Source organism: Sphingobacterium sp. BIGb0165 (assembly GCF_024810095.1).
In the GTDB taxonomy this organism is placed as follows: Bacteria; Bacteroidota; Bacteroidia; order Sphingobacteriales; family Sphingobacteriaceae; genus Sphingobacterium; species Sphingobacterium detergens.
Genome location: NZ_JANUEB010000002.1, coordinates 1 through 230,686, shown reverse-complemented (window position 1 = coordinate 230,686; position 230,686 = coordinate 1). Strand labels below are relative to the sequence as shown.

General features: G+C 39.9%; 194 protein-coding genes and 2 tRNA genes (1 of these 196 cut by a window edge). 75 read left to right on the top strand and 121 right to left on the bottom strand.

The genetic code is table 11. The annotated features are described in order from the left end of the window. Together hflX and lipB are read left to right on the top strand one after the other, a co-directional pair. Positions 1 to 1,186, top strand: partial view of a GTPase HflX gene (gene hflX / locus M2408_RS04780; RefSeq protein WP_259179740.1) — the 3' portion only. 5 nt of this gene lie to the left of the window's left edge; the window shows 1,186 of its 1,191 coding nt (coding positions 6–1,191); its start codon lies off the left edge, out of view; its stop codon occupies positions 1,184 to 1,186. A 58-nt stretch (positions 1,187 to 1,244) separates the two neighbouring features. Further along, complete coding sequence (lipB, locus tag M2408_RS04775) at positions 1,245 to 1,940, top strand: lipoyl(octanoyl) transferase LipB (protein ID WP_120260352.1); 696 nt, start codon at positions 1,245 to 1,247, stop codon at positions 1,938 to 1,940. A 124-nt stretch (positions 1,941 to 2,064) separates the two neighbouring features. Here lipB and M2408_RS04770 read toward each other — a convergent pair whose 3' ends face one another. Then, positions 2,065 to 3,285: a hypothetical protein gene (locus M2408_RS04770; protein ID WP_259179738.1), complete on the bottom strand. Its 1,221-nt coding sequence runs from the start codon at positions 3,283 to 3,285 to the stop codon at positions 2,065 to 2,067. A gap of 294 nt (positions 3,286 to 3,579) precedes the next feature. Between M2408_RS04770 and M2408_RS04765 the strand changes: the two genes are divergently transcribed. Next, positions 3,580 to 3,798, top strand: a complete 219-nt coding sequence (locus M2408_RS04765) for a DUF2683 family protein (RefSeq protein WP_259179737.1) — start codon at positions 3,580 to 3,582, stop codon at positions 3,796 to 3,798. Next, positions 3,780 to 4,064 carry a Txe/YoeB family addiction module toxin gene (locus M2408_RS04760; RefSeq protein ID WP_259179734.1) on the top strand — a complete coding sequence of 95 codons (285 nt, stop codon included), beginning with the start codon at positions 3,780 to 3,782 and terminating at the stop codon, positions 4,062 to 4,064. The genes M2408_RS04765 and M2408_RS04760 overlap by 19 nt, the downstream gene beginning before the upstream one ends. A 199-nt stretch (positions 4,065 to 4,263) precedes the next feature. On the opposite strand, the gene M2408_RS04755 is transcribed toward M2408_RS04760, so the two are convergent. Then, complete coding sequence (locus M2408_RS04755) at positions 4,264 to 4,635, bottom strand: hypothetical protein (RefSeq protein WP_259179732.1); 372 nt, start codon at positions 4,633 to 4,635, stop codon at positions 4,264 to 4,266. 204 nt (positions 4,636 to 4,839) lie between these two features. Beyond that, positions 4,840 to 5,253: a hypothetical protein gene (locus M2408_RS04750; RefSeq protein WP_259179730.1), complete on the bottom strand. Its 414-nt coding sequence runs from the start codon at positions 5,251 to 5,253 to the stop codon at positions 4,840 to 4,842. A 108-nt stretch (positions 5,254 to 5,361) separates the two neighbouring features. On the opposite strand from M2408_RS04750, the gene M2408_RS04745 reads away from it, so the two are divergent. From M2408_RS04745 to M2408_RS04735, 3 genes are all read left to right on the top strand, one after another. After that, positions 5,362 to 6,675, top strand: coding sequence for a hypothetical protein (locus M2408_RS04745; RefSeq protein WP_259179727.1), 1,314 nt, complete (start codon positions 5,362 to 5,364; stop codon positions 6,673 to 6,675). 97 nt (positions 6,676 to 6,772) lie between these two features. Beyond that, on the top strand, positions 6,773 to 8,461 hold the full coding sequence (locus M2408_RS04740) for a HEPN domain-containing protein (protein WP_259179725.1): 1,689 nt from the start codon (positions 6,773 to 6,775) through the stop codon (positions 8,459 to 8,461). Positions 8,462 to 8,509: 48 nt separating this feature from the next. Continuing rightward, positions 8,510 to 9,058, top strand: a complete 549-nt coding sequence (locus M2408_RS04735; protein ID WP_259179723.1) for a YcxB family protein — start codon at positions 8,510 to 8,512, stop codon at positions 9,056 to 9,058. Positions 9,059 to 9,088: 30 nt separating this feature from the next. Here the strand turns inward: M2408_RS04735 and M2408_RS04730 are convergent, their stop codons facing one another. Both M2408_RS04730 and M2408_RS04725 read right to left on the bottom strand, forming a co-directional pair. After that, on the bottom strand, positions 9,089 to 9,727 hold the full coding sequence (locus M2408_RS04730) for an NAD-dependent epimerase/dehydratase family protein (RefSeq protein ID WP_259179720.1): 639 nt from the start codon (positions 9,725 to 9,727) through the stop codon (positions 9,089 to 9,091). A 76-nt stretch (positions 9,728 to 9,803) separates the two neighbouring features. Further along, entirely contained in the window at positions 9,804 to 11,384 is a 1,581-nt protein-coding gene (locus M2408_RS04725) for a Na+/H+ antiporter (protein WP_259179718.1), read from the bottom strand. A gap of 185 nt (positions 11,385 to 11,569) precedes the next feature. Between M2408_RS04725 and M2408_RS04720 the strand changes: the two genes are divergently transcribed. Further along, positions 11,570 to 11,938, top strand: coding sequence for a hypothetical protein (locus M2408_RS04720; protein WP_259179717.1), 369 nt, complete (start codon positions 11,570 to 11,572; stop codon positions 11,936 to 11,938). Positions 11,939 to 11,940: 2 nt separating this feature from the next. Continuing rightward, positions 11,941 to 13,356, top strand: a complete 1,416-nt coding sequence (locus M2408_RS04715; protein ID WP_259179715.1) for a PLP-dependent aminotransferase family protein — start codon at positions 11,941 to 11,943, stop codon at positions 13,354 to 13,356. A gap of 4 nt (positions 13,357 to 13,360) precedes the next feature. Here M2408_RS04715 and M2408_RS04710 read toward each other — a convergent pair whose 3' ends face one another. From M2408_RS04710 to M2408_RS04675, 8 genes are all read right to left on the bottom strand, one after another. Further along, a complete protein-coding gene (locus M2408_RS04710; RefSeq protein ID WP_259179713.1) occupies positions 13,361 to 14,143 on the bottom strand; it encodes a hypothetical protein in 783 nt (260 codons plus the stop codon). A gap of 582 nt (positions 14,144 to 14,725) precedes the next feature. Next, positions 14,726 to 16,372 carry a PepSY domain-containing protein gene (locus tag M2408_RS04705; RefSeq protein ID WP_259179710.1) on the bottom strand — a complete coding sequence of 549 codons (1,647 nt, stop codon included), beginning with the start codon at positions 16,370 to 16,372 and terminating at the stop codon, positions 14,726 to 14,728. 6 nt (positions 16,373 to 16,378) lie between these two features. Beyond that, positions 16,379 to 16,657, bottom strand: a complete 279-nt coding sequence (locus tag M2408_RS04700) for a hypothetical protein (RefSeq protein WP_259179709.1) — start codon at positions 16,655 to 16,657, stop codon at positions 16,379 to 16,381. 10 nt (positions 16,658 to 16,667) lie between these two features. Then, a complete protein-coding gene (locus tag M2408_RS04695; protein ID WP_259179708.1) occupies positions 16,668 to 17,000 on the bottom strand; it encodes a hypothetical protein in 333 nt (110 codons plus the stop codon). A gap of 30 nt (positions 17,001 to 17,030) precedes the next feature. After that, complete coding sequence (locus M2408_RS04690) at positions 17,031 to 19,463, bottom strand: TonB-dependent receptor (RefSeq protein ID WP_259179706.1); 2,433 nt, start codon at positions 19,461 to 19,463, stop codon at positions 17,031 to 17,033. Between the two features lie 92 nt (positions 19,464 to 19,555). Further along, complete coding sequence (locus tag M2408_RS04685; protein ID WP_259179705.1) at positions 19,556 to 20,272, bottom strand: DUF4198 domain-containing protein; 717 nt, start codon at positions 20,270 to 20,272, stop codon at positions 19,556 to 19,558. A 577-nt stretch (positions 20,273 to 20,849) separates the two neighbouring features. Further along, complete coding sequence (locus M2408_RS04680) at positions 20,850 to 21,656, bottom strand: MBL fold metallo-hydrolase (protein ID WP_259179703.1); 807 nt, start codon at positions 21,654 to 21,656, stop codon at positions 20,850 to 20,852. A 74-nt stretch (positions 21,657 to 21,730) separates the two neighbouring features. After that, a complete protein-coding gene (locus M2408_RS04675) occupies positions 21,731 to 23,158 on the bottom strand; it encodes an L-serine ammonia-lyase (protein WP_259179701.1) in 1,428 nt (475 codons plus the stop codon). Between the two features lie 215 nt (positions 23,159 to 23,373). Between M2408_RS04675 and M2408_RS04670 the strand changes: the two genes are divergently transcribed. After that, positions 23,374 to 24,921 carry a glycoside hydrolase family 10 protein gene (locus tag M2408_RS04670; RefSeq protein WP_259179699.1) on the top strand — a complete coding sequence of 516 codons (1,548 nt, stop codon included), beginning with the start codon at positions 23,374 to 23,376 and terminating at the stop codon, positions 24,919 to 24,921. Positions 24,922 to 25,039: 118 nt separating this feature from the next. Here M2408_RS04670 and M2408_RS04665 read toward each other — a convergent pair whose 3' ends face one another. Together M2408_RS04665 and M2408_RS04660 are read right to left on the bottom strand one after the other, a co-directional pair. Beyond that, the gene (locus M2408_RS04665) at positions 25,040 to 26,746 is read right to left on the bottom strand and encodes a glycoside hydrolase family 3 protein (protein ID WP_259179696.1); all 1,707 of its coding nucleotides are present in this window, start codon (positions 26,744 to 26,746) and stop codon (positions 25,040 to 25,042) included. Positions 26,747 to 27,184: 438 nt separating this feature from the next. After that, positions 27,185 to 27,727, bottom strand: a complete 543-nt coding sequence (locus tag M2408_RS04660; protein WP_223581494.1) for a TetR/AcrR family transcriptional regulator — start codon at positions 27,725 to 27,727, stop codon at positions 27,185 to 27,187. 176 nt (positions 27,728 to 27,903) lie between these two features. Between M2408_RS04660 and M2408_RS04655 the strand changes: the two genes are divergently transcribed. Continuing rightward, positions 27,904 to 30,645, top strand: coding sequence for a TonB-dependent receptor (locus tag M2408_RS04655; protein WP_259179690.1), 2,742 nt, complete (start codon positions 27,904 to 27,906; stop codon positions 30,643 to 30,645). Positions 30,646 to 30,670: 25 nt separating this feature from the next. Here M2408_RS04655 and M2408_RS04650 read toward each other — a convergent pair whose 3' ends face one another. Continuing rightward, entirely contained in the window at positions 30,671 to 31,345 is a 675-nt protein-coding gene (locus M2408_RS04650; RefSeq protein ID WP_259179689.1) for a response regulator transcription factor, read from the bottom strand. Positions 31,346 to 31,412: 67 nt separating this feature from the next. Beyond that, a complete protein-coding gene (locus tag M2408_RS04645) occupies positions 31,413 to 32,846 on the bottom strand; it encodes a cell wall metabolism sensor histidine kinase WalK (protein WP_259179688.1) in 1,434 nt (477 codons plus the stop codon). A gap of 119 nt (positions 32,847 to 32,965) precedes the next feature. Between M2408_RS04645 and M2408_RS04640 the strand changes: the two genes are divergently transcribed. Both M2408_RS04640 and M2408_RS04635 read left to right on the top strand, forming a co-directional pair. Then, a complete protein-coding gene (locus tag M2408_RS04640) occupies positions 32,966 to 34,375 on the top strand; it encodes a DUF4270 domain-containing protein (RefSeq protein WP_259179687.1) in 1,410 nt (469 codons plus the stop codon). A 3-nt stretch (positions 34,376 to 34,378) separates the two neighbouring features. Beyond that, on the top strand, positions 34,379 to 35,416 hold the full coding sequence (locus M2408_RS04635; RefSeq protein WP_120260379.1) for a kelch repeat-containing protein: 1,038 nt from the start codon (positions 34,379 to 34,381) through the stop codon (positions 35,414 to 35,416). 591 nt (positions 35,417 to 36,007) lie between these two features. Here M2408_RS04635 and M2408_RS04630 read toward each other — a convergent pair. From M2408_RS04630 to dnaG, 3 genes are all read right to left on the bottom strand, one after another. Continuing rightward, positions 36,008 to 37,036: a glutaminyl-peptide cyclotransferase gene (locus M2408_RS04630; RefSeq protein WP_259179685.1), complete on the bottom strand. Its 1,029-nt coding sequence runs from the start codon at positions 37,034 to 37,036 to the stop codon at positions 36,008 to 36,010. A 182-nt stretch (positions 37,037 to 37,218) separates the two neighbouring features. After that, positions 37,219 to 37,575 (bottom strand): YraN family protein, encoded by a 357-nt coding sequence (locus M2408_RS04625; RefSeq protein WP_259179683.1) that lies wholly within the window; start codon positions 37,573 to 37,575, stop codon positions 37,219 to 37,221. A 10-nt stretch (positions 37,576 to 37,585) separates the two neighbouring features. After that, the gene (dnaG, locus tag M2408_RS04620) at positions 37,586 to 39,589 is read right to left on the bottom strand and encodes a DNA primase (RefSeq protein ID WP_259179682.1); all 2,004 of its coding nucleotides are present in this window, start codon (positions 39,587 to 39,589) and stop codon (positions 37,586 to 37,588) included. Between the two features lie 308 nt (positions 39,590 to 39,897). Here dnaG and M2408_RS04615 point away from each other — a divergent pair, with 308 nt between their 5' ends. Beyond that, a complete protein-coding gene (locus tag M2408_RS04615) occupies positions 39,898 to 41,283 on the top strand; it encodes a nucleotide sugar dehydrogenase (protein WP_259179679.1) in 1,386 nt (461 codons plus the stop codon). Between the two features lie 139 nt (positions 41,284 to 41,422). Here M2408_RS04615 and M2408_RS04610 read toward each other — a convergent pair whose 3' ends face one another. Together M2408_RS04610 and M2408_RS04605 are read right to left on the bottom strand one after the other, a co-directional pair. Then, positions 41,423 to 41,743, bottom strand: a complete 321-nt coding sequence (locus M2408_RS04610) for a hypothetical protein (RefSeq protein ID WP_120260384.1) — start codon at positions 41,741 to 41,743, stop codon at positions 41,423 to 41,425. A 129-nt stretch (positions 41,744 to 41,872) separates the two neighbouring features. Then, a complete protein-coding gene (locus M2408_RS04605; protein WP_259179676.1) occupies positions 41,873 to 43,984 on the bottom strand; it encodes a M3 family metallopeptidase in 2,112 nt (703 codons plus the stop codon). 169 nt (positions 43,985 to 44,153) lie between these two features. On the opposite strand from M2408_RS04605, the gene M2408_RS04600 reads away from it, so the two are divergent. Continuing rightward, positions 44,154 to 45,230, top strand: coding sequence for a DUF4407 domain-containing protein (locus tag M2408_RS04600; RefSeq protein WP_259179674.1), 1,077 nt, complete (start codon positions 44,154 to 44,156; stop codon positions 45,228 to 45,230). A gap of 254 nt (positions 45,231 to 45,484) precedes the next feature. Here the strand turns inward: M2408_RS04600 and rmuC are convergent, their stop codons facing one another. Next, positions 45,485 to 46,807, bottom strand: coding sequence for a DNA recombination protein RmuC (rmuC, locus tag M2408_RS04595; protein WP_259179673.1), 1,323 nt, complete (start codon positions 46,805 to 46,807; stop codon positions 45,485 to 45,487). 236 nt (positions 46,808 to 47,043) lie between these two features. Further along, positions 47,044 to 48,231, bottom strand: a complete 1,188-nt coding sequence (locus M2408_RS04590; RefSeq protein ID WP_259179671.1) for a formimidoylglutamase — start codon at positions 48,229 to 48,231, stop codon at positions 47,044 to 47,046. A 108-nt stretch (positions 48,232 to 48,339) separates the two neighbouring features. Between M2408_RS04590 and M2408_RS04585 the strand changes: the two genes are divergently transcribed. The 6 genes from M2408_RS04585 to M2408_RS04560 all read left to right on the top strand — a co-directional run bounded on the left by M2408_RS04585 (position 48,340) and on the right by M2408_RS04560 (position 56,655). Then, positions 48,340 to 49,311 carry an NAD-dependent epimerase/dehydratase family protein gene (locus M2408_RS04585; RefSeq protein WP_259179668.1) on the top strand — a complete coding sequence of 324 codons (972 nt, stop codon included), beginning with the start codon at positions 48,340 to 48,342 and terminating at the stop codon, positions 49,309 to 49,311. Positions 49,312 to 49,518: 207 nt separating this feature from the next. Next, positions 49,519 to 50,811 (top strand): HAD-IB family phosphatase, encoded by a 1,293-nt coding sequence (locus M2408_RS04580; RefSeq protein ID WP_120260391.1) that lies wholly within the window; start codon positions 49,519 to 49,521, stop codon positions 50,809 to 50,811. Positions 50,812 to 50,990: 179 nt separating this feature from the next. Further along, positions 50,991 to 51,575 (top strand): hypothetical protein, encoded by a 585-nt coding sequence (locus tag M2408_RS04575; protein WP_259179667.1) that lies wholly within the window; start codon positions 50,991 to 50,993, stop codon positions 51,573 to 51,575. 2 nt (positions 51,576 to 51,577) lie between these two features. Further along, positions 51,578 to 51,709, top strand: coding sequence for a hypothetical protein (locus M2408_RS04570; protein ID WP_257096529.1), 132 nt, complete (start codon positions 51,578 to 51,580; stop codon positions 51,707 to 51,709). Positions 51,710 to 51,923: 214 nt separating this feature from the next. Beyond that, on the top strand, positions 51,924 to 55,262 hold the full coding sequence (gene mfd / locus M2408_RS04565) for a transcription-repair coupling factor (RefSeq protein WP_259179662.1): 3,339 nt from the start codon (positions 51,924 to 51,926) through the stop codon (positions 55,260 to 55,262). A 202-nt stretch (positions 55,263 to 55,464) separates the two neighbouring features. Continuing rightward, positions 55,465 to 56,655 carry a PLP-dependent aspartate aminotransferase family protein gene (locus tag M2408_RS04560; protein WP_259179657.1) on the top strand — a complete coding sequence of 397 codons (1,191 nt, stop codon included), beginning with the start codon at positions 55,465 to 55,467 and terminating at the stop codon, positions 56,653 to 56,655. Between the two features lie 89 nt (positions 56,656 to 56,744). Here the strand turns inward: M2408_RS04560 and galK are convergent, their stop codons facing one another. The 5 genes from galK to M2408_RS04535 all read right to left on the bottom strand — a co-directional run bounded on the left by galK (position 56,745) and on the right by M2408_RS04535 (position 62,402). Continuing rightward, positions 56,745 to 57,896, bottom strand: a complete 1,152-nt coding sequence (galK, locus tag M2408_RS04555; protein ID WP_259179655.1) for a galactokinase — start codon at positions 57,894 to 57,896, stop codon at positions 56,745 to 56,747. Between the two features lie 2 nt (positions 57,897 to 57,898). Next, complete coding sequence (locus M2408_RS04550; RefSeq protein ID WP_259179653.1) at positions 57,899 to 58,948, bottom strand: UDP-glucose--hexose-1-phosphate uridylyltransferase; 1,050 nt, start codon at positions 58,946 to 58,948, stop codon at positions 57,899 to 57,901. A 203-nt stretch (positions 58,949 to 59,151) separates the two neighbouring features. After that, positions 59,152 to 60,426: a metallophosphoesterase gene (locus tag M2408_RS04545; RefSeq protein ID WP_259180324.1), complete on the bottom strand. Its 1,275-nt coding sequence runs from the start codon at positions 60,424 to 60,426 to the stop codon at positions 59,152 to 59,154. 12 nt (positions 60,427 to 60,438) lie between these two features. Beyond that, a complete protein-coding gene (gene hemH, locus M2408_RS04540) occupies positions 60,439 to 61,473 on the bottom strand; it encodes a ferrochelatase (protein WP_259179651.1) in 1,035 nt (344 codons plus the stop codon). Between the two features lie 80 nt (positions 61,474 to 61,553). Beyond that, positions 61,554 to 62,402 carry a 4-hydroxy-3-methylbut-2-enyl diphosphate reductase gene (locus M2408_RS04535; RefSeq protein WP_259179650.1) on the bottom strand — a complete coding sequence of 283 codons (849 nt, stop codon included), beginning with the start codon at positions 62,400 to 62,402 and terminating at the stop codon, positions 61,554 to 61,556. 301 nt (positions 62,403 to 62,703) lie between these two features. Here M2408_RS04535 and M2408_RS04530 point away from each other — a divergent pair, with 301 nt between their 5' ends. Continuing rightward, positions 62,704 to 63,123 (top strand): nucleoside-diphosphate kinase, encoded by a 420-nt coding sequence (locus tag M2408_RS04530; RefSeq protein WP_077437233.1) that lies wholly within the window; start codon positions 62,704 to 62,706, stop codon positions 63,121 to 63,123. Positions 63,124 to 63,193: 70 nt separating this feature from the next. On the opposite strand, the gene M2408_RS04525 is transcribed toward M2408_RS04530, so the two are convergent. From M2408_RS04525 to ruvX, 3 genes are all read right to left on the bottom strand, one after another. Then, the gene (locus tag M2408_RS04525) at positions 63,194 to 63,970 is read right to left on the bottom strand and encodes a class I SAM-dependent methyltransferase (RefSeq protein ID WP_259179647.1); all 777 of its coding nucleotides are present in this window, start codon (positions 63,968 to 63,970) and stop codon (positions 63,194 to 63,196) included. 320 nt (positions 63,971 to 64,290) lie between these two features. Beyond that, positions 64,291 to 64,719: an rRNA maturation RNase YbeY gene (gene ybeY / locus M2408_RS04520; protein WP_223581445.1), complete on the bottom strand. Its 429-nt coding sequence runs from the start codon at positions 64,717 to 64,719 to the stop codon at positions 64,291 to 64,293. Positions 64,720 to 64,859: 140 nt separating this feature from the next. Next, positions 64,860 to 65,273 carry a Holliday junction resolvase RuvX gene (gene ruvX / locus M2408_RS04515; protein WP_120260402.1) on the bottom strand — a complete coding sequence of 138 codons (414 nt, stop codon included), beginning with the start codon at positions 65,271 to 65,273 and terminating at the stop codon, positions 64,860 to 64,862. Between the two features lie 175 nt (positions 65,274 to 65,448). Between ruvX and def the strand changes: the two genes are divergently transcribed. Then, entirely contained in the window at positions 65,449 to 66,675 is a 1,227-nt protein-coding gene (def, locus tag M2408_RS04510; protein ID WP_259179645.1) for a peptide deformylase, read from the top strand. Between the two features lie 120 nt (positions 66,676 to 66,795). Here the strand turns inward: def and M2408_RS04505 are convergent, their stop codons facing one another. After that, complete coding sequence (locus tag M2408_RS04505) at positions 66,796 to 67,785, bottom strand: aspartate-semialdehyde dehydrogenase (protein WP_108634677.1); 990 nt, start codon at positions 67,783 to 67,785, stop codon at positions 66,796 to 66,798. 405 nt (positions 67,786 to 68,190) lie between these two features. Here M2408_RS04505 and M2408_RS04500 point away from each other — a divergent pair, with 405 nt between their 5' ends. The 10 genes from M2408_RS04500 (at position 68,191) to M2408_RS04455 (ending at position 77,290) form a co-directional block, all read left to right on the top strand. Then, complete coding sequence (locus M2408_RS04500) at positions 68,191 to 69,138, top strand: NAD-dependent epimerase/dehydratase family protein (RefSeq protein ID WP_120260405.1); 948 nt, start codon at positions 68,191 to 68,193, stop codon at positions 69,136 to 69,138. Positions 69,139 to 69,140: 2 nt separating this feature from the next. Next, a complete protein-coding gene (locus M2408_RS04495; RefSeq protein WP_120260406.1) occupies positions 69,141 to 69,866 on the top strand; it encodes a YebC/PmpR family DNA-binding transcriptional regulator in 726 nt (241 codons plus the stop codon). A gap of 121 nt (positions 69,867 to 69,987) precedes the next feature. Next, the gene (locus tag M2408_RS04490) at positions 69,988 to 71,151 is read left to right on the top strand and encodes a hypothetical protein (RefSeq protein WP_259179643.1); all 1,164 of its coding nucleotides are present in this window, start codon (positions 69,988 to 69,990) and stop codon (positions 71,149 to 71,151) included. Positions 71,152 to 71,217: 66 nt separating this feature from the next. Further along, positions 71,218 to 71,961, top strand: a complete 744-nt coding sequence (locus M2408_RS04485; protein ID WP_120260408.1) for a DeoR/GlpR family DNA-binding transcription regulator — start codon at positions 71,218 to 71,220, stop codon at positions 71,959 to 71,961. A gap of 23 nt (positions 71,962 to 71,984) precedes the next feature. Further along, positions 71,985 to 73,445, top strand: a complete 1,461-nt coding sequence (locus M2408_RS04480) for a lipopolysaccharide biosynthesis protein (protein WP_259179641.1) — start codon at positions 71,985 to 71,987, stop codon at positions 73,443 to 73,445. Further along, positions 73,446 to 74,318 carry a glycosyltransferase family 2 protein gene (locus tag M2408_RS04475; protein WP_259179640.1) on the top strand — a complete coding sequence of 291 codons (873 nt, stop codon included), beginning with the start codon at positions 73,446 to 73,448 and terminating at the stop codon, positions 74,316 to 74,318. A gap of 3 nt (positions 74,319 to 74,321) precedes the next feature. After that, on the top strand, positions 74,322 to 75,236 hold the full coding sequence (locus M2408_RS04470) for a glycosyltransferase (protein ID WP_259179639.1): 915 nt from the start codon (positions 74,322 to 74,324) through the stop codon (positions 75,234 to 75,236). A gap of 2 nt (positions 75,237 to 75,238) precedes the next feature. After that, on the top strand, positions 75,239 to 75,994 hold the full coding sequence (locus tag M2408_RS04465) for a glycosyltransferase family 2 protein (protein ID WP_259179638.1): 756 nt from the start codon (positions 75,239 to 75,241) through the stop codon (positions 75,992 to 75,994). After that, positions 75,994 to 76,209, top strand: a complete 216-nt coding sequence (locus tag M2408_RS04460; protein WP_046673143.1) for a DUF3820 family protein — start codon at positions 75,994 to 75,996, stop codon at positions 76,207 to 76,209. Before M2408_RS04465 ends, M2408_RS04460 begins: the two co-directional genes overlap by 1 nt. Positions 76,210 to 76,303: 94 nt before the next feature. Then, on the top strand, positions 76,304 to 77,290 hold the full coding sequence (locus M2408_RS04455) for a rhodanese-related sulfurtransferase (RefSeq protein WP_259179632.1): 987 nt from the start codon (positions 76,304 to 76,306) through the stop codon (positions 77,288 to 77,290). 67 nt (positions 77,291 to 77,357) lie between these two features. On the opposite strand, the gene M2408_RS04450 is transcribed toward M2408_RS04455, so the two are convergent. The 5 genes from M2408_RS04450 to trmB all read right to left on the bottom strand — a co-directional run bounded on the left by M2408_RS04450 (position 77,358) and on the right by trmB (position 86,036). After that, positions 77,358 to 78,038: a DUF937 domain-containing protein gene (locus M2408_RS04450; protein ID WP_259179631.1), complete on the bottom strand. Its 681-nt coding sequence runs from the start codon at positions 78,036 to 78,038 to the stop codon at positions 77,358 to 77,360. 126 nt (positions 78,039 to 78,164) lie between these two features. Next, the gene (locus M2408_RS04445) at positions 78,165 to 79,691 is read right to left on the bottom strand and encodes a DUF5689 domain-containing protein (RefSeq protein ID WP_259179630.1); all 1,527 of its coding nucleotides are present in this window, start codon (positions 79,689 to 79,691) and stop codon (positions 78,165 to 78,167) included. A gap of 33 nt (positions 79,692 to 79,724) precedes the next feature. Beyond that, positions 79,725 to 81,269, bottom strand: coding sequence for a SusD/RagB family nutrient-binding outer membrane lipoprotein (locus tag M2408_RS04440; RefSeq protein WP_259179628.1), 1,545 nt, complete (start codon positions 81,267 to 81,269; stop codon positions 79,725 to 79,727). Positions 81,270 to 81,281: 12 nt separating this feature from the next. Continuing rightward, positions 81,282 to 84,548, bottom strand: coding sequence for a SusC/RagA family TonB-linked outer membrane protein (locus M2408_RS04435; protein WP_259179626.1), 3,267 nt, complete (start codon positions 84,546 to 84,548; stop codon positions 81,282 to 81,284). A gap of 831 nt (positions 84,549 to 85,379) precedes the next feature. Continuing rightward, positions 85,380 to 86,036 (bottom strand): tRNA (guanosine(46)-N7)-methyltransferase TrmB, encoded by a 657-nt coding sequence (gene trmB / locus M2408_RS04430; protein WP_120260417.1) that lies wholly within the window; start codon positions 86,034 to 86,036, stop codon positions 85,380 to 85,382. A gap of 57 nt (positions 86,037 to 86,093) precedes the next feature. Here trmB and M2408_RS04425 point away from each other — a divergent pair, with 57 nt between their 5' ends. Further along, the gene (locus tag M2408_RS04425; RefSeq protein WP_259179623.1) at positions 86,094 to 87,032 is read left to right on the top strand and encodes a GDP-L-fucose synthase; all 939 of its coding nucleotides are present in this window, start codon (positions 86,094 to 86,096) and stop codon (positions 87,030 to 87,032) included. Here M2408_RS04425 and M2408_RS04420 read toward each other — a convergent pair. The 3 genes from M2408_RS04420 to M2408_RS04410 form a co-directional block, all read right to left on the bottom strand. Further along, positions 87,029 to 87,532 carry a hypothetical protein gene (locus M2408_RS04420; RefSeq protein ID WP_259179621.1) on the bottom strand — a complete coding sequence of 168 codons (504 nt, stop codon included), beginning with the start codon at positions 87,530 to 87,532 and terminating at the stop codon, positions 87,029 to 87,031. The genes M2408_RS04425 and M2408_RS04420 overlap by 4 nt on opposite strands. Continuing rightward, positions 87,525 to 87,944 (bottom strand): hypothetical protein, encoded by a 420-nt coding sequence (locus M2408_RS04415; RefSeq protein WP_120260420.1) that lies wholly within the window; start codon positions 87,942 to 87,944, stop codon positions 87,525 to 87,527. Before M2408_RS04415 ends, M2408_RS04420 begins: the two co-directional genes overlap by 8 nt. A gap of 130 nt (positions 87,945 to 88,074) precedes the next feature. Beyond that, on the bottom strand, positions 88,075 to 88,344 hold the full coding sequence (locus M2408_RS04410; protein WP_259179617.1) for a YtxH domain-containing protein: 270 nt from the start codon (positions 88,342 to 88,344) through the stop codon (positions 88,075 to 88,077). A 238-nt stretch (positions 88,345 to 88,582) separates the two neighbouring features. Here M2408_RS04410 and M2408_RS04405 point away from each other — a divergent pair, with 238 nt between their 5' ends. After that, positions 88,583 to 90,127: a YifB family Mg chelatase-like AAA ATPase gene (locus M2408_RS04405; protein WP_259179616.1), complete on the top strand. Its 1,545-nt coding sequence runs from the start codon at positions 88,583 to 88,585 to the stop codon at positions 90,125 to 90,127. On the opposite strand, the gene M2408_RS04400 is transcribed toward M2408_RS04405, so the two are convergent. Genes M2408_RS04400 through rsfS form a run of 4 tightly spaced genes read right to left on the bottom strand, consistent with a single transcriptional unit; the run spans position 90,124 to position 93,962 of the window. After that, positions 90,124 to 90,747: a rhomboid family intramembrane serine protease gene (locus M2408_RS04400; RefSeq protein WP_259179614.1), complete on the bottom strand. Its 624-nt coding sequence runs from the start codon at positions 90,745 to 90,747 to the stop codon at positions 90,124 to 90,126. The two genes, M2408_RS04405 and M2408_RS04400, sit on opposite strands and share 4 nt — an antisense overlap. A 2-nt stretch (positions 90,748 to 90,749) precedes the next feature. Next, positions 90,750 to 91,397: a lactate utilization protein gene (locus M2408_RS04395; RefSeq protein ID WP_104383578.1), complete on the bottom strand. Its 648-nt coding sequence runs from the start codon at positions 91,395 to 91,397 to the stop codon at positions 90,750 to 90,752. 57 nt (positions 91,398 to 91,454) lie between these two features. After that, on the bottom strand, positions 91,455 to 93,539 hold the full coding sequence (gene ftsH, locus M2408_RS04390; protein WP_259179612.1) for an ATP-dependent zinc metalloprotease FtsH: 2,085 nt from the start codon (positions 93,537 to 93,539) through the stop codon (positions 91,455 to 91,457). Between the two features lie 48 nt (positions 93,540 to 93,587). After that, entirely contained in the window at positions 93,588 to 93,962 is a 375-nt protein-coding gene (rsfS, locus tag M2408_RS04385; protein ID WP_104383576.1) for a ribosome silencing factor, read from the bottom strand. 47 nt (positions 93,963 to 94,009) lie between these two features. On the opposite strand from rsfS, the gene M2408_RS04380 reads away from it, so the two are divergent. The 4 genes from M2408_RS04380 (at position 94,010) to pfkA (ending at position 98,317) form a co-directional block, all read left to right on the top strand. Further along, the gene (locus tag M2408_RS04380; RefSeq protein WP_259179609.1) at positions 94,010 to 94,780 is read left to right on the top strand and encodes a biotin--[acetyl-CoA-carboxylase] ligase; all 771 of its coding nucleotides are present in this window, start codon (positions 94,010 to 94,012) and stop codon (positions 94,778 to 94,780) included. A gap of 123 nt (positions 94,781 to 94,903) precedes the next feature. Then, the gene (locus tag M2408_RS04375; protein ID WP_259179608.1) at positions 94,904 to 95,353 is read left to right on the top strand and encodes a protein-disulfide reductase DsbD N-terminal domain-containing protein; all 450 of its coding nucleotides are present in this window, start codon (positions 94,904 to 94,906) and stop codon (positions 95,351 to 95,353) included. Positions 95,354 to 95,439: 86 nt separating this feature from the next. Then, positions 95,440 to 97,146, top strand: a complete 1,707-nt coding sequence (locus M2408_RS04370; RefSeq protein WP_259179606.1) for a protein-disulfide reductase DsbD — start codon at positions 95,440 to 95,442, stop codon at positions 97,144 to 97,146. A gap of 196 nt (positions 97,147 to 97,342) precedes the next feature. After that, positions 97,343 to 98,317: a 6-phosphofructokinase gene (gene pfkA, locus M2408_RS04365; RefSeq protein WP_120260428.1), complete on the top strand. Its 975-nt coding sequence runs from the start codon at positions 97,343 to 97,345 to the stop codon at positions 98,315 to 98,317. A 219-nt stretch (positions 98,318 to 98,536) separates the two neighbouring features. On the opposite strand, the gene M2408_RS04360 is transcribed toward pfkA, so the two are convergent. The 5 genes from M2408_RS04360 to M2408_RS04340 form a co-directional block, all read right to left on the bottom strand. After that, positions 98,537 to 98,983: a hypothetical protein gene (locus M2408_RS04360; RefSeq protein ID WP_259179604.1), complete on the bottom strand. Its 447-nt coding sequence runs from the start codon at positions 98,981 to 98,983 to the stop codon at positions 98,537 to 98,539. 376 nt (positions 98,984 to 99,359) lie between these two features. Continuing rightward, positions 99,360 to 100,499, bottom strand: a complete 1,140-nt coding sequence (locus M2408_RS04355; protein ID WP_259179603.1) for a TlpA disulfide reductase family protein — start codon at positions 100,497 to 100,499, stop codon at positions 99,360 to 99,362. A 74-nt stretch (positions 100,500 to 100,573) separates the two neighbouring features. Further along, the gene (locus M2408_RS04350; RefSeq protein ID WP_409049481.1) at positions 100,574 to 101,365 is read right to left on the bottom strand and encodes a TPM domain-containing protein; all 792 of its coding nucleotides are present in this window, start codon (positions 101,363 to 101,365) and stop codon (positions 100,574 to 100,576) included. A 19-nt stretch (positions 101,366 to 101,384) separates the two neighbouring features. After that, on the bottom strand, positions 101,385 to 101,813 hold the full coding sequence (locus M2408_RS04345; RefSeq protein ID WP_310446286.1) for a TPM domain-containing protein: 429 nt from the start codon (positions 101,811 to 101,813) through the stop codon (positions 101,385 to 101,387). Positions 101,814 to 101,971: 158 nt separating this feature from the next. Continuing rightward, positions 101,972 to 102,550: a LemA family protein gene (locus tag M2408_RS04340; RefSeq protein ID WP_120260560.1), complete on the bottom strand. Its 579-nt coding sequence runs from the start codon at positions 102,548 to 102,550 to the stop codon at positions 101,972 to 101,974. Between the two features lie 166 nt (positions 102,551 to 102,716). Here M2408_RS04340 and M2408_RS04335 point away from each other — a divergent pair, with 166 nt between their 5' ends. Together M2408_RS04335 and M2408_RS04330 are read left to right on the top strand one after the other, a co-directional pair. Further along, on the top strand, positions 102,717 to 104,261 hold the full coding sequence (locus M2408_RS04335) for an NAD(P)/FAD-dependent oxidoreductase (protein WP_259179601.1): 1,545 nt from the start codon (positions 102,717 to 102,719) through the stop codon (positions 104,259 to 104,261). 59 nt (positions 104,262 to 104,320) lie between these two features. Then, positions 104,321 to 104,393: transfer RNA gene (locus M2408_RS04330), tRNA-Gly, on the top strand. A gap of 52 nt (positions 104,394 to 104,445) precedes the next feature. On the opposite strand, the gene M2408_RS04325 is transcribed toward M2408_RS04330, so the two are convergent. From M2408_RS04325 to sufB, 4 genes are all read right to left on the bottom strand, one after another. Beyond that, a complete protein-coding gene (locus M2408_RS04325; protein ID WP_259179600.1) occupies positions 104,446 to 105,669 on the bottom strand; it encodes an MFS transporter in 1,224 nt (407 codons plus the stop codon). A gap of 381 nt (positions 105,670 to 106,050) precedes the next feature. Then, entirely contained in the window at positions 106,051 to 107,358 is a 1,308-nt protein-coding gene (sufD, locus tag M2408_RS04320) for a Fe-S cluster assembly protein SufD (RefSeq protein ID WP_259179599.1), read from the bottom strand. A 60-nt stretch (positions 107,359 to 107,418) separates the two neighbouring features. Beyond that, positions 107,419 to 108,177, bottom strand: a complete 759-nt coding sequence (sufC, locus tag M2408_RS04315) for a Fe-S cluster assembly ATPase SufC (protein WP_259179596.1) — start codon at positions 108,175 to 108,177, stop codon at positions 107,419 to 107,421. A 63-nt stretch (positions 108,178 to 108,240) separates the two neighbouring features. Further along, on the bottom strand, positions 108,241 to 109,692 hold the full coding sequence (gene sufB / locus M2408_RS04310) for a Fe-S cluster assembly protein SufB (RefSeq protein WP_259179594.1): 1,452 nt from the start codon (positions 109,690 to 109,692) through the stop codon (positions 108,241 to 108,243). A 333-nt stretch (positions 109,693 to 110,025) separates the two neighbouring features. On the opposite strand from sufB, the gene M2408_RS04305 reads away from it, so the two are divergent. Then, entirely contained in the window at positions 110,026 to 110,496 is a 471-nt protein-coding gene (locus M2408_RS04305; RefSeq protein WP_028071042.1) for an Lrp/AsnC family transcriptional regulator, read from the top strand. Between the two features lie 120 nt (positions 110,497 to 110,616). Here the strand turns inward: M2408_RS04305 and ung are convergent, their stop codons facing one another. After that, complete coding sequence (gene ung / locus M2408_RS04300) at positions 110,617 to 111,291, bottom strand: uracil-DNA glycosylase (protein ID WP_259179584.1); 675 nt, start codon at positions 111,289 to 111,291, stop codon at positions 110,617 to 110,619. 232 nt (positions 111,292 to 111,523) lie between these two features. On the opposite strand from ung, the gene M2408_RS04295 reads away from it, so the two are divergent. Next, positions 111,524 to 112,063 carry a lipopolysaccharide assembly protein LapB gene (locus M2408_RS04295; protein WP_077437270.1) on the top strand — a complete coding sequence of 180 codons (540 nt, stop codon included), beginning with the start codon at positions 111,524 to 111,526 and terminating at the stop codon, positions 112,061 to 112,063. A gap of 92 nt (positions 112,064 to 112,155) precedes the next feature. On the opposite strand, the gene M2408_RS04290 is transcribed toward M2408_RS04295, so the two are convergent. Together M2408_RS04290 and M2408_RS04285 are read right to left on the bottom strand one after the other, a co-directional pair. After that, positions 112,156 to 112,623 carry a hypothetical protein gene (locus M2408_RS04290; RefSeq protein WP_259179582.1) on the bottom strand — a complete coding sequence of 156 codons (468 nt, stop codon included), beginning with the start codon at positions 112,621 to 112,623 and terminating at the stop codon, positions 112,156 to 112,158. Positions 112,624 to 112,689: 66 nt separating this feature from the next. Beyond that, the gene (locus tag M2408_RS04285; RefSeq protein WP_120260439.1) at positions 112,690 to 113,172 is read right to left on the bottom strand and encodes a DUF4293 domain-containing protein; all 483 of its coding nucleotides are present in this window, start codon (positions 113,170 to 113,172) and stop codon (positions 112,690 to 112,692) included. 282 nt (positions 113,173 to 113,454) lie between these two features. On the opposite strand from M2408_RS04285, the gene M2408_RS04280 reads away from it, so the two are divergent. Beyond that, positions 113,455 to 113,973 (top strand): hypothetical protein, encoded by a 519-nt coding sequence (locus M2408_RS04280; protein WP_259179578.1) that lies wholly within the window; start codon positions 113,455 to 113,457, stop codon positions 113,971 to 113,973. A 3-nt stretch (positions 113,974 to 113,976) separates the two neighbouring features. Here the strand turns inward: M2408_RS04280 and M2408_RS04275 are convergent, their stop codons facing one another. The 3 genes from M2408_RS04275 to murF all read right to left on the bottom strand — a co-directional run bounded on the left by M2408_RS04275 (position 113,977) and on the right by murF (position 118,060). Continuing rightward, on the bottom strand, positions 113,977 to 115,740 hold the full coding sequence (locus M2408_RS04275; protein WP_120260440.1) for an ABC transporter ATP-binding protein: 1,764 nt from the start codon (positions 115,738 to 115,740) through the stop codon (positions 113,977 to 113,979). Positions 115,741 to 115,748: 8 nt separating this feature from the next. Next, the gene (gene truA, locus M2408_RS04270; protein WP_259179572.1) at positions 115,749 to 116,504 is read right to left on the bottom strand and encodes a tRNA pseudouridine(38-40) synthase TruA; all 756 of its coding nucleotides are present in this window, start codon (positions 116,502 to 116,504) and stop codon (positions 115,749 to 115,751) included. 254 nt (positions 116,505 to 116,758) lie between these two features. Then, entirely contained in the window at positions 116,759 to 118,060 is a 1,302-nt protein-coding gene (murF, locus tag M2408_RS04265) for a UDP-N-acetylmuramoyl-tripeptide--D-alanyl-D-alanine ligase (protein ID WP_259179571.1), read from the bottom strand. Between the two features lie 314 nt (positions 118,061 to 118,374). On the opposite strand from murF, the gene uxaC reads away from it, so the two are divergent. The 5 genes from uxaC to M2408_RS04240 all read left to right on the top strand — a co-directional run bounded on the left by uxaC (position 118,375) and on the right by M2408_RS04240 (position 124,612). Then, positions 118,375 to 119,775: a glucuronate isomerase gene (gene uxaC, locus M2408_RS04260; RefSeq protein WP_259179570.1), complete on the top strand. Its 1,401-nt coding sequence runs from the start codon at positions 118,375 to 118,377 to the stop codon at positions 119,773 to 119,775. Further along, complete coding sequence (locus tag M2408_RS04255) at positions 119,775 to 120,806, top strand: sugar kinase (RefSeq protein WP_259179568.1); 1,032 nt, start codon at positions 119,775 to 119,777, stop codon at positions 120,804 to 120,806. The genes uxaC and M2408_RS04255 overlap by 1 nt, the downstream gene beginning before the upstream one ends. Next, a complete protein-coding gene (locus M2408_RS04250; RefSeq protein ID WP_259179567.1) occupies positions 120,803 to 121,447 on the top strand; it encodes a bifunctional 4-hydroxy-2-oxoglutarate aldolase/2-dehydro-3-deoxy-phosphogluconate aldolase in 645 nt (214 codons plus the stop codon). Before M2408_RS04255 ends, M2408_RS04250 begins: the two co-directional genes overlap by 4 nt. Before the next feature lie 33 nt (positions 121,448 to 121,480). After that, positions 121,481 to 122,920: an MFS transporter gene (locus M2408_RS04245; protein WP_259180321.1), complete on the top strand. Its 1,440-nt coding sequence runs from the start codon at positions 121,481 to 121,483 to the stop codon at positions 122,918 to 122,920. A 72-nt stretch (positions 122,921 to 122,992) separates the two neighbouring features. Beyond that, entirely contained in the window at positions 122,993 to 124,612 is a 1,620-nt protein-coding gene (locus tag M2408_RS04240) for an NADP-dependent glyceraldehyde-3-phosphate dehydrogenase (protein ID WP_120260446.1), read from the top strand. A 79-nt stretch (positions 124,613 to 124,691) separates the two neighbouring features. On the opposite strand, the gene M2408_RS04235 is transcribed toward M2408_RS04240, so the two are convergent. The 3 genes from M2408_RS04235 to M2408_RS04225 all read right to left on the bottom strand — a co-directional run bounded on the left by M2408_RS04235 (position 124,692) and on the right by M2408_RS04225 (position 129,303). Then, a complete protein-coding gene (locus tag M2408_RS04235; protein WP_259179566.1) occupies positions 124,692 to 127,118 on the bottom strand; it encodes a TonB-dependent receptor domain-containing protein in 2,427 nt (808 codons plus the stop codon). A 150-nt stretch (positions 127,119 to 127,268) separates the two neighbouring features. After that, complete coding sequence (locus M2408_RS04230; RefSeq protein ID WP_259179563.1) at positions 127,269 to 128,939, bottom strand: PspC domain-containing protein; 1,671 nt, start codon at positions 128,937 to 128,939, stop codon at positions 127,269 to 127,271. Continuing rightward, complete coding sequence (locus M2408_RS04225; RefSeq protein ID WP_120260448.1) at positions 128,932 to 129,303, bottom strand: PadR family transcriptional regulator; 372 nt, start codon at positions 129,301 to 129,303, stop codon at positions 128,932 to 128,934. Before M2408_RS04225 ends, M2408_RS04230 begins: the two co-directional genes overlap by 8 nt. 155 nt (positions 129,304 to 129,458) lie before the next feature. Between M2408_RS04225 and M2408_RS04220 the strand changes: the two genes are divergently transcribed. Beyond that, positions 129,459 to 129,842 (top strand): VanZ family protein, encoded by a 384-nt coding sequence (locus tag M2408_RS04220; RefSeq protein ID WP_259179560.1) that lies wholly within the window; start codon positions 129,459 to 129,461, stop codon positions 129,840 to 129,842. Positions 129,843 to 129,926: 84 nt separating this feature from the next. Here the strand turns inward: M2408_RS04220 and M2408_RS04215 are convergent, their stop codons facing one another. The 6 genes from M2408_RS04215 to M2408_RS04190 all read right to left on the bottom strand — a co-directional run bounded on the left by M2408_RS04215 (position 129,927) and on the right by M2408_RS04190 (position 136,920). Then, positions 129,927 to 130,628 carry a ComF family protein gene (locus M2408_RS04215; protein ID WP_259179558.1) on the bottom strand — a complete coding sequence of 234 codons (702 nt, stop codon included), beginning with the start codon at positions 130,626 to 130,628 and terminating at the stop codon, positions 129,927 to 129,929. A 42-nt stretch (positions 130,629 to 130,670) separates the two neighbouring features. Further along, positions 130,671 to 131,738: a 23S rRNA (adenine(2503)-C(2))-methyltransferase RlmN gene (rlmN, locus tag M2408_RS04210; protein WP_208642585.1), complete on the bottom strand. Its 1,068-nt coding sequence runs from the start codon at positions 131,736 to 131,738 to the stop codon at positions 130,671 to 130,673. A gap of 108 nt (positions 131,739 to 131,846) precedes the next feature. Then, the gene (locus M2408_RS04205; RefSeq protein WP_120260452.1) at positions 131,847 to 132,428 is read right to left on the bottom strand and encodes a tRNA-(ms[2]io[6]A)-hydroxylase; all 582 of its coding nucleotides are present in this window, start codon (positions 132,426 to 132,428) and stop codon (positions 131,847 to 131,849) included. A gap of 72 nt (positions 132,429 to 132,500) precedes the next feature. Continuing rightward, positions 132,501 to 133,541 carry an Atu2307/SP_0267 family LLM class monooxygenase gene (locus M2408_RS04200; protein ID WP_259179556.1) on the bottom strand — a complete coding sequence of 347 codons (1,041 nt, stop codon included), beginning with the start codon at positions 133,539 to 133,541 and terminating at the stop codon, positions 132,501 to 132,503. 76 nt (positions 133,542 to 133,617) lie between these two features. Then, entirely contained in the window at positions 133,618 to 134,250 is a 633-nt protein-coding gene (locus tag M2408_RS04195) for a virulence factor (RefSeq protein WP_259179554.1), read from the bottom strand. Positions 134,251 to 134,325: 75 nt separating this feature from the next. Then, complete coding sequence (locus M2408_RS04190; RefSeq protein WP_259179552.1) at positions 134,326 to 136,920, bottom strand: phosphatidylglycerol lysyltransferase domain-containing protein; 2,595 nt, start codon at positions 136,918 to 136,920, stop codon at positions 134,326 to 134,328. A gap of 121 nt (positions 136,921 to 137,041) precedes the next feature. Between M2408_RS04190 and M2408_RS04185 the strand changes: the two genes are divergently transcribed. Further along, on the top strand, positions 137,042 to 138,277 hold the full coding sequence (locus M2408_RS04185) for a glycosyltransferase (protein ID WP_259179550.1): 1,236 nt from the start codon (positions 137,042 to 137,044) through the stop codon (positions 138,275 to 138,277). Between the two features lie 4 nt (positions 138,278 to 138,281). On the opposite strand, the gene M2408_RS04180 is transcribed toward M2408_RS04185, so the two are convergent. Both M2408_RS04180 and dcd read right to left on the bottom strand, forming a co-directional pair. Continuing rightward, complete coding sequence (locus M2408_RS04180) at positions 138,282 to 139,391, bottom strand: MBL fold metallo-hydrolase (RefSeq protein WP_259179549.1); 1,110 nt, start codon at positions 139,389 to 139,391, stop codon at positions 138,282 to 138,284. Between the two features lies 1 nt (position 139,392). Beyond that, positions 139,393 to 139,929, bottom strand: a complete 537-nt coding sequence (gene dcd / locus M2408_RS04175; RefSeq protein ID WP_120260458.1) for a dCTP deaminase — start codon at positions 139,927 to 139,929, stop codon at positions 139,393 to 139,395. Between the two features lie 311 nt (positions 139,930 to 140,240). Here dcd and M2408_RS04170 point away from each other — a divergent pair, with 311 nt between their 5' ends. Further along, positions 140,241 to 140,882, top strand: coding sequence for a 4'-phosphopantetheinyl transferase superfamily protein (locus M2408_RS04170; protein ID WP_259179547.1), 642 nt, complete (start codon positions 140,241 to 140,243; stop codon positions 140,880 to 140,882). A 111-nt stretch (positions 140,883 to 140,993) separates the two neighbouring features. After that, positions 140,994 to 141,065: transfer RNA gene (locus M2408_RS04165), tRNA-Glu, on the top strand. 250 nt (positions 141,066 to 141,315) lie between these two features. Here the strand turns inward: M2408_RS04165 and M2408_RS04160 are convergent. From M2408_RS04160 to M2408_RS04125, 8 genes are all read right to left on the bottom strand, one after another. Continuing rightward, positions 141,316 to 142,656 carry a BT_3987 domain-containing protein gene (locus tag M2408_RS04160; RefSeq protein ID WP_259179544.1) on the bottom strand — a complete coding sequence of 447 codons (1,341 nt, stop codon included), beginning with the start codon at positions 142,654 to 142,656 and terminating at the stop codon, positions 141,316 to 141,318. A gap of 25 nt (positions 142,657 to 142,681) precedes the next feature. Beyond that, a complete protein-coding gene (locus M2408_RS04155) occupies positions 142,682 to 144,523 on the bottom strand; it encodes a RagB/SusD family nutrient uptake outer membrane protein (protein WP_259179542.1) in 1,842 nt (613 codons plus the stop codon). Positions 144,524 to 144,531: 8 nt separating this feature from the next. Further along, positions 144,532 to 147,828: a TonB-dependent receptor gene (locus M2408_RS04150; RefSeq protein ID WP_259179540.1), complete on the bottom strand. Its 3,297-nt coding sequence runs from the start codon at positions 147,826 to 147,828 to the stop codon at positions 144,532 to 144,534. A gap of 180 nt (positions 147,829 to 148,008) precedes the next feature. Further along, positions 148,009 to 149,178: a FecR family protein gene (locus M2408_RS04145; RefSeq protein ID WP_259179539.1), complete on the bottom strand. Its 1,170-nt coding sequence runs from the start codon at positions 149,176 to 149,178 to the stop codon at positions 148,009 to 148,011. A gap of 83 nt (positions 149,179 to 149,261) precedes the next feature. After that, on the bottom strand, positions 149,262 to 149,840 hold the full coding sequence (locus M2408_RS04140; RefSeq protein WP_259179538.1) for an RNA polymerase sigma factor: 579 nt from the start codon (positions 149,838 to 149,840) through the stop codon (positions 149,262 to 149,264). A gap of 253 nt (positions 149,841 to 150,093) precedes the next feature. After that, a complete protein-coding gene (locus tag M2408_RS04135) occupies positions 150,094 to 152,883 on the bottom strand; it encodes a sugar-binding domain-containing protein (RefSeq protein ID WP_259179537.1) in 2,790 nt (929 codons plus the stop codon). An 8-nt stretch (positions 152,884 to 152,891) separates the two neighbouring features. After that, positions 152,892 to 156,260, bottom strand: coding sequence for a DUF5107 domain-containing protein (locus M2408_RS04130; protein WP_259179536.1), 3,369 nt, complete (start codon positions 156,258 to 156,260; stop codon positions 152,892 to 152,894). A 71-nt stretch (positions 156,261 to 156,331) separates the two neighbouring features. Then, a complete protein-coding gene (locus M2408_RS04125; RefSeq protein ID WP_259179535.1) occupies positions 156,332 to 157,720 on the bottom strand; it encodes a sugar porter family MFS transporter in 1,389 nt (462 codons plus the stop codon). 126 nt (positions 157,721 to 157,846) lie between these two features. On the opposite strand from M2408_RS04125, the gene M2408_RS04120 reads away from it, so the two are divergent. Next, positions 157,847 to 158,740 (top strand): AraC family transcriptional regulator, encoded by an 894-nt coding sequence (locus tag M2408_RS04120; RefSeq protein WP_120260468.1) that lies wholly within the window; start codon positions 157,847 to 157,849, stop codon positions 158,738 to 158,740. A gap of 223 nt (positions 158,741 to 158,963) precedes the next feature. Here the strand turns inward: M2408_RS04120 and M2408_RS04115 are convergent, their stop codons facing one another. From M2408_RS04115 to M2408_RS04000, 24 genes are all read right to left on the bottom strand, one after another. After that, positions 158,964 to 159,746 carry an enoyl-CoA hydratase/isomerase family protein gene (locus M2408_RS04115; RefSeq protein ID WP_259179533.1) on the bottom strand — a complete coding sequence of 261 codons (783 nt, stop codon included), beginning with the start codon at positions 159,744 to 159,746 and terminating at the stop codon, positions 158,964 to 158,966. Positions 159,747 to 159,750: 4 nt separating this feature from the next. After that, the gene (locus M2408_RS04110) at positions 159,751 to 162,243 is read right to left on the bottom strand and encodes a DUF5686 and carboxypeptidase regulatory-like domain-containing protein (protein WP_259179530.1); all 2,493 of its coding nucleotides are present in this window, start codon (positions 162,241 to 162,243) and stop codon (positions 159,751 to 159,753) included. Between the two features lie 174 nt (positions 162,244 to 162,417). Continuing rightward, positions 162,418 to 163,794, bottom strand: coding sequence for an NADH-quinone oxidoreductase subunit N (locus M2408_RS04105; RefSeq protein ID WP_259179529.1), 1,377 nt, complete (start codon positions 163,792 to 163,794; stop codon positions 162,418 to 162,420). A gap of 18 nt (positions 163,795 to 163,812) precedes the next feature. Next, on the bottom strand, positions 163,813 to 165,255 hold the full coding sequence (locus M2408_RS04100) for a NuoM family protein (protein ID WP_259179526.1): 1,443 nt from the start codon (positions 165,253 to 165,255) through the stop codon (positions 163,813 to 163,815). Between the two features lie 15 nt (positions 165,256 to 165,270). Further along, positions 165,271 to 167,193, bottom strand: coding sequence for an NADH-quinone oxidoreductase subunit L (gene nuoL / locus M2408_RS04095; protein ID WP_259179525.1), 1,923 nt, complete (start codon positions 167,191 to 167,193; stop codon positions 165,271 to 165,273). Positions 167,194 to 167,212: 19 nt separating this feature from the next. Further along, positions 167,213 to 167,542 carry an NADH-quinone oxidoreductase subunit NuoK gene (nuoK, locus tag M2408_RS04090; protein ID WP_077437306.1) on the bottom strand — a complete coding sequence of 110 codons (330 nt, stop codon included), beginning with the start codon at positions 167,540 to 167,542 and terminating at the stop codon, positions 167,213 to 167,215. Further along, on the bottom strand, positions 167,542 to 168,039 hold the full coding sequence (locus M2408_RS04085; RefSeq protein ID WP_223581308.1) for an NADH-quinone oxidoreductase subunit J: 498 nt from the start codon (positions 168,037 to 168,039) through the stop codon (positions 167,542 to 167,544). Before M2408_RS04085 ends, nuoK begins: the two co-directional genes overlap by 1 nt. Positions 168,040 to 168,050: 11 nt before the next feature. Next, positions 168,051 to 168,560: an NADH-quinone oxidoreductase subunit I gene (locus M2408_RS04080; protein WP_259179520.1), complete on the bottom strand. Its 510-nt coding sequence runs from the start codon at positions 168,558 to 168,560 to the stop codon at positions 168,051 to 168,053. 12 nt (positions 168,561 to 168,572) lie between these two features. Then, on the bottom strand, positions 168,573 to 169,616 hold the full coding sequence (gene nuoH / locus M2408_RS04075) for an NADH-quinone oxidoreductase subunit NuoH (protein ID WP_077437309.1): 1,044 nt from the start codon (positions 169,614 to 169,616) through the stop codon (positions 168,573 to 168,575). Positions 169,617 to 169,625: 9 nt separating this feature from the next. After that, positions 169,626 to 170,645, bottom strand: coding sequence for a 2Fe-2S iron-sulfur cluster-binding protein (locus M2408_RS04070; RefSeq protein ID WP_259179519.1), 1,020 nt, complete (start codon positions 170,643 to 170,645; stop codon positions 169,626 to 169,628). A 30-nt stretch (positions 170,646 to 170,675) separates the two neighbouring features. Beyond that, positions 170,676 to 172,031, bottom strand: a complete 1,356-nt coding sequence (nuoF, locus tag M2408_RS04065; RefSeq protein WP_259179517.1) for an NADH-quinone oxidoreductase subunit NuoF — start codon at positions 172,029 to 172,031, stop codon at positions 170,676 to 170,678. A gap of 1 nt (position 172,032) precedes the next feature. Continuing rightward, positions 172,033 to 172,554 (bottom strand): NAD(P)H-dependent oxidoreductase subunit E, encoded by a 522-nt coding sequence (gene nuoE, locus M2408_RS04060; protein ID WP_259179513.1) that lies wholly within the window; start codon positions 172,552 to 172,554, stop codon positions 172,033 to 172,035. Continuing rightward, on the bottom strand, positions 172,547 to 173,782 hold the full coding sequence (locus tag M2408_RS04055) for an NADH-quinone oxidoreductase subunit D (protein ID WP_259179511.1): 1,236 nt from the start codon (positions 173,780 to 173,782) through the stop codon (positions 172,547 to 172,549). Before M2408_RS04055 ends, nuoE begins: the two co-directional genes overlap by 8 nt. 10 nt (positions 173,783 to 173,792) lie before the next feature. After that, positions 173,793 to 174,287, bottom strand: coding sequence for an NADH-quinone oxidoreductase subunit C (locus M2408_RS04050; RefSeq protein ID WP_259179508.1), 495 nt, complete (start codon positions 174,285 to 174,287; stop codon positions 173,793 to 173,795). A 3-nt stretch (positions 174,288 to 174,290) separates the two neighbouring features. Then, on the bottom strand, positions 174,291 to 174,842 hold the full coding sequence (locus M2408_RS04045; RefSeq protein ID WP_077437314.1) for an NADH-quinone oxidoreductase subunit B: 552 nt from the start codon (positions 174,840 to 174,842) through the stop codon (positions 174,291 to 174,293). Positions 174,843 to 174,903: 61 nt separating this feature from the next. Continuing rightward, positions 174,904 to 175,278, bottom strand: a complete 375-nt coding sequence (locus tag M2408_RS04040) for an NADH-quinone oxidoreductase subunit A (protein WP_120260480.1) — start codon at positions 175,276 to 175,278, stop codon at positions 174,904 to 174,906. A gap of 119 nt (positions 175,279 to 175,397) precedes the next feature. Continuing rightward, a complete protein-coding gene (locus M2408_RS04035) occupies positions 175,398 to 177,206 on the bottom strand; it encodes a lipopolysaccharide assembly protein LapB (protein ID WP_259179503.1) in 1,809 nt (602 codons plus the stop codon). A 25-nt stretch (positions 177,207 to 177,231) separates the two neighbouring features. After that, positions 177,232 to 178,158 (bottom strand): PstS family phosphate ABC transporter substrate-binding protein, encoded by a 927-nt coding sequence (locus tag M2408_RS04030; RefSeq protein ID WP_259179501.1) that lies wholly within the window; start codon positions 178,156 to 178,158, stop codon positions 177,232 to 177,234. A gap of 330 nt (positions 178,159 to 178,488) precedes the next feature. Further along, positions 178,489 to 179,379, bottom strand: a complete 891-nt coding sequence (locus tag M2408_RS04025) for an energy transducer TonB (protein ID WP_120260484.1) — start codon at positions 179,377 to 179,379, stop codon at positions 178,489 to 178,491. Between the two features lie 33 nt (positions 179,380 to 179,412). Continuing rightward, positions 179,413 to 179,970 carry a biopolymer transporter ExbD gene (locus M2408_RS04020; RefSeq protein WP_120260485.1) on the bottom strand — a complete coding sequence of 186 codons (558 nt, stop codon included), beginning with the start codon at positions 179,968 to 179,970 and terminating at the stop codon, positions 179,413 to 179,415. A 24-nt stretch (positions 179,971 to 179,994) separates the two neighbouring features. Then, positions 179,995 to 180,657, bottom strand: a complete 663-nt coding sequence (locus tag M2408_RS04015; protein WP_120260486.1) for a biopolymer transporter ExbD — start codon at positions 180,655 to 180,657, stop codon at positions 179,995 to 179,997. A gap of 101 nt (positions 180,658 to 180,758) precedes the next feature. Then, on the bottom strand, positions 180,759 to 181,583 hold the full coding sequence (locus tag M2408_RS04010) for a MotA/TolQ/ExbB proton channel family protein (protein ID WP_120260487.1): 825 nt from the start codon (positions 181,581 to 181,583) through the stop codon (positions 180,759 to 180,761). A 432-nt stretch (positions 181,584 to 182,015) separates the two neighbouring features. Next, positions 182,016 to 182,366 carry a translation initiation factor gene (locus M2408_RS04005; RefSeq protein WP_259179496.1) on the bottom strand — a complete coding sequence of 117 codons (351 nt, stop codon included), beginning with the start codon at positions 182,364 to 182,366 and terminating at the stop codon, positions 182,016 to 182,018. Between the two features lie 5 nt (positions 182,367 to 182,371). Further along, on the bottom strand, positions 182,372 to 183,250 hold the full coding sequence (locus M2408_RS04000; protein WP_259179493.1) for a diacylglycerol kinase family protein: 879 nt from the start codon (positions 183,248 to 183,250) through the stop codon (positions 182,372 to 182,374). Between the two features lie 308 nt (positions 183,251 to 183,558). Between M2408_RS04000 and metK the strand changes: the two genes are divergently transcribed. Both metK and M2408_RS03990 read left to right on the top strand, forming a co-directional pair. Next, positions 183,559 to 184,812 carry a methionine adenosyltransferase gene (gene metK / locus M2408_RS03995; RefSeq protein ID WP_259179492.1) on the top strand — a complete coding sequence of 418 codons (1,254 nt, stop codon included), beginning with the start codon at positions 183,559 to 183,561 and terminating at the stop codon, positions 184,810 to 184,812. Between the two features lie 84 nt (positions 184,813 to 184,896). Further along, on the top strand, positions 184,897 to 185,301 hold the full coding sequence (locus M2408_RS03990; RefSeq protein ID WP_259179491.1) for a Dabb family protein: 405 nt from the start codon (positions 184,897 to 184,899) through the stop codon (positions 185,299 to 185,301). Here M2408_RS03990 and M2408_RS03985 read toward each other — a convergent pair. Genes M2408_RS03985 through M2408_RS03960 form a run of 6 tightly spaced genes read right to left on the bottom strand, consistent with a single transcriptional unit; the run spans position 185,294 to position 191,536 of the window. Next, positions 185,294 to 186,622, bottom strand: a complete 1,329-nt coding sequence (locus tag M2408_RS03985; RefSeq protein WP_259179489.1) for a DUF58 domain-containing protein — start codon at positions 186,620 to 186,622, stop codon at positions 185,294 to 185,296. The genes M2408_RS03990 and M2408_RS03985 overlap by 8 nt on opposite strands. Next, positions 186,622 to 187,611, bottom strand: a complete 990-nt coding sequence (locus M2408_RS03980) for a MoxR family ATPase (protein WP_120260493.1) — start codon at positions 187,609 to 187,611, stop codon at positions 186,622 to 186,624. The genes M2408_RS03985 and M2408_RS03980 overlap by 1 nt, the downstream gene beginning before the upstream one ends. Next, the gene (locus M2408_RS03975) at positions 187,608 to 188,801 is read right to left on the bottom strand and encodes a DUF4350 domain-containing protein (protein ID WP_259179485.1); all 1,194 of its coding nucleotides are present in this window, start codon (positions 188,799 to 188,801) and stop codon (positions 187,608 to 187,610) included. The genes M2408_RS03980 and M2408_RS03975 overlap by 4 nt, the downstream gene beginning before the upstream one ends. Beyond that, entirely contained in the window at positions 188,798 to 189,679 is an 882-nt protein-coding gene (locus tag M2408_RS03970; protein ID WP_259179483.1) for a DUF4129 domain-containing protein, read from the bottom strand. Before M2408_RS03970 ends, M2408_RS03975 begins: the two co-directional genes overlap by 4 nt. Beyond that, positions 189,672 to 190,583 (bottom strand): ABC transporter permease, encoded by a 912-nt coding sequence (locus M2408_RS03965; RefSeq protein WP_259179482.1) that lies wholly within the window; start codon positions 190,581 to 190,583, stop codon positions 189,672 to 189,674. The genes M2408_RS03970 and M2408_RS03965 overlap by 8 nt, the downstream gene beginning before the upstream one ends. Next, the gene (locus M2408_RS03960; protein WP_259179481.1) at positions 190,574 to 191,536 is read right to left on the bottom strand and encodes a stage II sporulation protein M; all 963 of its coding nucleotides are present in this window, start codon (positions 191,534 to 191,536) and stop codon (positions 190,574 to 190,576) included. The genes M2408_RS03965 and M2408_RS03960 overlap by 10 nt, the downstream gene beginning before the upstream one ends. Positions 191,537 to 191,565: 29 nt before the next feature. On the opposite strand from M2408_RS03960, the gene M2408_RS03955 reads away from it, so the two are divergent. Then, positions 191,566 to 192,297, top strand: a complete 732-nt coding sequence (locus tag M2408_RS03955) for an RDD family protein (RefSeq protein ID WP_259179480.1) — start codon at positions 191,566 to 191,568, stop codon at positions 192,295 to 192,297. Positions 192,298 to 192,523: 226 nt separating this feature from the next. Here M2408_RS03955 and fabD read toward each other — a convergent pair whose 3' ends face one another. The 3 genes from fabD to M2408_RS03940 form a co-directional block, all read right to left on the bottom strand. Continuing rightward, positions 192,524 to 193,414, bottom strand: coding sequence for an ACP S-malonyltransferase (gene fabD, locus M2408_RS03950; RefSeq protein WP_259179479.1), 891 nt, complete (start codon positions 193,412 to 193,414; stop codon positions 192,524 to 192,526). A 99-nt stretch (positions 193,415 to 193,513) separates the two neighbouring features. Beyond that, positions 193,514 to 194,743, bottom strand: coding sequence for a pitrilysin family protein (locus M2408_RS03945; RefSeq protein WP_259179478.1), 1,230 nt, complete (start codon positions 194,741 to 194,743; stop codon positions 193,514 to 193,516). A 284-nt stretch (positions 194,744 to 195,027) separates the two neighbouring features. After that, positions 195,028 to 197,865, bottom strand: coding sequence for an outer membrane beta-barrel protein (locus tag M2408_RS03940; RefSeq protein ID WP_259179476.1), 2,838 nt, complete (start codon positions 197,863 to 197,865; stop codon positions 195,028 to 195,030). 222 nt (positions 197,866 to 198,087) lie between these two features. Between M2408_RS03940 and M2408_RS03935 the strand changes: the two genes are divergently transcribed. Beyond that, the gene (locus tag M2408_RS03935) at positions 198,088 to 198,684 is read left to right on the top strand and encodes a ribonuclease HII (RefSeq protein WP_259179475.1); all 597 of its coding nucleotides are present in this window, start codon (positions 198,088 to 198,090) and stop codon (positions 198,682 to 198,684) included. 30 nt (positions 198,685 to 198,714) lie between these two features. On the opposite strand, the gene M2408_RS03930 is transcribed toward M2408_RS03935, so the two are convergent. From M2408_RS03930 to M2408_RS03910, 5 genes are all read right to left on the bottom strand, one after another. Next, positions 198,715 to 201,192 carry a YfhO family protein gene (locus M2408_RS03930; RefSeq protein WP_259179474.1) on the bottom strand — a complete coding sequence of 826 codons (2,478 nt, stop codon included), beginning with the start codon at positions 201,190 to 201,192 and terminating at the stop codon, positions 198,715 to 198,717. Positions 201,193 to 201,440: 248 nt separating this feature from the next. Continuing rightward, complete coding sequence (locus M2408_RS03925; RefSeq protein ID WP_077437339.1) at positions 201,441 to 201,758, bottom strand: YbjQ family protein; 318 nt, start codon at positions 201,756 to 201,758, stop codon at positions 201,441 to 201,443. A gap of 4 nt (positions 201,759 to 201,762) precedes the next feature. Next, positions 201,763 to 202,449, bottom strand: coding sequence for a TrkA family potassium uptake protein (locus M2408_RS03920; protein ID WP_259179472.1), 687 nt, complete (start codon positions 202,447 to 202,449; stop codon positions 201,763 to 201,765). Between the two features lie 105 nt (positions 202,450 to 202,554). After that, a complete protein-coding gene (locus M2408_RS03915) occupies positions 202,555 to 204,345 on the bottom strand; it encodes a TrkH family potassium uptake protein (RefSeq protein WP_259179471.1) in 1,791 nt (596 codons plus the stop codon). 123 nt (positions 204,346 to 204,468) lie between these two features. After that, positions 204,469 to 206,364, bottom strand: coding sequence for a hypothetical protein (locus tag M2408_RS03910; protein WP_259179470.1), 1,896 nt, complete (start codon positions 206,362 to 206,364; stop codon positions 204,469 to 204,471). Positions 206,365 to 206,459: 95 nt separating this feature from the next. Between M2408_RS03910 and M2408_RS03905 the strand changes: the two genes are divergently transcribed. Both M2408_RS03905 and M2408_RS03900 read left to right on the top strand, forming a co-directional pair. After that, positions 206,460 to 207,497, top strand: coding sequence for a hypothetical protein (locus M2408_RS03905; protein WP_259179469.1), 1,038 nt, complete (start codon positions 206,460 to 206,462; stop codon positions 207,495 to 207,497). Beyond that, positions 207,457 to 209,913 carry a hypothetical protein gene (locus M2408_RS03900; RefSeq protein ID WP_259179467.1) on the top strand — a complete coding sequence of 819 codons (2,457 nt, stop codon included), beginning with the start codon at positions 207,457 to 207,459 and terminating at the stop codon, positions 209,911 to 209,913. Before M2408_RS03905 ends, M2408_RS03900 begins: the two co-directional genes overlap by 41 nt. Before the next feature lie 50 nt (positions 209,914 to 209,963). On the opposite strand, the gene rsgA is transcribed toward M2408_RS03900, so the two are convergent. Next, positions 209,964 to 210,884, bottom strand: coding sequence for a ribosome small subunit-dependent GTPase A (gene rsgA / locus M2408_RS03895; RefSeq protein WP_259179465.1), 921 nt, complete (start codon positions 210,882 to 210,884; stop codon positions 209,964 to 209,966). 106 nt (positions 210,885 to 210,990) lie between these two features. Between rsgA and polA the strand changes: the two genes are divergently transcribed. From polA to M2408_RS03840, 11 genes are all read left to right on the top strand, one after another. Then, on the top strand, positions 210,991 to 213,789 hold the full coding sequence (polA, locus tag M2408_RS03890; RefSeq protein ID WP_259179464.1) for a DNA polymerase I: 2,799 nt from the start codon (positions 210,991 to 210,993) through the stop codon (positions 213,787 to 213,789). Positions 213,790 to 213,797: 8 nt separating this feature from the next. Continuing rightward, on the top strand, positions 213,798 to 214,928 hold the full coding sequence (locus M2408_RS03885) for a toxin-antitoxin system YwqK family antitoxin (protein ID WP_259179463.1): 1,131 nt from the start codon (positions 213,798 to 213,800) through the stop codon (positions 214,926 to 214,928). A 24-nt stretch (positions 214,929 to 214,952) separates the two neighbouring features. Then, positions 214,953 to 215,606 carry a phosphatidylserine decarboxylase family protein gene (locus M2408_RS03880; RefSeq protein ID WP_259179461.1) on the top strand — a complete coding sequence of 218 codons (654 nt, stop codon included), beginning with the start codon at positions 214,953 to 214,955 and terminating at the stop codon, positions 215,604 to 215,606. A 62-nt stretch (positions 215,607 to 215,668) separates the two neighbouring features. Continuing rightward, a complete protein-coding gene (locus M2408_RS03875) occupies positions 215,669 to 216,706 on the top strand; it encodes a cell wall metabolism sensor histidine kinase WalK (protein WP_223581244.1) in 1,038 nt (345 codons plus the stop codon). A 90-nt stretch (positions 216,707 to 216,796) separates the two neighbouring features. Beyond that, on the top strand, positions 216,797 to 217,444 hold the full coding sequence (locus M2408_RS03870; RefSeq protein ID WP_104383452.1) for a DUF47 domain-containing protein: 648 nt from the start codon (positions 216,797 to 216,799) through the stop codon (positions 217,442 to 217,444). A 37-nt stretch (positions 217,445 to 217,481) separates the two neighbouring features. After that, positions 217,482 to 218,492, top strand: a complete 1,011-nt coding sequence (locus M2408_RS03865) for an inorganic phosphate transporter (protein ID WP_259179453.1) — start codon at positions 217,482 to 217,484, stop codon at positions 218,490 to 218,492. Positions 218,493 to 218,692: 200 nt separating this feature from the next. Further along, on the top strand, positions 218,693 to 220,126 hold the full coding sequence (locus M2408_RS03860) for an OmpA family protein (protein ID WP_409049480.1): 1,434 nt from the start codon (positions 218,693 to 218,695) through the stop codon (positions 220,124 to 220,126). A 181-nt stretch (positions 220,127 to 220,307) separates the two neighbouring features. Continuing rightward, on the top strand, positions 220,308 to 221,720 hold the full coding sequence (locus tag M2408_RS03855) for a tetratricopeptide repeat protein (protein WP_259179452.1): 1,413 nt from the start codon (positions 220,308 to 220,310) through the stop codon (positions 221,718 to 221,720). 108 nt (positions 221,721 to 221,828) lie between these two features. Then, positions 221,829 to 222,572 (top strand): shikimate dehydrogenase, encoded by a 744-nt coding sequence (locus tag M2408_RS03850; RefSeq protein WP_259179450.1) that lies wholly within the window; start codon positions 221,829 to 221,831, stop codon positions 222,570 to 222,572. 43 nt (positions 222,573 to 222,615) lie between these two features. Then, a complete protein-coding gene (locus M2408_RS03845; protein ID WP_259179448.1) occupies positions 222,616 to 223,257 on the top strand; it encodes an MBL fold metallo-hydrolase in 642 nt (213 codons plus the stop codon). 3 nt (positions 223,258 to 223,260) lie between these two features. Then, a complete protein-coding gene (locus M2408_RS03840; protein ID WP_259179446.1) occupies positions 223,261 to 224,490 on the top strand; it encodes an FtsX-like permease family protein in 1,230 nt (409 codons plus the stop codon). On the opposite strand, the gene M2408_RS03835 is transcribed toward M2408_RS03840, so the two are convergent. After that, the gene (locus M2408_RS03835) at positions 224,487 to 225,137 is read right to left on the bottom strand and encodes a hypothetical protein (protein ID WP_259179445.1); all 651 of its coding nucleotides are present in this window, start codon (positions 225,135 to 225,137) and stop codon (positions 224,487 to 224,489) included. The two genes, M2408_RS03840 and M2408_RS03835, sit on opposite strands and share 4 nt — an antisense overlap. Before the next feature lie 57 nt (positions 225,138 to 225,194). Next, positions 225,195 to 225,470, bottom strand: coding sequence for a NifU family protein (locus M2408_RS03830; RefSeq protein WP_028070934.1), 276 nt, complete (start codon positions 225,468 to 225,470; stop codon positions 225,195 to 225,197). Positions 225,471 to 225,711: 241 nt separating this feature from the next. On the opposite strand from M2408_RS03830, the gene M2408_RS03825 reads away from it, so the two are divergent. The 3 genes from M2408_RS03825 to coaBC are packed head-to-tail and all read left to right on the top strand — an operon-like array spanning position 225,712 to position 228,177. Further along, on the top strand, positions 225,712 to 226,641 hold the full coding sequence (locus M2408_RS03825) for an outer membrane protein assembly factor BamD (RefSeq protein ID WP_120260520.1): 930 nt from the start codon (positions 225,712 to 225,714) through the stop codon (positions 226,639 to 226,641). Continuing rightward, positions 226,625 to 226,954 carry a DNA-directed RNA polymerase subunit omega gene (locus M2408_RS03820; RefSeq protein WP_075990346.1) on the top strand — a complete coding sequence of 110 codons (330 nt, stop codon included), beginning with the start codon at positions 226,625 to 226,627 and terminating at the stop codon, positions 226,952 to 226,954. The genes M2408_RS03825 and M2408_RS03820 overlap by 17 nt, the downstream gene beginning before the upstream one ends. Before the next feature lie 14 nt (positions 226,955 to 226,968). Then, positions 226,969 to 228,177, top strand: coding sequence for a bifunctional phosphopantothenoylcysteine decarboxylase/phosphopantothenate--cysteine ligase CoaBC (coaBC, locus tag M2408_RS03815; protein WP_259179432.1), 1,209 nt, complete (start codon positions 226,969 to 226,971; stop codon positions 228,175 to 228,177). Between the two features lie 41 nt (positions 228,178 to 228,218). Here coaBC and M2408_RS03810 read toward each other — a convergent pair whose 3' ends face one another. Further along, positions 228,219 to 229,586 (bottom strand): methyltransferase RsmF C-terminal domain-like protein, encoded by a 1,368-nt coding sequence (locus tag M2408_RS03810; RefSeq protein ID WP_259179431.1) that lies wholly within the window; start codon positions 229,584 to 229,586, stop codon positions 228,219 to 228,221. 88 nt (positions 229,587 to 229,674) lie between these two features. Here M2408_RS03810 and M2408_RS03805 point away from each other — a divergent pair, with 88 nt between their 5' ends. Then, entirely contained in the window at positions 229,675 to 230,061 is a 387-nt protein-coding gene (locus M2408_RS03805; protein WP_259179430.1) for an SRPBCC family protein, read from the top strand. Positions 230,062 to 230,686 lie beyond the last annotated feature (625 nt).

Sequence of the window (230,686 nt, the reverse complement as noted above, 5' to 3'; positions counted from 1 at the left end):
CAGAATTAAAATACACGATACAGCAATAAAACCCGAAACAGCCGTCTTGGTCAGTGTGATCACCCAAGGCGTGACTGAGGCAAAAGCAAGGGAATATCTGGAAGAACTTGAATTTCTCGTACAGACAGCCGGTGGAGAGACCAAAGGTATGTTTACACAGAAATTAGCTTTTCCGGATAGAGCGACATTTGTCGGTAGCGGAAAACTTGAGGAGATCAAAGCCTATGTCGAAGCCGAAGAGATCGACATTGTTGTCTTTGACGATGAGTTATCCCCATCCCAATTGCGTAACATCGAGAAAGAACTCCAACGCAAAGTCTTAGACCGTTCCAATCTAATCTTGGATATCTTTGCCCGACATGCGAAAACTGCACAGGCAAAAACCCAGGTGGAACTGGCCCAATTGCAATACCTCTTACCACGATTGACCCGCTTGTGGACTCACTTGGAGCGTCAACGCGGGGGTATCGGTATGCGTGGTCCCGGTGAATCGCAGATCGAAACCGATAGACGGATTATCTTGGACAAAATTTCGTTGTTCAAGGAGAGACTAAGAACGATCGACAAGCAGAATGAAACCCAGCGCAAAAACCGTGGCGAGATGATCCGCGTAGCTCTGGTAGGTTATACAAACGTTGGTAAATCAACGATCATGAATATGATCTCCAAATCTGACGTATTGATCGAGAACAAACTTTTTGCAACGCTTGACACTACGGTACGTAAGGTCGTTATCGACAATCTACCGTTCCTGTTGTCCGATACGGTAGGTTTTATCCGCAAATTACCGCATCACCTGGTGGAATGTTTCAAATCTACATTGGATGAAGTCAGAGAAGCAGATGTGCTGATCCATGTGGTAGATATCTCACACCCTAACTTTGAAGACCATATTCAGGCGGTGAATGAGACATTGAAAGATCTGAAAGCTTTAGATAAGCCCGTTATTACAGTGTTCAACAAAATTGACCTGTACAAACCGGCTATTGAAGAGGGACACGATGGTGAAGAGGTAGAGATTACATTGGATGATTTCCGCAATTCATGGATGGCGAAAAACTCCGATCCGGCGATCTTCCTGTCTGCGACAAACAAGACAAATATCGAAGAGTTCAAACAGAAACTTTACGATATCATCGTGAAGATGCACAATGAACGTTATCCATACAACAACCTGTTGTATTAATTTGACAAACATGACGGCGGATCGTTACTGACGATCCGTCTTCTTAAAAAAATAAGCAATGAATAAAGTGGTGCAGTTCCAAGATTGGGGACTTGTAGACTATCAGGAAGCCTGGGACAGACAAGAGTCCATCTTCAAGGGTGTATTAGACGTCAAACACGACAATCGGGTCAATGCGACCACGACAGACACGCCAAACTACCTGATTTTCACAGCCCACCCCCATGTCTATACCTTAGGAAAAAGCGGACACGAAGAATACCTGCTCCTGGATGAGAAAGGCCTGGAAGAAAAAGAAGCGAAGTTCTATAAAATCAACCGTGGCGGTGATATCACCTACCATGGACCTGGTCAGATTGTAGGATATCCGATTCTGGATCTCGACAACTTTTTTACCGATATCCACCTTTATTTAAGGACATTGGAAGAAGCGATTATTCTGACCTGCGCCGATTATGGTGTTCCGGCGGGGAGATACCCCGGATTTACGGGGGTCTGGATCGAGCCAGACAAGCCCACGGCCCGCAAGATCTGCGCGATGGGCGTGCGTGCCTCACGCTGGGTCACCATGCATGGCTTCGCCTTTAACGTCAATACAGACCTGGATTATTTCAGCAATATCATCCCATGTGGTATCGACGACAAAGACGTGACCTCATTGAAGCGGGAACTGGGTCAAGAAGTCGATATGGATGAAGTGAAGGAAAAACTTCGCGGACACATCGCCAGACTTTTTGAAATGGAAGTAATCTAGCATTAGAAATCATAGAAACGAACAAGGACCTGCTCAACACAGGTCCTTGTTTGTTGATGGTATCCTTAAAAACAGAGAACCTCCGTAGATTATGTTTCTTTATTTAGCGCCTTACTCTGGTCGGCTAACAATAGTACATACAGTCATAGCTAAACAGTTTGCCATCTTTAAAGGTAATGATCAGTTGACCTGCATCGCCATTTTGAAGACGGTATACATGCGGCTCCTCGATCATATTTGCAGAGACCATATCGCCAAAATGATTGATAAAATCCCTTTCAGTGTAATTGGCGTCCATACGCTCATTGCCTACCACTAAAATCTCACCATCCGTAAAGTATAGCTTATAGACCGTTCCTACGATCTTCTTTTTGTAATTTTCCTCGAATGCCACGATCATATTCGGGGTTTTATAAAAGTAGTGCGGTTCCCAGCCACATTCGGGCATATCCGGGATATCCGCAACACGTTGCATCTTCAATTGGTTCATTTGTGCATCCTTGATCTCTCCGTCCACGAGCGACAACCCTTTCCAGATAAAATGCAAGTTCAGCGCCTTCATTTTCTTTTCATACGCTTCAAAATCAGGCTTTTTATCCAGTTTACTGGCCAGCAGCAATTCAAAATCAATATCGACTTTCGGATTTTCCACCCCATAGGCGGTATAAGATTCCTTCCAATAGGAAAAGGCCTGTTTTAAGTTTTTCTCTTCCCGCCAGGCCAGCTCCCGCAATCTTCCTACCTGAACCAGTTCTTTTTCTTGATCCTTACCTTTTACCGCCAAATAATCTTTCAGCACTTTATCGTAGGTCAGGACGGAACCCAAAAATTTCAACTGAACATATTCAGGCTGTTCATGAAAATGATCGCCGATATACACCCAACCGTCGGTATATAAAGGGACATAATCAATGCACAGCAACTCATTGAGCGGTGCGCGGCGCACAGCGGTGCTTGTCGTTGACGGCGCTTTACGGACACGCAGTTCGGACACCTGCACATAATAGTGCGGGCACTGATACCCTTCGACGCCCCGATAAAAATATTTAGCGGGCTCGCCAGCAGATTTTTTCCCATCCATGAATTTCTTCAGTGGTTGTCGGTCGATAAAGCCGATATCGCCGTTGCTGACCTGCACCTTATACTGCATGTTAGTCGAGTCGAGCAGATAAATCGGTGCTTCAGTGCTAAATACCCCCAAAGGATCATTGTTATTTCCAGACTCCCGATAGAGATAGCCCCACTTGGATGTATACACAGGCCGTTCACCCGCTGGCTGCGCCATGCTTCGGTTCACAAAACAACTGTATAGGATACAGCACAGGAGTAATACTTTTCTAAACATATAGCTTTATTTCTTTAAATAGCGATGCAGATATCCATCAAAGTCGGCTAAATTCGCTGAAACCCATCCCTAAGAACAGCTCAACATGTTTAACATAACAATAGCATCTCTGATACTGAACAAAAATAGGCAAAAAGGAGGCCAAGGAAATCGCTATAATCAGCTATTTCGCGAACGAAGGGTTGATTTGTTCCAATTTCAATAACTAAGTGGCTTTACTAATGAAAAATAGTTTTCGTATCTTTGCATCAAGGCATAAGTTTCACAACCACTATTTTAAACAAGTAAAACATTATGACAACAACAGTATTTTCATTTGAGCACGCTTCTAGTTCTTCGGAAAGAAAAAAAATAATTGCTGTTTTAAAAGCTCTTGGGGTAAAGAATGTCTCCGTTGAAGAAAAAGAACTCTCATCGGAACTAACACAGTTGATTGAAGACGGAAGAAAGGATTTAAAAGAAGGAAAGACTATCATGGTAACTTCCAAAAATGTATGGGACAGTATCAAATAGAACTTTCTATGAAGGCGCAAAAAGATCTTGCCCAGATCAAAAAAAGAGGAAGTAAAATCGACATGACCAAGGTCGTAAAACTCCTCGAAGAACTAGAAAATCACCCTAAAGAAGGAATTGGCCTCCCGAAACCATTACGAAACCAAGGTAATTCTGACATTTGGAGTAGACGACTAAATCAAAAAGATAGAGTTGTCTATGAAATCATTGATCATAAAGTTTTGGTATTAGTACTAAGTTTTATTGGTCATTACGACGACAAGTAATAAAGTGCCAATTCCCCGCAAAACGCAATAGTAACAGAACCCTCTCAGCCAAATCATTAAGACAACATACTTCTTGCTCCAATTTCAAGTATCGAGCGACGGTACTATTGAAAGACAGTTTAGTGAACTTCCTTGAGAAAAAGCTTTTAAAGCGAACAACTGAAAAGTCAAACGAGGTTTACCTACAGGGCAATGAGTTTTATTTCCGATTCAGCAGTACCACCTGTCCCTCCAATGCAGAAATTGTCTTTTCCTGCGCTTTGATCGTCTGTTCAAGCGCGGCGACCAATTGTTTGGAAACTGACGAACCTTCGGAACTTGCAGCAGCAATCTGCGGTTCGGGGCTAACGGTTTCCGCGCTACGCATCATTTTGCCTTCACCCATCAATAACCAGGCAGGGCTAATATCCTGATGGCGGGTCAATATCGCAATCATTGCATCCGAACTCAGCGCCGTATTTTTCTGACCGCCCTTAAAATTGGCATAGGAAAGCCCCAGATCTTTAAAAAATTCAGTTTTACTGATGCCCTTTCTTTCAGCGATTAGCAATACGCGTTCTTTTACGTTCACAATTATTCTACTTTTAAGACGCTATTATTTTAAACCAAGCCACAACAAACTAAGTTTCCCGCTTGTGCAGAAGTTTATCTCCGCAAAAAACGAGACTCGCTAATTCCTATTGATTTCACAGCAATTGAATAACTTATTCCCATGAAAATAATAACCAATTAGCTTTCCGTCTTCGATAAGAAAACAAAAATTTCTCATTAGAATCTATTTATTCCGCAGCGATTCAATCTCTTGCTCAAATGAAGACAATAATCTCTCCAAAGACATAATTGTCTTCTCTTGAGATTTAATAGTCATATTTTGAGAAGCGATCAATTGTTTTAACGTATTAATCTCCCCATTAGTGATTCCCTCCAACTCAGATGTTAGATACGTTTCTTCACTATCCTTGGCTAAAACAGGCTTAAGCATCTCCCCCTCGCCTCTCAATAACCATTCTGAGGAATATTTGGGATATTTTTCAGCAAGATTGACTAACCATTTCGCTTGAACATCAGTATTATTCGCCAGTGCTCGTGTAAAAACACCCTTACTAGCCCCAATTGATGCTTCTAAAGCGGACACACTTATCCCCTCTTTTTCTGAAACAACCTTAATTCTCTTCAAAATAGAACTCATCTCTGAAAATTTTAATATTTTAAATTTGTTTTGATGAAATATAGTTCTTAAATTAGCTTTACAGAAGATAATTATAAACATATTATTTAACCAAAAAACATTCCTAGCATGAAAAATACGCAAAAGAAACTAAAAGCGAAACATTTTCGCTATTTAAGCAAGGAGTATATTGAAGATCCACTGATGTATCTCAACGATTTTTTTGAACAAGAGACATCTATTCGTTATCTCCTTATGGATATAAACCTGCTCATCAATGCTGCTTCAAATGCAAAAATGAACAGTCCCCACTCTCATTCAGGCTACAACACAAAAAAATTAATTGAACTGGTAGAATTAGCCTATGTCATTCTTAAAAAATGCAATTTGAAAAAGCTAAAAAATCCATTGGACTTTTTTAAATGTGATTCTGACTATTGGAATTATGTATCAGGGGAATGTATCAGTGTAAATGACATTGAATCGCCAGAAGATGAAATCAGCCGATTTTTCTCGCACCAATCGTTAGGGCAATGGTATGAAGCTTTAGATGAAATTTGGATAAATATTAGCGATAGAAATGGTGAATTTCTGGGAAATGTAGGTAAGGAAATCCTTGCGACCAGAGAATTATTACAAAGATTAGCTATATCGCTGCATAAAATATATGAAAATAAATCGCTTCCAGACAGTATTGCAAACAATCAAGAAGAGATTGAAAATAAAGAAAGTCAAGACCAAACGTCCTTGGAACAGACCGAAAGCTTAAAGACAAAGGAGGAACCCTCCGATGACCTATTGGAAAACGAAATATTGAACCCAAAGGAACGGATCATATTGCCCGCATGGCTTTCTCCCCAATCCTACTCCATTTCAGTACTCAAAAACTTCTTCGATAGAGACGACCTAAATGGTTGGAAAGAAGATATCCGATATTGGTACCGGACAGTCATTACCGAAAATGAATTTTGGTCCGCTAACAATGAAAACCATAAATTCTCTGGAGCAAATCTCCTCTATACCTATTCCTGCATTTACTCTTTATTGGAAATGCTGTCCAATAAACTTGAAGAGTCTCCTATTAGCTTAATAGATATAGAACCCTCCATCTCCATATTGCCAGAATGTCAATCAATTTTGATTAGGCATGAAAACAAGAAGATTATACTCTATTATATATCAGACGAAGAATTGGGACACCCATTATCATCGTTATTAGCGACTGTTAACACCTACAGTCAACAACAATGGGATGAGATCTTATATGATTGGATCAATTATGCACTCGATAAAAATCGATATACCGGAGACTATTCGGATTACAGTACACGAATCTATCAAACCATTATCAAAATAATAGAGCTCGCTTATTTAGTGGCCTTCTCAAACGAAATAGATCTTCTAAATCAAAATCAAATACCTCCACTAGAAACAGGAAGATAGCAGCTTCCTATTCAACCAATCATTTTGTCCCGCATCGTGGCGCGACAACTAACCTGTTTGACTTTCAAAAATAAAGACAACACCAAACCAATCAATTATGAACACAGAACTTACTCCAATCATCGAAGCTATCCTTCGCACTATTGTCGTTGATGAAATCTACCAATGGACCTATGCCCGCGACGGAAAGAAATATCAAATGCTACAGATCAATCTGCCTCCAAATCCCGGAATCCGGTTTGCTGATGCACGCGAACTCGTCAACGAAGCATTAAAAAGTTACCCCAACCTTTACTTCAACTTAAATTTCGTACATGAAATACAAAAGAAACTCGGACAGGGATTAGGCCGCACTTACCTGATTTGCCAACCTGAAAACCGTATCTACCACAATCCCGCACAGGAAATACCGCTCGTATTACCTAACGATCCTGCTGAACAGATTATTGAAAGATCCGGGCTGTATATAGATAAAGAGAAAACCAAAATCCGTTCCTTTATTGACGGCTACAACTTCTATATAGGACATGATAACCATGCACATGCCGCATTTATGCTACATCAAGCCATTGAGCTATCACTCAAAACGGCAGAAAGCCTACTAAAAGGCGATGAAAAGAAATCACATTCGCTAAAAGGTAATATTAGCTACCTGAAAACATTTGATTCTAAAATTGCCAAGCTCGCAGTCAAAGATCACGAAAAAAAAGCGCTAGACAAGATCGACGAAGCTTATATTGACTACAGATATAATCACGATTACACAATTGACAAAAGCTTATTAGAAACAGCTTATCAAATTGCTATTAATGCATTAAACTGGATCTACGATTATTCCAATCTTTTATTCGAAGAAATCAGAGAACAACTTAGCCCAAAACAAATTCAGTATAGGAAGATTGAAAAATTCAAAAGAAACATCGCTATTTACAATAGTAATCATTGCAACAGCAATTATCGTGACCTGATCTTAAATATTCTAGAGTTATACTGTACCCCCTCCTTAGTTGTCTGCTTCGGTTATCATTCGGATCAACATAAGTACAATAGCCTGCTCCAAAACAATAAAGAAGACCAGATAACGCATGCTTACTACCTCTTTATTGCGTATGATAGCCTAAATACAGACCTCGCCAACCTACAGCAACAGACAATCGACCTGCTGCCGAAAAATGTGTCGCTGACCTTGGTCACAGAAGAAACAATACCCTTTATCAAAAAACTTTCCAAAGGCCATCCCTTCTTTCTATCCCTCGTAAAAGTCGGTGATATCTGGTTTCAAAATGCAATAGTTGAAAATATCAAACCTGACAGTATTGTCGCCCCTCAACTCGACTTGGATTATGCACGTCAGCAATGGCACAACCGCTATAATAATGCCCGCTGCATCTACTATGCTTTTGAAGACAATTGGTCTTTCGGCGTCGAAGCTGGATATCATTCGCTATCACAAGTTTTAGAACAAACCTGTCTCGGTGTTATCAATACAATCCTTCAATACAAACCTCAATCAGTAGGTCTTCCCTTTTTAATGAATCTCTGCCGACTAATTGTTCCCGAAGCACACGCGACCTTTTGTCTCAACAACAGCGACCAGGTTAAACTGTTTAAGGAAGTTATCAAAGCTCAGCAGGAATTTAGACATAACGCCAACTATAAAGGAGACCCATGCGCCATTATAAGATTACAGGAGCTTACAAAGTTGTTTATCGAAAAATGTAACCAAGAGATGGAAGATTACTTTGGGAAAATAGCAAGTGCTATTCAGGTCGAGAAAATAGCGTAAGAAATAAAACCATTTCCAGTTATCTTACCAATTTAATACATTTAAATTATGAAAGAACTTCAACTAACCCTTTCCGAGCAAGATCAACTGGATGCATTGCTGTTCAGCATGTCCAAATCACCTCAAATAATTAAAGCACGTAAAAAATCACGTTTCATGTTTATGCTGCTTATGCTGATACTCGCCATCCCTTTTTTTTACTATGAACGTCAACTGGCAATTCTGATTATCGTAGTGAGCATAATCGCCTTTCTGTTTTTCCCAAAATATCTCGGGATATACTATAAGCGCCATTTCACCAAATATGTCAAAAGCCCTGAATTTCAAAATCGGATCGGCATTCTACACACAATTACCTTTGAAGATAATTATCTCCAGATCAAAAGCACACAAATGGAGTCCAAATATCAATACGATCAGTTTGAATATATCACTGAAACGGCCTTCGCATTTTTTATCAAACTAAAAATGGCCGATCAACTGTTTTTTCCAAAACAGCAGATCGAAGATACCGCCGAATTTAAAGCTTTCCTGACAGAGCTCAGCCAACGTCTTCATATCGCCTATCAGGAAGAACTAGACTGGAAATGGAAATAATGATCGAAAGACCTTATGTCCATCCGTAAACTAAGCCAATGCCCTGATATCCTTGATTTCCAATATATTTTTTACATCGTCCCGCTCCACGGCATGAATCATCGCCCGACCCACCTCATGTAGGGACAACACCGCCGAAGGGGCAAAGAACTTTATAATCTTGGCAACAAACGAGAATGGATTGGCATGATTCTGTCCCGCAACGGTGGTCATTCCACCTGGCCGGAAATTGTATTCCTTCCTAAACGGCAATTTCGCCAAATCATTCTCCGTTTTACCCTTCACTCTTGCCCACATCACCTTCCCTTGCTCGGTACTATCCGTACTCCCCCCGGACACGTAGATAAAGCTGATTTCGGGATTGATCTTCAAAAGCGATTTTGCAAATGCCAATGTCGTATCATAGGTGATATAGCGGTATTTGTCCTCCTTCATGCCAACGGAACTGACACCTGCGCAATAAAAACAGGCATCATAGCCCCGGATCTCCGCCTCAACTTCGGAAAGATCCGTGAAATCCTTAACCAAAAGTTCTTTTAACTTTGGATGTTGTATATCAGCAGTACGACGTGATATGCTCAATACCGCCTCTACTTTATTGTTTTGAAGACATTCCAATAAAATACCTTCTCCGACCATTCCGGTGGCCCCTGTTATTATAACTTTCATCGCAATTCAACTTATGTATCAAGCCCAAAGGGCTACAATTATTATTATTTATTCAGATCAATAGGATAGCACGGCATTATATCATGCGCAAGCGCTCTTCCTCCAGGTCAATCTGATAGAGCTGTGAACGGACGAGATCCTCATCAATCTCCGACTCACAGTTCAATTTTTCTAGATATTCGCGCTGCACATCCAACAATTCAATGAAAATCACCTTCGTGCGTTCATTCATCCACGAATCATCTGCAGCATTGACTTTTTCCTCCCAATGTCGCAAAATCCTCTCCATTGCCTCCCGATTATGTTCTTCTTTCTCGTATTTATCTTTGAGAAACTGATAGACATGCTGTTTTAAGCCTTGCTTCATCTGCTGTTTGGCAACTTCTTCGGGCGCCTCTGCAAGAACAGTATCAAAGAGCTTCGTTCGCTTGATCAGATAAGGTAAAGTGAGCCCCTGAACCAAAAGGGTTGAGAGAATAACGACAAAGGTGATAAATAGAATCAGATGCCGCTGCGGGATCACAGTACCATTCATGACCAAAGGAATGGAAAGCGCGGCTGCCAAGGAAACCACTCCCCGCATTCCTGTCCAGCCCAGTAAAAGTGGCATAAAGAAACGTTGTTTTGAAGACCGCGCCCTAGGTGCCACACTTGGACGAAAGATAAGCGTTGCAATCATTGCAGCATAGGCGCTGATCACGCGGGCAAGGATAAGGACTGCCGTCACCAAAAGACCGTAACCGATCGCCTCCCGTAACGAAGTTCCGTTCGCGCGCAAGCCTGCCACAATCTCGGGAAGATCAAGACCGATAATAAAAAATACAATCCCATTCAGGATAAACACAAAACTTTCCCAGACACTCAGCCCTCGCACACGACTGGTACTGTTCAGAAATTTAAGCCGCTGGTTGGACATCAACAGACTTCCCGCAACGACCGCCAGCACCCCAGAACTGTGAAACTGCTCGGCAATCCAATACATAAAATAGGGTTCGATCAAGGTCAATGCAATATCCGATGGCGCGTCTGTCGGTAAGCGTTTATGTGCCTGGATAAAAAACCAACCCAACAGAACACCGATACCAACCCCACCGACCAACATCCAAATAAAAGATACCGCTGCCTCCTGCCATACAAACTGCCCCATACCCACGGCAATCAGTGCAAAACGGACAATAATCAAAGAGGAAGCATCATTCAGCAGACTCTCCCCTTCCAAGATTGCAGAAGTAGATTTTGGAACTTTCACAAACTTCATGATGGCCCCCGTACTGACGGCATCTGGCGGGGAAACAATCCCGCCCAGTAGAAAACCCATTGCGAGCGTGAAACCCGGAATATAATGATTGGCAACCACCGCAACAGATAGTGCGGTGAAGAAAACCACCAAAAAGGCGAAACTTCCAATAATACGCCACCATTTCTTCATCTCCTTATACGAAATCGACCATGCAGCCTCACATAGCAAGGGTGGAAGGAAAATCAGAAAAATAACATCCGGATCGATCGTAACAACGGGTAATGTTGGAATAAAGCTGACAATCAAGCCCGCCAATACCAGTAAAATGGGATAAGCAACCCGAAGTTTCGTGGCCAGCATTTCGAGTAGAACGATGGCTGTAATCATGGCGATAAATAGCGGGAACAAGTTATGCATAGGCTGTCATAATTTATTGGTCTTGAGACATATCATTAACTCTTGTAAATATCTTAAATGGAAATTAAAAACCATCAACTCCCGATCATATTTTTTACTTTTTCATCTGTACCCTAGTTTTACCCCAATTCTGTACCTCAAATTCGGCCTGTACCCTTCTTAAATTAGCAAAAAGATTTATTACCATGTCGACTACAACACATCAATCGTATTCCATCAGACAGGTTGATCTCTCTGATCTCTCTTTACTAAAAATGGCTCAGTCCGAAGTGGCCAACAAAGATCTGCTGCACATGCCTTTTCTCCTGCTTGCGCAAAACGAAGAAATAGCAGCTGTTTCCTCTGCTACAGTATCCGAAAACAACAAGCTTACCGTCGAAATTTCTTATCGAACTGAAGTTTCCGAAGAATTATCAAAGGTATTTAAGCGCAAAGCGCAGGTTTATTTCGAACAACAGCTTTTAAATATGTTTGGCAGCGAAGAATCGCTAAAAAGGGGAATCCGTCATTTTCATGATTGGGTAAATCCAAAGGGAAACAGTAAATTAGTATAAGTATGGAGCAGCAACAATTGTATAAAAAAATTGCAAACATTGTAGAGAATCAGATCAAAAATGGCTCTTTGACCTACGGTGACCGTTTACCTTCTGTCCGTAGCGCACAGAAATTGTATAATGTGAGCTTAAATACGGCAAAGAGCGCCTACATGGAGCTCGAGAGCAGATCGCTAATTGAGTCTCGCCCCAAATCGGGATTTTTTGTCAGCCTGGCCGGGCAGCGCCGGATGTCCATACCGTCGATCTCAACATTTAAGATTGATGAAAAGAAGCAAGATCCCGCGGCATTGATTGATAAAGTTTTTCACTCGTTGGAGGATAAGGAAATTACGCGATTCTCTTTGGGACTGCCCAGCCCCTCTTTGCTCCCCATTCAGAAACTCAATAAATGTATCCTGGAAACGGTGCACGAGCTGCACGATTACGGCGATCAGTACGGACAGGTGCAGGGTAGTCCGACTCTACGTAAAGAGATTGCCAAATGGTCGCTCGTACTGGAGGGAAAAATAAGCGACGAAGATCTGATTATCACTTCGGGTGCCATGAACGCCATTTATAGCTGCCTCCGCGCAGTCACGAAGCCTGGTGATACCATTGCTGTGGAAAGTCCCCTCTATTTTGGCTTTATCCAAGCATTTCAGGTATTGGGATTGAAGACCATTGAGATACCGACACATCCCATTACAGGTATTGAACTGGACGCCCTTAAAAAAGTAATCCATAAAATCGATGTATGCTGCTTTGTTTCTAATTTCAGCAACCCCTTAGGTGCCCTGATGCCCGATGAACATAAAAAAGAACTTGTCAAGCTCCTTGCTTTCCATCATATTCCCTTGATCGAAGACGACCTTTATGGAAATATTTATTTCGGAAACTCAAGACCCAAGCCCTGTAAATACTTTGATGAAGAAGGTTTGGTCATGTGGTGCGGATCTGTCACCAAGGTATTGGCTCCAAGTTTTCGCATCGGATGGGTAGAACCCGGAAAGTATAAGGACAAGATTCTCAAACAACGGCTGATCCAGACCATCTCGCAGCCGGCTATTTACCAAGAGGCTGTCGCCAAATTTCTGCAGATCGGTCGTTATGACCACCACCTCAACACCTTTAGAAAGAAGTTGTACAGCAATTACATCAATTTTAGAAATAGTATCGAGGCCCATTTTCCCGAGAATACCAAGATGTCACAGCCCGAAGGTGGATTTGTGCTCTGGTTGGAAATGGATCCAAAAATTGATTCTACCGTACTATACGATTATGCGCTAAAACAAAAATTGAGCTTTGCTCCAGGTCGAATGTTTACCCAACATGATCAATTTAAAAACTGTATTCGCCTGAACTATGCCGTCGATTGGAACGAAAAGACAGCACATGATCTGATGCGATTGGGCCGCTTTTTTAAAGCCGTCATCTAATCGGCTAATCCCAGTCAACCTCATCATCGTGACTTGGTAAAATAGGCGGTGGCAGTTTATCGGATTTTTCTTCGGGGAATATCGTATGCTTACCTCCACGGATCAGGAGCGCATCGAAAATTTCACCAGTCATCAAGGTGCCACCGTTGGACATAAATTCGTCCTGCCCATCAGGGCTCGTCAGCCAGCACCTTACTGTACCCAGACATAAAATAACAGCATCTTTACAATCCTCCAATGTGAAAGTAATTCTACGGTCCGCTTTATGATCTCCTTTCCTTAGCTCCAATGTCTTGCTAGCATGATGAAATAGGGTATTCCGGTCATCCAGTGTAATTATCACACAATATATTTTTATGTCTATTTTAGCTAGCCTTTCGTGAATTAATTCAAATTTACGGAGACCTGCCAAATGAAGCTGAACCTGAACTTGTTGCTGGGCTTCATCAAAATGTGCGACTGGGTGATTCATAAAGAAATTGTTCCAGCTGACCCGTTTGGAGTACCGGAAACCTTTCAAGGGGAGTACTGATCCATATCCGAGCCGTAAGCTCCCGAGATCGTGCACCCGATCATTGCGAACAGCTTCATAAAGTATATTTTGTAATCGTATATAGGTACTACGTTCACAGGCACGAGGTTGAATGGATTTTAGAATCTGGTACAAACGACTGGCTAATCCACTGTTATAGGTAAAATCAAGTCCAGCTAGACGACTATTTTCACTCAGCACGTATGATACCATCTGCTTTACTCCTGTATTGCGGTTACCAGAAGATTTACTCATTTCATTAAGTTAAATTGGTATACTTTAAAAATACAATAATCGTATGAATTAAACAACAGCTCGTTTAACAACACATAAGACTATGATTGCTAAAGCGCACAAAGTCCCTTCAACTCCCTTCAACTCCCTTTAAATCCCCTCAAGTCCGTTCAAGTGCCAACAGTATTCGAGGAGGTTTCGCACATACTTCGTACCAACTCCGGGATTGCTTCGGAGTCGGTTCGACATTTGGTCGCCTCAGCTTCGGTCAATCATCGACAACAGGGCAAGCAACAGCCGAAGAACAGTCAAACCAAACCCGACGTTGTCCCGAAGCAGTAGCAATGCACACCCGAAGGGCCCCCGAACAACTATCGAACAACTATCGAACAAGGAGTAACAAATCAGCGAAAATGCTCTAACTGTCCCGTACCGGACCTCCTCCCAAATTGTATAAGGCGAAAAGTACTTTATAGGTGCTTTAGTGACACCTTATATATGCCTAGGGGCTGCTTTATCCAAGCAGCCCCTAGGCATATATTTTACAATACATAATGTAGACGCTTCCGACACGTCCCTTCTTACCTTTCGGACAGTTTCTAATTATTGAATTTTTTGGAAGAATTTTTTTGTCTTATAGAAGGCCAGTAGTCCAATGATACCAATCATCAACCAAAGAAAATCGACAATAAATAAATCACGTTGACCGTCAACAAATGTTTTCCAAAGCCAATTATGTGTCACCAGACCATTGGCTATCGGGACGATAAATGCAAGGATGCTTCCGACCAATAGTGTCTCGCGGTTTGTCCTTCTTATACTTCGACGAATGATATAGTAAAGTGACAGCACCAGCCATGCGTAAAAATACACCCGATAAATAAAGTCCTGATCAACTTTAGGACTGACTTTGATCGCAATAAATGTAATCGCCGTAACCGGGAGCATCGTCAAGCATATCGCTGTGAAAACATTAGCTGCCCAAAAGTTGAATTTGCGTTTTCTTGGAATAACATTGTTTTTATCACGTGCAACCACCCAGATCAGAATTCCTGAAATAATAACCAGACAGCCCATTACCCCTAAGATGAAATAGACCATTTTGAGCGGGTATCCACCATAGTCACCATAATGCAAACGGTAGATAATGCTGCGGACATAGTCCCCATAGCTCGCTCCTGTTAAGGGTGATTTCTCTTCTACAATCTTATTATCGGCCACCTTCACGGTCAATATTCCAGATCCGGCAAAGCTGCTGTTAAAATGCGGTTCAAGCTCCATAATAACATGCATATTTGAATCCGCATAGTTTTTTACGACAATACGCAGGAACTCGCTTTCTGGCCACTTTGTCTTTGCGATATCCAAGATAGGAGCAATTTTCACATCCTTGTTTAAAGATTTATAGCTATACACATAGTCCTCCTTGGCGGAAACACCAATGTCCTGATACATTCTCTGCTGGTCACTATCGTATAGCAATTTGCTGAAAGGCAATGCCAAAACTGAATTAACAATCAGAAATGTACCTGTAACGGCAAAAATAAACTGAAAAGGGAACCCAATCACCCCCAGGGCGGTGTGCATATCTGTCCAGACAGTCTTCCATTTGCTGAATGGCCTAAACACAAAGAAGTTCGACACTAATTTGTCCCAATGCAATAATAGCCCTGTTATCAATGCAAATAAAAAGATAAAGGCTGTAATTCCGGCAACGAGGTATCCAAATGGCGCTATTCCTATGCTAATGGGTACTTGATTGAGTTGGGCCAGAAAATGTAATCGAAATAAAAACTCGCCCATATCATAGTTCTGCGCATAATCTCCTACCTTTTGATTGACAAAATTATAGGTAAAATTTTTCGAGTCATCATCTCCTCCTCTCCGTCTCCGGCCTTTCTTTTTTTCAGCTTTCTGTTCAGGCGTTATCTTGGATAGATTTTCCTTATTGAGTATCGTGTCGTTTGACGCTGTGTACCCCACATAAGCAGAAGTTCCTTCCCGGTGCATATAGAAGTTGATATCACGCCCATGAAGGTTGGCTTCTCCTTTTAGAGAATCCAGAAGCTTGTCAAAGCTCTGATGGTTTTCCTTGTATGTTTTGTATGACGCATTATTTTGCCAGGCTGCAATCTCATTTCTAAAAAATGCGAAAGAACCTGCAAAAAATATCACGTACAGAAGCGCACAGATGATAATGCCACTGATGGTATGGGTATTAAAATAGATATTGTAATTTCTGTTGTTCATGATTGATTACATCTTTAACAAATAAGGCAACAAAAAAACCGCAGCCAAGAGTAAATAAATTCCCCATATTTTCCATCCGCTTTTGGAAAGAAAAGCCAGGAGCATCAGGACCGCCCAAAGTAGATAACCTGTGAATCCGGCAGTCATAACAACATCTTTTTTCTCAAAAAGGTTAGTCAACAATACATGAAAAGAGAGCATAACAACATAACCGCCGATAAATCCGGCCGTAATCTTCAGAAATCGTTGCAAGGGCGAACTCAGGTATTTTTTATTTGCTGGCATAAGGAATCAATTAGGATATCAAAAATTCAACACAGAGACTGACGGCATACAATCCTAGAACTTGGTAACTTGTTAAATAACGGTAAGGGTTCAGTAAAACGACAAGGCTCATCATGCACATGACATAGGCAAAAAAAGCAAAGAATCCAGCGCCAAGCCCCTGCAGATAGAGGATAACCCCAAATGGCAGCAGGAGCATCACAATGCTCAAAATACGCACAGACTGTGTCTGTGCGCAAAGCTTTTTCAACCACTCGGGCCTATGATGAAACTTCACCTTTTTACTGCTGTTGTAAAAAAGGTAAGCGCCAATAAGTATAATTATTAAAAGTGTGCTATACATCGTATAAATGATTTATATAGAATCGCTTGATTAAAACTTGTAGGTTATACCCATACGGAAATTACGTCTTGCTTCAACGATGTACGAATAATAATTTACGCTCCCGGCTATTTTTGCATTAGCAGCACCTGTAGAACCAGCTGTTAACAACTTACGATTATCTAGTAGATTGTTAACCATAAGGGAGATATTATATTTACCTTTTTGATAACTGATACCACCATCAGTACGTAGATAGTTCTTAAAATTACTCTCTTTTGTCGTTCCTACGGCACGGTCAAACATCCCTTGAACACTTCCAACAAAACCTACACCTTTTAGCACACCTTGTTGTAACCGATAGGATAACCAGGCATTTGCCGTATGTTTGGCCGTATTGGGTGTGATATTCCCAACATTTTCTTCTTTCGTATCTTTTGAAATTTTAGAGTCCGTCAATGCATAATTTGCATTGACATTTAATCCTCTTAAAATCTCTCCTGTGATATCAAACTCAATACCTTTAGATCTTGTTTCGCCTAACTGTGTCTGAAAAGATACCCCATTAACAACATGACTCGGATCAGGATCGGCAACTAAAGCATTCTTACGTGCAATAGTATAAGCACTAAGCGTAGAAATCCATTTTCCTCCCATCCATTCTTTCTTCACTCCCGCCTCTAAATCAACACCTCTTACTGGCTTAAAAGCATTACCTTCCCAATCCGTACCAGCTACAGGAACAAAAGACTGGTCAAATAATCCGTATATACTCGTGGATTTGTCAATGGAATAGCTTAATCCAACACGAGGAGTAAATGCTTTATCTGTTCTATCCGAAACAGCTGTCTTTCCAACAACTTCATTAATCGTATAGCGCAGGCCTAAAGATAATCTCAATTTTTCTTCCAAAAACGCCATTTCATCGTGCGCGTAAAAAGAAATATAGTTTGTTGAGGTAACGTAATTACTTCCTCCAGCGCGTACTTTCACACTTTTAGAACGATCTACTGTCGGAAGCAAATTCCCAGGTATACCATAAACAGGATTATATACATTCAATGGAGTCCAAGGGATCGGCGCAAACCCAGTACTATCTTTAGGCATTAGATCTCTGAAATCGCCCCAAAACTTTTTATTTCCATAATCAGCACCAACCAAAATTCGGTGGCGGACACTTCCCGTATACTCCTCGCCATTTAAAGAGATTTGGCCAAAACGATTTTCGCCATGCTCGTCAGCTATTGAATAAGTTCGGGGCATATCTCCCTTTGCTGTCATATAGGTAAGCCAAGTACTTGTCGCCTTCATATCGAAGTTAAAGTAGGCCATCTGCGCGTGTAATTTCCATCTATCATTCAGTTTGCGGTCTAAATAGATGTACGCACTGTGATCCCTTAGCTTACCCGGCTCCATAGAAGGATCACCATAGAAAAAATCATTGGAAATATCTGAATCAGCAAACCCTTTTGGCGAAAAAGTATAGTTACCATTAGCCAAATAAGTTGACCCTTGATAAGTATATTCGAATGTCAAATTAGTTAATGAATCCAATTTGTAAGTTACCACTGGCGCAATCACTACACGATTACTATAGTTGTATTTTGTAAAATAGTCCTTTTGTTGTGCAGCCATATTTAAGCGGTACAACAATTTACCATCTTTACTCAACTTGCCATCAAAATCAACCGCGGCACGGTATGTACTAAAGCTCCCCATATTGAATGTCGCCGAGCCTTTCGTATTTCCTGTCGGTTTTTTGGTCACAACATTATAGAATCCCCCCGGTTCACCATTGGCCAACATAAAGCCAGCTGGACCTTTTACAAATTCAATACGCTCAATCATAGATGCGTCCTCAGCTGTAGGCCCCCATGATGCTTCGATATTCATACCATTACGGAAAGCAGGGATCTTGGATCCACGCATACGAATATTCGCATATTGATTGTCCCAGTGTCCTTGACGTGTTGCACCACTGATATTGCGTGTAATACCATCGACAATGTCAAAAACCTGCTGATCAGCCATGAGGTCAGATGAAATAACCTGAATATTTTGTGGTAACTCCAAGATCGGTGTTTTAAGACGCAATGATCCGGATATACTATCAAACTTATAATGCTCATAGTACTTACCGTACACGGCCACTTCATCGATCGATTCGGATTGGTCTTTCATAATGATGGGCCCTAAATGTGTTTCTTCGTCTTTTACGGTTACCTCCATGGAATGTTTACCATAGCCGAAAGCTTTGATTTCCAAGCGGTAAGTCTTGGCAGAAAGTCTATCAAAGAGAAAGCGACCCTCACTATCGGTACTGGTAGTCACTCCTGTATTCGATAGTTTAATTGTTGCACCCGAAATAGGTTCGGATTTTTCATTGACAAGAATACCGTCAATCTTCAATTTGCTCTGCGCCTGCGCCACAGAAAAAACTGAGCTGATCATCGGAATAGCTAGAAAGGATAAAGTTTTATTCATGCGTATTTCACTGGTAGATATGTAATAAAGAATGGATTCATTTTGAATGTGAGATTTAAAATGAATCCATCTAAGTTGTAGGTATCAAAGTTTTATTTTACTGCAAAAAAGGTTGTACTTCCCTGCCAAGACGATGCATAGGGTTTTCCCTCGTGCTCACCTGCCTTTTCGACAAATGTACTTGCTTCAAGTACATAAGCACCAGCCCAAAGGGCATCGAATGTAACCACACCATTGGCATCAGCTACAAATTCTTTTCCCCAACCTGTGGACGAGAAAACAGATACCTTGGCATTTGGAACAACTTTTCCTTCGCTGGTTATCTTCGCTTGAAGACTAGCTCCTTTTTTTGCATTTGCTGAATTGAGCAACTCAACCTGTAACGGATTTTTTAATGCGCTATAGTCCAATTTGCTCGATTTGCCAATGACAACGGGCATTAGTGAGGAAAACTCATATTTTGTCTGGCCGCCTAAATCTTTAGGTGCCTTTACGATCGATAAAAAGTAAGTTCCTTGTTCGGTCGGTTGGAATGAACCACTGAAATGGTCGCCTTTATTGGTCAATTGTACTTTAACAGGGGCTTTTCCCGGAACATACAATAACAAGGTGAAATCCTTTACATCAGAATACCATTTTTCAATCTGATCTCTTTCATTGGTAACATATTCACCATAATAGACTTTTACTTCATGCGACTGATTGACTGTACCATAAGGAGCGGATTCTATCCAAAGTGCATGAGCGGAACTGCTGTTACAGTAAAACAATACTGTAAGGAATGCAAAGAGTGATGTTAAAATTTTCATAATATGTTGATTGATGCGTATAGTTTTTCAACTTATTATGGAGAACCTTACAGGTAAAAAACGGCTAATGAATAAAACCATAAATTTCGTTACCTTGCAAGTTCTTCCATATCCTATATCGGAAGCAACTGGAGCAGCGAGCTGCTTCAGTCAACTAGAGACAGTTGCCGCTGTCTGTAGCTTTTCGCCATGTGATAGATTGCCGTCTATTGCATGGTGTTTTTGTCTTTAATCAAACCAGCAAATTTTTGTTAAATAATTTAGACTGATTAAAAACAAAGCAAATATAAAAGGAATTATTTGGATATCAACTATATTTTAATTTTTTCATTTCTAGAGTTTTCTTTGTTTTTTCAAGAAAAATCCACTGTAAAATAAAAACTTACAAGATCTTGATTAATTAAATCAGCCGGACGGTTTCTTTAGTTCATTCCATTAGGGCGCCCCATAGTGGATTGGTATCGGCAAAAAAGTGAAGTGATCGTTGATTTTATCAGGAGTCGTGGTTGAGTTTATTCGGACTGGTGATCGACTGCATGAGGAGCGGTTGCTTTATTAGAAGCAGCGCTTAGTTTAATTATCCAAGACAGGCCGTCGGTGATGAAACAGCTTGTTCATTTAAGATCTGGGTAATATCAAACAATTCCGTTTCCTGATAACGCGTAGCCACATGAAGTTTAATATTTTCACAATGGGGCTCAAATGTCGCATGAACAAGATCAACCGTATTATTTTCACCAGAGAGATGTGTTAAGATCAGATGTTTGAGACGATCGGTTTTATATTGATTGAATAATTCAACCGCAACACGATTGGAAAGATGTCCCCATCCGCTACTGATCCTATTCTTCAAAAAATAAGAATATCTTCCTGTATGCAACATATCCTCATCGTAATTGGATTCCAGCAAGAGAATATCCGAATGTTGGATCACATGTTGCACATTTTCACAGGGCCGTCCGATATCGGTTAGCACACCGATATTATGAACTCCATCAGAGACAAGGAAACTACAGGGTTCTTTTGCATCATGATACTTGGGGATCCCATAAATTTTAAGTCCTCCTATTTCGATCTCCTCGTTGGGCGCAATGATATTGACCAGGTGAGATGGTAAATGTAGTCTGGATCCTTCATAGCTTCCCTTCGTGATATATACGGGCAGATTGTATTTTTTTGCAAAAACTGACAATCCGCGGATATGATCGGAGTGTTCGTGTGTAATGAAAATTGCCTTAATCTGTGTCGGAATAATCCCGAGATTATACATCCGGAGATGAATATGCTTACTGTTGATACCAGCATCAATTAAGATAGCCGAATCATCTTTGGCGATATAATAACAGTTTCCATTACTTCCGGAGGCGATTGCACAATATTTCATTCGCGTACACTAATTATGAGTATATATATTCTACTGCAGCAAAGATACAAAAAACAAGAAGACTCAGTTGAACCCTAACATTCCGGCAAACTCAATGGAATATTGACTGCCAAGCCGCCGTCTGCAGTTTCTTTATATTTGGCATTCATATCCAAAGCGGTCTCCCACATGGTTTTGACAACGGTATCCAAGCTTACTTTGGCTTTGTCAGGATTTGACTGTAAAGCCAGCTGCGCTGCTGTAATGGCTTTTATCGCCCCCATGGTATTGCGTTCGATACAAGGGATCTGCACCAGTCCTCCGATCGGATCGCAGGTCAATCCGAGATGGTGTTCCATGGCGATCTCTGCTGCCATCAGCACCTGCCGTTGTGATCCGCCCAGTACTTCTGTCAACGCACCGGCAGCCATTGCCGAGGATACCCCAATTTCTGCCTGACAACCACCCATGGCGGCTGAAATAGTCGCATTCTTTTTAAAGATGGATCCGATCTCCGAAGCTGTTAGGATAAACTGCACAATTTTATTTTCCCGCATACCATCATGGAAAGTAATATAATACTGTAAAACGGCTGGTATAACCCCCGAAGCGCCATTGGTAGGAGCGGTAACAACACGTCCAAAAGATGCATTTTCTTCATTGACAGCAAGCGCAAAACAGCTTACCCAGTCCAGGATATATTGAAAATTCTGTCCACCTTCACGAATTGCCGTTATCCATGATTCATAATCTTGGTAGCTACGCCCCTGCATCAATTTTTTATTTAATTTTGCAGCCCTGCGTTCCACATTCAAGCCTCCGGGCAGTGTACCGCCAGTGTGACAGCCACGATAGATACACTCATAGATCGTCTTATAGATATTCAGAACCCCAGCAACAGTTTCACTTTCCTCCCGCCATGCACACTCATTTTCAAGCACAAGCTCTGATATCTTCAAGCCAGTTTTCATGGTCCAGTGCAGTAGCTCCTGCGCGGTATCCACCGGAAAAGGAAGATCCACTTCGGATAATACACTCTCAGTATCATTTTCCTGAACAACAAAGCCCCCACCAATTGAATAATAGGTTTCGGTAATGGCTTTACCACTTGACAGGAAAGCCTGAAAAGTAACGGCATTTGGATGGAAGGGTAAACTCTCCGTGTACAAAAACAGGAGGTCTTCCTGATAGGAGAATGGGATCGTGCGCTCACCTGCAACCTCCAGTTCGCCGACCGCTTTGATATGTGCCACCTTTGGTGTCACCTGATCTACATCGAAGGTAACGGGATCATCGCCACTCAGTCCAAGCAGAACAGCGATATCTGTACCGTGTCCGGCACCGGTCTTGGCTAAAGATCCATAAAGCAAAATCTTGACCTGATCGACCTCATTCAATACACCTTTTGTCTTGAGGACATGGGTAAATTGCTGGGCTGCACGCCAAGGACCTAAGGTATGCGAACTGGATGGTCCGATACCAATCTTAAACATATCAAAAACGGATATTTGTTCTTTGCTCATAATCTTTATTGTTGCGGTTAGCTCGCTTTTCATAGCTTTTGTGAAAACCGCATCTAAATTAGCACAAATAAGTGTACAATGTTACCTGTATTTGCATTATTATCAATTTGAAAACCAAGCTGACATTCTTTTAACAAGTATCCAACAAACATCTTACATTTTTTAGGGAAAAAGTAAGAAATGCTTCCCTATCTTTGTTGGCTACAATTTATAGAATGACGGGAAAAACATATTTATATTCTTTTTTTGCCTTTTTTATCTGTTTATTTTCGATCAGAACATATTCCCAACAAATACCTAAGCGAGAGTTTCGTGGTGTATGGGTTGCAACCATAGGTAATATAGATTGGCCTTCGGTCAGAGCGGGCAATAATGTTGCCCAGCAAAAGCAGGAATTTATAGACCTCCTGGACCAGCACCGTAGTGCGGGTCTAAATGCGATCATCCTACAGGTACGGCCTGCAGCGGATGCTTTTTATGGCAAAGGTCGTGAGCCCTGGAGCAGATACCTGACAGGAAAGCAAGGGTTAGCCCCGTCGCCATTTTATGATCCTTTAGAATTTGCCATTGAGGAAGCACATAAAAGAGGCATGGAACTGCACGCCTGGTTCAATCCCTATCGGGCCTCGACCACATTAAATCCCGCACATTTCTCAGAGGACCATATTACCAAACGTCACCCCGAATGGTTCTTTACATACGCAGGAAAAAAACTTTTCAACCCGGGGCTGCCCGATGTCCGTAAATATATCATCGATGTCATTATGGATGTTGTCAAGAATTACGATGTGGATGGTATTCATTTTGACGATTATTTTTACCCTTATCCCGATAGCCGGAGTACATCCGTCCCGGATCAGCTGACTTTTGCCCAGTATAATAATGGCATTGAAAATATTGAAGACTGGCGACGCAATAATGTGAACATGCTCGTGCGTGACCTCGGCATCGCCATAAAAAAAATAAAACCTTATGTCAAATATGGAATCAGTCCATGTGGTGTATGGGATAATAAGGAAAACAATAGTATTGGCTCGGAAACACGTGGGCTAAGTGCCTATCGTGAGCTCTATGCGGATGGTGTAAAATGGATGCAGGAAGGCTGGATCGACTATATCAATCCACAGATTTACTTTCCATTTAAAAACCGCGCAGCGGCATATGAGGTTCTGGTATCCTGGTGGCAACGGCATACCTATGGTCGGCATTTTTATGTGGGGCATGGAGCTTACCGTGTAACAGAAAATAAAACCGGATGGACCGACAAAAGTCAGATCCCCCGACAGGTACGCCACCTACGCGAAGAACATGATGTCGAAGGAAGTATCTATTTCAGTTCCAAATCACTCATGGACAATTTGGCCGGATTACAGGACTCCATGCGAAATGACCTGTATCGTAGCCCTGCTTTACCCCCGACGATGCCATGGCTGGACAGTATTCCTCCAAACGCTCCTTTCGGCTTGCTGGTAAAATCATCCGCCAACGGAAAAATGAATACACTTTTTTGGCAGAAACCGGATGTGGCCAGTGACGGTCAATCGGCCTATGGTTATGTCGTCTATCGCTTTGTCGTAGGTGAGCGCGTCAATATCAAAGATCCAAGCAAAATTATCTTTATCACATACGATGCCGATAAACTCCAATATACAGATGATGACATCAAACAGAATCAACGTTATAAATATGTCGTCACCGCAATAGACCGGCTGAAAAATGAGAGTCGTCCTTCTGACAGTCGGGAGGAAGATGAGGAGAGCTAATCTTCGTCTGTACGATTGGCATTGACAAAAAAATAAGAAGAGCCCTCCTGGATCGCTGTGCTGTTGACAGCAGCGCGATCCAGGAGGGCTCTTTTATTGGTGTGATTTTATAGCGACCTTATTTGCCCTGTCCGTACTTGAATTTTTTATTGATGGTAACAGGCAATTTTCCTTTAGGAACATTTTGTCCCAATATTGTTTTGGCAGCAGCTTTCTGCATAAAAGCATCATTTTGATAAGCGAGCAAAATTGTCTTCGCTTTCTTGGATGCTTCTACGCCATCTAATGCATATACATTTGTAAATAGGGTCAAGATGGATTTCTTTGCAAACTTCTTCATCAGGTCCTGCACATTTTCATTCAATAGCATTGTAGGACGTGGACGTAACCGCGTATCATGTACAGCGATGATATATTGCTTGTTTTTCTTGATTTCTTTCACAAGACGTTTCATATCATCTTTGCTCAAGCTGTCTGGCACAAAATAGTGTGTTTCGTTGGTCAATCCCGCTGCCAGTTCATTCTGGAATGTTTGATTGGCAGCGACACCGACATTGATAATCGCCGTAGGTAGATCCTTTTTAAAGGATTTTAATTTTTCGGTGCTGTTGAGGGCTGTAATAGCGGCATTGGACAATTCATCAATCAGCTGAACTGCAGACACTCTATGTAAATCGGCATACAGATTCTGCTGTGGGGTTGCTTGGTATTTGTCTAGGCCTAACCATAGCTTAGCAGCCAATACTCTTTTCACGCGCGCATCAATATCTGTCTGTGAAATCCGACCTTCTTCGATTGCTTTCAGAATAAGGTCAATCGCGCGTTTACTATTTTCGGATACCTCAAGGAGGTCATGTCCGGCAATGATTGCCTGAACATCGGCTTCACCATTCGGGAAGAATTTTTTAACGCCTTTCATGTCCATCGCGTCAGTCACTGTTAAGCCTTTAAAGCCAAGCTCATTCCGCAATAGGTCTGTAACAACTTTTTTAGAAATAGAAGATGGCATATTTGGGGTATCATCCAAGACAGGGATATTCATATGCGCGACCATAACTGCTGGAGCACCGGCTTTAATAAGTTCTTTGAAAGGGTACAGTTCCAGCGTATCCAATCTGGTTTTATCAAAAGGAAGCTTAGGCAGGTCATAGTGTGAATCTACATCTGTGTCACCGTGTCCCGGAAAGTGTTTAATGGAAGCCAAGATACCACCATCCACCATCCCGTCCATATACGCTTTTGCTTTTTTGGTGACATTATATTTATTATCGCCAAAAGAACGAATGCCGATGACCGGATTTTTCGGGTTGTTATTGATGTCCACATCTGGTGCAAAATTGAAATGCATACCGATACGGTGAAAATCCAGCGCAACCTCACGTCCCATACGATAAATCAACTGATTATCCTGCACAGCACCGAGTGTCATCTGATAAGGGAATGATAAAGTAGAATCCGGCATACGCATACCAAGCCCCCACTCTCCATCAAACGTTATCATTAACGGCACTTTAGATAAAGACTGATATCGATTGAACATGTCCGCATGACGCACGGGACCGCCCTGAAAAACCACAAGACCTCCCAGATGTTCATCTTGAACAACCTGTGCAACGGAATCAATATATTTCTGACCAAGATTGGTATGTGCCCTTACAAGGAACAACTGGGCCACTTTTTCCTTTGGTGTCAAGGTATTAAATACGGCATCTACCCAATCATGCTGGGAATTGATGTATTTTACAAAATCTTTCTTGTCCTGTGCCTTCGCAAATGATAGCGCACTGGCCAATGCCAATAGGCCCAGACTGAATTTTTTGAACATAAATTAGTTTGTATAATGTCTTAAATAGAATACTAATAACGTTATTATTTTGGATAATATGAAATTGTTTTTGCAACAATTTTATTAAAACATGCAACAAGACGCATTTTAAGCGCAATAAAGGGAAATATAATGATACAATACCTGAGAATTACTGCCGGATATACCTGTTGTCTATTATTGATTTTGTCGAAAAGCGGTTTCGGGACAAATCTGGTTATGGATTTGATTAAGTAATGAACGCCAGTTATAGCTAAGTTTCTATAATAAGCTTGAACAACCAGAATCTAAATACTAATTACTATATACGAGATACTAAAAGACAAGATGAGGTATCAGCTGTCAGCTTAAGCAAATAAGAAATATCCAAGAGTAAAAACAAGCTAAGTATCTGCAATAAGCTTGAACAGCCAAAATCTAAATACTCAATACTAACGACTAAATCAAATTATACTTTTTCTCCAGAAACAACGTCAATTCCATGACATGCTCCAATTCACCTATAGCCTCCTTTTTCCAAAATGAATCAATGATCAAGAGGAGAAACTGCGTTTCCAATTCAGGATTTTCATAACCCAGTTCTTCAAAAGCCCGATGGATAATCGGTTGTACCGGTTTCATAAACTGCTCATGTTGTTGTTTGGAAAAGGGATGATGGGACAGGCGTTCCTGCAATTTCCAGAATATGGGTTCAGCACTGACCAGTTTATTAGGAAGGTTGATCATGGTACGTAAGAAGTCTTTGGGTTCGCGATAAGTCATCATCCCACGGTGATGGGTCAGTACCTTGCGATATCCGGATTTGATCAAATAGACCAAGAGTGCATCTTTATTCCCAAAATGTTTGAATATCAAAGCCTCAGAAACGCCAGCGTTCTGCGCTATTGTTTTGGTAGACGTATTGGTATAGCCCTGGTCTGAAAAAAGCAGCAATGCTTCTTTCATAATACGCTCTTTTCTACTCAAAACACTTTCTTTCATATACTATGCCGTTCAGTTGATTTCTAATTCTACTGCAAATATATCTAATCTTTCCGTTCAGTTAGGATTATTGTAACTAAAATGATAGTAATTCGTATCAAATAGTCGCATAAATTTGACAAATAAAAAAATATAACCAACAACAGCGCCTAAAACCACGCAGACATCATCAACCAATGAAAATCAAGACCTGGACAATCGTTATTCTCTCGCTTAGTTTAATGCTGTTAAACATGAATGCTTTTGCCCAGCAATATATCTCAGGGAAGCTCACGGACAGCAACGGTTCAAAACCAATTTCGGGAGCCAGTGTCACGATCATTGCCTTAAAAGACTCCAGTAAACTGCAAACACCAACGGATATCCTGGGCAAGTTTACCAGTGTCGCACTTCCCAATGGGGATTATCTGATTTCGGTACAGCCAATGGGCTATACGGCAGATATCCGGAAGATCAAATTAGTAGGTAAAACTGTGGAGGTCAACTTTAAGCTCAATAGCTCGGAGATCGTGCTGGACGAAATCAGCATCTCACCGATGAGTGTACAGGTGCGGGGCGATACGTTAGAATTTGATGCCAAAAAATATGTTACACCAGATTTTGCAGATGCCGACGAACTGGTCAAACAGATACCGGGTGTAGAAATTGACGAAGATGGTAATGTAAAGGCGCAGGGGGAAGCCGTAAGTAAAATTATCATTGATGGTCGCGAGTTTTTCAGCACCGATCCAAAAGTGGCCCTTAAAAACTTACCCGCGGATGTCATTGCCAAAGTTCAGCTTATTGATGACAAAACCGAACAAGCGAAATTCAGTGGGTTTGATGATGGCAAACGCATGAAAGTGATCAATATTGTCACCAAACCGGATAAAAGGAAATCTTATTTTGGCAAAATCAGTGGTGGAGCTGGTCCGGATGAGAAGTATGCGATCAATACACAGGTCACCAAAATGAACCCAAAGCGCCAATATTCCATAGATATCAATACCAATAACGTCAATCAGCCCAATGGTTTTGCCCCACGAGGCAACACGCGGGGGCGTACAGGACAGGGCGTCACAACACGTTTCAATGCTGGATTCAACTATCTCGACCGTTTTTTTGCGGACCGGATGGATTTCAACGCCAATTATACCTACAACTATACCGACAATAATACCATCAGCCAAAACAAAACGGAATATACTGCAGGCAATAGAGCCAACCAGATCAACAATCAACAGCAATCTGGCAGCACCTACACAAACAATCACGCCTTCTCCCTGCGAGCGAACTGGAAAATAGATTCTATTCAAAAGCTGGACATACAACCCAATTTTTCCTACCAGAACAACAATAGACATAGCAGCTCGCTGGGTAGTACCTTATTAAACCTGAGCGAAATGCTCAACCAATCCAACAGGAACAACAGCAGTTTTGGCGAAAATTTCAACTGGGGTGGCGATCTGACTTATATGCGTAGGCTAAACAAACCGGGACGAACTATTAGTGTCAATTTTAATGGTTCTTTCAGCACAAACAAGGGGAATGCTGCAAACTATGCCCTGAATACCTATTATAGAAATGGGGAGTTTAGTCGAATTGACACTACAAACAATCGTAATTACTCAAATGGCGACAACAATGGCTTTCGCTCAAAAATTGCCTATACCGAGATGCTGGATAAATATTCCCGTCTGCAGGGTAATTACACCTTCCGAAATACGGCCCGTTATTCTGACCGTAAAACGTATGAATTCCTAGCGGAAACAGAACAATTGGGAGAATTGAAAAACCGTCTTTCGAATGAATTTCGTAATGACTTTGTTTACCACAGTGCTGGGGTATCCTATTTATTCAATAAAAAAGATAGTATACGATTTCAAATCGGATTGGACTACCAAACAGCCAATCAGTTAAATGACAAACTATTTCCAAACAAATTAAAAACAAAGAGTCATTTCAACAGTCTGCTGCCAAACTTAAATTTCCAGTATAATTTCAACAAGGAAACACGTATTGAATTGCGCTATAATGCCAAAACGAATACACCTGCTATTGAACAGTTACAAGATTTTATAGATAATCAGAACCCACTACGTATTACCTCGGGCAACCCAAACCTAAAACAGGAATATGACCACAACCTGGTTATGCAGTTTAGGTGTATCAATAAGGCTTCTGGCCGAAGCTTTACATCAGACTTTACAGCGGATTTTATTCAGGATAAGATTTCAAATACCATCTTTACAACCGATTCGGCATTTACCATTGAGAACGATGTCATACTGGGACCGGGAGGACAATATATCAAACCCGAAAATTTTGATGGTGTCTACAACCTAAAGTGGCACAATAGCCTTGGTTATCGTATAGACCCCTTAAAACTCAATGTCAACCTAAATAATAATCTATATTTCAATCAAAACTACACCTTGTTGAACCTGGAAAAAGTAGATGCAAAAACATATGGTATGAGTCAACGTGTCGGCGTGAACACAGCGTTCAGTAAGGAACTGATCATCGGATTGGATTATAATGGGAATTTATCCTATTCAAAAAATTCGGCAACTGAAAAATCCAATTATTCTGTTTATAAACATACCATCAGCAATTCCATTGCTTTGACATTATTGCAAAGCTGGACCTTAAATTCGACGTTCAATTATTTATATAACGGAAGTATTCTCAACGCACCCAGCACGACAAGTTTACTGTGGAATGTTTCCGTCGGCAAGAAGCTGTTCAAAAGGAGAAATGCAGAGATCAATCTAACGGTTTTTGATATTTTTAATGACAATAAAAACGTCAATCAACAGGTCAACGACCTTTGGGTACGTGTATCCCAATCCAATGCAATTACCCGATATGCTATCTTGAGTTTTACCTATCATATACGGGGTATGGGCGGGAAGGCTAATCGAATGCGAAAAGAATAAAAAATCTCCACGTGGAACACTGTCATCAATCCACTGTAAGCATATAGCCGACCCCTCGTATATTGGTAATTTTGATCCTTGGGTCCTGGCTTAAATACTTCCGTATACGGCTAATAAATACATCTAGGCTTCGTCCTGTAAAGTACTTATCGTGGCTCCAATAAGCACGCATGATCTCTTCTCTGGCGATCACCTTATCTTTCTGTTCGTAGAGCTTACGGAGGAGTTCACTTTCACGAAAAGACAACTTGAGCATTTCCTCCTGATAAATCAGCTGGTGCTTTAAACTGTCCAGTGTATAATCACCGATCATCAGCTTCTGTCCAAACAGCATTTTGGGGCTATTCTTTAACAGGGACTCGATCCGTACGACCAATTCTTCGATTTTAAACGGTTTTTTGACATAGTCATCTCCCCCGAGACGAAATCCCCGGACCACATCTTCTGTCTGCACTTTGGCTGTTAAGAAGATAATGGGAAGCAGGGTGTCCATCTCACGGATTTTTGCCGCCAAAGTGAACCCATCCATGACAGGCATCATCACATCCACGACCATTATATCCGGTTTCGCTATGCTAAAAGAATCCAAGGCCTCCTGCCCATTGTTGCAGTGTACGACATGAAAACCATTGGCTTCCAGACTATCTGCAACAATCATCGCCAGACTCGGCTCGTCCTCTACGTATAAAATATTAATCATAATCCCTATTGTTCAATAATAATGCTTTTTCTATACTAACGTTATGTTGAAGATAGCTTTCTTTAGGTTAATATGGTAACCTGATCATAAAAGTACTCCCTTTTTCCAGCTCACTCGCCACACTGATCTTGCCCTCATGGCGTTTGACAACCTGCTTGACATAAGCAAGCCCCAGTCCAAAACCTTTCACATCATGTAAGTTGCCCGAAGGTACTCTAAAAAACATATCGAAGATCTGCTGATGGTATTCAGCTGCAATACCTTTGCCATTATCCGTAATATGGATCTGAACATGCTCCTTAGCCCCTTTTATTTCAATTTTAATCTTAACATGCGGTCCAGCATATTTAATGGCATTCTCCAATAGATTATTGATAACATTTTTCAGATGGGACTCATCTCCTTTGATCAGGATTGATCCAGGATCAGCAAAGAGCTCCACCTCGACTGTTTTTGTTTTATTAAGCTGAGCCACTTCAATCGCACTTGCCACCATTGCGACAATATCAAAATCCGACCGTTGCAATACTATTCCCCGAGAGGCGTCAATATCCATCTGCAAGACCTTTTCAATCATGCCTGAGAGGTGTTCAAGTTCCTTTTTTGAAATATCGAGGTAACGGTCCATCTTTACCTTATCTTCCCGCACCCCGTATAATTGTATGGCTTCAATCGCTGCCATTACGGTGGATACGGGAGTTTTCAGTTCATGGGTCATATTGTCAACAAAGTTCTTTCGGAGCTCCGCCATCTTATTCTGGTTAAAAATGGTTTTCATCAGGTAAAAGAAGGTTCCTAACAAAAGACCAATCAACAGCAGCGAAATCAGTAATTGCCAGCTCAAGCTGTACAGCAGGTATTTCCAATCCTCCTGAAATTTGACAACGAGGAATTCATTCTTTAGGGGATTGACCATCATCGGTCTGGTCCAGGCCAGGTTCTTTTCCCGATATTCGCGGCGCACGTCCTTCACCTGTTCACGTGGAATCGTTACGATACTCAGCTCATAGGGTACCGAAATGCTTTTATTGCTCAGTGATTCTTTGAATTTATTGTCGATCTGGTCTAGATTCGTTTTGTTCATTTCAAAATCACGGAACAAAAAGGGCGGAATAATGGCATTCTGATGATCACGATCTTTGGAATACATTTTACCTTTTCGATCAGGATCGCCACGAAAAGCATGTTCTTTGCGTGGCTGGCGGGCGCGTACCCTTTGCAGAGCCTGATCAAGTTCTGTCTCTGGTAACGCGGGTAGAAGTTCTTTTTTCACATCGTTGAGCAGCTGATCTCTTTCGGTCTCAGGCCCATCCAATCGTTGATCACCATTTTCCGCCTGGTATACTTCCTGCACCGCATTAAAGAGCGAGCGTTCAGCTGTGGACAGAAAAAGATCCCGCCGATTGGTATAACTTCCGTAAAGCCAGATCCCCAGCACAACGGTGATTCCTGTGCCTATTAAAACGATCAAGCTGATCAGCAATTTAAATCTTCTACCCATAATGAAAACAAATTTAAATTACTAGATTTGCAATCGCTGTGGTAATTAACCATATTTAACAAAATATAACACTGATTAACAGTAAGCATTGATTACTTTTGCACTATTCAAAAATTAATATGATCAAAAACTTTAAGAGACGTAGTATACAATTTTTACTTCCACTTTTTACGTTGGCAGCTTTTGTCGGTTGTAATAAAGACATTTCACTTTCTTTGGATAACTCAAGAGATGAAACGATTGGCGTAGTACCAATTGATACTGTTTCCGTGAAAGTTTCCACTTACCAATTGGATCCTCTTCCAACTTCAAATACGGGGACGATTCTGGTAGGAAAAAATAGCAATGCTGTCACTGGTACTGTCAAATCAACTTCTTATATGCGTTTGGGAATTGGTACAATAAACAGTACCGCCATTCCAGATGATGCGGTATTGGATTCTGTGTCTTTGGTTCTAAGTCCGAACAAATACTATTCTGGTGATACAACCAAAGTTCAGAAAATCGCTGTTCATCGTGTTACGGAAGATATCACCCTTACACCAATTGATCCGACACAGCCAACGACTTCAAGACCACTTTATGTGACTGCAGCCAGTATATTCAGCAATAAAAAATTTGCTTATGAAAACACACCATTAGCAGAGCTTTCCTTTAACCCACGTGTCAAAGCAACAGATTCATTGTTCTTTAAATTCAATAGTACCATTAGCAATGAACTTTTCAGATTGATCAAAGATGGTGATAACAGGATTCAAAATAACACTAGTTTTCAAGAATATTTCAAAGGGTTAGCGCTTGTTCCAGATAATAACAATACAGCGATTATCGGCTTTAAAGACACTGTTTTCCTACAGGTGCATTATTCTTTTGAAAACAATGAGGGAAACAAGACAAGAGGCAAGCAGTTTTTTGCTATTGACAACAAAGCATACCAATATAACCAAATTGAGACAGATCGTTCCGCGACAAAGTTTTCTTCTATGACGCTATCAAATCCGCAGATTGATGTTGAAAAAACTGATGGAAATACATTCTTGGAAGGTTCAAGTGGTGTTGTAGCGAAAATTGAGTTTCCTACGTTATTATCATTGGTCAATGATCCAACAATTTCAATAAATAAGGTGGAACTTGTCATTGAAGCAGAAAATAATCCACTGGAAGGCTATGAGCAACCTAGTAATTTGGTCCTTATGGTCGCAAATAGTGAAGGGACGCCTGTTAGTGCCTTAGCATCATTAGAGACTGCAAACGCAATGCAAGTGGCCCGATTGATTAAAATTGGAGACGCAAATGGTAAATACACCTTTAATTTGATTGATTATTTAAATAAAATTAAAACAACAGCATATAAAAACACTTCATTATATCTATCTTTACCCCCATTGCCAGTACCAGTTGGAACTGTAGGTGGGACTTCAGTAGCAATACCTCCACAGCTATCAAGTACAGCGAATCGGTTGATATTGGCAAAAGATGGTAATGATCCAAGAATTAAATTAAACATCCTTTATACTAAATTTCAATAATTTATGAACAAGAAAAATTGGCTACTCGTATTGTCAGCTTTTGTAGTTACAGTTACATCATTCTCTTCTTGTAAAAAAAGCGACGACAACACTGAAGATAAATCTACTGAGTGGTTTCAAAAAGCAGCTTACAAAGGTCCACAAACTTCCTCTGCAGCAAGTTTTGTAATAAAGAACATCGCTTATGTAACTACAGGTCAATCAAACAATGCAGGTAGCAAGCCTGTTAACCTAAAAAATACCTATGCTTATGATCCAGCATCTAACACGTGGAGCGAAAAAGATCCATTAGCTGATAATAACGCAGAAAGTAGTGGTCGTCGTGGCGCAATTGCTTTTGCTATCGGAGATTTTGGCTATGTAGGTGGCGGTAATGATGGCGCAAACTTCTTGAAAGATTTCTATAAATTTGACCCTTCAGCAGACAAAGGAAAACAATGGACTAAAGTTGCTGATTTACCTATCGTATTAGCAAATGCTGTTGCATTTACTATCGGAGGAAAAGCCTATGTGGGTACAGGAGAGACAACGATTGCAAATGGTACTTCCTTTACCAATCAGTTTTTCAAATACGACCCAGATTTAAATAAATGGGAAGCAATTCCTGATGCTCCATTTACAGCTAAGAGAAAAGGTGCTTTTGTATTTGTATCGGGTAATGCTGCATATGTTGGCGGCGGAGTTTCCAATGGTGGTTACCCAGCAGATTTTTACAAATTTGATGGTAGCAAATGGACACAATTAGCAGATCTAAACAGAAACGATGGCACATATAGTTATGATATGACTCGTTCTAATGCTGCTGCTTTCGTTATCGGCAATAGTGGTTTCTTAGCTGGTGGATTAAAAGGGACTGCAACAAGTTCAGTTGTGAAATATAATATCAGCGGCGACTATTGGACAAGTGACAATACAGCCCTTGGTGGTGGTGCAAGACAAGATGCTGTTGCTTACACAATCGGATCAACTGGTTATGTTGCTACAGGTCTAAATGGTACAACTCGTTTTGATGATAACTGGAGCTTTGTTCCTGTTTATTAATAACAAAATATAAATCAATAGAAAAGGGATGGAACATATGTTTCATCCCTTTTTTTATAGTGTCTGTTTTTTTCTGGAAGTGTCTGTTTTCTATTGGTCAGCAAGAACCTTCAGTTGATTTTCATGGCTATGGATGCTTATAAGAGCATGAAGGTTTTATTGATTCTCGTTTTTTCATCAAGGTATCAATAAGCTCACAGCCCTAGGTTTATTGACGAGAAAGAAAAGTCAGTTGGTTTTCATAGCTGTTGGTACTTGAGAAAGTATGAAAGTTTTAGGACAAGATCTGTCGTTATTGGTTTCTGTCTGATCGCTTTCGTTATAGAGGCCAAGATGTAAGGTAGTCCCTTCGATATAGATTGGTGGCTACTTTTTAATGTTTGATGAATCCATGCGTCAACGTCCTGCGATGAATTGATACGAGTTTGTGTTTCTTAGGAGGTCTGTCAATGCATTCGTTTTGCGTGGACCAAATCGACTCACATTACAATCAATACCCTTCACATGATATTGACACTATTAGACTCCTAGTAAAAAGAAAAGCGATATCCCTGGATATCGCTTTTCTTTACATGTATTTTGCTTAACACGTTATTTTTCTATTGCTTTGATTTCATACAGTGTGTTCCACAACTTGCCAGTTACGAACAAGCGTTTATTGGCTTGATCATAGGCGATTCCATTCAGCTCATTATCATAAGCTGAAGTATGCTCATAGATTCCGACCAGATTAATCTTGCCCTCTACAGCACCTGTCTCTGGGTTGATAATTGCGAGAACATCCTTCTGATAGACATTTGCGTAGACTTTTCCATCAATATACTCCAATTCATTCAGTTGATCTACGGGACCATTCTCGTCATATACACCAATTGAGTTCAACTCTTTACCAGTAATGGCATCCAAGAAGAACAATTTATTAGAACCATCCGATTTGATCAAATGCTTGCCATCGTAGGTAATCCCCCAGCCCTCTTTACTATTTTCGTATTTAAATGAGCTCTCTTTTGTAAATGAATTTTTATCAAAGACGTATCCCTCACCCTGCTGCCAGGTTAGCATAAACAATTTATTACCGACTAATGTCATCCCTTCGGCGAAAGTTTTCTCATCGAATTTGATTTCTTTCAGGACCTTTCCAGTTGTCAGATCTACTTTTCTAAGATTAGACTCACCATATCGTCCATTTGATTCATACAATACACCATCGGCAAACTGAAGTCCTTGGGTAAATGCTGTGGTATCATGGGGGTATTTGTTGACAACCTGGAATCCATAGTTCTTTGCGCTTGCAGGAACCACATAGAACGTGCTGGATACGGAATCTGACTTACCACCGCTATAGACTGTTGCAGAAATATTGCGTGTACCATAGGCCATATTTTTGGTCTCTACAGTGATCGCTACAGTATCTGTAGAGGAGCCCACATGTTTGTCGTCCACAAAGTAAGCGACAGAATCCATGGTAATTGCGTCAAATTTCAATTTTAATTGCACTTGACTGCCCTTTAAAACGGCTTGGTTTGCACCAGGTGATGCAAATTCCAAAGCAGATTTTTTCGATTTACAGGAAGCAAAAGCAAGTGTTGCAATCGCAATAAAATACGTGATTTTTTTCATCTATATAATCTATTTTTAAAACTGATGAAACGATCGCATTTTTATAAAACAGTATGTTTGAATAAACCATGATCGTTTCATTTTTATAATATAAAAGTCTGATTCAAAACCAGAAATTTAGTAAACTAATGGCTTACACGCCCAAGATCTCTTATTTCAAATCGAATAGCGCAATACTATTCTCAACTATCCCAAAATGCATCTTTAATATAAGTAAGTTTTGAATGCGTGTTATTCGTTACAGCTATCACATCGAATCTCACCTCACCACTATATGCATGTTTTAATATATAGGCTTGCGCTGCCCGAATCAGTCGCCGTTGCTTGCGCACATCCACAAATTCATAAGGCTCACCAAAAGCTGTCGTCGACCGTGTTTTCACCTCTACGAATACCAGGGTATCCCCATCCATGACGATCAAATCTACTTCTAAATTCTTAAATCGCCAATTTCTTAACATTATTTTATAGCCCATCTTGATCAGGTATTCCATGGCCAACTGTTCGCCCTGTATTCCTATTTCGAGATGTTTCGCCATATTATCCGGATTACTTTACAATCGTATTTCCCAAAAATCCCCCCAAAAGACGCTCCGCTTCTTTGAGTTTTTGATACTTAAAGATAAGCACTTCCAGATTAGCAACATCCTGTTCTTGCTTCATTTCCTCACGAATATGATGCATTTCCGCGCCGATCTTTTGCTTTTTTATCCGATAGATAGCCTCTACAACCAATTGTTTAAGATGCTCATACTCCTGAGTCACATAGATCTTGCGTTTATCGTCATTCCAGTTTTCACTGAGCGAATATTTCGTTGCCACGCAATTGATCGCCAGTTCGGAAACTGCGGAATCAGCATGGGAATAAAATAATTTTGCATCGGGGATTTCGTAATTTTCAGCAGCATCCCGATAAGCTTTCAGAATAAATGCAGCGCCCTTATCTTTAAATTCGATATCGCTGATATTACCTAGCAAGACGCCTGCAACCGGAATATCGCCATCCCCTTCCCAGGTCGCCAGGTAATCGCCGTAGTTGATCAGGATACGGACGATCTCACGTTCCTGCAGGATCTCAGCGGTCAGCTGTGCAGGCTGCTCCGTTGCTTCCATTGCTGGCACACCTCCACGCTCATCATCTGTCATAAAGAAATCGGGCGGTGGACCATCCATTCCAAAAGGTGGCATCCCCGTATTTGCAGCGGTATTTTGTGCCTTGCGAGAGGCATCCTTATCGGCCTTTTTTGCCTTATTCAGCCTTATCTTGTTGAGCTCAGCAAGTAAAATACGCTCCTCAATATCCAATAAACTGCTACATTCCCGAATAAAAACAGAGACTTTAATCTCATCTGGGATCAAAGCAATACTTTCAACAACATCACGTATTACCTCTGCCCTTTTGATGGGATCGTTGTTGGCATCGCGAAGTAAAATATTGGTCTTATAGAAGATAAAATCCTGCTGATGAGATTTCACATAATCCTTAAAGGCTGTGGCTCCATAGGTTTGCACATAGGAATCAGGGTCATTCCCATCCGGGAAGAGCAACACCTTTACATTTAACCCTTCTTCCAGCAACATATCGGTACCACGCAATGAGGCTTTTATACCAGCTTCATCCCCATCATAGAGTATGGTTACATTTTTGGTAAATCTGGAAATCAATTTAATCTGACCTGTGGTCAAGGAGGTTCCCGAAGAAGAAACCACATTTTCAACACCGGCCTGATGTACAGATAGAACATCCGCATAACCCTCGACGAGATAGCAGTTGTCCTCTTCCATAATTGCCTTTTTGGCAAAATTCAACCCATAGAGTACATCTGACTTATGATAGATCTCACTTTCAGGTGAGTTTACATATTTGGCGACCTTCTTATCCGTTTTTAGTGTACGTCCACCAAATCCGATAATACGTCCGGTTAGATTATGGATCGGGAACATGACACGCCCTCTAAAGCGATCGTAGAGCGATTTATCGTCACGCTCAATAGCCAGTCCACTTGCAGCCAGGTAATCCGGATGGAAGCCGGCCTCCTGGGCCTTATCCACCAATGCCGTCCACTCTTCGGGCGAATAACCCAGTTCGAATTTCTTGATGATATCCTCGCGGTATCCCCGCTCTTTGAAATAGTTGAGTCCGATGACTTGCCCCATTTCACTTTTCCAGAGCTGTTCTACGAAAAATTTCCCGGCCCAGGCACTCAAGACATAGAGACTTTCTCTTTTATCCTGCGCAGCGAGCTGTGCTGGAGACCGCTCAACTTCCTCAATCTCAATGGAATATTTATCAGCCAGGTAACGAATCGCTTCGGGATAGGAAAACTTTTCCAGTTCCATCACAAATTTGAGTGAATCCCCCCCAACACCACAGCCAAAACATTTGTAGATACCTTTTGAAACAGAAACGTGGAATGAAGGTGTTTTTTCGTGGTGAAATGGACAGTTTCCGATCAACGAGGTACCACGCTTCTTTAAATCAACGAAGTCACCCACCACTTCCTCTATCCGTGCCGTTTCCAGTACTTTGTCAATAACTTCTTGCTTTATCAAAATCGTGCTCCTATTTTTAATGTAAAATTAGTATAAATCTGATAGATTTTAGTCCCAATCCAATTATTTATACCAACCCTTTACTGTCTAATCAAACTGCTCAAAAAGAGATTTAACCCCAGCTAATCCACCCACTTTAGTTCTTATACCTTCAAAATGAGTCGGACAGAGGCTTCGATGGCCACCCTATACTACAATAACGTCCTGTTTTTACACTTTCGAAATGAAATATTGACTTTTATCGACAAAAAACCATTTCGAATTCTTTACATTTGTTGTTCAATTTATAGCTGATTAAGATAATCAAAATGAGTAAAACTATCAAGAAAATATGCTGTATAGGAGCTGGTTACGTGGGTGGGCCAACCATGTCGGTTGTTGCGAAACAATGTCCTCATATTGAGATCACCATTGTTGATATGAATGCCGAGCGTATTGCAGCCTGGAATGATGAAAACCTAGAAAACCTTCCTGTTTATGAACCAGGGCTGCAAGAAATCGTGGCTGAAGCGAGGGGGCGCAATTTGTTTTTCTCAACCGATATCAACAAGGCTATTGATGAGGCTGATATGATTTTTATTTCGGTCAATACCCCAACCAAAAATTACGGAAAAGGAAAGGGGATGGCTGCGGATTTAAAATATATCGAGCTATGTGCTCGTCAGATCGCTTCAGTCGCCAAAGATGACAAGATTGTTGTCGAAAAATCCACTCTTCCGGTACGTACAGCAGCGGCATTGAAAAGTATCCTTGATAATACCGGTAACGGTGTGAATTTTCATATTTTATCCAATCCCGAATTCCTCGCCGAAGGGACGGCAATACAGGATTTGATCAATCCGGACCGTGTACTTATCGGCGGTGAAAATGAAGAAGCAATTGAAGCATTAGTGAATATTTATGCGTATTGGGTAGATCAAAGCAAAATCTTGACGACAAATCTATGGTCTTCCGAGCTTTCTAAATTGACCGCCAACGCTTTTCTGGCGCAACGGGTCTCTTCGATCAACTCGATCTCTGCTCTTTGTGAGAAAACGGGAGCCAATGTCGATGAGGTATCCAAAGCTATTGGTATGGACACACGTATCGGCTCTAAATTTTTAAAAGCATCGGTTGGCTTCGGCGGATCATGTTTTCAGAAAGACATTCTCAACCTCGTCTATATCGCACGCAGTTATGGGCTTACGGAAGTCGCTGAATACTGGGATCAGGTTATTTTAATGAATGATTATCAAAAGCAGCGTTTTGCTGACAATATCATCCAGACATTGTACAATACGGTATCAGGAAAAAAGATTGCTTTTTTGGGCTGGGCGTTTAAAAAAGATACCAATGATACCCGTGAGTCCGCGGCGATCTACGTTGCCGATTATCTGTTAAATGAACAGGCCGAAATTACAGTATACGATCCGAAAGTATCTGCGGAACGTATTTACGCTGACTTGGATTATCTGAACACGCGTTCATCGGAAGAAAATAGGCTCTTGGTCAAAGTTGTCAATACGCCTTATGAGGCCTGTGACGACGCACACGCTGTTGCCATATTAACAGAATGGGATGAATTCAAAAGCTATGACTGGAAGAAGATCAAGGATCAGATGAAGAAACCTGCCTTTGTATTTGATGGCCGGAAACTATTGAATCGAAAACAGCTTGAAGATCTCGATTTTAAATATTATGCGATAGGCGAATAACCACATCACGAGATAAAGAAGAACCCTCAGTAGCTATCTGTGCGTTAATACGGATATCACTGAGGGTTTTGTTTGTGCCTGTTAGCAACGCATAAGGAAAGAGAGATGAAACACAAGCGAAGCAACAGGACTTTTTATCTTAATTGTTTAACATGCCATAAAATTCATTCATGTAATACGATTCTTGTAAGGCATCCCTAAAGTTTTGCCATTGCTCTTCATCAAACGAGAAAACAATATCAGGATAGGGCGTCTTCATAATCAAGCGAAATTCACCATCCGGGAATGAACTGAAGAAAAGTTCGTCGCCATTACTCTTAATGATGTTCAGAAAATCGAAAAACTTGTTCTGTGTAAATGTCAGTACAAAACTTTGCTGCCAGATATAATATGTTCTGCACTTATGGCAAACACTAATGTGGGTATCTCCGCGTTGACTTAGAATCTTGGTATCACACATACTATCTACATTTATTTAGACTCATTATAAATAATATCCAAATGTAAGCATTGTTTTTAGAATAACAAGTATTAAAACAAAAAAAGGAGATATATTTTTATATATCTCCTTTTTTTGTTTTGTAGCGGATTAATTCAATCCTCTTTTTTTCAACAAATATTTTGGATCTGGGTCTGCACCTCTAAAGGTACGGTACATTTTTGCCGGATCATCTGTACCTCCTTTTTCGAGGACATTCTTACGGAATGAATCCGCTGTTGCTTTATCATACAAAGATTTCTCTTTGAAGGCTGCAAAAGCGTCTGAATCCAATACTTCCGACCAGATATAAGCATAGTATCCAGCTGAATAACCTCCAGCAAAGATATGCTGAAAATAAGTGCTTCTATAACGCGGGATAATTGCGTCAATAATACCTATTTTCTTCATGGCTGCTTTTTCAAATCCATTGACATCTTTCGAAATTTCCTTGGTTGTCGCATGGTAATCCATATCCAACAATGCTGCTGAAAGGTATTCCACCGTTGCAAAGCCTTGATCAAAAGTACCTGCTTTTTCCATTTTTTGGATCAATGAATCCGGCATAGCCTCTTTGGTCTTAAAATGTTTTGCATAGGTTTTCAATACCTCGGGATCTGCGGCCCAATTTTCCATAATCTGTGATGGCAATTCGACAAAGTCACGTGGTACGGAAGTACCGGCCATTGATCTGTATCTGACATTGGAAAGTAGTCCATGTAAAGCATGTCCAAATTCATGAAATAGCGTAGTCGCCTCATCAAATGTCAGCAATGCAGGGTTTTTACCAACAGGTTTTGTGAAATTACATACAATAGAGATTACCGGAGCAACACGTTTACCATCTTTTGTAGATTGATCGCGGTAAGATGTCATCCAGGCACCACCACGTTTAGATTCACGTGGAAAGAAGTCTGCATACAAAAGTCCCAGATGTGAACCATCTTTGTCTTTCACTTCGTATACCTCGACTTCTTTATGATAAGTCGGCACATTGTTAAGGGCAACGAATGTCAAACCATATAGTTTGTTTGCTACAGCAAAAGCGCCTTCACGTACTGTTGGTAAGCTCAAATAAGGTTTGATCTCATCTTCGTCCAGTGCAAAGCGTTTTTTGCGGATAATCTCTGTATAATATCTCCAATCGTAAGGTGCAACCGCAAAAGTACCACCCTCCGCTTTAATTTCGTTTGCGATATCGGCTTCTTCACCTTTTGCTTTCGCCAAAGCCGGTGTCCATAACTTATTCAATAAAGCATACACATTTTCAGGTGTCTTAGCCATAGATTCCTCCAAGACATAGGCCGCATGCGATTTATAGCCCAATAGCTTCGCTTTTTGAAGACGAAGGTTGACGATTTTCTGAATGATTTCCTTGTTATCATTTGTGTTATCGTGGTTACCGCGCATTTGATATGCTTCCCAGATCTGTTTTCTCAGTTCCCGATTTTTGGCATATTGCAGGAAAGGCATGATCGAAGGATTCTGTAAGGTAAATACCCATTTATCCTTTTTACCTTTGGCAACAGCTTCCTCGGCAGCCGCAGTTTTTAACGATTCAGGCAGGCCTTCCAATTGACTCGCCGAATCAACCACCAGTTGGTAGGCATTGGTTTCCGCCAATAGGTTCTGTCCGAACTGTGTTGTCAATGTCGAAAGTTCGGCATTGATCTTTTTCATTTTCTCTTTATCCGCATCTTTTAGATTTGCACCAGAACGCACGAAGCTCTTATAAGTTTCCTCTAGGAGCTTGTTGTCTTGGGCGTCCAGGCCAAGTGTATTACGGCTATTCCAAACTTCCTTGATTTTATCAAATAATTTGGAATTCATCGAAATTTCATCCGAATGGCTAGACAATATTGGGGCTAGATCTTTTGCGATCGCCTGAATGCTATCGTTAGTATTTGCACTATTGAGGTTATGAAATACAGTAGATACATTGTTTAGCAAGCTTCCAGCATTTTCAAGGGCTACTATCGTATTTTGGAAAGTCGCTTTATCGGAGTTATTGACTATGGAGTCAATTTCCAAATTATGTACTTTTATTGCCTCTTCAAAGGCAGGCCTGAAATGTTCGGTTTTGATCTTGTCAAATGGTGGAACATTAAAGGGTGTTTCATAGGCTAACAAAAGAGGATTATCTGTCATCATTTTTTTTTCCTCACAACCAACAATCGCAGTTGCCACTATCATTAAAAATGGCAAAAGTTGTCTTTTCTTCATATCGTCTGATTATTCCTGATTTTTTTCCAAAGATAATAAAATTAGGCAAATACGGGAGTCCCGGTTCTTTGCATCGCAAGCGGCTGAAAAAACGTCATCCTATTGTAAAACAAAAACTTATTCGTAACCTTGTTAAAAATAATCTGTCAATTTGGGTAAAAATATTTAAATGAGCGCTATTAACCGTTTCTTTTGGAGATGTGCAGGTGCACATCAAGAAACTCTTGAAAAGTATCCGGAGGAGCATAGTAAGTACACAGCCATAGGTGCTACTATTTTTTTTACCGGATTGTTTGCCAGCCTTTCTGGCGGCTATGCCATGTATTTTGTGTTTAGTGGGGGAACACTAGACTGGTTCCTGGCGATCGTATTCGGGATCATTTGGGGCTTGGCGATTTTCAACATGGACCGCTATATCGTACTGAGTATCAATAAATCAAAAAGTGGCTGGATGCAACTCTTGCAGGCACTACCCCGTATTCTCTTGGCTATTTTAATTGGTTTAGTTATTTCTCGGCCTTTGGAACTGAAAATTTTTGACAAAGAGATCCGTGAGAATTTACGTGTACGTTTCCTCGCTGACCAACGCGCAAAAATTGATACCCTGAACAGTACTTTCAATAAAAAATACAGCAACGAGGTCAATCAACTAAAAGCGATAAGCATAGAGCGTGATTCATTGGAATCAGGCATCAAGACCGATCGCACCAAATTGAATTATGAAATCTACGGGAATAAAACCACGGAGACATCGGGTGTGATGGGTTATGGTCCTTATGCTAAAATGAAGGAAGAAGAACTCAAAAAGAAAGAAGCTTATCTGGATACCCTACGTAATAAGATAGCGGCACAACAAAATGCTATCCGTCAAAAGCAAAAATTTGAAGGAATACTGGATCAAAAGGTTTTGTCAAATGCCTCGCTGGACAGTGCTGTCAACGTCGTGGGTTTTGCGGATCGCAATTCAGCGCTAGGTAATCTACGCTATGATGCCAATGGAAAGGTCAATGAATCCAATGCGAATGCGGTATTCTTTATCGCGCTACTCTTTGTGTTTTTAGAATGTCTTCCTGTCATTGTCAAACTGTTGGCTGGACGTGATCCTTATGACAATGAAATCCAAAATCTAAGAACCCTACATGATTACGAATCAGACACGAATCTCGTTGTCGAGAAAGAAGCTGTTGACCGTCTAAAGGATACTTACGTCGATGTTTCGATCAATAAACGCATGAAAGAGCTGTAGGGAGATATTAGTATTGAGTAGTTAGTAGTGAGACTTTGGTGGGTACATGCCTTCGGCTTATGTCATATAGGTTGGTTTGCTTTATCTGTTAGTATTGAGATATGAGTATTTAGACTTTAGTGAGTTCAAGCCTTAGGCTTACGACCTTAGATTGAGGATTGAAGAGCTTATCTGCAAGAAGCCTAACGCTTTTATGACCAACTCTTCAATCTTTGTTGTTATGCATGGAGAACCTGTCGGACAGGAGGACTTCATTATTCGTCCTCATCCAGAAATTTAGCGTCGATCTGTTTATTTGCTTTTGCTCCCAATCGTTTCAGCTTCTCCACTTTCCCGATGACATTTCCGGCCCCCGTGGACAGCTTTTTAGTCGCATCCTCATGGCTCTTCAGCGCGCGTTCCAACTGATTTTGAGCCTGCTCCATATCCGTTAGGAAGCTCACAAATTTATCGTACAAACTTCCTGCCTCTTTGGCGATTTCTATCACATTGCGTGTCTGACGCTCTTGCTTCCATATACTGGCGATGGTACGCAATGTCGCTAGCAGCGTCGAAGGGCTAACGATAACGACCTTGCGATCCCAAGCATCACTGAATAAATCTGGTTTTTCTGAGACAGACATACTCAATGCAGATTCAATCGGCATAAACAACAAGACAAATTCGGGCGATTCTATCCCATACAACTCATGATAGTTTTTGGCGGAGAGTTCCTTCACGTGATTTTCAACAGACTGTACATGTTGTTTCGCGAAAATCGCTCGGTCTTCATCAGTATCCGCATTTACCCAACGCTCGTAAGCGATCAAGGAGACTTTAGAATCCACAATAAGATGTTTATCTTCGGGAAGGTCAATAATCGCATCGGGCTGCATTCTCCGGCCTTCAGCATCCATTAAGGAAACCTGCAACCTAAACTCACGATCTTTCATCAGTCCCGAACGTTCCAAGACTCTTTCCAAAATCACTTCACCCCAATTACCCTGCTTTTTCGTATCTCCTTTTAATGCTTTGGTAAGGCTATTGGCTTCATCTTTAATCTTGAGACTTTGTTCGACCAACTGCAACACGACACCTTTCAGGGAATTTCGTTCGGCCGCTTCCTGATTATAATTTTTATCTACCTTCTCTTCAAACAGCTTGATTTTCTCCTTGAGCGGATCTAGGATCAGTCCGAGTGAGCGGTGGTTTGTTTCGGTAAATTTCTGCGTTTTCTCTTCCAATATTTTATTGGCGATAACCTGAAATTCATTGTTAAACTGTCTTTTTATTTCGGCAATTTCATTTTTTTGCTCCTGAAATTTATCCATTTGGGCCTCATAGAATGAACGTGTGCTTTCCAGCGAACGCTCAGCAACCAATACACTCTCCCGCTCCTTGTCCAATTCATCTCTTAGCATTAAACGTTCTTCCAGCAAACTTTGTTCTCGTTGTTGCGAACGTGCCAGTTCTATTTTCAATGCTTCCACTTCGTTATTCTGCCCCGCATCCACAGTAGGAGCGCCATTTCTTTTCAACACCAATATGATCAAAATGACCAACAACAAGACAATTCCTGCAAAGAAAAATATTTCCATGATTTATATTTTACGAGAATAGCAGCTTCTTACCTGTCGTGACAGAACATCTGCTATCAAATTTGATTAATGTTAAGTTTGCGTGCCAACAGCAGTATGCAACAATCTTTTTGACCGGTTATACTACTGACTGATGAGTTTATGCCGCTGCAATTGGATAATGCTTTCATCAATCCAATAACGCTTTAATTTAGACATTGCATTAAGACACAAGCAAGATATTGCTTTATTCTGATTTACTGCAACTTCTGATGGGTTTTCCACCATAAATCAGGCATTTCCCCTGATACGGCCATTTGGTAATCTTCATAACGGCATGGCACAAGGTAGTACCTTTCGTTGACAGATTTTGATCCAAAATAAGGTACTTGTATCCACCAGCGGTCTGATTTTTTGCTTTTCACAAAAACCAATTCATGTTCTTCATTTTCAAGTGTGGTACGATAGATAATATAGGACGATTTGGGGTATAAAGGTGTATCCTGCTTGCGATTATAATAACCGTCGATAAAACACCAGATCATTTGAGAAACCAACATTGCGGTCTGTTCCATGGGATCAAATGTTGGGTTCAATTCATAGAAACCGATAGAAGTACATTTGTCCGACATACCTGCATAACGTGCAAGCTGACAGGCTTCGTCTCCGTACAATCCATTTGGAATCGCATTGGCATTGCCTGGTGCCTCTGATGCCCGTATGGCGCCAATATCGAAACTGATCAGGTCAGCAGCCCGGATAAGTGGTTCAGACTGATCCATTTTACCTGCGATCATCCCTACGCGGGTTGCATTGAAAAACAATTTGTCGTACATATTGATGGACTCTTTACTGACGAGGTAGGTCTGATAAGCAATGGAATTCAGGTTAAATAGATAATCGGGCTGATGCAAAATAATGTGATTGACATAAGACCGAGAATTGAGGCTGACATTTTCAGCTTCTTCCTGATTGAGATCAAAACGCGAATCCACGATAGCCAATTCGATCTTCCGTTCCAAATTCTGGTAGCCCAGGTATTGTGCATAGGTCAGATCCTGTCCTCCACCGATAATAATCGGGAGAATATTCGTCTTTACTAATTCTTCTACTACCGATTTCAAGGCCACGTAGGTATCCTGGATGGTATTACCTGCTTTTATATTCCCCAGATCGACAATATTCATCTTATAATCCCCTTGATACAAGGCATAAAGGTGTTTGCGTACCGCATCCGGAGCTTTATCCGTTCCGTTATTATTGACCGATGCCCGATCCTCCTGTACACCGATAATAGCTAATTGAGGTAGTTCATTTTCCTCCCAAGTGGGAAAATCTGTTTCATAAGCCTGAATCACATTCCCTAATTGGGAATTTAAGAAACCATGCTCTGGAGAGATACTTGCAATTGAAATCGGACTAAAGAATACGGACAATGATGACATAAGCTATAATTTGTTTAAAACATCTTATTTTTTCGGGATGCAACTCACACAAATATCCATTTATTAACTAACTTTTGAAAACATTATTTTTAACAGTATCTTTATCAAGTGATATTAATAACAGGAGGAACAGGTTTTTTAGGATCTACATTGATCAAACAATTGATCGATCAAGGAGTTGACGTCATTGCAACCAAGAGAGTTCAATCGACTATTCCAGCCAGCTTGTTATCTTCTTCGTTGATTCAGTGGATTGATGCAGACATCAACGATTATTTTGAACTGGAAGACGCGCTGGAAGGTGTAACAAAGGTGTATCACTGTGCGGCACTGGTCTCCTATCAGAAGAAAGATGCTAAATCACTCTTTAAGGTCAATGTAGAAGGAACAGCAAATATTGTCAACCTTTGCCTGGAGAAAAACATTCGTCTACTTCATGTTAGTTCTATCGCCGCATTGGGCACCAACAAAGACAACTTACCGGTATCTGAAAAAGACCATTGGGAGCATAGCCCCACAACCTCCAACTATTCAGTGTCTAAATATCAGGCGGAAATGGAGGTTTGGCGCGGCATTACAGAGGGCCTTGATGCCGTTATCGTAAACCCTTCGGTAATATTGGGAGCTGCAGCCAAAGACAAAGGATCTGGAGCCATATTTTCAATGATCAATAAGGGATTGAAGTTTTATCCGAAAGGGAGTGTCGGCATCGTCGATGTGGAGGATGTCGCGTCGATTATGATCCAATTGATGGAAAAAGGTGAAATTACCGCTGAACGCTATATTATCAATCACCTCAACATTCCCAATAAAGATCTGCTTAGTGTGGCCAGTGTCCTGATGAACAAGCCCGAACCTACGATTGAAGTCTCCGAGACTCTTCTTCAGATCGCATCCACTGTTTCCAGCATGCTCGCTGTCTTCAAGAAATCAGGATCTTCCCTGACTAAGGAAACAGCGTCAGCGTCAAGCGCCAAATTACAGTACTCCAATGCGAAGGTACAGTCACTCTTGAGCTACAGTTACCGTCCATTGGAACAGACATTAAAAGAAATTGCAAATTTGTACTGCAAACAGTAAAAACAATATAAAATATTAAACAACCGAACCCTGAACCCGTCATGAGCTTACCAAACTATCCGATTCAAAATAAAGCCTGCGTGTTTATGATTGTTTCATTTGCTAAACAGTATCCCGATGAAACCATCAAAAGCTCCAATTGCTTAACAAGGAAATGAACAGTTTGCCCGTGATCGCTTCATCGCCATTAAAAAACAAATAATTAAGATGAAAAACTATTACATCATTGATTTTGATAGTACATTTACCCAAGTAGAAGCGCTCGATGAGCTCGCCCGGATCTCACTCGAAAATCATCCTGACCGCGAATCTATCTACAATGAAATTGAACGATACACCAATCTTGCCATGGAGGGAAAACTCTCTTTTCGTGAAGCTTTGGCCGGTCGTGTGAAATTGCTAAACGCGAACAAAAGCCACCTGGATAAATTGGTATCTCACCTCAAGAAAAAGGTTTCAACGTCTTTCTCACGTAATCGTGAATTTTTCAAAAAACATTCGGATACGGCCTGGATTGTTTCTGGTGGATTTAAGGAATTTATCACCCCCGTGGTGACTCCTTATCATATCAAAACCGAAAATATCTACGCAAACACATTTAGATTCGATGCGGAAGGCAATATCATCGGCTTTGATGAGGATAATCCGCTATCCACTGAAGGCGGAAAAGTACAGCTCTTAAAACAACTGAATATCGAAGGCCGACTTTTTGGTATTGGCGATGGTTATTCGGATTTCCAGTTGAAAGAGTCGGGTTTAATCGAAAAGTTTTTTGCCTTCACGGAGAACATCCAACGTAAAAGCGTCACTGAAAAAGCGGATTTTATCACGCCTAGCTTTGATGAATTCTTATATGTAAATGATCTACCACGCGCGATCTCTTACCCTAAAAACCGTATCCTTTGTCTCATTGTCGGTGATGTTCCGGAGATTGCTGCCCATATTCTGAAAAGAGATGGTTTCTCGATCCGTACGAAAGAGACTTTCGAAGAGAAATATGTAAAAGATGTTGGCATGCTTTTGCTAGGCGACAATATTGACATCACTGATGAACAGCTTCAACAGGCAGATAAATTAAAAACAATCGGTTATCTGGGCGACATCAAGGGGCATATCAATAAAGATATCTGCAATGCCAAAGGAATTGTCGTATTTGATGATAAGAAAAGTAAAAAGAAAAATTCGGAATTTATACCACGTCGTATGGCCGAATTTATCAACAATGGTGACACTTATCTCAGCCGCAATTTTCCGAATCTGGTATTACCGAAAGTAAAACAGGTGACAAGATTGCTGCATATCCATAAAAACGTACCGGGTATCATGGCCCAAATCAATAAGGTCTATGCACAAAACAACATCAATATCGTTGCACAGTTTTTAATGACCAGGAGCGATATTGGCTATGCCGTTACAGATATTCAGGGCGAATATGATAAAGATCTATTGAAGCAATTGAAGCAGATTGACAATACGATCAAATTTAGAATATTATATTAACAATCAACCAGCTGATCTATGCGGTAGAGTCTGGATGATACTTCCCGTCTGCCTAATTTTAGGTCGCTGATAAAATATGGATAAAGGAGCAAGGATAACAGACTATTAGCTGAACAATCAGGCGTCTTTCATCTTTGCTCTTTCATCGCTAATAATAAGATCATTTTACGTAAAACATTATGTCTCTACATCAAGATGCCGAGTTAAAGAAAGCTGTCCTTGAGCTGCCACAAAAAGAAAAAGACAAATTACTTGTCCGTCTGATCAGTAAGGACAAAATGTTGATGAAACAATTGCATTTTCAATTATTAGAGAACGAGTATGATCTGGAGGAACGTATTGATAAATTGCGGAAGCAATTAGCTCAATTGTTTGACATCGGAACAAGTCAGATTGGCAATACACCGCATCACAGCAATTTTATCGGGCTGAGCAAGCTGGTCAAACAAGCAAGCGGTTTGGTAAACGAGCATGAGAAAGTCACCAAAGATAAAACCAGTGAAGCTGAATTCCGTTTTTATATCCTACAAAGGGTCATAGGCGACTATGAACGACTATTTGATTCATCTTATCAATCGGCAGCCCATAAATTGCATAAATATATCACGGGTCGTATTAAACATGCTGTCAGTAAATATGATAAACTTCATGAGGACTTTCAGTTCGATTATCGGGAAGATTTTCAAAACGCACTACATGCTTTTGGTAATACAACATTAAAAAGCTATATTAGTGAACAGCGAATTGAGCTTGACCTGAATTAATTATGAGAAACAGCAAAAACCGTGTTAAAATTGGATCCTATCGTGTCACTGCCTACGAGCAATATAAATTACTCTATTTGGCGATCCTTTTGATCTTATTGGCCTTTGCCTATACATTCCACTTAGCAAAATAGTTCATTGCGGAATCTCCATTGCTAGTCTTCAGTGACGGGCAGCATAATTGGTCGTTTGCCAAAATACTTTCGCCCACAATTCATAGAACATATCCCTCTTGTCCTAGCACCAAAAGTTATCTTTTCGATAAGTTTTTTACCAAAAAATTTAGCACAACATACCATATACTTACGAGGAATTAATTAAATTCGCAATTATTCGAAATTTTTGCTCGTGGGAATTCAAGAAATACTAGAAAAATACAGCCAAAGCGAATCAGTCCAGTCGCTTACAAAGGCCATGCAGTCCAAAAATCCAAAGATTCAACTGAAAGGTCTTATCGGTTCTTCGGATGCATTTATTGCCGTCTCATCCTACAAATTGCAGGAGCGTCCAATGGTCTTTATCTTGCCAACGCACGAAGATGCCTCCTACTTTTTAAGTGACCTGGAAAACTTACTGGACAAACAGGTACTTTTTTTCCCTTCTTCTTACCGAAAAGCTTTTGACTTCACACAGACGGATTCGGCAAATGTACTACAGCGTGCAGAAACATTAAGTTCGCTCAATCATACATCGGAATTACCAAAGATGGTGGTCACTTACCCCGAAGCAATTGCTGAAAAGGTAATCAATCGTACCGATCTGGAGAAAAACACGCTGGAGATTACAGAAAACACTGCTTTAAGTATTGATTTTATCAATGAGTTTTTGATCGAATATGATTTCGAACGTGTAGATTTTGTCTATGAACCCGGACAATTTGCAATACGAGGTGGTATCGTAGATATCTTTTCTTTCTCGAATGACCTTCCCTACCGCATCGAATTCTTTGGCGATGATATCGAAAGCATTCGAACATTTGACATTGAATCTCAGCTCTCGGTCAATAAAATCCATAAGGTTACCATTGTTCCGAATGTTCAGGCCAAGTTCCTGACCTCGCAGCACATTTCCTTATTGGAATATATCGATCAGGGGGCTTCCATCTGGATTAAAGACGCGCAGTTTACACTGGATATTGTCAAGGACGGGTTGAAAAAAGCGAAACAACTTTGGGCCAGTCTGACCGATAAACAGAAAAAAGATAATCCGGAATGGCATAATCCAGAGTATGAATTTACCGATGAGAAAAACCTCAATGCCCTATTTTTTGATTTCCCGATCATTGAATTTGGAAAACAGTTTTTCTATAAGGGGGAAGTCACGATCAAGTTTGATATTCATCCACAACCATCTTTTAATAAAGACTTTAATCTGCTGATCCATAACTTTAAGGAAAATGAGAGCCATCGGATCCAGAATCTGATCTTTTCGGATTCAACGAAACAGGTTGAACGGATCTATACGATATTGGAGGATCTTGACAAAGCGGCTACGTTTATCCCTATTCATAAAGCATTGCGTGAAGGCTTTAGGGACGACAGCTTGAAATTGGCTTGTTATACGGATCATCAGATATTTGACAGGTATTACAAATACAAACGGAAAAAAGCATACGAACGTTCGCAGGCGATTACACTGAAAGATTTACGGGATCTCAAACCCGGGGATTTTATCACCCATATTGATCATGGTGTGGGCCGATATGGCGGTCTTGAAAAGGTCGATGTCAACGGCAAATCACAGGAGATGATCCGGCTGATCTACGCAGACAACGATTTGCTTTATGTCAATATCAACTCGTTAAACCGGATTTCAAAATATTCCGGCAAGGAGGGTACAGTTCCGAAGATGAACAAGCTCGGTACGGATGCCTGGGATAAATTAAAGAAAACGACCAAGAAGAAGGTCAAGGACATTGCCCGTGACCTGATTATGCTCTATGCAAAACGGAAGGCTCAGCATGGGAATGCCTTCTCTCCGGACAGCTATTTGCAGAATGAACTGGAAGCGTCGTTTATCTATGAGGATACGCCAGATCAGGAAAAGGCTACCGCAGATGTAAAAAAAGATATGGAGTCGCCACATCCAATGGACCGGTTGATCTGTGGTGATGTTGGATTTGGAAAGACAGAAGTTGCCATCCGGGCAGCATTTAAAGCCGTTGCTGATAGCAAACAGGTTGCTGTGTTAGTTCCAACAACCATCTTAGCATTACAGCATCACCGTACTTTTACCGAACGTCTGAAAGGACTTCCATGCAATATCGACTACATCAACCGTTTCAAAACGACCAAGCAGATCAAGGACACTTTGGCGCGTCTTGCGGAGGGAAAAATAGATATCATCATCGGCACGCATCGCCTGGTGAGCAAGGATGTCAAGTTCAAGGACCTGGGTTTGATGATTATTGATGAGGAGCAGAAATTTGGTGTTGCCGCTAAAGAGAAGTTAAAGGCTATGCGTGCCAATGTGGACTCGTTGACCTTGACAGCAACCCCTATCCCAAGGACCTTGCATTTCTCCTTGATGGGAGCGCGGGATCTAAGCATTATATCGACTCCTCCACCCAATCGTCAACCGGTACAGACCGAGCTTCACGTATTTAATGAATCATTGATTGGTGAAGCAGTCAGTTATGAACTCGATCGGGGTGGACAGGTTTTCTTTATCCATAACCGTGTGGCTGACCTTCCTCAATTGGGCAATTTAATCCGCAAGCTGGTACCCGGAGCACGTGTTGGTGTGGCTCATGGTCAACTTGAAGGAGATGAATTGGAAGATGTGATGCTCAAATTCATCAACCATGACTTTGACGTACTTATCGCAACGACAATTATTGAAGCAGGTCTGGATATCCCGAATGCCAATACCATTATTATCAATCATGCACATATGTTTGGTTTGAGTGACCTTCACCAAATGCGGGGCCGTGTAGGTCGTTCGAATAAAAAAGCCTTCTGTTACTTATTGAGTCCTCCATTATCAACATTGACATCGGAGGCATACAAACGACTTTCGGCGATAGAGGAATTCTCAGAGCTAGGTTCGGGATTCAATGTTGCCATGCGGGACTTAGATATCCGGGGTTCAGGAAATTTACTGGGCGGAGAGCAATCAGGCTTTATTGCTGAAATAGGTTTTGAAATGTATCACAAAATCTTGGATGAAGCCATCCAGGAACTGAAAGACGATGAGTTCTCGGAGGTATTTGCGGATGAACAAGAGCGCAAATATGTTAATTTTACACAAATAGACACCGATCTTGAAGTATTAATCCCCGATGAGTACGTAACGAATATCACCGAACGCTATAATCTCTATACGGAGCTTTCCAAACTCGAAAATGAACAACAGCTGGCGGCATTTGAGAAAGAACTCGAAGACCGCTTTGGCCCGATCCCGCACGAAGTATTCGAACTATTCAATACTTTACGCCTGCAATGGTTTGGAAAAACAATTGGGTTCGAGAAGATATCCTATAAAAAGAATACACTAAAAGGGTATTTTGTCAATAACCCAAAATCGAGCTATTTTGAATCGGATCAGTTTGGTCGGGTACTGTCTTTTGTGCAGTCTCACCCTGAAATCAGCAATCTCAAAGAAGTAAAAGGGCAACTTCGCCTTGCGCTAAGTAATGTAAATACAATAAGCTACGCGCTAAACCTACTCAAACAGATGTTATCGTAACACTCTTGGCACTCAGCTATAAATAAAATCTACACAATAAGTAGATTTTATTTATATTTGGGTATACAAGAAACCTTCCTATAGCAATCTGCGCCAAGTGCAATGAAAGGATATTGAAGGCTCTTATTGGCTATCAGGAACAGGCATATATGTGATGTGTCTATTGAAGCTAAAAAAAGGACACTTATCAATAAAAATTAGCATGGCATCCAATACCGAAACGATACTCGTCCATGAAGGACAACACTTTAATTCAACCGCTGCTGTAACGGCTCCTATCTTTCAGACATCAACTTATATTGCGGACAGTGATCCCGCGGAATACATCAAGGCAGCGACCGAACCCAAACATCCTTACTTTTATCACCGTCATGGCAATCCAACCAATAGCCAAGTTGCTGCGGTCGTCGCCAAACTGGAGAAAACAGAAGATGCACTCGTATTTGCTACGGGTATGGCCGCTATCAGTACTGCCATATTAGCTATTGTGAAATCCGGTGACCATATCGTTGCCCAGCTTGCCCATTACTCAGGAACAGCTATTTTTTTTAAAGAATTTCTGGCCGACTATGGCATCAGCGTCACAGCCGTGGACCAAACGGATACCGCAGCCTTTGCCCATGCTATTCAGGAAAACACCAAACTCATCTATATCGAAACTCCTTCCAATCCGAATTTAAATATTACGGATCTAAAGGCAGTTGGTGAATTGGCCAAGCAACATGATATTTTGAGTATGGTTGACAATACCTTTGCCTCCCCCATAAACCAGACACCGCGGGACTTTGGGATTGATATCGTTGTTCATAGCGCTACGAAATATCTGGGTGGGCATAGTGATCTAACGGCTGGCATTGTCTGTGGAAGCCATGACTATATTGCAAAAGTCTGGAAACGCAGTGTTGCTCTGGGGGCATCTTTGGCACCATTGGATTCTTGGCTCCTGCTCCGCGGACTGAAAACGCTAAGTCTACGTGTCAAACAAATCAATTCAAATGCATTAGAACTCGCCAGCTTCCTTGATCGGCATCCCAAAATTAAGAACGTAAGTTATCCGGGGCTTTCAAGCCACCCCCAGCATGAATTGGCGGCCCGCCAGATGCGCGGCTTTTCAGGAATGATCTGTATTGAAGTTGATGGAACAGATGAAGAGCAGGCCTTCAAGAATGCACAGGCATTAATTAACAATCTGGAAATATTTATCAATGCAGCTAGTTTAGGCGGTGTTGAATCACTTATCGTTCATCCGGCCAGTATGTGGGGCGGACACCACACGCAAGCGCAGAAAAAAGCCTCTGGTATTACTTTGGGCATGCTGCGCATCTCAGTTGGGATTGAGAATATAGCAGATTTGATTGAAGACCTAGAACAAGCGTTGGGGAAACTTGATTAAATTTGGGCACCACCCCGCTTTAATCCCATAAAAGAGAGCGGACAGTCTATAACAACTGCCCGCTCTCTTCTGTTTTATCCGTTTATTAGCTAAAGTACGCGCGTACCATTCGCAATTTCTACCTGGATGACTGAAAGTTCCTTATCAAATTTTTGTTGATATTCTTTCTCCAAGGTTGGCAAAATTGATGCAACGGCACCCTCTTTAACAATATTGATTGTGCAGCCACCAAAGCCGCCGCCCATCATCCGGGCACCAATGACCTCGGGGAATAGTTTGACATAATCAACCAGATAATCCAATTCAGGACAACTCACCTCATATACTTTGCTCAAGCCCTCATGACTCTGAAAAATATATTTTCCCAACTGTTCGATATCACCTGAACGTAATGCTTCGCAGGACTTCTCTACCCGTTCATTTTCACGGACAACAAAACTTGCTTTGGCATAGATATCTGCATCTTTATCTTTAACCAGTTCATCCAGCATGTCTACTGTAACATCTCTCAGATTTTTAACTTGAGGATATTGCTCTCTTACCCATGATGATGCCTGCTCACATTGCTCTCTACGTGTATTGTAAGCCGTTGAAGCAAGGGAGTGTTTCACGTTTGTATTCAATAGGACCACTTCATAACCTTTGAGGTCAAGTGGCACGTATTCAAATCCCAAGGAGCGACAATCCAGCTTAATGACATTTTTTTCTTTACCAAAGGCCGACGCAAATTGATCCATGATACCACACATCACACCGGCATAGGTATGCTCAGCTTTTTGTGCAATTTGCGGGATATCAATCTGTTCTACATTTAATTCAAACAGTTCACTAAGAGCTAAAGTAACAGCACATTCTACTGCTGCTGAAGAAGATAAGCCAGCACCCAATGGCACATCACCATCAATATAAAGATTAAACCCACCCAATGCGGCACCTCTTTTTTGGTATTGATCCACTACACCGAGAATATAATTCGGCCAATGCTTTTCTGAAATAGCGATATCCGCTAATTTTACTTCATGGCTTTCTTGATAGTCTTCAGCATACAAAACAATATTATTGTCCGTCCGTCTGCTGACAGCAACATAAATAGCCTTGTCAATAGCTGCAGGTAATACAAATCCATCGTTATAATCGGTATGTTCACCGATAATATTAATTCGGCCCGGAGAGGAAACCACAATGGGTTCTTCCTGATATAAGCTTTTAAATTTATTTACTATAGTTTCTTTTGCAATCATTCTTACTTAGATTTATAATGTTTGGTAGCACAATTCCGCAATTGTTCAGCGGCGACTTCAGGTGTAATATCCCGCTGTGGATTAGCGAGCATCTCGTATCCAACCATAAATTTTTTGACTGTTGCCGAGCGCAATAAGGGCGGATAGAAATGCATATGCCAATGCCATTCAGGATGGTCTCCATCATTGACTGGAGCTTGGTGCATACCCGCGGAATAAGGAAAAGATGTTTTGAAAAGGTTATCGTAACGTGTGGTCAATAACTTGAGTATTGCAGCAAGATCTTCCTTCTCCTTTTCGTCAAATCCGACTATATTTTGCACAGATCTTTTGCTGACAATCATGGCTTCATAAGGCCAAGCGGCCCAAAAAGGCACCAAAGAGACAAAAGAATCATTTTCATCAATAATGCGCTCTTCTTTTTTTAGTTCGGCTTTAATATAATCGGCTAATAGCGTACGCTGGTATTTGTCGAAGTACTTTTGCTGTTGCACACACTCCTTTTGAATCTCTACTGGTAAATGATTTTGTGACCAGATCTGTCCATGTGGATGTGGGTTACTACAACCCATGATAGCGCCTTTATTTTCAAAAATCTGGATATAGCGAATCCATTCCACCTTGGAAAGGTCCTCAAATTCCTTCTGCCAGAGATCAACTACAGCCTTTATAGCCGATTGTTCCATTTCGGGCAAGGTGAGGTCATGGCGTGGTGTAAATGCAATAACTTTACAGATTCCTTTTTCAGTCTCTGCAATAAACAATTCGTCCTCATTAAATTCCTGTTGGCTAGTATCTTTCAATAATGCCGAAAAATCGTTGACGAAAACAAAGCTTTCTTTATAATCTGGATTGATATCCCCATCTGCCCGTTTATTGGTTGGGCATAGATAGCATTTGGGATCATAAGCCGGTCTATCATCGCCAGGCAGATCTTCTACCTGTCCTTGCCATGGTCGCTTGCTGCGATGTGGAGACACAAGTACTTTTTCCCCGGTAAGAATATTAACGCGTGTGTGGGGAGAGTCCCCAAAGTTTAAAGTTGATTGCATGTTATGTATAACTGGTGTACAGAATACACAATATTAGCTTTTTTAAGTAAAAAGTTAAAATTAAAAAGTAAAATTATCTAAAGATGAATCCTTTAAAGCTATGTTAAAAAATATCGGAATCACTGACATCTCCCGTGACAGCTAGTTATCTCCCAAATTAAGTAAGCCAAAGATCGGAACGACCAAAGCCTCCATACAGCAGATTAAGCCTTAAATTTTGGATCTTGCCCTTTAATCAACTCAAAGATTGTAATTTCAGGCAGGATACCAACACGACCGGGATATCCTAAGAATCCATAACCGACATTGACATATAAACGCTTATTTTCTTGTGCACGGTAGAGTCCAGCCCATTCTTTATAAATATATTGTACAGGGCTCCATTGCAACATTTCAGCGCGTACACCGAACTGCATACCATGGGTATGGCCTGCAAACATCACATCGACATCAGTATCCAATACCTGTGCGCGCCAATGAGAAGGGTCATGGGACAATAATAACTTAACGGACTGTTCCTCGGTTCCCGTCAAAGCCTTTTTAATATCGCCATGTTTTGGGAAACGACCTGTTCCCCAGTTCTGTACCCCAACGATACAGAGCTCCTCACCATCTACTTTGATCTTGCGGTTTTCATCCATTAATAGATCCCAGCCCATCACTTTATGGACATCAATCACATCCTTTAAATTCTTCCGCTTTGCAGGAGAATCTTCTTTTCCATAATAATAATCCCCATAATCATGGTTACCCAATGTTGAGAATACGCCTAAATCCGACTTCACCCGCGCAAAAATATCTTGGTATTCGCGCATTTCAGAAGCTTGTGAGTTCACAATATCACCCGTAAAGAATGTTACATCAGCTTTTTCTTTCAGTAACATATCGATTCCACCGTTTACAGCAGTCTTGTTATAGAAGGATCCCGAGTGTACATCTGATATCTGTGCGATGGTCATGCCGTGGAAAGCTTTCGGAAGATTAGGTAAATATAAAGGTACACGTCTCACGCGGTAATCGTACGCGCCAGAAATAATACCCCAGCTTAATGGAATCAACGGTGAGGCCCCAATTAAAATACCCGCTTTGGTCAAAAATTCGGATCGACTAATGCCTTTGACCGGGTTTTCGGGCAACGAACTGCCAGCGTCTGTCACAACATCCTCAACGGATTTTTTCTTGCTGAACAAGCGTTTGACCCAGACTCCGCCACGACGGATATCATCAATCAATAAGATCAAAAAGAAGAATATCTTTGAAGCTGCTGTAAGAAAGAACCCAACCAAAATAACAGATCGTACAATCAATGGAATGTTATATTGGGCGGATATAAAAACACCTAATAATAATAGGGCCGAATACGACCACCATAACACGGCAAATATTTTTGTTTTGGGAAATTTAATCTTCGTAGCACGAAGGGCAAAAAAGATATAAAAATCTAGAATGAGTAAAACACATGCATTTACTAACAACATCATTAATTCGTTTTAATTTTTGGCATTGACTGCCAATTGCTTCAGAGATGCTATCCATTTGGGATCGTCATTGAGACTTTCGACCAAACAGACCTCCTCTCCACCTAAATCCTTGAATTCATTAGCATATTCCACGCCAATTTCATCGATAGTCTCTATACAGTCGGCCACAAATGCCGGACTGAAGACCAATAATTTTTTATAGCCTTTACTTGCGAGGTCATGCAACAGATCGGAAGTATAGGGTTGAATCCACGGTTCTTTGCCCAGACGGGATTGGAAGCACAGGGAGTATTGTTCTTTTTGCAAGCCTAGTTTTTCAACAATAGTCCGCGTCGTCGCATAACACTGAGAAACATAACAATATGCGTTGACATTTGTTTTGCAGGAGTCACAACCCGATTCAGGGCATTTTAGTTTGCCAGTGGGATCCACCTTACCCAGCTGCCTGACAGGAAGGCCATGGTAGCTAAACACAAAGTGGTCGAAATGTGTAAGATCGTGTTTTCGAGCATGGTCTGCAAATGTCTCAGCCATTAAGTCATCCGTGCAGAAATTGCTTACAAAACTAATTTCAGGTAAATAATTCCATTTGCGGATCAATTCCATTACACGGTCTATTACCGAGCCTGATGTGGCTGATGCATATTGTGGGAATAATGGAATAACGCGAACGGATTCGAGCAGCATCCCCTCCATGTTGCTCAGTGCAGCCTCTATGGATGGGTTTTGGTAACGCATGGCAAGCTCCACATGATACTCCTCCCCTAGCGCTTCCTGCAATAGGTCTCGTTGCAATATACTGTAATGCATCAAGGGAGAGCCAGTTTCCTTGTCCCAGATTGTTTCGTAAATTTTTGCTGATTTTGGAGCGCGGGTACGAGCAATAATTCCTTTTACCAATAATGTCCGTTGAAAATAAGGAATATCTATGACGCGGGGATCCATTAGGAATTCGGTCAAATATTTTTTTACGTCTGGAGTAGTTGGACTATCGGGTGTACCTAATTGTACTAAAAGAATACCTTTTTTGGCTTTATTGCTCATAGCCTACAAAAATAAACAAAAAAGCATGTACTGCAGATTCGCTCGCGATAATATGAAATATCTATGACGGGTAAACTAGGTTAGAGTGCTTCCAGACTCGCTTTTACATCTTTCATCAGCCACATTGGTGTTGAGGTTGCTCCACATATACCAATACGGTCACCGGTCCTAAAAACTGACGCATCCAGTTCGGCAGAGTCAGAGATAAAGTAACTTTCAGGATTGGCTTTTTGGCATACTTCAAACAAAACTTTTCCATTAGAAGACTTTTTACCGGACACAAAAACAATTTTATCATATTGTCGAGCAAAGGCACCAAGATCCTCATATCTGTTAGACACTTGTCTACAGATAGTATCATTGGCTTTGACCTCATACCCTCTCTTGATCAACTCCTCTTTGATGGCGTAGAATTTATCTACACTTTTTGTTGTCTGACTATAGAGCGTAAATGAAGCCGGCAGCTCAGCATCATCCAACTCAGCTATATCCTGAAATACGAGTGCTTCGTTATTTGTCTGTCCCTGTAGACCGATGACTTCCGCATGCCCATGTTTTCCAAAGATCAAGATCTTTTCCTCCTGATCAAAAGAGGTTTTGATCCGATTCTGCAACTTGAGTACGACTGGACAGGAAGCATCAATTAGGGTAATATTGTTTTCTAACGCTGTACGATAGGTTTCGGGGGCTTCACCATGCGCACGGATCAGTACCTTCTCGTTTTGTAATGTTGGCAGTGCAGCATGATCGATAATACGCAGTCCTTTGGCTTTCAATCGGGCTACTTCTTCGTCATTGTGTACGATATCACCAAGACAATAGAGGTAACCATCCTCTTCTAAAATCTCCTCTGCCATATCTATAGCGTATACCACTCCAAAGCAAAAGCCGGAATCCTTATCGATGTCTACTGTTAGATTTAATGCCATAACATTACAAAGTTACATATTCGTATCGAATATATTTATTTAATAGATTTGTTTACAGTTGATTTTTTATTTCTGTTCATTATCAATTGCCTATGAACTTATTACATTTTCCACGGCAAAAAGATTGCCAGTGACGGAGGGAGGCACAACTTGCGGGTTCAGCAGAGTTAAACTGAGACTTGTTTCAAGACCATGAGTAACGCTAATTAACACACTATGGTGAATAAATTGTTTTTTATATAAACCTAATTATATTGCATATAAAAAGCAATTTATCTAAGTTTGCAAAAAAATTAAAATAATGGCAACTAACAGAACTTTTACGATGATTAAACCTGACGCAGTAGCGAACGGTCACATCGGTGCAATCTTAAACGATATTATTGCTGGTGGTTTCAAAATCATTGCAATGAAATACATTCAATTATCAAAAGAAACTGCTGGCGCATTTTACGCAGTGCACAAAGAACGTCCTTTCTACGGTGAATTGGTAGAATTCATGACTTCAGGTCCTATCGTTGCTGCAATCTTAGAAAAAGACAACGCTGTTGAAGATTTCCGTACATTAATCGGTGCTACTAATCCAGCTGACGCAGCTGAAGGTACAATCCGTAACAAATATGCTAAATCTATCGATGCTAACGCTATCCACGGATCTGATTCTGATGAAAATGCGGCTATCGAAGGTAACTTCTTCTTCTCTCAATTTGAAAGATTTTAGTCATTAGCAATGCTATATAAAAAAGGCGTTGTACAGCTGTACAACGCCTTTTTTATATATTATCGATTTACTATCTCCACATAAATCCACCAATCCTAAAAAAACGGAGGAATTTATTGATCGCTGTTAGTGCTGGCTTCTTAATCTTCCACTTTAATCCACTTATCCCTGTTGGCGCAGCATCAAAGTCCTGTACTGTAGCATTACCTGTTCTCATATGTGTCGGCGGCTGCATTTTATGTTTCTCAACAACCAATATGCTGTCGTAATAATGTAAGGAGTTGACCGAACGTGTGAATTCATTGACTTTCAGCCCACGTTGTTCTGAATGATGGGCATTGATGTAATCAATAAAATTCTTACTGTATTCGATAAAAGTGCCATTCCGCTTATGCCCACCACCATAAAAAACTTGGTAAGAGGTATGCAAGTCTTCGCATAGATAGACACCATCCTCTTTTACATGTCCAAATAATTCTTCAAATGTAATAATCTGTTGCAGCATGGTATGTCCACCATCATCTATCAAGATATCTATTGGCGGGATCGATTCTTTTACTTTACGTAGAAATTTACGATCTGACTGAGATCCGATAAATATTTCTACGTTCTCCTCTTCTAGTTCTTTACAATTGGGGTTGATGTCTACCCCATAGATTTTTGCTTTGTCGCCAAAATATTTCTTCCACATCTGAAGGCTTCCACCCTGAAAGACACCTATTTCCAGCACAACAATCTCTTTATCTTTAAATCGACGGAAATGGCGGTCATATACGTCGAAATAATGCATCCATTTGTTTATCAGCTTCGCATTGTTATTTCGGAAATATTCCTCTAATTCGTTCATATTAGACACAAATAAATGGTTTAGACAATTTGTGTTTTGAAGCTAATTAAATATAATCGAAAAGTCAAGTTTTTTCGACGGAAAAACTTATGAAATACCTACGTATAGACCTTATACTTAGGCATTCCCTATCTGGGAAGATCTAAGTCAGAAAAGAACAGATCACTTGTATAAAAAAATAAACAAGAAGTTGTCAAAAAAGAGAAAGGACCCCGCTGGAGAATTTAACTACTGAAATGAGGCTTTGAGAGGAAACGAATAAAAAGATAGGGTATCCATTTCTTTTGGACACCCCTACTGACATTGGATTGTAGAATAAACTAGAAATTTCTTTTCCCTAGATATTCATCTTCTTTAGCCGTCATCTTTGCTTTATCAGCCGGCTTTTTATCTGGATATCCACAAAGGTGCATAACACCGTGGATAATGACGCGATGCAACTCATCACGTTCATCAACCTTAAATTTTTGTGCATTCTCCTGGATACGTTCCACGCTGATAAAAATATCTCCAGCAATGGTATCCTCATCTTCTGATGAATCAAAAGTCACAATGTCGGTATACGTATCGTGATTCAGGTATTCTTTATTGATTTCCAAAAGATAAGCGTCCGAACAGAGGATAAAACTTAGCTCGCCTACGCGCTTAAATCCCTCACCTTTAATCGCATCAGCGATCCATTGACGAATCTTACCTTTTTCTTTTAATTTGAAATCTATGTCTTCTGTAAAAAATAATATGCTTTTCATCTGTAACTATGTATTAAGTAAGCCCGCTACGCTCTGTTTTGATTCCATCGCCTAAATGGACTATATGATCATAAAATCGACATTCCTCCATCAATAAACGAGTTATCTAACGCTAACGGCCCATACGATAAAATTCGTATTTAAAAGTTCCGACCTTCCATATAGCTCTGCAAGATAATTGTCGCTGAGACTGTATCTACCAGGCCTTTCTGTTGACGGTCCTTTTTCTTCTTTCCACTTTGAGCGATGGCAGCAGAGGCCATTTTAGAAGTAAACCGTTCATCAATTTCCACAACCGGAATTGTGGGGTAGGTCTTTTTCAATTTGCGCATAAACCCGACCACATGCGAAGCTGACTCCGAATCCGATCCGTCCAGTTGTTTGGGTTTACCAACAACGAATGTTTCGATCTGTTCCGTTTGGAGGTAATCCGTTAGAAAAGTCCAAATATCCTGTGGGTGAACTGTTGTCAGTGCCGTAGCAATAATTTGCATCGGATCCGTAACCGCAACCCCAATTCGTTTTGTACCGTAATCAAATGCCATTAACCTCATGGAAAATCGTTTTTTACAAAAGTACAATTTAGATTTGAGTATCAAGATATGCGTATTGAGATTCTGCTTCTACCTGGCATAGGCCCATAAAGTGTCATCATTTTTTTATTTTTTATTGTGTAAAACTTCAATTCACTAAAAAAGCTATAACTTTGATAGACTATTTAAAAGATAAATGAGAAAAACAGTTATTGCCAGCCTTTTTGTTGCATTTTGCCTATATGGTCACGCGCAGAGCAATTATGAGCAACAAATTTTGGCCCAGCGCAAGGAAAAGGCTTTGGAATTAGCCAAAGAACAATTTGGCCCATTGAAAGCCGATCAAGTAGCATCTTTAGATTACTTTCCTATTAGCCCTAACTATAAAGCTAAAGCAAAAATAGAGGTCTTATTTGATGAACCTGTATTTCGTATGCCCACCTATGACGGCACCAGCAATGAATACAAACGCTATGCGATTGTGACATTTCAATTGAATGGGGCTGAAAGGACATTAAATATTTACCAAAGTGTGGCCTTATTTCAAAATCCTGCCTACAAAAAACATTTATTTTTACCATTTTTAGATCAGACAAACGGTCAGGAGAGTTATAGTGGTGGACGGTATATCGACCTGTCCACAGATGACATCAAAGGCAGTACCATTGAGATAGATTTTAATAAGGCTTACAATCCTTATTGCGCCTACAGCAACGGCTATCGATGTCCAGTTCCCCCAGTAGAAAACAATTTAGAAACAAAAATTATGGCAGGAGAAAAAGCCTTTCATAAAGCGAAGAATGAACGACCGGTCAACCTGAATGCCGGGCAGGAATTTACAGAAGCTGACAAGAAGATTATTCTATCAGGGAATGAAAACACACTTCTTCGTGTATTGCAAACTACCGATGAAAAAGATTTAAAGGTATTGAAAGCGACAAGCAGTGATGTTAAGTACAATGACCCACTGTTAGAAACACTTTCAAAGCGGATGTTTGCAACCGTTCGGGATCCAAATCATCCAGGGGTAGGAATAGCGGCACCTCAAATTGGGATCAATAAAAACCTGATCTGGGTACAACGGTTTGACAAACCGGAGCAACCTTTCGAGTTTTATGTAAACCCAAAAATCCTGTGGCGTTCAAAGCTAAAACGGAAGGGTGCGGAAGGCTGTCTATCCATCCCTAATCGCAAAGAAGACGTTTTGCGGAGCTACGCGATCCGTTTACAATACATCAATAAGGAGGGAAAAGTTATTGAAGAAAATATTGAAGGGTTTACCGCAGTAATCTTCCAGCATGAAACGGATCACCTCTTCGGCATATTATTTCCTGACCGCCTGGAAGAGCAGGAAAAAAACAGCTATGTACCATTGAATGATAAGATCGATTTTTCCATCTTGCCAAAGACTTTGACTCCATAGCAAAAGATTTATCGGACCTGGCTGAAAAATGCCTGTCCTCCTGGAAATCATAAATGTATCTATAAAAAGAGCCCCCATGAATTACTACATGGGGGCTCAATATTATGGAATCTACTTGAGTTAGATCAATCCTTTTTCTGCCAATAGTTCAGCAACTTGAACAGCATTTGTTGCTGCACCTTTACGCAAGTTGTCTGCTACTACCCACATATTTAACGTATTCGGTTGCGATTCATCACGACGGATACGTCCTACAAAAACCTCATCTCTACCATGAGCATCTTTTGGCATCGGGTATTGAAGATTAGCAGGATCATCAACAACGATACAACCGCTTTGAGCAGCTAATGCAGCACGTACATCATTTAGATCAAAGTCATTTTCAAATTCAATGTTCAATGATTCGGAGTGTCCGCCCATCACTGGAATACGCACAGTTGTTGCAGTCACCTTGATTGAATCGTCACGCATGATTTTGTTTGTTTCCAAAATCATTTTCATTTCCTCTTTGGTGTAGCCATTTTCCTGGAATACATCGATATGTGGAATGACATTCAAATCAATCTGATAAGGATAAGCTTTTTCGCCTTCTTTACCTGCGCGCTCGTCCATCAACTGGTTAACAGCTTTTACTCCTGTGCCTGTTACGGACTGATAAGTCGAAACTACGACACGCTTAATTTTATATTTATCGTGTAATGGTTTTAACGCCACTACCATTTGAATAGTTGAGCAATTTGGATTTGCGATGATCTTGTCATCAGCAGATAGCACATCGCCATTTACTTCTGGAACGACCAATTTCTTCGTCGGATCCATACGCCACGCTGAAGAATTGTCAATAACTGTAATCCCAGCTTCTGCAAATTTTGGTGCAAATTCTTTAGACGTATCACCTCCTGCGGAGAACAATGCAACATCAGGTTTCAAAGCAATAGCCTCAGATGGTGTAACCACCTTATACTTCTTTCCCTTGAATTCAATTTCCTTACCCTTGCTACGCTCTGAAGCTACTGGAATCAATTCTGTTACTGGGAAATTTCGCGCCGCCAACACGGTTAGCATCTCAGTACCTACAAGGCCTGTTGCGCCGACTACTGCCACTTTCATTTTTGTCTGTGTTTAAATTGTGTATATAAAATTTGTTATTTGATTTGTTTTTAGTTGATTCTTGAAGAATGAATTCTTCAAATTTAAAAAATATTCCCCAATTACAATATTAAAATAACAAAATATAGCTTATTCTGCTAAAAAAGTCACAACGACTCCGTTTTTTCAGCCTTGATCAAAAAAATATTGAGCACAAACCGCAATATTTGACCTAAAAAAATTGAAGTAACGATAATTCAAAAAAAATAAAAATTTTCGCTGCTCGTTCAAAAAAACAGAACAAACGATTGAAACGGTTTAAAATCTCATAAAAACAGCGCCAAGAGTCTATAAATTAACATTTTTAGAAGACTGTCCTTTGCATCAAACAGTTGCTAGATACTGAAAAGCCGTTATATTTGCATCATGAAAGAAAGCATTATTATCATTGGTGCAAACGGCCAAATCGGTACTGAATTGGCAATCGCTCTGCGTAAAAAATTTGGTGCAGAAAATGTTGTCACCACAGACATCAGAGAACCACAAATAAAAAGCCCCGACGAGAATTTTGAAATTGCAAATGTGCTTGACAAAAATGGTCTTGACATATTGTTTCAAAAATATAAACCTACTCAAGTATATTTATTGGCAGCCATGCTTTCGGCAACAGGAGAGAAATATCCTGAAAAAGCATGGGAGCTTAATATGAATGGATTGCTCAACGTGCTTGACCTAGCTGTTACATATAAAGTTTCAAGAATATTCTGGCCAAGTTCCATTGCCGTCTTCGGACCACACTCACCGAAAGTAAATACGGAGCAATACTGTGTTATGGATCCAAATACGATCTATGGAATCAGTAAGCTTGCAGGTGAACGTCTTATCGAATGGTATCAGGAGCACCGCGGATTGGATATCCGTAGCGTAAGATATCCAGGTATTATCTCGTGGAAGACAGAACCGGGAGGTGGAACGACAGATTATGCTGTTGATATATTCTATGAGGCGCTCAAAACAGGTACTTACGAATGTTTCTTATCCGAGAATACAGCATTACCGATGTTATATATGGAAGATGCCATCCGCGGAACACTTGAGCTGATGGACGCGCCACAGGAAAGTCTGAGCATCCGCCACGCCTATAACCTTGGTGGTATTACTTTTACTCCAAAAGAACTCGCACAAGAAATTAAAAAAATTCTTCCTAATTTTGCAATCTCTTACGTAGAGAATGACCCAAGACAACAGATTGCCGATTCATGGCCTGCAAGTCTGGATGATTCATACGCAAGTAAAGACTGGAACTGGAAGCCAGAATTTGACATCCAGAAGATGACAGTCGATATGATTGAGAATCTTAAAAACAAAATATAACAATGGGAAGAGCTTTCGAATTCAGAAAAGAGCGGAAATTCAAACGCTGGGCTAAGATGGCCGTGCAATTTACACGTTTAGGTAAAGAGATCGCTATGGCGGTTAAAGAAAGCGGCCCTCACCCTGAAACCAACTCGAGACTTCGCACAGCAATACATAATGCTAAGGCTGTAAATATGCCTAAAGATCGTATCGAAGCAGCTATAAAACGTGCTTCAGAGAAAGATTCAAAAGGCTACGAAGAATATGTATATGAGGGTTATGGCCCACATGGTGTTCCGGTTTTGATCGAAACAGCAACAGACAATACCAACCGTACCGTAGGAAATATCCGCAGCTATTTTACCAAAGCCGGGGGTTCATTGGGAAAAACAGGATCCTTGGATTTTATTTTCAATCGCAAGTCTATTTTCCGTTTTGCAGCTACAGACGAATTGGATCTTGAAGAATTGGAACTGGAGCTTATCGATGGTGGTTTGGAAGAATTATACGTTGAAGCTGATGAAGAAGGCAATGATGTTGCTGTCGTTCAGACTTCTTTTGAAGATTTCGGTAATATGCAAAAATTGCTGGAAGAGAAAGGTATCGAAGTAAGCTCGGCAAAGTTGGAGCGTATTGCTTTATCACACTCTGACATTACTGAAGAACAAGCGGCAGATGTATTAAAGATGATTGATAAAATCGAAGAGGATGATGATGTTCAGGCGGTATACCATAATATGGCATAAGCTGTTTATCTCACAAAATATCTAAAAAGAGCGCATGTCGCTCTTTTTTTATAGCAAGGCCTCTCAGCGCCGTCAGAAAAATTACTACATTTGTAATAGACTATATCAAACTCGTAACAGGATGACTTTTGAAGAATTTTTCACGAAAAAGAAAATTGATTTAAAAGCTTTAAAAGCTGCAGATGAACCTTTATTTGAAGAGTTCAGAGCACACTATTCTGCTATGGGCGAGAAAAGCTTTGATCATAGCAAGAAGTTTTGGTTCAACAAGCTTCGTAAAAGCTACCATCTGGCGGAAGAAGAAGTGGTGGTTATCAAAAAACCGATCCAAACAGATCCTGTTGAGACGACTCCAGCCGCAACAGATGCCACTGCCGCAAAACCTGCCGGTTTCAAACCTCGGTTTAAGGCAACAACTCCTGCTGAACCTGCTGAGCAGAAAGAGGAACCTACAACAGAACCTGCAAATTCTACCGCAGGATTTAAGCCGCGCTTTAAACCAGGGATCACTAAAAACACAGCGACTTCAGCCGAGGAGACGTCCGCACCTACAGATTTGTCGAACGACACTGCGCCAGAAACGGCTAAACCGACAGGGTTTAAACCACGGTTCAAGCCGGGTGTGACGAAGGTAGCTGAAGGTGAGCCTGCCAATCCATCCATTGAACCACAACAGGAGAATACCGCTGCAACGGATACAACCGCAGCAAACAAACCCGCAGGTTTCAAGCCTAGGTTTAAGTCCGGTGTAACGAAAACAGAAAATGCGGATTCTTCACAAACAAAGCCCGCGATAGTAGAGCACACTGTTGACAAGCAGCAAAAGGAACCCGGTGAGCAGGAAACAGCAATAGCTAAACCAACGGGGTTCACTCCTCGCTTTAAAGCCGGTGTGACGAAAACAACTGATGCGACAACATCTTCAGCAGCTGTACATAGCACTGCTACAGAAGATACAGCCTCACAAACGGAGGCCTCGACAAGTTCGGCAACAGAAGCACCGAAGCCTACAGGATTTAAGCCAAGATTTAAAGCTGGTGTAACCAAGACAGCAAGTACTGATTCTCCATCGACAGTAGTTCCCTCAGCAGAGGATACAAGCGAAGAGCAGGCAGCTGCCCCTGCTCCACAAGCAACACCAACTGACAGCAACACGGCCAATCCGACTGATGAACTGCAACAGAACGATAATACAACACAGGAACAAACTGCAACGAGCAAACCTACAGGATTCAAACCTCGCTTTAAAGCGGGTTTAACAAAAATTGATAAAAAGGAAGAATAATTTTCACTACATTTAAACTGATTTTTTTTCAACTAGTTTAATAACTCCGATTAAAACCAAAGACCAATGTTAAAGGAAGAAAGACAAGCATTTATTATACATCAGATCAATCTACATAACAAAGTTTTATCTTCAGATTTAAGTGTCCAACTTAATGTATCCGAAGATACGATCAGACGTGACTTGAACGAGCTTGCAGAAAATGGCAAAGTTTTAAAAGTCTACGGTGGAGCGCTTTCCAAATCTTTTCAGTTTCCTTTTCAGGACGGAAATGTCTACGCTAAAGAAGCGAAGAAAGAAATTGCCAAGAAGGCGAGCTCATTGATCTCAAATGGTATGACTGTATTGGTCGGCGGGGGAACGACCTTGATTGAACTGGCGCGAACAATCCCTGACCACCTTCAATGTACATTCTTCACGATCAGCCCATTAGTTGCATTGGAACTAGCTGAAAAGCCAAATCTTGAAGTGATCTTGGTTGGCGGAAAGCTTTCACGTAATACAAACATTGTATCAGGTGCACAGGTAGCCAATGAATTGGCAGACCTAAAAGTAGATCTTTGCTTGCTGGGAACCAATTCACTCTCTGTAGAAGATGGGGTAACGGATTCAGACTGGGAAGTTGTTCAGATCAAACGTGCAATGATCAAATGCTCTAAGAAGGTTGCTATTCTCAGTATTGCGGAAAAACTTAATTCCGTTCAAAAAATGAAAGTGGTACCCCTACGTGATATTTCCTATTTGATTACTGATATCAATCCGACTGATGTTTCCTTAAAAGAATTTGCGAATACAATTGCAATACTTTAATATTGCCGCTCATTTAATTTAGCATGTCATCGCAAACGGGAAATGACTCTTTAAAATCAAAAACAACAAAAGGATTGCTATGGGGTGGTATGGCCAGTATCATCCAGCAGTTTTTGGGCTTCGGCTTCGGCATTCTACTAAATCGTAAACTAACAGCAGAAGATTACGGTTTAGTAGCCATGATTACCATATTCTCTGTTCTTGCCTCAGCATTTCAAGAGAGCGGATTTGTGTATGGGATTGTCAATAAAAAAGAAGTTCAACATAAAGACTACAATGCCGTATTCTGGACAAGTGTTGGAATAGGTACATTTATTTATATTGTATTATTCTTTTCAGCTCCTCTCATTGCCCTGTACTACAACCAGCCGGTACTTGTTGAACTCAGTCGATTCACCTTTCTATCCTTCTGGTTAGGAAGTTTCGGGATTGCACATAACGCCTACCTTTTCCGCAATTTAAAGATCAAGGAAAGAGTGATCACCGGGACTTTGGCCCTTATATTATCAAATACAATTGGTATATATTTAGCCTATAAAGGTTATGCCTATTGGGCATTTGCAGTCCAGATCGTTTCCTATAGTGGTTTTAATATGCTTGGCTTTTGGTATTTCTCCAAATTCAAGCCCTCATTTACCTTTGATTTCAGTCCTATCCGCGATATTCTAGGGTTTAGCAGTAAAATACTGGTTACCAATATTTTTATCAATATTAATAAAAATATATATGCGGCAATTTTGGGAAAACATTATACAACCGAAGAACTAGGATATACTGTTCAACCAAATAAATGGAGCCAAATGGCGCAGTCTATTTTAACCAATATGGTTAATAACGTCACACAACCTATCCTACGTGAGATAGAAGACGATAAGGACAGGCAGGTTCGTGTATTCCGCAAGCTCATCTCCTTTACTGCTTTTTTGGCTTTTCCAATGTTATTTGGTTTAACCACAGTTGCACAAGACTTCATTACGATTACAATAACCGAAAAATGGCAGCAAAGTGCTATCTTTCTTCAAATTTTCTGTATTGGAGCGGCTTTCGATTCTGTAAGCAATGTCTTCTCCAGCTTGATTATCAGCAAGGGTAAGTCCCAGATCTATATGCGAAATATCGTTGTTTTTGGTTTACTTCAAATCGCTATTTTAGTCTTTGGCAAATCGCTTGGCATTGAAATGCTCATCGCCTTAACCTCCGGATTAAATGCCTTATGGATATTTGTCTGGTACGCTTCAGCTAAACCCTATATGACCTATTCATTCCGTTATCTAATTCAGGATGTTTTTTCATATGCTGTATTAGCGGGCATCAGCTGTTTAGCAGCACACTACGCCACCGCATCCATTGCCAACCTTTACCTTCGGTTTGCAAGTACTATCGCTGTCGCTGTATGTGCATATATTATCGTCAATAGAATCTTTAAGCCAAGCATTCTACTTGAGTTATTCAGCTATTTCATCACAGTTATCCGAAAAAAATAGATGGCCAAGATTCTCACCATAATCGTTTCTTATAATTTTGAACCTTGGATTCACAAATGCATACCCAGTTTGTTAGCATCAAGCCATCAAACGGATATCCTTGTTATAGACAATAACTCAAGGGATCATACTACCCGTATCATCAAAGAAACTTATCCTGCTGTCAGACTGATAGAAAGCCCCGAAAACCTCGGTTTTGGGAAAGCCAACAACATTGGATTGACTATCGCTCTAGAGGAAGATTATGACTACGCATTTTTGATCAATCAGGACGCTTGGATAGATCAGAACTGTATCGCCAACCTGATCAAGGTAAACACCACAAACATTGGAATTATTTCCCCCATCCACTACGATGGTACGGAGGAAAAACTCGACCATGGGTTCTCAGTCTATACGAAGCATACGCAGCTTGAAAATTCCTATCGAACCTGCTCATTCGTCAATGCTGCTTTTTGGTTGATACCAAAAGCCGTTATCAAAAAAGTCGGCGGTTTTTCTCCAATTTTCTTCCATTATGGAGAAGATAAAGATTATGCCAACCGCATCCATTATTATGGATTGAAATTTGTATTAGCCGAAGATGCCAAGGCTTATCACGACAGACAGCAGCGCCAGGTAGATCGCAAAGCTTTTCTAAAGAGCGAATTCGTCTATCATCTGACGGAGTATTGCAATATCAATTATACGTTTACAAAAGCTTTCTCAATGGCGATATTAGCGAGCGTAAAGAAAATGCTGTCTTCTTTAGGTAAAGGTCGTATTTTTGAAACAGGAAGTTATTTCAATATTGCTTTTAGACTATTGGGTAAGACCATGAAAGTCCGTGATACCCGCCAGGCTAATAAAAAAGCTTTTAACAAAATTTTTTGATAGATGAACAGTCTTGCTCCAGTCTTACTCTTTGTGTATAATCGTCCCGCACATACGCTAAAGACACTTGCAGCACTTGAGAGAAACAAGTATGCTGACCAGACGATTCTCTATATTTATTCGGATGCGGCAAAAGATGAGCGCGCGATTGAGGCTGTAGAAGAGGTACGTCGGATTATAAAAAAAACCTGGTATTTTAAACAGATCAAAATTGTCGAGCGGGACAAAAATTGGGGCCTGGCTGCGAATGTCATTGACGGTGTTACCAAAGTCGTGCAAGAACATGGACAGATTATAGTCTTAGAAGATGATCTTGAAACATCAACATTTGCCCTCGATTACTTTAATAAAGCACTAGACCGCTATAAAGAGGACGAACAGGTCATGCAGATCAGTGGCTACGGCTATCCGGTAAAAAATCTGAATGAGCTTCCTGAAACGTTTTTCTTTCGGGTCGCCAATAGCTGGGGTTGGGCAACATGGGATCGTGCTTGGCAACATTTCAACCCCAACATAGATGAGCTTGTTTCCGATTTTTCGGAGGAACAGATTCATCAGTTCAGTATTGAAGGAAAAGAGAACTTTTGGAAGCAGGTACAGGAGCTTCGCACGGGAAAGATCAACTCCTGGGCAATACGTTGGTACGCTTCGGTATTCAAAAAAAATGGACTAGTTTTGTATCCGAGGAATTCGATGACACAGAATATAGGTAACGATGGTTCCGGCACTCATACAGCTGCAGAATCAACCTATCAGGTCACTTTAGCAGATCATCCTGTACATGCTTTCCCTACCGAAATAGCGGAGAATGTACAAGGGTATGAAGCTATCAAATATTTCTACGCACATCGGAAAGGTTCTTTATTCAATCGAGGCATCCGATTCCTCAAGAAAAAAATTAACAAATTCAATAAATAGACATGTCTGCTCATCCAAAATTTTCAATCATCACTGTCGTTTACAATAATGTGCGGGATATTGAGCATACCATCACATCTGTTGTTAACCAGACTTACGACAATATTGAATATATCGTCATTGACGGGGAATCATCCGATGGCACCTTAGCCGTTATTCAAAAATATCAGGATAAAATTGCAGTCTTATTATCTGAAAAAGACAAAGGAATTTACGATGCGATGAACAAAGGCCTTGCTTTGGCTACGGGCGACTATGTTCTCTTTTTGAATTCCGGCGATGAAATATACGATCTCAACAGCATCGAAAACCTAGCAAAGCTCAGTGATGATGCCGATATCCTCTATGGTGAAACGATACTGATAGATGACAATAGGGCTTTTATTGGTGAACGAAGACATAAGGTCCCTGCAAATTTCGACTGGAAGAGTTTTCGTTATGGCATGAATATCTGTCATCAGGCCATCTATATCAAACGGAGTATTGCAGAACCGTATGATCTCAATTATAAGCTATGCGCGGATATAGATTGGGTCATTCGCTGTGCTAAAAAGGCAAATAAATCTGTTAATGCCCATCAATATGTAGCGCGCTATCTCGTGGGCGGGATGTCAAAACAGAAACATAAGGAGTCGCTAAAAGAACGCTTCGCCATCTTCAAACACTATTACGGCACCATTCCCAATTTATTCAATCATGGGATCATCGCTTTAAAAGTGATCTGGTACCGCATTAATTACGGAAAACCCCAAGACTAATGCTAAATCCTGAAATCCTCACTGAACTTGTAACAGTTAAAATGCCTTTCGGCAAATATCAAGGCTACACGTTATGCAATCTTCCGGAGCCTTATTTGGTCTGGTACAATCAAAAAGGGTTCCCTAAAGGCAAATTAGGTCAACAACTGGCCACACTTTATGAGATCAAGCTAAACGGCCTGGAGTATCTTCTGGAACCTTTGAAGAAAAGGTGACGAAGGTCATTTCCTTCCATTTATTATTTTTTGTAGCTTTGCAGTGAATTTATTTTTGCATTAAACGCCGTTTGCAGCGGTATCAATGAATATCATGACACAATATCAAACATTGCTGTACTATTGTTACAGCCCTATCGAAAACGCAGAACAGTTTGCGACTGATCACCTTGAATTTTGTAGATCACTTGACTTAGTAGGACGTATTATCGTCGCTGATGAAGGCTTGAATGGTACTGTTTCGGGTACGACTGAGGCTTGTCAGCAATATATGGATGCAATTTATGCGGATGGTCGTTTTAACAAAACAGAATTTAAAATCGATCATGTTGAAGAACCTTCTTTCATCAAAATGCACTGTCGCTACAAAGCTGAAATCGTGCACTCTGGCCTAAGAGATCCGAAAGAAATCGATCCAAACCGTCAAACAGGTGTGCATCTGGAACCAAAAGATTTCTTGGCGATGAAAGACCAAGAAGATGTCGTTGTATTAGATGTGCGTTCAAACTACGAGCATAATGTAGGTCACTTTAAAAATGCGGTGACTTTGGACATTGACAACTTCCGCGAGTTTCCAGAAAAAATCAAAGAGCTTGAACAATATAGAGGGAAAAAAATATTGACCTATTGTACTGGTGGGATCAAATGTGAAAAAGCTTCTGCCCTATTGTTAAAAGAGGGATTTGAGGATGTCTACCAATTGCATGGTGGAATCATTAAATATGGCAAAGAAGCAGGTGGTGAAGATTTCGAAGGACAGTGTTATGTCTTTGACAATCGTGTTACAGTAGATGTTAACTCGGTCAATCCATCTGTCGTATCAACCTGTTTCAATTGTGGCAAACAGACAACCAAGATGATCAATTGCGCTAATCCTGTCTGTAATGAACATTTCACGCAATGCGATGACTGTGGTGAGGAAATGGACGGCTGTTGTTCGGTTGCCTGCAAAGAAAGCCCGAATAAACGGGAGTATGATGGTACAGGATACTATGTAAAGGTACCTCAACCAGTCAACGTAGATAAAATCAGTAAGAGAAAACATAAGAATTTTCCACCTAAAGTAACGGTAGAAGATTAATTCAATACAACATAAAAAAAGTCGGTACCTGATCGGGTACCGACTTTTTTTATGTTGTAAGATTGCTTTACTTCGTAAACATTCCTGCGATCGAGTCAAGGATATTTCCTTTGGATTGACCATCGTTACTTTTGTCAAAGAAGCTGCCGGCCAAACCGCCCAACATATCAGTCATACTACCGCCTGTGGAAGCCTGTTGTGTTTCTTGTGCAGGCTCTTCCTGTCCACCTCCTAGAAATGAACCGAGAATCCCCCCTAGCATACCACCCCCGGCACCTTGCTGTCCACCACCACCCAAAACAGATCCGATCAGGTCACCAATACCACCGCCACTAGACGCCTGTTTTTGTTGACCTAAATAACTCATGACAATAGGCGCTAACGTTGCTAAAACACCTGTTACTTGCGCTGAACTGATGCCAGCTTTATCAGCAATATTCTGCGTCACCACCTCTGTATTTTGCCCAAACATATGGTTGACAATCTTGTTCCCGTCGTCAGATCCACTCTGACCAAATAAATCACCTATCTTATCGAAGATACCTCCACCGCTATGTTGATCGATCGCTTTGTCGATGTTTTCCGATTGGCCTTTATTTTTCGCATTATAGTTCAATGCTGCGATCATTAAAGGAACAGCCGCCGCAACAATCCATTTCGCTTTGGATTCACTGACGCCTGTCATTTTAGAAATGGCTTCTATTGCTTTCGAGCCAACTCCTCCTGTAACTAAGTCTGTTAAGTTCATAAGTCTTCGTTTATAGTTATTATGAAGATAACGATTTTTTATGAGGAGTTTAGAAAATATATGCCAACAATAGAAAGCCCTGTGGAGTCTTCACTACACAGGGCTTTTATACGATCAATTTCTCTTTTATTGTTCAATCTTCGTAGATAATTCGTTTTCGATTTCAGTCAGCGTAGAAGCTTTTGTCATCTCAATATTATTCTGGGATCGAGCTGAAGTCCATCTCGCCAGAGATGTATTATATACCCCACCCAAACTCACAAAATACCCCACATCAGATGTATTATATTTCAGGAAAATATTATTAGTCCCTGCCATAAAAAACGGCTGCGCCTTTAATGACAATGGATCTATCACATCATAATAATCGTTGTTGGTAATCCGATACCCTCTGGTACCATCGGTTAATGCACCTCCACCAGAAATATACATAACATCTACAGGTTTGATTGCTTCTGTAACTGTTGTTGTGTTAAATACCGCAATACCAAAGGCATTACCACTATTCGCCATCAGACCGCCCGTTTTATTACCAATGCCGTCAAAACCATCTTTGGTAACATAATCATAATTCAGGATCCATTTCGCATTTGAAATATCCGTAGAGCTCGAACCATTAATCAATTTATATTTTCCACCAATGTAGAAATACTGGCCCTTTGTAACAGTTCCAGAGGTAATATTTAGTTTATAGGTTCGCATTCCCCCTGTGGCCCAACCTTTTACCGGAACCCCAGTCGGAGTCGACGCATTAGCATTATTACTAACGATAACTGAATAAGGTGTCTTTGTAAAGTCGATATCTTCTATTGCCAAAAGTTGAATATATTCGTAATTTCCATCACTACCTTTTACATCACTGGCAAATCCGGAAATAGCTACAGGTGTATGTTCAATCACTGAACTTAGCTCCTGAATATCTGATTCTCTACGTAAAACCTCATAAGGGACAAGATTACCGTCAGCACCTTGTTTATTAAAAATCACGCCAAAATAATTCGCTAAAACACTTAGTTTCTTTTTTGCAAATTTGGCGGATGATTTGGTTACCATACTTAAATTTCCGAAACCGTCATTAAGGGTCTTCTGTCCCTCTAAAATATCTCCAGCTGCCGGTAAAGGGTTAAAACCGCCTTTAACAATCGCGACTAAAGTGCTTTCATATTTATCGGGATTTGCTAAAATATCTTTTGCCGTAACACGATTATTGGGAATTGGTCTATCGGAAGCAATTTTCACGATATTTGATTCCAAAACATTCTTTAATTGAAGAACCCCATCTTCCCTGGTCAACTCACTACCTACGATATCGATTTCTAAAGAATCCCCAATTATATAATTTTCAGCCGTCTTTCCTAGGGCTATCGTTATTCCCCGAAGTTGATTCAAACGCCTACGATCTTGAATTACTAAGTAGCCTTCCGGGAAGTTGCCTTCTCGATGATCTGAAACTACGACACCTGCAATCGTCGTGGAGCCATCCAAATTGTCTTGACTTATTTGTACTGATTGCCCTTTGTAGATACTCCTAACATCAAAAATACCTATATATGAACTTATTACCCCTCCCGGGTAATTCCCATCTTTGCTACATGAACCGAGGGACAAAACTCCCATTACGCTCACTATTGTGTAAAGAATATATTTCTTCATTGTCTGCTAATTAAAATTTCTGGAAAAATTACCTTATGGTTTTTGCCACCAAACCTTTGTACTAATCGCATCTCCGCCTTGCGATTGAACAGCGACCTTATAATTCGTTGGATTTGCTGACTGAACATAAATTGGATAGTTTAATCTGGCCGGCATTTCTCCATTATTTTTCAAGCCTGTCCCTTTCGGCAATTTAGGGTAGCCTGTTCTTCTAAATTCAAACCATTGTTGGCAATCCACAAATAATAAGGCATAATACTTTTGTAGATGAATCATCTCCATCTTTTTTTCAAAAGAGTCACTGTCGTCCCAATTTATATCACCATTATTTAAATAGTCTTCAATAGACTCTGTGTAAGTCGGAAGCCAAGTTGTGATTCCTTTCATAACCCCGTCTTTGTAAAGATCCCCAGGTTTATCATTATAGAAACCTTTTAACGCCAATTCCGCCTTAATAAACTGCAATTCAGCGCAATTCATAATCATGCCAGTCAATGGTTCATTCATCATTGTTCGCACGGCGATACTATTTACTGTTTGGTCGTAAGAATAGAAATACGATTGCTTCTCCCATCCTTCTCCAGGAGCGTAACCACTTGGAACTCCGACGAAATTACCGCTCACGGGTGCCACCCCCAAACGATTTACTCCATTTGAACCGTATGTAGGAATATTTATCCTAGGGTCATTCCATGCAACCAAATTATCGATAAAGAAGCTACCCAGGGAAGGAGTTCTAAAATCTTGCGCTCGCACATCCATAAATGGCGAAACAAATGGGATTGTCCCAGTCCATTTAAGCACTGCTGAATCATCATTACTAGCCATAATCGGGTAGGTTGACGTATTATTAACCAAAATTTCGGAAATCTTAGCTTTCACAAAGCTAGCCACTTCAGCATCCTGTTTACCCGAAACTCTTAGTAATAGTCGTAAAAATAACGAGTTACCAAATTTTCGCCATTTACTGATATTACCAGCATATATGGGATCATATCCCCCCTTGATTGCTGTATTTTTAGCCAAAAGTGTATTAGCCGTATCAAGCTGTTTAAAAAGATCCATGTAGATATCCTTTTGTGCATCAAACTTCGGCTCGAGAATATCATCACTCTGTCCCCTTAATGCCTCGCTATAAGGAATATCACCATAAGTATCTGTTAGTATTGAAAATACCCAGGTCTTCATAATCAATGCGATTCCCCGATAGGACGCATTATCATTCATTCCACCATCCGCAAGCTTATAAATTTCATTAATATTATTCAGTTCGGGATATAAAGAATTCCATGGCCCATCAGCTACGGTATTTCTAATATCATAACGGAAGATTCGGTATTCCCCATCACCGATATTCACGGTGACCTGCATTAACTCATTATTAAATGAGCGATTTCTTGACATATTGGATGCCACAGCATCCCGAAAGGCGGCCTGCATAAATTGATATGGGTAGGCATTTGTACTATTATTGGGGTTTGTATTGATCTCTTGAAAGTTCTTATCACAAGATTGCAAAAAGACTGCCAATGAAAGGAAAAGGCCACCTAATCCAAAAAGTTTTATATATGATTTCATAACGATTTAATACTAAAATCCAACAACTAAATTAACACCATAAGTTCTTGTTGAGGGGAACTGAGCAATTTCAAATCCTTTTACAATATCTGTTCCTGACAATGTTCCAAATTCCGGATCAAAGTTTGGCCAATTGGACCAGATCACAAGATTTCTACCATATACCCCAACAGATGCTTTTTGTAACTTTAAACGATTGACAAAAGCTTTGGAAAAAGAGTAATCAAATCGGGCCTCTCTAAATTTGATAAAATTAGTCGAAAAGGTGCTACCCTCAGCATTATCCTGTCCATAATGAGAACGGTAGTACTCATCAATATCCGTCGCAATGACATCATTTTTTCGATAAGTTCCATCTGCATTTTGAACAACTCCATTCCCTATGATTCCACTATATCTTCCTGGAAGTGTATTTTTTGTTTTTCCTTGCTCAGCCAATTTGTAATGAGTCAATGAGTGGGAAACTCCTCCAAATTGTGCATCAAACAATAAGTTCAAGCGGAAACCTTTAAATTTAAATTCATGTCCTAAACTGGCTTTCCCTTTTGGAATGGTATTTCCTAGGTACACTACTTCATCTGTCAATAATGCTACACCGGTATTTGCATCATAGACAATCTGTCCATCTGGCGATCTTTGATAGCCAATTCCGTACAAATCTCCCATAGATCCGCCAACTTTCGCCACCAGTTGCCCACCAGCGACGGGACCAGTTTGAAGAATCATGGTTGAGTCGGCCAAAGACATGATTTTATTTTGATTCATCGAGAATGTTGCAAAGACCTTCCAGCTGAATCCATCCTTATTTTTGATTGGCATACCGTCTATTGCAAACTCGATCCCTCTATTACGTACTTCTCCAGCATTCACCATTTTAAATCGCGCCCCTGTTGCAGCATCAACGACACGCTGCAACTGTTGATTGGATGTATTACTCTGATAAACTGCCAAATCAAAGCCAAAACGATCTTTAAACATCCGAACCTCAGTTCCAAATTCTACCGAACGAGTTTTTAATGGTTGTAGATAAGGATTGACAATAACTGAAGGAATCTGCAATCCTCCTGGGTATTGCGGACCAGCAGTCTCATAAGAAAAATCAATCATATAAGGTTTATTCCCTCCATTTCCAACACCGGACACAGAACCTCTCAATTTCGCATAGTTAATAATGCGAGGTAATTTCCATACTTCGGTCGCAATAAAGCTCGCATTCAAAGATGGGTAGGTAAAGTATGTTTTTTTATCCGGCGCAAGAGCAGATGCTAATGTACTCGCCCAATCTATCCGGTAGGTACCATCTAGGTATAAAAAGTTTTTGTATGCTGCAGTAAACAAACCATAAAAACCATTTCTTTGTTCATGGCTCTTATAAGGCAAACTAAGAACCTGTCCTCTCGCATTGGCCATGGTGTAAACTCCCGGATAAGTCAACGAATCTGCGCGCATCTCATCTTTATTGTAGCGATTATCATTTGTGCTACCACCAACTGTTGCGGAAACCTTCCAATCCTTATTGACATCTTTATCATATTTCAATAAGAAATCTAAAGTCGTTTCATGTGAAAAAATTGACTGTGTACGATAGCTGCCGAAAGGCATTTTAGCGCCGGCATCATAAGGTCGTTTTTGTTCGCGATTTTCATAGGCCATATCCATTGAACTACGCAACATTAAATTCCAATTTTTGTTAAACTGATAGCTTGCTTGGACGTTTCCTGTTATTCCGTTCCTATTCATCCCATTGATAAATTCCCTTGATATGGCGAAGGGATTTTCAGGGTAAGAAGAAAATGGATATTTAATTTTTTGCCCTTCCGAACCTTGTACCCAATAATCTTTTAACCAATTCATATCTGCATTGGGTTGCCAGAAGATAAACCAATACATTAAAGATTGATTGCCATATCCTGCGCCCGGCAAATTATCAGACCATTTATTGGTATAGTTTACTTTTGCATTGATCTGTAATTTATCACTCACCTTGGAATTTACCGATAACGCGACAGTATTTCTTTTGTATCCCGTATTTGGAACAATCCACGTATTATTGACATTTGTTGCCGAAAATCTCGCGGAGGTCTTCTCTGTACCACCATCAATGCTTACTGAATTGGTAAATGTTTTTCCAACGTCAAAGAAAGTCTTCAAATTATCATAGGGACGCCAAAGAGTCCGTTCCGTCCCCACTTTTTGGGTAACGGGGTCATATTGATAGAAATACTGTCCATCGAATTTTGGACCATAAGCCGAACTTGTTCCAGACGTACTAGCTCCGTCCTCTGTCGTTCCATAAGAGTAATAATTTGAACCGGCCAATCCCTGTCCGTATTCGTACTGCAAGTCAGGCATCCTGTTAATCGCTTCTAGTGATGTATTTGAATTCACCGTAACACCAATCCCTTTTTTACCTTTCGCTCCAGACTTGGTCGTAATCATAATAGCCCCATTTGCACCACGTTGCCCGTACAGAGCAGCTGCACTGGCCCCCTTCAATACCGTCACATTCTCTATATCTTCAGGATTAATATCGTCAATACCTGAGCCATAATCAGCAGGCATATTATCTGACCCTGTTCCATAAGTATTTTCGCCCTGATTAGCTGTTTTACGCCCACTACCATCATTTACAACAACTCCATCTATTACAATCAATGCCCCTGGGTCTCCATTCAGATTGGCTTCCCCTCTCAAAATAATCTTAGTTGATCCTGTCGGCCCAGCATTCGAACGCATCAGATTGAGTCCAGCAACTTTACCTGATAAAGCATCACTCCAGTTATTGGAAAGTGCGTCCGTCAATTGTTCCCCCTTCACAACGGTTGTCGCATAACCCAACTCCCGTTCTTGTCTTTTAATCCCCAATGCTGTCACAACGACCTCTTCAAGCGCCGCAGAAGTTGGATTTAGCGCAATTTGTAGATTGCTTTGCGTCGCTTCGAATGTCTTTGTTTGCGCTTCATAACCGATTAGTTGAAAACGTATTTTCCCACCAACTTCTACATCGACCTCAAAATTACCGTTTCGATCGGTTGTCGCCTTTGCGATACCTCCTGAAAGAATAGAAACCGAAGCCAATGGCTCCTGTGTCTTGCTATCTACAACTTTTCCTTTAATTTTAATCTTCCCCTGATTAAAATTATGTGTGACTCCCTGACTGTTGTCCATTGGGACAGCTGCCGAAGCTACATCCAGATTGCAAGCAACTACCAGCGCTGCAAATAGCACTTTCGAGGATGAGTGCCTTAGATTAATTTGGATAGGGTTAATACTAAACATAGATATTAGTGTAAATTGTTAATTTGCAATTTGGGACAAAAGTATACTCTTAACAAAAAGTTTGTCTTAACTTAATGTTTTCTTTCTGTTAACAATTGTTTCGAATATAATTTCCTTTAAGAAACATTTTGCCCGATTTACATCATATAAAAATGCATAGAATTCATTATAGATAGGAATTTCACGCATTAGGTCTAAAAAAGCAAGCCTTTACTTTGGTTATTTATTATAATAGTATCGAAAATAATTAATATTCCTTAAAAAACGAAATAAATCGAAATTGTTTAAAACACATAACCGAAACAAGATTCTATCACCCAACCCCTTATGGGCTACCTAGAAAGGAAAAAGAAAATATAGTGGCGGCCAAAGTCAAACCTAGAAGAATTAATTTGGGATAGGGGAACTTACCATATTTTACACCTTATCATCTATACAAAGGTTATAAATACAGGGCCTTAATCGAAAACAGAATTTAAAAATCGGCTCATCAAAAAAAAGATTTGCCTCAATCCGCGACTAGTTTTTGGCTTTTGCCAAACACCAATTGGGGAACAAACCAAGATAAAGCTAAAATCTATCTCGTCGAAGCTGAACTCCCTAACGGGTTTCATACTACTTATGGACAACAATTTCCTTTCAAATTTGAGCTCAAAGGCTCAGCCGAAATAGCTACTAGGGACAGAAGATTATTAGAACATATCTTTGACTACCTTAAAGATACGCTTACAAAAAAAACACTACACAGAGGATGTAACAATAATATATTATAAAACAAAAAGAAAGCCCAAACTTTCGTTTGGGCTTTCTTTTATAATGAAGACTTTGATATTAGCGTTTCTCAAAGCTCCATTTCACATAGTTTATATTCTTATCGTCAGCAAGATACTTTTTCTCATAGTATGTTTTGATTGATAAAACATTATCAACCAAGTCCGAGTGATATAGATCTGTTGTCTCTTTATATTTCTTCAGGTTCTGTAGCTCTATTTGCTCAAGGGTATAGGCATAGAAGCCATCATTATCTGTCTTTAGATTCATCATACCTTCTGGCTTCATGACAATCTTGTAACGGTCTAAAAATTTAGGGCCTGTCAAGCGTTTCTTTTCGCGACTGTCCTGTGGCTGTGGATCTGGAAAGGTAATCCAAATTTCATCAATTTCATTTTCAGCAAAGTGTTCAAGAAGCGTTTCAATCTGTATCCGTAAAAATGCAACATTTTTTATACCATCTTCCAACGCAGTTTTTGCGCCACGCCAGATACGGTTGCCTTTAAAATCAATCCCGATAAAGTTCTTTTCCGGAAACAATCGCGCCAAATTAACTGTATATTCTCCTTTACCGCAGGCAAGTTCCAAAACAACTGGATTTGTATTTCCAAATTGCTTCTCAGCCCATTTTCCTTTATATTCTTTGCCGGCATCGAGCTGGATGACATTCTCAAAAGTCGCTACTTCGGCAAATTTACGTAGTTTATCCTTTCCCATTTTTTAATTAATATCCCGCAAAAATAACCTTATATTTGCAGGAATCAATAACTTATCGTGGAAAAAGACGCTAAAATTTACGTAGCAGGCCATCGAGGAATGGTCGGATCGGCAATATATCGCAAATTAATAGAACTGGGATACAGTAACATCGTGACTCGTACCTCTCAAGAATTAGATCTGCGTAATCAACAAGCAGTTGCTGACTTTTTCAACGAAGAAAAACCTGATTATGTTTTCCTGGCAGCCGCAAAGGTTGGTGGGATTATGGCGAACAATACCTATCGCGCAGATTTCATCTACGAAAATATGGCGATACAGAATAACGTTATTAAATCCTCTTACGACAATGAGGTTACAAAGTTGATGTTTTTAGGTTCAAGCTGCATATATCCTAAAATGGCGCCACAACCTTTAAACGAAGACTTATTGTTGACAGGTACCTTAGAGCCTACCAATGAGCCTTATGCCATCGCCAAAATAGCGGGTATTAAAATGGCGGAAGCTTTCCGTGATCAATATGGCTGTAACTATATATCAGTTATGCCAACCAATCTATATGGTATCAACGATAATTATCATCCACAAAACTCGCATGTTTTACCAGCCCTGATCCGTAGGTTTCATGAAGCAAAGGTAAATAACCTTGACGAAGTGGTTATTTGGGGTACGGGTACTCCTTTAAGGGAGTTTCTTTTTTCGGATGATCTAGCTGACGCCTGTGTATTTTTGATGAATAGCTATAATGAGAAACAGTTCGTCAATATCGGCATCGGTGAAGATTTAAGCATAAAGGATCTTGCTGAACTCATTAAGGACGTCATTGGATATACCGGCAAAATCTCATTTGATACAAGTAAGCCTGACGGAACGCCCCGTAAGTTAATGGACGTATCCAAATTACACGCCTTAGGCTGGAAGCATAAAATCAATCTTCGCGAGGGGATTAAATTAGCTTACGAGGATTTTTTGAGTAAAGAAGAGGTAACTTCCTAGTAGGTTTCACTATAGGAGGGAATACCATATTCATTGACTTCATCTTTTATGGTATCATCCCCTTCAATTTGTGAGCCTTTCTTTTTCTTCTTTTTGGGACGGATAAAATTGCTGAGTTTACCTATCAATCCACTAATTTTATCCTGATTGATCTGGCCGACAGCACGCTCCGATAACAGCAACATTAATGCTTTTTTCAGCATTCCTGAGTTTTTCAGAAACAGCCTGTTCATCACAAAAGGAACGCCTATGCGTAGGGTTTTTGTCAGCCAATCCGAATCCGGATTGTTACTTTTCGCAAATAATTGCTGAATGATATTGACTCCGGGAATATTATTTTTTAATGAATTGAAAAAGCGAATCGGAGCTTCGATCTTGTTATTAAATAAAGTAAACTGTGTTTTCAGGTAAGCCTCTTGTTCATTTTTGAGTTCCTTTAAACGAGCGATTTCAGTTTTAAGCTCCTGTAAATTGCGTATTTTCGTTTGCTTGTTATTCATTTGTAGTCCCTTCTCTATCAAATTTTTCTTCTTTTTTCAGATCCTCTTCTTCTTCTTCGATCTCATCATTCCATTTGGCCAAAAAACGACGTATAGAAAGATCCATAAACTTCGATTCCAGAGCAGGTTCAAAAATCCGGATTATAACGATAATCAACATAAAAATACCTGCTGTTGCCAAGAATCCCAACGAATTACTTCCCAACAGTTCACCTAGCCAAAATCCCAAAGCCAGACATAAGAAAAAGACAACAAACAAAGTGAATATCAATTTGGTCGCATCCACCACCAAACTGGCAATCAGGCGCGATGAACGCTCAATTGTCTTCAACTTAACGAGCTTAAACTGGGAATCTATGTACTCCTTTGTTTTCTGAAAAGTACCACTAAGTGAAAATTTTTCTTCTTCCATGCATCTTAAATTTATTAAGGCTATCTCAAAAGTTTTATACGAATTTCTATAGATTATTTATATTCAGCCTTTTGAAATAGCCTATAATTCTATGTATCTCCTCAAATTGCCCTTAAGGACAATTTGTCTTTTATGCATGCTCGATGATATCATCGTCTACAATTTCCTCGGCTTGGTTTATTTTACCTTTCAAGGTGGAGACAATTTTCTCTTTAAAATCATTCAATTGATCGAATTGTTCTTCAGCTCTCTCACGAATAGCATCACTCAAATCGCTTAATGAATCATTGATCTTATCTCTCGTATCTGATCCTTTGTCCGGAGCAAATAAAACTCCCAAAGCTGCACCTGCAGCAAGACCTGCCAATAACGCCAAAGCTACTTTACTTGTGTCATTCATTTCTTTTTCGTTTTAAAGTTCTAATTCTATTACACGATGAATCTAGTCTTCGATAATAATACAATTTATAAAGCAAATCGTTTGCCAAATACCGCGATTATCCATTATTAACTAGAATCTATATAATTACAATATAGTCATTTTTCAACAATTCGCTATCGATTTACAATAATTCACTAGCGCATTATTATTTATGATTTAATATTTAGTATCTTTAAATCAACCGATTATAGAATTTATGCTTAACAAAACCTATTGTAGTGCCGTCTATGGTATTGAGGCATGCACCATAACAGTTGAGGTAGTTGTTTCTACTGGACTACATTATTATATAGTCGGGCTTCCTGACAATGCTGTCAAAGAAAGCCTCAGACGTATTGAAAGCGCCATTACTTCCTGCCAACTTCACATGCCACGACAGAAAATTGTGGTCAACTTGGCACCAGCTGACATCAGAAAAGAAGGCTCTAGTTATGATTTATCGATCGCCATTGGTATACTCGCTTCCTCGGGGCAACTTACAAATGAGCTATTGGAACAGTATCTGATCTTGGGCGAACTATCTCTGGATGGTAGTATAAAACCTATCAGAGGTGTATTACCCATTGCCTTACAGGCATTAAATGACGGGTTTAAAGGAATTATACTTCCGCAGCAAAATGCACAGGAGGCCGCCATTGTTGCTGGCATCGATGTGATTGCCGTCGAAAACCTAACAGAGGTGGTACAGTTTCTTAATAACTCAAAAAGTATCCCTCCAACGAAAGTCGATATCCAATCTCTCTTTCACACTGAAACAAATAAGTATGATGTTGATTTTGCAGATGTTCGGGGACAGGAAAATATTAAGAGAGCATTAGAAATAGCCGCTGCTGGAGGGCATAATGTTATTCTAATAGGTCCCCCTGGCGCGGGGAAGACCATGTTAGCAAAAAGATTACCTACGGTATTACCGCCCCTCAATATGATCGAATCGCTTGAAACAACCAAAATTCATTCTGTTTCGGGAAACCTTAAAGCTAAAGACGCCTTACTAACGATACGGCCATTTCGTTCTCCTCACCATACCATCTCTGATGTAGCCATGGTGGGTGGAGGCTCCAATCCGCAACCCGGCGAGATTTCACTATCACATCATGGTGTACTATTTCTGGATGAACTTCCTGAATTTAAACGAAGTGTCCTTGAAGTCATGCGACAACCACTCGAATCCCGAAGTATCACCATATCAAGGGCAAAATTAACCATAGATTATCCTGCCAGCTTTATGTTGATTGCCGCGATGAACCCTTGCCCTTGTGGATACTTCAATCACCCCGAAAAAGAATGTATATGTGGCAGCAATACTGTTCAGCGTTATTTAAGTAAAATATCGGGTCCGTTATTAGATCGGATTGACCTTCATGTAGAAGTCACGCCTGTACTTTTCGATGAGCTGAGTGCCTCAGATTCTTCTGAAAATAGCCTGACAGTCCGCAATCGTGTCATCCAAACGAGGTTGATTCAAAAACAACGATTCGAATCTTATCCAGATGTTCATTGTAATGCACACATGAGCACCAAATTAACCAGAGATATCTGTCAGATCGGCGAACCGCAAAAGAAATTACTAAAGACAGCTATTGATCGCCTAAATCTTTCCGCTAGGGCTTATGATCGAATATTAAAAGTCGCCCGCACCATCGCCGATATGGAAAATAGTCCCACGATCGAAAACCACCATCTCGCTGAAGCGATCCAGTACAGAAATTTAGACCGGGAAACCTGGGGTGGGAAATTCTAGAATTGCGCTAAGCAATGTTTTATGACCCATGGGAAGCAGATGATCGTCAAGATCAACCCGGATAATGCGCCAAAGAAATGCGCATCATGGTTAATCCCGTCCTGTGCTTTTTTGGAAGCCCAGACGCAATAACCCAAAAACAGAAAGGCAAATAAATAAGCCGGCATTGGGATTATCATCATGACCCCAATAGTCATCTTCGGGTTAAAAAGGATATAACTGAATAAAACTGCACAGATAGCGCCCGAAGCACCCAAACTGTAATAACCGTGATTATTTTTATGTTGTATAATTGTTGGAATATCACTCAGCACCAGACTACCTAAATAAATGACAGCAAAGAGAAGATGCCCGTAGGGACTTGCCTGCGCCAATAACTGCTCCAATCCAAATGCGAAATAATAAAAAGTGATCATATTAAACAGCAGGTGCCCCCAGTCTTTATGGATAAAACCACTGGTTAATATTGTATACAAGCGCTGCTTGCGAGCGATACTATATGGATGGAGCATTAACTTACCATAAAGCTGCTCATGAGAAAAGGTATAGATACTCGTTACAAGCGTAAAAAAGAAAATAACACTTGCTACAGGAGTTTGTTGTAAATAAAAAGTAAGCATTACTAGAAACGGTCTTCTAAAAGTAAAACATATAGCTCTTTGGGGCCATGAGCGCCCAAAACCAGCCTTTTCTCAATATCTGCAGTACGTGAGGGGCCTGTAATTGTTGATATCATCGTTGGAATTTCCTGGCCATAACGTTTCTGCATATAAGCTAAGGCATCTTTCACATCCCATACCAATTGAGAAGCTTTGGCGACAACGATGTGAATTGGAGGATAGATACTCAGGCGACGGCCAGAAGCATTTGCATTACTCACCATAATACTGCCATTACGCGCAATCAACGCTTCACAGGAGGTAATACTCGCATTGGCAGACTCAAAGTCTTTCTCCGTTTTGAAAAAAGGGAAACCATAGGGACTCAGCAGATTTTGGATCCCTTGCTCCCAGGCATAGATATTTTTTATATTGTTTACCTCTGTTAATGTAATCAAATTTTCGATGAGGCCAATCTCACCATCGCAATAAAGAAACTTGCCGCCAGCGGCTGTCAATTCACGAACAAAAACAAGATCAACCAATTCATCCTCTTCTTTATAAAGGGGTGTTTCTTTGAAATTAGGGTGTGGATTATCGTTTTTTTGAAGTAATGCCTGACGTATGCGTTTTAACATTACCTCCTTCGCTGTCGCGTTCTTCACGTTCATGGCTCAATAGCAATATAAATACAGCGCTAGAGTTTTTCTAGCGCTGTAAAATCTAAATTAGTTTAAACTATTCGATGATGGATTATCCAATCGCTGTTCATCTTTTGAAGTTGCCTCCTCAGGGTGAACATCCAATGGCAAATCGGTCTGTGGTACACCGCCACCGTCAGCACCATTGACAAACTCATCATAAGTTGTCTTGGTATCGAAAGGACGCTTACCTAATATCTCTTCAAGGTCAGATTGGAAAAGGATCTCTTTTTCCAATAGCTTCTCTGCAATCTTAATCAGCCCCTCACGTTTGTCCAACAAAAGCTGTTTTGTACGTGCATAGACGTCTGTAATCAGATTACGAACTTCGGCATCAATCAGCTCTGCCGTTTTGTCAGAGTATGGTTTTTGGAAAGAAGCTTCTGAGCTATCACGGAAAGACACATTTCCTACCTTATCATTCATACCATAAATAGCAATCATTGCATAAGAAAGCTGCGTGATACGTTCCAGGTCATTTTGAGCACCTGTGGAAATTCTACCAAAAGTAATATCTTCTGCTACACGTCCGCCCATAGTCATACATAAGCTGTCTACCAGTTGTTCTGTTGTATATAAGAACTGTTCACGAGGAAGGTACTGTGCATATCCCAAAGCCGCTACCCCACGCGGAACGATAGAAACTTTTACCAAAGGATCTGCATGTTCCAAATACCAGCCGGCGATAGCGTGCCCTGCTTCGTGGTAAGCAACGATACGTTTCTCTTCAGGGGAAATGATTTTATTCTTTTTCTCAAGACCACCGATCACACGATCCACGGCATCCTGAAAATCTTGCATATCTATCTCAGGTTTGTTTTTACGTGCAGCAATCAGCGCCGCCTCGTTACAAACATTAGCGATCTCTGCACCAGCAAAACCTGGAGTCTGTGCCGATAATTTTTTGGCATCTACCTCTGCTGATAGCTTCAATGGTTTTAAGTGCACTTTAAAAATATGCTCACGACCGATCAAATCTGGTTTATCAATAGAAATCTGACGGTCGAAACGTCCTGGACGCAATAATGCGGTATCCAATACATCAATACGGTTTGTTGCTGCTAAGATAATAACACCTGAATCCGTACCGAAACCATCCATTTCCACCAATAACTGGTTCAATGTATTTTCACGTTCGTCGTTACCACCCATCATAGAATTTTTACCACGGGCACGACCGATCGCATCAATCTCATCAATAAAAATAATACATGGAGCTTTCTCTTTCGCTTGTTTGAACAAGTCACGGACACGTGAAGCACCCACACCGACAAACATCTCTACGAAGTCTGAACCAGATAGGGAGAAGAAAGGCACCTGTGCTTCACCGGCAACAGCTTTTGCCAATAAAGTCTTACCTGTTCCCGGAGGGCCTACCAGCAATGCTCCTTTTGGAATTTTACCCCCTAGATTCGTATACTTGCGCGGATTTTTCAAGAAATCCACAATTTCCATCACCTCTTGTTTTGCTTCTTCTAAACCTGCAACATCATTAAACGTGATATTGATTTGTGATTCTTTATCGAATAACTGTGCTTTGGATTTGCCGATATTAAATATCGCACCACCGCCACCACCAGCACCACCGCCCATACGGCGCATCAAGAAGATCCAGATCGCTGCTAATACTAACAACGGCAACATAAATGTCACAAACCAGCTCGCCCAAGGATTAGAACGATCGGCATATTTTAATTGTACTTTCGGTGTTCCGGGAGCCAGTTCAGCCTGCGATGCAGCTAATTTCTTCTCCAGAACCTCTGCTGAGGCATCCTTAAAGATATACTGCGGACCTGTTTCCTCTTGACCAGCAAGACTAGGGATTGGATCATTGCTCTTAGTTACGTCTTTAAAACTGGGATTATCTTTCCAGCCCTTTTTTAGATAGACTTCTACCTCGACAAGATCATTTTTCTTATATGCTTCCAAACGCTCAACAGCGCCAGTTTTTAACATGCGTGTTTCAAAATCACTATAGCTAATTTCCTTAGCCGGGTTTTCTCCAAAAACATATTGCAAGGCAAAAAAACCTAAAAACATGGCAATCATAAGCCACACAAAATTGAATTTTGGCGGTTTCGGGCTTACCTTACTACTTGGGATTTTTTTCATTATATCGTAATTATATTTTCTGTATAAATTATTGAATTGAGGCTGTTATTAAGCGCTTTGGAAATGCTGAACTTGTGCATCTCCCCACAAATCCTCGATTGCATAATGCGCTCTTTTTTCGGTCTTAAAGATATGTACAACCACATCCACAAAATCCAAAATCAACCACTCTCCATTTGATTGTCCTTCTTTATATTGGGGTTCTTGACCAAAAGCCTTATAGACTTCCTCCTCTACACTCTTGGCAATAGCGTTAACCTGAATGTTGGAGTCGGCATGGCAAATCACAAAATAATCAGAAACAGAACTGTGAAGATCTCTTAAATCCAAACGAACAATCTCGTTTGCTTTCTTTTCCTGCATACCATGAACGATAATTTCTGATAGACGTTGCGACAATTCTGAACTTTTATTTTTACTCATTAAAAAATATGATAGTTTTGACTTAATATTTATTTAATACTTTCAGTTTGCAAAATAACAATATTTCGGGACTTATCATCGGTCAAAATACAATATATCTTGACAAAGTTGCCTCTACAAACGATTATTTAAGAGAATTATTGTCAAATTTCAAGCCACTCGCAGAGGGCACTGCCATTTTAGCAGGAGAACAGTTTCAGGGAAAAGGGCAACGAGGAAGTACCTGGGTCAGCGAACCAGGGAAAAATCTGACCACATCAATTCTTTTAAAACCGTATTTCTTATCAATAGTACAACAATTTGCGCTCTCAGCGACAGTTGCAATCGCTGTAGTCAACTGGCTTAAAAGCAAGACTGAGCAGGATGTGACCGTAAAATGGCCCAATGACATTTATGTTGGCAACAAAAAAATAGTAGGCATCCTTATTGAAAATAAATTAAAGGGAAATAAAATTGAAGCGTCTATTGTCGGAATCGGCATTAATATTAACCAAGTCAATTTTGACACAGCGACAACAATTACTTCCCTAGCTGTTCTTACAAACAAAACCGATTATGTCATAAAGCATCTGGCCGTCGAACTTTTTGAAAGTATCCAAAAGGAATACAACAACCTCTTCAACCAATCCTGGCAGCCTATATTGGACCGCTATAATGAGTCACTATTTTGGAGAGACCAGGAACGCCCATTTTTAGTTGCAGGCGAAAAAAAAACTGGGATCATTAAGGCAGTGGGAATTGATGGTCAACTACAAGTGCTTATTGACAACAAATTGCAGAAGTTTAACATCAAAGAGATAAGCCATCTTATATCCTAATCTTTACACTAAATACAGATAAACCATTTTAGAATATGCTAAATTTGTAACGTGGATAAATTAAACCTTTATCAACTTTAGTTATCAAAGGTGTATAACGAACTGCAATAATTATTTAGGAAAATGAAAAAATTAGTATTGTTAATAACTGCAGTAATTTTCGCAGTTACTGGAGCCTTCGCTCAAATTCACAAACCTGTAAAATGGACTGTAGCCAGCAAGAAACTGAACAACAACGAAGCTGTTGTCTATGTCAAAGGAACAATCCAAAACGGATGGCACATTTATTCTCAAAATGTAAAAGATGGTGGACCTATTCCAACTTCTTTTAATTTTACAAAAGCTGCTGAATACGCATTAGTTGGTAAAACTGCTGAGCCAAAACCAAAAGTAAAACACGAAGAGGTGTTTAAAATGGACGTTGGTTACTTTACAAATGAAGTGATCTTTCAACAAAAAGTAAAGTTGAATAAAGGTACAGCAACAGTTAAAGGTACCGTCGAATGGCAAGCTTGTGATGCATCACAATGTCTTCCTCCTGACGAATATGCTTTTGCTGTGACAATCAAATAGTAAAAATGATCATACACGGATAAAATAATAAGGCGATTCTCATCGCCTTTTTTTATTTTTGAAGCTGACATCAGAAACAGATACTCATGTTAAAAAACACATTTATTCTACTTTTAATTGCTTTTTTCAGCCTCTCTCTTACGACGACGACTTTTGCCTTTGAGCAAGATAGTTTAACGAGTACAGAAGGACTTCAATTTGAATCTTCACCTGACACAACTCCCATTGTGGAGGCTGTGCCGGACGACCTGGCTTTTTCAGACGCTCCGGATACAACCCTGAGTCAAGATAGCAGCAAATTGGATAAGGCAGCAACAAATATTCCCGCTGGTAATTCCGAAACTGGGAAGAAATCCCTTTGGAGTATTTTTATCGCTGGATTAATTGGCGGTTTTGCCGCACTCTTAATGCCATGTATATTCCCGATGTTACCACTTACAGTGAGCTACTTCACCAAACAATCTGGTACGCGCGCGAGCGGCATTAGCAAAGCGCTATTGTATGGCCTTTTTATCATTGTGATCTATGTGGCGCTCGGAATGATTATCACAATTGCTTTTGGTTCGGATGCGCTTAACGCCTTATCGACCAATGGGGTATTCAATTTCCTGTTTTTTTTATTGCTCGTTGTTTTTGCGGCATCATTCTTTGGTGCTTTCGAAATCACATTACCAAGTTCTTTTGTTAATAAAATGGATGCCAAATCAGATAAAGGGGGCCTTATTGGACTTTTCTTTATGGCATTCAGCCTTTCGCTTGTATCCTTTTCCTGTACAGGTCCGATCATCGGTACCTTGCTTGTTGAGGCCGCATCAAAAGGCGAGCGCTTAGGCCCAGCCATTGGTATGTTGGGGTTTTCTATTGCATTAGCGATTCCTTTTGGTCTATTCGCTATGTTTCCTTCGATGTTAAAGTCATTGCCCAAATCGGGAGGATGGCTCAATTCGGTAAAAGTAGTTCTTGGATTTTTAGAGCTTGCCTTGGCCTTAAAGTTTTTGTCCAATGTAGACCTAGCTTATCACTGGAATTGGTTAGATCGTGAGGTATTCCTATCCTTGTGGATTGCTATATTCGGTCTCATGGGCTTATATCTTATTGGAAAGATCAAGTTTTCACATGACAGCGAACTAAAATTCCTTTCTGTACCGAGAACCTTACTGGCAATCATTGTGTTCTCTTTTGTTGTCTATATGGTCCCTGGTCTATGGGGCGCACCATTGAAATCTATCTCCGCTTTCTTACCCCCTTCTGCGACACAGGACTTCGACCTTTCGGCTGGAGTAGCAAGCGCACCTGCTCACAGTGATGGTAAAGTAAAAAAATATGCTGAAATCTTCCATGAGCGTGGTACCCCAAAAGGGTTTGATCCATACTACGATTATGATCAAGCTTTGGAAACTGCAAAAGAGCTGAACAAACCTGTATTAATAGATTTTACAGGATGGAACTGTGTCAATTGCCGAGAGATGGAGGCAAATGTATGGACGGATCCCGGTGTTGCCAAACTATTAAAAGAAGAATTTGTTATGGCCGAACTGTTTGTTGATGATAAAACAGAATTACCGGCAAACGAACAATTTGTTTCCAAATATAGTGGCAAGAAAATTAAAACAATCGGTAATAAAAACAGTGATTTTCAGGCATCGACGTTCAATAGCAATTCACAACCTTTATATGTGATCGTGGATGCCTCAGGTAAAGTATTAGTACCTCAATCTGGTGCAAATAGAAATATTGAACAATACAAGGCTTTTTTACAAAGCGGAATTGACGCTTTTAAAGCTAAAAAATAAGCCTGCTGATATAACAACCGGGAATAGCTCATTTAACATGTAAAAGGCTATTGTAAAGTTTACATGAAGTTTGCTACTCGATTAGATTAATTGCACAGCAGAAGGCAATTATTTAAGCACTTTTAAGCGATTCAGAACTTTTTATAACGGAAATATAATTGTATATAAGCACAAAAATAGCTAAGTTTGAGTACGTATGAGTAACATTAAAAAAATTGCTGTTTTGACATCTGGAGGAGATGCTCCAGGAATGAATGCCGGTATTCGCGCGGTAGTGAGAGCGGGTATCTTTAACAATCTTGAGGTATTTGGTGTACGCAGGGGCTATGATGGTTTGGTAAATGGAGAAATTTTCCCCATGGATGCCAAATCTGTGGCCAATATCATACAACGTGGCGGCACAATCCTAAAAACTGCGCGCAGTGAGGCTTTCAAGACCATAGAAGGCCGTAAACAAGCTTATGATAACTTACGTAGCCATGAAATTGACGCTATGGTCGTCATCGGTGGTGACGGAACATTTACAGGTGCTTCAAAATTCATTGACGAGTTTGACTTTCCAATTATCGGTCTACCAGGTACAATCGACAATGATCTGGCAGGAACTGATTTCACCATTGGCTATGATACAGCAATAAACACTGTTATTCAGGCGGTAGATAAGATCCGTGATACTGCTGAGTCTCATGATCGTGTTTTTATTATTGAGGTTATGGGACGTGACTCTGGCTTGATCGCCATCCGTTCTGGTATAAGTACAGGAGCTGAAGCGGTATTGGTTCCGGAATTTGAAGTGGATTACGATGCAATCATGAAAAGATTGGATAAGAGCCGTAAGAACAAATCTTCGCGTATTATTATCGTTGCTGAAGGGGACAAAGAAGGTGGAATGATCGTATCGGAAAAAATAAAAGAAAATTTCCCGCATTATGATGTAAGGCTTTCTATTTTAGGTCACATCCAACGTGGTGGTAGCCCAACATGTATGGACCGTGTACTTGCAAGCAGACTTGGTGTCGCTGCAGTAGAAGCACTTGTTGCAGGCCGTAGAGGTGAAATGGCTGGACTAATCTGTAGTGAAATTAGATTCACTCCTTTTAAGAGCGCTATTAAACATAACGTCAAACTTAATGAGGATCTACTTCGTATCATTGAGATACTTTCTCTATAAAAAGACAGGTTTCCAAATTGGGATATAAGAAAACGAAGCTGCCCAAAAAGTAGAAGTACTTCTTCTAAAAGTTGAATATCAAAAAACCAACTGTAGGAGATACAAATAAAACTAAAGAAAAAACGGTGTGTCCCACAAGCTTGGATACACCGTTTTTTTATGAGTTCTCAATACTATACCCCTGTCTCAATATCCTTTTTTTATCTTCTTTTGATACGGCTATTTCAGCAAGTTATTTAGATACTCTTCATTGACAACAGGTAATTGAATGGTCTGTCCAACCTTAGCCATTGAATCGGCAAAATGATTGGTATTTAGAATTGCCTGCTCATAGGCTTTGACAACTTGATCGGAAATATGTAAGGACTTTGGATCCTTGATATGAACCTTATACTGGTTGTCCGTTAATGTTACATGATGATAGAAACGATAGGCGGCAGCCTTCAACAAGCCTAGTTCCTGTTGCGATAATTCATCTATCCGTGCATTCGGGGGTAATGTCACATCGATAAACGCTGTTCCTTTAGCCAGTGTGTCGATGGAATGATCCAAAGGAATTGCACTGAGTGCTTCCAGATTAACCACCGGGACGCCATTTTCTTTCTTCGAATTACAGGCAACAGCACATATAGCCAAAGCCATCACCACAATCAGTCTCTTTCTCATTTTATTATTTTCTGAGTGTACTACTACACCCGGTTTGATTACTTATGAAAACCCGAGTAGTTATTCTCGCTGGTCAAGATTATTTCTTGCTCGATTTCATCCCTACAGATCACCCAAATTCGATCGCTTGACGGATATAAATCGACAATCGCGAAAAATTTATCCTTCATGTTTCTTGCTTGATCGGATCCTTCCAAAGCATTCATACGATCCTCAACAGCTTAAAAGGGAAACCCAAGTCAATTTCTTAAGCAAAGGTAAAGAAAAGATACGTAGGACAGCCCCTAACAAAAAGACACTTATTTGAAATCTCTCATATATAAAAGATTTCAAATAAGTGTCTTTGTATAGCGCAGTCTTAGACTGTAAGATCAGACTATTTCAACAATTCTGCTAATTTAGCTTCCAAAGCTTCTCCTCTTAGATTTGAAGCGACAATTTTGCCTGAAGGATCAATTAAGAAGTTTTGCGGAATTCCACGCACCTCATATAATTTAACAGGAGCAGATTTCCAACCTTGTAAATCGGAGACATGCGGCCATTGCTGCAAATTATCATCATGGATCGCTTTCATCCAAGCATCTTTCTTACCTGGATTGTCCAAGGAAACACCAAAAACTGTAAATCCTTTATCTTTAAACTTATTGAATGCCGCAACAACATTCGGGTTTTCATGACGACAAGGACCACACCAGCTTGCCCAGAAATCCAACAAGACATATTTTCCTCTCAACGAAGATAAAGAAACATTGTTACCGGTCGTATCAGGCAATGTAAAATCCGGAGCTACAGAACCTACGGCAACAGCTTTCAATTTTTGAATACGTTCTGCCAGTTCTTTTCCTTTTTCAGAATTTTTTAATTCCGGAGACAGTTTATCAAATGAAGCTACATATTCATTCACATTTTCGCCACTTACATTTTCCGCAAGCAGATCCAATGTATACCAGCTTTTTGGGTTCTTATTGATAAATTCAGCGTCAGCTTTCTCCATCTTTTCAGAAATCTCACCAGCTTGTTTTTGCAATCCCTCAATAAATTTTGGGTCTTGTTTTTGAGCTTCAGATGCTGCAAAATATTGTTGATTTAATGCCTCGTATGCATCTGTATGAGGTTTTACAAAAGTTTTGTATTGGGTAAAATCATCATTGATTGCTGTACCTGTTACCGAAGCATCTTTAAATCCTTTGGATGCATCAACCTTGATCACACCTTTGGATAAATACAATTGTGCTGTTTCAGGTTGCTTTTGAGCACCTCTTAGTTCTCCGAAAGAAAGTCCTTCAGGAGAATAAATCATTACACCTTTAGTTGGTGAAGCTACCTGACCATTGAATTTAAACTCACCTTTAACGACAGCTGCTGAATCCAACTGACGTGTACCATTATTAGGATACTGCAAAAATACTTTGGCTTTGTCAGAAGCTGCATTCACTTTTCCTGTTACCGTATAGCTTTCTTGTGCCATCAATAAGGCTGGTAAAAAGCTTAAACCCATTAATATTCCCTTTTTCATAATTATATACTTCCCATAAATGTAAAACATTTCCTTTGCACTGACATGCTATTTAACATTATTTAGCAAAGTTGTTACCAACGTCCCGAAGCACCACCGCCACCGAAATCGCCGCCGCCAAATCCACCGAATCCACCTCCAGATCCACCACCGAATCCGCCGTCACCGCCTCGACCGCCACCACCAAGACCATTAAGCAATGTCCACCAGAAAATATCGGACGAGCCACGACCATTCATCACACGGCCACCGCCCTTTCCTCCTCCACCTCGGTTTGAAAACATCACAACAAGAAAAATCACTACAATGATGACAAATATAATTGATCCCGATCCACCACCACTAGGCTGTTTAGGATCAGCTTTATATTCTCCTTTTGCATACGAAATCAGGGAATTCGTAGCTTTGTCAACTCCACCATAATAATCACCCTGACGAAATGCCGGCTTGATATCATTCTCAATAATACGATAGGCTATCGCATCAGGAACAGCTCCTTCAATCCCGTAACCAGTTTGAATGGTAACAGCCCGGTCGCCCAATGCCGCCAATAATAAAATACCATTACTGTATTTTTTGTTCCCGACACCCCACTTCTTCGCCAGCCGAACCGCATAATCTGAGATATCATACCCTCCGGTAGAGTTCATCACAACAACGGCAATCTGTGTGGAAGTAGAATCTTCAAATGCCAACAGCTTTTGCTCCAATTGCTGCTTTTGACTGGCTGTCAATGTGTTTGTATAATCAGTGACCAGTTTATTGGGTGTCTCTGGAAAATCCTGCCCTATTGCAGTCATGAAAGTCAGTGCCCACAGCACCATCATCATCACTGGAATCCGAACCCGAGAAAATAATTTCGACATAAGTTTTATTTTTTATTGACTAGCGATCACCGAAAACAATATCATTTGGAAGTTCATTGATATCATCATGTTCCCTAGGAAAGAATTTCGCTAATTGTTTGCCCGCATGTTCAATTCCCTTCACGAGGCCTTCAACAATTTTATCCATACGGAATTCTTCGACCATAAGATCTTTGGTACAATTCCAAAAGTCGCTTTCCACCCGTTGATTGATACCCTTATCACCAATGATAGAAAATTTATGATCCTCCAATGCGATGTAAATAAGCACGCCATTTTTTAGCACGGTTTTATGCATGCCCAATTTGGAAAAATAGTACGTTGCACGATCGTGAACCTCATCGGGACAATGATTTTCTATCACAACACGGATTTCTCCCGATGTCTCGTTTTCAGCCACATTTATGGCATGAACGACTCTTTCTTGTTCCTCAGCATTTAAAGCCATAATATATCTTCATTTATGTTCGCATTGGCGCGTTCGTCTATCTGACTAGGCCTTCTGGCAAACACTTACCTATAAAACATTCTGTATAAAAAATGGATGAAGGGCCCATACGCAAGCCGCATCATCCATTATATCGTGTATTTCTAACAAAGGTATTATTAGAATGATACGGTGGGCGCTTTGTCTGAGCCAGGAGCAGCAGTAAACGTTCCTTTGGCTTTAAATCCAAACATACCAGCCATTAAATTATTTGGGAAGCTACGTACAGTCGTATTAAATTGCTGTACAGCCTCGTTATATGATCTGCGTTCGGTCGAGATACGGTTTTCCGTACCTTCCAATTGAGCCTGTAATTCCAAGAAGTTTTGATTTGCCTTCAAATCTGGGTATGCCTCTACCGAAGCCAATAGGCGGCTCAAAGAACCACTGAATTGATCTTGAACTTTTTGGAACTTCGCAATATTCTCTTCTGTTAAGTCATCTGCATTAATTGTAACAGATGTTGCCTTAGCTCTCGCTTCAACTACTGCCGTCAATGTGCTCTCCTCGTGTTTTGCTGCACCTTTGACAGTATTCACCAAGTTTGGCACCAAATCAGCGCGGCGCTGGTACGCATTTTCAACCTGTGCCCATTTCCCTTTGACGTTCTCATCTTGAGAAACCATCGTATTGTAACCACATGAGTTTAATGACACTAATGCAAATAAACCACATAGGGCTACTAAAAATCTTTTCATTTTCATTGTTCAAAGAATTAAATACTATTCAAATTATACGGTTACACTATCAAAGCATATACCAAGCTCTTACTAAGATAAGAATATTTTTATTTCCAAATCGGCAAACAGCCAATATTCCGTAACTTTGTCGCGGTTTTGGGATAAAAACCCAGCCCTTTATCTTATGCAAAAAGAAATTGAGATTGCTATCCTTCCCGAAAAAATCGAAGATGAGCAATATATTCTACAACAAGGTGTAAAAGCCCTAAGACTGAAACCACAACAGGTCAAAGGTTATAAAATCCGTAAACGTTCTATCGATGCCCGCAGTAAGCAGGTGGTCTATCGGGCAAGGGTCATTTATTATATCGACGAATTCCCGCTACCGGAGATCTATGAAAACCACTTTAAGTCTGTCCAGGATGGCAAACCGGTCATTATCGTTGGTGCTGGCCCTGCTGGCTTATTCGCGGCAATTCGCTGTATTGAACGCGGGCTCAGACCGATTGTCATCGAAAGAGGAAAAAAAGTACAGGACCGAAGACGTGATCTTGCGAAACTGAATCGCGAAGGTGTTGTAAACCCTGAATCCAACTACTGTTTTGGAGAAGGTGGTGCAGGAACTTATTCAGACGGGAAGCTCTATACTCGCTCCAATAAAAGGGGGGATGTAGACAAAGTTCTCAAACTTTTTGTATCTCATGGAGCGACAACAGACATCTTAGTGAATGCTCGCCCCCATATCGGTACAAACAAGCTTCCTCATATTATTGAGGCGATGCGGGAAAGTGTGATCGAATTTGGCGGTGAATTTCTTTTCGACCAACGTGTAGATAATATTTTGGAATCCTTTGGTCAGGTTCGTGGTGTAAAATTAGCCAGTGGGGAGGAAATCAAAGCTGATCATGTTATCGTGGCCACTGGCCACTCCGCAAGGGATATTTTTGAACTGTTTCATCGCAACAACTGGCTGGTCGAAGCAAAAGCCTTTGCTTTAGGCGTCCGCATAGAACACCCACAGGCTATTATCGATCAGGCGCAATACCATTGCCAAGTCAGAAGTGAGCATTTACCTCCAGCCTATTATAGTCTGGTCGAACAGGTTAATGATCGCGGTGTATTCTCATTCTGTATGTGCCCCGGTGGCGTCATCGCTCCCTGTGCAACAGACCATGATGAAATCGTGGTCAACGGATGGTCCCCTTCCAAACGTAATAATCCACATGCCAATTCAGGCACCGTCATCCAGATCAACCTCGAAGATGTACCTAATGCCCTAAATGATCCCTTTGCTTTACTTGATTTTCAGAAGCAAATTGAACGCAAAGCTTTCGAGGTGGGTGGAGGAAGTCTTGTTGCCCCCGCACAACGAATGGTTGACTTCGTTGAGGGACGGGTCTCGATGGACCTACCGGAGAATTCGTACAAACCTGGGACATCTTCGGCAGACTTGAGGGAGGTTTTACCGACTTTTGTGCATGAAGCCCTTCGTGGTGCCTTACCAATATTTGGAAAGAAGATGAAAGGGTATTATACAAATGATGCAATTTTAGTCGGTGTAGAATCGAGGACATCTTCACCCATACGTATACCTCGAAACAAAGAAAACCTGCAACATCCTCAGGTCAAAGGACTTTACCCTTGCGGGGAGGGAGCTGGCTATGCAGGGGGTATTATTTCGGCGGCTATAGATGGAATTAATTGTGTCGATGCAATTGATTTAAGTTAAGATTTTTTACTTTTTCTCTTGCAGAATAAGAAGAAATGCCTTACTTTTGTAGCATCAACGCGAAAGTAGCTCAGTTGGTAGAGCACAACCTTGCCAAGGTTGGGGTCGCGAGTTCGAATCTCGTCTTTCGCTCTAAATAAAAAACGCTTCCAAAATTTGGAAGCGTTTTTTATTTGTGCTCAACTTACTTTTCCGTGTGTCCTAAACTCATAATTGATACATTGAAAAAAGACAGCAGTCCGACCAATACAACAATAAGACCAGCAATAATAAAAGCTGTTGCCACTCCGATTGCGTCTGCGATAAAGCCTGTAAAAAGAAGTCCTATCATACTCGGTAAAATGGCTATGCTAAAATAAAGCGAGAAAACACGCCCCAACATTTCTACTGGAACTTGCTCTTGAATAATTGTCATAAATGATGCCGAGAAGATAGACATTGAGACTCCACCTAAACCTGTCATGATGACAAATGGAATAAACCAGGTCGAGGGAAACCAACCCGATAGCGCAAAGGTTATCCCCAATACAATATGCATGCTGTTCACTAATACTACTTTTGATAGGGATACTTTTGCAAGTCCCAAGAAACTGCCTCCAACAAGCATACCAATCCCCCAAATAATCTCAATAATACTCATCTCCCACTTGCCACCGCTATAATGACCAATTGTCAGCAAGGGAAACATAATGGCAACAGGCATAATACAGAAAGTCGCCACCATGGCATATAGGAACAACATTTTTAGTCCTTTATTATGATAGATAGCACGCATTCCCTGTTTAAGATCATCCAAAACAGCAGCAATAGAAGGTTTCACATCAGAACGGGACAGGTGTGGGATAGTCACAAAAAGTAAAGATGTAATAGCTACTGCGGCACCGATGACATCCAGGTACAAGACACTCGAAATAGGAAAATAGCTAATAGCCAATGTTCCCAATGCAGGACCAGCAATACTACTTACTGACTGTAGCATCTGATTAATACCTGAAACACGTAATAATTTGTCTTCCGGAACGAGAAGTGGCGCAATTGCCTGCATGGCTGGCGAGTGAAATGCTGAACCGATCGAACGACAGGCCATTAACAGATAAATCAGAAACATATTGGTACCATCACTCTTGAGTACAAAGGTCATTCCTAATGTACAGAGTGCGATAAAGCCATCTGCAAAGATCATGACTTTCTTTCTATCCCATCGATCAATATAAACACCAGCAAATGGCCCGATGATCGCTTGCGGTAATAATCCTGCGATAGCAGCAAAAGCCAATATTTCAGCAGACTTATGCGTCAAACTCAACCATATCATGATCGAAAAGTTGACAGCTGAACTAGACAGCAAAGAGATAAATTGCCCAGTCCATATATAACTATAGGTACGAAACCAGTTATTTTTTTCCATAAAATTTTATATAAAATACAACAGGTGTATGATCAAGAATGACCAACACATTAAAATAAAACGTTTATTACGTATGCTAGACCCGCGAAAAAAAATAGAAGGAAGTTCTTTCCTGAATATCAAATCAGTTAAAGATGACTTTTTGATATCTCAGTATGAAACAAACCATTCGTTTCGCGAACGGATGCGTTCTATTAAGATTTTAAAAACGTAAATGAGCTATAAAACCCAAGGTTTATAAGCGTAAGTTGTATATAAAGACATGTACATAGCACTACAAAAGTAAAAGAAAAAGGCCAAAAAAAAGGAATATTTATAAAAAAATAAGGCGTTTACCGAATTAGTAAACGCCTTATCATGTTATAGTTTGTGTGATTTTGTTTAGTTCGTTCTTAAACTTTCTTCCACCAATTCTTCCACATATCTCCGAACAACCTCATTTGAAAAACGAGTTGTTACGTCAAATGCGAATGCATGTACGAGAAGAATACGTGCTGACTCCTCACCAATTCCACGTGCTCTCAAATAAAACAAAGCTTCATTATCAAACTGACCGATCGTACATCCATGTGAACATTTCACATCATCTGCAAAAATCTCCAGTTGGGGCTTTGTATAAACCGCTGAACTATCGGACATCAACATATTATTGTTCTGTTGGAAAGCATTGGTTTTTTGTGCATCCTCTCGAACAAAGATTTTTCCGTTAAAAACAGCTGTAGATTTATCTTGTGTGATATTTTTATACCATTCGTATGATTCACAATGTGGTTTAAGATGATCTACGACAGTGTGATTATCGACCAATTGATCTCCTGCGGTCAGATTAATACCGTACAAATGACTTTCTACATTTTCTGCATCCAGACGCACATTAATATTGTTACGGATAAAAGATGCACCTGGGAAATTACAGTTGTAGTTATTGTAAAGACTGTATTTCTCTTGGTATACTTCCGTATGATTAAAGTAACGGCTTACAGATTGAGCCACTTGAAGATAGTAATGTTGAACTTTAGCATTCTCTTTTACGACAATCTCTGAAACTTTATTATGCACATTGCTTGCGGCACCATCTGCAGTGATAAAGCTTTCGATCAATTCAAGTTCAGCATTAGCTTCAACAACAACCAAATTCCGTGTTTGTGCAAAGAAATCTTCTGTTCCTGTAGCGACGTGAATAATCTGTATAGGCTTATCAAGTACAACACCTTTTTTCAAATGGATGAATACACCATTGGTAAAAGCAGCTGTGTTAAGCGCCACCATGATATTATCAGATTTATCGGCGTACTTCGCAAAATGCGCTTGAAATGCAGGCTCAGCAACAGCGTCATCCATTGGAATAACAACAAGTCCTTTTACCTTTTCCAGATCGCTCACTGCCAATACATACTGGCCATTAACCAGAATAATACGGTACGCATCCAAATTTGGGATCTCTCCCGCACTAAAATCCAAGCCCTCGATATCCACATCTACATCAAGCGCATAGGGCTTATTGATAATACTGTGGATGTTTGTATATTTCCATTCTTCATTCTTAACTGTGGGAAAGCCTGCTGCTTCGAAACGTTCGAATGCTTGTTGACGTGCCTCTGTAAAGAAAGCAGGTTCGTCTGAAACACCTTGCTCTTTAAAAGCTCCCAACACTTGTTGAAGTAATGATTCTGAAACTAATGTACTCATGTTATTTTTTAATCAAATCGCCAAAATTCTCTTCCACTCCTATTTTACCGGTGTAAAAGATTAAGCGTTTTGTGTATCATATTCTTTTAACCAATCGTATCCTTTTTCTTCCAGCTCTAAAGCTAATTCTTTAGGGCCTGATTTCACGATACGACCATTGTATAATACGTGAACAAAATCTGGAATGATATAATCCAATAAACGTTGGTAGTGTGTGATGACAATAAAAGCATTGTCTTTAGAACGCAACTCGTTCACACCATTTGCAACAATGCGAAGTGCATCGATATCCAAGCCTGAATCTGTCTCATCCAAAATTGACAATTTAGGATTCAACATCGCCAATTGAAAAATCTCGTTACGTTTTTTCTCACCACCAGAGAATCCTTCATTCAACGAACGGTTAGCTAAGTTGGCTGAAAATTCAACCAGCTTTTGCTTGTCTTTTACCATTTGTAAGAACTCTTTCGCTTCCATCGGAGGCAAACCTTTATATTCACGGATATCATTCACTGCTGTTTTCAGGAAATTGATATTCGATACACCAGGGATTTCAACAGGGTACTGGAATGCCAGGAACAGACCCTCACGGGCACGGTCTTCTGGAGAAAGATCCAATAGATCCACCCCATCCAATAAAGCAGAACCTTCACTCACTTCGTATGATTCACGTCCAGCCAATACATTACCTAAAGTACTTTTTCCAGCTCCATTAGGTCCCATAATAGCGTGGACTTCCCCTGCTTTAACTTCTAGGTTTAATCCCTTTAATATTTGTTTGTCTTCTACAGACGCATGTAAATTTTTAATGCTTAACATTTTATTCTTATTGAGTATTGAACGATAGGCCAGTATTAGCTAGCTTGTTCAATTATTTTTTATCTATCCTACTGAACCTTCTAAAGAAATCGCCAATAATTTCTGTGCCTCAACAGCAAATTCCATTGGCAGCTGATTTAACACCTCTTTGGCATAACCATTAACAATTAATCCCACCGCTTTTTCAGAGTCTATACCACGTTGGTTCAAATAAAACACTTGATCCTCACCAATTTTTGACGTAGTTGCTTCGTGCTCTAATTTTGCTGTCTTATTCCGGTTTTCGATATATGGGAAAGTATGTGCACCACATCTATCACCGATCAATAAGGAATCACATTGGGTAAAGTTTCGGGAGTTATCTGCATTAGGTCCGATTTTCACCAAACCTCTGTAGCTATTATGGCTTTTTCCAGCAGAAATTCCTTTTGAAACAATTTTAGACTTCGTGTTTTTACCTAAGTGGATCATTTTTGTACCAGTATCAGCAACTTGGTAGTTACGGGTCATCGCAACGGAATAAAATTCACCGATTGAATTATCTCCTTTTAGAATTACCCCCGGATACTTCCAGGTAATTGCAGATCCAGTCTCTACCTGAGTCCACGAAATCTTGCTGTTATCCCCTCTACAAATACCACGTTTCGTCACAAAGTTAAAAATACCACCTTTACCATCTTTGTCACCAGGATACCAGTTCTGCACAGTAGAGTATTTAATCTCCGCGTCACGTTCAGCGATCAATTCCACCACAGCAGCATGCAGTTGATTTTCATCACGCATCGGTGCAGTACAACCTTCCAGATAGGACACATAAGCGCCTTCATCCGCAACGATTAATGTACGTTCGAACTGACCTGTATTTTGCGCATTAATACGGAAGTAAGTTGATAACTCCATTGGACACCGCACTCCTTTTGGAACATAGACAAATGATCCATCTGAAAAAACAGCAGAGTTTAATGCCGCGTAGATATTATCTGTTTGAGGAACTACTGTTCCCAAGTATTTCTTGACGAGATCAGGATGTTCTTGCACAGCCTCACCAAATGAACAGAAGATTACTCCTTGTTCTTTCAGTTTCTCGCGAAAAGTTGTTTTTACCGATACAGAATCAAAAACAGCATCGACAGCAACCACACCTGCCAAAATCTTTTGCTCATCCAAAGGAATACCCAACTTTTCAAAAGTAGCAATCAACTCAGGATCAACTTCATCCATGGAATTTACTTGTGGTTTTGCTTTAGGGGCAGCATAATAAGATAGATCTTGAAAATCAATCTCTGGAGCTCTGAAATTTTGCCAAGTAGGCATCTTTAACGTCAAAAAATGACGAAAAGCTTTCAATCTCCACTCCAATAACCATTCAGGTTCATTCTTTTTTGCCGAAATAAAACGCACCGTATCCTCTGTAAGGCCTTTGGCAGCAATTTCCATTTCGATATCTGTCGTGAACCCGTATTTATATTCTTCGAGCTCCAGCTCTTTTAATAAATCGTCGTCTTTAGTACTCATATTGCGCTCTCACGGTTTAACTAATTCGGGAGGGGTCTAGCCTCCGCAACTATCGAACTGCAAAGTTACAATTTCAAAGCCAATAAAATACATTTTATGTACCCTCAAACAGGTATTTTTAATAAAAAAATGACATTTATCACTCCATTTCATTGAAATGCGCACATTTCAAACGATTATGACAGTCAAATGATTTTAAATCAATTAAACTTATAATATAGACTGAATCATATAGTCAAAATCTATTAATCATCAATAATTTTGTATATTTTTAAATTTCCAAATATAATTTTGTATATTTACAAATACTATTGATTATTAAGACTCTAAGATATGCCGTTTGCACCAGACAAAACAGATTTAAAAATTCTTAAGCTATTACAAGAGAATGGCCGCATTACCAATTTGCAATTAGCATCAAGTATTGGGCTTTCTCCTGCACCAACGTTGGAACGTGTAAGAAAACTTGAAAATTCGGGCTTCATCAAGAGTTATCATGCTTTTGTTGACGAAGAAAAACTAGGACTTGGTATCAAATCCTTTATACAGATCTCATTGGACTTCCATACACACAATGCAATTCCCGAATTTGTTGCTGCCGTAAAAATGATCCCTGAGGTCACCGAATGTCATCACGTCACCGGAAATTGCGACTTTATCCTCAAAGTCTATGTGAAAGATATAAAGGCCTATGAAGGCGTTATCATGGAGAAGATTGCCAAGATTCCATTTGTAAAAACATTCCAGACAATGATGATCATGTCTACCAGTAAAAAGGAACCGATCATTCCATTGGAATACTAAAAAAATATTTATGAAAACATCATCCGGGCACCAAAGGCTCATAGTCTTACTCACTCAAGTTCACGCCACAATACGTATCAACGAAACATGGATGATGTTTTCTAAAAAATAATAACAGCCCTAAGACAAGCGCCAGTCAATCGGAGCCTTACCATGTTCCACCAAATATTTATTTGCCTTTGAAAAGTGTTTGCTCCCAAAAAAACCCCTATACACAGAAAGTGGTGACGGATGCACCGATGTCAAAATAAGATGTCTCCGGGCATCAATTAATACACTCTTCTTCTGCGCATAGCTCCCCCAAAGCAGAAAAACCACATGCTCACACTGTTCCGAAATAGCATGTATGATACTATCAGTAAAAACTTCCCAACCCCTTTTTTGATGTGATCCGGCTAAATGTGCCTGCACAGTCAACGTTGCATTGAGTAATAATACCCCCTGTTTGGCCCAGGACGTCAGATCTCCAGAGCGAGGTTCTACAAATCCTTCAATATCGTCTTGTAATTCCTTAAAAATATTTTTTAGCGAGGGAGGTAAAGCAATCCCTTCTGGCACAGAAAAAGACAAACCATGTGCCTGACCATCGTTATGATACGGATCCTGTCCCAGAATAACGACCTTAACATCTTGGATCGGTGTAAGCTTAAAAGCATTCATCACCAGATCAGCAGGCGGAAACACCTTTGTCCGCTGACGTTCCTCTTGCACAAAGGCAGACAATTGTTTCATATAGGGCTGACTGAACAAAGGTTTCAGCACCGATGCCCAAGAATCATCATATAGCTTTTCCATAAACCAAACTTAGATAAAGTTGTAGGTAATGACAAATTTTTTCACTTGCATCTGTTCACAAAGCATTTATAACGGCAGCATGATCGGCTACCCTAAGGGATCTTTGGTAGTCATCATCTACGTTAAAAACATAATTTTACAAAATAACCACTTGAACGAGTTGCTTAAACGACGAAATTAACGGATATTTGCAGAATTAAATTGAACACAAATATTTTTTAAACAAAGATTTATGTCAAATCTCGTTAGAATCATCATTTGCAGTGCATTGCTGATTGGAACAGTTGCCTTATTTTGGACTGGAAATTGGGGATGGGGAATTCTAGGCATCTTGATCACTATCCTAGGTTTTGTCACTGTATTTTTTCATGAATACATGCTCATCGCGCAATGGTATATGCGCAAACAAGATATGGCTAGCGCCGAAAAATGGTTGAGGAAAATCACGAATTATGAAAAACAATTGATCCCACAACAACACGGTTATTACAATATGTTGATTGGATTGATTGAATCTCAACGTGCTCCGATGCAATCGGAAAAATATTTCAAAAAAGCACTGGCGCTTGGGCTCCACATGGACCACAATATTGCATTGGCAAAATTGAGCTTAGCGGGTGTTGCCATGGCAAAACGCAATAAGCGCGAAGCAGAAAAACTACTTCAAGAAGCAAAAAAAGCAGACAAGAATAAATTGTTGGCTGACCAGATCAAAATGATGAAAGATCAGATGGGCATGCTGGACAAACAACAAATCCGATACAACCGATAGGTTGAGGCAAATTGCTAAAGACTAAAAAAAGCGCTGTGATCTATGAAGATTACAGCGCTTTTTCTATTTTAACCTTTAACCGCTCCGATCAACTATTTATTCAGCAAAATAGGGACATCCAAAAATTTACCTTCCTCCTCACTACTCTCAAAAACAAGCTTAATACTATTGGGTTTATCTGTCTTCTTCCAGTCTTTCACGATTACCTGAATATCTACAGGTTTATCCTCCTCAAGCAAGTAATGCAAATAGTTCTGTTTGTCCTCAAATCTTATCTGGACATTTCCCATCTGAATCGAAGAGAAAAAGTGAGGCTGTTTCTTCTGATCCAAAATCTGTGTGGAGAATGTATTCATTTTAAACTCCCGAGGATCTTTACTATAGGATATTGCGAACAAATTAATAATCAACTCATTTGTAGTCTTATCAACATGATATTCCTTTACATCAAACTGAATATCATCAACCACCAGCAACGAATCTGCCGACTGGGCCTTTATGCTACCGCCTACAAAGCAAAGAAAAAGCAGGGTGGCAGCGCAACGAAAAAATACTTTCATATATTATACTATTTAAAAAGCCACGCTAACCGTGGCTTTCCATATTAAAAATCTATTTAAATAAAATTATGCGCGCAAACGATCAGCTGAGCGAATCAATTTTTCATCCCGTCGCACTCCACCTAATGCTAGTGCACAGAAAATAATTGATATCGGCAATAAAAAGAAACCTACCCCAATATTACCTGCTCCCAAAAATTGATTAACGGTAGTGAGATGTGTACTTGCTGAAGAGTAAAGCCAAATCGCGAAAAAGATAATCGCAACAATCTCCACCCATATCAGCAGAAGCTGTACCTTACGCTGTTTAAATTTGAAGATCGTGAAGATCGGGAGCAATCCCAATAGGGCTGTAACGATGGTTTGTAGGATATAACCAAAACCACCTTCATGCACCGGCTGCCCAGCAGCAACACCATAAACACCCGTCACCTTCACATTCTTTCCCAAACCGACTAAATCACTGTAATTTACATAAGGGAATAAAAACAAGCCGAATATAACTAATCCTGCCACTAATAAATAAACAGTTTGGATACGTTGAATCATATTTTAATTTTTGTATATCAACAAATATAATAAGCTTTCTTTCTATTTAGAAATCAGAACAATCGAAAGGGCTATTTTGTTGCAACTTTTGGTAGATAAAACATGTCCTATGATCTTTATGTCACTTGTATTTACTCCAGACTCATTCCTTACGACAGCAGAAACTCCACTATACTGTGTGCTAATCCAATACCTGTCCCGATTCACTATTCCACTATTGATCCGAGCTACCTCATGGAGTTCTTTTCAGAAAGCACTATCTTTGCACAAATTTAAAAGATCATGCTATACATATATGGAGCAACAGCACATGCAAAAACTGCGGTAGATGTTGCAGAGGATTTAGATATCGAAATCGGTGGCCTTATTGACAAATCTTTGTTGATAGAGGATGTATTTGACTATGAGGTCCAACTCCATCATCAGGTTAAAGATGCTGCAGAAAATTTCTTTGTTGCCGTTAAAAACCCTGGGCTCCGCGAAAGAATTGTCTCTGAAAATCCAGAATGGAATTTTCAATCCTTAATCCACCCTAACGCCTATGTTTCAAAAAGAGCTGAAATCGGCGAAGGTTGTATCATTCTTCCCGGAGCAACGATAGCCCCAGATGTACAGATTGGCAATCATTGTATCATTTCGGGTTCGGCGGTCATTGAAAGCAACACCATCATTGAGGACTTTGTGAACGTTGGACCAAATGTCTCCATTGGAGCCAATGTACTCGTAGGTCGAGGATCAGAAATCAAAGCGAATACACATATTGAAGACGAAGAAACCATCCCCAAAGAGAGTGTCGTTTAACGACTAAATTCCTGCGGAATGGAACTGTAGATCGTATAGCTTTTTATAATAACCATCAAAAGACAAAAGCTCTTGATGTGTTCCGATTTCCTTAATTTCACCTTTATCCAATACGATGATCTTGTCTGCCTTTTGAATGGTGGACAAGCGGTGGGCAATGACAATGGATGTCCGTCCCCGCATTAAATTGTCAATTGCGCTCTGGATCATTTCCTCTGTTTCAGTATCAACGGAAGAAGTCGCTTCATCCAAGACCAGAATTCTCGGATCATGTACCAATGCCCGAATAAAGGAAATTAATTGCGCCTGCCCTGCTGACAGTGTAGCTCCCCTTTCCCTGACATCATAATCGTATCCACCCGGAAGTCGCATAATAAAATCATGTGCTCCTACTTCTTTCGCTGCCTCGATGACCTGTTCCCTCGAAATTGAAGGATCTCCTAATGTAATATTATTGATGACAGTATCTGAGAACAGAAACACATCTTGTAATACCGTTGCAATGGTATTTCTTAAATAATCAAGATCATAATCGCGAATATTTACACCATCTAGTAAGATCTCACCCTTATTTACTTCGTAAAATCGGCTTAGGATGTTAATAGTCGATGATTTTCCGGCTCCAGTAGCTCCAACTAAAGCCAATGTTTCACCAGGTTGTACGCTAAAATTCACATCTCTTAACACCCAATTCTCATCGTTGTAGGCAAACCAAACATGCTTAAAAGCAATTTCTCCTTTGATATGATCAGGTTTCAAAGTACCCAAATTAGGCGTCATCTCGTCTGTATCCAGAACCTCAAAAATACGTTCAGCACTAACCATACCCATTTGAAGTGTATTGAATTTATCGATAAGCTCACGAATAGGCCGAAAAATCATGTTGATATACATGATAAAGGCAACGACCACACCCGGTGAAATCACGTCACCCATAATCTGTTTTGCTCCAAACCAGACCAACAGACCAAGTGAAATAGCCATGATGATTTCCAGAACAGGGAAAAAGATAGAGAAGTACCAGTTCGTACGGATATGAGCATTCCTATGCTGTGCATTGATCTCCTTAAATTTATCCATCTCCTGCTTTTCGCGTGCAAAATATTGGATAATCCCAACTCCTGTGATATGTTCCTGCAAAAACGTATTTAAATTAGACACCCATTTCCTGACATCTATAAAGGCGGCTTTCATCGCTTCTTTAAATACATAGGTTGCGGCGACCATCAAAGGCATAGGAATAAGCACGATCAGTGTCAATTTCCAATCCGAATAGAACATGACCCCCAATATCACGGCCAATTGCAATAGATCACCAATAATTTGAATCAATCCCTCAGAGAAGATATTGGAAAGTGTTTCCAGATCAGATATCGTCCGTGTAATTAGCTTTCCTAAGGCTGTCCGATCAAAATACTTAAGACGTAACTGCACAATATGATTAAAGACCTGGATGCGAATATCCTTGATAACAGACTGCCCCAGGGTATTTGTCATCAGGGTATGATAATAACGGATTAAGGTCTGCACGATGACCAATGCCAGCATCGCAATCAGCATATAAGACAATCCGCCAGTGTCAAAATTCAAGATATAATTGTCCAAAGTATGCTGGATGAGCATAGGTAGGGCAGGAGCTACAGCCGCCAATAGTATGGTTAAAACGACCGATATCCAAAATGCAACATGATAGGGTCGCATATAGCGACTCATGCGCCGCAACAAATTGACATCGTATGTTTTACCTGTTATTTTATCTTGACTCACGTTAATATTTATATATAAGGGTATGCAACTTCTGTTAAATACAATCCATGCGCAGGGACAGAAACACCTGCCTTGCCACGACTTTTGCTCTTGATCACTTCTTGCATAAAGGACGTTGGTTTACCCTTCAGTCCGATCTCCAACGAAGTTCCTACAATTGCACGAACCATATTGCGCAAAAAACGATCAGCGGTAATATGAAAAACGAGATCATGCTCGTTATGCCATAACCATTCTGCTCTACGAATATCACAAATATTTGTAAAGACTTGCGTATGAGACTTGCTAAAACATTCAAAATCTTGCCTACCCAACAAAAACCGGGCAGCTTCGTTCATTTTATCGACATCAGGACGGTCGCGCATGAAACAAGAATAGGGATAGATAAATGGATCCTTATGGAAATGAAGGTGGTACTCATAAGATCTATGCGTCGCATCGAATCGGGCATGTGCATCATCGGCAACTTCAATCAATCTTTTAACCGCAACATCAAAAGGTAATAGGGCATTAAGTGAATGAATAAAACGCTCTGGTTTGGCTAATATCCCTACAGGAGCTGCATCAAAATGAGCATACAATTGCTTTGCATGTACACCGGTATCTGTTCTTCCTGCTCCAATAGTCTCGATAGGCTCCCGTAACAGGGTCTCCAAAGCACCATTCAGTACTTCCTGTACAGAAATCGCATTGTTTTGAACCTGCCAGCCATGATATGATTGCCCAAAGTAGGCTATTTCTAAAAAAAAACGTCTTTTGTCCATTATACGATACAAAGGTACATTTTTCCAAATGAGCTACATTTCCCCGAAGGACTATTTTGCTCATTTTCGTCAATATTTAATCCTCACATGACAAAACTTAAGCCGCTTTTAGATTTAACTTAGCACCTTGAGCCCACATCAACTCCGCATTAAGTCCACCTTTTCAAGTGCGCTCAGCATGAAAACGTTGCGCTGATAGGTCGGATAAAGTCCAACCTTGATACCTGGTTGACCCTAAGAAAAATAAAAGGAACCTACAGTATGTCTATCAGATTTTCAAAAGCCATACCACGGGAAGCTTTTAATAATACGGTAGCTCCGATAATCGGTTTTTCTTGCAAGGCAGTCTTCGCTTCTATTGTCGTTTCATAAAACTCGGCATCATCATTTCTATGTTCAAAAAATGCCTTTCCGACAAAGATCTTACGATCAGCGAACATACTCTTTACATTATCCACGATTTTCCGATGTTCTTCAAAAGATTCGGCTCCAAGTTCAAACATATCCCCCAAGATAACCGCCTTCTTATCGGCCTCAATAATCCGAATATTATCCAGAGCAGCAGCCATACTCGTTGCATTGGCATTATAGTAATCACAGATCACTGTATTTTGAGCTGTCTTCATGATCTGCGAGCGATTGTTAGTCGGTGTATAACCTTCGATACCCGAATTGATCTCCTGTGGAGAGATATTGAAATGTAGGCCCACTGCAATAGCGGCTAAAAAGTTTTCTGTATTGTATGAACCTGTAAGTTGCGTATCGATCACATAGGTCTGCGGATCTTCTTTTGTCTTCCAGGAAATCTGCAACAACGGGTTTGCTTTCATCAATTTACCGATGACATCATTACTCTCAGAAAATCCATAAGTCACAATTTCAGCAATTTGACGAGCTGCAGCCATTTCGCCAAGATGTGGGTTATCCCCCTGCAAAAAAAGTGTTCCTTGATGATCCTGAAGCCAATCGTATAATTCCCCTTTAGTTTTCTTAACACCTTCAAAAGAACCAAATCCCTCCAGATGTGCCTTACCCACATTGGAGATCAGTCCATGTGTTGGTTCAGCGATGGCGCATAAAAAGGCTATTTCTCCGAGATGATTTGCCCCCATTTCTATAATGGCAACTTCCACAGTTGCATCAATGGCCAACAAGGTCAAAGGAACACCAATATGATTATTTAGGTTCCCCTTTGTGGCATATGTCTTATATTTCTGAGAGACAACCGAATATAATAATTCCTTTGTTGTTGTCTTTCCATTCGTTCCTGTTACACCGATAACGGGAATATTTAGCCGTTTCCGATGATGATTTGCCAGCCCTTGCAGTGTTGTCAACACATCTTCAACCAAGATATACTGTTCCCCTTTTTTATAAATTTCCTCATCAATGACAACATACTTCGCTCCGATTTCAAGAGCCTGTTCCGCAAAGGTATTTCCGTTAAAATTTGCGCCTTTCAGTGCAAAGAATATACTATCCTTCTCAATTTTACGCGTATCTGTTGTAATATTTGGATACTGTTTATAAATCTGATATAGCGATTGAATGTCCATGTTTAGAAATTTGATGAGCAAATATAACCATTCTGCCTGATTTCAGATAAATCGGGAAGCACATCTAAAATAATTGGATCCCAAATACAATCCCCGATAACGTTTGCGCATTTATTTTAATCAATTTCCTTTAACTAAGGCTTTAATATTGGTAATTTCATTGACCAATTAAACAGTTTGAAATGCGGACGACCAAACTTTCAACTCTTTTACAATTTTTCTTTCCTTTCGCTTCAACAGCGAAAGTTATGATGCTTTGTAATCGCAAAAACGGTACTGTAGTAAAATGGAATACAAGCTTATAAATTATATATATGAAAGCTTTTTTAGACGATAATTTTTTATTAAACAACAAAACAGCAGAAGAGCTGTACCACAATTATTCAAAAAATCTACCCATCATTGATTACCATAACCACCTGATTCCAGAGCAAATAGCTAACGATATCAAGTTTGACAACATCAGTCAAGCCTGGCTTCATGGAGACCATTACAAGTGGCGGGCTATGCGGGCAAATGGGGTCAATGAGCGCTATATTACTGGAGATGCATCGGATGAAGAAAAATTCATCAAATGGGCCGAAACTGTTCCTTATACATTACGGAATCCGCTTCACCATTGGACCCATCTTGAGCTGCAACGCTATTTTGGTATAACGGATTTGCTTTCTCCCAAAACCGCATCCCAAATATATGCAGACACTCAAGCCAAACTACAACAAGACAGTCATTCCGTACGCGGGCTGCTTCGGATGATGAATGTAGAGGTCGTCTGTACAACTGATGACCCGATCGATAGTCTCCAATATCATCAACAGTTTGCCCAAGAAAAGGAATCTTTCAAAATGCTTCCGGCATTCCGTCCAGATAAAGCCATGAATACGGACAACATCGTAGCGCTCAATCAGTATATTGACGAACTTGAAAGAGTAAGCAATCGGCAAATCAGTGATTTGCAAGACTACCTGAATGCATTGAAATCGAGACATGATTTCTTCGCTGCCAATGGTTGTAAGGTTTCTGACCACGGGTTAGAGCAAATTTATGCGGAGGATTATACGGAACAGGAGATTAAGGATATATTCGATAAGATCAGAAGTAAAAAAGAAATTAGTCCTATCGAGAATCTAAAATTCAAATCGGCCATGTTGATCTATTTTGCCGAATGGGATTATGAAAAGGGCTGGGTACAACAGTATCATATTGGCCCACTGCGCAACAACAATGCCCGCATGCACCGTTTGATCGGCCCAGATACGGGCTGGGACTCAATCGGTGATTTCAGTCAGGGACGCGCTTTGTCAAAATTTTTGAATAAATTAGATAATGAGAATAAACTGACCAAGACAATCTTATATAATCTGAATCCGGCAGACAATGAACTCTTTGCGACAATGATCGGGAATTTCAATGATGGTTCTGTAAAAGGGAAAATACAGTTTGGTTCAGCTTGGTGGTTTTTGGATCAAAAAGATGGCATGACAAAACAGATCAATACCTTATCAAATATGGGCCTGTTAAGTCGATTTGTTGGTATGTTGACTGATTCTAGAAGCTTCCTTTCCTTTCCACGGCATGAATATTTTAGGCGATTACTCTGTAACATCTTCGGACAGGATATCGAAAATGGTGAGATCCCGAATGATACCCAGTGGGTGGGAAAAATTGTACAGGATATCAGCTATAATAATGCAAAAGAATATTTTGATTTTTAATGAAAATGCAAGGTAAAGTATTAAGTTTCGGCGAATTGTTACTGCGGATCTGTCCAGACATCGAGCAGGATTGGATTGAACAGCATCAACTACCTTTTTATATCGGAGGAGCAGAATTAAATGTGGCTACGGCATTGGCACTTTGGGGAGTGCCATCGTCTTATCTATCAGCCATTCCTCAAAATGCAATCTGTGAAGCAATTGATCTCTATTTAAAACGAAAAAATATAGACACCTCTCCCATGCAATGGACAGGAGATAGGCTAGGAATTTATTACCTACCTAAAGGAAAAGACCTGAAAAACGCAGGTGTAATCTATGACCGGGCCAACTCCTCATTTGCTAGCCTAAAAGTAGGCAGTATAGACTGGGATCAGGCATTTTCGGATGTTCAATGGTTCCATTTCTCTGCGATCTGTCCTGCGATCAGTGCAGACATTGCCGACCTCTGCCTTGAAGCTGTTAATGTGGCGCAAGAAAAAGGGATTTTTGTGTCTTTAGATCTTAATTATCGTTCAAAGCTCTGGAAATATGGTAAGGATCCCAAAGACATTATGCCAGAGATCGCAAAACACTGTAATCTAATTATGGGCAACATCTGGGCTGCACATCAAATGCTTGGCACGCAGCTCGACAGTAAGTTCATCACACAGTCAGCGGGATACGAAGAAGAGGAATTATTACGGCAAGCAGAGCAAACAAGCAAGGAGATCATAGCGAACAACCCGCTGTGTCAATATGTTGCCAATACCTTCCGATTCGACTATGAATCCAAAGGAATAAAATATTATACCACCCTATTTAATCAGGGTAATTTAATTGAATCATCGGAATTCCGCTCGGCAGAGATTTTGGATAAAGTAGGTAGTGGAGACTGTTTTATGGCGGGCCTGATCTATGGCTTGTATTCCAACCTTTCGCCAACGGAGACCCTGGAGTTTGCAACACTCGCTGCATTTGACAAACTGTTTATTCCCAGCGATGCCACAACAAGTACTGTTGAAGATATAAAAAATAGAATGATAGCATGAGTTTGAAAGAGAAAGTATTAGAAAAGATTATTGAACAGGGGATGCTCCCTTTGTTCTTCCATCATGATAAAGAAGAGAGCATTGATATTCTCCGCACTTTATATCAAGCAGGCATACGTGTTTTTGAATTTACGAACCGTGGGCCTGAAGCACTAAGTGTATTCGAAAGCTTGCTCGCCGTGAGAGACCTTGAGATGCCAGATCTTTATCTGGGTATAGGTACCATTAAATCCGTCGAAGACGCAACACAATTTCTCCAAATCGGTGCAGATTTTATCGTTGCACCACTGGTCAATCCTGCTGTTGGAGCACTCGTACATGAACAAGATAAACTTTGGATTCCGGGTTGTATGACACCGACTGAGATTTATACTGCTCAACAGCAAAAAGCCGCACTCATCAAATTGTTTCCGGCAAATATCTTGGGGCCAGCCTTTATGTCATCTATACGCGATCTCTTTAAGGGTCAAAAATTTATGCCTACGGGGGGTGTAGAAATCGAAATGGAAAATTTAAAAGCATGGTTCAAGTCAGGAGTATGTGCTGTTGGTATGGGCAGCAAACTAATCGATCCAAAAAATACTGATCAATTAGCTGAAAACACAAAGCTGGCACTCGAGTTCGTGTCGAAAGCACGATAAACTTAAAAAAACAAACTTTATAAACCTATTATGATGAATACGGAGAAAAAGGGAAATTACCGTTGGGTAATCTGCTCCCTACTATTTTTTGCTACTACGATCAATTATTTAGACCGTCAGGTACTCTCTTTGACCTGGAAAGATTTTATTAGCCCCGAATTCCATTGGACAAATACAGACTACGGTAATATTACAGCTTTATTTTCGATTTTTTACGCCATCAGTATGCTTTTTGCAGGTCGGTTTGTAGACTGGATGGATACAAAAAAAGGATTTTTATGGGCTATTGGAATTTGGTCTATTGGCGCCATATTGCACGCTTTTTGTGGCATCGCGACTTCCGGCATTGTCGCTGGTGAATGGTTTGTAGGCTTTGAAGGCGCAAAAGAAGCGATTTCTCATGTTAACAATGCGGGTCTTGTCATTAGCGTCAGTGTCAACTTATTTATCTTTGCCCGCTTTATCCTCGCCGTTGGAGAGGCCGGGAACTTTCCTGCGGCAATCAAAGCTACCGCCGAGTACTTCCCAAAGAAAGATCGAGCGCTGTCGACAAGTATCTTCAACTCAGGTGCAACAATAGGTGCCCTGGCTGCACCTTTGACCATCCCTGTTATCGCCGCACATTGGGGCTGGGAAATGTCATTCATCATTATTGGTGCCCTAGGATTCGTTTGGATGGGTTTCTGGATCTTTCTTTATAAAAAACCAGATGAAAATCCGAAAGTAAATGCTGCAGAATTAGCCTATATCAATCAGGATGATCACGAGCAGCAGCCGGAACTACAGGGGAATACAAAAGTTCCAAGAACAACAATTTCTGAATGCCTTAAATACAAACAAACTTGGGCCTTTGTCTTCGGAAAATTTATGACAGACGGTGTTTGGTGGTTTTTCCTATTTTGGATGCCAGCCTACCTCTCCGCTGTATACGATATAAAATCGTCCGATACTGAAGGACAGCTGGCTATATTCGTGCTCTATTCAATTACAATGCTTTCCATTTATGGCGGCTGGTTACCGACCTATTTCGTTGAGAAGAAAGGTATGAATGCCTATGAAGGTCGTATGAAAGCCATGCTTTTATTCGCTTTTGTTCCATTAGTGGTTCTCCTGGCCCAACCCTTGGGACATATATCCTACTGGATACCTGTAATCTTGATCGGTTTTGCAGGCGCAGCGCACCAATCATGGTCCGCTAATATTTTTTCGACAATCGGAGATGCATTCCCAAAACGCTCCATTGCAACGGTTACTGGAATCGGTGGACTTGCGGGTGGCGTTGGTGCTTTTATCATCAATAAAACATCAGGATGGTTATTCGATTATGCCAAGGAAACGCAAATGACCTTTATGGGCTTTAAAGGCGAGGAAGCAGGATATTTTATCATCTTCTCTTTTTGCTCGATTGCCTATTTGATTGCATGGATCGTAATGAAAATACTAGTACCTAAACTAATTTTAATAAAAAATTAACATATATTGTAAAATTTATATTATATTAGCAATATCATTACAAATATCAATCTAAACCATTTTTTAAAAACAATGAGCTTAAACTTAGAAGGTATCTTCTACGAGGAGAAAGACATTCCCGCAGAATTTACACTGGACGAACAGGTCGATCAAAGAGAGTTCCTTTCCAATGGAGAAATGATTTCTTGGACGGGTCAAGTAAACGAGGTATTTTCACCGATTTGTGTGAAGACTAAGGATGGCTTGAAACGTAAGCGCATCGGCAGCTTTCCTGTTTGTACAGAAAAAGAGTCCATCGAAGCCCTTGACGCCGCTGTAAAAGCATACGACAACGGACGTGGAGAATGGCCAACAATGAGTGTTGCCGATCGTATTACCTGTGTTGAAAATTTCACACAAAAGATGATTGCCAAGAAGGACATTGTTGTCAAGCTTATTATGTGGGAAATCGGCAAGTCTTATGCAGACTCTGTAAAGGAATTTGACCGCACAGTAGAATATATCTATGCGACAATCGATGCACTAAAAGATATAGACCGCGATTCATCACGTTTTCAAATTGAACAGGGTATCATTGCACAGATCAGAAGATCTCCTTTAGGTGTTGTCTTATGTATGGGACCATTCAACTACCCATTAAATGAAACTTTTACAACATTGATCCCTGCATTGATCATGGGGAACACGATGTTGTTCAAACCACCTAAACACGGAACGCTATTACATTACCCTTTATTAGAAGCCTTCAGAACAAGTTTTCCAAAAGGTGTAGTTAATACTATCTATGGTCGAGGCAACAAGATCGTACCTAGCTTGATGCAATCCGGCAAGATCAATGTATTGACCTTAATCGGTTCAAGCCGTGTAGCTGACGAACTTAAAAAGTTACATCCAAAAGTGAATAGATTGCGTGCAATTTTAGGATTGGATGCCAAAAATGCAGCAATTATTACAAAAGATGCGGATTTAAATCTAGCTGTCTCCGAAACTGTATTGGGTTCATTATCTTTCAACGGACAACGTTGTACAGCATTGAAGATAATCTATGTACACCGCAGCTTAGCTCAGGAATTTTTAAAACGTCTCTCTGCCGAAGTGAGCAAACTTAAATATGGAATGCCATGGGAGAAAGGAGTATCCTTAACACCACTTCCAGAAGTTAATAAACCTGCTTATCTGACTGAATGTATCGAAGATGCGAAAGCTTATGGTGCAAAAGTAGTGAACGAGAACGGCGGTCAGGTTGCCGAATCGTTTTTCTATCCTGCTATTGTCTATCCGGTAAATTCACAGATGAAGCTTTATAGAGAAGAACAGTTTGGACCTGTCATCCCTGTTGTGCCTTTTGATGATCTGGAAGAGCCTATCGAATACCTCATCGGTTCATCTCATGGACAGCAGGTGAGCATTTTCAGCAATAACGCGGCGGTAGTCTCATCTTTAATCGACCCATTGGTTAATCAGGTTAGCCGTGTCAATATCAATTGCCAATGTCAGCGCGGTCCAGATACCTTCCCATTCACAGGAAGAAAAGATAGCGCCGAGGGAACATTATCTGTGGTAGATGCATTACGCTCGTTCTCCATCCGTTCATTGGTCGCAGCCAAATTTACCGAGGAAAACAAAAAACTCTTAAATGAGATTGTTAGCGAAAATGAGTCCAACTTCCTGAGTACAAAGTATATTTTTTAGTAGTTAGTATAAACCAAAAGAGGGCGTCCATTTAATTGAACTGCCCTCTTTTTTGTTACCACATATTTTATTAAGCTTTCTATTGAGCCCGGTCTTTCTCTTCGTTGCTCGTATCCTTTTTACGATAATTGTTTTTAAGATTACCAAATTTATACGAGTAGGTCAATCGTACTACCCTGCGATCTTGACGCTGCCTGATCTTAGAATCAAATTCGCCAAAAGTAGTGAGTAAATTCTGATTGCCTGTATTGAACAAATCACTAACAGCTAGTTTTAATGAGCTTCGTTGATCCTTAAATGTTTTGGTCGCACCGACTTCCATATCCCATCGCCCTTCTAGATCATATACACTGTATTTAAAAGGTGAGAAATAGCGTAAATTAACATTGGTGGTAAGGCTCTTACTTAATTTTAGATTATGCATAGAATTCGCTTGAAGCAGAAATGATTTCCGTTTGACCGGAATACCTGAAATCATACCATCGAAATCAAAATAGATTCCAGTGATGTTATTGTTCATACTCCAGATCTTCGACACAGTCACAGGAATATTGAGGTTTAAATAGGAATTCAGGTTCCGCCCTAAATTCTCCCGAATGACCCAGGTTTCACCTTTGACCGAATCCTGTCCCATACTTTCTACAATCGCATCTTTTACATCATTAACTCCCAGTGTCACATTATAACGTTGCAATAGTGTATAGTTTAATGTGAACTCATTGGAAAATTGAGGATTCAAATAAGGATTTCCGCGCTCAAAGGTCAACTTGTCAATATAATAGTCAAATGGATTCAATTGTCGATAATTAGGACGCGTCACTTTTCTGGTGTAACCTAATGAGAGTATATGGTTTTCATTGAGCGAATAGGTCAAATTAGCGTTGGGGAAAAGTTGAAAATAATCACGTTTCACACGTTTACTTGTCGTAAGAGAATTACCGTCCGAAATCGTATATTCTCCCCTCACACCGGCCTTAAGGCTCCACTTTCCGATACTGGTATTATAATCCAGATAGCCCGCAACGATTTGCTCTTTGTATACAAAATGGTTTGTCCGTGTCGGATCATTTATCCACAGAGAGTCTTTCTGCTGGGCGTCTTTTTGTAGCTTTTCGAAAAGGAGGTCATTGTCAGACTTTACATTCGAATATTTAACCCCCATCTCAAGCTTTGACTTTTTTGATAAGGGATGTTCATAATCGAATTTTGCAACATAGATATCAATACCAATTGGCATTCCACTACGTTCATTTTCCTGTGGACCAACTGGTTTACCAGCGAGATCTGCATATTGATTGAGATAAGTAACACGTTTATTGCTCCTAAACTTACTCCAGTCTAGATCAACAGTCAGTTTCCGTCCATTAGAGTCTATCTTAAACTCGTTATTGAAATTAGCCGAATAACGGTCAAACAATTCTTTGAAAGAAGAGGAAGAGCTTAATATCGTATCATAAACAGATACAGCTGTACCAATGTTGGTTTTACTATTATTGTCATTGTATTCGGTATTATTAGATCCATTGAATTGAAGGGTCAATGTGTTTCTTGAAGATGTCTTTTGTTCAACACCGAAACGGTAAGAATGATTGCGCTCATCCTCATCCAATGTTGATTTTTGATTGAAATATTTCTTCTGACCACCATTCTGTATGACACGATCGATATACAACTTACGATGAGATTTCTCATCAGAATAGGCATATGATCCAAACAGCGTGGTATTATTCCTTTTGTAATTCAATGAAAGGGAACTATTTCCCCTGAATTTTTCACCGTGCCCCGCCGTCAGATTAAAGGCTCCGTTAAACCCCTCCATCCGATTCTTTTTAAGGACAATATTAATCGTTCCCACAGCTCCCTCGGCATCATCTTTTGCGGCTCTGGTCGTAATCACCTCCACAGATTTAATTTGATTGCCATCTGTACTTTTCAGAAAATTAAGCAACTGTTCACCAGACATGTAAGTCTGTCGTCCATCAATGGTAACCGCTACTCCCGATTGCCCCATCAACTGCAAATTATTATTGTTGTCGAGACTCACACCAGGTGCCCGTTGGACAATATCCAATGCATTATTGCCTGCTGCTAATGGAGAATTCTCTACGTTTAGAATCAACTTGCCAGGTTTACTCTCGACCATTGGGCGCTTCCCTTCCACGGTGACTTCCTGCAATTTTCGGCTATCAGCACTCAGCTGAATCACCGAAAGTGAATGATCGGACTTATCGATAACAAATGAACCGCTTCGATTTGAAGCATAACCGATCATCTTTGCCTCGACTAGATAGTTTCCCGGCCTCACATCTGTAAATTGGTATTCTCCCGATTCATTGGTGACTACAGCCTTTAAGACAACAGCAGAATTGATTTTCATCAGATAAGCAGTTGCTAAAGGTAGGGGCACATTATCTGCGGATTGCACTTTCCCCGTAACCTTCACCTGCGCATGCACAAAGGAGACAATCAGCAAATTTAACAGTAAGAAGTAAAAACACTTTTTCATTGGGATAATCATTTTTTTAAGGCAATGAAGCTCCTATGAGGCAAATTTTCATCTGACTTTACAGATTGAATAAGCTCATGCAGGTTTCATAATGGTATTGGCTTGTATAATTTGTTTTCCGCTCCACTGGAGCGGAAAACTTTTAAAGATTTATTTCTTCTTTATCTGAACAGACACACCGTCTTTTTTCGCATTGATGATCGTATCCCTACGAATTACAATGGATGTATCAGCAATAACAATATGATTGCTATCCGAATCATCAGTTTCTTCTTCCTCAGATTCCTTTTCTGGCAAGGCACATTTTACGCCGAGCGAAGTCACTACAAATTCGACATCTCTTACATCCCTTAAATCTTTATTGTATCGGTCACGGCAATCATAAAATGAGATGTCACGTAATTTATCCTCCAGGTTATCATTGATCACCAACTTGGTGCCTACAGGCAAGAACAACGTAACATTTACCTCTTGATCCCTGTAACGCTCACCCTCACTCAACTGGAATGCATTATCAAAAATCAGGGCAGTTGAATCTTGTTTAAGGGTATAATTGATTTTGGCAGCCCTGTCTGTAGCCATTTTATAAGTGTTTCCTTTGGCAGAATATTCATAGCGTACATATGGAGCCTGCAATGAATCAATGCGTTCGATCCGGATCCGAATATCGCGTTTCAGATACGACGAAAAATTATCGCTTTTTATGCCGACACCGCTTTTAACGCCATTTTTTAAACGGATTACCCGAATATCATTTTCACTTAAAAAATACATGGATTGTTTTTGCAAAGGCTTTTCTTCGACAATAGTACTCGATTCTCTAAATTCTTTTGCTATCGAAGTAGAATAGTAGATAATCGCTCCTATAGATGCCAACCACACTAGGAAGAGCGTTGTTGTCAGATAATTATTCATTGGCTTCTTTTCAAAAAGAACACGTAGAAGCAAGTAAAATAATCCGGCAAGAGGAACGAATATAGACAAAAAGCCAGCTATCAAAGCAAAAGGTACATCGTTAGGTTCCATTAAATAGAATGGCCCAGAGTCATCCATTACATCAGGAATCACATTCACAATAGCTAATGCAAAGAATATTAATCCGATAATCAATCCAATGAGCGTTGCCCCAACAAGGATGACAAAAAAGACACCAATTGCTTTTACAATGATTTGCAATAGTTTTGTCACCCCATCTCCTGTCCGATCCAGTCCGCGTGAAAACGTATCCCGCACACCACTCATTTCCTCATCAAAAGAGCGCTTAAAATTCTGGATATTCGGTGCTTCGCCTCGCATCTCCATTTTATCCGCCCTGGTCATAGCGGGTGGCATTACAATCCAAAGAATGACATAGACCAACAGCCCCGATCCTCCGATGATGACAAACAATGCAAAAAGTAGTCTAACCCATTTGGCCTCAATACCAAAAAAATGACCTAGACCGCTACAGACACCACTGAAAACGCGATCATCGGGATCACGCATCAGCTTTTTGCCGACTTTAAAACCATCGGAATTTGTCTCACGGCGAAAAGAAGCATAGTCGTCCTGATCCTCCGATTCGAAATCACTCACCCTGCCCATCTGATCAATAACAGCGTTTACATCTTCCATATTGAGGACCTCTTTACTTCCTGCCTGGATCTTCTCTGTAAACATCTCAGAAATACGGTTCTCAATATCCTCTAAAATCTCGCGGCTATCCTCCGATTGACCAAAATGCTTCTGTATATCAATCATGTACGACCGCAGTACCTCATAGGCATCCTCCTCAATATGGAAGACGATGCTATTTATATTGATAATTATTGTCTTATTCATCGCTATTGTCTTTAACTGGTTTAGTTGAATCATTGTTTCTACCTACCAATGACGTGTTTACAGCAAACACTAATTCATTCCAGGTAACATCCAATCTTGAAAGGACATCGAGCCCTTCTTGGGTAATTTCATAATATTTTCTAGGCGGACCTGAAGTCGATTCCTTCCATATATAACTCAACAAGCCATTATTTTTTAGACGTGTTAAAAGCGGATATAAGGTTCCTTCCACAACCAACAATTGGGCTTTCTTCAGTTCGCTGATAATATCGGAGGCATAAATTTCTCCTCGAGAAATTATGGATAGGATACAATATTCAAGTATCCCCTTCCTCATTTGGATTTGTGTATTTTCAGCTATCATAACAATACAAAGATATATGTATTTTATGGTACCATGCAATACATAGTACCATATAAAACAAAATAAATATAATAATCAACTGATTATCAGTATAATAATTTTTTAAAATTATTTAAATTTCATTTCTGTCAAGAAATTTTTGGATATTTATCCCCATGATTAAAATCCTATTGGACTATAAATGGTGTTTTATTTGGGCCATCGTAGTTATTGTTTTATGTACGCTACCTGGAAATAATTTTGATGCAGTTCCTAGCTACCCAGGCATGGATAAACTTGTTCATGCAGGCATGTTTTTCGTTTTCTGCACACTCCTATATAATGGTGTTATACAACAATTTAGAGGAAAACCAACACGTTGGCTCCCAATTTTTATTGTGTCTTTTCTGGGTGTTTTATTTGCAGGATTAACCGAATTACTACAACTCTATATTTTTACTTACCGTAGTGGTGATTGGTGGGATTTATTTGCTGATTCTGTAGGTATTGGTATGGCGGGGTTTGCCTATCTATTGAATTATGTCAATAGAAGGGTCTAGGATATCTCCTTAAAGCAAACATAGGCTTTCTTCGCTTCTTAGCGCCAGATCAACCATTACTTTATCGTGAGCTGTCTTAGGAAACTATTGAGCACGAGCCAAAGTCGCTACCGACACTTTACACCCTAGGGATTCCTGTAGCATAAGTGCTGCGGAAACGATTGTCGCGCCGGTTGTTAGAACGTCATCAACAAGTAAAACATGTTCTCCCAACGGTTGTGAAAACTGTCTACAGACAAATACATCTTCTACATTTTCATACCGTGATAGACGGTCTTTACCTGTCTGCGTCATTGTCGCCCGTTGGCGTTTCAGAACGTCTTCCCGCAAAGGAATATTCATTGCTCGAGACAGGCCCCGTCCAAAATATGCCGATTGGTTATATCCTCTTTTCCTGTGTTTACTCGCATGTAAAGGAATTGGAACAATAGCTGATAAACCCCGATATAGCTCTGATTCAAGCAGTTTGAGGCCATACTGATAACCAAGATATTCAGCCAAAAAGGGTTGGTTATTGTATTTAACCTGGTAAATTAAACGCTCCACACGGCTCCCTTTTTGTAGGAGCATAAAAGAACAGGCCTCTTCGATAGGGACTTTCCCCCAAAGCTGCCTGGCAGTATCGTTATCCGAGTAAGTATGAAAATTGGTATAAGGCAAATGGAAATCACAGGCAATACAGATATATTTTTCCTGATATTTAAGCGCACAACCACAGCACGCACATTCCTTGGGAAAGAATATGGCGACAAAATCACCCAGAATATTTCGTAGATCAAATTGCATACAGGTAACTCCCTCAGTTAAAGATACCAACAATCTTGTAAACTACGCCTCTGAAGTCTCCTTATCCTTGTCTTTTATTGCCAATTGTCCACAAGCGGCATCAATATCTTTTCCTCGGCTTCTTCTTACATTGGTAATGATTCCTTGGCTTTTGAGGTAGTTGGCAAATACATCGATCTTATCAGCTTCCGCATTCAGGAAGTCAGCAAGAGCAATTGGGTTGTACTCAATCAAATTTACTTTACAAGGCACATGCTTACAGAATCGAGCAAGTTCCTTTGCGTCCTCCAATTCGTCATTGAAATTATTGAAAACAATATACTCAAATGTTATTGGGCTCTTCGTCTTCGCATAAAAGTATTTCAGTGCTTCCGCCAATGCAGCTAAGGAATTCTGCTCATTGATCGGCATAATCTCATTCCGCTTTTTATCATTGGCTGCATGTAACGAAAGGGCCAGGTTAAAACGCACCTGATCATCACCCAATTTTTTGATCATTTTCGCAATACCGGCAGTAGATACGGTGATTCGCTTGGCAGCCATATTAAGACCATCTGGAGCTGTGATACGCTCAACAGACTTCATCATATTGGCATAGTTCAACAGCGGTTCACCCATGCCCATATAGACAATATTCGTTAGCGGCTGATTGTAATTTTCCTCAGCTTGTTTACTTATTAACACCACTTGATCATAAATTTCATCTGCATTAAGATTACGTTTTCGATCCATGTAACCCGTCGCGCAAAATTTACAGGTCAGACTACAGCCCACCTGCGAGCTCACACAGGCTGTCATACGTTCAGGTGCGGGAATAAGTACACCTTCTATGATATTACCATCATAAAGCCTAAAGCTACTTTTTATCGTCTTGTCTGAACTGATTTGCGACTCTTTAACTTTGACAGCATTAATCGTAAAATTTTCTTTCAGCTTTTCGCGTAGGGGCTTGCTCAAATTACTCATTTGATCAAAATCTACACAGGATTTTTCCCATAGCCACTCGTAAATCTGCTTTGCACGAAAGCCTTGCTCACCCAACGCGGTCAGTTGATCTTTGATCTGACTCAAAGACAAACTCCTGATATCTATTATTTTACTTTTTTCAATCACGGTACAAAGATAAGAATAATTAAGTGACAAAAAATCCCGTTCTAAAGAAAATAGAACGGGACAACTGTTATGTATGTGTTTTAAAATAGGTAGATTCGCTATCCTTTAGCCATGTATGGCTTCTTTATTTCCGTAAGACTGGATCAGTTTACCCTCAAAATCCAACCATTCCTTCCAACGTTTGTCCACATCCACATCTACGGAATACTTCCTTGCAAAATTCAGGAAAGTTGTGTAATGGTTTGCTTCGGACACCATCAAATCGTAATAAAACTGAGCAAGATCCTTATCTTGAATATTTTGTGATAAAACTCTAAACCGTTCACAACTACGCGCTTCGATCATCGCAGCAAATAGTAATCTGTCTATAAAAGCCATATTTCGGCTACCATCTTTTTTGGAGAATTTCATCAGCTGACCGACATAGTCGTCTTTCCGCTCACGCCCCAATGTATAGCCTCGTTCTTTGATGATATCAATAACCATTTTGAAATGCTCCATTTCTTCAATGGCTATAGCTGTCAATTCATGAACCAAATCCTCATGCTCTGAGTTGTTTGTGATCAAGGATATTGCATTTGAAGCGGCTTTCTGTTCACACCAAGCATGATCTGTCAGAATCTCCTCCAAATTTCCTTCAGCGATATTTGCCCATCGCGGATCTGTCAACAACTTAAGTCCAAGCATTCTACTATCTAAAATAATCTACTGACAAAGGTAGGCAATATCTCTGCTTAAAAAAAATGATAATGTGCTCTTTTAACTATCTTTATTAATTACCGACCTAATTTTAGGTGCTATTTTTTCGCCATAGATCTCAATGGACCGCAACATTTCTTTATGTCCGGGTGCGCCAACGTCCATATGTGCCGAGAAACGGGTCAATCCAAATTTCTCATGGATCTCCAAAATTTTGTCAACTGCATATTCTGCATCACCAACGATAAGATGCCCTCGAGACGATCTGCCAAAGTCATATTGTGTCTTTTGATAGGGTGGCCATCCGCGACTTGCTCCGATCCGATTCATCTGTGCCGAGTAGATCGGATAATAATAGTCCGCAATCTGCGCACTGTTATCACCAAAAAAGGCATGCATGTGAACACCGACTTGAAATTTTGACATATCGTGTCCATTATCTTCATAAGCTTGGCGATACATTTCAAACAAATGGTCAAAACTTTCATACATCCCCCCAATAATCGCGAACATGACAGGTAAACCCAATTTTCCGGCACGGATAACAGATGAAGTGGTTCCTCCCACTGCAACCCAGATTGGCAAAAATCCATTCTTTGGTCGTGGAAAAATTTCTTGATTGATCAAAGGAGCTCTAAAATTTCCACGCCAAGTTACCGGATTCTGTTTATTCAATCGTAGTAGTAGTTCCAGTTTCTCCTCAAATAAATCTGCATAATCCTTCAAATCATATCCAAATAGTGGAAATGACTCAATAAACGAGCCCCTACCTGCCATAAGCTCTGCCCGACCATCGGACAACAGATCGACTGTTGCAAAATCTTGAAACAATTTGACAGGGTCAGCAGAGCTCAATACCGAGACAGCACTACCTAGCTTGATATTTTTGGTCACTGTGGAAGCCGCCGCCAGTATAATTTCGGGAGCAGCGACAGCATAATCTTCTCTATGATGCTCGCCGATACCAAAGAAATCCAACCCAACCTGATCCATTAGTTTGATTTCCTCAATAATTTCTTTCATTCTATCCTGTGCAGCCTGGATCTGACCTGTAGCTGGATCTATCCTGGAGTCACCAAACATTCCTATTCCTAATTCCATGTGTCTTCTCTATTTAAAAACTAATTCAAAAATAGTGGGTCTTTTTATCAATTTATTTGATCTAGGATAAGAAATTCTAAAAAAGAGACAGGGTTGTCTTAACCACTTTATCTGCATTGCCACTAAAATGGTGTCCGCCTGAAAGATATTTCCTGTTAAAGTTTTTCAATCGAATCTTCTCTACCGGAAATTCGGCCTCATCATCTCCCAAAACAATGCTCGTTTTAACCCCTTCTATCCGATTAATCTCGGCAACAACGTCGAGACTACGTTTGGTACTACTCCGCCCCAAGATATCGGCGATATGAATCTCCAAATCTGTCGAGACCGAAGGCTCCAAAAGTACAATGCTTCTCACATTTTTCTTTACTAAGGGATCAATACGGTTTATGATAAAAGGCACTGCATCTGCTCCAAAAGAATACCCCACAATAAAAAGCTGCTGGTTCTGTCTTGCCAAAATAAGGTTTTTGAGGGTATTCGAAATATCCGCGGCGATATCCTTGGCGGTCTTTTTCTTCCAAAAATAGTTCTTGGAGTCAATAGCAGCCACAGCATAACCCGCATCAGCAATCAACTGACATATCTTATTTGAAAAAGAATTGAATCCACCATCTCCACTCAAGTAAAGCACCAGAGGTAATACTGCCTTATTATTCCAATATTTCATTTCGATCAAACGTTGTTGGGCGATTGCATGAAATGCCATGCAACCAATGATAAATAAAACGGTCAACTTCTTCATAGGATCAGTAATGCTTGCTGAATAAGGCTCCAAAGTATATTAATCATTAGGTTTCATCACCTTAACTAATGCAACAGGAAGCTGTATCAGATCAAAATCATTATCAAAGATAAGATATTTGTTTTCCCAAAAGGTCGCATACTTCTCTTTAAAATCGCGCAAACTATGATAATGTTTGAAGTTTCCCAACCGTGTGGAAGCAAATTTCATAATCTTTTCTGCTGGACTATCTGTTGTTTCCAACCCAGTCATGGGAACCATTCCCATATTCAAATAGCTATAATTTTGGGCTTTTGCGTAGCTAATCATCTCAACTATTAGTGCATCCATACTGCCGCCTGGTGCTTCCACTGACTTTCGGATCATATCATAAGTGCATTCATCCTTGGCATAATCAGGAATAATATTCAGGAACGCCACGATTTTGTCACTATCATTTTTAAGGACAATAATATCCTGCTCGACGAGCGTTTCGGCATTGAACATCCCCTGGGAAAAGACCATTTCTTTTTTATCAAATTCCTTCAGCCATTCATCAGAAATAGCCTTAAGCTCTTCCAAGGTCTCTAGTTGCTGCGGAGCTTTCAATACTGCTGTGGTAAACCCTTTTTTCTGAATTGCATTAAGTCCATTACGCAGTGATTTGCGGTCTTTTCCTTCCAGTGTAAATGTCTCTAATTCCAAAACAGCTTCTTGACCAATTGTTATCTTCTGTTTGCGAAGCGATGAGAAATGAACCAGACTATTTTCATCAACCCGATAATAAATAGCCTTTAATCCATTTGCATAACAATACCGATCAAACTCTTCAACCAGTTCTTCTTTATCTCCTTGTTCGCAGACCGGCTCATCCAATACTATTGCAAACTCATTTGCTAGTCGATAAGCTGTAAAACCCTCAGAAATCTCAGAGAAAAAAAGATATTTGTCCTTCCCCAATTTGAAAAAATCCATCGGTGACTGTCCAAATTCGTCCAACAGCTGTTGTGCCCGTTCTAGTTCAGACTTACTCGAATCCTCGTCGCTGATCAAGCGCGGGCGAGCCAGCGCATAGATGAGTAGAAACCAGCAAAAAATCCCCAAAACTTGCGTAATCCGCATGAATTCCTGTCCAAAATTGGTGTGTGGCATCAGATCATCATCAGCGAATAACAGGAAACTTCTTATGGTATGATAAATGGACTGTCGCCAAGTAAACTCAACACCAAAATGCTGTTTATCAATAAAGTAAAAGCTTAATATTTCAAATAAACAGACCCCAATTAATCCGACGGCAAAGGTTACGAATCCGATCCTTACCCAACGAATATTACTTTTAATCCGATACTGCTTGTAACTAATCCCCAAAAAGATCAGGGTCAATAGGGCCACTGATGCTTCTTCATAATCCAATGCTTTAAACACATGTCCAAATAAAGAAAGCGCACTGAACACAACAGCTATCCAAAATGCCACTCGAAAACCTTTGATCAAATAGGCTGAGGTAACCAACAAACCTACTCCTAAAACAAATACCATAAACTTAGATGCATGGATAGCTTCGAGAGGTAAATAAAATCGGTCTAGCTTCATGCGATCTGCCAATGGTGGCGTCAGTACCGAAACAATGTTGACCATACCCAAAAAGAAAATCAGCAAGGCTGGTCCTACACGTGCTAAAAGCTGCCTACCCCGCCAAGCAAAAGCAATCAATCCTAACAATAGCGGCAGCCAGAATTCGAATACCCGATAAAGAATGGTTATGCCCAAACCTTCGGCCTGACCGTAGCCGTATGCTTTGAAGATATATAGCATAGTTAACTCCACTGCCCCCAATCCGCGCAAAAAAGGGGATACAATCATCAAAACCACTGAAACCGTATAGGCAATAGCTGCCGCCTCAAAGGAATGATCCAAGCCCAGAGCATACATACTGACAAAAGCATGTGCTATCCCACAGCACTCCACGACGATTGAAGCCAATACCGTCCCTAAGAGATATTTCATCTTCACCTCTCCAGAAAATATCTCGTCAATATTGGAGGCAACTGCCGGAAATTTTAATTCCACCCATCGATAGATCCCTTTATGTGTACGAAAGGACCATACCAACCAGAATACAACGGCCAAAAGCACACCCAAAATCAGTAATGAAATCCAAGCATCCCCAAAATTTTTATTGTCCCAAATGGTATATAATATCACGGGTACACCGATCAGAAATACGGTTAGCAGTCCCACATACCCATAGAGAGCACCAGCCTGATGAATCTGTGTCGTATTTAGATTCCTCTTTCGCAACTGCGTGGTGGTATAGGCGAGTGAGCTAATACCACCTGCTGGGAGGAATACACTGAGCAGGTTTCTTTTTAAGAATAGATCTATGGCCATTTTCAAACTGATCGAAAGACCAATGGCTTTGAAACTCTGCACATACATCAGACCTTGCAATAGGACATAGAGCAGGGTTATACCAATGCCGACCGAAACCCAAGTCAGATCTGCCGCCTTTAATTGGGGAATAATGGCGGCCAGCTCTTTTCTTTCATTTCTAAAAAAAACAAACGCTAACAAAATGACCAAAACAGCTATTAGCTCCTTCCAATAGGACTTTGGCGAAAAATGTCGAATGCGTTGAACAATAGTTTTGCCCATATTATCGTTTATTGTATAATAACCAACCGTATTATAAACACGAAATAAAGCTAATCGTTTGAAAATGATAAATTGTTAAGTTTTCATCAATTCTTTTGACATTAATCTGTAATTTTCGCCCATGAAAGAGAAAAGGGTTTTGTTTATCGGACTGGTATGGCCAGAGCCAACATCATCAGCTGCCGGCTTTCGGATGATGCAACTGATCGAGACATTCCTGGATCGTTCTTATCAAATTACATTTGCTTCCGCGGCGGCGAAGTCTCCCTATAGTGCAGCATTAAAACCGCTAGGTGTCGATGAACAATCCATTGTATTGAACAGTGACAGTTTTGATGGATTTATTGCAGCGCTACAACCTGACATTGTTGTCTTTGACCGCTTTATGGTGGAGGAACAATATGGTTGGCGGGTGGCGCAGCAATGTCCTGATGCTCTACGGATACTTGACACTGAGGATCTCCATTTCTTAAGACAAGCGCGACAAACTTGTATTAAAAACAAAGACGATTTTTCCTTTGAGGAATTATTTACCGACACTGCAAAAAGAGAAATTGCTTCAATACTACGATGCGATTTATCATTAATCATCTCGGAGTCCGAAATGAAAATTCTAACAGAAGTTTTCCGCATTTCACCGGATATTCTATATTATCTCCCTTTTCTTGAAAATGAGATTACTGCTACCGATATTAACGCATGGAAACCATTCGAAGAGCGAAAAGACCTGCTGTTTATTGGCAACTTCATCCATGAGCCCAACTGGCATACCGTGCAATATCTAAAGACAACGATTTGGCCAATTCTTCGGAAAATGCTTCCGAAAGTAGAATTACATATTTACGGAGCGTATCCTACCCAAAAAGTACTTCAGCTGCATAACCCCCGAGAGAATTTTCATATCAAGGGAAGAGCAGATTCTGCAAAGCTCACCATGTCCAATTACAGACTACTGGTTGCTCCAATCCAATTTGGCGCTGGTGTAAAGGGCAAATTTATAGATGCTATGCAAACAGGAACTCCTTCCATCACAACATCCATTGGCGCTGAGGCTATGAGAGGTAACCTAGCCTGGGATGGCTTTATCGAAGATGAGCCTGAGACATTCTGTCAAAAAACAGTGGAACTCTATAACGATGAGGTCGCCTGGAAAATAGCACAGACCAATGGCATTCGTATTATCAACGAGCGTTATGAAAAACGAAAATATCAAGCAGATTTCATGACCAATCTATCTTTACTTAAAGTACAGCTTGATAAACATCGACAGCAGAATTTTATTAGCCAGATACTCCTGCATCATACTCTACAAAGTACAAAATATATGTCGTTGTGGATTGCTGAAAAAAACAAGTAATAATTTAATTAACCTCCCGCCACCAAGGGGAATATACGGTATCCAGTTTATTCAGATAGACAAGTTCTCCAATCTTTGGGGTAATAAGTTTACTATGCTCCTTTTGAGCAGTCTCATAAAACTTCTCCATGGGCTCCTTCCATCCATGCATAGCCAATGCAAATTTTGAGGAGTGAACAGGTAGCGTGACCTTAGCTTGTAGATCTTTGGTTTCAAGGCCCCATTCTTCGGGTAAAGAGTGAATATAATGCCAAGCATCATTGTACTGCCCGTTCTCCAAAATAGCCAGGTCGAATGGCCCAAACCGTTCACCGATGGTCTTAAAGTGTCTTCCATAGCCACTATCACCTCCTAAAAATAAATTATATTTTGAAGTCTTCAGCACAAAGGAAGTCCAAAGGGTGTTGTTTCGAGTGACTCTGCGTCCGGAAAAATGTCTAGCGGGGGTAAAAGTTACCTGAAAATCAGGCAAAAGATTTATCTGATCATACCAATCGCCTTCGACAATCTGTTCTGGCCTATAACCCCAGGATTCGAAATGTGCGCCTACTCCCAAGCCACAGATGACCTGACCTACCTTCTCATGCAGTTTGATTATGGTCTCATAATCAAGATGATCATAATGATCATGGGAAATAAATAGATAATCTATTTTGGGGAAGTCTGCCACTGTATAATCCACAGCAACTTTAAATGCTTTGTTACTCCCCGGAACGGGCGAAGCGTTCTCGCTGAATACAGGGTCTACAAGCAATAATTTACCATCAATCTTCAGGAGATAGGATGAGTGCCCAAACCATACCAGAATATCTTGAGATGGCAGATTTTTCAGATCACATTTCATGGCTGGTAATACACCCAATGGCTTCAGCCCTGGCTTTTTATTAAAAAGAAAATCCCACATTAAAGCGACGACGTTTACATCACTCTTCAAGGAAGGTGTCACCTCAAGATTATGAAATACACCATTTCTGAAATTAGGCGATTGCTTCATCCGCTCCAATCGCGCACCTTTAAAGCTTCCACCAAACATCGGATGGACAAAGTAATAGAGCAACCCACTGACTAGGACAATCAATAGCATCCCTAAAATAATCCATCCAACGTTTTTCATTTTAGAAACTATTCTTCCACATCATGGATTCGACAGGACGGATAGTCTTGCCATTATATTTTGCATTACCCTTTGTATTGTAAAACGTCTCTATCTCACCTTCTACAGCAAAATAAATCAATTGACCGATTGGCATACCAGCATAAACTCTGACGGGTTGTGCAACAGATATCTCCAATGTCCATGTATTACAAAAGCCCACATCACCTTTACCAGCTGTTGCATGGATGTCAATTCCCAAACGACCAGTACTCGATTTTCCTTCCAAAAAAGGAACATGTTTGTGCGTTTCTGTATATTCCTGGGTGACGCCTAAATAAAGGGTATTAGGTTCCAATACAAAACCCTCCTCTGGAATTTCAAAATGATTAATTTCATTATGTTTTTTGGCATCCAAAACGCGATCTGCGTAAGTTGCCAAATATTTACCCAAATGCACATCGTAGGAATTTGTTCCTAAGCACTTACGATCAAATGGTTGAATGACAATGCTGCCATTTTCAATCTCTTCAAGAATTCTTTTATCCGATAAAATCATGTGTATCAAGATAGCAAGAGCATCAGGCCATGCTATATAAATTCAAAAATACGGTTCTCACACAAATTTTTACGCTATTTTTTATTTAAAGTGCTCGTTTTTATTGATAATTCGCTCTGTCGGGTTCGGATAAGCCTCATTTGATCATTTCAAAGACGAGCGGCAGCCCGCTTTTCAAATGCTATTAACGCTAATCTCAGCAATCCGCTCAAATTGATTTTGTCCTCTTCTTTTCATACATGCTAATCAACTTTTCAAATCGCTCGGCATTGAGTGTGCGATAATTTGCGATTTGTTTTTTAAATTTGGGTATGAGTCTAGTGTATTTACGTGAAATAGATAGCCAAACCAAATTTGCCATTTGGCGGATTGAAGAATCGGATGATGATTTATTGTCCAAACTGCAGTTGGATGAGCGTGAGAAGGCCAAATTAGGTTCTTTTAATAAGGGGAAGCGGCGCTTACATTGGCTTGCTACGCGTGTGTTGTTGCGGACCTTACTAAATACTTCACGCTATATTGACTGCCCTTCCGATGCCAACGGTAAACCTTACCTTGCCAATTTCCCGCAGAAGATATCACTTTCGCACTCTTTTGACTATGCCGCAGCAATGATAAGTACAGAAGGAGAAGTAGGGATAGATATGGAAATCATCAAGACGAAAGTTGAACGGATCCAGCATAAGTTTCTCAAACCCGTTGAACTTGCCTTTATTACACAGGACGATACACGATACGAGCAGTTGTATGCCTGCTGGTGCGCCAAAGAGGCAATCTATAAACTTCAGGGGAATTCAGGAGTTTCATTCTTAAACAACATGACCATACAACCCTTCGAATACCAAAAACAAGGTGTCTTGAAACTCGAACTGGACAGCAACCATACCCACCAGACCTTTGAGGTACATTATGAAAAATTCAATGAATATATGCTTGCATATGCCATTGGATAAGGTCGCTTAAAAAAATAATTTTTCTCAATTTCAGCGAATTAGCAGTGTAAGCGCACTTTTTTTTTGTGCTTATTGAAAAAGCTTCTATATTTGCAGCATCACAAAGGAAATGGCCCGTTCGTCTAGGGGTTAGGACGCAAGATTTTCATTCTTGAAACAGGGGTTCGATTCCCCTACGGGCTACTAAAAAACAAAAAATCCTGCAACAAAATTAGCAGGATTTTTTGTTTTTACAACCTACATGCAGTAGCACTCAAGCCTTATCAAATAGATTGAACAAAGAAGTCTATAATTATTGGTCTCAAACAAATAAGCTAATTTGTGTCTCACGGAACAATAGCACACCACAGAGTATATTAAGAGATAAAAAAGCCACTCCAAATATGGAGTGGCTTTTATTTACCCTAGATAATAAAACAAATGCCATATATCACTACAGACCTTTTACATATACTTCGGCGATAGCAGATGAAGGCGGACGGTTACTCTCGGTAACGATACATTTCAAATAACGTGCTTTCGTCGTCGGAATATTGGTCATAAGTGTATGTTTTGGATTAATTGTACCAAAGTCAACTTTACCTACCGGAATATAGGTTTTATTATCGGCGCTGACTTCAAATAATACTGTTTTCAGATCATTGTTTGCCCGCCGGACGAGCTCAATCGCCATCATTTCATGCTCTTTACCCAAATCAATGATTAAGAAATGTGGTAATGGCGGTTCTCCCCCCATCCATACGTTATGCCAAAAGGTCTCCGTTTTACCGTCCAGAATGTTCTCTTTTTCACCGCCGCCGATCCATTCGGATGAAGCCTGAATAACCTTCCATCCTGTACGGGCGATATCTGGCGGTTGGAACGAAACGGGTATCAATATGGTTGACGCTTCTGGATTAATACTATTTTTTGAAACAGATTTGATCCGTAAAGGCAAGGCATATTCTCCAAATAAATTTGTGGTTCCACTAACAAGCCCCTTTTTGATGATCGTAAAATCAAAGGTCGCCTTATTTTTCTTAGCATTGACTTTATAGGGCATATCCGACAATTGATATGCCGTCTTCGGAAGTAATTTCAGTTTCTTATCATCAGAAACTGTTCCATTATAAGTATCCAGAATCTGTGGATCGATTTCAATTTCATATGCAAGATCCCATTGATTAGGATAATTTGTTATAACCGAGGTCTGCCCCTTTATTTGTTCCGATCCCGTTGGTGTTAATTTAATCTGCTCAAGTTGCAAACCCGGTGAAGTGAATGCTAAAAAAGGGTCTTTAACATTGGGAATAAGCAAAGTTGTAACCATCTCTGGTTTCAAGGAATGCAATATGCCACCCTCAGCTTCAATTCGGCAAGGAAGGACATACATTTCCCTATACTTCCCCTGTAATGATTTTATCCGTTCACTATCAAACACAATTGCTATATCATGTAAATAATCTTTCTTCTCAAAAGTCAAAGTTACTTTGTCAATTTTATAGCAGTCCGCAGGAAGCAGTCTATAATTTGTCCCTTCTCGAGCATTATAATCAGTCAGATATGCTTCATCAATCTTCAAGTTCACCTTTGCTTCCTTCTGCCCAATTCCAGCTTTAACAACAGTCACATTGTAATCAAACTTTCCCCAATCAAATACAGTTATTTTATTTTCTTTAAAGTCTTTGAAATAAATGGTATCGTCGACCATATTATTCATTCGATCATCCTTCTGACATCCAAGAATCAGGGCAAATGCCAATAGGAAGACACAATAGGAAATACAAGTTTTCATCTTCTTCAGTATTAGTAAATTTGCACTACCATCCATAGTTCTGTGTAATGTTGACCATCTCGCTCAATTGCTTTTGATGTATCGGAAAGAAATAATGCTTTGGCTGAAAAACTCTTCTTCCAGGAAAAACATCCTTCGTCCTTTCCCATGAGGCTTCATAGGTTGTGGCAGCAACATTACGCGTATAATAAGGTTCGTTCATTTCCTGTTCTGCGATCATCCAAGTTCTTAGATCCGGATAGCGATGCCCCTCAAAGGCCATTTCTACCATCCGTTCTTTGCGGAGCAGTATACGAAGCAACTCCTTATTTCCTAATACTTCAGGATAAGCGACCTCCATTTTATTCAAACCACTACGCTCACGAACGAGATTGACATAGCGCAATGCTTCCGCTTCATCTCGGTTTGGTTTTTCATTACATGCTTCCGCATAATTGAGGTATATCTCTGCAAGGCGATAATAGGGCCAAGCAAACTGCCCCCAGTTTCCCGACTCGATATCATTTGTCGGGTCACTCATTCTTCGCCAAAGGTACCCGGATTTTACACAGTCACCCGTTGTGGTATAGGTCGATGTTCCGCCATCAAAAAAAGTAACCTTCTTCATGCCATGTAATGTATTGATCCAGTACATTCCATTAGCCAAAATAGAGGCGTAGAAGCGGGCATCACGTCCCACACAACTGTTATGAGCTTTGAAGTTCCCAAAATTGTCCAATGGGTGGACATAGTTATCTGTAAATCCCATTTCTTGATACCCCGATTTTTCATCGATAATCGGCTGGCCATTGACACTATACCCTGTTACCGGATATCGTCCAGAACTTGCCATGGGATAACCATCTACCAATTTCAATGATGGCGCATATCCACCCCAACCCGTTGTCACTACCCGGGGAGGGGCTGTACGGACATTATAATTAAAGCCATCGTCTGACCAGCGTCCCCAAATAATTTCTGAATTCCATTTCTCGAAATAAATACCCATATAAGACTTTATAGCTCGACGAAAGGAATTTGTCTCTTTATTGTCTTGATACAGTGCATACAGATTTAAATCAATCACATCTTTGGCCGCTTTCGCCGCCAGCTCCCATTTAGTGAGATCGGTAGTCTGAGGAAACAAGAATTCTCCGCTTTTATTCTTCATTCCAACATATAATTTTGCACCATTGAATAAGGGACGTGCCATATACAATAACAGTTCCGATTTTGCAGCCATGACAGCACCTTTTGTCAAGCGGCCATACCATGCCTGATCTGTAATCTCCAGAGGCAACACCGCTGTTGACTTATCAAATTCGGAGAGAATAAAATCTACATTGGCTTGCAACGACATTCGATCCACTGACTTGGCGTCGATCTTATCATCAGCAGTTCGATCACCCCAAATAAATACTGGTCCATAGCGTCTTAACAGCAAGTAATAAAAATATGCGCGTAAGAATCTCGCTTCTGCCTTCATAATGTTTTTGGTTGATTCATCTAATTCCACGTTTTTACCAATATTATTGATAAAAACGGTCGCCTGGTTGATACCTTGATAATTATGTACCCAAGTCGCATACTCATCTGTGGTAACACCCCAGCCTCCATTTGCGAAGTTGAGCCAAGGCACCCAAGCGACCCAAGAGAACAGCGCTTCATCACTCAGCGGGACATTCCCTCCCTCACTATTAAACAGATCATGCTCAACGGGTAGATAACCATATACCTGGGCTAGATATCTCTCGGTTGTAATACGCTTCATAAACGTCTCATCGAGGGTTTTTTGATTGGCCAGATCGACATCTAAATACTTGCTGCATGCCCCAAAGAAAAATGGCACCAAAAGACAAGACAGGAGGTAAATATATTTTTTCATCATTTTTTCAGTTAAAATATCACACTTAGACCAATATTAAATACGCGCATTTGCGGGTAACTGCTTCCAGACACTGTTTCCAGTTCAGGATCCCATAACTTGAATTTACTGAACGTAAAGACATTCACTCCTTGTGCATACAGACGCAGGGAGGATAACTTCCATTTTTCAATCCATTGTTTGGGCAATGTATAGCCAAACTCCAAATTCTTTAAGCGGATAAAACTCATGTCCCGCTGCCACCATGTTGATGCCTGGGAATTATTAGCAATGTTAAGCGACAGGCGTGGGTAGAGCGCATTTGGATTGGGATTATCAGCACTCCAGCGGTTATCCGCGACATCTGCATAAATTTGTCCCGAATTCCAGATATTGCCTGTCTGTCCGTACAATGGTCCTCCCGCAATAATCCGGGTAATATCCCCGACACCGTGAAAAAATGCCGCAATATCGAATCCTCTCCAAGATACACTCGTTCCAAAACCATACGTCAACTGTGGCATATCGGTATCACCAATAGCGACCATATCTTCAACAGATATCTGCCCATCGCCGTTGATATCCCGGTACTTCAAATCTCCTGGACGTGGAGGGCTAAATTTTTGCTCCGGACTATGTGCAATTTCCTCCTCCGACTGAAACAAACCCATCGCGATTAGACCACGCTGCTGCCCCCAACGTTGTCCTATATCTGATTGATAAGCCCATACTGGCGTAGGTTTATCATCAAAGATTTTCTTGTTGCGATTATAAGTGATATTACCCCGAACCTGAAGGCCGAAATCTCCTTGATGATGGTTAAATTCCAAAGAACCTTCTATCCCTTTATTTTCCATTTTACCAATATTCACTAAAGGCTTTATATTAACACCGACAATAGAAGGAACACTCTCCTGTGGGATATAAATTCCTTCACGCTTCTCTGCAAAATAATCCGCCTGGATCGTCAACTTATTGAACATGGTTAATTCCACGCCAATATTGCGCTTCAAAGCACTTTCCCAGGCCACTAACGGATTTCCAGGATAGCCAGTAGCAATCCCTGTCAATGATTTCTGTCCACCTATACCAAAGATATATCCTCCGCGGTCTTCCATCTCCGAATTATAGGCAAACCGACGTCGGCCATCGATCTTATCACTACCAATCCTACCTATGGATCCCCGTACTTTTAGAAAATTAATCACTGGTAATAATGATTTAAAGAAAGCCTCATTACTCATCACATAGCCCATCGCCAATGATGGAAAAAAACCGAAACGCTTCTTGGGTGCAAAATTTTCCGAACCATTATAACCAAAGTTTCCCTCAATAAAATAGCGGTCCTGATACGAATAAGTCAGACGTGAAGCAATCCCCGTATTTCGATAAGGGAGCGCAGCGATATAATTTTTCTCAGGAAAATTATTCGTTCGTTCACGCATAGAAAATAAAAACAACCCTCCTAAGCGATGTTTGTCAGCGAACAGCCGATCGTACATTAGTGAACTTTCAAAGTTAATCGCCCGTTCGCCAGAATGCCAATCTTTTAGTTCAAAATAGTCACTTCCTGCTCCATTGTCCTTCAAAATCAGGTTTCCATCACTATCCCGTGCATTGTTCTTATCCACATAATAGGTGACTGGATTCTTCCGCCGGTCCAAAGACGTAGAGTTCTTCGCATCCCAGGAAAATTTGACATTGGCTCTCAGCCCAGGTGTTATTAATTCAGAGAAATCTTGCGTTACACCAACTAAAGATTGTGCATTATTCCAAAAATCTTTCGAATATCCTGTTGTGTTCAGAAAATAATATGGGCTCATGGTGTAGACGCCGTTCGAAAATTGCGTTGGAATTGCGACTGGTGTTGTATGTAAAATAACATCATACATAGTTCCTAGATCCAATCCCAAGCGATTCTTTGTTTCAAACTGATTGGAAAGATTTAAATTGACTTCGGTCGAAGGTGAAAGCCTAATGTCTACATTTGACCGGAAATTGATTCGGTCGAAATTCACAGAAGGATCATAGTTGGATGTCTTTCGAGGTTGAAAAATCCCATTTTCTTTCATATAGGAACCCGACACATAATACTTGATAAAATCTCCACCTCCAGTTACATTCATATTGAGCCTGCCATTGGACGTTCTTTTCTTAAATATTTCCTGCATCCAATCCACATTAGGGTATACATCCGGATCTAACTTATTTATATGCTTGTTGATCTCCTCTGGCGATAGTGGTGCCACACCAGATTGTTCATAATTAAGATCGTGATAATAGTCCAACCATTGCGCAGCATTGGCCAGTTTTGGTAGTCGTATGGGTTCCAGCATACCACGTTCGAAGCGGGCATTGATGGTTGGTTTGGCACTTTTCTTCCCTCTTTTCGTGGTGATGATCACAATGCCATTGGCACCTCTTACCCCGTAGACAGCGGTGGCTGTCGCATCTTTTAAAACGGAAAATGATTCCACATCCTCAGGGTCAACTAAATCCATGGGACGTTCGATTCCATCGACCAAGATCAATGGACTGTTACTTCCAGCGAAACTACTGACTCCCCGTATCCAAAATGATGTCGCCGATCCAGGTTCACCGGAGCCTTGTACAGTAACGACTCCCGCCATTTGTCCAGCCAATGAACTACTGATTTTCGCAACGGGGCTTTTTAACTGTTGTGGTGAGACACTACTAATAGCACCGATTACACTGATTTTACGCTGTTTTCCGTAAGCAACAACAACAGCTTCCTCTAGATCACTCACCGCAGCTTCCAATGTTACGTTTACTTGATTTGAATTTCCGATAGGCTGTTCGATAGGCTGATACCCAACCAAAGAAAATGAGAGAATCTTGTGTTGATCTTCTACTTCCAAGCTATATCGTCCCTGCGCATCGGTCTTTGTTGCTACACTTGTCCCTTTAACCGCAACGGTGACGCTCTCCAATGCATTCCCCTTTGCATCTGAAACGACCCCAGCAATCTTTTTTTTCTGTACCCGCGTGACACTTTGTCCCTGGTTAGACGATGCTGGTTTTGCAACGATCAATACCGTATTCAGATTTAGCTCATAAGCGAGATTTCTTTCGCTCAAAAACTCTTGCAGGACCTCCTTAAAGTTTCTATTTTTTGCTTTAATGGTCACCCGCTTCTGTTTATCGATTAATTTATTATTGTACAAAAATTCGTACCCCGTTTGTTTTTGAATCTCATCCAGGACATCCACCAAATGTCCATTTTTTATATCCAAGGTTACTTGTTGACCAAAGCTAGCTGCATGGACATGCACCATGGAGATGATGAGGATTAGTATACATACTTTCATCCTGATAAATGCTTTTACAAAGAATTTCTGTTTAAAAAAGCAACTTTTGCTATTCCTTTTATACATTTGTATAAGTTTGGTGTTAAATGGTTTATAACTCAATTAGGTCTATTTAATTGCTAAGCATCGATCGGGAGTGTTACGAGCACTTCCGATTACTTTTAGCTTCATCTCGTATTCTCACATAACAAGGACCCTCCCATCCTGAATTTTAAATTTATAATTGGATGTCTTTTCGAGCTGCTTGAGTAAATCTGAAAGCTTCTTGGTTCTTTTCATCATAGCAGTAAATGTATCTGTTGAAGTAGATTGTATCGTGATCTCCTTGATATCATACCATTCTTTTACTTTTTGAAGCACTGTTTCTATATCATCTTCTGTAAAGCGGAAAAAGCCATCGCGCCAAGCCAAGATCTCTTTTAGATCAGCCTGCTTCAACACAATCTGCTGTTGTTGTGGATCTGACTCCGCTTGCATGCCCGGGGCTAGAATTTTATGCGTGCTGCCCAAGCTGACCTCTACTTTACCTTTGATCAAAGTCGTCAGAGTTTTGGTTTTGGTTAAATCGGATGACACATTAAACTGCGTTCCCAGGACTTTAATCCGTGTTTGCTTTGTTTCTACGATAAAGGGCTTCGCGGGATCATGGGCGACATCAAAATAGGCCTCACCATCTAAGAAAACTAATCTATTGGCGGTCTCAAAATGTACGGGGTAAGTTAAACTGGATCCTGAATTCAAATGTACCTTTGTCCCGTCAATCAGTTGTAGTGTCAAAGCACTCCCTTTGGGGCTATGAAATGTCCGTTTTTCAGAACCACGCTCACCATGTTTCAGTTGATATAGCAACGTTCCATCGCTGTCTCTAACAATAGTCAGATTACCCTTGTCCAACGACTCGGGATTATCGGCAGAAATCGAATATTGCTCACCTGTAGACAGGGTAAGTATGGGTGCATTCCCATCAGGGAGAGCGATCTCATTCATTAAAACCTGTTTGGGATGTGTTACTGGCGCCGTTTCGCGCTTTACAAAGTATACGATCGAAAAACAAAAAAGAACAACCGCAGCAGCTAAACTACCCCACTTGACATAGTTTATTCTATTTCTTCCGCTGTCTGCTGATTCTTCTTTATTTTCTTGAATACGATGGGAAAGCTGCTCGGCCACACTATCCCTGTCAAATAGTTCTGAACGAACTGGGATCTCCTCCTCCATACGCTCAAAGAGAGATAAAAACTGGGATTCATCCAGATCATCCAATTGATCTAACATCTCTTTTAACTCAGTCCGCGAGATTGTATTTCGGAAATAATTGGTCAGCAAATAGCGTAGTCTTTCTTCTTGCATGGTCAAATTGGTTCGTACTTTCTAAGTTTATTTTAGACAGTACACCACAAAAGCAAAAAAGGACTACATGAAATATTCTTTTTTTAAAAAAAATAAAAAAATAGGGAAAGTAACCGATTTCTTCCAGATCGGACCTGTTTCAGGGATTTCGACGCTCTGGCAAGATGATTTTTTACCGTGTTTTTAGAAAGGTTCAGTTCCTCAGCAATTTGTTGACAGGGAACTCCATCTACCCTGCTCAAGGTAAATATAAGTTTTTGTTGAGCCGGTAACTGGGAAAGGTAACCCTCAATTTCTTCGGACAGCTCTTTTCGTTCGACCATTCGATCAGCGGTCTCGGATTGGCTTTCGATGTGATATGCTAATAGTTCAAAAGCAGCATGTGAACGCTTAATACTCCTTAGTTTGTTAAAGCACTCTCTTTTGGCCAAAACATATAGAAATGGCCAAAGATCTACATCCTGTTTTATGCTCATACGATTGGTCCACAGCTTAACAAACACCTCCTGCACAATATCTTCGCTCCAACCCGTATCCTTCAACAAATGAAAGGAAACATCAAAGATTCGATCTGCATACAGCTGGTAAAACTGTAGCAAAGCGGCCTCACTTCCCATAGCGAGATCCTGAATCAAATTAGCTTCATAAAATTCTTTTCTCATAACCCAAGTCCCAACGCTTCAGTATATTGGTCGTTTTTCTTTTCCGGCAAAAATCAGTTTATTGAGACAATTTAGCAATTATTTCAACAGCACTGCCTTTTTTTATTTAAAGTTTTATTTTCTCATAAAAATAAATTACTTGCGCATCAGCTTATATTATATATATATTATTTTTTTGTCTCGCCCAAGTCCTACAACTTCATTTTTTTTATTAAACTTATTGATATACAGATCTTAACCTAAATATATCAAACTAATAAATAGCACTGGGAGCAGCCTTTTCCTGCAATTCTTTATATTGTAAAATCTTCTGCAATACCTCAGGATTTTCGATAACTTTTGGTGCAAATTTCGAACTCTTCATGTAGGTGAGTATGGATTGCAACATCTGATTTGCAACAGGTCGCTGATCCAAATCAGTCGCAAGATCAAATGAGGCTACCATCAGTTTACCATTCCCCACTGCCCCCTCAAATAGTGAGGCTAATTTTCTATTGTTTGCAAAATTATCTATCATCTCTACAAGGGTTTCGCCACCTTTGATCTGATCCATCAACATTGTTGTCGATTTAATCTGTAAGTCCCACCACTGCCAGTCGGTATATCCCTCTGTCGGAAAATCAGCGAATACAGTGTGTTTTGGATCACAGAGCAATCCCATTGTCCCAGCCTGCTTCGGAAAATGTACCGGGCTCCAAAATACCGGAACAAACTTGCCTTCAATACCTGTAATTTTTTTCCAATCAGGATTTAAAAGGACTTTTTTACCTGCCTGCAACAACCGCAAAGCTTCATCCAGCTCCCTTGTATAGCTTACATCAGCAAAATCAATTTGATTTTCTTTAGGATACACCCATATATTCCAATGATTTTCATAGCTTGTGCCTTTGAGATTAATATAAACTGTCAACTTTTTGGCTTGTTGTATCGCCTTCAGTGACACTTCAAAGCGGCCTACATTCCCGTTGTACCCCTGACCTACGACTATTTGAAAGTGACCATTTGCAACAGTTTTCGTACCATCTTTCATAGACCACTCGACCAACTGATCGCTTAATGCAGCAGCTCCATAATTGCTGATGTCTAAAATCCCCTCAAATACTTCATCATTGGTATATACGGCTTTGGAAAACTGGAGCAGGGGAACTACCGGTGCGCAAAACTGTCTAAATTCAGCTGCTGAAAGAATGTTCTTACTATCCCAAAAGGCATCCAATAGCCCCACCAAAGCCGTACCCTGGCCCGGGAAATCATGGAGGTCCAATAGTTGGTAACCGCTGATGCCCGGTGTTTTTAAGGCCCGTTCCAGCTCTTCTTTATAGAGAATTGCTGCCAACTTGCCTGACGACATGGTATATGCCTTCGCTTTATGCAATAAACCCTTGCGTTTCAGATCTTCGGCTACAGCAATAAAGTTTAACGGCTTTAAAACGCCTGTATACTTTTTGATCTCTGCCAAATTGGGATAAACAGCATATTGTCCGATCTCATGAGTAACCACAGGAATCGAAACGCCATCCAATGAAGCGCTGTAATTTTTATTAAAGACAGGAGGTTCACTATTAAAGACCCCCTGCCCTCTCACCCATCCTTTTGCCGTCCACTGCGTAATCAGAAAATCGTCAAAAGGTTCGCCGACAATTCCATGTCCTTGTTGAAAAGTAAATGATGTCGCCGTATATAGATGTCTCTTATCTTTCTCTTTCAGGTTTTTTACCAGTGAGTTAAGGGCATCAAAGTCGCCACTCAGCTCATTTCCCATACTCCAAAAACAAAACGATGGATGATTGCCATATTGCCTGATCATCTTATCAGCTTCCTCATATAAAAAACGTAGCACTGTATCATCCTTACCAGCATTATTTTCCCAGATAGGCAATTCGACCTGAAGATAGAACCCCATTTCATCAGCTACAGCAAAAGCAGCTTCCGGAGGGCACCAAGAATGGAACCGTAAATGATTGAGTCCCCATTCCTTTGCAGTCAAAAATACCTTCTTCCATCCCGCCTTGTCCATTGGGGGATGCCCCGTCAACGGAAAAATGCTGCATTCCAATGTCCCCCGAAGAAACAGAGGCTGCCCATTGATTTTCATCACTGTTCCCTGCTTTGACAATTCACGCATACCAAACGATGTACTCATCATATTGACTCCCTCACCCGATTGGCACACCACTTCGACGTCATAGAGATTTGGTGAAAATTCGCTCCATGACCGGATATTCGCGCCCAGATCATAGCTCAATTGTAGAGTGGAATCACCAGGGGCTAATAAAACCTCCTTTTCTATTGTCGGAAGATACTTGCTCTCACCCTTAAATCTGGTTCTTACCCGGAGTGTACTATTGGTATTTCTTTGTGTTTTATTTGAAAGGACTATCTTTAGGTCTACACGTTTTGCTGTCAAAATTGGAAAAGTACTTACTTGCTTGATATGAACTCGATCCATTGCTTCAATGTACATCGAACCGATCATTCCGTTCCACATAATCTGGGTATGATCCGTATAGGCATGTGCCATATCATCGACACTGATCGCCAGTTTCTTGCGGTTATCAATGCGGATAGTCAGACGATGCTTTTTCCCAGTCTTTAAAAAAGAACTTAAATCAAATTCATGTGAACCTACCAGACTGCGCTGTTTTTGCGGAATTTCTACTCCGTCAACCCAGACATTGGACTCCCATATAATCCGCTCCAGTTTCAGGATCATTTCTTTACCCGCCCAGCCTTTCGGAATAAATAGCTCCTTGCTGTACCAAGCTGCCCCCACATACCGATGTTTCCTTGTCAGATGTGAAAGTTGGGGTTTTGTAAGCGCCGGTGTTAAGCTATTCGCGGTTCCCAGTCCTGCATCGTCAGTTGTCCCAGGTAATTTAATGGGTGTTGTGAAAGACCTATTAGTCCAACCGTTCTTCACCCCCACATCCTCGGGGTCAAGTTGTACACTCCATTGTCCGGCAAGATTGAGCTGATGCCCTGCAACTGCCAAAACGCAGTAGCTCTGTAGAAGAGCAAGCAATAAAATGAGATAACGATGCATGTCTGAATTTAATTATTTAGGGTGACTTCCGCTATAAAAGAGCGTAGTATTGATAAACAACCCTGATGATTGGGCTCTAATTGCCTCACCTGTGCAAGATATTCCTTAGCCAGATCCGAATCTCCTTTACCTAAGTAACCCAACCCCATTACATATAAACAATGAATCCTATTTTTATGGTCGAGATCATCCTCCCAGATATCCATATCAGGCAATGAAACCGCAAAATAATCGATTTTAAAAGGTTTGTCCAAATAGGTTTTACCATGATCAATTAGACTTTGGAAACATTGTTCAGCTTTTTCTTCTTGTTTGAGCTCAAGCCAAGCCAATCCTTGAAAAAAGATCTTGTCCGGTTGTGGATCATTATAAAAAAGAGCCTGTTGGGGTTCCTGAGCTCCCTGTGTAGCTTTGATGAGATAGGCTGTTGCCTCCTCCTCATTTCCCAACGAACCGTATCCAACACCTTTGTAGTAATAAATATCGTTTTCCTCCATTGTAATCAGTTTACCCTCACCAAGATTATGTGGATAGCTGTCAATAGCTGTTAACAGGGCTAAGGCTCCCTTCGGATCATTGGCTTTTAATCTTTCTTTTGCCAGTTCCAGATGACAGATTGTATATTGACGGGACACCTTCCCCTCTCCGCCTTCCCAAGGTTTAAACTGTCGGGAAGCCAATAATTGCCTAGCCTCTTCGTATCGTCCCAGAAGATTGAAAAGTGTAATCCGTTCCAAGAAAAGATCATCTCGACTAACGACAAGATCTGCATAGCGATCCAATAGCGTCAATCTTTCCGCGTAATTGTATCCTTGTTTCTTATAGAGCTGGTGAAGTTCCATCAGCAGCCGTGCATCTGTCTCATCCAATGCAAATGCTTTTTCAAGCAAAGCAACAGCCTCCTCTTTTCGCCCCATTCGATTATAATAGGCCAGAGCCAGATTCCGGAAAACGGTAGGGAATTGTTGATCCAATTGTATTGCTTGCTCCCAGCAGTCTACCGCATCTTGATGTTGTCTCTTGCCGTACCATAGATTCCCCAGGTAGTAATATGCTTTTGCATCGTCATTATTGTGCAGGATTGCATCCTGAAGTATAACGATCTCTTCCAACCGATTTGGGAAGCAATAAGTCGGGTCCATGATACGAGCTTTGTTATAATAGGCTTTTGCTTGATCATTTTTTCCGATACAGGCGTTAAAATAACCCAGTGCATAATATATCATTGGATATACCGTTTGCGGATCATCGATTGTTTTTTCCAATAACTGGATGGCTTCCTCATACAGACCAGCTTGAGCAAAGTCCAACGCATATTCCACCACACTCTGTACATTGACTTTACATAAATCTAGAATAGGCGATAATATAGTCTCGTCCTTTGTCAGCAAGTACCATTCAAATTGACAACCCATATTAAATGGATCTATTTCCAGAGAATCTTTAATGTACCCCAACGCTTCATCTCCCCGCCCCAGTTTTCTTAAAATCGAAGTTTTTAATTGCCGGGCTTTATGATGCTTCCAATTTCGGTTTATTGAACGTTCTATTTTTTCCAGAGCAACGTCCCACTGTCCACGCGTTGCATCTATCTGTGCAAGACCAAAATAACCTGCATCCTGCCAGGCAGCATTCCAGGTTGCCTTGTAAAAAGCGGCATAGGCAACTTCCAGTTCACCGGATAATTGTAAAGCTAAGCCTAGATTATAATAGGCCTCGCCATCGTAAGGATTTGGATTACGTTCGGTAAGTCGCGCAATTGCGGTTCGGAAGTAAGGGATGGATTCAGCGATCTTTCCATTTCTCAATAGAAGAGCACCCATTGCATTGTTACATCGTACATCATGCGGATCCCGTCGCAATGCCTCAAGATAGTAATCCACAGGGCAGTAGGTTGCGTGCCGATATTGTTCAAGATGCTGTCCTGTCAGGAACAATTCCTCCACAGATTGAACATCCTCTGGTGTTGAAGCGGCTTGAGCCGGTTCTGGGATATCCGTAATATCTTTTTGTTTTTCCAATTGATAATGCAGCATTTCATTTTGATCACTATCATAAACCGATAGAATCAAATCAAATGGATCACTCTGCAAATCGGAAACAGTTTGTTTATAAATATCTCGGGGAGAACAATGGATCTTTTCCTCGAGATATATTCTCCCTTGCTTATCCCTCAGAACAATATTAAGTCCTTCAAATGCAGCTGTTGCATATAGAATAATGTCAGCACGCTGCTGATGGACCTCCATATTGAGGACAAGATCTTTCGTTGCATTCTTCACATGACCAACAGCCGCGTAGGGCATAAAATATTGTGACCATGATTTCACCTCATAAGGCTGTAACCAAGCAAAATCAGGTTGATTGTCGGTGTAAACACCAGCCATTAATTCGATATATGGACCATTTTCGTCTGTCAGATTCCGATCCCAAGCTAAACCAAAATCACCGTTACCCCATGTCCACTGTTTCTTTCCCGGAGAAATGTGGTGGTCTGCAACGTGCAACATCCCCGCATTGGTGTCTCCCGCTTCGTAACCTCCCACAAAATTATATTTTGATTGGATGGCCATATAGGATGTCGGAACAGGAATATTTTTGTATTGTGCTATATCAACTCCAGCTGAATAATCGTATTTATAATAGGTTCCTGTCGCGATCGGAAATGTTGAAACTTCTCTTTTGCCATGATCAAAAACTGCATTTACATCAGGTGGAAAAACAGAGTAATAGTCATCATTAACGACAACAGCTGGATTGGCCCACCAGAGGAAAGTTTGCGGTAAGGCCGTGCGATTATAGACCTGCACTTTTATTTCAATAAAGGCTTTGTCGGGATAAAGTGTAAATCCCTGCATGGCCTTCATGCGAAACATGCGTTCGATTTCATTGCACCATACGGTCACACTGCCATCTGTATTATGTTCAACTAAATATTCTGTTGGCATAAAGGTTGTTGGCCGGTGATGCTGAGGCCAGTTGAATTCTATCCCACCAGAAATCCAAGGGCCTGTAAGTCCCACCAGAGCTGGCTTTATCACCTCATTGTAATAAACAAAATGCCGTTCTCTGACTTTATCATAGGCCATGTGGATCCTTCCGCCGAGTTCAGGCAAAATCATCACTTTGATATATTCGTTTTCAATAAATAGTGCCTGATAGATCTTATCCTGTTTCTCATCACTAATTTTTTCAATAATGGGATAAGGATATACCACACCTGAGCTCCCTTGGTATACACGTTTTTCAGCAAAAATCGGATTTTTTTCCATCGTACCAACCTCGTAGGTTGGTATCGCCACAGGTTCCTCCCAAACTTTTACTATGCCGCGCTGATCGACTGTAGATTTAATCAGGTAACGTGTCAATTCTGTCATGTTCTAAAGAGCTATTAGGTTATATACTGTAAGTTGATTTAATTATAAAAATGGATTCCCATATGCAAAAATCAGGGTGTTATGGCTTCATCAGACCATTCCTGTTCAATTTCCTCGAGGCTTTTGCCTTTGGTCTCTTTCAATTGCCCCCACAAAAAGACATAGCCAATCAAGCAGACTATTCCATACAGCCAAAATGTACCCGCCGCTCCCAAGCTTTGGTTCAACATTGGAAAGGTATAGGTAAGTACGAAACATGCTATCCATAATAGCGAGGTAGCTATAGCCATAGCTTGAGCTCTAACTGCCGTAGGGAAAATTTCAGCGATGATAACCCAAGTCACCGGCGCTAATGTCATCGCATAAACCGCAATTCCAGCTAATACCAGAAGAAGTACAAAGATGCCGCTGCAATTGAAATAGTAGCAAGCACCTAAAGCCGCATAAATACCAAAAAGTCCCGCAGCACCAAACAACATTAATGCGCGACGCCCGACCCTATCGACCATATACATTCCTACGAAGGTAAAGATGACATTGATCACACCGGTTATAATAATATTGAAGAGCATCCCCGAAACCGTGTATCCCGCAGCTGTAAAAATCTCTTGCGCATAGTTAAAGATCACGTTGATGCCACACCATTGCTGAAAAACTGCGATAAAACTTCCGAGCAGCAACAACTGCAATAATTTCCCCCTAAATAGATTTCTTTTCTTTAGTTTATTATGGTTTTTATTGGCAGCGTCAATGGTAGCCATGTTTTCGTTAGCATAATAATCACCACCCATCCGCAAAAAGATACGTCTGGCCTCTTCATGTTTTCCTTTGTTGTATAGCCATCTGGGACTTTCCGGGATCAGGAAAAGCAGTAATAAAAAAATAACTGCTGGAATCGCTCCTGCCCAAAACATCCACCGCCAGCCCTGCTGTCCATTCCATGTTGTAGCGATAATCTCATCAGGTAACACAGGTTTTGCAATTAGCCAATTGACAATCTGTGCAGCGAGTATACCCAATACAATCGTCAGTTGGTTGATCGAAACAAATTTTCCACGACTCTCCGCAGGTGCTATCTCAGCAATATACATCGGTGCCAAATTGGAAGCTACACCTATACCTATTCCGCCGAGCACCCGATAAATAATAAAGATGTTAAGGTCAGCAGCCATACCCGTCCCTACCGCAGAAATAATAAATAGAATTGCGGCGGTATAGATCAATGGTTTTCTTCCATAACGATCTGCCAAGCCTCCTGAAAGTAATACGCCGACAAAGCTGCCTACAATCGCTGACGACATCGCCCAACCTTGAAGTGCTGGGTAAGATTCCAAATGAAAATATGCCTCATAGAAAGGCTTCGCCCCTCCAATGACAACCCAATCGTAGCCAAAAAGAAACCCACCAATAGCGGCCACAAAAGTGATTAACAGCAAATACGTCGTCGCGGTCTTTTGCATAAGAATTTACATATTTAGATTTATTGACGTAAAATTACAGGAATACTGCATGAGAATCATGTAAGTGAGCACGATAAACATGTAAAATATTATTATTTTTACAGCATATACCAAATTTCCTAACTTATGATTCGAGATACGGATGTAATTGCAGAAGGATTCAAAGGAGAGAAGGCTATTGTGCTTCCTTATTCCGTGTGCAACTATCAAGCACTGAATAATATCACTTCAAAATTGCACATCACACATATCGGCTACTATCCGACAGCAAAAAAGCATTACCGCGATCGACAGGAAGGCTGTACAGAATATATTTTGATCTATTGTGAGAAAGGGCGCGGTTGGATCAAACAGGATGAAATGCTATATAATCTCTCTAGGAACGACCTTTATATCATTCCAAAAAATACAACGCATTCCTATGGATCCAAAGCCAATGATCCCTGGAGTATTTATTGGATTCACTTTCAGGGCACGGAGGCTTCCCTTTTTGAAAACATAATCGGGCAGATCATTCATATCAATGATACTGACTCAAATAAACATACTGATCGTTTTCAGCTGTTCGAAAGTATCTACAAAAATTTGGAAATGGGCTATAGTCCGGAAAATTTAGAATACACGAGCTTCTGCCTTCAATATTTTTTGGCATCTATCAAATATTCAGCGCAATACGAAGAGAGCAATCGAATTAAACATGATAATATCATTCAGGATATCATCATGTTTATGAAGGACAATCTGGAGAGCAACATTAGTTTAGATGAAATTTCAGCACATTTTAATTATTCAAAATCCCACTTAATTAATCTCTTCAAGCAGAAAACATCCTATCCACCCATGGTATACTACAATCAATTACGCATGCAAAGGGCCTGCTCCTATTTACAATTTACATTACTGAAAATTAAAGAGATCGCTTTCAAATTGAATTTCTATGATCCATTTCATTTTTCCAAAGCTTTTACCAAAGAAATGAAGATGTCCCCCCAAGATTACCGGAAAAAGTATCAGAAATAGATCGATTAAATTTCATAAGGCCTCCTGTTAGAGGTTGCTCTCTTCACAAAAAACAACTTTCTCTGAAAGACCATATTTCAGGTAAAACAGATGCAACAATTTCTTATAGCCCCATTTAGCATGGGTCTATTTCAGATAGCTTCCTGTCTAAAGTCTACCCTCAGGTAAAAGAAAACGATTTATAGCGCTGATACCTCGCTTTACCCCACAGGTAGAACTACTTTTAAAGTGGAAATTTGGGTGATCTTTTTTCAAGAAAAGCGGAAACTCCTTCTTTGAAGTCGTCTGTGCCGAACAAATGTCCAAATGCGTCCATCTCCACCTTGCTACCATCCCGCTTTTTATCTCCGGCGGCATTGATGGCATCGATGGCATTGGCAACCGCAACGCGTGATCGTGTAAATATTTTTTGTAGGATTTCTTCTGCTCTAGCGATTAGCTTTTCCTGCGGAACCACTTCGTTAACCATTCCCATTTCGTAGGCTTTCTGTGCATCAATCATATCGCCGGTCAGGATCATCTGCATCGCTCGTCCCTTTCCTATTAACGCAGGCAGGCGCTGTGTACCTCCATAACCAGGTATTAATCCCAGTGAAACCTCTGGGAGTCCCATTTTTGCGTTTTCAGAAGCGATACGCATATGACAGGCCAATGCCATCTCAAGTCCGCCCCCTAACGCATAACCATTAATAGCGGCTATAACAGGTTTTGGAGCTGCCTCAATAAGATCTGTAAATATGATATGGCCGCGCTCGCTCAACCAACGCGCCTGAACGACAGACAGGTCGGTAAACTCCTTGATATCTGCACCAGCGACAAAAGCTTTGTGTCCAGCTCCTGTCAAAATAATACCGCGCACATGATTATCCGCATTAAAGTGCCTAAAAATCTCCTGTAACTCATCGAGCGTCTCCTGATTCAAGGCATTCATCTGAGACTCGCGATCGATTATAATATAGCCAATGCTATCTTTAACCTCATATTTTAAGTTCGAATATTGGATCATAAAGCTAAAAATTAAAATGTATGGATGCTGTGAAGGTATCTGAAGGAACTCCTTCTCCACCTTTGTAGCTCAATCTCTTTTTATACTCTAATCTAAGCAATTTAAATATATTATCCACACCTACCAAACCTTCAACATAGGGTCTATCGCGGTCCGCTTTAGTTTGAATGATACCGTCTTTATCCGCTTCAAATTGAATATTTTCAGGGGTAACAAAAGGATTATTCACGTCGCTTAATTTTCCATAGAAAGCCTTGAAGCCAGTAACTTCACGCCATTTCAGTCTTTTAAATAAAGGGATTCTATTGAAGAAAAAACCGTTCCAATTGTGATAATAGGTCAATTTTAAAAACTGATCCGATGCAAATTCCGAAGTGGCCATCAAATCAAAATTTACCAAAGGCCCAGATTTATCTCTAGTGACTTCGGGAAGCTCTAATAGGGTATATGGCAAATGTTTTCCCCAGATCCTTCCACCTGAAAACTGAAGATCGGCCTGACCAGCCGGAGATAGAAATAATCTTTTGAACACACTAAATCGCAAAGCATCATAACTATAATCTGCTCCCCAAAAGCCTTTCAAGCCCTTGTTATATTGAAGAGTAAAAATTGGATATTTGTTTTCTACCGTTCCACGATCCAGATTATGATATGTAAAATCTTCATTTGGAGCCCAGCGCAAAATGACTTGTAGATCGTTGGTATTTACGCGACGGATAGTGTCTGGATTAGGTAAACTATTGACATAAAATAAATCGCCCCTAGGTTGTCTACGGGTATGTGTAAATGCTGTTCCAATACTAACATGGTTACCAAATTCGATCAGATGATCAAGGCGATAAATATCATTGAATTGCCACTTATTTGGTCTGTTCTTTCCAAAGGACCTGAAAAATCCGTCCCCTTTTAAGAAACCTAAATTGCGCCCCGGCTCCATGACATCATGCTGTACCGTAAAGCGCAGGTAGTTCGCAGGAAATTGGACAATGCGCTCTCCATTTAATGTAAATGCTGTACTCAGATAATATTTTATTGCCTTGTCTTTATCTCCATAGGCGGTATAGCCCTCTATAAATGCTTTCTCGGAAAATAAACGCGTTGTCCGACCACTCAATCGAATACGATTGCCTTCATAGTTATTACGACTATAGAGATACTCTAATGGTCCAAACTCAACCTTCCCTGCATTATAATATCCCTTGGCCAATAAATAGCCTAATGCAACTAACTGATTGAAAGAACGCATGTTTTGAACGGAGTCAACTTTCTGATAGGCTCCCAATTCTGCCTTGCTTAATGGTGTAGGTCTGACTTGAACTATTGGGACTTTTGTTGCAGACTGCAGCAGGTACTTTTTTTCAACAGGGACACCAACAAAATTCTCATTTGAGATTGAATCTGTCCTATGCCCAAGATACTGCGTTTCGCGCCGCCCATATAAAACGTCGGATTTACTTCCTCCAAACAACATTTTTAAATCAGCATGTACCGGAAGCATACTACCATTTTTAAATTCGCTGTACCCCAGATCAATCTGTACATCATTGATCCAGTTGATATTTGCAGTCTTTCCAATATTCAGTGTCGCCTGATGAACAGCATAACGTGTATCATCTGATATCAAAAGTACACCGTAGAACAATAAATCAATCTTAGACTTACCCTCAAAATGAAGTTCGATATAGTCTTTACCCGCTATTTGAATGGTATCCTGTATACGATATTTGTAAAAGGCTGTTGCGCCAGTGGCTATTGGACTCAATATACCCTTATTCGTAACCTGTATGGTATTGTCATATAGATCGACATCTCGAAGTATTGTTTGAAAACGGGTCTGCCAATTGTCGTTATTAAAAAAACGGGGATTTAGTTCGGTTTGATTATGGCTGATAACGATCTTCTTGCTTCGGTTAGGATCATATGAAGAATAAACATTCGCATAATTTTCTTCCAAATAGAATGGTGCGATCGTCACCCCTCTAAATACAGCTGAATCTATATTCTCAAAAAGAAACCGAAACGGCTTTGGAAATTTCTTTGCTTTATCTTCGGGGTTCACAAACCCAAATTGCGTCTTCTCATATTCGTCAAAACGAATTTCAGGGATACGGCTATAATGATTTTGCGAGCGATGGGCAATTACCTGCTCTATTAAAGCAATCGCAGGATCTTTCGGCTTCTTATTTTTTCTATTAATAACAACCATATCCAAGGTATTATCTTTCGCCGTTAACCGGACAGTCATCAAAGAATCACGCCCACGACGGACATCAACTGTCCTTCGTTCATAAGCCACAGCCCCAAATACCAATTGCTTGTATTGCTTTTTATCCAGAATCTTAAAATAACCAAGCGTATCGCTGACGCCACCGCCATCCTCCCCAACCCAGTTGATGGAGACGCGACTAATCCCCTTCCCTGTCTGTGCGTCAACAATCTTTCCACGAATAAATTCTTGCGCAATTGCTTCTCCTCCCATCAGTAGGAATAGCAACACACTCAAAAAGCTTATTGAAAAATATTTAACACACACTTTAAACACCATCTGCAAACTGATAGGATTTCTTTTTTACAATATACAATTTGTATTCAAGAGTTATATCAATAAATATAAAAAAAGCATAGCGAAATCGCTATGCTTTATTAAACAACAAGTATTTTAACAGAAACTTTATATTAATTTTAAAAGACAGTCCGGATATACGCCGATAAGAATTGTCAATCCCACTGCAAGTAGTAGAACAAATGAATAGTTCCACTGCACATTTACACAGGATTCTTCACTATCTCTAAAGTACATTGCAACCACCACTTTTAAATAATAGTAAACTGCTATAGCAGCATTAATCACCGCCAAAATCAGTAATACAATGTGGTAATCCTCCATAACCGAAGAGAACATCATAAACTTACCAATAAATCCTGCGGTTAAAGGAATACCTGCAAGTGAAAGCATAGCCACTGTCATAGCAAATGCTAACATTGGATTTCGTTTTCCTAGTCCGTTGAACGCCTCAAAATGTTCGGATCCCGTTGTCTTCTTTACAAGGATCAGCCCTGTAAATGCTACAATTGTTGCCAGTGAATAGGCCAGCCCATAAGCAAAGATACTATTCGCTGAACTCGCTCCGACGGCGATAATTGCAAACAACATATAACCCGCATGAGAGATACTGGAATAAGCCAGCATGCGCTTGAAAGAAGATTGCATTAAAGCCGAAATATTTCCGATAAACAATGTGATAATCGCTATAATCAAGAATACAGGCTCCCAGAAATCTTGTAAAGGAAGTAGACTGTAACTAAATAAGCGTAATAAACCTGCAAAAGAAGCCACTTTGACCACAGTACTCATATAACTTGTAATCAGAATAGGCGCTCCATCATACACATCTGGCGTCCAAAAGTGAAATGGTGCTGCCCCAACTTTGAATGTCAGCCCAACGATAAGCAATAGGATACCACCATAAAATAAGGGTGAAATCGCATGCGGATTATTCACAACATAGGCTTTTATCTCATCCAAATCGAACGAACCTGTGGCTCCGTATAATAACGCAATACCAAACAGTAAAAATCCGGTCGAAAATGCGCCCATTAAAAAGTATTTCAGTGCGGCCTCATTTGACGCTTTATCCCGTTTACGGATACCGACTAAAATATAAAGCGCCACGGACATGATTTCTATACCCAAAAAGAGCATGGAGAAATTGTGATAGCTATTTACCAAAACAGCCCCCGTCAACGAAAATATCAGTAATGAATAATACTCTGCAACCTGCCCTCCTTCATCAAAATACCCTTTTGAGATAATAAATATGCACAAAGTAACGACGATGCATAAAACCGAAAAAGCAATCGCGTAATGATCGAAATGAACCATCCCACTGAAAAGAGGCCCGTTGTCAGTTGCCCAATCGTTCAATAAAAAACCAATCGCTACTAAGAATCCAAGGATGGAAACCGGCAAAAGCAAGGTTTTCGCTTTGAACAAGCCAAGATAAAGAACAACTAATGCTAATATTGAAAGTGTAATTATAGCTCCCATACAAATTGATATATCTATTTATCTGCCTAAAAATGTGCTTAAAACTTCCACTGAACCCGCAGAAAGATTCAATAGGAAATTCGGGAATATACCGATATAAAGAATCAAGAAGGAGATCAAACTCAATACAACGAGTTCTCCCCCTTTTACATCTTCAAACTGCATGGTTTTGTCCGTAGTTTCCCCCAACATCGTCTGCTGATAAAGGCGAAGCGTATAGACAGCCCCTAATATTAACGTTAGTCCGCCGAAAACTGCAAACCAGAATCCATATTGAAATACACCTTTCAATAACAGAAACTCACCTATAAAACCGTTGGTTAGGGGCAGCCCAACTGCACCCATACAGATAATCATAAAAAAGATCGCTAGTTTCGGAGCCTTACTCGCAATTCCACCAAGTTCTGAAAGACTGCGTGTTTGTGTACGTTGCTGCACTATATCCAGTACATAAAAAAGTCCAATGACCGAAATACCGTGATTTAACATTTGTATCGTTGCGCCACTTAGACCATTTGTATTCCAAGTGAAGACCCCCGCACTGATCAATCCAACGTGCGCAATAGAGGAGTACGCGATCAACCGTTTAGCATCGTCCTGCTTAATGGCGATGATAGAGGCATAAACAATTCCAATGACACATAAGATCATTGCAAATTGCCCATACAAAGCGACCCCTGTAGGAACTACGGGCAATAACCAACGCATTAAACCATATACCCCCATTTTCAACATAATACCAGCTAACAACATGGTTCCGGCCGCCGGTGCATTTGTATATGTATTCGGCTGCCAAGTGTGAAACGGAAAGATGGGAATCTTTATCGCAAATGCGATAAAAAATGCCCAGAATAACCAACGTTGTGTGTTATCCCCAAGCTCCAAAGCGATAAAAGAAGTCCATTCAAAATCGTGGTTTGGTACCTGTTGATAGAGATAAAGAATTCCAATCAACATCAAAAGGCTTCCCAAAAAAGTATAAATGAAAAACTTTAGATTAACCCGAATACGGTCACCTTCGCCCCATAGTGCGCAAATAAAATAAATCGGAATCAAAGCGATTTCCCAACCCACATAGAACGTAAAAGCATCCAATGCCATAAACACAAGCAGTAATCCAGCTTGCATAAAAGCCATCAATGCATAAAAATTGCCCTTATAGTCTTTAGAAAAAGTTGTCGCAATAATGAAAGGCATCAATCCATTGGTCAACAGTATCAGCGGCAAGCTAATCCCGTCTATCCCAAGATGAAAATGAATATGCAAAGCAGAAATCCACTCCCAATTTTTTTCGAATTGCATTCCTCCATTTGGATCAAATTGACAAAGGAATGGGATAGTCAATGCGAGCGATACTATTGATAAAATCAATGCTATTGACTTGGCGGCATTGGTCTTTAATAAAGCTAAAATCAATGCGCTGATTAACGGCAATAAAATAAGTAAGAAAAGGTTATCCATCGATTATACTAAATATTAAAGACTCAAAAATCCATAAACGAAAATAGCAATCACTCCAATTACCATCATCAATAAATAAAACCCAACATTTCCATTTTGAAGCAAGCGAAGTACTTTTCCTGTATCGAATGTTGCTTTACCGGCTCCATTAACAATACCATCAATACCACGTTGATCCACGACCTGACCAAAGAAAGTCGATAGCCAGTTGATCGGGCGTACAACGACCGCATCATAAAGTTCATCCACATAAAATTTATGGTAGGAAAGATTTGCCAGAAAGCCTCGCGGAGCTTCATCTCCAGCAGGCATTTGCTGACGCTTCACATAAACGTTGTATGCTAGGCCAACCATAATTAATACACCAACTACAGAAACCGCCATTAACATATATTCGGTGCTATGCTCCAAATGATGTGCAGCAGGAATCAATGCTTTCCCCTCAGCAAACACCGGCGCAAGAAAATTCTCCAACCAATGATTTCCACCTAGCGCTGCGGGTAAATTGATCGCTCCAACAACAACAGAAAGCACCGCTAATACCATTAAAGGGATTGTCATACTTTTTGGTGATTCGTGTAGGTGATGCTTTTGTTCGTCGGTGCCTCTAAATGAGCCAGAGAATGTCATGAATAGCATTCTGAACATATAGAAAGCCGTCATTAACGCTCCCAAAAATCCGAAGCCCCATAAGAGTGGATTGGCAGCAAATGCATTGGCTAATATTTCATCTTTAGAGAAAAATCCGGAAAATGGTGGGATACCTGCAATTGCTATCGTTCCAATTAGCATAGTGATATAAGTAATTGGCATTGCTTTCTTTAATCCACCCATCTTTCGCATATCCTGTTCATCACTCATACCATGAATAACTGACCCTGCACCGAGAAATAATAAGGCTTTAAAGAACGCATGAGTCAATACGTGAAAAAATGCACCGGTAAATGCTCCCACGCCTAGACCAAGAAACATATAACCTAATTGAGAAACTGTAGAATAAGCCAGTACTTTCTTAATATCATTTTGCGTTATTGCGATTGCAGCGGCCAACAAGGCAGTACAAATCGCTATAATGGAAATAAGCTGCAATGTAATCGGCGAGAGTACAAACAATACATTGGATCGAGCGATCATATAGATCCCCGCTGTCACCATAGTCGCTGCGTGTATCAAGGCCGATACAGGTGTAGGACCAGCCATCGCGTCTGGCAACCAGGTAAATAATGGGATTTGTGCAGATTTACCTGTTGCGGCGATAAATAGCAATATGGTGATACTCACCACGGCGATGTCACCAACAGCAAAATTCTTTGCCCCTGCAAATACCGTAGAAAATTCAAGTGATCCGAAAGTCCCCAGGATCAAAAATACCGCTAACAAGAATCCTAAATCACCAATTCTATTCATCACAAATGCCTTTTTCGCAGCATTTGCATAAGACGTATTTTTATACCAAAATCCGATGAGTAGATAAGAACAGAGTCCGACACCTTCCCAACCGATAAACATGACAAGGTAATTAGAGCCCAACACCAAGAGCAGCATGAAAAAGATAAATAGATTCAAGTAGGCGAAAAACTTACCGAATCCGTGATCATGATGCATATACCCAATAGAATAAATATGGATCAAAAAGCCGATACCTGTCACGATCAACAACATAATCGCACTCAATGGATCTACTAAAAAGGACAAACTTATTTTGAGATGCCCCACTGATATCCAGTCAAATAGATGTTGTTCGATAACTCCTGCCTGTCCTGCCTGTCTTGATTGATATACTTCAGAAAAAAGGATGCAACTGCAGATAAAAGAAATAAGAACCACGGCACTGCCCAAAGCACCAATCATACCTTTGGAAAATGCATTTCTGCCCAATCCATTTACTATAAACCCGATCAAGGGCAAAAGGGGAATCAACCAAATTAATTCACTCATCGTATTTATTTCTTAAGTTCTACCAACGAAGTTTATTTAAGGAATCGATATCCACAGACTTCGTATTCCGATATACCATAATAATAATAGCCAGACCGACGGCTACTTCCGCGGCTGCAAGTGCCATAATAAAGAAGACAAACACCTGTCCTGATGAATCGCCATGCTGCACCGAAAAAGCTGCTAATAGCAGGTTGACAGCGTTAAGCATCAATTCAATAGACATCATAATAATAATTACATTACGACGGATCAATACGCCGATCACACCAATAGCAAAAATAATAGTGCAAAAAATCAAATAATGATTTATCGGTACGCCTTGCAACTGTTGAACAACTGTTTCCATTAGATTTGTTTAGGTTCTTTCTTAGCTAATAAAATCGCTCCTATCATGGCTGTCAATAATAATAAAGAGGACAACTCAAAAGGAAGCAAAAATTCGTTAAACAATACCTTGCCCAGATTTTTCACCAATCCAATTTCGGGATTAATGACAGTCAAGGGGTTGGAGATCTCAAACACACGATATACTCCAAAAAAGGTAACCAAAAGACAACAACCGGCAATTACCCCCATAAATTTGACCAGATTGGATTTCATCGGTTCGGTATCCTTATTTAAATTGAGCAGCATGAGCACAAATAAAAAGAGTACCATGATCGCCCCCATATAGACAATAAAATTGACCACAGCCAAAAACTGGGCATTCAATAAAATGTAATGCACTGTAAATGTGAAAAAAGTAATGACCAGGTACAATACACTATGCACAGGGTTCTTTGTAAAGATGGTCATCAGCGCAAAGAAAATAGACAAGAAGGCTACTAAATAAAATACTGTCATAATTTCTTGAATTAGCTCTTTAATTTGGTAATATCATAGGTCGGCTCGACCAGCTTATCCTTCCCATATATAAAATCCTTACGCAGGTAATCTGCTGTCACATGTGGACCATCCAAATAAATAGCTTCTTTTGGACAGGCTTCTTCACAAAGACCGCAGAAAATACAACGCAACATATTAATTTCATAAACTGATGCGTACTTTTCTTCGCGATAAAGATGTTCTTCACCTTTTTTACGCTCAGCAGCAGTCATTGTAATGGCCTCCGCAGGACATGACAACGCACATAATCCACATGCGGTACAGCGTTCTCGTCCTTCCTCATCACGCTTCAGCGAGTGTTGCCCCCTAAAATTCTTCGAGTAAGGTCTTATTTCCTCAGGATATTTAACAGTAGGAATTTTCTTAAAAAAATGTCTCAATGTAATCCGTAAACCCCTGATAATTGCCGGAAAATAGATTCTTTCCGAAAAGGTCATTGGTTTTTGTTCGATTACTTTCTTACGATTGCTTAGTTGCATAAAAATCCTTTCTTATGATGAGAAATAAGTATCTTTTATCAATGTAAATACACCTGTAAGTACAATATTGGCAATAGCCAACGGAATCAGCATCTTCCAGCCCAGATTCATCAATTGATCATAACGGAACCGTGGTAAAGTCCAGCGTACCCACATAAAGAAAAAGATAAATCCAAATATTTTAAGGAAGAATACGATGACACCAATAATTGTGATCCAATTTGCTGACAGCCCTAGGTCATTCATAAAAGGGAAATTATACCCTCCAAAGTAAAGAGATGCCATCAATGCCGAAGAAACAAACATATTAATGTATTCGGAGAACATATAGAGCCCCAATTTCATGGAAGAATACTCTGTATGATAACCGCCAACCAATTCAGTCTCACATTCTGGTAAATCAAAGGGAACACGGTTACACTCCGCAAATGCACAAACCATGAAAATAATAAATCCAAGTGGTTGTGCCCAGATATTCCAATTGACAAAACCAGATTGTTGGGCTACAATTTCTTTAAGGGAGAGACTTTGTGTCACCATCAATAACGCGATAATGGAAAGGCCCATAGCTATTTCATAGCTAATACTTTGTGATGCCGCACGAATTGCGCCCATTAAAGAAAATTTATTATTGGATGCCCATCCGCCCAACATGATGCCATATACCCCTAAAGCGATCACACCAAACATGTACAATATACCGACATTGACATCTGCAACCTGTAGAGAGACTACACGATCTCCAATCTGCAGTTCCTGCCCCCAAGGGATAACAGCCGAACTGATACAGGCGGTAATGATTGCGATGGTCGGTCCGACAATAAAAAGCACCTTATGTGCGCCAGCGGGAATAATCTCTTCCTTAAAGAAGAACTTTCCACCATCACACAATGGTTGCAAGATCCCAAATATACCAGCCCGATCAGGACCATATCGATCCTGCATAAAACCTGCTATTTTACGTTCTGCTAGCGTTGAATACATCGCAATCACCAAGGTAATCACGAAGATCACAGACACCAATATCAATTTTTCTATAACAAAAGACCACTCCATGATTCCTGCTTATTTCAATTTTTCTGTTCTAGCCAACTGTTCGCGATTTTGCTGTTGAAGTATCGGATTCTCCTTCACGACTTTTGGCGGGTTAAATAGTTCATAATGATTGGCCGAGATAACAGATTGCGAATTAATTTCTGTTGGTTCATCCAAGATCCAATCACTTGTTTTTTTCTGATCAAAGCGACAGGTATTACAGATAAATTCTTCTACCTCACCAAATTCATCTTTCCGAGCAGTTACACGGATAACCTCTTCTCCTTTATACCATAAAGTCACTTTACCGGAACATGTCGGACAATCACGGTGCGCATCTACCGGCTTTGTAAACCATACCCGGTTTTTGAAACGGAACGTTTTATCGGTGAGTGCCCCAACTGGACATACATCAATAACATTTCCCGAAAAATCATTGTCAATGATATTTTCGATATAAGTAGATATTTCAGAGTGATCTCCACGGCCCAAAATACCATGCACGCGTTGATCTGTCAATTGGTTAGCCACATAAACACAACGATAGCATAGGATACAGCGATTCATGTGCAATTGGATTTTGTCACCTAGATCAATTTGTTCAAACGTTCTTCGATCAAATTCATATCGTGTATCGGCGCTGCCATGTTCATACCCTAGATCTTGTAATTTACACTCACCAGCTTGGTCGCATATCGGACAATCCAGTGGATGATTGATCAAAAGAATCTCAACAACACCCTTTCTAGCCTCTACTACTTCTGGTGAAGTGATATTTTGTACCTCCATGCCATCCATAACAGTAGTCCGGCAGGATGCCACCAATTTTGGCATTGGCCGAGGATCCTTCTCAGACCCTTTCGAAACCTTCACTAAACAAGTACGACACTTTCCGCCACTCCCTTCCAATTTTGAGTAATAGCACATTGCTGGCGGAACGATGTCGCCACCAATTTGCCTTGCTGCATTCAATATGGTTGTCCCTGGTGATACCTCCACTGGTATACCGTCGATTGTGACCTTAAACTTTACATCTTCCGCTTCTGCCATGATATTTATAATTTATCGTTACAGCTTTTATTATGATACAATTGGTTGCAATGGATCTGCGTAATGTGCCAATCCATAATTTCTTGTTTGTGATTCTTCAGGATGTAGTATATGCCATTCAAACTCATCCCGAAAGTGCCTGATCGCAGCAGCTACTGGCCAAGCGGCAGCATCACCCAATGGACAGATTGTATTTCCCTCGATCTTGCGCTGTACATCCCAAAGCAAGTCAATATCGGACATCGATCCATGCCCACTTTCAATTTTATGCAACACTTTTTCCATCCATCCGGTTCCCTCACGACATGGCGAACATTGCCCACAACTTTCATGATGATAGAACCGAGCAAAATTCCAAGTGTTGCGGACCACGCATTGATCCTCATCAAATACGATAAAACCACCCGAGCCAAGCATTGTTCCTGTTTGAAAGCCCCCATCAGACAACGACTCATAAGTCATCAAACGACTGTTTCCTGCGGCCGTTTTCAGGATAAGGTTTGCTGGAAGAATCGGTACCGAAGAACCTCCGGCCACAACAGCTTTCATCCGTTTTCCGTTAGCTATACCACCACAGTATTCATCCGAATAGATAAATTCTTCTACCGGTAGCCCCAGTTCAATTTCATATACCCCAGGTTTAACGATATTACCACTGGCCGAAATCAATTTAGTCCCTGTACTACGCTCGACACCGATCTTTGCGTACTCTTCTCCGCCCAAGTTAATAATGGGAACGGTTGCCGCAATAGACTCTACGTTATTTACTACAGTCGGACAGTTATATAATCCTGCTATAGCAGGGAACGGTGGTTTAATACGCGGATTCCCGCGCTTCCCTTCCAAAGATTCCAACAAAGCGGTCTCTTCCCCACAGATATATGCACCACCACCCGGTTGGACATATATCTCCAGATCATAGCCTGAACCCAATATATTTTTACCTAAAAACCCCTTCTCCTTTGCTTCAGCAATAGCACGTTCCAAGATTCTGATCTGTGGCATCATTTCCCCTCTCACATAGATGTATGAAGTATGTGCACCCAACGCAAAACTGGCAACAATCATCCCTTCAATCAACGCATGTGGGATATAAGTCATTAAATAGCGATCCTTAAATGTACCCGGTTCAGACTCATCAGCATTACAAACCAAATAACGTGGCACCCCTTCCGGCTTGGCCAAAAAAGACCATTTCATTCCCGTAGGGAATCCAGCGCCACCTCTTCCACGTAATCCAGATTTTTTCACTTCCTCGACCACATCCTCAGGAGACATCGTTTTTATTGCCTTCTCAACAGCAGCATACCCTCCTTTTTGACGATATACTTCAAAGGTATTAATGCCAGGAACATCGATATGTGTCAGCAAAAGTTTACGTGCCATATTATTCCGTTTTAGCTTTTAAATTATCAATCAATTCATCCACCTTGTCTTCATTCAAATTCTCATAGAATGTATACTCAGGACCAATTTGTAGAACCGGACCAAAACCACAGGCAGCCAGACATTCAACACCACGCCAGGAGAAAAGCCCATCTGCTGTTACCTGCCCCTCTTTTACCCCAAGTTTCTGTTCCAAATGTGTCATAATTCGTTCCGCCCCAACTAAGCAACAAGGACCAGTACGACAGATCTCCAGCACGTATTTACCTTTAGGCTCCAACAAAAACATCGTATAGAAAGTTGCAACCTCATAGACCTCAATAGGTAAAATATGGAGATAAACAGCCACCTGATCCATTGCATCGGCGCTAAGCCAACCAAATTCTGCTTGGACCAAATGCAAAATAGGCAATAGACCAGATTTTTGCTTCCCTTCCGGATAACGGCTCACTACTTCTCCAAACTTGGCCAATAGTTCTGGGGAAAACGTTACATTTTCATTATGTTGTTTTACACTAAGCATCTAATTCTCCTGCTATAACGTTAAGACTACTCATATTTAAAATCGCATCGGATATTAGCATTCCCGCACTCATAGGGGCAAACATCTGATAATTGACGAAAGAAGGCCGTCTAAAATGAAGACGATAAGGCGAGCGGCCACCATCGTGAATCAAATAAAATCCCAATTCGCCATTTGCACCCTCTACCGCATAATAGACTTCAGCTTTAGGTGTATCTACTTCCCCCATAACGATTTTAAAGTGATATATCAGTGCTTCCATATTGGTATAAACCTGCTCTTTTGGGGGCAGATAAAAATCGGGCACTTCCGCATGAAACACACCTTTGGGCTCTTTCTCGATTTTTTCCAGGGCTTGTTCAATGATGCGAAGTGATTGCCACATTTCCTCATTTCTGACCATAAATCGGTCATATACATCTCCTGTTGCTCCAACAGGCACATCAAAATCAAACTCCTCATACGAACAGTAGGGGTTTTGTACCCGCACATCATAGTCTACACCTGTTGCTCTTAGAATAGGTCCGGACCAACCATAATCCAATGCCTCCTCTGGAGTAACAGCAGCAACACCCGATGTTCGTTCAATAAAGATTCTGTTTCGCACAAACATCTCCTCAAATTCTCTCAGTACGGACGGATAGCGTTTTAGAAATTCACGAATTTTCTCAAAAGCAACTGTATTAAAGTCGCGCTCAAATCCACCGATACGCCCAATATTTGTTGTCAGGCGTGCTCCACAGATTTCTTCGAAGATCTCATAGATAAATTCGCGTTCTTGCATTACGTATAAGAATCCAGAAAAGGCTCCAGTATCAACACCCAAAATTCCATTACAAATGATATGATCAGCTATACGTGCTAGCTCCATCACAATAACACGCATATATTGTACACGCTTCGGGATTTCAATATTTAACAGTTTTTCAACTGTCATATGCCAGCCCATATTATTGATAGGCGCCGAACAATAATTTAAGCGATCCGTCAACGGAGTGATCTGATAAAAAGGCCTGTGTTCAGCAATTTTCTCAAAAGCACGATGAATATAGCCAATGGTGGAAACACCACTTACGATACGCTCCCCATCTATCTGCACTACATTCTGGAATACACCATGTGTAGCTGGGTGGGTAGGGCCAATATTCAGGGTGATTAGCTCATCCTGTGGATCGTTATCATCGAAAACGGGTTGATTAGGTGTTATCTTGCTTATAAACTCGCTCATATCATATAAATTAACGGCCGAAATACAAATCTTTTTTATCTACTCGATTTGGATCTTCCAAAGGATATTCTTTTCGCATTGGAAACACCTCCATATCGTCAACGTTCAGAATTCTTCTTAAATCCGGATGACCTATAAAGTTCACCCCAAAAAAATCAAATGTCTCACGTTCCATCCAATTTGCACCCTTCCAAACAACTGTTGCTGTCGGAATTTCGGGATTTGGACCGTACAAAAACACTTTTACGCGTATACGGATATTGTGGATCAAACTATGAATATGGTATACAACAGCAAATTCTTTCTCCAGATGAGGATAGTGCACAGCAGTAATATCAGTTAAATGAATAAACTGCAATTCCCTATCTGTCTTTAGAAAACTCAGCACATCGATTATATCATCCCCATTTACAAGGATAGTTAGTAAATCATGTGCATCTGGAATTTCTACAATCTTGTCAGGAAAATTTCCCTGGAGTTTCTCCAATAAAAAACTGTTCTCCATCCTCTATTTATTAGTATGTATACCGTATTTTTCTAATAGTGCCTTATATTCTGGTGTGTTTCGCCTATTTAACGATTCATTTTTTACAATATCCTGCAAACGCAATACACCATCCAAAATTGCTTCTGGACGCGGAGGACAACCGGGCACATAAACGTCCACGGGAATCACCTCATCTATCCCTTGCAATACAGAATAGGTGTCGAAGATCCCGCCGCTAGAAGCACAGGCCCCCACAGCGATCACCCAACGTGGCTCTGCCATTTGCACATAGACCTGCCTCAAGACAGGAGCCATCTTCTTTGCAATAGTTCCCATGACCAACAACATATCCGCCTGACGCGGAGAAAAACTTGGTCGTTCTGCACCGAATCTAGCCAAATCGTAGGTAGAACCCATAGTAGCCATAAATTCGATACCACAACAGGATGTCGCAAAAGGCAAGGGCCACAATGAATTTGCGCGCGCCAATCCGATCGCTTTATCCAAGCTTGTCGCAAAGAAACCTGCGCCTTCTACTCCCGGAGGAGCTTCTGCCAATTTTATATCACTCATGAAAAGACGATTTATAAGGTTTAAGTACAATCGGCCATTACAGCCAATGTTGCAGGACAATTTAGTCCCAGTTTAATGCTTTTTTCTTAATGACATAGATAAAGCCCAACAAGAGCATTCCCATGAAAATAAACATCTCGATCAAGCCTTGAAAGCCCATTTCTCTGAAGTTGACAGCCCATGGATACATGAAAATAACCTCAACATCAAAAATGACAAACAAGATTGCTACCAAAAAATATTTAATTGAAAAAGGCTGCCTAGCGTTCCCTATGACTTCAATACCGGATTCAAATGCTCCGAGCTTATTTTCCGTCCTGACCTTAGGCCCTATAAGATGTGTAATAATTATGGTACCTACTCCGAATCCTACCGCTACGATAAGCTGTATGAATATAGGTAAGTAGTCTATCGGCATACTATTGGCGTGCTCCATCTCAATCAAAATTTATATTGGTAACTGTCTTTAAATATAGAGATTCCAAGACTAAAATCAAAACAAAAAAGGCGCAGATAGTGATATCTGCGCCTAATTTAGAATGATTTTAGTTAAGCTTATTTGATAGCATCCAAATATGCTTTCGCTCCTTCATTGGTCGGATCGATCTCCAATACTTTCTGCAAATTTTGCTTTGCTTTTGGCATATCTTGCTTCATATAATGGTAAAGACCAATATAGGTATACGCATCAACTAAATAGCTTTTGTTTTTTTCTTGCGTACCACGTTGGTTGATCGTATCAATCAATTTTTGAAACATCGGTACGAAATCACCTTTTGGACTTTCCAAATTATCAGCAGTTAATGCGGAGAAAGCTTTATAATAAAGGGCATTGATCAAATATTTATCTTGCGCTTCTTTATTATCAGTTGTCTCAATCACCGTTAAGAACCCAATCGCCTTATTCAGTGTTGCAATTGCTTTATCTTTTTGTGCTTGATCAACAATTGCGCCTTCATCATTTTTACTAGCCGCTTCCTCTTTAGATCCTATTTGGAAATAAGCTTCACCTGCATAGTAGTTAGCATCGTATAAGTAGGTTGGATTGTCTTTATATTGCCCAACTAACTCAAATAGAGAAGCTGCAGTTTGTAGTTCTTGCTCTTGATACTTAGCAAATGCCAATTCAGCAACCTCACCCAATAACTCCTTATCACCATCAATTGCTTTTTTGATATCTGCAATTCCTTTTTGGATATTAGCCGTATTTTCAGGAGTCAAAATAGGAGCAGCAACCGTCGCAGTGCTATCCGCACCAGCCGCTGGGGCTGCAGGTTTCGGACTATTAGCAGCAATCTGAGCCATACCCAAATACATATAATCCAAAGGAATCACACGGTCTTTCTCCATCTTGCTGAACATTTGATTCAAATACTCCAATGCTTTCGAATAATCCTTCGTTTTTTGGAAAGCGATATATCCCAAATAACGATAGATCTTAGGATCAACTGATGGATTCTTTGCTAATTCCTCTGAAACAGTCTTTAGCTCATCATATTGACGTGAGTAAACCAAGAAATCGGCATAACGAATTTTTGCTTCCAATGTATTATCACCAGCTGCCTCCAAATATTTCTTATATTGGGCAACACCTTTCTTGTTTAACTCAAGGTATTTCTCATCCGTAGTTCCAGGCATTCTTGACCATTGGTAGTATGTTTCAGCTAACTCACGGTAAGTTGGCGCGTAAGCGGGAGTTTCGGCTGCGATAGCTTCCAATTGTGTTACAGCTTCGTCGTAAGCTTGCGCTCCACGAACGATAATTGCCTGACCAACTTTTGCTTTAACGGAGTTTTGATCAATATCCATCGCATCACCATAGCTGGTATACGCCAATGAACCTTCTCTCAAGCCACGATACGCATCACCCAAAGCTAAAGGAATCGCAATATCTTTTGTATTTTTTGCTTTCGCTTGTGTCAAATATTCTAAAGCTTTCGCATAATCTGGCTCCGGCGTTTCAATATATGCACGACCGATTTCCAATAATGGCTCGTAATCTTTTTTACCTAATTTTGCTGTTGCCAAAGCAAACTTGGATTCAGCGCCAGCTTTATCTTTTTTCAATAAGTCAACATAACCCAAACCTACATTGTTGATAGTCGCTTTTGGATCAGCAGTCAAACCTTGGTTGAAAATCGCAGCGGCAGAGTCCGCTCTGTCGTTTACCAAATAAACTTGACCCAAATAGAAATAATTATCTCCATTCTTAGGTTGCTTAGTCACTAATTGTTGAAGAATAGTTTTCGCTTTACCATAGTTTTCAGCCTCGATAGCTGCTCTAGCATCTTTCAAACTTTGTGCACTTACTGTGCCCACAGATCCAGCCAATAAAAGACTAAATAATAATTTACTGTTTGTCATAATCTATTTTTGTACTATTTATTATCTATTTAATATAACTCTCATCTCTAATAATGATCTCGCGCCCCGGCATTGTCACAGGGACTAACCCTGCTTTTAATACGATCCGTTGCCCGCGATCTCCTGTCAAAAAAGCACTAAAGCCCAAGCCTAGTCCCATGTTCGGTTGGTAATTCATGATGTAAACCGGTCTGATGAACGGATACACTCCGTCGGCTATGGTTGACTGTGATGGCTTATAAAAATGTGCCTTGTCTGCCCCCGCACTAACATTTTCGATGCTCAATGTACGAATTTTATCCAATAATTGCGAATTTTTTTCAACCGCTTTCAAGTACCAATTATAACCGATAACCCCCACTGCATTAGCATTTTCACTAATATACTTCATCACATCCTCACTATCTCTCATCGCTGAAACAGCCTTCGGATCAATCTTATCTATTTTAAAGTTGTCCTTCAAAAAGCGTAAGGTACTTGAATTAGCATTGTCAAAAATCAAACGTTGACCACTTAAGTTACCCTCCAACAAAGACTTAACGTTATTTTGGGACATTATAGTATCAGTACTGCTACGATTATTAATTAATACTACGGCATCGGAAGCCATCTGGAATATTTTAGGCTGAATCCCCCGCTTCTTAAAATAGTCATCTTCTTGGCTATTTAATTTCCTAGTTAATACAATCACATAGGCTGAGTCTGACAATAAAGCATTAACAGCTTTGATCTCTGGTCTGGCCATAATTTCAAGACTGGAATTCGGATAGGAACTTTCAAACACATCCGCAGATTCCTTAATGATCGGCAGTAATGTCTGATCAACCAACACGGGCAATTTACCAGTTAGAATATCCTCGCTCCCTTTATTACTTTTTGCTCGATCTTTGCAGGACAGCAACAATCCAACACTAAGGCTAAACATCACAAGAATTACACTATATTTTCTCATACGATACATCATATAATAAGACAATTAAAATAAAAGAATAGTTTAATTTTTGAAGAGAGTTTAATGAAATTTAAAAAGACCGCTAGCAGCTAATTAAAATTGTTTTGCCAAAGTCGGACAAACCGCATAAAAGAATAAAGGATCAGTACGACACCGAAGACTGTTTTGTAAGCTGAATTAATTTCAATGGGAAAATTGTCCCAAAAAATAATCAGCAGGCCCAAAACAAAATAAAAACCAAACATAAATAGTCCCAAAATAGACAGAAACCGCTTTAAAGGCGATTTCTGTCTATAATTAGAATTATTATTCGAATTAAAATCTGTCATTCTATTGTGTCTGAAGATTCAAACGAATTGGTAAGGTGTAAGCTACACGAACTGGACGACCATTTTGAATACCTGGTTTCCATTTTTTAGCTTTCTTCAACAACTTAACAGCTGCATCTCCTGTACCATATTTCAAATCGCGTTTTACACTGATATCCGTCAAACTACCATCTCTTTCAACGACAAAGGAAACTTCAACCACACCATTAACTCCACTTTCCTGTGCCGCTTGCGGATAATCATAGTTCGTAGAAACCCATTTCATAAACGCTGGCATGCCCCCAATTGGTTCAGGGTTAACCTCTACTGCAGTAAAGATTTTGTCTCCATTTGGATCTCCATTTGGATCTCCTTTTGAAACACCAGTGATTCCACCATCTTGTTTCTTGGAACCAAACTCACCACGTGCTACCGAAGTACCTGTTGGACTACCTTTCAAAGTAATACGTGCAGGAGTTTTATTTGGATCCTTCAACTCTTCCTGCGAAGCAACTTCTTCTACAACTTTATTTGCAGGAGCTACTTTTGGCTCAGGAAAACGAATCAAATCTTCTTTCGGCACATCCATTGCCACTTGCTGAGGTTTCTCTTCCGGTTCTTGTGGAAGTGGCTCCTCTTCTGGTGGTTCTGGTGGTTTGATCTCTTCAAGGTCTTCCAAGGTAACTTCTGTTACCGCTGGAGGTGCTTCAACAGGTTTCTTTGGAAAAAGCTTATTTCCATAAACACTAAGGAGACTGGCTATGACCACGATGCCGATAACGACAACAAGTCCTCTATTGGTCGCTTTAGGGGCAAGTTTACGCAGCTCATACGCTCCGTATTCCTTGTTACGTCCCTGAAAAACGACCTCAAGCCATTCTTTCTTAAAAATATCTAATTTTGACCCTATCATATTTTTATACTTTATCGTGCTATCTAATAATGATTAATCATTGTAGATATTATCACGTTTTAAAACCTCCACTTCTTCTGGACTGATTTTAGCAATCATGTAACGTTTGATATCCACGATTTTCATTTCGTCAAGAATATCAACTAGGTTACGTTGCGTGCTTTTATCACTCGGTCTAATGATAACGATCAAATCCTTGCCGCCAGCAACGCGTGGTACATAGGCTTTTTTCTCCATCAATACCTTGCGAATACCATCAGCTCCGAAACCAACTGTAGTTGGTCCTTCGATAGGATTTTTTACTTGTCCGTAAATCACAGAGACTTTGTTATCAGATCCCAATAAAACTGTCAATGAACGGTTATCAGCTGTCAATAAATCTGGCTGAGGCTCATCCTTAACTTTATTTTTATCTGGCATCGCCACGTCCATCGCTTGTGGTTTATTTAAAGATGTGGTTAACATGAAAAAGGTAATCAATAGGAAGGCCAAATCCACCATGGCTGTAAGGTCGACCTTACCACCATTCTTCTTGGACCGTACTTTCCCGCCTTTGCCTTTTTTACCACTATCCTGATTTAATTCTGCCATTTTTTGTTCTTATTAAATCGTCAATTATTTTTCCTCAGCACGCATGCCAGTGATGAAACTAAATTTATTTTGCTTTTGATTACGCAATGTTTCAATCACCTGGTTTACAGAAGGATATTTCTCGTTTGCATCAGCTTTGATCGCAATTTTCAAAGGTCCGGGGTGAACAAAGTTCTTATCCGAAGACTCTTTTTCTTTATTTACTTCCTCAGCAGCTAAACGTGCATTTTGAACCCAGTAATACAACTCATTCGAGGTGTTCTCTGTACTATCAATTGGAATACCAGTCTGTACACCTTTTTCAGTACGCTTGCTACCATCCAAAGCCAACAATCCTTTCAACTTAGACATTGGTACACCGAAGTTTTCCATCAGTTTGAAATGATCATAGTCTTCTTGTGAAAAGCCAATGCCATATTTTGCTGACATTCTTTCTAATGCTTTTACGCGAACTTGCTGATCTGTCGTTCCGAAGAAAACTTTTCCACCATCACCGATCGTAATCATACCCACATTAGAGTCAGGTAATTTATCTTTCGTAGTTGATGCTGGGGTATCCACCGTCAATGCTTCCGGTTGGCGCGCTGTCGCCGTTAATACGAAGAACGTAAGCAGCAAGAACGATACGTCACACATCGCTGTCATGTCGATTGACGTACTGGCTCTTTTTACTTTTGCTTTACCCATTTTAAATTCTTCTTTTTAAATTAAAAACTCAATCTTCTATCCTATGATGCTTTAGATTTTTGATTTCCATAAAATAAAATCAAAAATTTTCATCATAGTTCTTATTTGTGGTTTGCAGCGTATGTTTGTACGATTGAGAAACCAGCTTCGTCGATAGAGTAAGTTAATTTATCGATTTTTGCAGTAAAGATGTTATACAATACGATAGCGAATGTAGAAGTCGCGATACCTGTTGCTGTATTGATCAAGGCCTCAGAGATACCGTTCGCTAATTTAGCTGAATCTGGAGCGCCACCGGTTGCCAATGCCGAGAAGGCTTTGATCATACCTGTTACTGTACCTAATAGACCACATAATGTACCGATAGAAACTAATGTTGCGATTACGTTTAAGTTTTTCTCTAACATTGGCATTTCTAATGCTGTAGTTTCTTCGATTTCTTTTTGAATTGCAATAGCCGCTTTTTCAGTGTTTACTTCAGGGTCTGCTGATACTGCTTTGTATTTCAATAAACCAGCTTTTACTACGTTTGCAACTGAACCTTTTTGTTTGTCACACTCAGCGATAGCTGAATCGATGTTTCCACCATTAATCAAAGATTGGATTTTTCTAACAAAGTTTCCAACGTTTCCCGTACCAGAAGCTTTGTTAATAACGATAAAACGTTCTACGGAGAAAACCCATACCATCAAGAATAAACCAAGCAAAACAGGTACGATAGCCCCAGCGTGGTAAACCATTCCTAAATAGTTACCAGGGTTAGGAGCATTTTCAGGATTGTTATCAACGAAGTTAGTTGGATTACCCATTACAAATTTCCATAAACAGAAACCAACGATGAAACAGATGATGATTGCAGCTTGAGCGAAGAAAGATCCTCCGTTGTTGCTTTCTTGTTTTGCAGCAGTTTTAGGTGCGTTTGCCATTTTTCTAATTTTTAGTTTTTTACTGTTGTTTAAATATATAATGTTGTTTAAATTATATGCACTCTTATTCGCTTTCGAAATCAATTTTGCAAAGCAAATTTAATATTTAATGTCAAATTTAAAATATTCATCTCAAATATATAAAAAAAATCAAATTTGTTTTTTCAAACTGAACACACCATTCATAGTGTTATTTTTCTCAGCAGTTCCCGTTATATAATCCTTATTACCATGGGCTAAATCGCTTATTAGCAATAATTATTTTACAATGAAAACCATTTTTTTTTTGATATGCAAGAAAAACGAGGATTTTAAGCGACAAAAAGTAAGTGATTACTCATGTTTTTCATCCCTTTCTCATCTCCTTTTTATATCATATTTATCTAATAAACAATTCATTAGATTTACTACTATTAGCACAGATATAGTTGTTTAACCACCAACCAATTTCACGCGATACCCTTCTTTAAGTAACAACTCATAGATCTTTTGCTTAAATTCACCTTGGATCACAATCTCCCCATCTTTAACCGTCCCCCCTACTCCACACTTCTGCTTCAATAATTTACCCAAGGCTTCCAGGTCCTCTATTTGTCCCACAAATCCAGTGATTAAGGTAACAACTTTACCTTTCCGCATTTTGCGATCGAGTTGTACTTTAAGGTTTTGCTGATTCACTGGTAATGTCTCCAATTCCTGAAAAGAATCAGCAAGTTGATAGTTATAACTGTCATCTGTTGAATATACAACGCCTTCGTAAGACTGTTTCTTATTTTTACTCATGATTTTTAACAAATAATTTTTATCGCTCTTGGCATGATGGAAATATTAAGCTTATCACCAAGCTCAATTGGTTCACCATCTACATGTACTGGTGAAATAGAGTCTACTTCAATTTCAATATTCCTTCCCGGTATAATCTCCACATAGCTTGACTGGTCAGCAGATTTATTAAACAAATGAAAAATCATCTTAGGCAAGATATATAAAGGGAACTTATGTACAATACAAACATCGAGTATACCATCATTAACTGAAGCCTGGGGTGCTATATATGCATTATTTCCGTACTGAGGTGAATTGGCCACACTAATCATAAAGGCCTGCCTTTCATACACCTGGCCATCTATCGTTAATTTATAGTGAGCTGGTTGATATTTGCTTAGCACATTAAAAACAGATTTCATATACCCCAAAGGGCCACGGATATTTTCGTTAGCGAAATTCTCACTTACTGACGCATCGAACCCCAGTCCCGCAATATTAAAAAAACGACGGTCATTAATGACACCACAATCGACTTCAATGGATTCAAAACGATTTATACGGCGGATAGCTGCAGCCTCATTCATCGGAATACCTAAATAAAGTGCCAGACCATTACCTGAGCCCTCAGGAATAATACCCAAAGGTATGCCTGAGCCAACCAAAGCAGATCCCAATTCATTGATCGTCCCATCTCCCCCAACAGCGATTACCGCATCATACCCATCCTGAATAGCCTTTAATCCAATTTCGTAGGCATGATTGGGTCTCGCTGTTTGCTGAAATGTAGGATCAAATTTCTGCAAATCCAGCACATCCAATACCTGCTTTTTAAAGGACGTTTTACGTTTTCCTCCTGAAATAGGGTTAATAACAAACAATATTTGTTTACGTTCTGACATATCCAAAGATAGCGGAAATTACCAATTTCTTAAAATAATGTAATCTTTATACCGTTTTAGCATCGCTTTCTACGCTTTTTAAAATTAAAAGACAAATTTGATTTTAAATATCCCACAAAGTATCGTAGCTTTGTCGCAACAAAAAAATAGAATGTGGACTGATTTGCGTGCTGTTGCATACACAAAGCAACGACAAGGAGATTGCAACCACAGTAAAAAAGTGCTAAAAACCCTTCGCTATCACGGCTCTTATCACTTTGCTGTTATTTCATTTCTAGCGCAAATCCAATATTAAAATTACGTAAGGCATGGCTTATTTATTTACGTCAGAATCTGTTTCTGAAGGGCATCCGGACAAAGTTGCGGATCAAATTTCAGATGCATTAATCGACAATTTTTTAGCATGGGATGAAGACTCACGTGTTGCTATTGAGACTTTGGTAACGACTGGACAGGTTGTTCTCGCTGGTGAGGTTAAATCAAACATCTACTTAGATGTACAGAAAATAGCGCGCTCTGTTATCCAAAAAATTGGTTACACCAAGTCTGAATATATGTTTGAAGCAAATTCTTGTGGTGTGTTATCTGCAATCCATGAGCAATCTGCAGATATCAATCAGGGTGTAGACCGCAAAACAAGACAAGAGCAGGGAGCTGGAGATCAAGGTATCATGTTTGGCTATGCAAATAATGAAACCGAAAACTTTATGCCTTTAGCATTAGACCTTTCCCATCGTCTTTTATATGAACTAGCTGAATTACGTAGAGAAAACAATGAAATACAGTACCTACGACCAGATGCAAAGTCACAAGTGACATTGGAATATAGCGATGACCATAAACCAAAAAGGATTGATACCATCGTAATTTCGACACAACATGATGACTTCGACAGTGAGCCTGTCATGTTAGATAAGATCACACAGGATATAAAAACAATTTTAATTCCACGTGTTAAAGCACAATTGAAACCAGAACTTCAGTTGTTATTTAATGATGAAATTAAATTCCATATCAACCCAACCGGAAAATTTGTTATCGGCGGCCCACACGGAGATACAGGGCTTACCGGCCGTAAGATCATCGTAGATACTTATGGAGGTAAGGGTGCACATGGCGGTGGGGCTTTCTCTGGAAAAGATCCATCGAAAGTAGATCGTTCAGCAGCTTATGCAACCCGTCACATAGCCAAAAACTTGGTTGCTGCGGGTGTGGCGGACGAACTCCTCGTTCAGATATCCTATGCAATTGGTGTAAAAGATCCTATGGGAATTTATGTAAATACCTATGGCACAAGCAAAGTAAACCTGACAGATGGCCAGATTGCTGATAAAATAACCCAATTGTTTGATATGACTCCTTATGGCATTGAAACTCGTCTTGGTCTTAGAAACCCGATCTACTCTGAGACCGCTGCTTATGGCCACATGGGAAGAACACCAAGAAAAGTAATCAAAGAATTCGAAAGTTCTACTGGAGAAAAGAAACAAATCGAAGTGGAGTTATTCACTTGGGAGAAGCTAGATTACATCGATAAGGTGAAAGAAGAGTTTGGTCTATAAAAGACTGACCTACCAAAATAACAAAAGGGATACAGCAAATGTATCCCTTTTTTTGTACCTTACTATCTCTAAACCGTATCATAAATGAAAAGACGCAATTTTTTACTTGCACCTATGGTGCTCGTCACCGCACCTTCATGGGCAAGTCCGGCTCAGTCAGGTAATGACTTGCACCCCAACACAATTGTCCATGTTGTTAATTTTTGGCTGAAGAAAGATATCAGTGAAAAAGATAAAAAAGATTTTGTCGGTTTCTTTGAAGAACTCCGAAAAATTGATACGATTAAAACGCTCAATTATGGAGTTCCAACACAAACAACCGCAAGACCTGTTGTTGACAGCAGCTTCGATTATACATTGATTGTAACATTTAAAGACCTTAAAGATATTGGCATTTATGAAACACACCCAATTCATCTAAAAGCCATTGAGAAATACCAGCACTTTTGGACAAAAGTCATGGTGAAAGACACAACTATTATTAAATAAGTCCACGCGCTTTTATTTCTAGATATTTATTGATGGAATTTATCGTCAAATTTTCCGGAGCAGTGTAAATGGTCTGAAACCCATTACGGATCAGTTCCTGTACAATAAGTTGCTTCTCGTAGATAAATTTCTCAGCAATAATTTGATTATAGATCTCAATAGTCTTTTTGGGTGAGCTTTTAGCCAAATCTTCAACCTCAACATTTTTGAAGACCACCACAACAATGATATGACTCCTGTTTAACATCGACAGATAATTCATCTGTCTTCTTAGCGAGTCTAGCGTTTCAAAATTTGTATAGAGAAAGATCAGCGAGCGTTTATTAATATGTGCATTTGCATAACTATAAAGTTTCCCATATTCAGGTTCATCAAATTTTGTAACAACCTGATATAAAGCTTCCGAAATCTTGAGCATCTGATTATTCCTTTTTTCAGCAGGAATAAAAACGTTCACATCTTTTGAAAAGGTCAATAATCCAGCGCGATCTTGCTTTAATATTGTTGCATTTGAAAGCACCAATGAGGCATTGATTGCATAATCCAATAGTGTCAACCCCTCAAAGGGCATTCGCATCGCTCGCCCCAAGTCAATAAATGAATAGATCGGCTGCGACTTCTCCTCTTCATACTGATTGACCATTAGCTTTTTGGTTTTTGCTGTTGCCTTCCAATTCATACGACGATAATCATCGCCTTGAACATACTCCCGAACATGGTCAAACTCCATCGCAGAACCAATACGGCGGATTCGCTTTATACCCAATTCGTTTAACCTATTGCTCGTTGCTAAGAGCTGATACTTTCTCAACTGAATATACGATGGATAACATGGAATTTCCTGAACTTGGTTGGTCACAAATCTCCGTTTGAAAAATCCAAAACGTTTCACCAATGCCATACATCGACCAAACTGGTATATCCCCCTTTGTGTTGGCCGCATCAAATAAGAGATTTCCGAACTTTGATACGCGGACAAACGGGTAGAAAATTCGTTGTTGCGAATTTGAAGCTGTATTGGAAATTCCTCTAGGATTTCTATAATAGTTGGAAATGGATAGAAGGAATTCACAATTAACTTCATTGGATTTTCATCGCCATTGGACAGCTTCTCAGGATATACCCTTGTGATTTCAATACGCCCCTTGCCTGCAAATAATACAACGAAATCAAAAATCAATACAGCCAACCATAGCCAAAAGACAATCCATGCAACAATAAACAATCCCTTAATAAAAAAGGAAATTGCAAAGAGTGTTGCTATCCCCAATAGAGAATAGAAAAACTGATTGGTTAGAAAAAGCTGCTTCAATTTTCTCATTATCTTGGAATTTCTACCGTATTAATGATTTGGTCAATAACATAAGAAGTTGTAAAGCCCTCCATTTCCCGTTCAGGAGTCAGCATGACACGATGTCCCAAGACTGCAGATGCAACCCTTCTAATATCTTCAGGTGTTACAAAATCTCTTCCACTCAATGCTGCAGACGCTTTGGCAGATTCCAATAAGGCAATAGAAGCCCGCGGTGAAGCCCCTAAAGTTAAGCTTGGATTGGTACGCGTCTTTATGATCACTTGAGCGATATAGCTTAACAATTCTTCGTGTACAAAAATTGATTTGATAAGTCGCTGAAATGAAAAAATTTCTTCCGCTGAAACCACACTGTTTACTTGATCCTCTTTATTCGATGCTTTCTGCGCATGATGCTCTTTCAAGATCTCTAACTCTTGCTCAAGTTCTGGATAATTCACATTGATCTTAAAAAGAAAACGATCTAGTTGTGCTTCAGGCAATCGATAGGTTCCTTCATGTTCGATCGGGTTCTGCGTAGCGAACACTATAAATGGAACTGGCAAAATATAGGTATTTCCATCAACAGAAACTTGATGCTCAGCCATACTTTCAAAAAGTGCCGCCTGTGTTTTTGCAGGAGCACGATTGATCTCGTCAATCAAAACAATATTAGCAAAAATAGGCCCTTTGCGAAATTCAAATTCGTTGCTTTTTAGATCCAAGATAGATGATCCTGTCACATCTGAGGGCATCAAATCTGGGGTAAACTGAATTCGTTTAAAGTCACTACTGATTGTCTTGGCTATCAATTTTGCGGATAAAGTCTTCGCAACACCAGGTAACCCTTCTATTAGCGAGTGTCCGGATGCTAAAATCGAAATCAGCAACATATCAATCAATTGATCCTGTCCGACAATAACCTTCTTTACCTCCGACTTTACTTGAGCCATTTTATCATACAAAACCGAAATATCAATTCGGTTTTCAAAAGATATATATTTATCGAAGTCACTCATATCATTTTTGCTTTATGTTTAAAATCTTCTATAGTTTCATTAATCTGCCTTAATCCGGCCACATCATTCTGCGGTGTTCCTTGCATCCGAATTATTAATCTGATTAGCTGTTGTGTTTCAGCCAGAGAGACACCAGACCTTTCTGCCAATTCTTCACAAAAGTCCTCTTCTCTTAACGCTAAGGTATCCATATGAAAACGGTTCCGTATATCGTGTAAGAAATAGTCTATCTTCTTATCAACCATATTACCCGGTGTGCCGTTTTCGTAATATAATGTTGCAATTGTCTCACAAAATTCTTTGGAAAGATTGGGTTCAGGTTTAGCAATTTCCACTGCACGCTGCTCCCTTTTACTCTTAAACGCAAGCAAAAGAACAAGCCCCCCCAAAAGTACATACCATGCTTGCCTTAATCCCGGATTGGTCAATAGAACCCGTAATGGGGTACTGTACTGAGCGGTGTTCGCCTTAAAATCATACCATGCAATAGGTTTATCATTTAAATAAGATAATGATCTTGCAGCATAAGCATATTGAGAGGCTGAATTCAGTAGATAATAATTTCCAAATAAATCGGGAGTCACATGCAAATAAAGTCTGCCCTTGCCAATCTGTACCTCAACAAAATTAGGCAGCAAATAATCCTGATAAGTGATCCCACCCAGAATAGTTGCGTTCTTGGGGAGCTTACTAAAGACAGTACCTAAATCTGATTTTGCATAATGAATTTTACTATTATCGTTAGTCAGCTTGACTCTTAAATGGTTTTTAATATCAACGCCCTTTTTATAACCATAGAAATCAAATACCTTAATGGCCAAGGAATCCAAAAGATAATAATCAATCGTTTCAGCAATAATCATTGCCTTTCCTCCTCGAGACACATAGTCAAGTAATTTATTTTCCGCTGCTTCACCCAAGGAGAAATATGAAGTATAAAATAGAAGGTTCTTATCCGTTCCTTTCGTACTATCCAGATATTGATATAATGGACGATTGACATCCTCATTGTGCTGATCAATAATATGTTTCAATTCATTTCTGAGCACATAAGCTCCAAAAGGATTTTTATCTTTCGCATCGAAAGTCCGATCCCAAATAATTGGTTTCTTGCTGGTCATGTCGATGATACCAATCAGTAACAGGACGATTCCCAATAATATCAATCCAAATTTTACTGATCCCTTCATGTAATTTGATTTTGATATTGGTTAAACAATTGTTCATACTGGCTAAAATCTGAAGCATTTAATTCAAATTGCCCAAACCAGACATAGTCAAATATTCTGGTACATTCCTCGAATCCCCCACGTAGGGTATTGTTCTGTATCTCATTAGCAAATTCAGTATTTGTTTTACTATGCTTCCACTTAATGTGACCCGTTTGTGCCAGCTTTTGAATATTCAATAATTGTAGATAGCGAATGCCCAGCGCATAATTTTTCTGCTCAACAGCATCATTAATATATTGTCTGAGATCGCTGTTCATCAAGTTTCTCTCCACATAAGCCAATGTATCCAGGGCATCTTCTTCCCGCTCATGTTTAATGAAATATTGATTTTTATTATACAGCACTTTATAGAGAACAAAAGCCAACGCGATTAACGCTAAAAAAGCAAAGACATAACCAAATTCTTCGTTAAATTTATACGGATTATCAGGCATTATATCCCCCAGCCATTCCGAAATACGGGATAAAATACGCTGCAACACGCTTATTTTATCTTTGATATTCTCGGAATACACAAAATCATCCTGTTCATATCGTTTGATAATTTCAGGATAGGGATCCATCTTAAAAACCCGTTCCTGGCTATATTTAGGAATAGAATCAAATAAGTGGGAATCCCAAAGTGCATTTTCACTATTGTCAGCTTTTGCCATTGCAACAGAATCCATTGCTACAGAATCTACGGCGATACCCCCAGAATCCAACAAGGGCGTAATAGAGTCAACTGCTACTGAATCAGCATCATAGGCTTCCGAATCTTCGGTTCGCGGTTTCGGATCGCAGGCGCTTAGTGACAGCATAAATATAAAAGAAACAACAAATAAAATTCTATTCATTTTTGCCTCCAATCTGGTCAATTATACCATAAATACGTTCACCAAATTTGAGATCCTTTGCAGTTTCATAAATTATACCATTGGCCAGTACACCTGCCATATATAAGAAAAGGGTAAACAATGTAATAAACATCCCTCCCAAAGTCATTAACAATTTTCCCCAGGACGAATCAAAGAAAGCTGCGTCCAATCCTAAAAAATTGTAAGATATAAGGGAAATAATTATCATGGGAATTATAGAAATCATCATGACGGCCATTTGGAAGATAAAATTGACGATATACGTTGCAATACCATATTGGATCAGCTTTTTGCTTAGCATAACATAGGAATCAGTAAAACAGCTTCCCAGATCAGAATACCCCTCACGGTAGAACAAGAAGGAGCTAAATAACCAGATTCCCACGATTGACATCAATATACCAATCGCAAAACTCCCAATAAACGGAATAAAGGCGGAGAGGGCAGCAACAATCGCAAGGGGTATAAAAACAACAATTAACGCCAGAACCATCGCAAATAAGAACATAAAATAGCGACCTAGATTTGCTCTAAAATTTTGTAGGACCTCTTTTCCTGTAAATAGTGTGTTTTTACGTTCTTTCAGAAGAAGAAAATATTCAATTGAAATACCATAAACATATAAACCAAGTCCAATTAATGCTAAAATCAGTAATCCGGCCCAAGTGAATCCATCAATATCTTCGAATGAGCTACTGCTTGCAGAAAAGGTGATTTTCGTTGAGAGGAAATAATATACCAATGCTATTCCAGCTAACGGTAATGCGGACAGCCCAAATATTGTTGTCACAAAATGTTGATAGATCAATTTAAAAAGGTCAATAAAGCTCTGGACAAAATCGCCTATCTTTCGTTCTTTCTGAAATTCAAATTCTACTTCCATTGAAACCGTTTTGCTAATCGATAGGGGTTAATAACATAAAAGAATAAGATAGCGATCAAGGATAGGAGTATGATGAATAGACTAAGCCATATCGACACATCATAGTATCTAGTTACAAAGCCCTCCAATGTACCTGCGACGATAAAAAATGGTATTGTACTAACCAGTACTTTCATAGCAATCTTAGCTGTCTGAACAAAAGAAGCCATCCGGGTATAAGATCTTGGGAACAATATGCTATTTCCGATCGCCAGTCCACAGCCTCCCGCAACAATGATCACCGAGATTTCGATAGTTCCATGAATCCAAATAGCCGACATCGCTTTTCCCATTACACCATATTGGAAGAACATCTGATGAAAAGCACCCAGCATAATTCCATTGCTAAACAATACATAGCCCGTTCCAATACTCAGAAACAATCCAAAGGCAAAAGCCATAAAAGCCACCCGAACATTATTAATCGTAATCCAGATCGCCGAACCAAAATTACTTCCTTTTCCATAGACCGCAGCAGGATCGCCAGCTTTAATGCTCTCGATTGTCGAATCAACATAAAAATCGCCTAAGATAAGCCGAATGAAATCTATATCATACATCGCTGAAAGAAAGCCAATAGCCGAGGCAAGTACAAAAATCAAGAGCGAATAAAAAAGTTGCCGACGGATTGACCAAATTGCCTGCGGAATCTCTTCGTTAATAAAAGATTTGAATTTATTGTTAGAGGCTTTTCGATCTTTATAGATTTTTTGATGCGCGGTTACTGCAAGTTCATTTAAGTAACTGCGAACCTTACTATCTGGATAAAATGTTTGTGCGTAAGCCAGATCATTTGTCAGCTCAATATAATTTGAAGCCAGTTCGTCCGGATCAACCTGCATATTAATTGACAAATTATTTTCAATTAACGTCCATTTTTCTTTATTTCGTTCTACAAATGATGCTTCTCTCATTAATTTTTTTAACTGGCTAAACCAAATATATGAATAAGCTTGAGATAAACACAGCACAAAATGTAAAAATCCAGTATAATCTTGCTAGCCTAGGTTCGAGGATGATCGCATTTGCAATAGACTACTTTATTATCGTGTGTTACTTTTTCTTTTGTATGTTTCTGTTGGATGCATTAGATATCACGAGTAGAGACCCTTATCTTTTCTACGGTATTATTATGGGGATGACGTTACCTGCATTTTTTTACACCTTGATTACCGAAACGGCATTTGGCGGTCAGACCATTGGTAAAAAGATCATGAAAATAAAAGTAGTGAAGCTCGATGGCTCTCGCGCTGACTTTTATCAGTATCTATCACGATGGACATTATCGATAGTAGATATATGGATGACCATGGGTGGTATTGCGATTACCGCTATTGTTCTATCCAAAAATGGTCAACGCATTGGAGATATCGCCGGAGAAACATCTGTCATTAGTTTGAAACCTAGTTTGAAGCTCAGTGATACGATTTATGAAGAGACCTTTGAAAATCATCCTATTTTATTCCCCCAAGTCATTAAGTTGAGCGACAAAGATGCAAATGCGATCAAAGAGGTTTATCAAACGGCATTTGACAGGAGAGATGTAGGAATACTGACAGCCTTGGTGCAACGTCTCGAGACGGTTATGGAAGTTAAACATCCTGAAAAAATGACACCTAATGATTTCGTTTTACAGGTCATGAAAGATCATTACAGCATGTTTAAAGATAAATAGTCGGAATAATACGTTATTGAGCCTTACATTTATTTGGTTCAGCAATGGGTATTAGCAAGAAGTACTACGGCTTTTATACGCTAGCAACCGAATCAGTACCATTAGAAGGCAAGGCAAAGTTTATGCGCCCTCAATTCGCGTTTTGTAAAGAAGACACGGTGAGATTTTAAGTATAAGAAAAGGGCCGAATAATCGGCCCTTGATATCTTTTTAGCTAGCACAACTCTTAAGCTGTTACCGAAGCAGCAGAAGTTTGTACCTGACGATCTACTTTCTTAACTAAACCTTGCAAGACATTTCCCGGCCCTACCTCTACAAATGCAGTAGCACCGTCCGCAAGTATATTTTGTACAGTCTGTGTCCAACGGACAGCCCCGGTCAACTGTGCAATCAGATTTTGCTTAATAATAGCGGGTTCCGTTTGTGGCTTTGCGTCAATATTTTGATAAATAGGGCATCTTGGAGATAAAATATCAGTCGCTTCAATGGCAGCTTGTAATTCAACTTTAGCAGATTCCATCAATGGCGAATGGAATGCACCGCCAACATTTAATTTTAAAGCTCTTTTCGCTCCAGCCTCAGTCAACAAAGCACAGGCTTTATCTACACCTTCTATTGATCCTGAAATAACCAATTGTCCCGGACAATTGTAATTCGCTGCTACAACCACCTCATCCACTTTAGCGCAAATTTCTTCTACAACAGTATCTTCTAAGCCCAAAATTGCAGCCATTGTTGAAGGTTGCAATTCACATGCTTTTTGCATGGCATTCGCGCGTTGGGATACCAATTTCAGTCCATCTTCAAAACTTAAAGCTCCTGCAGCAACCAATGCTGAAAACTCCCCTAAGGAGTGCCCAGCCACCATATCTGGCTGAAATGAGTCCCCTAAAGCTTTAGCCAAAATAACAGAATGCAGAAAAATTGCAGGCTGTGTTACATTAGTTTGTTTCAACTCCTCGTCCGTACCGGAAAACATAATATCCGTGATACGAAATCCTAAAATATCATTAGCCTTTTCGAACAAAGCTTTTGTTTCTTCATTTAAGTTATACAGGTCTTGTCCCATCCCAACAAATTGGGCTCCCTGACCAGGAAATACATATGCTGTTTTCATCTGTTATATTTTTTTCTTTAATGGCTGATGAGAGCTCGCAAGCTCGGTTTCATATTTAAGAATTACTGTAACCGCAAATATATAGAATTCTATCAAATATTAATCTTCTGGAACAAAACTCAATGACAGCATCTTCTTAGGATCAAATACATCCTGTGCAATGGCCAGGAGATTAGTGTTATTTAAATGTTGGATTTTTTCGATCACTTCATCCAATAATATAACACGATCGTAATCCATCACATTTTTAGCTGCTGAAATAATCATACTCATCCGATTCTCTTCAGTTAAAGCAATTTGACCGATAAACTTCTGTTTTGCTTTCTTCAACTTGATATCGGATAGGGATTGATCGCACATTTTAGATAGCTCTTTAAACACCAACTTTTTTGCTTTTTCAACCTTTTCTTCATCAGTTCCGAGATAGATGCTAAATAACCCTGTGTCCGAAAAGATCGTGTAATTAGATTCGATGGTATAGGCAATTCCGTATTTTTCTCGAATGGATAGATTAAGGATAGATCCCATCCCCATTCCTCCCAACATATTATTCAGAAGCAACAATCCTGTTTTACGCTCGTCACGATAATCATAGGCCAATGAGCCGAGCATATAGTGCACTTGATTAATAGGTTTGGGAATCTCAATATGTTGTTCTATAATTGGACTAACGTCATTTCTCATACGCGAAATAGTATTTTGCGTTATTCCTCCAAAGACTTTATGTAACAGCTTTTCGACCTCTTTCAACCTATAATTACCTGTAATACCGATAACCATTTCGTGAGTATCATAATTAGATTGCATAAAATCCGTAATATCGTTTTTTTGCAATGCTAAAAGCTGATCTTCAAGCCCTAGGATGTTATGACCCAAACCCGATCCTTTAAATATAAGATCTTCAAAATCGTCGACGATAGATTCTTCTGGGCTATCCAGGTAAGACGCCATTTCATCAACAATAACCGATTTTTCCTTGTCCATCTCCACCTCAGGAAAAGTAGAATGAAAGAAAATATCCTCAAATAGATCCAGCGCTCGATTGAGATAAGGCTGTAGTATAGAGGCATGAACACAAGTATATTCTTTTGTTGTATAAGCGTTCAGATCTCCTCCGACAGACTCCAGATAATCAATAATCTGTTGCGTTGAACGTTTCTCCGTTCGTTTAAATAGAAGATGTTCAATAAAATGAGCGACACCAAACTTACCCTCGGATTCGTCCCGTGATCCCGCATTAATAACCATACACACATGGGTTACTGGCAAATTTTGATATTGGAATACCACACGTATTCCATTTGAAAGTCTAATGATTTCGTACTCCATTCAGTTTATGAAATTTCTTTAATTGATCTATTCTCACTTCTGTAACGCATTTCCTCCTCACAAACCGACCAAGTTTCCTTATTTTAGGATAATGAGCGAAAAGATCCCCCAAATATATGTTTTACAGTCCACCCATTATTGCAATAATAGCGCAAACATATTGTATACCATAGGTCAAACTTAACCATTTTGGTGTATTTTCAGCAAAACTAGGGATTTTTAAACGCAAAACGGTCATAGCGAAATCACTATAACCGTTTTTTAGCTAGCTTTTTTTGTTAGGTCTACATTCGAGGTCTTCTCATACCTCCATGAGAATCATCCCCCCCTTGAGGGTTCCCCATAGCAAACTTCTGGAATTTATAGGTGAATAGCAGCATAAAATAACGTCCAAGGCGATTCGTACGACTATCCATGATCATGGATTCGTTCACTGTTCTAGATACATTGGTCTGTTCGTTCAGCAAATCAAATGCCTGCAGACGTATAGTACCACGTTGTTCCTTTAAGAACTTTTGCTCAACATAAGTATTGATAACAAATGGATTTGCATTGATTCCCGCACCATAACCACTATTAAACTGTTTTGAAAGATCTGCCCCAAAAATTGTTGTCGGTGTAATATTTATTGAACCAATCAAAGTCGGTGTCCAAGAAGAAACATTGGTTGTTCGATTTGTCAATGAATTTTCCGTATGATTGTATTGATAACGAACACCAGGATTTATTTCTAGATTTTCGGAAGGATTATACCTAAACATCAAGCCCTGATTAAATACAATATTGCGGGCAATATTTTTTTGACCAATATTATCATCCTTCTCCGTAGAAATATAACCTATATTTTTGTTATAAGAAACTCCTCCCATCAACATAATATTGTAGGTTTTTTCTTTCAGTGATTTCCCATAATGATAAAAAGAACTAACATTAAATGGTTTGTCATTAGTTTCATTCAAATACCGTGTTTCGGAAATTAAGGTGGAATTTGTTTGTCCTGTCTGATAATCTATTAAATCATCAAAATAACTCTTGCTAAGGCTCACAATTTTATTATTTGTCAGGCCAGCATTGACAAAAGCGAAGAAGTTATTCCCTTTCTGAAAATCATTTTTGCGAAAACGCATATTCAATTGGTGGCTAAACTCGGGATTTAGATTTGCATTACCGATTACTATACTCGTACGATTTGTACTCATATCAAAGGGTAGAATCTGGGTAACTGACGGTTCATTTGGCGTGCCGGAATAGTTCACAGAAATATTAGATTGACGAGAGAACTTATACTCAAATCGCGCAATTGGCATCCAATTCATATTGTTTCGATGTATCGGAACAATTAATCCCGAACTGATTGCATCCCCCCGCAATTGAGACGGTTGTGCAGCTGCCCCAATGGAATAGGTGATTTTATCGCCATTATATAGATAATTAGCACCTACTTTATGTGTTGAGAAAGAATAATCATAATTATAATCAAAATTCAATTTAGGATCATCAGCAATCAGATCCCCAGCCATATTACGACCTTCCTGTCTATTGGAATTATCATATTTATTCTTGTTGAAATCATAGGTAAACTCTAATCTTCCTTTTTCTGAAAGTGGCTCTGTATAGTTCAATGAAGCCCCTGCGTTCCAGCTTTTATTGCTGGCCTCTAAAATCGTTTTCTCATAAATCGAACTTAAAGGAGCATCTGCATTATTGGGATCTGCCAATAACCTATCCAAGATTGCGTTTTGGTCCTTTTCTGTTTTTGCATTATTGAAGTTCATGTTTACAAAAACATTTCTGCCTTTATCATTCAGTTTACGATTGTATAATCCGCTGACACCAAATCGAGGAGCTGTCGAATTAGCGGTTATATCCTGTTTTTGTGAATTGTTAAATGCGTTGTTGCGATAGGTAGTTGATTCAGAAAATGTTGTTACATCACTTTTATCATAACCAAACTGTGGTGAGATTTTAATATAGTCATTGGCTGAGGGTTTCCACTCCACATTTGCCTCAAAACGATGACTACCGCCAATCGTGTTGTTATTAGAAGTAACACTATCCGTTTGCATGATATTGGGAAGCGTGTTTTCCTGAAATCGCTGTGACAATGTTGTATTATTGCTGTGGCTATAACTATAGCTACCATAAGCAGTCAGCTTATCAGAAAAATCCTTGCGAAAATTAAGCCCAATGGAACCTATCTTAGTAAGGCCATCTGAACCACCAAACATACCTCCACCACGGCGTCCACCACCACCTTGACCACGTCGAGCGCCACCACCTGTTGTATTGAAATCAAACAAAGGTGCATTGGTATTGTTTAAGTTCCCTAGTACAGAAATCTGCTCTCCTTCACGCATCCCCATCCACATTCCTGTTGCCTGATAACGATCCTCAGTACCATAACCTGCACGGAGCGTTGTCATATGACCTTGGTTATATTTGGGATCGATCTGAATGTTTAGTACTTTTTCGGAATCGCCGTTCTTGTTGCCTGTAATATTGGCCATATCACCATAATCATCAATGATCTGCATTTTCTGGATAATATTTGCGGGAAGATTTTGCGTAGCCGCTTTTACATCACCACCGAAGAAGTCCTTTCCATTGATACGAACACGCTTCACCGATTCGCCCTGTGCGGTAACATTTCCATCTTTATCTACCTCCACGCCCTGCAATTTTTTTAATGCGTCTTCTGCAACGGATCCCTCGCGCAACTTCAGATCCTTCATGGTGTATTCCAGCGTGTCACTTTTCACAACCACTGTCGGCACACCGTCCACAACGACTTCTTCAAGCATTTGCGAGTTCTGCTGTAAGGTCAAACTTGGGATAATGTATTTTACCTCCCCCTTAGGGAAATCGAACTCCTTTTCAAAACGTTCAAACCCTAAATTCGAAACGGTAATCTTAAACGTATCCGCCTTGATCTTATCAAATATAAAAATACCAGCCATATTTGAACCTGCGACCATGGAATCTAATTTTGAAGTCAACTTAACTGTTGCTCCAGCGACAACTCGGTTCTTATCGTCTTTCAACATTCCTTGTACGCTTCTCGTCTGGCCATATACAGTCCATCCTGTTAACATACTCAACAAAAAAAGCATAAAGCCTCTCATAACGCCTATTTTTTATTTCTATAATTGACAACCTATTTGACCGAATGCCCCAGTTTAAGTTTAACCAACTCCTCTTTTTTCTATTCACAACTGCACATTCTAAATCTTTACAAAAGAAGATATTATTAGTGTTAATTAATGTAAAAGGCCATTATTCACACAGAAGTTACAATGCATAACTCTAATTTTATTTGTACTTTCGTTCATTTACAGAACTAGAAAATGCTATTATCATATTATCAAGATCAACAGATTGAAGCTGGATGTGACGAGGCCGGCAGAGGCTGTTTGGCAGGCCCAGTATTTGCTGCAGCAGTAATTTTCCCTGCTGATTATCACCATGAACTTCTGAACGATTCGAAAAAGCTAAGCGAGAAAAAACGGATGGCATTGCGTCCAATTATCGAACGGGAAGCAATTGCCTATGCTGTAGCGAGTGTCTCCGCGGAAGAAATTGACCGCATCAATATTCACAATGCCAGTTATCTTGCCATGCATAAAGCATTGGATATGCTACTAATAAAAGCAGAATATATTATTGTGGATGGAAACAGGTTTATTCCTTACCAAGAAATCCCCCATTCGTGCATCGTAAAGGGCGATGGAAAATATCTGTCTATTGCAGCAGCCTCTATCTTGGCCAAGACCTACCGCGACGATTACATGGACAATATTGCTTCGGATTATCCCGCTTATGATTGGCTTAATAACAAAGGCTATCCGACCGTAAAGCATCGGACTGCAGTGCTCGAATATGGTTCTACACCGCATCATAGAAAAAGCTTTAGAATAACTGACCCACAGCTCAAATTATTCTAAAGCTTTAACCTTTAAAAAAGAAACAGCTTGCTATGCAGCTGTTTCTTTTTTTGTCTCCCGTAGTGAGAAATATGCCGCCGCCGCTACTCCTAATCCAAGGATAATCGACGATATTAAAGTCAAAAGATTACCCATCTTATGTGATTCTGGATCAAAGATAAATTCGACTTTATGTGTCCCTGATGGCAACTGTAAGGCTCTCAGCAAATAATCTGCACGCATAATTAGTATTTCCTTTCCATCGACATAAGCCTTCCATCCTTTATCATAAAACACTTCAGAGAATACCGCAAATGCGTCATTGGTAGCCGTATATTCGTACTGCATTTTATCAGGATGATACGATGTCAGTTTAATTTCCCCTGTTGTAGCCGCGCTCGAAGTTTTTGCTTTGATTTCATTCTGGTACTGTTGATTCACAAAAGCTTCTTTACGTGGATCAAAAGAGCTAATCGCCTGCATTTCCTCTGCATTTCCTTTTACAAAAGTCACCTTGTCTACAAACCAAGCATTTCCAGCTGCGGTGCTCCGTCTCACAATACGCTGCGATTGATTTTGAGGATCTGTTGTGATTAAATAACGTACATTGAACATGTCCAGTACGTCTTCATTAAGCGCCCCATTGAATTGGTTCTCTAAAACTTCCTGAAAACGCATTAATTTAGCAGCATGATAGCCTCCTAACGACTTATGGAAATACGAAGGCCGGGCATCAGAGAATGGATCAGTCGTCAAGTCAAGGACGCGATAACTTAGATCCTTATCCATCAAAATCAATTGATCAACTTCGCGTTGCTGGAACACCTGCTGTGCAGTTGCACCTTTCTCCATAAAGGATTTATCATTCAAAAACCGTTTATCTACGCTCCACAAATCGAATAAGAACAAGATAAGCAAGGTACCCAATAAAACACCTTCATTAAGCTTTTTCTTAAGGTAAAACCAAACAAGTCCGAATGTAAGCAAAATAATCACAAAGGAGCGGTAAGCATCTTTACTCGCAATATCTTTACGATCCAATACCAATTGATTCACCAACTCTGTTGCTACAGACTTATCGCCAATTTCTCGGGAATAATGCTCTATTAAATTATTATGTTCCCCATTTCTAAAATTCAAGAATAGATCAGGCATTAAACCAATTAGTAGACAAACGCCACCCACACCTACAAATGTATAAAGCACCTTCTTATCCAGGTTTGGAATTTCTTTGGCCCGTGTCAATAATTCATTCACCGTCATAATGGCCATCAATGGTACTGTGATTGAAACAAGGACCAGGATGGATTCAACAGCCCTAAACTTGTTGTACATCGGGAAATAATCAAAGAATAAATCAGAGACCAATGTAAAATTCTTTCCAAATGACAAAAGTAATGCTAATACTGTGGTCGTTAATATCCACCATTTGAAACGGTCTTTGACAATGACAAGTCCCAATATGAACAGGAAGAAAACACCAGCTCCAAAATACCAAGGACCCGAAGTAAAACGTTTGTCGCCCCAATACGTTGGCATACTTTGCGCTATCTGTCCAGCTTGTACAGTTGACATCCCCTTGTCCGTGAAAAATTTGGCAACATGCGATTTTTCGTCCAATTGACCACCACTAGCTCCGCCATAAGCATTAGGAATCATAAAGGTCATGGTCTCGCCAACACCTTGGCTCCATTCATAAGCATATTCTTTATCAAGTCCTTTTGCTTTTGTATTATTATTGTCAACCTTCGTAATATTAGCATGGCCACGTGTACTTAGCTTACTGTACTCCCAAGTAGGCAATAAAATGGAAGCATTGACCATTAAAGCAATGATAACCGCAATCACCTGTCTGCCGGAGGCAATAGAGAACTCCTTTAATTGTTTTTGTTTGATTGCATCGACTAAGGTAAAAATAACGTATACCATCAACGCCATTAACAAGTAATAAGTCGTCTGCAAGTGATTGACACGTATTTCCAAGGAAAGAAATAACGCCAGCAGTACCGGTCCCCATAACTTACTCCCACGATAACACATAATCACCGCAGCAATAACAGGTGGTATAAAGGCGATTGCATTTGCCCTGGTAATATGTCCAGCTTCAATATAAATAAAGTTGTAGGAAGTAAAGGCTATTGCAACTGCGCCCACCGCAGCAAGCCAGGGTTTGATGCGTAATACGCTAAAAAGAAAGTAGGCCCCCAATAGATAAAACAACACTGTGTCCATCGGACTTGGAAAGGCAAACTTCACAGCTTTCAACAAGTAGGTACCTATATTATTTTCATTTGCCTGCCAGATTTGATAGGTAGGCATTCCTCCAAACATAGAATTCGTCCATAAAGGCGCCTTTCCATCTTTGGCTTTATAATCAAATAATTCCTTTTGTCCAGCTTGCGCCTGTACTACATCTGATTGAGCAAGTGTCTTTCCCTGCCAAACGGGTGTGAAATAAAAAAATACGAGCGCAATAAATACCGCAATAACGATCAAATGTGCTGAATTCGCCTTAAACCAATTTTTCATTTATCCTCTTAGGTTGTTTAAAAGTCTTAAAAGCCAAACTTAGATAAATTTGTTTTTATATACAATTATAATTATGCGCAATCTATTAAATACAGTTCTCTTAGATGATGAAAAGAAATAAACCTCCAATTGCTATGATTCATCAAAGACAGTTTAGCCTAAAAATGCAGGGGAAATGAATAACGATGGATTCACTCCCATCTTATTTATAAAAAAAATGCCCTAATTATATTAGGGCTATCTTGAGTTTATTTCATTTTAACGGCTGTCCCCGTTGCTCCTACCATCATCATTCCCCCTGTTCCAACAGTTTGGAAATCCAATCGTACGCCAACGACTGCGTCAGCTCCCAATGCTTTCGCGCGATCTTCTAACTCACGCAACGCAGCCTCACGAGTCTCCTGAAACGCCCGCTCATAGGAATTGGATCGACCACCAAAAAAATCTCTAAATCCAGCCATCATATCCTTAATGGCATTTGCTCCCAAAACAACCTCTGAAGAAACAATCCCCAAATAACGATCGATCTGGTGTCCCTCGATAACACTTGTTGTTGTTAATAACATAATTTTATTCTCCTTTTTGAATTAACTTATTGATATTGGATAATTCACCAAAAACAACTAAGATATCCCCTTCCGCCATGACCGTTTCAGATGTGGCAATACCAGATGCTTCCTTTTGCTCTTTGGTGATTCCGTCTTTTTTTGTCTCTGTAATTTTCACTGTGGTCAGCACAATAATTTTATAAAGATTCGTCAGATTAGCCTCGCGTAGCGTCATACCAACATAACGCTGTGGAACCTTTGTTTCAACAATAGAATACCGATCTGAAACCTTAAAGGAATCAACAATATCGATATTGTCCAACCGCATCGCCAAGCGCTCTGCAGCCTCTTCTTCTGGCATAATATACTCATTGATCTCCATTGCTTCCAGAACTGTTTTCTGCAAATCGGATACGATACGGCCAATTATACGCTTTACTTTTAATTGTTTTAGGAGCGCTACAGTCATGAGAGAAGCTCCCTCATCTTCCCCAATAGCGACAATGACAGCATGTGCATCTTTCAAAGGCAGTGAAGATACAGCCTCCCGATCTGTTGTATCCAAACATACAGTATGTGTGATCTTATCTTTGAGCTGCTCCACTATATTTAGACTTTTATCTGCTCCAATCACTTCATGACCGAGTTCAGTAAGATGAACACCCAATGAACGCCCAAAATGCCCTAACCCTAAAACAATATACTTCATAACTCAAACTAAGATAAATTTATTGCATTTACAAGTACAATCGCATCGCATACTATTAAATCAACCTCTTCTCTTCCAAATTTATGTGTAAAAAAAAGAATGCATTTAAAACAAGATCTTCTCTTCCGGAAATATAATATTCCGACGTGTCGTATTTTTGATAAAGGCAACCAATAATGTTAACATACCTACACGACCAACGAGCATGGTCACCACAATGATCAGTTTTCCTCCCATACTTAAGGAAGGTGTAATACCCAAACTCAAGCCACAGGTCGTATATGCCGATAACGACTCAAACAACAAATCTTTCATACTTTTATCTGGATCAGTAAAAATAAGGACAAAAAAACTGAGCCCAACGACAATAAACGATAATAAAATGATTGCAAAAGCCTTATTGACGGATTCGCTTGCTATTCTTCGTTTGAAAATTTCAATATATTCCTTACCCTTTGCTAAAGAAATAATATTTATAATAGAAAGTGCTACTGTTGTCACTTTAACTCCGCCTCCAGTAGACCCCGGAGAGGCCCCTATCCACATCAGTAACATGATCAGAAAAATAGTTGGAGCTCCAACAAAACTTAAATCAATACTATTGTAACCTGCAGAACGCGCGGCATTTGCCATAAAAAAAGACGTCGCCCATTCGCCATCTAAGCCCTTTTCTAAGGAAAGCGTATTCTTCCGTTCCAAAAAGTAAAAGAATAGTGTTGCAGCAACAATAATAATCGCATTACAAAGTAGAACTAACTTGGAGTTGAAGCTAAAACTCCAGGCTTTATGTTTGTAATTTTTCTTCGTGATCAAACGGTGGTACCACAGTAATATAGATTCCTTTATATAGGTATAAAAGTTGAGCACAATTCCAAAACCCAATCCCCCAAGAATAAACAACGCGGAAAGAGCCAATTGAAATGGATAGTTGAACTTATAGGCATCATTGGTAATTCCTCCAGACAAAATAGAAAATCCGGCATTACAGAAAGAAGAAATGGAATGAAAAATTGAGAAGAAAATCATACTACCCATATTCGGGAAGTTAGTTCTTTCCAAGGTACTAAAAATCAATAATGCACCAAGAAATTCAAACAACAGTGTAATAAATATTATGGTCAACAATGTTTTAATGACTGAGGCCACTTTATTTTCGCCCAATATCTCACCAAACATCAGTTGGTTTTTAAATGAAAATCCACCGGAGAAAAAATAACCAAAAAAACCTGTAAAAGTCATAATTCCCAATCCACCAACCTGTATCAATACAATAATAACTGTCTGACCAAACATGCTAAAGTTGGTGGAAATATCTGCTACGGACAATCCAGTTATACAAACAGCACTAGTGGCCATAAACAAGGCATCGACAAAACTGAGCGGAGCTTCAATCGTTGTTCGCGGAAGCATCAATAGGACTGTCCCTATTAGGATAAGCACAAGAAAGCTGATGACAAATAGTATGGTGGGATTAAAATAAAAATTATCGAAAAAGAGTGTGCTTTTTGATAATTCGGCAATAAAAATAATATAAATCCCTAAATAAATCCACTGTTCGCGTGAAAAGACCGATAACGCATCAATCCTAGCAAAACGGGCAATCAAAATAAAAATAAAGTAAATCAGGATAAACAACCCAGAATAATGTTCAACAGCAATTTTCTTCAGGGCATAGATGGATGAAGATTCCCGCAATGCAATCATAAAGAAAAGCACGAAAAATAGGTAGTGAATGGTTTTACCTAGCAAAATACCCAAAGTTGGATCTGTAACATAACCAACATTGAAAATAACTATCGCAGCACAAATCATGCTCACATAGAACATGATCTTATCTACAAGACCGTTTTTATATTTGAAAACAAATCGAACAAAACTTAATATAGAATCTACCATTATAAACCGCAAACTAAGATAAATTTGCCTTTATTCAAAAATCAATCAACGTCTAATCCCCTAAAAGCATTTTATTTTCACGTGAAACGGAATCTACCAATGTCTTTCGCTACATCTCCACTTTTAATCCCCAGGCTTTTCTTTCTCTAATTCCTTTTCAGCCTTCTCTCGATCCCGTTTTCGCTTTTCCTCTATTTTGGCAGCCGCTTTTGCTTCTTCCTCCTTCTCTTCTTTTAGCAGCTCTTCAGCGGTTTTATGTTTTTTGAATATCCCTGAGAATAATTTCTTCGCTTTCTCCACACCACTCACTACCTTCTCAACACGATCCGCTGTATTCATCAATTTTGCCTCGCGCTCTGGCCCTAAACCGACACATTGTTTAATTCCCATCAGCAAACTTTGCCACATTGCCTTAAAAAAGGGATGATAGGGATCTCGATGTTTGTTGATATGCCCCACAGTATATTTACCATAAAGGTCTGGGTTTCCCGGATTAAATAAAACCTGATTGACCATAAATGAAAGAAAGCCCTTCTTTTCTCTACGTCCGTCATCACCTGTTTCAGACAGTATATTAACTTTTAGATCATTGTAATCCATTTTAAATGTCCCCTTACTCCTGTAGTCATTAGCCCATACATCAAATACGATTTGTTTCAGATTACCGGATTTAACCTCAACATTCAGCAATGGTCGAATCATTTTATTGACAGCGGTTAAATCCATCTCCCCAAGACTACCCTTATAGGTATAAGCGCCAACCTTGGAGGTCATATCAAAGACAAAATTGGTCAAGAGCTTTCCTGAATTCATAAAATTAGTGCTCACATTAGCACGCATAAGCTTTTGCTTGAGTAACTTTGTCGAATCATTTGTCACATTCAATATGGTACCATAGGTATGATCAAAAGTAATAGTTCCGATTTGGCTATATTGATCACTCATCTCAGAATAGGAAATACCAATATTATCCAGAATCAGCGAATCAATTCCCATTCTAGTTGACATTTGCATCAATTTCATATGCGGTGCATTTCCTATTTGTCGGGTAGCAGCGCTCTTATAGTGCTTATCGCTATAGATGGAAAGTTGCCCATTTTTTAAGAATGCTTTTTGTGCATAAACCTTTTTATCTCTGGAAAGTTGCCCAAAATTGAACCCGGCCAGTTGCAAGGTGTCCATTTTAAAGACAACATAGCTTCCACCTTCCCCTTTCTTCTTATAATAGGCCGCCTTGTTTAATGTCGGTTGATAAGCGACCTTGGTCAGGAGAACATTCCTGTCTCTACTATTGATATTAAGTTTATCAAAATTGATTTTATAAAAACCATCCGGAGTTTTATAAGTAAAACCAGGCACTTCGATATCTATCATCTTCGTATGATAAAAACGTTGTCTGTCTTGTTCCGAAGTTGAATCAATAAGGACATCATCAATCCGCACTTTCACCCTTTTTATCTCAAAATCCTGATGAACACCCTTTTGTACTTGCGTATATTTAAAATCAATATTATTCAAATTGACAGCCTCAACATGAATCTTCTTTAAATTATCTTTTATTTTTTCGTACAAGGGTTTCTTAGGCCCCTGACTTACAGTATCGTTATAACTATGCACCTCATTGATAATATGTATCATTGGCGTATCTACGGTGACATCGTGTAGGAAAAGCTCTTTATCCATTAAGACCTTACGGATGCCAAAGCTTTTAATCTTAAGCTTGTTAATGATTATTGCATATCGATTATCCGGAGCCTTTTTCATAAGCTCTAATTTTTTATACACAACACTATCTGGAATTAAATGAAGGTTATCTATGGTTAGATTTCCCAGCGCAAGATTAACATGAATATCGTCGTAGTGAACTGTATACAGACTGTCTGTAGCTTGCAAAACCAGCTGCTTTATTTTAGTATCTAACAACGGTTTCCATTTATTGCTAAAATACATAATGCTCCCAGTCAGAGCCAGGAGGATAAACACAACAATTCCAATGATCCACTTAAAAATAGGCTTCATAAAGTCACAATCTCTTTGTAATTTAGTCTTTATTTATTGAATAGCAAACAAGATCAATTCCCCTTTTGTTTCAAATACTACTAAATAAAGCAAATATGCAGCTCCGAATACGACTTTTCTTATTTCTTGTACCGTTTTGGCTACTTATATTCAATTCCTGTTCAAATTCCAAACCCGAAACAGGCTTCTATTTTTGGAAAACAGTCTTTCAACTTGATACTGTAGAACACCGTGCGCTAAAAGAAGTCGCTGCTAAGTCCATATATACACGAATTATGGATATAGACTTTGATCCTTCCGGTGTTCAGGCTGTTCCCATTAGCCCCATTACCTTCTCCCAGCCTGTACCTAAAGAACAAGCTTTAATACCAGTCGTATTTATCAATCAGCGCATCTTTTCAGAAATGGACAGCTTACAGATAAGGGCCTTAGCCAATAAGATTGTCCCATTTGTCTCCGCAAAAATTAAGCAGGCTGGCAAAGAAAAATTCAACGAATTGCAATTGGACTGTGATTGGACACAGACATCACGCGACAAATTCTTCTACTTGCTTAATTACCTACAAGAATTGCCTGATTTAAAAGATGTTATTATTAGCTCAACCTTAAGATTACATCAAGTTAAGAATACGGTTACAAGCGGTATTCCACCAGTAAAGAAAGTGACTTTAATGTGCTACAACATGGGCAATTTACGCCAGTTTGGAAACCAAAACTCCATTCTGAATCAACAGGATCTAAAGACATATTTAAGTGGTACATTACGCAATTATCCAATGCAAATGGATATTGCACTTCCTTTATTTCAGTGGTTTGTGGTTTTTAGAAACAATAGTTACATTGGCATTTCAAAATATATTAGTGAACAGGATATCAATAATAAAGCCATATTTACACGCAACCCAAAAAGTAATTTATATATTTTAATTACCGACCTTCCAAAAGCAAACCTCAAAAAAGGAGATGTTGTCCGATTTGAGCAGGTAACTCAAGAAGATCTTTTGCAAACGGCAAAATTTTTGAGGGGAGAACTGAAAGGAAAAAAACATCAGATTATTTTTTATCATTTAGATCAAGCTACATTAGCAAATCATGGCAATGCCGAGTTACAAGAAATTATTCGTGCTTTCTAGCACCACCCTCGCTTTCTTTTTTGGGGAGATTGCAACAAATATCGCTTGTGGGCCCGAAGTGGATCCCTATGACAACCAAACAACTTACTATCTTCCGAATCTTGAAGACAACGGGTTTTCTGCATTTCAATACATCCCCTATCAATTTCTTTATACCGAAGAAGCTCCAGTCAAGGAAAGCATCGTCAACAGCGAAACTTGGGCTAAACACCTCGGGTCAGGTGTAAATGTAAAAGATATCGAACAATTGATGTACTACAGCGACTCAGCAACGTCTGATCTGGTCGTTAATCAGAAAAGATCATCCTGGAGCAATCTTCCGGATTCTATCAAAAGAAATACATTTTTACAAACCTTAGTTGATGGTAAACATGAACCTGAGCGAGCTTACTTTGTTTTCACAAAAAAACAAGAGCCCATTACCAATGTTCAGCACAATTACTGGGATCCCGATACGCGGAATTTTAAAGAGATCGTACACTATGCCGAACTCGCAGAAGCACAGATCAACAAGCATAAAAAAAACAGTTTCCTTTTTGTGCGTTACGCTTATCAGGCCGCTCGTTTATATTTATTCGGTCAGGAATATGCCAAAAGTATTGCTGTCTATGAGAAATACTTACAACCTATAAAAGGGAATGAAGCAATCTTAAATTGGGCACTTTCCAACTACGCTGGTGCTGTCCGTAAAAATGGGGATGGGGCTAAAGCGGCCTACCTTTTCTCCAGGCTATTTACAGCAAGCCCCGAAAGACGGGTTTTGGCGTACGCAAATTTTCATTATATCACAGCTTCTGACACCGAGATTTTTCAATACGCCAACACTGATGCAGACAACTTTAACATTAATGCCATTATTGGTTTCGGTACAGGAGATCGTACCATGAAATATCTAAATGCGTGTTACAAGCTTGACCCGGCCAATACTGTAAATGCAGTTCTGCTGGGAAGGGAAGTCAACAAAATAGAAGGCGAGATGAACGAATCTTTTTATATCGGTTATGGCGAAAACTACAACTATTATGCTAAGAATGAAGACAAAAGCGCCGTTAAACAGCATTTGGATTCACTTCGCGATTTCGCATTAAACCTCTATCAAGACAAAAAATACGTTCAGCCACAACTTGGCCTGATTACAGCAGCCTATTTAAGCTGGATGAATAGAGAAAATGATCTAGCAAAAAAATATCTTGCTCAGGTAAAGGAAAATGAATTGAATCCTAGGTTGGGCGATCAGTATCAGATTACAGTGCTGCTTACGCAATTAGCCGATTGGCAAACCAGTAAACAGATTGATCAGCCAAAGCTGGTCAAAACATTAGCGTGGCTGGAGCAGAAAGCCAAACAGGATGGCAAAAATTCAAGTAACAAAAAAGAATGGAGCTATAGTGCTTTCGAATACAGCAATTACAGTCTGATTGCTAGAAATATCCTCCAGAACCTTGTCGTCAAACATTATCTCAACACTCAGGATACGGCGATGGCAAGTTTAGCCGCTGTTAAAGCCGACATCTTCTATAATTATGGTATCGCCAAAGATTCTCTTGAAGACAACATGCAGTGGTCTACCATGCATTTTTGGGAAAATAACCTCACGCCTAAAACATTATTAAAAATAAGGGCACTACTGTCAGACAACACACAACAAAATATATTATCCCGCTTTTTATTGGAAGATATCAAGCATTTTAATAGAGATTATTTGACAGAACTACTAGGCACGGCATACCTACGGGAGCTTGATTTTCAAAAAGCGGCAACAACATTACAGGCACTTCCTAAAGATCACAAAATAAAGGAAATAAGGAATTCGTACAATGAAGATGAAACGGATGTTATCCCCAGTCCATTTATCGTCACCATCAACGACTATCCAAAGAAATATGGAAAAGAGAATACAACTAAGTTAAAATATGCTGAGCGTATGGCCCGATTGGAGAATGCCATAAAAAGCGAAAAAAACAATCAGAAAAAAGCCGACTATTACTTTCAGATGGCCACAGGCATTTATCAGACCAGCACCTACGGAAACGCCTGGTCTCTAGTATCGTACGATTGGTCATCCTCAGACAATCATGCTGCCACAACAATTCACTGGCAACGGAATTACTTACAGACAAAATCAGCAAAAGATTGGTATAACAAAGCCCGTTCACTAAGCTCAGATAAAGAGTTTAAGGCCAAATGTACCTTCATGCTCGCAAAATGTGAACAGAAGGATTTTGTTTATACGGATGAAACACGCTGGCAATATTATGACTCCCCATTGAAAAATCCGTTTTACCGCTTTTCACTACAAAATAAATACTTTAAGGAATTAAATACACAATATAAGGATACGCCCTTTTTCAAGATGGCTTCAAGAGAATGTACCTACCTGAGGGACTACATGAATCTGACCCAGGCTATAAAATAAAAGCACTCTTACTTAATAAAAAAAGGTTTCCATATGGAAGCCTTTTTTTATTAAGCTCTGCTATCTTCATTATGATACATACTGAGATAACTATCATAACGTGAAGATTCAATCTCTCCCTCCTCAACGGCTTCCATAATAACACAACCTGGCTCGTTGATATGCCGACAGTTATTGAACCGGCATTGATTCATCAACGCACGCATCTCAGGAAAAAAATGGGACAGTTCCTGTTTTTCAATATCCACAATTCCCAATTCACGAATACCAGGAGTATCTATTAACTTTCCTCCAAAAGGCAAATCAAACATCTCCGCAAATGTGGTTGTATGCTTCCCTTTGTCTGACCAGTCCGAAATTTCACCCGTTTTCAAACCATATTCAGGCACAATAGCATTAATCAAAGTAGATTTACCGACCCCCGAATGGCCTGACACTAATGTAATTTTATCCTGAAGTAGCTCCTTGACAACATCAATATTCTTTCCTGTCAAAGCCGATACCTCAAAGCATGGATAGCCTATCCGTTCATAAATAGCTTTATAATCGGCCAATATTTCCAAACCTTCATCACTGAAAAGATCGAGTTTATTAAAAATAAGTACCGCAGGTATCCCATAAGCTTCGGTCGTTACCAAAAAGCGGTCAATAAAACCCAAAGATGTTGGCGGAGAAGCCAACGTAACCACCAAAAAAGCCTGATCTAGGTTCGCACCAATAATCTGCGTTTGCTTGGAAAGATTCACCGATTTTCGGATAATATAGTTGCGACGCGGTTCAAGCTCTCGAATGACAGCACTTTCAAGATCCGGCTCCACATCAAAATGCACCCAGTCTCCTACAGCCACCGGGTTGGTCGTTTTAATTCCCTTGGTACGAAATTTCCCTTTGATCCGGCAATCATATCTCTTGCCATCTTCGCCCAAAACCTGATACCAACTACCTGTGGACTTTGTTACCAATCCTCTCATAGAACCTGTTGCATTAAATGTGTCATAGCACAAAAATCGGAAAAATTTATTAAACTTACGGTTTGATGAATTTCTTACCTTTGTAAGGAGACTAAAATTCAATTTTGTGAAAAAACTATTTCTTTTAGATGGCATGGCTCTCATATATAGAGCATATTTTGCTTTGAACAAGACCCCACGCATCACCTCGACAGGGTTGAATACTGGGGCAATCATGGGTTTTACCAATACACTGTTGGAGGTATTGAAAAATCAGCAACCTTCTCATATAGCAGTAGTGTTCGACACGGCAGCTCCTACAGCGCGCCATATTGAATTTGAAGCCTATAAAGCACATCGTGAAAAAATGCCCGAAGATCTTTCAGCGTCCATTCCTTATATCTACCGCCTGATCGAAGGATTCAATATCCCGATTATCACGATGGATGGTTATGAAGCGGATGATATCATCGGAACATTAGCGAAAAAAGCAGAACAAGAAAACTTCCAGGTCTATTGTATGACACCAGATAAAGATTTTGGTCAGCTTGTCTCAGACAATATCTTTATTTACAAACCAGCTCGTATGGGTAATGGGGCTGAAGTACAAGGTGTCAAAGAAATTCTCGAAAAATGGGAAGTCACAGATGTGAACCAGGTCATTGATATCTTAGGATTATGGGGCGATGCCGTAGATAATATCCCAGGAATTCCAGGTATCGGCGAGAAGACCGCAAAAAAACTTGTTCAGGAATTTGGGTCAGTTGAAGGAATTATTGCCAATGCGGATCAGCTAAAAGGAAAAATGCGCGAAAACGTTGAAAATTTCGCGGAACAGGGATTAATTTCAAAAAAATTAGCAACAATTTTGTTGGATGTACCCGTTGAGCTTAACGAAAAAGCCCTAGAACTTGAGGATCCAAATAAAGACATTCTAGAACCCCTTTTCGCTGAATTGGAATTTAGAACATTGGGAAAAAGAGTTTTTGGAGACGATTTCTCGATACTTGAAAAGAATGCCCCTGTAAATGGACAGATGGATTTATTTGCTACACAGACAACGGCAAATACAACAAGTACAGCAATAGCAGTATCAAGTGAAAATATTGTTCTAAAAAATATTCATAATACAACACACGAATACACACTGGTAGATACAACCGAAGAACAAGAAAAACTCGCCAAGGAACTCAATTCAAAAAGCAGCTTTTGTTTTGACACAGAAACAACGGGGTTAGATGCAAATCTTGCTGATATTGTAGGACTTTCATTTTCGTTTGAAACTGGGAAAGCATACTATATTCCTACACCAGCAAATCGGGAAGAGGCCCAACACATCGTCGATATCTTTAAGTCTGTACTGCAAAATCCAGCAATTGAAAAGATAGGTCAAAATATCAAATACGATATCCTCTTATTGGCAAGATATGGCATTAAGGTACAGGGAGCCTTATTCGATACCATGTTAGCGCATTACCTCATTGACCCTGATACGCGGCATGGCATGGATGTACTTGCGGAGAACTATCTGAATTACACCCCAGTCTCCATTACCGAACTCATCGGAGAAAAAGGAAAAAAACAAGGAAATATGCGGGATGTTGATTTCGAAAAAATCAAAGAATACGCAGCAGAAGACGCAGATATTACTTTACAGCTAAAAAACATTTTTCACCCTCTTTTGGTAGAAACGGACACCCTAAAATTGGCCCAGGATGTTGAATTTCCACTTGTATATGTTCTTGCTGAAATAGAACGTAATGGCGTACAAGTGGATGTCCCCGCTCTTGGGGAATTTTCGAAAACATTGGAACAGGACATCAAGGATCTAGAGAATGCTATATTTGAAAAAGCAGGAGTGAACTTTAATATTGCCTCACCAAAACAGTTAGGCGAAGTCCTATTCGACAAGCTCCAACTGGACCCTAAAGCAAAGAAAACAAAAACAGGACAATATAAAACTGGTGAAGATGTTTTATTGGCACTGGCACACAAATCAGATATTGTTCAGGATATTTTGAATTTTAGGCAGTTACAGAAATTAAAATCAACTTACGTAGATTCATTACCTGAATTGATCAATCCAGAAACCGGTCTAATCCATACTTCCTATAATCAAGCTGTCGCTGCAACAGGCCGTTTAAGCTCTACTAATCCTAATCTACAGAATATTCCGATCCGTACGGAAAGAGGCCGTGAAGTGAGGAAAGCATTTATTCCACGCTCAGAAAATAACGTAATCTTATCCGCCGATTATTCTCAGATCGAGTTACGTTTAATCGCAGAGTTGAGCAAAGATCAAAATATGTTGGAAGCCTTTAGCCAAGGACATGATATTCATCGTGCCACAGCAGCAAAAGTCTATAATATGGCTTTTGAGGAGGTGACATCAGAACAGCGTCGCAACGCGAAAGCAGTAAACTTTGGTATTATATACGGTCAATCCGCCTTTGGTTTATCTCAAAATCTAGGCATCTCACGAAAGGAAGCTGCTGATATCATCAACGAATACTTCAACCAATATACCGGTATCAAGAAGTATATGAGCGACGCCGTTGAATCCGCGAAAGAGAAAGGCTACGTTGAAACAATTTTAAAGCGTAGACGTTATTTGAGAGACATTAATTCAGCAAATATGACTGTTCGCGGATTTGCTGAACGTAATGCGATCAACGCCCCGATCCAAGGTTCGGCAGCAGATTTAATCAAGATTGCCATGATTGCAATACAAAAGGAAATCGAGCATCAGGGACTGGTAGGTAAAATGATTATGCAAGTACACGATGAGTTGGTTTTTGATGTTCCGAAACAAGAGGTCGAAGCATTCAAAACCATTATTTTGGACAAAATGACAAATGCTATAAAAACAAATGTTCCGTTGATTGTTGAAATCGGAGAAGGTAAAAATTGGCTTGAAGCACATTAATTTTTATTATGACTAAAAAATTCATTTATATACTGTTGTTGTTATCCTCGTTTTGCTGTAAGCCTATTCAAGCGCAAGACGATAAACCTGTATTTTACGAAAAATTAGATCAAGGCTTAATTCGTTTCTATTTTGATAAGTATTATTATCTGGCAGCAAAAGATTGCGAATTCAAATCAATTGAACGTGTAAGTAAATTTGATTTCACAAAGCAAATTTTCGAAGGGGAGTTTCGTGATTTCGCACCCAATGGCAACCGTATACTGGTCGGCAACTATAACGATGGTAAAAAAGAAGGTCTATTTCAAGCTTTTCATCCGAATGGTGTGTTAAAATGGGAAATAAATTTTAAGGAGAACTATCCTGTCGGTGATTGCAAATATTATTATCCCGACGGTAAACCACTATTAACGGTGGCCTATGGTGATTACGGTTATTTCATTAAAGATTATTGGGATAACCGAGGAAAACAGGAAATCGTTGGCGGCGAAGGGAACTATGAATTCGCTATTCCATTCGAGGGGTTCACAGAATTTGGTTATGATTTTTATCTACGTAAAGGCAAAGTAAAAGGTGGTAAACCACAGGGGAACTGGAACACCTACTTTTATAATGTTGGACAGCAGCCTATTTACGCGATGACACAACGGTTTGTTGATGGAAAAATCGTTGCTACTTATGATGATAATGGAGAGCTTCCAAGCGAAGATTTTCAGGCTTTAAGCATTTTACCCTACGATTATTTTATTCGAGCCGAACTATTAAACAGCAAATCTTGTAGTTTTGATGACTTTTCAAACTTCTATGCATTCCTTGCTAAACGGTTTACCGATAGGATCAATAAAAGCGGATTCGAAGTTGCAACTCAACTAAATTTCTCCTATGAGGTTGAAGTCAAAAAAACAGGTTTGGCCAATTTGCGAAGTCTGAAATTGAATGTAGACTCCAATAATGAGAATGATCTCACCATTTTGAATCGAATTGCTAAAAGTGTAGATTTTTATTTTCCTACCTACAAACAAGATCAACCTCAAGACGATACGATTAAAGTTTCCGGGAGCATTGCCACCGGAAGCGATGGAAAAGTCTATACCCATTCAATTAAAATAGAAAGACAAATAGACAATTCGAGTAAATAATTATCTTTGCAGAAATAAATAGATATGAAATTCCATAAAGAAGGATATACCACATTAGCGATTGCTGTACTTTTTATCTTTATCATCAATGCCGTTGCGGACTATTATGATGCTCCGCAGTTTGTAAAATGGTTTATTTATGCCCTTTCAGCATTCCTATTCATTACAGTTGTCCAGTTTTTTAGAAGTCCTAAGAAAGTAGTGATTCCACAAGATGGCACAATCTTATGTCCTGCTGACGGAAAAGTTGTGGTCATCGAAGAAACCGAAGAAAATGAATATTTTCATGACAGAAGGATACAGGTCTCTATTTTCATGTCGCCTATCAATGTGCATGTGAACCGAAATCCAATCAGTGGTTTGGTGACTTTCTTCAAATATCATCCCGGAAAATTCTTGGTCGCTTGGCATCCAAAATCATCGACAGACAATGAAAGAACGACTGTTGTAGTAAAAGACAAAGCAGGCCGGGAAGTTCTTTTCCGTCAAATTGCAGGCGCGTTGGCCCGTCGTATTGTTTGGTATGTAAAAGAAAATGATCAGGTTGTTCAGGGCAACGAGTTCGGCTTTATCAAATTTGGTTCACGTGTGGATCTATTCTTGCCTTTAGGAACAGAGATCAATGTGAATATTGGCGATAAAGTTACCGGAGCTAAAACCATTATCGGAAAATTTTAACAATTTATTAATATCATTATAAGTAACTTAGGCTCCAATTAGGGGCCTTTTTTATTCAACAGATGAATTTTAGACAATTATTATTGGCAAACTCTGCTGGTGTTGGCATTGCAATATCCACTATCAGCTTTTATTATAAACATGATCTTCAGACCGCACTGATTATATTTTTTGTAGCCTTGGTCATTTGTTTTCTTCTATTCAACTACCTGTTCGAGAAATACATCTACCGCCGTCTTAATACCATGTATAAGTTGATTCACAATCTGAAACTCGGTAAGGATCTTAAAGATGCGATTGGTGAACATGTCAGTGAAGATCCCATTACAGATGCAGAAAATGACGTAAAGGCTTGGGCAAAAGATAAAAAAAATGAAATTGAACAACTGAAATCGCAGGAAAAATTTAGGCGTGAATTCCTTTCCAATATATCCCATGAGTTCAAAACGCCCCTCTTTGCTACCCAAGGATACATCGAGACATTACAAGATGGTCTAATGGAAGAAGACATGGAAATGGCGAAGAATTTCTTAGACAAAGCTGCTCGAAACCTTGACAGATTGAATTACCTCATTCAAGATTTAGATGAGATATCCAAACTCGAGTCTGGCAAAATGGTCTTGAATATTGAAAAATTTGACATTGTAGATCTTATCAAAGACACCTCGTATTCATTGGAAGACAAAGCCAAACAACACAATATTAAGATCGAGTTCAAACCCAAAACTGGCACACCACATTGGGTTAAAGCAGATCGCAATAAAATACATCAGGTATTGTATAACCTTATTGACAACTCACTTAAATATGGGAAAGAAGGAGGTACCACAAAAATCAAAATTTTCCCGCTTTTTGAACAGGTCTTAATAGAAATTACGGATAATGGTTATGGTATCGAAGAAAAAAATCTGAGCCGGGTATTCGAACGATTCTTCCGTACAGATAAAAGTCGCTCAAGAGATATTGGTGGATCTGGCTTAGGTCTTGCGATTGTCAAACATATTGTTGAAGCGCACCAACAGAACGTTAATGTCCGTAGTACAGAGGGAATTGGAACTACTTTTGGCTTTACTTTGCAAAAAGTTCAGACCGGAGATTAAACAATTGATGACATTTTTGTGTTTAAACAAAACCAATGTTAACATTAACTTAACATTAGGGTATTATTTTTGCAAAAATAAATTTAAGATATGTCTTTAAATAGCATTTTTCAATACTTCGTTCCAAAGGACAAAAAATTCTTCCCTTTGTTTGAACAAGCCGGCAACAATTTGATCGAAATGTCTCAATTGTTAAAAGATATTGTTAACTCAAACAATCCGGAGAAGAAGAAAGAGTTCACTCGTAAGATGGAAGACTTGGAGCACAAAGGCGACAACATCACACATCAAATTCACTTGGAACTAGGTAAAAATTTCATTACGCCTTTCGACCGCGAAGATATACACTCGTTAGCAAGCTCATTAGACGATGTAGCCGATTTTATACACGGCGCGGCTAATAGAATGGACTTATACAAGGTAGAAAAAGCAACAGAGCCGATGATAGAAATCGCGGACCTATTGGTGGAAGCTACTGAGCATGTTTCAAAAGCAATCCATGAACTTCGGGATTTAAAAAACATTCGCAATATCACAGATTCTTGTGTACGTATCAATAGTGTAGAAAATAAAGCAGACTATATTTTTGATAAGGCAGTAGCCGATCTTTTTGAATTTGAAAAAGACGCTATTTCATTGATCAAACACAAAGAAGTGTTATCCGCAATGGAAGATGCAACAGACAAATGCGAGGACGTTGCTAACGTATTAGAAAGTATTCTAGTTAAAAACGCATAATCATTCGATCATAAGTGCATAAAAATTCTACGAGATTATGATGTCAACATTACTCGTTGTTGTGATTGTCTTAGCAATTGCATTTGACTACATCAATGGATTCCATGATGCAGCCAACTCTATTGCGACAGTTGTATCAACAAAAGTTCTAACACCAGCAATGGCTGTATTATGGGCTGCCATATTCAACTTTGCTGCTTATTTCTACTTTACAGATCACAAAGTAGCCAACACCATTGCCAAAACGGTATTGGAAGAATATATTACCCTAGAGGTTATCTTTGCGGGCTTGCTCGCAGCAATTGGCTGGAACTTATTCACCTGGTACTACGGAGTACCCTCAAGTTCCTCACACACATTGATCGGAGGCTTCGCGGGATCAGGAATGGCTTATGCCTTTATTCTTGGTGCAGATCCTATTCATGCTATTAATATCGATGCAACATTAAAAATTATTGCTTTCATCGTACTGGCGCCGATCATTGGTATGACCATGTCCATTATCATCACATTAATAGTGATTAACTTGGCCAAAAACTCCCGACCTAGTGTCGCCGAAAAATGGTTTAAAGTATTACAATTGGTTTCATCAGCAGGTCTAAGTTTTGCCCATGGTGGTAATGATGCACAAAAGGTAATGGGTATTATCCTTGTAGCTATGGTTGCCGGTGGATATATGCAAAACACGGAACATATGCCAGAATGGATTCCTCTAACTTGTTACGCAGCGATAGCTGCTGGAACAATGAGTGGAGGTTGGAAAATTGTGAAGACAATGGGAACCAAGATCACGAAAGTGACACCATTAGAAGGGGTTTGTGCGGAATCCGCAGGAGCAGTAACATTAGGCATAACAGAGCATTTCGGTATCCCTGCATCAACAACACATACGATTACAGGAGCAATTATCGGTGTCGGAGTTGTTAAGCGTGTTTCAGCAGTACGCTGGGGTGTAACTATTAGTTTGTTATGGGCTTGGGTATTGACAATTCCAGTATCGGCTCTGCTTGGGGCACTCTCTTTAGTCATTGTACATTATTTACTTTAGAAAGAATTTCTTAATTTTTTTTCTAAAAGCTATTGAAACAAAACAAAAATTTGGTACTTTCGTACCGAATTTTTGTTTTGTTGTTTCACATTAAATACTTAATTTAGTACGAAATATCAGGAATTTAAAAATTTAACATAATTTTAAGACTTTGGCACGGCAATTGTACTGTTCCAGATATTAAATTAAGACAACAAAGTTTGAAAACAATTAAAATTAATAATAACCTTAAAAACAAGAGTATGAACTATTCTACAATTAAAAAAACAGCTGTTGCTGCTACATTAGTTGCCGCTTTAGGTTTCGCTGATACAGCACAAGCTCAACAAGTATTCGGTGGTAGATCACAATACAGAACTTGGTCTATCGGAGTTCAAGGTGGTATCACTACGCCTAATGCTTTAATTGGTGGTAACAATAACTTTGGTCAAAAAGTTGGTTACTTCCAAAACAAAGTTGGTGAGTACTATGGTTTAACAGTACGTAAACAATTCTCTCACCTATTCGGTTTAGAAGTTGAAGCTAACCGTGGTAAGATCAAAACTTACAATCACAACGAGTCTGGTCCTGCTTTCGAAGCTGGTTCTGGTTCAAATTTAGGTCGCGCTCAATCAGCTGAAACAAAAGTAAACTGGGCTGCTAGCTTAAACGGTGTGTTCCAATTGGGTACAATCGATTTCTTGAGAAGAGAAAATGCAGTTAACTTCTACGCTAAAGTAGGTATTGGTGCTTTCGCTTATAACCCAACTCAATTCTCTAACAATGAGTTCGGTGGAACTGTTGTTTACGATCAAAAATGGGGTGAAGATATCCTAGGTGACCGTTCTCCTTCTAACCCACGCGACAAAGATTACCGTTTAGGTATGATCGTTCCTGTAGGTGTTGGAGCTAAATTCAAATTATCTGAGGTTGTTGCCTTGAACTTAGGTTATACAATGAACTTCACTGATGAAGCATTATTGTACGGACCTGGTAGAAACGGAACTTCTAAACAACGTTTCTCTAACGTATACGGTGGTTTAGAGTTCACTTTAGGTTCAAAAGACAAACAAAACTTGACTTTTGCTAACCCAGTAGCTACTTTGTATGATGAATTGAAAGATCCTTCATTGAGAAACGAAGTTGAAGCATTGAAACAACGCGTAAGCACTTTAGAAGGTACTGTTAACACATTAAGCGCTGATGCTGATGGTGACGGTGTATCTGACAAATTTGATAAATGCCCTGGTACTCCTGCTGGTACTCCAGTAGATGGTTCAGGATGTCCTATCAAATTCCCAGAGCCTCAAGTTCTTGAGAACAACAGTAACGGTTACTATGCTCCAATTCAATTCGAATTTGATAGCTCAGTATTGAAAACTTCTTCTTACTCAACTTTAGATAAATTGGCTAAAGAAGTACGTGACAATAATTCATCTGTAACTTTAGACGGTTATGCATCTGCAGAAGGTTCTGAAGCTTACAATACAACTTTGTCTAAAGATCGTGCTAACTCTGTAAAACAATACTTAGTAAATGCTGGTGTTTCTTCATCAAGCATCACTGCTAACGGTTACGGAGAGAAAAACCCAATCGCATCTAATTCAACTGAAGAAGGTCGCGTTCAAAACCGTCGTGTTGAGATCAAAAAATAATCGTATATAATTTATACCATTATATTAAAAGCCGGCTCTAGAGCCGGCTTTTTTATTTTGACAGTATTTATCCTTAACTTTGTGGATGATATCCAATTTGTGGAAAATTTATTCAAGCAAATTAGATAAGAAATTAGTATTTTGATTTAACGAACAGAATACTGGTTTTAAACTTTTGAGAATGGAAGAGGATTTTGAATTTGAAAACCCCGAAGAAAGAAAAATCTCGGTGGACAGATATGAGGAAATGCTTCGAAACGAGGATCAGTATTTTTTTGACTCCAAGGCTTTCGAAGGAATAATAGACTACTATGCTGAAAAAAATGACCCCGTAAAGGCACTACAAGTAACCGAATTTGCAATCAGCCAGCATCCTTTTGATATTACCTTTTTGTTGAAGCAAGCACAATTGTTTTCAACAATCCAACAGTATCAGAATGCATTAGCGGCCTTGGACAAAGCGGAGCTGCTGGAAGCTTCAGAAGGAGATATATTTCTAATTAGAGGCGGTATTTTGGGGAGCATAGGACAATTTGATGAAGCATTAGATCAACTATTTAAAGCATTACCCTTATTAGACAATAAAGATGAGGTTTATTTTCATATTGCAATGATTTTTCAAGCGCAAATGAACTATGACAAAGCTATTGTTTATTTAAAGAAGGCACTTGAACTCAATATGGACTATCAAGAAGCTCTCTATGAGCTAGCTTATTGTTATGATGTACTTGATCGGCAAGAAGAAAGTATATCTTTCTATAAAAAATATATTGACTCAGACCCTTATTCGTATTATGCTTGGTATAATCTGGGCAACTCCTATCATAAAATAAGCAAATTCGAAGAAGCGTTAGATGCATATGACTATGCCATATTAATCAAGGAAGACTTCTCATCTGCTTATTTCAATAAAGGAAATGCATTGGTCAACTTAGATCGTTATCAAGAGGCATTGGACGTATACAAACAGACTTTTGAATACGAACAACCTAGCGCGGATACTTATTGTGCCATAGGAGAGTGTTACGAGAAGCTGGAACAAATGGAAGAAGCTCGAAACTACTATAAAAAAGCCGTAAAGTTAGACGCCGAGCTTGCAGATGCATGGTTTGGTATTGGTGTCACGCTGGATTTTGAAGAACGTTACTTTGAGTCGCTTCATTTCTACAAAAAGGCTTTGGAACTAGAAGACACAAATCCGGATTACTGGTTCGCAATCGCGGATGCTCGGTATAAGCTACAGCAAATTGATCAGGCTGAAGAAGCGTATAAAAAAGTAGTTTCATTAAATCCATCAGATATAGATGCTTGGCTCGATTATTCTTCGATCTTATTTGAGCAGAGCAAAATTGATGAAGCCATCAATGTCATGTCAGATGCGATTACGCAAAACCCTGAAGCGGCGGAACTATATTACCGTGTGGTGGCCTATCTATTTGCAAATGGACAATACAATGAAGCTTTAAACTTCTTGGAACTAGGCTTAGCAACGAATCCGGAAAAACATCATATTCTCTTTGATTACCTTCCTCAATTGCAAGGAAATCAAATTATCACTGAAATTGTAAAAAAATATACCAAACCAAAAAATTAAAGTAGAAAACACATGATACTCCCAGGCAATCTTTCGGACTTGCCTGGGGGTATAAAATGAAATTAGATTAAGCTTACCTTTTCACCCAAAGAAGTACTCAACCATTCAATGAAAAAATTAGGTCTGATAGGATATCCACTAGGACACTCCTTTTCCAAGAAATATTATTTAGAGAAGTTTCAGAAAGAAAATATTCAACATATAGATTATGACCTATATCCAATTGAACGTATATCAGATTTTCCATCTATATTTACGAATAAGGACTTCTATGGGGTAAATGTAACCATTCCATACAAGATAGAGGTATTGGATTATTTAAACGAACTATCAGAAGAAGCTAAAGCAATACAAGCTGTAAACTGTATCCGCATTACACATCTAGCAAATGGTGCTCCATACTTGAAAGGCTATAACACAGATGCATATGGGTTTGAAGAATCACTGAAACCACTTTTGAACCAGAATGACAAAAGAGCTTTAATCCTCGGAAATGGAGGAGCAGCAAAAGCAGTGATCTATACATTAGATAAATTAGGAATCAAATACAAGCTTGTTAGCAGAACCAAACAAACGGACAGCTACACCTATGATGAATTAGATGCTCCGATTTTAGCTGAGTATACATTAATTATTAATTGTTCACCAGTAGGAACATTTCCCAACATAACAGAGTCTCCGACCCTACCATATGAACACATCAGTGCTAAGCACCTATTCTATGATCTTATTTATAACCCAGAAGAGACAACATTCCTAAAGAAAGGTAAAGAAAAAGGTGCTCGGACTAAAAATGGCTATGAAATGTTGCTTCTTCAGGCGGAGAAGAATTGGGAAATTTGGAATAGCTAGTCTTTCTCTATATCGAGAACAATAAAAAATGTAATTTTACCTTATGCTAACGATCAGAACATTCACTTTCAATCCATACCAAGAAAACACCTACTTGTTGTATAACGAAGAGGGAAACGCATTAATTATTGACCCAGGTATGTATGGGGAAAAAGAGCAGGTGGAGTTTTTAACCTTTGTCGATCTTCATAATCTCACCCCACAATTACTACTGAATACACATTGTCACATTGATCATGTCTTGGGCAATTATTTTATTCATGAGAAGTTTGATCTACTACCTCAATTTCACGAAGGGGAACTATCTACATTGGTTGCGGTGCAGAACTATGCCCCGCAAATGGGATTCCGTTATGACATCTCTCCTATTGGAGAAGTATTTCTAAAAGATGGAGACAAAATACAAATAGACAATGACGAATTGGAAGTGATATTGGCTCCCGGCCACTCACCGGCGCATGTCTGTTTTTACTCCGCTTCTCAAAAATTCCTAATTGGTGGAGATGTCTTGTTCCGCAACAGTATTGGCCGTACTGATCTACCAGGAGGAAATCATCAGCAGCTTTTAGACAATATTAAGCAAAGACTTTATACTTTACCCGATGACACTGTTGTCTACCCAGGTCATGGCCCATCAACGACAATAGGTTTTGAAAAAAACTCCAATCCATTTATACAAGGATAAGATATGAACTTACCTTTTCTATTTGCCAAGAGATACCTGTTTTCAAAAAAATCGGTCAACGCTATTAATATCATCTCTTCAATTAGTGTGATAGGTGTTACGGTAAGTACTGCCGCATTAATCATACTCCTTTCCTCTTTCAATGGGATGGAGGAGCTTATTATATCTATGTATAGCAAATTTGCTCCTGAACTGAAGATAGAACCACAAAAAGGTAAGCTCTTTACAACAAATAAATCAGTCTTTAATGAGTTGCGAAACAATCCTAATGTTATCCATTATACAGAAGTACTAGAAGAGAAGGTATTACTTCAATATGCAAATCGACAGTATATTTCAACTATCAAAGGAATCGAGCCCAAATCGCTTAATAAGAGTATTGGTGATAGTATTCTTGTGGATGGAGTATATCAACTCTCACGTGATTCAACTCATCTGGCTATACTTGGAGCAAGTGTCCAGGCTAATCTCGGTATTTCTATGCAAAATACCCCCGATTTAATCCAAGTTTATTCACCGAGAAAAGGCGTCAAAAACACATCTAATCCTGCTGAAGAATTTAATATTAGAGCTATCAGTCCAGGAGGTGTCCTCAGATACCAACAGGACTTTGACAATTTCGTTATTACCCCCATTTCGTTTGCCAAAGAAGTACTCGGTGAATATGACAGAGTTTCCGCTATTGAATTCTATCTAAAGGAGGGCACTAATATCAAGTTATTTGAACAGGACCTTCAAAAAAAATTAGGTGAAGAGTATCTCGTCAAAAATCGGGAAGAGCAAAATCCAACCTTATATAGAAATGTACGTGTAGAGAGATGGGTTGTGTTTTTTATCTTAACATTGATTAGTATTATCGCAATTTTTAATATTGTAGGTTCATTGACGATGTTAGTATTGGATAAACAAAAGGATATGACAGTCCTAAAAAGTCTAGGTGGTAACAATAGCTTAATTCAACGCATCTTCTTTTACGAGGGGTTGATGATTGCAATTATTGGTTGCATTTTAGGTTTATTAATTGGAGCAATATTCAATTATATTCAGTCAACTTATGGTATAATACGGGTTGAAGATGGTGCAAATGCTATTTTAGATAGCTACCCTATGCTTAGCCGCTGGAGCGACTATATGTTAGTATTCATCACGGTAACCAGTATTTCGGGATTAGTTTCTTATTTCTCAGCAAAGATAAGTGTAAAAGAGCTGAACAAGCTCAAAGCAACAGATTAATAGCGGGAGCTTTTGGAACGGCTTTGACTTCCCTTCGTTATTTGCTGTATTAAACTTCCCCATGCAAAAGGATTTAATAGCGGATTTGCATAACGTTGGTTAATGACTTTATTATTCATTGTATTGAAGCTTTGTGCGTTATTTATGGAGCGCATCTCGTTGCCATCGCGAGGTACTACAGCAGCCATTGCTGATAAAGACTCGTTGGAAAGTGTTCTTTTTGCCCGTACAATATGATCCTCAGATACATCTAAGTTCATAAATGCAATATTAAATTCCTCAATACTCGCCCAGGGATATGGAGTCACCATTGGCAATTCAGTTACCAAATTTTGCATTACAATACTAGCTGTATATTTGTCGCCAGCAACTTCAGGTACAGTTACGATGAGCGGATCGAATCCTACAGAGGAAAAACGAAGTGTGTCTCCTACATGAGCTACGAAAGAAAAATAGCCCTCATTATTCGCCGCAATGGCCTCGTTACGGAAAGATAAATTAGTTACTGTAGCGTAACCAACCGGAAGCCCAGATCCCACAGTAGTTACAATACCGGAATATTGGACGATCTTCCTTTCTTGCGCCTTTAAAGTCGAAGACTCAAAAAATATAGATAAAACTAATAATATAGGGATCAGCAACTTCATAGAACAAATTTACACAAAAGCAGCTGAGCTAGCCGTTAAATTGTGTTAATAGATAAACTAATTGGCCGACGGTAAGGTCGCATCAGGAGAATCTGGATCAGTTAGATTAATTGCTTCAACCGCTGTTACTTCTGGCACAGCTTTTTTTATAGCTTGTTCCAATCCTGCTTTAAAAGTCATAATGCTCATTGAACATGAAGCGCAAGCGCCCAATAGTTTTAATCGCACGACATTATCTGCAGTAATCTCTTCAACACTCACATTTCCGCCATCAGTTTCCAAATAAGGTCTCAAGGTATCCAATGCTTGCTCCACTTTTTCTTTTAAAGTCATACTCTTTATTAAATTCAATGATTGTACATGTAAAGATAATCAAATATTTTAAAATCTATATTTTTCCTCTCCTCGCGTAATGGAAAAACAACAAGTCCATGACAATACTGCCACCCAATTGCATCCAACGAGTTAAAGAATGTTAATAAAAAATGTTGTTTTTGGGATCAAATAATTATTAAACTATATTGCGCAGTAAAATTTAATTGATTAGTATAACAAATTCACTTATCTTTGTAAAATGTTTTTAAATAGGCGTATAGCGGCTATCTGTGCCGGCATGATGTTTCTATTGGTGTTTACTGGTTGCAAGAGTAAATTTGAGAAATTGCGCGCAAGCAATAATATCGCTCAAAAGTACGAAGAGGCCGTAAAACTTTATGAGAAAAAGAAATATACAAAGGCGTTAGTTTTGTTTGATGACTTGCGGACAAAATTCCGTGGACAAGCTGAGGCAGAAAATATCTACTATTATTTGGCATTTGCCAATTACCGTTTGAAAGATTATACTTCAGCAGCATATCACTTTAAGGACTTTGCAGACGTTTATCCGAACAGTCCACGGGCAGAAGAATGTCGTTTTATGCATGCTTATTGTTATTATTTGGATTCACCTCGATCAACTTTAGATCAGGCAAATACGAAGAAAGCAATCGACGCCCTACAGCTTTTTGTCAATCTCTATCCAGAATCAGAGCGTTCTAAAGAGGCCGCAGACCTTATTCAAAAGTTAAGAGATAAACTCGAGCTTAAAGCTTTTGCCAATGCTAGACTCTATTATGATATGGGGTTAAATGATGATTATAGAGCAGCTGTAATTGCGTTACAAAATGTACTGAAAGAATATCCTGACACCAAATACGCTGAGGAAATTGAATTTTTGACGCTAAAGGCACAATATATATTTGCTTCAAAAAGTATATTGCAAAAGCAGGAAAGCAGATATGACGAAACATTGGATTACTACCGTAGTTTTGCGAGTAACTATCCCAATAGCAAACATATAAAAGAAGCGGAATCTATTCGTCAAGATTCTGAAAAAGGAATTAAGACTGCCGTTTCGCACATGAAAGAATATAATAAAGCTCTTGCTGAGCAAGAAGCATATATCAAAGAACAAAAGGCGAAAAAAGAAAAAGAAAATACCCAAAAAGATGAGTCAAAAAAATAATAATTCAATTCCAAATTCTACAGTTACACGTGACTTAAGACAATTGGACAAAGGAACTGACAATCTCTATGAATCCATTGTAGTTATTTCTAAACGCGCGAATCAAATTGCAGTGGATATTAAGGAAGAACTAAACGGAAAACTTGCTGAGTTTGCAAGTAATAACGATAACTTAGAAGAGGTATTCGAAAACCGCGAACAAATAGAGATTTCTAAACATTACGAACGTATGCCAAAACCTACTTTGGTAGCAATCGATGAATTTCTGCACGATAAAGTGTATTACAGAAATCCTTCTAAAGAGCAAGACTAATCGCAGAATCAACGATGGCTTTAGCTGGGAAAAATATTGTAATTGCTGTATGCGGCAGTATCGCCGCATACAAGATTGCAACTTTGATTCGTCTGCTCGTAAAAGCGGATGCTCAGGTTAAAGTAATTATGTCAGAGGACGCCACAGCGTTCATTACCCCGCTTACACTATCTACGCTTTCCAAAAACCCTGTTTTGGTTGACTATTATCAGCCAGATACTGGAGAATGGAATAATCATGTGGAAATTGCGCTAAATGCAGACTATATACTTGTAGCCCCGGCTACAGCAAACACCCTCGCAAAGATGGCGAATGGTCTCTGTGATAACTTACTGATGGCTGTATATTTATCCGCAAAATGCCCAGTCTTCTTTGCTCCTGCAATGGATTTAGATATGTGGAAGCATCCGTCCACGCAATCGAATATTGCTAAACTAGGAGTTTATGGTAACATTATTATCCCGCCTGAAAAAGGTGAATTGGCTAGTGGATTAGTAGGGGAAGGACGTCTCGCCGAACCAGAAGAAATTTTTCATTTCCTAGAAAACTACTCCAACCAAAAGCTCCCATTATTAGGTAAAAAGGCGCTTGTATCAGCAGGCCCCACTCACGAGGCAATAGACCCTGTACGCTTTATTGGAAATCATTCTAGTGGAAAAATGGGCTATGCTATTGCCCAACAATTAAAAGAACTTGGGGCTGATGTAACCTTAGTTTCCGGGCCTACCGCACTACCGAATCCTGATCAAATAACTGTTGTTCCTGTGACTTCTGCCGCCGAGATGCTTCAAGCTTGTGAAAAGTACTTTGATCATGCTGCCATAATTGTCATGAGTGCTGCAGTTGCGGACTACACCCCTATTGAAGTAGCATCTCAGAAGATAAAGAAGAAAGAGGATGAATTTTCTATTGCTTTAAAGAAAACAACGGATATTCTTGCCACTTTAGGACACAAAAAGAAGAGAGAGCAATTACTGATCGGATTTGCTTTAGAAACCAACAACGAGCTCGAAAATGCGAAAGACAAATTGATCCGAAAGAATCTCGATTTTATCGTTCTCAATTCCATGCAAGATCAGGGAGCTGGATTTGCTACCGATACAAATAAAGTCACAATTATCAATCGTTCAGGCGAAAGCAGCGTATTCCCTCTGAAATCGAAGGAAGATGTTGCAAAGGATATCTGTTCGATTATCTTACAGCATATTTCTTCGACAATATAAATTCCCCTGAATTTAGAGGAATATATGATTTCTATTATCTGTTATAGATTCACAATTCGTAATTCCTTAGGATAATAATTATTGATCCTATTTGGTAATAGCTTCATCCAGCCCAGTGACATCCCTTTATATTTAGCAAGCGCCCAGCCCTTCATATCAGAAGAGACAGTATCTAGTGTCACGTTTTCCTTTCTAAGGTAGTTTTGAGCCTCCTCAAGCGAAAGTTCAAGACTTTGGAAGCCTGGGTTTAATACATTACTTAATGCCAATGCGTGGCTTGGAATCAATTCCTTTCGATTAAGTTTTCCAATATTGATTCCAGCATTTTTGAGATAGAGTACATTCTGGAGATATTTCAAATCATTTTCATATTTTTTGGGGAATATATATAGGTCATCATGATGGATAAATGGAAAGAACTCATCAACGTTAACGATCCAAGTGTCCAGAATTCCCTTCGGCACATCCGATTTTTCTGGCTTTATCCGCTTTCTATTAAATGTACCTTGCTCTGCAACTTTCCTCAAAACTGTAATAAAAAAACCTTCCCCGCCTAATTTATGTGGATAGAAACGATAGCCATGTGCCCCATGTCCAACCGACTTTGTATACTCGATCCCCCAATTCTCATCAATGACAATTTCAATAGATTCAAAATCTCCAGTTTCTATTAACCAATCTGCAATATCTTCATTTTCCTCTTCCGAATAAGAGCAGGTTGAATAAAGGAGATATCCGCCCGTTTTCAATGCAGCAATACTTTCTGCCAATATTCTTTGTTGTCTTTCGCTACAAAGTTTGACATTTGCTTCCGACCATTCATCTATTGCATCCGAATCCTTTCTAAACATTCCTGATCCAGAGCAAGGTGCATCGACGACCATGATATCAAAATATCCTGGTAATCGGTCAAAAGCCGAAGGGTCATTATTTGTGACCACCGTATTTGCATTTCCCCATTTTGTTAGATTATCCTGTAAGATATTTACACGAGTCTTGATTATCTCATTGGCAACAAGTAGACTATCGGGATGTAAGCTACTGTTTAGCAAGGTAGATTTTCCTCCAGGAGCTGCACAGAGATCCAATGCATAAACTGGTTCAGATCCTATTTCCAGCTTACGGATAATGCGGTCTATAAACATAGAAGAAGCGTCCTGAGGATAATAACCCCCAGCATGAAATAAAGGATCAAGCGTAAATACGGGGCGTTCGTTGAGATAAAAGGCGTTCTCGCACCAAGGCACCCTTCCTCCAGTGGAAAATGGACATTCCTTCAATTTTAGTGGGTTTAACCGTATCGCTGTTGCTCGCTTGCCCTCCTCATGTACTCTAATAAATTCAGCAGTATCGAATAATGGGTTTACACCTAATTTTTTCACTAATGAATTTGGCAGAAAATTACTCATGTCGTCCTAATAGTTTGTGCTAAAAATAATATAAATAAAAATGAAGTCAAAATAACTCGTAAATTATGGGAAAGAGTAAATTTGCATTATGAAAGATCTCAAGAAATACGCTATTATCCCGGCGACACCAGAAGAACTGTATCTCGCCTTAACAACCGAAATTACGGCCCGTCTTTGGACTGGTGATCTTGTATCAATAGATGCAACAGTAAATGGTGAATTTTCCTTGTGGGATGGCGCAATTACTGGTCGATTTTTGGAATTGGAACCTTCTAGTAAAATTGTGCAGGAATGGTATTTTGGAGAAACTGACAGTCCTTCCATTGTTACATTAAAGCTACATGAACACAAAAAAGGAACCTCATTAGAGGTTAGACAAACCAATATACCAGATGAAGATTATGAAAATATTGCTGAAGGTTGGGAAGATCCTTATATCTCTTCTCTAATTGATTTTTATACTGAAGAAGATTAATTTTTTAAATAAGATCAACCGAGAGCCTAGTTTTTTAAAGCTAGGCTCTCGGTTGATCATTATGCTATTTAACAAAGAATTCCTAAATTATCGCTGAATTAACCATTCCATATCTTAAATTCGATAGTTTTTCATATAGATTTTTTGAACTTTATTAAATCTTATCCTGATGTAACAGCAATTTAGAAAAGCTGCTTTTCATTTATATATCGGCAGAGTAATCCGCACATCATATGATAATATAGCGCATTTCCATTGTTTAAGTGTTACATTTTTTTGCCTGGTTTAAGCTCGAAGAAATTATTTGTAACAACACATCTTATCGGTTCTTATCAATTTCTTATTTTAACCCTTATATCTTTAGTCCTCAAACAATATATCTTATAACCTTATCCTCGCATAACATGTGACTGGGAAATATATTAACAAAGGTACTACCACGGCATCTTAGATCAGTACCTGGCAGAACCATATTTTATAGTACAATTTCGGAGCTGGATCCCTGTAGGCTTTGCGTTGGAACCCATGTTTCTTTGGGATCTTTTGGGCAGTATGTAAACGAAAGAAGCCCTTGACTGTTTCCAGCAAGGGCTTCCGTGTAAAAAAAGGCACCGACCTACTCTCC

Excerpts from the sequence above, each read along its gene's own strand:
- lipB (WP_120260352.1), top strand. The coding sequence starts at position 1,245 with ATGAATAAAGTGGTGCAGTTCCAAGATTGGGGACTTGTAGACTATCAG.
- M2408_RS04770 (WP_259179738.1), bottom strand. The coding sequence starts at position 3,285 with ATGTTTAGAAAAGTATTACTCCTGTGCTGTATCCTATACAGTTGTTTT.
- M2408_RS04765 (WP_259179737.1), top strand. The coding sequence starts at position 3,580 with ATGACAACAACAGTATTTTCATTTGAGCACGCTTCTAGTTCTTCGGAA.
- M2408_RS04760 (WP_259179734.1), top strand. The coding sequence starts at position 3,780 with ATGGGACAGTATCAAATAGAACTTTCTATGAAGGCGCAAAAAGATCTT.
- M2408_RS04750 (WP_259179730.1), bottom strand. The coding sequence starts at position 5,253 with ATGAGTTCTATTTTGAAGAGAATTAAGGTTGTTTCAGAAAAAGAGGGG.
- M2408_RS04745 (WP_259179727.1), top strand. The coding sequence starts at position 5,362 with ATGAAAAATACGCAAAAGAAACTAAAAGCGAAACATTTTCGCTATTTA.
- M2408_RS04740 (WP_259179725.1), top strand. The coding sequence starts at position 6,773 with ATGAACACAGAACTTACTCCAATCATCGAAGCTATCCTTCGCACTATT.
- M2408_RS04735 (WP_259179723.1), top strand. The coding sequence starts at position 8,510 with ATGAAAGAACTTCAACTAACCCTTTCCGAGCAAGATCAACTGGATGCA.
- M2408_RS04730 (WP_259179720.1), bottom strand. The coding sequence starts at position 9,727 with ATGAAAGTTATAATAACAGGGGCCACCGGAATGGTCGGAGAAGGTATT.
- M2408_RS04725 (WP_259179718.1), bottom strand. The coding sequence starts at position 11,384 with ATGCATAACTTGTTCCCGCTATTTATCGCCATGATTACAGCCATCGTT.
- M2408_RS04720 (WP_259179717.1), top strand. The coding sequence starts at position 11,570 with ATGTCGACTACAACACATCAATCGTATTCCATCAGACAGGTTGATCTC.
- M2408_RS04715 (WP_259179715.1), top strand. The coding sequence starts at position 11,941 with ATGGAGCAGCAACAATTGTATAAAAAAATTGCAAACATTGTAGAGAAT.
- M2408_RS04710 (WP_259179713.1), bottom strand. The coding sequence starts at position 14,143 with ATGAGTAAATCTTCTGGTAACCGCAATACAGGAGTAAAGCAGATGGTA.
- M2408_RS04705 (WP_259179710.1), bottom strand. The coding sequence starts at position 16,372 with ATGAACAACAGAAATTACAATATCTATTTTAATACCCATACCATCAGT.
- M2408_RS04700 (WP_259179709.1), bottom strand. The coding sequence starts at position 16,657 with ATGCCAGCAAATAAAAAATACCTGAGTTCGCCCTTGCAACGATTTCTG.
- M2408_RS04695 (WP_259179708.1), bottom strand. The coding sequence starts at position 17,000 with ATGTATAGCACACTTTTAATAATTATACTTATTGGCGCTTACCTTTTT.
- M2408_RS04690 (WP_259179706.1), bottom strand. The coding sequence starts at position 19,463 with ATGAATAAAACTTTATCCTTTCTAGCTATTCCGATGATCAGCTCAGTT.
- M2408_RS04685 (WP_259179705.1), bottom strand. The coding sequence starts at position 20,272 with ATGAAAATTTTAACATCACTCTTTGCATTCCTTACAGTATTGTTTTAC.
- M2408_RS04680 (WP_259179703.1), bottom strand. The coding sequence starts at position 21,656 with ATGAAATATTGTGCAATCGCCTCCGGAAGTAATGGAAACTGTTATTAT.
- M2408_RS04675 (WP_259179701.1), bottom strand. The coding sequence starts at position 23,158 with ATGAGCAAAGAACAAATATCCGTTTTTGATATGTTTAAGATTGGTATC.
- M2408_RS04670 (WP_259179699.1), top strand. The coding sequence starts at position 23,374 with ATGACGGGAAAAACATATTTATATTCTTTTTTTGCCTTTTTTATCTGT.
- M2408_RS04665 (WP_259179696.1), bottom strand. The coding sequence starts at position 26,746 with ATGTTCAAAAAATTCAGTCTGGGCCTATTGGCATTGGCCAGTGCGCTA.
- M2408_RS04660 (WP_223581494.1), bottom strand. The coding sequence starts at position 27,727 with ATGAAAGAAAGTGTTTTGAGTAGAAAAGAGCGTATTATGAAAGAAGCA.
- M2408_RS04655 (WP_259179690.1), top strand. The coding sequence starts at position 27,904 with ATGAAAATCAAGACCTGGACAATCGTTATTCTCTCGCTTAGTTTAATG.
- M2408_RS04650 (WP_259179689.1), bottom strand. The coding sequence starts at position 31,345 with ATGATTAATATTTTATACGTAGAGGACGAGCCGAGTCTGGCGATGATT.
- M2408_RS04645 (WP_259179688.1), bottom strand. The coding sequence starts at position 32,846 with ATGGGTAGAAGATTTAAATTGCTGATCAGCTTGATCGTTTTAATAGGC.
- M2408_RS04640 (WP_259179687.1), top strand. The coding sequence starts at position 32,966 with ATGATCAAAAACTTTAAGAGACGTAGTATACAATTTTTACTTCCACTT.
- M2408_RS04635 (WP_120260379.1), top strand. The coding sequence starts at position 34,379 with ATGAACAAGAAAAATTGGCTACTCGTATTGTCAGCTTTTGTAGTTACA.
- M2408_RS04630 (WP_259179685.1), bottom strand. The coding sequence starts at position 37,036 with ATGAAAAAAATCACGTATTTTATTGCGATTGCAACACTTGCTTTTGCT.
- M2408_RS04625 (WP_259179683.1), bottom strand. The coding sequence starts at position 37,575 with ATGGCGAAACATCTCGAAATAGGAATACAGGGCGAACAGTTGGCCATG.
- M2408_RS04615 (WP_259179679.1), top strand. The coding sequence starts at position 39,898 with ATGAGTAAAACTATCAAGAAAATATGCTGTATAGGAGCTGGTTACGTG.
- M2408_RS04610 (WP_120260384.1), bottom strand. The coding sequence starts at position 41,743 with ATGTGTGATACCAAGATTCTAAGTCAACGCGGAGATACCCACATTAGT.
- M2408_RS04605 (WP_259179676.1), bottom strand. The coding sequence starts at position 43,984 with ATGAAGAAAAGACAACTTTTGCCATTTTTAATGATAGTGGCAACTGCG.
- M2408_RS04600 (WP_259179674.1), top strand. The coding sequence starts at position 44,154 with ATGAGCGCTATTAACCGTTTCTTTTGGAGATGTGCAGGTGCACATCAA.
- rmuC (WP_259179673.1), bottom strand. The coding sequence starts at position 46,807 with ATGGAAATATTTTTCTTTGCAGGAATTGTCTTGTTGTTGGTCATTTTG.
- M2408_RS04590 (WP_259179671.1), bottom strand. The coding sequence starts at position 48,231 with ATGTCATCATTGTCCGTATTCTTTAGTCCGATTTCAATTGCAAGTATC.
- M2408_RS04580 (WP_120260391.1), top strand. The coding sequence starts at position 49,519 with ATGAAAAACTATTACATCATTGATTTTGATAGTACATTTACCCAAGTA.
- M2408_RS04575 (WP_259179667.1), top strand. The coding sequence starts at position 50,991 with ATGTCTCTACATCAAGATGCCGAGTTAAAGAAAGCTGTCCTTGAGCTG.
- M2408_RS04570 (WP_257096529.1), top strand. The coding sequence starts at position 51,578 with ATGAGAAACAGCAAAAACCGTGTTAAAATTGGATCCTATCGTGTCACT.
- M2408_RS04560 (WP_259179657.1), top strand. The coding sequence starts at position 55,465 with ATGGCATCCAATACCGAAACGATACTCGTCCATGAAGGACAACACTTT.
- galK (WP_259179655.1), bottom strand. The coding sequence starts at position 57,896 with ATGATTGCAAAAGAAACTATAGTAAATAAATTTAAAAGCTTATATCAG.
- M2408_RS04550 (WP_259179653.1), bottom strand. The coding sequence starts at position 58,948 with ATGCAATCAACTTTAAACTTTGGGGACTCTCCCCACACACGCGTTAAT.
- M2408_RS04545 (WP_259180324.1), bottom strand. The coding sequence starts at position 60,426 with ATGTTGTTAGTAAATGCATGTGTTTTACTCATTCTAGATTTTTATATC.
- hemH (WP_259179651.1), bottom strand. The coding sequence starts at position 61,473 with ATGAGCAATAAAGCCAAAAAAGGTATTCTTTTAGTACAATTAGGTACA.
- M2408_RS04535 (WP_259179650.1), bottom strand. The coding sequence starts at position 62,402 with ATGGCATTAAATCTAACAGTAGACATCGATAAGGATTCCGGCTTTTGC.
- M2408_RS04530 (WP_077437233.1), top strand. The coding sequence starts at position 62,704 with ATGGCAACTAACAGAACTTTTACGATGATTAAACCTGACGCAGTAGCG.
- M2408_RS04525 (WP_259179647.1), bottom strand. The coding sequence starts at position 63,970 with ATGAACGAATTAGAGGAATATTTCCGAAATAACAATGCGAAGCTGATA.
- ybeY (WP_223581445.1), bottom strand. The coding sequence starts at position 64,719 with ATGAAAAGCATATTATTTTTTACAGAAGACATAGATTTCAAATTAAAA.
- ruvX (WP_120260402.1), bottom strand. The coding sequence starts at position 65,273 with ATGAGGTTAATGGCATTTGATTACGGTACAAAACGAATTGGGGTTGCG.
- def (WP_259179645.1), top strand. The coding sequence starts at position 65,449 with ATGAGAAAAACAGTTATTGCCAGCCTTTTTGTTGCATTTTGCCTATAT.
- M2408_RS04505 (WP_108634677.1), bottom strand. The coding sequence starts at position 67,785 with ATGAAAGTGGCAGTAGTCGGCGCAACAGGCCTTGTAGGTACTGAGATG.
- M2408_RS04500 (WP_120260405.1), top strand. The coding sequence starts at position 68,191 with ATGAAAGAAAGCATTATTATCATTGGTGCAAACGGCCAAATCGGTACT.
- M2408_RS04495 (WP_120260406.1), top strand. The coding sequence starts at position 69,141 with ATGGGAAGAGCTTTCGAATTCAGAAAAGAGCGGAAATTCAAACGCTGG.
- M2408_RS04490 (WP_259179643.1), top strand. The coding sequence starts at position 69,988 with ATGACTTTTGAAGAATTTTTCACGAAAAAGAAAATTGATTTAAAAGCT.
- M2408_RS04485 (WP_120260408.1), top strand. The coding sequence starts at position 71,218 with ATGTTAAAGGAAGAAAGACAAGCATTTATTATACATCAGATCAATCTA.
- M2408_RS04480 (WP_259179641.1), top strand. The coding sequence starts at position 71,985 with ATGTCATCGCAAACGGGAAATGACTCTTTAAAATCAAAAACAACAAAA.
- M2408_RS04475 (WP_259179640.1), top strand. The coding sequence starts at position 73,446 with ATGGCCAAGATTCTCACCATAATCGTTTCTTATAATTTTGAACCTTGG.
- M2408_RS04470 (WP_259179639.1), top strand. The coding sequence starts at position 74,322 with ATGAACAGTCTTGCTCCAGTCTTACTCTTTGTGTATAATCGTCCCGCA.
- M2408_RS04465 (WP_259179638.1), top strand. The coding sequence starts at position 75,239 with ATGTCTGCTCATCCAAAATTTTCAATCATCACTGTCGTTTACAATAAT.
- M2408_RS04460 (WP_046673143.1), top strand. The coding sequence starts at position 75,994 with ATGCTAAATCCTGAAATCCTCACTGAACTTGTAACAGTTAAAATGCCT.
- M2408_RS04455 (WP_259179632.1), top strand. The coding sequence starts at position 76,304 with ATGACACAATATCAAACATTGCTGTACTATTGTTACAGCCCTATCGAA.
- M2408_RS04450 (WP_259179631.1), bottom strand. The coding sequence starts at position 78,038 with ATGAACTTAACAGACTTAGTTACAGGAGGAGTTGGCTCGAAAGCAATA.
- M2408_RS04445 (WP_259179630.1), bottom strand. The coding sequence starts at position 79,691 with ATGAAGAAATATATTCTTTACACAATAGTGAGCGTAATGGGAGTTTTG.
- M2408_RS04440 (WP_259179628.1), bottom strand. The coding sequence starts at position 81,269 with ATGAAATCATATATAAAACTTTTTGGATTAGGTGGCCTTTTCCTTTCA.
- M2408_RS04435 (WP_259179626.1), bottom strand. The coding sequence starts at position 84,548 with ATGTTTAGTATTAACCCTATCCAAATTAATCTAAGGCACTCATCCTCG.
- trmB (WP_120260417.1), bottom strand. The coding sequence starts at position 86,036 with ATGGGAAAGGATAAACTACGTAAATTTGCCGAAGTAGCGACTTTTGAG.
- M2408_RS04420 (WP_259179621.1), bottom strand. The coding sequence starts at position 87,532 with ATGAATAACAAGCAAACGAAAATACGCAATTTACAGGAGCTTAAAACT.
- M2408_RS04415 (WP_120260420.1), bottom strand. The coding sequence starts at position 87,944 with ATGGAAGAAGAAAAATTTTCACTTAGTGGTACTTTTCAGAAAACAAAG.
- M2408_RS04410 (WP_259179617.1), bottom strand. The coding sequence starts at position 88,344 with ATGAATGACACAAGTAAAGTAGCTTTGGCGTTATTGGCAGGTCTTGCT.
- M2408_RS04405 (WP_259179616.1), top strand. The coding sequence starts at position 88,583 with ATGCTTAACAAAACCTATTGTAGTGCCGTCTATGGTATTGAGGCATGC.
- M2408_RS04400 (WP_259179614.1), bottom strand. The coding sequence starts at position 90,747 with ATGCTTACTTTTTATTTACAACAAACTCCTGTAGCAAGTGTTATTTTC.
- M2408_RS04395 (WP_104383578.1), bottom strand. The coding sequence starts at position 91,397 with ATGAACGTGAAGAACGCGACAGCGAAGGAGGTAATGTTAAAACGCATA.
- ftsH (WP_259179612.1), bottom strand. The coding sequence starts at position 93,539 with ATGAAAAAAATCCCAAGTAGTAAGGTAAGCCCGAAACCGCCAAAATTC.
- rsfS (WP_104383576.1), bottom strand. The coding sequence starts at position 93,962 with ATGAGTAAAAATAAAAGTTCAGAATTGTCGCAACGTCTATCAGAAATT.
- M2408_RS04375 (WP_259179608.1), top strand. The coding sequence starts at position 94,904 with ATGAAAAAATTAGTATTGTTAATAACTGCAGTAATTTTCGCAGTTACT.
- M2408_RS04370 (WP_259179606.1), top strand. The coding sequence starts at position 95,440 with ATGTTAAAAAACACATTTATTCTACTTTTAATTGCTTTTTTCAGCCTC.
- pfkA (WP_120260428.1), top strand. The coding sequence starts at position 97,343 with ATGAGTAACATTAAAAAAATTGCTGTTTTGACATCTGGAGGAGATGCT.
- M2408_RS04360 (WP_259179604.1), bottom strand. The coding sequence starts at position 98,983 with ATGAGAAAGAGACTGATTGTGGTGATGGCTTTGGCTATATGTGCTGTT.
- M2408_RS04355 (WP_259179603.1), bottom strand. The coding sequence starts at position 100,499 with ATGAAAAAGGGAATATTAATGGGTTTAAGCTTTTTACCAGCCTTATTG.
- M2408_RS04350 (WP_409049481.1), bottom strand. The coding sequence starts at position 101,365 with ATGTCGAAATTATTTTCTCGGGTTCGGATTCCAGTGATGATGATGGTG.
- M2408_RS04345 (WP_310446286.1), bottom strand. The coding sequence starts at position 101,813 with ATGGCTTTAAATGCTGAGGAACAAGAAAGAGTCGTTCATGCCATAAAT.
- M2408_RS04340 (WP_120260560.1), bottom strand. The coding sequence starts at position 102,550 with ATGAAAAGATTTTTAGTAGCCCTATGTGGTTTATTTGCATTAGTGTCA.
- M2408_RS04335 (WP_259179601.1), top strand. The coding sequence starts at position 102,717 with ATGCAAAAAGAAATTGAGATTGCTATCCTTCCCGAAAAAATCGAAGAT.
- M2408_RS04325 (WP_259179600.1), bottom strand. The coding sequence starts at position 105,669 with ATGGAAAAAAATAACTGGTTTCGTACCTATAGTTATATATGGACTGGG.
- sufD (WP_259179599.1), bottom strand. The coding sequence starts at position 107,358 with ATGAGTACATTAGTTTCAGAATCATTACTTCAACAAGTGTTGGGAGCT.
- sufC (WP_259179596.1), bottom strand. The coding sequence starts at position 108,177 with ATGTTAAGCATTAAAAATTTACATGCGTCTGTAGAAGACAAACAAATA.
- sufB (WP_259179594.1), bottom strand. The coding sequence starts at position 109,692 with ATGAGTACTAAAGACGACGATTTATTAAAAGAGCTGGAGCTCGAAGAA.
- M2408_RS04305 (WP_028071042.1), top strand. The coding sequence starts at position 110,026 with ATGCCGTTTGCACCAGACAAAACAGATTTAAAAATTCTTAAGCTATTA.
- ung (WP_259179584.1), bottom strand. The coding sequence starts at position 111,291 with ATGGAAAAGCTATATGATGATTCTTGGGCATCGGTGCTGAAACCTTTG.
- M2408_RS04295 (WP_077437270.1), top strand. The coding sequence starts at position 111,524 with ATGTCAAATCTCGTTAGAATCATCATTTGCAGTGCATTGCTGATTGGA.
- M2408_RS04290 (WP_259179582.1), bottom strand. The coding sequence starts at position 112,623 with ATGAAAGTATTTTTTCGTTGCGCTGCCACCCTGCTTTTTCTTTGCTTT.
- M2408_RS04285 (WP_120260439.1), bottom strand. The coding sequence starts at position 113,172 with ATGATTCAACGTATCCAAACTGTTTATTTATTAGTGGCAGGATTAGTT.
- M2408_RS04280 (WP_259179578.1), top strand. The coding sequence starts at position 113,455 with ATGCTATACATATATGGAGCAACAGCACATGCAAAAACTGCGGTAGAT.
- truA (WP_259179572.1), bottom strand. The coding sequence starts at position 116,504 with ATGGACAAAAGACGTTTTTTTTTAGAAATAGCCTACTTTGGGCAATCA.
- murF (WP_259179571.1), bottom strand. The coding sequence starts at position 118,060 with ATGGACATTCAATCGCTATATCAGATTTATAAACAGTATCCAAATATT.
- uxaC (WP_259179570.1), top strand. The coding sequence starts at position 118,375 with ATGAAAGCTTTTTTAGACGATAATTTTTTATTAAACAACAAAACAGCA.
- M2408_RS04255 (WP_259179568.1), top strand. The coding sequence starts at position 119,775 with ATGAAAATGCAAGGTAAAGTATTAAGTTTCGGCGAATTGTTACTGCGG.
- M2408_RS04250 (WP_259179567.1), top strand. The coding sequence starts at position 120,803 with ATGAGTTTGAAAGAGAAAGTATTAGAAAAGATTATTGAACAGGGGATG.
- M2408_RS04245 (WP_259180321.1), top strand. The coding sequence starts at position 121,481 with ATGAATACGGAGAAAAAGGGAAATTACCGTTGGGTAATCTGCTCCCTA.
- M2408_RS04240 (WP_120260446.1), top strand. The coding sequence starts at position 122,993 with ATGAGCTTAAACTTAGAAGGTATCTTCTACGAGGAGAAAGACATTCCC.
- M2408_RS04235 (WP_259179566.1), bottom strand. The coding sequence starts at position 127,118 with ATGAAAAAGTGTTTTTACTTCTTACTGTTAAATTTGCTGATTGTCTCC.
- M2408_RS04230 (WP_259179563.1), bottom strand. The coding sequence starts at position 128,939 with ATGAATAAGACAATAATTATCAATATAAATAGCATCGTCTTCCATATT.
- M2408_RS04225 (WP_120260448.1), bottom strand. The coding sequence starts at position 129,303 with ATGATAGCTGAAAATACACAAATCCAAATGAGGAAGGGGATACTTGAA.
- M2408_RS04220 (WP_259179560.1), top strand. The coding sequence starts at position 129,459 with ATGATTAAAATCCTATTGGACTATAAATGGTGTTTTATTTGGGCCATC.
- M2408_RS04215 (WP_259179558.1), bottom strand. The coding sequence starts at position 130,628 with ATGCAATTTGATCTACGAAATATTCTGGGTGATTTTGTCGCCATATTC.
- M2408_RS04205 (WP_120260452.1), bottom strand. The coding sequence starts at position 132,428 with ATGCTTGGACTTAAGTTGTTGACAGATCCGCGATGGGCAAATATCGCT.
- M2408_RS04200 (WP_259179556.1), bottom strand. The coding sequence starts at position 133,541 with ATGGAATTAGGAATAGGAATGTTTGGTGACTCCAGGATAGATCCAGCT.
- M2408_RS04195 (WP_259179554.1), bottom strand. The coding sequence starts at position 134,250 with ATGGCATTTCATGCAATCGCCCAACAACGTTTGATCGAAATGAAATAT.
- M2408_RS04190 (WP_259179552.1), bottom strand. The coding sequence starts at position 136,920 with ATGGGCAAAACTATTGTTCAACGCATTCGACATTTTTCGCCAAAGTCC.
- M2408_RS04185 (WP_259179550.1), top strand. The coding sequence starts at position 137,042 with ATGAAAGAGAAAAGGGTTTTGTTTATCGGACTGGTATGGCCAGAGCCA.
- M2408_RS04180 (WP_259179549.1), bottom strand. The coding sequence starts at position 139,391 with ATGAAAAACGTTGGATGGATTATTTTAGGGATGCTATTGATTGTCCTA.
- dcd (WP_120260458.1), bottom strand. The coding sequence starts at position 139,929 with ATGATTTTATCGGATAAAAGAATTCTTGAAGAGATTGAAAATGGCAGC.
- M2408_RS04170 (WP_259179547.1), top strand. The coding sequence starts at position 140,241 with ATGAGTCTAGTGTATTTACGTGAAATAGATAGCCAAACCAAATTTGCC.
- M2408_RS04160 (WP_259179544.1), bottom strand. The coding sequence starts at position 142,656 with ATGAAAACTTGTATTTCCTATTGTGTCTTCCTATTGGCATTTGCCCTG.
- M2408_RS04155 (WP_259179542.1), bottom strand. The coding sequence starts at position 144,523 with ATGATGAAAAAATATATTTACCTCCTGTCTTGTCTTTTGGTGCCATTT.
- M2408_RS04150 (WP_259179540.1), bottom strand. The coding sequence starts at position 147,828 with ATGAAAGTATGTATACTAATCCTCATCATCTCCATGGTGCATGTCCAT.
- M2408_RS04145 (WP_259179539.1), bottom strand. The coding sequence starts at position 149,178 with ATGCAAGAAGAAAGACTACGCTATTTGCTGACCAATTATTTCCGAAAT.
- M2408_RS04140 (WP_259179538.1), bottom strand. The coding sequence starts at position 149,840 with ATGAGAAAAGAATTTTATGAAGCTAATTTGATTCAGGATCTCGCTATG.
- M2408_RS04135 (WP_259179537.1), bottom strand. The coding sequence starts at position 152,883 with ATGCATCGTTATCTCATTTTATTGCTTGCTCTTCTACAGAGCTACTGC.
- M2408_RS04130 (WP_259179536.1), bottom strand. The coding sequence starts at position 156,260 with ATGACAGAATTGACACGTTACCTGATTAAATCTACAGTCGATCAGCGC.
- M2408_RS04125 (WP_259179535.1), bottom strand. The coding sequence starts at position 157,720 with ATGCAAAAGACCGCGACGACGTATTTGCTGTTAATCACTTTTGTGGCC.
- M2408_RS04120 (WP_120260468.1), top strand. The coding sequence starts at position 157,847 with ATGATTCGAGATACGGATGTAATTGCAGAAGGATTCAAAGGAGAGAAG.
- M2408_RS04115 (WP_259179533.1), bottom strand. The coding sequence starts at position 159,746 with ATGATCCAATATTCGAACTTAAAATATGAGGTTAAAGATAGCATTGGC.
- M2408_RS04105 (WP_259179529.1), bottom strand. The coding sequence starts at position 163,794 with ATGGGAGCTATAATTACACTTTCAATATTAGCATTAGTTGTTCTTTAT.
- M2408_RS04100 (WP_259179526.1), bottom strand. The coding sequence starts at position 165,255 with ATGGATAACCTTTTCTTACTTATTTTATTGCCGTTAATCAGCGCATTG.
- nuoL (WP_259179525.1), bottom strand. The coding sequence starts at position 167,193 with ATGAGTGAATTAATTTGGTTGATTCCCCTTTTGCCCTTGATCGGGTTT.
- nuoK (WP_077437306.1), bottom strand. The coding sequence starts at position 167,542 with ATGGAAACAGTTGTTCAACAGTTGCAAGGCGTACCGATAAATCATTAT.
- M2408_RS04085 (WP_223581308.1), bottom strand. The coding sequence starts at position 168,039 with ATGACAGTATTTTATTTAGTAGCCTTCTTGTCTATTTTCTTTGCGCTG.
- M2408_RS04080 (WP_259179520.1), bottom strand. The coding sequence starts at position 168,560 with ATGCAACTAAGCAATCGTAAGAAAGTAATCGAACAAAAACCAATGACC.
- nuoH (WP_077437309.1), bottom strand. The coding sequence starts at position 169,616 with ATGGAGTGGTCTTTTGTTATAGAAAAATTGATATTGGTGTCTGTGATC.
- M2408_RS04070 (WP_259179519.1), bottom strand. The coding sequence starts at position 170,645 with ATGGCAGAAGCGGAAGATGTAAAGTTTAAGGTCACAATCGACGGTATA.
- nuoF (WP_259179517.1), bottom strand. The coding sequence starts at position 172,031 with ATGGCACGTAAACTTTTGCTGACACATATCGATGTTCCTGGCATTAAT.
- nuoE (WP_259179513.1), bottom strand. The coding sequence starts at position 172,554 with ATGCTTAGTGTAAAACAACATAATGAAAATGTAACGTTTTCCCCAGAA.
- M2408_RS04055 (WP_259179511.1), bottom strand. The coding sequence starts at position 173,782 with ATGAGCGAGTTTATAAGCAAGATAACACCTAATCAACCCGTTTTCGAT.
- M2408_RS04050 (WP_259179508.1), bottom strand. The coding sequence starts at position 174,287 with ATGGAGAACAGTTTTTTATTGGAGAAACTCCAGGGAAATTTTCCTGAC.
- M2408_RS04045 (WP_077437314.1), bottom strand. The coding sequence starts at position 174,842 with ATGAGTGATATAAAATTGGCAGAAGCTCCTCCGGGAGTAGAAGGCGCA.
- M2408_RS04040 (WP_120260480.1), bottom strand. The coding sequence starts at position 175,278 with ATGGAGCACGCCAATAGTATGCCGATAGACTACTTACCTATATTCATA.
- M2408_RS04035 (WP_259179503.1), bottom strand. The coding sequence starts at position 177,206 with ATGACAAACAGTAAATTATTATTTAGTCTTTTATTGGCTGGATCTGTG.
- M2408_RS04030 (WP_259179501.1), bottom strand. The coding sequence starts at position 178,158 with ATGAGAAAATATAGTGTAATTCTTGTGATGTTTAGCCTTAGTGTTGGA.
- M2408_RS04025 (WP_120260484.1), bottom strand. The coding sequence starts at position 179,379 with ATGATAGGGTCAAAATTAGATATTTTTAAGAAAGAATGGCTTGAGGTC.
- M2408_RS04020 (WP_120260485.1), bottom strand. The coding sequence starts at position 179,970 with ATGGCAGAATTAAATCAGGATAGTGGTAAAAAAGGCAAAGGCGGGAAA.
- M2408_RS04015 (WP_120260486.1), bottom strand. The coding sequence starts at position 180,657 with ATGGGTAAAGCAAAAGTAAAAAGAGCCAGTACGTCAATCGACATGACA.
- M2408_RS04010 (WP_120260487.1), bottom strand. The coding sequence starts at position 181,583 with ATGGCAAACGCACCTAAAACTGCTGCAAAACAAGAAAGCAACAACGGA.
- M2408_RS04005 (WP_259179496.1), bottom strand. The coding sequence starts at position 182,366 with ATGAGTAAAAATAAGAAACAGTCTTACGAAGGCGTTGTATATTCAACA.
- M2408_RS04000 (WP_259179493.1), bottom strand. The coding sequence starts at position 183,250 with ATGTCAGAACGTAAACAAATATTGTTTGTTATTAACCCTATTTCAGGA.
- metK (WP_259179492.1), top strand. The coding sequence starts at position 183,559 with ATGGCTTATTTATTTACGTCAGAATCTGTTTCTGAAGGGCATCCGGAC.
- M2408_RS03990 (WP_259179491.1), top strand. The coding sequence starts at position 184,897 with ATGAAAAGACGCAATTTTTTACTTGCACCTATGGTGCTCGTCACCGCA.
- M2408_RS03985 (WP_259179489.1), bottom strand. The coding sequence starts at position 186,622 with ATGAGAAAATTGAAGCAGCTTTTTCTAACCAATCAGTTTTTCTATTCT.
- M2408_RS03980 (WP_120260493.1), bottom strand. The coding sequence starts at position 187,611 with ATGAGTGACTTCGATAAATATATATCTTTTGAAAACCGAATTGATATT.
- M2408_RS03975 (WP_259179485.1), bottom strand. The coding sequence starts at position 188,801 with ATGAAGGGATCAGTAAAATTTGGATTGATATTATTGGGAATCGTCCTG.
- M2408_RS03970 (WP_259179483.1), bottom strand. The coding sequence starts at position 189,679 with ATGAATAGAATTTTATTTGTTGTTTCTTTTATATTTATGCTGTCACTA.
- M2408_RS03965 (WP_259179482.1), bottom strand. The coding sequence starts at position 190,583 with ATGGAAGTAGAATTTGAATTTCAGAAAGAACGAAAGATAGGCGATTTT.
- M2408_RS03960 (WP_259179481.1), bottom strand. The coding sequence starts at position 191,536 with ATGAGAGAAGCATCATTTGTAGAACGAAATAAAGAAAAATGGACGTTA.
- M2408_RS03955 (WP_259179480.1), top strand. The coding sequence starts at position 191,566 with ATGAATAAGCTTGAGATAAACACAGCACAAAATGTAAAAATCCAGTAT.
- fabD (WP_259179479.1), bottom strand. The coding sequence starts at position 193,414 with ATGAAAACAGCATATGTATTTCCTGGTCAGGGAGCCCAATTTGTTGGG.
- M2408_RS03945 (WP_259179478.1), bottom strand. The coding sequence starts at position 194,743 with ATGGAGTACGAAATCATTAGACTTTCAAATGGAATACGTGTGGTATTC.
- M2408_RS03940 (WP_259179476.1), bottom strand. The coding sequence starts at position 197,865 with ATGAGAGGCTTTATGCTTTTTTTGTTGAGTATGTTAACAGGATGGACT.
- M2408_RS03935 (WP_259179475.1), top strand. The coding sequence starts at position 198,088 with ATGCTATTATCATATTATCAAGATCAACAGATTGAAGCTGGATGTGAC.
- M2408_RS03930 (WP_259179474.1), bottom strand. The coding sequence starts at position 201,192 with ATGAAAAATTGGTTTAAGGCGAATTCAGCACATTTGATCGTTATTGCG.
- M2408_RS03925 (WP_077437339.1), bottom strand. The coding sequence starts at position 201,758 with ATGTTATTAACAACAACAAGTGTTATCGAGGGACACCAGATCGATCGT.
- M2408_RS03920 (WP_259179472.1), bottom strand. The coding sequence starts at position 202,449 with ATGAAGTATATTGTTTTAGGGTTAGGGCATTTTGGGCGTTCATTGGGT.
- M2408_RS03915 (WP_259179471.1), bottom strand. The coding sequence starts at position 204,345 with ATGGTAGATTCTATATTAAGTTTTGTTCGATTTGTTTTCAAATATAAA.
- M2408_RS03910 (WP_259179470.1), bottom strand. The coding sequence starts at position 206,364 with ATGAAGCCTATTTTTAAGTGGATCATTGGAATTGTTGTGTTTATCCTC.
- M2408_RS03905 (WP_259179469.1), top strand. The coding sequence starts at position 206,460 with ATGCAGCTCCGAATACGACTTTTCTTATTTCTTGTACCGTTTTGGCTA.
- M2408_RS03900 (WP_259179467.1), top strand. The coding sequence starts at position 207,457 with ATGGCAATGCCGAGTTACAAGAAATTATTCGTGCTTTCTAGCACCACC.
- rsgA (WP_259179465.1), bottom strand. The coding sequence starts at position 210,884 with ATGAGAGGATTGGTAACAAAGTCCACAGGTAGTTGGTATCAGGTTTTG.
- M2408_RS03885 (WP_259179463.1), top strand. The coding sequence starts at position 213,798 with ATGACTAAAAAATTCATTTATATACTGTTGTTGTTATCCTCGTTTTGC.
- M2408_RS03880 (WP_259179461.1), top strand. The coding sequence starts at position 214,953 with ATGAAATTCCATAAAGAAGGATATACCACATTAGCGATTGCTGTACTT.
- M2408_RS03875 (WP_223581244.1), top strand. The coding sequence starts at position 215,669 with ATGAATTTTAGACAATTATTATTGGCAAACTCTGCTGGTGTTGGCATT.
- M2408_RS03870 (WP_104383452.1), top strand. The coding sequence starts at position 216,797 with ATGTCTTTAAATAGCATTTTTCAATACTTCGTTCCAAAGGACAAAAAA.
- M2408_RS03865 (WP_259179453.1), top strand. The coding sequence starts at position 217,482 with ATGATGTCAACATTACTCGTTGTTGTGATTGTCTTAGCAATTGCATTT.
- M2408_RS03855 (WP_259179452.1), top strand. The coding sequence starts at position 220,308 with ATGGAAGAGGATTTTGAATTTGAAAACCCCGAAGAAAGAAAAATCTCG.
- M2408_RS03850 (WP_259179450.1), top strand. The coding sequence starts at position 221,829 with ATGAAAAAATTAGGTCTGATAGGATATCCACTAGGACACTCCTTTTCC.
- M2408_RS03845 (WP_259179448.1), top strand. The coding sequence starts at position 222,616 with ATGCTAACGATCAGAACATTCACTTTCAATCCATACCAAGAAAACACC.
- M2408_RS03840 (WP_259179446.1), top strand. The coding sequence starts at position 223,261 with ATGAACTTACCTTTTCTATTTGCCAAGAGATACCTGTTTTCAAAAAAA.
- M2408_RS03835 (WP_259179445.1), bottom strand. The coding sequence starts at position 225,137 with ATGAAGTTGCTGATCCCTATATTATTAGTTTTATCTATATTTTTTGAG.
- M2408_RS03830 (WP_028070934.1), bottom strand. The coding sequence starts at position 225,470 with ATGACTTTAAAAGAAAAAGTGGAGCAAGCATTGGATACCTTGAGACCT.
- M2408_RS03825 (WP_120260520.1), top strand. The coding sequence starts at position 225,712 with ATGTTTTTAAATAGGCGTATAGCGGCTATCTGTGCCGGCATGATGTTT.
- M2408_RS03820 (WP_075990346.1), top strand. The coding sequence starts at position 226,625 with ATGAGTCAAAAAAATAATAATTCAATTCCAAATTCTACAGTTACACGT.
- coaBC (WP_259179432.1), top strand. The coding sequence starts at position 226,969 with ATGGCTTTAGCTGGGAAAAATATTGTAATTGCTGTATGCGGCAGTATC.
- M2408_RS03810 (WP_259179431.1), bottom strand. The coding sequence starts at position 229,586 with ATGAGTAATTTTCTGCCAAATTCATTAGTGAAAAAATTAGGTGTAAAC.
- M2408_RS03805 (WP_259179430.1), top strand. The coding sequence starts at position 229,675 with ATGAAAGATCTCAAGAAATACGCTATTATCCCGGCGACACCAGAAGAA.